The organism is Ruegeria sp. H6 (assembly GCF_056532975.1).
Genome location: NZ_JBQFOA010000010.1, coordinates 1 through 163,338, shown reverse-complemented (window position 1 = coordinate 163,338; position 163,338 = coordinate 1). Strand labels below are relative to the sequence as shown.

The 163,338-nt window shown below is 59.1% G+C and carries 160 protein-coding genes, 5 tRNA genes and 1 pseudogene; 86 read left to right on the top strand and 80 right to left on the bottom strand.

The genetic code is table 11. The features are described 5' to 3' along the window. From ACR0AG_RS16550 to ACR0AG_RS16540, 3 genes are all read left to right on the top strand, one after another. Window positions 1-125, top strand: a 125-nt coding sequence (locus ACR0AG_RS16550) for a hypothetical protein (protein ID WP_480840897.1), incomplete at its 5' end; no start/stop codon positions are given. Window positions 126-337: 212 nt separating this feature from the next. Next, window positions 338-652, top strand: a complete 315-nt coding sequence (locus tag ACR0AG_RS16545) for a hypothetical protein (protein WP_480840890.1) — start codon at window positions 338-340, stop codon at window positions 650-652. 139 nt (window positions 653-791) lie between these two features. Next, window positions 792-959, top strand: coding sequence for a hypothetical protein (locus ACR0AG_RS16540; protein ID WP_480840888.1), 168 nt, complete (start codon window positions 792-794; stop codon window positions 957-959). Here the strand turns inward: ACR0AG_RS16540 and ACR0AG_RS16535 are convergent. From ACR0AG_RS16535 to mazG, 3 genes are all read right to left on the bottom strand, one after another. Next, entirely contained in the window at window positions 956-1,405 is a 450-nt protein-coding gene (locus ACR0AG_RS16535; RefSeq protein WP_480840886.1) for a GNAT family N-acetyltransferase, read from the bottom strand. The genes ACR0AG_RS16540 and ACR0AG_RS16535 overlap by 4 nt on opposite strands. After that, window positions 1,402-2,343: a nucleoside hydrolase gene (locus ACR0AG_RS16530; RefSeq protein ID WP_480840884.1), complete on the bottom strand. Its 942-nt coding sequence runs from the start codon at window positions 2,341-2,343 to the stop codon at window positions 1,402-1,404. Before ACR0AG_RS16530 ends, ACR0AG_RS16535 begins: the two co-directional genes overlap by 4 nt. A 70-nt stretch (window positions 2,344-2,413) precedes the next feature. Beyond that, the gene (gene mazG, locus ACR0AG_RS16525; protein WP_480840894.1) at window positions 2,414-3,265 is read right to left on the bottom strand and encodes a nucleoside triphosphate pyrophosphohydrolase; all 852 of its coding nucleotides are present in this window, start codon (window positions 3,263-3,265) and stop codon (window positions 2,414-2,416) included. A 66-nt stretch (window positions 3,266-3,331) separates the two neighbouring features. Between mazG and ACR0AG_RS16520 the strand changes: the two genes are divergently transcribed. From ACR0AG_RS16520 to ACR0AG_RS16500, 5 genes are all read left to right on the top strand, one after another. Then, window positions 3,332-4,501 carry a M20 aminoacylase family protein gene (locus tag ACR0AG_RS16520; protein ID WP_480840882.1) on the top strand — a complete coding sequence of 390 codons (1,170 nt, stop codon included), beginning with the start codon at window positions 3,332-3,334 and terminating at the stop codon, window positions 4,499-4,501. Window positions 4,502-4,519: 18 nt separating this feature from the next. Continuing rightward, window positions 4,520-5,482 (top strand): agmatinase, encoded by a 963-nt coding sequence (speB, locus tag ACR0AG_RS16515; RefSeq protein WP_480840880.1) that lies wholly within the window; start codon window positions 4,520-4,522, stop codon window positions 5,480-5,482. An 87-nt stretch (window positions 5,483-5,569) separates the two neighbouring features. Further along, window positions 5,570-6,517, top strand: coding sequence for an agmatinase (gene speB, locus ACR0AG_RS16510; RefSeq protein WP_480840878.1), 948 nt, complete (start codon window positions 5,570-5,572; stop codon window positions 6,515-6,517). A 75-nt stretch (window positions 6,518-6,592) separates the two neighbouring features. After that, the gene (locus ACR0AG_RS16505; RefSeq protein WP_480840876.1) at window positions 6,593-7,000 is read left to right on the top strand and encodes a DUF1499 domain-containing protein; all 408 of its coding nucleotides are present in this window, start codon (window positions 6,593-6,595) and stop codon (window positions 6,998-7,000) included. A gap of 23 nt (window positions 7,001-7,023) precedes the next feature. After that, window positions 7,024-7,296 (top strand): DUF6404 family protein, encoded by a 273-nt coding sequence (locus ACR0AG_RS16500; RefSeq protein ID WP_480840874.1) that lies wholly within the window; start codon window positions 7,024-7,026, stop codon window positions 7,294-7,296. An 80-nt stretch (window positions 7,297-7,376) separates the two neighbouring features. On the opposite strand, the gene ACR0AG_RS16495 is transcribed toward ACR0AG_RS16500, so the two are convergent. After that, window positions 7,377-7,658, bottom strand: a complete 282-nt coding sequence (locus tag ACR0AG_RS16495; RefSeq protein ID WP_480840872.1) for a hypothetical protein — start codon at window positions 7,656-7,658, stop codon at window positions 7,377-7,379. Window positions 7,659-7,721: 63 nt separating this feature from the next. Between ACR0AG_RS16495 and prfA the strand changes: the two genes are divergently transcribed. From prfA to ACR0AG_RS16480, 3 genes are all read left to right on the top strand, one after another. Further along, window positions 7,722-8,777, top strand: coding sequence for a peptide chain release factor 1 (gene prfA / locus ACR0AG_RS16490; protein WP_170715937.1), 1,056 nt, complete (start codon window positions 7,722-7,724; stop codon window positions 8,775-8,777). After that, window positions 8,774-9,619, top strand: a complete 846-nt coding sequence (prmC, locus tag ACR0AG_RS16485) for a peptide chain release factor N(5)-glutamine methyltransferase (RefSeq protein ID WP_480840870.1) — start codon at window positions 8,774-8,776, stop codon at window positions 9,617-9,619. Before prfA ends, prmC begins: the two co-directional genes overlap by 4 nt. Before the next feature lie 239 nt (window positions 9,620-9,858). After that, on the top strand, window positions 9,859-10,440 hold the full coding sequence (locus ACR0AG_RS16480) for a DUF4167 domain-containing protein (protein ID WP_480840868.1): 582 nt from the start codon (window positions 9,859-9,861) through the stop codon (window positions 10,438-10,440). A 64-nt stretch (window positions 10,441-10,504) separates the two neighbouring features. On the opposite strand, the gene rsmA is transcribed toward ACR0AG_RS16480, so the two are convergent. Genes rsmA through lptG form a run of 5 tightly spaced genes read right to left on the bottom strand, consistent with a single transcriptional unit; the run spans window position 10,505 to window position 16,812 of the window. Continuing rightward, window positions 10,505-11,347, bottom strand: coding sequence for a 16S rRNA (adenine(1518)-N(6)/adenine(1519)-N(6))-dimethyltransferase RsmA (rsmA, locus tag ACR0AG_RS16475; protein WP_480840866.1), 843 nt, complete (start codon window positions 11,345-11,347; stop codon window positions 10,505-10,507). Then, entirely contained in the window at window positions 11,344-12,309 is a 966-nt protein-coding gene (gene pdxA / locus ACR0AG_RS16470; RefSeq protein ID WP_480840864.1) for a 4-hydroxythreonine-4-phosphate dehydrogenase PdxA, read from the bottom strand. Before pdxA ends, rsmA begins: the two co-directional genes overlap by 4 nt. Then, window positions 12,306-13,556 (bottom strand): peptidylprolyl isomerase, encoded by a 1,251-nt coding sequence (locus ACR0AG_RS16465; protein ID WP_480840862.1) that lies wholly within the window; start codon window positions 13,554-13,556, stop codon window positions 12,306-12,308. The genes pdxA and ACR0AG_RS16465 overlap by 4 nt, the downstream gene beginning before the upstream one ends. Beyond that, a complete protein-coding gene (locus tag ACR0AG_RS16460) occupies window positions 13,547-15,712 on the bottom strand; it encodes an LPS-assembly protein LptD (RefSeq protein ID WP_480840860.1) in 2,166 nt (721 codons plus the stop codon). Before ACR0AG_RS16460 ends, ACR0AG_RS16465 begins: the two co-directional genes overlap by 10 nt. Then, a complete protein-coding gene (gene lptG / locus ACR0AG_RS16455) occupies window positions 15,712-16,812 on the bottom strand; it encodes an LPS export ABC transporter permease LptG (protein ID WP_480840858.1) in 1,101 nt (366 codons plus the stop codon). The genes ACR0AG_RS16460 and lptG overlap by 1 nt, the downstream gene beginning before the upstream one ends. A 230-nt stretch (window positions 16,813-17,042) precedes the next feature. On the opposite strand from lptG, the gene ACR0AG_RS16450 reads away from it, so the two are divergent. The 3 genes from ACR0AG_RS16450 to ACR0AG_RS16440 all read left to right on the top strand — a co-directional run bounded on the left by ACR0AG_RS16450 (window position 17,043) and on the right by ACR0AG_RS16440 (window position 20,107). Then, window positions 17,043-18,509, top strand: coding sequence for a leucyl aminopeptidase (locus ACR0AG_RS16450; protein WP_480840856.1), 1,467 nt, complete (start codon window positions 17,043-17,045; stop codon window positions 18,507-18,509). A gap of 4 nt (window positions 18,510-18,513) precedes the next feature. Continuing rightward, window positions 18,514-18,972 carry a DNA polymerase III subunit chi gene (locus tag ACR0AG_RS16445; protein ID WP_480840854.1) on the top strand — a complete coding sequence of 153 codons (459 nt, stop codon included), beginning with the start codon at window positions 18,514-18,516 and terminating at the stop codon, window positions 18,970-18,972. Window positions 18,973-19,060: 88 nt separating this feature from the next. Beyond that, window positions 19,061-20,107: an aldo/keto reductase gene (locus ACR0AG_RS16440; protein WP_480840852.1), complete on the top strand. Its 1,047-nt coding sequence runs from the start codon at window positions 19,061-19,063 to the stop codon at window positions 20,105-20,107. 50 nt (window positions 20,108-20,157) lie between these two features. Here the strand turns inward: ACR0AG_RS16440 and ACR0AG_RS16435 are convergent, their stop codons facing one another. After that, window positions 20,158-21,144: a GlxA family transcriptional regulator gene (locus ACR0AG_RS16435; RefSeq protein WP_480840850.1), complete on the bottom strand. Its 987-nt coding sequence runs from the start codon at window positions 21,142-21,144 to the stop codon at window positions 20,158-20,160. 132 nt (window positions 21,145-21,276) lie between these two features. Between ACR0AG_RS16435 and bcoG the strand changes: the two genes are divergently transcribed. From bcoG to ACR0AG_RS16415, 4 genes are read left to right on the top strand one after another with little or no spacing between them, the layout of a single operon-like run. Then, window positions 21,277-22,194, top strand: a complete 918-nt coding sequence (bcoG, locus tag ACR0AG_RS16430; protein ID WP_480840848.1) for a 3-dehydrocarnitine:acetyl-CoA trimethylamine transferase BcoG — start codon at window positions 21,277-21,279, stop codon at window positions 22,192-22,194. After that, window positions 22,191-22,547: a hypothetical protein gene (locus ACR0AG_RS16425; protein ID WP_480840846.1), complete on the top strand. Its 357-nt coding sequence runs from the start codon at window positions 22,191-22,193 to the stop codon at window positions 22,545-22,547. The genes bcoG and ACR0AG_RS16425 overlap by 4 nt, the downstream gene beginning before the upstream one ends. Further along, on the top strand, window positions 22,544-24,007 hold the full coding sequence (locus ACR0AG_RS16420) for a carnitine 3-dehydrogenase (protein ID WP_480840844.1): 1,464 nt from the start codon (window positions 22,544-22,546) through the stop codon (window positions 24,005-24,007). The genes ACR0AG_RS16425 and ACR0AG_RS16420 overlap by 4 nt, the downstream gene beginning before the upstream one ends. Continuing rightward, window positions 24,004-24,765 carry an SDR family oxidoreductase gene (locus tag ACR0AG_RS16415; RefSeq protein ID WP_480840842.1) on the top strand — a complete coding sequence of 254 codons (762 nt, stop codon included), beginning with the start codon at window positions 24,004-24,006 and terminating at the stop codon, window positions 24,763-24,765. The genes ACR0AG_RS16420 and ACR0AG_RS16415 overlap by 4 nt, the downstream gene beginning before the upstream one ends. Here ACR0AG_RS16415 and ACR0AG_RS16410 read toward each other — a convergent pair. After that, window positions 24,762-24,944 carry a hypothetical protein gene (locus ACR0AG_RS16410; protein WP_480840840.1) on the bottom strand — a complete coding sequence of 61 codons (183 nt, stop codon included), beginning with the start codon at window positions 24,942-24,944 and terminating at the stop codon, window positions 24,762-24,764. The two genes, ACR0AG_RS16415 and ACR0AG_RS16410, sit on opposite strands and share 4 nt — an antisense overlap. A gap of 88 nt (window positions 24,945-25,032) precedes the next feature. Beyond that, window positions 25,033-25,902, bottom strand: a complete 870-nt coding sequence (locus tag ACR0AG_RS16405; protein WP_480840838.1) for a helix-turn-helix domain-containing protein — start codon at window positions 25,900-25,902, stop codon at window positions 25,033-25,035. Between the two features lie 108 nt (window positions 25,903-26,010). Here ACR0AG_RS16405 and ACR0AG_RS16400 point away from each other — a divergent pair, with 108 nt between their 5' ends. The 3 genes from ACR0AG_RS16400 to ACR0AG_RS16390 are packed head-to-tail and all read left to right on the top strand — an operon-like array spanning window position 26,011 to window position 28,024. Then, on the top strand, window positions 26,011-26,214 hold the full coding sequence (locus ACR0AG_RS16400; RefSeq protein WP_480840836.1) for a DUF2061 domain-containing protein: 204 nt from the start codon (window positions 26,011-26,013) through the stop codon (window positions 26,212-26,214). Further along, on the top strand, window positions 26,207-27,100 hold the full coding sequence (locus ACR0AG_RS16395) for a fatty acid desaturase (protein ID WP_480840834.1): 894 nt from the start codon (window positions 26,207-26,209) through the stop codon (window positions 27,098-27,100). Before ACR0AG_RS16400 ends, ACR0AG_RS16395 begins: the two co-directional genes overlap by 8 nt. A 21-nt stretch (window positions 27,101-27,121) precedes the next feature. Then, window positions 27,122-28,024 carry an EamA family transporter gene (locus ACR0AG_RS16390; RefSeq protein ID WP_480840832.1) on the top strand — a complete coding sequence of 301 codons (903 nt, stop codon included), beginning with the start codon at window positions 27,122-27,124 and terminating at the stop codon, window positions 28,022-28,024. On the opposite strand, the gene ACR0AG_RS16385 is transcribed toward ACR0AG_RS16390, so the two are convergent. The 3 genes from ACR0AG_RS16385 to ACR0AG_RS16375 form a co-directional block, all read right to left on the bottom strand. After that, window positions 28,021-29,370, bottom strand: coding sequence for a DEAD/DEAH box helicase (locus ACR0AG_RS16385; protein WP_480840830.1), 1,350 nt, complete (start codon window positions 29,368-29,370; stop codon window positions 28,021-28,023). The two genes, ACR0AG_RS16390 and ACR0AG_RS16385, sit on opposite strands and share 4 nt — an antisense overlap. A gap of 185 nt (window positions 29,371-29,555) precedes the next feature. Beyond that, window positions 29,556-30,503, bottom strand: a complete 948-nt coding sequence (locus tag ACR0AG_RS16380; protein WP_480840828.1) for a glycosyltransferase family 2 protein — start codon at window positions 30,501-30,503, stop codon at window positions 29,556-29,558. A gap of 42 nt (window positions 30,504-30,545) precedes the next feature. After that, entirely contained in the window at window positions 30,546-32,150 is a 1,605-nt protein-coding gene (locus ACR0AG_RS16375) for a peptide chain release factor 3 (RefSeq protein WP_480840826.1), read from the bottom strand. A gap of 109 nt (window positions 32,151-32,259) precedes the next feature. On the opposite strand from ACR0AG_RS16375, the gene ACR0AG_RS16370 reads away from it, so the two are divergent. From ACR0AG_RS16370 to ACR0AG_RS16335, 8 genes are all read left to right on the top strand, one after another. Then, window positions 32,260-32,622, top strand: a complete 363-nt coding sequence (locus tag ACR0AG_RS16370) for a SnoaL-like domain-containing protein (RefSeq protein ID WP_480840824.1) — start codon at window positions 32,260-32,262, stop codon at window positions 32,620-32,622. Window positions 32,623-32,696: 74 nt separating this feature from the next. Beyond that, on the top strand, window positions 32,697-33,476 hold the full coding sequence (locus tag ACR0AG_RS16365; protein WP_480840821.1) for an SDR family oxidoreductase: 780 nt from the start codon (window positions 32,697-32,699) through the stop codon (window positions 33,474-33,476). Window positions 33,477-33,478: 2 nt separating this feature from the next. Then, the gene (locus tag ACR0AG_RS16360; RefSeq protein ID WP_480840819.1) at window positions 33,479-34,591 is read left to right on the top strand and encodes a hypothetical protein; all 1,113 of its coding nucleotides are present in this window, start codon (window positions 33,479-33,481) and stop codon (window positions 34,589-34,591) included. A gap of 105 nt (window positions 34,592-34,696) precedes the next feature. After that, window positions 34,697-35,743 (top strand): methyltransferase domain-containing protein, encoded by a 1,047-nt coding sequence (locus ACR0AG_RS16355; RefSeq protein ID WP_480840817.1) that lies wholly within the window; start codon window positions 34,697-34,699, stop codon window positions 35,741-35,743. A 79-nt stretch (window positions 35,744-35,822) separates the two neighbouring features. Beyond that, on the top strand, window positions 35,823-36,908 hold the full coding sequence (locus tag ACR0AG_RS16350) for an ABC transporter ATP-binding protein (RefSeq protein ID WP_480840815.1): 1,086 nt from the start codon (window positions 35,823-35,825) through the stop codon (window positions 36,906-36,908). 122 nt (window positions 36,909-37,030) lie between these two features. Beyond that, on the top strand, window positions 37,031-37,813 hold the full coding sequence (gene surE, locus ACR0AG_RS16345; protein ID WP_480840813.1) for a 5'/3'-nucleotidase SurE: 783 nt from the start codon (window positions 37,031-37,033) through the stop codon (window positions 37,811-37,813). Then, window positions 37,810-38,460 carry a protein-L-isoaspartate(D-aspartate) O-methyltransferase gene (locus ACR0AG_RS16340; protein ID WP_170708375.1) on the top strand — a complete coding sequence of 217 codons (651 nt, stop codon included), beginning with the start codon at window positions 37,810-37,812 and terminating at the stop codon, window positions 38,458-38,460. Before surE ends, ACR0AG_RS16340 begins: the two co-directional genes overlap by 4 nt. 62 nt (window positions 38,461-38,522) lie before the next feature. Further along, window positions 38,523-39,680, top strand: a complete 1,158-nt coding sequence (locus ACR0AG_RS16335; protein WP_480840811.1) for a LysM peptidoglycan-binding domain-containing protein — start codon at window positions 38,523-38,525, stop codon at window positions 39,678-39,680. Window positions 39,681-39,741: 61 nt separating this feature from the next. Here the strand turns inward: ACR0AG_RS16335 and ACR0AG_RS16330 are convergent, their stop codons facing one another. Next, window positions 39,742-40,413 (bottom strand): helix-turn-helix transcriptional regulator, encoded by a 672-nt coding sequence (locus ACR0AG_RS16330; RefSeq protein WP_480840809.1) that lies wholly within the window; start codon window positions 40,411-40,413, stop codon window positions 39,742-39,744. A gap of 21 nt (window positions 40,414-40,434) precedes the next feature. Beyond that, a complete protein-coding gene (locus tag ACR0AG_RS16325; protein ID WP_480840807.1) occupies window positions 40,435-40,740 on the bottom strand; it encodes a hypothetical protein in 306 nt (101 codons plus the stop codon). A gap of 220 nt (window positions 40,741-40,960) precedes the next feature. On the opposite strand from ACR0AG_RS16325, the gene ACR0AG_RS16320 reads away from it, so the two are divergent. The 4 genes from ACR0AG_RS16320 to ACR0AG_RS16305 all read left to right on the top strand — a co-directional run bounded on the left by ACR0AG_RS16320 (window position 40,961) and on the right by ACR0AG_RS16305 (window position 43,481). Continuing rightward, window positions 40,961-41,176: a twin-arginine translocase TatA/TatE family subunit gene (locus tag ACR0AG_RS16320; RefSeq protein WP_039531114.1), complete on the top strand. Its 216-nt coding sequence runs from the start codon at window positions 40,961-40,963 to the stop codon at window positions 41,174-41,176. Between the two features lie 6 nt (window positions 41,177-41,182). Then, window positions 41,183-41,641: a Sec-independent protein translocase protein TatB gene (tatB, locus tag ACR0AG_RS16315; RefSeq protein WP_480840805.1), complete on the top strand. Its 459-nt coding sequence runs from the start codon at window positions 41,183-41,185 to the stop codon at window positions 41,639-41,641. Beyond that, window positions 41,638-42,522, top strand: a complete 885-nt coding sequence (tatC, locus tag ACR0AG_RS16310) for a twin-arginine translocase subunit TatC (protein ID WP_480840803.1) — start codon at window positions 41,638-41,640, stop codon at window positions 42,520-42,522. Before tatB ends, tatC begins: the two co-directional genes overlap by 4 nt. A 116-nt stretch (window positions 42,523-42,638) precedes the next feature. Then, entirely contained in the window at window positions 42,639-43,481 is an 843-nt protein-coding gene (locus tag ACR0AG_RS16305; protein ID WP_480840801.1) for an ATP-binding protein, read from the top strand. 29 nt (window positions 43,482-43,510) lie between these two features. On the opposite strand, the gene ACR0AG_RS16300 is transcribed toward ACR0AG_RS16305, so the two are convergent. From ACR0AG_RS16300 to ACR0AG_RS16270, 7 genes are all read right to left on the bottom strand, one after another. Continuing rightward, window positions 43,511-44,155, bottom strand: a complete 645-nt coding sequence (locus ACR0AG_RS16300) for an SDR family NAD(P)-dependent oxidoreductase (protein WP_480840799.1) — start codon at window positions 44,153-44,155, stop codon at window positions 43,511-43,513. A 42-nt stretch (window positions 44,156-44,197) separates the two neighbouring features. Further along, a complete protein-coding gene (locus ACR0AG_RS16295; protein WP_480840797.1) occupies window positions 44,198-44,446 on the bottom strand; it encodes a hypothetical protein in 249 nt (82 codons plus the stop codon). A 270-nt stretch (window positions 44,447-44,716) separates the two neighbouring features. Beyond that, window positions 44,717-46,237 carry an amidophosphoribosyltransferase gene (gene purF, locus ACR0AG_RS16290; RefSeq protein ID WP_480840795.1) on the bottom strand — a complete coding sequence of 507 codons (1,521 nt, stop codon included), beginning with the start codon at window positions 46,235-46,237 and terminating at the stop codon, window positions 44,717-44,719. A gap of 633 nt (window positions 46,238-46,870) precedes the next feature. Then, entirely contained in the window at window positions 46,871-47,503 is a 633-nt protein-coding gene (locus ACR0AG_RS16285) for a CvpA family protein (RefSeq protein WP_480840793.1), read from the bottom strand. Window positions 47,504-47,544: 41 nt separating this feature from the next. Continuing rightward, on the bottom strand, window positions 47,545-48,909 hold the full coding sequence (gene radA, locus ACR0AG_RS16280) for a DNA repair protein RadA (protein WP_480840791.1): 1,365 nt from the start codon (window positions 48,907-48,909) through the stop codon (window positions 47,545-47,547). A 120-nt stretch (window positions 48,910-49,029) separates the two neighbouring features. After that, window positions 49,030-49,812 carry a DNA repair protein gene (locus tag ACR0AG_RS16275; protein ID WP_480840789.1) on the bottom strand — a complete coding sequence of 261 codons (783 nt, stop codon included), beginning with the start codon at window positions 49,810-49,812 and terminating at the stop codon, window positions 49,030-49,032. 151 nt (window positions 49,813-49,963) lie between these two features. Next, the gene (locus ACR0AG_RS16270; RefSeq protein ID WP_480840787.1) at window positions 49,964-50,416 is read right to left on the bottom strand and encodes a paraquat-inducible protein A; all 453 of its coding nucleotides are present in this window, start codon (window positions 50,414-50,416) and stop codon (window positions 49,964-49,966) included. Between the two features lie 103 nt (window positions 50,417-50,519). On the opposite strand from ACR0AG_RS16270, the gene ACR0AG_RS16265 reads away from it, so the two are divergent. Then, a complete protein-coding gene (locus tag ACR0AG_RS16265) occupies window positions 50,520-50,942 on the top strand; it encodes an acyl-CoA thioesterase (protein WP_480840785.1) in 423 nt (140 codons plus the stop codon). 2 nt (window positions 50,943-50,944) lie between these two features. On the opposite strand, the gene ACR0AG_RS16260 is transcribed toward ACR0AG_RS16265, so the two are convergent. From ACR0AG_RS16260 to ACR0AG_RS16225, 8 genes are all read right to left on the bottom strand, one after another. Further along, on the bottom strand, window positions 50,945-51,691 hold the full coding sequence (locus ACR0AG_RS16260) for an ATP-binding cassette domain-containing protein (RefSeq protein ID WP_170796742.1): 747 nt from the start codon (window positions 51,689-51,691) through the stop codon (window positions 50,945-50,947). Then, on the bottom strand, window positions 51,688-52,470 hold the full coding sequence (locus tag ACR0AG_RS16255; protein ID WP_480840783.1) for an MlaE family ABC transporter permease: 783 nt from the start codon (window positions 52,468-52,470) through the stop codon (window positions 51,688-51,690). The genes ACR0AG_RS16260 and ACR0AG_RS16255 overlap by 4 nt, the downstream gene beginning before the upstream one ends. Next, window positions 52,467-53,501 carry an alanine racemase gene (alr, locus tag ACR0AG_RS16250; protein WP_480840781.1) on the bottom strand — a complete coding sequence of 345 codons (1,035 nt, stop codon included), beginning with the start codon at window positions 53,499-53,501 and terminating at the stop codon, window positions 52,467-52,469. The genes ACR0AG_RS16255 and alr overlap by 4 nt, the downstream gene beginning before the upstream one ends. 262 nt (window positions 53,502-53,763) lie before the next feature. Next, window positions 53,764-55,254 carry a replicative DNA helicase gene (locus ACR0AG_RS16245; protein ID WP_480840779.1) on the bottom strand — a complete coding sequence of 497 codons (1,491 nt, stop codon included), beginning with the start codon at window positions 55,252-55,254 and terminating at the stop codon, window positions 53,764-53,766. A 226-nt stretch (window positions 55,255-55,480) separates the two neighbouring features. Then, entirely contained in the window at window positions 55,481-56,158 is a 678-nt protein-coding gene (locus tag ACR0AG_RS16240) for an orotate phosphoribosyltransferase (protein ID WP_480840777.1), read from the bottom strand. Window positions 56,159-56,295: 137 nt separating this feature from the next. Next, entirely contained in the window at window positions 56,296-57,477 is a 1,182-nt protein-coding gene (locus tag ACR0AG_RS16235) for an ammonium transporter (RefSeq protein WP_480840775.1), read from the bottom strand. Between the two features lie 183 nt (window positions 57,478-57,660). After that, window positions 57,661-58,137: a CinA family protein gene (locus ACR0AG_RS16230; protein ID WP_480840773.1), complete on the bottom strand. Its 477-nt coding sequence runs from the start codon at window positions 58,135-58,137 to the stop codon at window positions 57,661-57,663. After that, window positions 58,134-58,631, bottom strand: a complete 498-nt coding sequence (locus tag ACR0AG_RS16225; protein ID WP_480840771.1) for a phosphatidylglycerophosphatase A family protein — start codon at window positions 58,629-58,631, stop codon at window positions 58,134-58,136. The genes ACR0AG_RS16230 and ACR0AG_RS16225 overlap by 4 nt, the downstream gene beginning before the upstream one ends. A gap of 292 nt (window positions 58,632-58,923) precedes the next feature. On the opposite strand from ACR0AG_RS16225, the gene dusB reads away from it, so the two are divergent. From dusB to ACR0AG_RS16190, 7 genes are all read left to right on the top strand, one after another. Further along, window positions 58,924-59,907, top strand: coding sequence for a tRNA dihydrouridine synthase DusB (dusB, locus tag ACR0AG_RS16220; RefSeq protein WP_480840769.1), 984 nt, complete (start codon window positions 58,924-58,926; stop codon window positions 59,905-59,907). Then, complete coding sequence (locus tag ACR0AG_RS16215; protein WP_480840767.1) at window positions 59,904-60,983, top strand: two-component system sensor histidine kinase NtrB; 1,080 nt, start codon at window positions 59,904-59,906, stop codon at window positions 60,981-60,983. The genes dusB and ACR0AG_RS16215 overlap by 4 nt, the downstream gene beginning before the upstream one ends. Next, a complete protein-coding gene (locus ACR0AG_RS16210; RefSeq protein WP_480840765.1) occupies window positions 60,983-62,350 on the top strand; it encodes a response regulator in 1,368 nt (455 codons plus the stop codon). Before ACR0AG_RS16215 ends, ACR0AG_RS16210 begins: the two co-directional genes overlap by 1 nt. A gap of 98 nt (window positions 62,351-62,448) precedes the next feature. Next, window positions 62,449-64,731, top strand: a complete 2,283-nt coding sequence (locus ACR0AG_RS16205) for a sensor histidine kinase NtrY-like (protein ID WP_480840763.1) — start codon at window positions 62,449-62,451, stop codon at window positions 64,729-64,731. A gap of 2 nt (window positions 64,732-64,733) precedes the next feature. After that, window positions 64,734-66,143, top strand: coding sequence for a nitrogen assimilation response regulator NtrX (ntrX, locus tag ACR0AG_RS16200; RefSeq protein ID WP_480840761.1), 1,410 nt, complete (start codon window positions 64,734-64,736; stop codon window positions 66,141-66,143). Window positions 66,144-66,167: 24 nt separating this feature from the next. After that, window positions 66,168-66,758 (top strand): helix-turn-helix transcriptional regulator, encoded by a 591-nt coding sequence (locus tag ACR0AG_RS16195; RefSeq protein ID WP_480840759.1) that lies wholly within the window; start codon window positions 66,168-66,170, stop codon window positions 66,756-66,758. 31 nt (window positions 66,759-66,789) lie between these two features. Next, on the top strand, window positions 66,790-67,959 hold the full coding sequence (locus tag ACR0AG_RS16190; protein ID WP_480840757.1) for an MFS transporter: 1,170 nt from the start codon (window positions 66,790-66,792) through the stop codon (window positions 67,957-67,959). On the opposite strand, the gene ACR0AG_RS16185 is transcribed toward ACR0AG_RS16190, so the two are convergent. After that, window positions 67,956-68,435 carry a hypothetical protein gene (locus ACR0AG_RS16185; protein WP_480840755.1) on the bottom strand — a complete coding sequence of 160 codons (480 nt, stop codon included), beginning with the start codon at window positions 68,433-68,435 and terminating at the stop codon, window positions 67,956-67,958. The genes ACR0AG_RS16190 and ACR0AG_RS16185 overlap by 4 nt on opposite strands. 96 nt (window positions 68,436-68,531) lie before the next feature. Here ACR0AG_RS16185 and trkA point away from each other — a divergent pair, with 96 nt between their 5' ends. The 4 genes from trkA (at window position 68,532) to hflX (ending at window position 73,088) form a co-directional block, all read left to right on the top strand. Then, complete coding sequence (gene trkA / locus ACR0AG_RS16180; RefSeq protein ID WP_480840753.1) at window positions 68,532-69,908, top strand: Trk system potassium transporter TrkA; 1,377 nt, start codon at window positions 68,532-68,534, stop codon at window positions 69,906-69,908. After that, entirely contained in the window at window positions 69,908-71,446 is a 1,539-nt protein-coding gene (locus ACR0AG_RS16175) for a TrkH family potassium uptake protein (protein WP_480840751.1), read from the top strand. The genes trkA and ACR0AG_RS16175 overlap by 1 nt, the downstream gene beginning before the upstream one ends. 131 nt (window positions 71,447-71,577) lie before the next feature. Continuing rightward, complete coding sequence (hfq, locus tag ACR0AG_RS16170) at window positions 71,578-71,817, top strand: RNA chaperone Hfq (RefSeq protein WP_010440340.1); 240 nt, start codon at window positions 71,578-71,580, stop codon at window positions 71,815-71,817. Continuing rightward, entirely contained in the window at window positions 71,817-73,088 is a 1,272-nt protein-coding gene (hflX, locus tag ACR0AG_RS16165; protein ID WP_480840749.1) for a GTPase HflX, read from the top strand. The genes hfq and hflX overlap by 1 nt, the downstream gene beginning before the upstream one ends. Window positions 73,089-73,110: 22 nt before the next feature. On the opposite strand, the gene ACR0AG_RS16160 is transcribed toward hflX, so the two are convergent. The 4 genes from ACR0AG_RS16160 to hemB form a co-directional block, all read right to left on the bottom strand. Next, window positions 73,111-73,506 (bottom strand): SgcJ/EcaC family oxidoreductase, encoded by a 396-nt coding sequence (locus ACR0AG_RS16160; RefSeq protein WP_480840747.1) that lies wholly within the window; start codon window positions 73,504-73,506, stop codon window positions 73,111-73,113. 143 nt (window positions 73,507-73,649) lie between these two features. Beyond that, window positions 73,650-76,115, bottom strand: a complete 2,466-nt coding sequence (locus ACR0AG_RS16155; RefSeq protein WP_480840745.1) for a penicillin acylase family protein — start codon at window positions 76,113-76,115, stop codon at window positions 73,650-73,652. A 160-nt stretch (window positions 76,116-76,275) separates the two neighbouring features. Next, window positions 76,276-76,848 (bottom strand): lipid-binding SYLF domain-containing protein, encoded by a 573-nt coding sequence (locus ACR0AG_RS16150; RefSeq protein ID WP_480840742.1) that lies wholly within the window; start codon window positions 76,846-76,848, stop codon window positions 76,276-76,278. Window positions 76,849-76,989: 141 nt separating this feature from the next. Beyond that, window positions 76,990-77,988 carry a porphobilinogen synthase gene (hemB, locus tag ACR0AG_RS16145; protein ID WP_480840740.1) on the bottom strand — a complete coding sequence of 333 codons (999 nt, stop codon included), beginning with the start codon at window positions 77,986-77,988 and terminating at the stop codon, window positions 76,990-76,992. 121 nt (window positions 77,989-78,109) lie between these two features. Here hemB and ACR0AG_RS16140 point away from each other — a divergent pair, with 121 nt between their 5' ends. Together ACR0AG_RS16140 and mfd are read left to right on the top strand one after the other, a co-directional pair. Continuing rightward, the gene (locus ACR0AG_RS16140; protein ID WP_480840738.1) at window positions 78,110-78,637 is read left to right on the top strand and encodes a component of SufBCD complex; all 528 of its coding nucleotides are present in this window, start codon (window positions 78,110-78,112) and stop codon (window positions 78,635-78,637) included. 18 nt (window positions 78,638-78,655) lie between these two features. Further along, complete coding sequence (gene mfd, locus ACR0AG_RS16135; RefSeq protein ID WP_480840736.1) at window positions 78,656-82,111, top strand: transcription-repair coupling factor; 3,456 nt, start codon at window positions 78,656-78,658, stop codon at window positions 82,109-82,111. Here the strand turns inward: mfd and ACR0AG_RS16130 are convergent. The 5 genes from ACR0AG_RS16130 to ACR0AG_RS16110 all read right to left on the bottom strand — a co-directional run bounded on the left by ACR0AG_RS16130 (window position 82,108) and on the right by ACR0AG_RS16110 (window position 87,961). Further along, a complete protein-coding gene (locus ACR0AG_RS16130) occupies window positions 82,108-82,785 on the bottom strand; it encodes an SH3 domain-containing protein (protein WP_480840734.1) in 678 nt (225 codons plus the stop codon). The genes mfd and ACR0AG_RS16130 overlap by 4 nt on opposite strands. Then, window positions 82,782-84,446 (bottom strand): tetratricopeptide repeat protein, encoded by a 1,665-nt coding sequence (locus ACR0AG_RS16125; RefSeq protein ID WP_480840732.1) that lies wholly within the window; start codon window positions 84,444-84,446, stop codon window positions 82,782-82,784. The genes ACR0AG_RS16130 and ACR0AG_RS16125 overlap by 4 nt, the downstream gene beginning before the upstream one ends. A 60-nt stretch (window positions 84,447-84,506) precedes the next feature. Beyond that, window positions 84,507-85,715 carry a multidrug effflux MFS transporter gene (locus tag ACR0AG_RS16120; RefSeq protein WP_480840730.1) on the bottom strand — a complete coding sequence of 403 codons (1,209 nt, stop codon included), beginning with the start codon at window positions 85,713-85,715 and terminating at the stop codon, window positions 84,507-84,509. Between the two features lie 75 nt (window positions 85,716-85,790). Further along, window positions 85,791-86,450: a DsbA family oxidoreductase gene (locus ACR0AG_RS16115; protein WP_480840728.1), complete on the bottom strand. Its 660-nt coding sequence runs from the start codon at window positions 86,448-86,450 to the stop codon at window positions 85,791-85,793. Beyond that, a complete protein-coding gene (locus tag ACR0AG_RS16110) occupies window positions 86,447-87,961 on the bottom strand; it encodes a class I adenylate-forming enzyme family protein (RefSeq protein WP_480840726.1) in 1,515 nt (504 codons plus the stop codon). Before ACR0AG_RS16110 ends, ACR0AG_RS16115 begins: the two co-directional genes overlap by 4 nt. A 65-nt stretch (window positions 87,962-88,026) precedes the next feature. Between ACR0AG_RS16110 and ACR0AG_RS16105 the strand changes: the two genes are divergently transcribed. Continuing rightward, on the top strand, window positions 88,027-88,650 hold the full coding sequence (locus tag ACR0AG_RS16105; protein WP_480840724.1) for a helix-turn-helix domain-containing protein: 624 nt from the start codon (window positions 88,027-88,029) through the stop codon (window positions 88,648-88,650). On the opposite strand, the gene ACR0AG_RS16100 is transcribed toward ACR0AG_RS16105, so the two are convergent. Beyond that, entirely contained in the window at window positions 88,639-88,875 is a 237-nt protein-coding gene (locus ACR0AG_RS16100; protein ID WP_480840722.1) for a hypothetical protein, read from the bottom strand. The genes ACR0AG_RS16105 and ACR0AG_RS16100 overlap by 12 nt on opposite strands. A gap of 469 nt (window positions 88,876-89,344) precedes the next feature. Further along, window positions 89,345-91,159, bottom strand: a complete 1,815-nt coding sequence (locus ACR0AG_RS16095; RefSeq protein WP_480840720.1) for an extracellular solute-binding protein — start codon at window positions 91,157-91,159, stop codon at window positions 89,345-89,347. A gap of 292 nt (window positions 91,160-91,451) precedes the next feature. Here ACR0AG_RS16095 and ACR0AG_RS16090 point away from each other — a divergent pair, with 292 nt between their 5' ends. Further along, on the top strand, window positions 91,452-92,225 hold the full coding sequence (locus ACR0AG_RS16090) for a 3-hydroxybutyrate dehydrogenase (RefSeq protein ID WP_480840718.1): 774 nt from the start codon (window positions 91,452-91,454) through the stop codon (window positions 92,223-92,225). A 65-nt stretch (window positions 92,226-92,290) separates the two neighbouring features. Beyond that, window positions 92,291-93,316, top strand: a complete 1,026-nt coding sequence (locus tag ACR0AG_RS16085; RefSeq protein ID WP_480840716.1) for a patatin-like phospholipase family protein — start codon at window positions 92,291-92,293, stop codon at window positions 93,314-93,316. Here the strand turns inward: ACR0AG_RS16085 and ACR0AG_RS16080 are convergent, their stop codons facing one another. The 4 genes from ACR0AG_RS16080 to ACR0AG_RS16065 all read right to left on the bottom strand — a co-directional run bounded on the left by ACR0AG_RS16080 (window position 93,317) and on the right by ACR0AG_RS16065 (window position 96,540). Further along, window positions 93,317-93,994, bottom strand: coding sequence for a DUF502 domain-containing protein (locus ACR0AG_RS16080; RefSeq protein WP_480840714.1), 678 nt, complete (start codon window positions 93,992-93,994; stop codon window positions 93,317-93,319). Window positions 93,995-94,057: 63 nt separating this feature from the next. Next, window positions 94,058-94,972 (bottom strand): pseudouridine-5'-phosphate glycosidase, encoded by a 915-nt coding sequence (locus ACR0AG_RS16075; protein WP_480840712.1) that lies wholly within the window; start codon window positions 94,970-94,972, stop codon window positions 94,058-94,060. Further along, the gene (locus ACR0AG_RS16070) at window positions 94,969-95,862 is read right to left on the bottom strand and encodes a PfkB family carbohydrate kinase (RefSeq protein WP_480840710.1); all 894 of its coding nucleotides are present in this window, start codon (window positions 95,860-95,862) and stop codon (window positions 94,969-94,971) included. The genes ACR0AG_RS16075 and ACR0AG_RS16070 overlap by 4 nt, the downstream gene beginning before the upstream one ends. 57 nt (window positions 95,863-95,919) lie before the next feature. Beyond that, window positions 95,920-96,540 carry a thiamine phosphate synthase gene (locus ACR0AG_RS16065; protein ID WP_480840708.1) on the bottom strand — a complete coding sequence of 207 codons (621 nt, stop codon included), beginning with the start codon at window positions 96,538-96,540 and terminating at the stop codon, window positions 95,920-95,922. A 164-nt stretch (window positions 96,541-96,704) separates the two neighbouring features. On the opposite strand from ACR0AG_RS16065, the gene ACR0AG_RS16060 reads away from it, so the two are divergent. From ACR0AG_RS16060 to ACR0AG_RS16045, 4 genes are all read left to right on the top strand, one after another. Continuing rightward, window positions 96,705-97,448: an RNA methyltransferase gene (locus ACR0AG_RS16060; protein ID WP_480840706.1), complete on the top strand. Its 744-nt coding sequence runs from the start codon at window positions 96,705-96,707 to the stop codon at window positions 97,446-97,448. Window positions 97,449-97,510: 62 nt separating this feature from the next. Beyond that, on the top strand, window positions 97,511-98,656 hold the full coding sequence (gene ctaA, locus ACR0AG_RS16055; protein ID WP_480840704.1) for a heme A synthase: 1,146 nt from the start codon (window positions 97,511-97,513) through the stop codon (window positions 98,654-98,656). 5 nt (window positions 98,657-98,661) lie between these two features. Next, window positions 98,662-100,131 carry a carboxypeptidase M32 gene (locus tag ACR0AG_RS16050; protein WP_480840702.1) on the top strand — a complete coding sequence of 490 codons (1,470 nt, stop codon included), beginning with the start codon at window positions 98,662-98,664 and terminating at the stop codon, window positions 100,129-100,131. Continuing rightward, window positions 100,128-101,027, top strand: a complete 900-nt coding sequence (locus ACR0AG_RS16045; protein ID WP_480840700.1) for a CE1 family esterase — start codon at window positions 100,128-100,130, stop codon at window positions 101,025-101,027. The genes ACR0AG_RS16050 and ACR0AG_RS16045 overlap by 4 nt, the downstream gene beginning before the upstream one ends. 55 nt (window positions 101,028-101,082) lie before the next feature. On the opposite strand, the gene gyrA is transcribed toward ACR0AG_RS16045, so the two are convergent. After that, a complete protein-coding gene (gyrA, locus tag ACR0AG_RS16040) occupies window positions 101,083-103,806 on the bottom strand; it encodes a DNA gyrase subunit A (RefSeq protein ID WP_480840698.1) in 2,724 nt (907 codons plus the stop codon). 193 nt (window positions 103,807-103,999) lie between these two features. On the opposite strand from gyrA, the gene ACR0AG_RS16035 reads away from it, so the two are divergent. Both ACR0AG_RS16035 and ACR0AG_RS16030 read left to right on the top strand, forming a co-directional pair. Next, window positions 104,000-104,269, top strand: coding sequence for an usg protein (locus ACR0AG_RS16035; RefSeq protein ID WP_480840696.1), 270 nt, complete (start codon window positions 104,000-104,002; stop codon window positions 104,267-104,269). A gap of 114 nt (window positions 104,270-104,383) precedes the next feature. Continuing rightward, window positions 104,384-105,082, top strand: a complete 699-nt coding sequence (locus tag ACR0AG_RS16030; protein ID WP_480840694.1) for a lipid-binding SYLF domain-containing protein — start codon at window positions 104,384-104,386, stop codon at window positions 105,080-105,082. Here the strand turns inward: ACR0AG_RS16030 and ACR0AG_RS16025 are convergent. After that, window positions 105,079-106,032, bottom strand: a complete 954-nt coding sequence (locus ACR0AG_RS16025) for a radical SAM protein (protein WP_480840692.1) — start codon at window positions 106,030-106,032, stop codon at window positions 105,079-105,081. The two genes, ACR0AG_RS16030 and ACR0AG_RS16025, sit on opposite strands and share 4 nt — an antisense overlap. Before the next feature lie 163 nt (window positions 106,033-106,195). Here ACR0AG_RS16025 and zwf point away from each other — a divergent pair, with 163 nt between their 5' ends. The 4 genes from zwf (at window position 106,196) to ACR0AG_RS16005 (ending at window position 111,722) form a co-directional block, all read left to right on the top strand. After that, a complete protein-coding gene (zwf, locus tag ACR0AG_RS16020) occupies window positions 106,196-107,650 on the top strand; it encodes a glucose-6-phosphate dehydrogenase (protein WP_480840690.1) in 1,455 nt (484 codons plus the stop codon). Continuing rightward, complete coding sequence (gene pgl / locus ACR0AG_RS16015; RefSeq protein WP_480840688.1) at window positions 107,647-108,318, top strand: 6-phosphogluconolactonase; 672 nt, start codon at window positions 107,647-107,649, stop codon at window positions 108,316-108,318. The genes zwf and pgl overlap by 4 nt, the downstream gene beginning before the upstream one ends. A gap of 5 nt (window positions 108,319-108,323) precedes the next feature. Continuing rightward, the gene (gene pgi, locus ACR0AG_RS16010) at window positions 108,324-109,934 is read left to right on the top strand and encodes a glucose-6-phosphate isomerase (RefSeq protein ID WP_480840686.1); all 1,611 of its coding nucleotides are present in this window, start codon (window positions 108,324-108,326) and stop codon (window positions 109,932-109,934) included. Window positions 109,935-110,102: 168 nt separating this feature from the next. Beyond that, complete coding sequence (locus ACR0AG_RS16005; protein ID WP_480840684.1) at window positions 110,103-111,722, top strand: long-chain fatty acid--CoA ligase; 1,620 nt, start codon at window positions 110,103-110,105, stop codon at window positions 111,720-111,722. A 7-nt stretch (window positions 111,723-111,729) separates the two neighbouring features. Here the strand turns inward: ACR0AG_RS16005 and ACR0AG_RS16000 are convergent. The 4 genes from ACR0AG_RS16000 to ACR0AG_RS15985 form a co-directional block, all read right to left on the bottom strand. After that, window positions 111,730-111,804, bottom strand: a tRNA-Asn gene (locus ACR0AG_RS16000). Between the two features lie 167 nt (window positions 111,805-111,971). Further along, entirely contained in the window at window positions 111,972-112,466 is a 495-nt protein-coding gene (locus tag ACR0AG_RS15995) for a ClbS/DfsB family four-helix bundle protein (RefSeq protein ID WP_480840682.1), read from the bottom strand. A gap of 119 nt (window positions 112,467-112,585) precedes the next feature. Further along, window positions 112,586-112,660: transfer RNA gene (locus ACR0AG_RS15990), tRNA-Asn, on the bottom strand. A gap of 73 nt (window positions 112,661-112,733) precedes the next feature. Then, window positions 112,734-113,648, bottom strand: coding sequence for an MBL fold metallo-hydrolase (locus ACR0AG_RS15985; RefSeq protein WP_480840680.1), 915 nt, complete (start codon window positions 113,646-113,648; stop codon window positions 112,734-112,736). A gap of 44 nt (window positions 113,649-113,692) precedes the next feature. Between ACR0AG_RS15985 and ACR0AG_RS15980 the strand changes: the two genes are divergently transcribed. Next, the gene (locus tag ACR0AG_RS15980; RefSeq protein ID WP_480840678.1) at window positions 113,693-115,012 is read left to right on the top strand and encodes an ATP-binding protein; all 1,320 of its coding nucleotides are present in this window, start codon (window positions 113,693-113,695) and stop codon (window positions 115,010-115,012) included. Between the two features lie 79 nt (window positions 115,013-115,091). After that, complete coding sequence (locus ACR0AG_RS15975; protein WP_480840676.1) at window positions 115,092-115,514, top strand: hypothetical protein; 423 nt, start codon at window positions 115,092-115,094, stop codon at window positions 115,512-115,514. 247 nt (window positions 115,515-115,761) lie between these two features. Here the strand turns inward: ACR0AG_RS15975 and ACR0AG_RS15970 are convergent, their stop codons facing one another. Both ACR0AG_RS15970 and ACR0AG_RS15965 read right to left on the bottom strand, forming a co-directional pair. Further along, window positions 115,762-116,016, bottom strand: coding sequence for a hypothetical protein (locus tag ACR0AG_RS15970; RefSeq protein ID WP_480840674.1), 255 nt, complete (start codon window positions 116,014-116,016; stop codon window positions 115,762-115,764). Window positions 116,017-116,289: 273 nt separating this feature from the next. Beyond that, window positions 116,290-116,366: transfer RNA gene (locus ACR0AG_RS15965), tRNA-Ile, on the bottom strand. Between the two features lie 107 nt (window positions 116,367-116,473). On the opposite strand from ACR0AG_RS15965, the gene purM reads away from it, so the two are divergent. The 3 genes from purM (at window position 116,474) to rnd (ending at window position 119,388) form a co-directional block, all read left to right on the top strand. Continuing rightward, a complete protein-coding gene (gene purM / locus ACR0AG_RS15960; protein WP_480840672.1) occupies window positions 116,474-117,520 on the top strand; it encodes a phosphoribosylformylglycinamidine cyclo-ligase in 1,047 nt (348 codons plus the stop codon). Then, window positions 117,517-118,113 (top strand): phosphoribosylglycinamide formyltransferase, encoded by a 597-nt coding sequence (gene purN / locus ACR0AG_RS15955; RefSeq protein ID WP_480840670.1) that lies wholly within the window; start codon window positions 117,517-117,519, stop codon window positions 118,111-118,113. The genes purM and purN overlap by 4 nt, the downstream gene beginning before the upstream one ends. A gap of 117 nt (window positions 118,114-118,230) precedes the next feature. Next, window positions 118,231-119,388: a ribonuclease D gene (rnd, locus tag ACR0AG_RS15950; protein ID WP_480840668.1), complete on the top strand. Its 1,158-nt coding sequence runs from the start codon at window positions 118,231-118,233 to the stop codon at window positions 119,386-119,388. Here rnd and ACR0AG_RS15945 read toward each other — a convergent pair. Then, the gene (locus ACR0AG_RS15945; RefSeq protein ID WP_480840666.1) at window positions 119,385-119,909 is read right to left on the bottom strand and encodes a hypothetical protein; all 525 of its coding nucleotides are present in this window, start codon (window positions 119,907-119,909) and stop codon (window positions 119,385-119,387) included. The genes rnd and ACR0AG_RS15945 overlap by 4 nt on opposite strands. Window positions 119,910-120,050: 141 nt before the next feature. Here ACR0AG_RS15945 and ACR0AG_RS15940 point away from each other — a divergent pair, with 141 nt between their 5' ends. Next, the gene (locus ACR0AG_RS15940; RefSeq protein WP_480840892.1) at window positions 120,051-120,461 is read left to right on the top strand and encodes a SufE family protein; all 411 of its coding nucleotides are present in this window, start codon (window positions 120,051-120,053) and stop codon (window positions 120,459-120,461) included. An 8-nt stretch (window positions 120,462-120,469) separates the two neighbouring features. Here the strand turns inward: ACR0AG_RS15940 and ACR0AG_RS15935 are convergent, their stop codons facing one another. Then, a complete protein-coding gene (locus tag ACR0AG_RS15935; RefSeq protein ID WP_480840664.1) occupies window positions 120,470-121,135 on the bottom strand; it encodes a DUF1638 domain-containing protein in 666 nt (221 codons plus the stop codon). A gap of 139 nt (window positions 121,136-121,274) precedes the next feature. Next, window positions 121,275-121,973, bottom strand: a complete 699-nt coding sequence (locus tag ACR0AG_RS15930) for a corrinoid protein (protein WP_480840662.1) — start codon at window positions 121,971-121,973, stop codon at window positions 121,275-121,277. A 300-nt stretch (window positions 121,974-122,273) separates the two neighbouring features. On the opposite strand from ACR0AG_RS15930, the gene ACR0AG_RS15925 reads away from it, so the two are divergent. Next, window positions 122,274-123,362 (top strand): PA0069 family radical SAM protein, encoded by a 1,089-nt coding sequence (locus tag ACR0AG_RS15925; RefSeq protein ID WP_480840660.1) that lies wholly within the window; start codon window positions 122,274-122,276, stop codon window positions 123,360-123,362. 56 nt (window positions 123,363-123,418) lie between these two features. Here the strand turns inward: ACR0AG_RS15925 and gltA are convergent, their stop codons facing one another. Together gltA and gltX are read right to left on the bottom strand one after the other, a co-directional pair. Next, complete coding sequence (gltA, locus tag ACR0AG_RS15920; protein ID WP_480840658.1) at window positions 123,419-124,714, bottom strand: citrate synthase; 1,296 nt, start codon at window positions 124,712-124,714, stop codon at window positions 123,419-123,421. Window positions 124,715-124,835: 121 nt separating this feature from the next. Further along, window positions 124,836-126,236, bottom strand: coding sequence for a glutamate--tRNA ligase (gltX, locus tag ACR0AG_RS15915; protein ID WP_480840656.1), 1,401 nt, complete (start codon window positions 126,234-126,236; stop codon window positions 124,836-124,838). 79 nt (window positions 126,237-126,315) lie between these two features. Here gltX and ACR0AG_RS15910 point away from each other — a divergent pair, with 79 nt between their 5' ends. Next, window positions 126,316-128,340, top strand: coding sequence for a ComEC/Rec2 family competence protein (locus ACR0AG_RS15910; RefSeq protein WP_480840654.1), 2,025 nt, complete (start codon window positions 126,316-126,318; stop codon window positions 128,338-128,340). On the opposite strand, the gene lexA is transcribed toward ACR0AG_RS15910, so the two are convergent. From lexA to ACR0AG_RS15880, 6 genes are all read right to left on the bottom strand, one after another. Beyond that, complete coding sequence (gene lexA, locus ACR0AG_RS15905; protein WP_480840652.1) at window positions 128,334-129,032, bottom strand: transcriptional repressor LexA; 699 nt, start codon at window positions 129,030-129,032, stop codon at window positions 128,334-128,336. The two genes, ACR0AG_RS15910 and lexA, sit on opposite strands and share 7 nt — an antisense overlap. Before the next feature lie 78 nt (window positions 129,033-129,110). Further along, on the bottom strand, window positions 129,111-130,283 hold the full coding sequence (locus tag ACR0AG_RS15900; RefSeq protein ID WP_480840650.1) for a molybdopterin molybdotransferase MoeA: 1,173 nt from the start codon (window positions 130,281-130,283) through the stop codon (window positions 129,111-129,113). Continuing rightward, the gene (gene moaC, locus ACR0AG_RS15895) at window positions 130,280-130,753 is read right to left on the bottom strand and encodes a cyclic pyranopterin monophosphate synthase MoaC (RefSeq protein WP_480840648.1); all 474 of its coding nucleotides are present in this window, start codon (window positions 130,751-130,753) and stop codon (window positions 130,280-130,282) included. Before moaC ends, ACR0AG_RS15900 begins: the two co-directional genes overlap by 4 nt. Next, window positions 130,753-131,565, bottom strand: a complete 813-nt coding sequence (gene trpC, locus ACR0AG_RS15890; protein ID WP_480840646.1) for an indole-3-glycerol phosphate synthase TrpC — start codon at window positions 131,563-131,565, stop codon at window positions 130,753-130,755. The genes moaC and trpC overlap by 1 nt, the downstream gene beginning before the upstream one ends. Continuing rightward, window positions 131,562-132,581, bottom strand: coding sequence for an anthranilate phosphoribosyltransferase (trpD, locus tag ACR0AG_RS15885; protein WP_480840644.1), 1,020 nt, complete (start codon window positions 132,579-132,581; stop codon window positions 131,562-131,564). The genes trpC and trpD overlap by 4 nt, the downstream gene beginning before the upstream one ends. Next, window positions 132,578-133,159, bottom strand: a complete 582-nt coding sequence (locus ACR0AG_RS15880) for an anthranilate synthase component II (protein ID WP_480840642.1) — start codon at window positions 133,157-133,159, stop codon at window positions 132,578-132,580. Before ACR0AG_RS15880 ends, trpD begins: the two co-directional genes overlap by 4 nt. 198 nt (window positions 133,160-133,357) lie before the next feature. On the opposite strand from ACR0AG_RS15880, the gene ACR0AG_RS15875 reads away from it, so the two are divergent. Beyond that, complete coding sequence (locus ACR0AG_RS15875; protein ID WP_480840640.1) at window positions 133,358-134,866, top strand: divergent polysaccharide deacetylase family protein; 1,509 nt, start codon at window positions 133,358-133,360, stop codon at window positions 134,864-134,866. Between the two features lie 21 nt (window positions 134,867-134,887). Here ACR0AG_RS15875 and trpE read toward each other — a convergent pair whose 3' ends face one another. From trpE to fabI, 5 genes are all read right to left on the bottom strand, one after another. After that, window positions 134,888-136,399, bottom strand: coding sequence for an anthranilate synthase component I (gene trpE, locus ACR0AG_RS15870; RefSeq protein WP_480840638.1), 1,512 nt, complete (start codon window positions 136,397-136,399; stop codon window positions 134,888-134,890). 9 nt (window positions 136,400-136,408) lie between these two features. Continuing rightward, window positions 136,409-138,238, bottom strand: coding sequence for a peptidyl-prolyl cis-trans isomerase (locus tag ACR0AG_RS15865; RefSeq protein WP_480840636.1), 1,830 nt, complete (start codon window positions 138,236-138,238; stop codon window positions 136,409-136,411). A gap of 80 nt (window positions 138,239-138,318) precedes the next feature. After that, window positions 138,319-139,494, bottom strand: a complete 1,176-nt coding sequence (locus ACR0AG_RS15860; protein ID WP_480840634.1) for an aminotransferase — start codon at window positions 139,492-139,494, stop codon at window positions 138,319-138,321. A gap of 62 nt (window positions 139,495-139,556) precedes the next feature. Continuing rightward, window positions 139,557-140,066, bottom strand: coding sequence for a xanthine phosphoribosyltransferase (gene gpt / locus ACR0AG_RS15855; RefSeq protein WP_480840632.1), 510 nt, complete (start codon window positions 140,064-140,066; stop codon window positions 139,557-139,559). Between the two features lie 5 nt (window positions 140,067-140,071). Continuing rightward, window positions 140,072-140,878, bottom strand: coding sequence for an enoyl-ACP reductase FabI (gene fabI, locus ACR0AG_RS15850; protein WP_480840630.1), 807 nt, complete (start codon window positions 140,876-140,878; stop codon window positions 140,072-140,074). A gap of 136 nt (window positions 140,879-141,014) precedes the next feature. Here fabI and pdxH point away from each other — a divergent pair, with 136 nt between their 5' ends. From pdxH to ACR0AG_RS15830, 4 genes are all read left to right on the top strand, one after another. Continuing rightward, a complete protein-coding gene (gene pdxH / locus ACR0AG_RS15845; protein ID WP_480840628.1) occupies window positions 141,015-141,620 on the top strand; it encodes a pyridoxamine 5'-phosphate oxidase in 606 nt (201 codons plus the stop codon). Between the two features lie 121 nt (window positions 141,621-141,741). Further along, window positions 141,742-142,269, top strand: coding sequence for a cold-shock protein (locus ACR0AG_RS15840; RefSeq protein WP_480840626.1), 528 nt, complete (start codon window positions 141,742-141,744; stop codon window positions 142,267-142,269). A 7-nt stretch (window positions 142,270-142,276) separates the two neighbouring features. Then, a complete protein-coding gene (locus ACR0AG_RS15835) occupies window positions 142,277-142,744 on the top strand; it encodes a DUF192 domain-containing protein (protein ID WP_480840624.1) in 468 nt (155 codons plus the stop codon). A 43-nt stretch (window positions 142,745-142,787) separates the two neighbouring features. Next, window positions 142,788-142,864, top strand: a tRNA-Pro gene (locus ACR0AG_RS15830). An 8-nt stretch (window positions 142,865-142,872) separates the two neighbouring features. Here ACR0AG_RS15830 and ACR0AG_RS15825 read toward each other — a convergent pair. Next, entirely contained in the window at window positions 142,873-143,268 is a 396-nt protein-coding gene (locus tag ACR0AG_RS15825) for a hypothetical protein (RefSeq protein WP_480840622.1), read from the bottom strand. Between the two features lie 584 nt (window positions 143,269-143,852). Between ACR0AG_RS15825 and ACR0AG_RS15820 the strand changes: the two genes are divergently transcribed. Next, complete coding sequence (locus tag ACR0AG_RS15820) at window positions 143,853-147,467, top strand: vitamin B12-dependent ribonucleotide reductase (protein ID WP_480840620.1); 3,615 nt, start codon at window positions 143,853-143,855, stop codon at window positions 147,465-147,467. A gap of 555 nt (window positions 147,468-148,022) precedes the next feature. Next, window positions 148,023-148,268 (top strand): EF-hand domain-containing protein, encoded by a 246-nt coding sequence (locus ACR0AG_RS15815; protein WP_480840618.1) that lies wholly within the window; start codon window positions 148,023-148,025, stop codon window positions 148,266-148,268. A gap of 51 nt (window positions 148,269-148,319) precedes the next feature. Here ACR0AG_RS15815 and ACR0AG_RS15810 read toward each other — a convergent pair whose 3' ends face one another. After that, the gene (locus tag ACR0AG_RS15810; RefSeq protein WP_480840617.1) at window positions 148,320-149,864 is read right to left on the bottom strand and encodes a trimethylamine methyltransferase family protein; all 1,545 of its coding nucleotides are present in this window, start codon (window positions 149,862-149,864) and stop codon (window positions 148,320-148,322) included. A 425-nt stretch (window positions 149,865-150,289) separates the two neighbouring features. Between ACR0AG_RS15810 and ACR0AG_RS15805 the strand changes: the two genes are divergently transcribed. Then, window positions 150,290-150,808: an outer membrane protein gene (locus ACR0AG_RS15805; protein WP_480840615.1), complete on the top strand. Its 519-nt coding sequence runs from the start codon at window positions 150,290-150,292 to the stop codon at window positions 150,806-150,808. A gap of 13 nt (window positions 150,809-150,821) precedes the next feature. Here the strand turns inward: ACR0AG_RS15805 and ACR0AG_RS15800 are convergent, their stop codons facing one another. Next, on the bottom strand, window positions 150,822-152,009 hold the full coding sequence (locus ACR0AG_RS15800) for a pyridoxal phosphate-dependent aminotransferase (RefSeq protein WP_480840613.1): 1,188 nt from the start codon (window positions 152,007-152,009) through the stop codon (window positions 150,822-150,824). A 60-nt stretch (window positions 152,010-152,069) separates the two neighbouring features. After that, a complete protein-coding gene (locus tag ACR0AG_RS15795) occupies window positions 152,070-152,414 on the bottom strand; it encodes an MmcQ/YjbR family DNA-binding protein (protein WP_480840611.1) in 345 nt (114 codons plus the stop codon). Window positions 152,415-152,632: 218 nt separating this feature from the next. Here ACR0AG_RS15795 and cysS point away from each other — a divergent pair, with 218 nt between their 5' ends. From cysS to ACR0AG_RS15780, 3 genes are read left to right on the top strand one after another with little or no spacing between them, the layout of a single operon-like run. Next, the gene (gene cysS / locus ACR0AG_RS15790; RefSeq protein ID WP_480840609.1) at window positions 152,633-154,030 is read left to right on the top strand and encodes a cysteine--tRNA ligase; all 1,398 of its coding nucleotides are present in this window, start codon (window positions 152,633-152,635) and stop codon (window positions 154,028-154,030) included. A gap of 58 nt (window positions 154,031-154,088) precedes the next feature. Further along, the gene (gene cimA / locus ACR0AG_RS15785; RefSeq protein WP_480840607.1) at window positions 154,089-155,723 is read left to right on the top strand and encodes a citramalate synthase; all 1,635 of its coding nucleotides are present in this window, start codon (window positions 154,089-154,091) and stop codon (window positions 155,721-155,723) included. Window positions 155,724-155,725: 2 nt separating this feature from the next. After that, window positions 155,726-156,502, top strand: a complete 777-nt coding sequence (locus ACR0AG_RS15780; RefSeq protein WP_480840605.1) for a squalene/phytoene synthase family protein — start codon at window positions 155,726-155,728, stop codon at window positions 156,500-156,502. 8 nt (window positions 156,503-156,510) lie between these two features. Here ACR0AG_RS15780 and ACR0AG_RS15775 read toward each other — a convergent pair whose 3' ends face one another. Continuing rightward, window positions 156,511-157,737, bottom strand: a complete 1,227-nt coding sequence (locus tag ACR0AG_RS15775; RefSeq protein WP_480840603.1) for an MFS transporter — start codon at window positions 157,735-157,737, stop codon at window positions 156,511-156,513. 97 nt (window positions 157,738-157,834) lie between these two features. Here ACR0AG_RS15775 and ACR0AG_RS15770 point away from each other — a divergent pair, with 97 nt between their 5' ends. From ACR0AG_RS15770 to ACR0AG_RS15760, 3 genes are read left to right on the top strand one after another with little or no spacing between them, the layout of a single operon-like run. After that, entirely contained in the window at window positions 157,835-158,467 is a 633-nt protein-coding gene (locus ACR0AG_RS15770) for a DNA-3-methyladenine glycosylase family protein (protein ID WP_480840601.1), read from the top strand. Then, on the top strand, window positions 158,464-159,129 hold the full coding sequence (locus ACR0AG_RS15765) for an alpha/beta hydrolase (RefSeq protein WP_480840599.1): 666 nt from the start codon (window positions 158,464-158,466) through the stop codon (window positions 159,127-159,129). Before ACR0AG_RS15770 ends, ACR0AG_RS15765 begins: the two co-directional genes overlap by 4 nt. A 3-nt stretch (window positions 159,130-159,132) precedes the next feature. Continuing rightward, window positions 159,133-159,621 (top strand): N-acetyltransferase family protein, encoded by a 489-nt coding sequence (locus tag ACR0AG_RS15760; protein ID WP_480840597.1) that lies wholly within the window; start codon window positions 159,133-159,135, stop codon window positions 159,619-159,621. Here ACR0AG_RS15760 and ACR0AG_RS15755 read toward each other — a convergent pair. Next, the gene (locus tag ACR0AG_RS15755; RefSeq protein WP_480840595.1) at window positions 159,618-160,217 is read right to left on the bottom strand and encodes a pseudouridine synthase; all 600 of its coding nucleotides are present in this window, start codon (window positions 160,215-160,217) and stop codon (window positions 159,618-159,620) included. The two genes, ACR0AG_RS15760 and ACR0AG_RS15755, sit on opposite strands and share 4 nt — an antisense overlap. A 213-nt stretch (window positions 160,218-160,430) precedes the next feature. Here ACR0AG_RS15755 and ACR0AG_RS15750 point away from each other — a divergent pair, with 213 nt between their 5' ends. Then, entirely contained in the window at window positions 160,431-161,018 is a 588-nt protein-coding gene (locus tag ACR0AG_RS15750; protein ID WP_480840593.1) for an HNH endonuclease, read from the top strand. A 3-nt stretch (window positions 161,019-161,021) separates the two neighbouring features. On the opposite strand, the gene ACR0AG_RS15745 is transcribed toward ACR0AG_RS15750, so the two are convergent. Then, window positions 161,022-161,486 (bottom strand): disulfide bond formation protein B, encoded by a 465-nt coding sequence (locus ACR0AG_RS15745; protein ID WP_480840591.1) that lies wholly within the window; start codon window positions 161,484-161,486, stop codon window positions 161,022-161,024. After that, entirely contained in the window at window positions 161,483-162,061 is a 579-nt protein-coding gene (locus tag ACR0AG_RS15740; RefSeq protein WP_480840589.1) for a YqaA family protein, read from the bottom strand. Before ACR0AG_RS15740 ends, ACR0AG_RS15745 begins: the two co-directional genes overlap by 4 nt. Before the next feature lie 144 nt (window positions 162,062-162,205). Here ACR0AG_RS15740 and ACR0AG_RS15735 point away from each other — a divergent pair. From ACR0AG_RS15735 to ACR0AG_RS15725, 3 genes and pseudogenes are all read left to right on the top strand, one after another. Further along, window positions 162,206-162,291: transfer RNA gene (locus ACR0AG_RS15735), tRNA-Leu, on the top strand. Between the two features lie 295 nt (window positions 162,292-162,586). Beyond that, window positions 162,587-162,901 (top strand): hypothetical protein, encoded by a 315-nt coding sequence (locus ACR0AG_RS15730; RefSeq protein WP_480840587.1) that lies wholly within the window; start codon window positions 162,587-162,589, stop codon window positions 162,899-162,901. Window positions 162,902-163,223: 322 nt separating this feature from the next. Beyond that, window positions 163,224-163,338: pseudogene (locus ACR0AG_RS15725) on the top strand (TAXI family TRAP transporter solute-binding subunit); the annotation flags it as partial.

The window sequence follows — 163,338 nt, the reverse complement described above, 5'->3', positions numbered from 1 at the left end:
GCCAGATCAAAACCGGCTCACTGGCGCGATCAGACCGGTTGGCCAAATACAACCAGCTCATCCGCATCGAAGAATCCCTCGGCGAAGTCGCCGAATATGCGGGGAACGCGATCTTGAAGCGGTAGGGCAGACGAAAGGCTCGGTTCCCCGTAAGGAACCGGGCCCTTCTTTGGGTTGGTTACACCCAAACTCTCTGCGGCGTTTGAGATGTCGAAGCGGTATCCTGCGACTTCTACGTGATCTTGCAGGCGTTTCGCGCTAACCTTCTACCAAAGCCCTTGGTCCTGCGCTTGTAAATTGGCGCGGCTGTACTTGGTTAAGTGGTAAGGAGATTTCGATGACCGGTTTGAAACGCATATGCAGTTTGTTTGTCTTGTTGGCACTGCCGCAGGTGGCTTGGGCCGAACGGACGCCGCAGGAAATCTGCGAAAAGCTGATTGAATCCGACCCCAGCGGACAGATCGAAATGGTCGAGTGTGTCTGTACCTATAACGTCGCGGATGCGGTTCTGGATGATGATATCAAGGCGCTGTTGTTTGAGTCCTGGTATACAGGTGAGAACGTGACAGACCGTCTGAATAACCTGCCCAACCCCAAGCGCGTGAAAAAACAATTCAGCAAGATGGAACGGACCATGAAGGTGAATTGTTAACGTTCCGACCAACGGTTTTACGTTTTGTTAAAGTGATTTAGGCGAATTCCCAGCTTAAATTCTATTATGTGTGAACTTGTTCCTATGGGGCACGCCAATGTCTCGCATAGCCTGTCTGTGTTGCAGAAAGGAGAATGCGATGACTGCTTCAAAAATCCTTCTGGTACTTTCCGTTCTGTCTGTCACAGGTCTGGCCGCATGCGCGGGGCCGGGCACCTATCCGGTTTCAGGAATGAAAGCGTCGTCGACGGACCCAGTCATGGATATGGACATGCCGGGTGTCTCGATGACGACGTTGTCGCGCTAAAGCGGCTTGCTCATCAGCATGTAACGCTCGCGCGGTTTGAAACCGGACCGTAGATACAGTTTATGTGCGGCCTCGTTTGTGCGATCGACCTCAAGGTGCAAGGCGGTCAGGCCTGCTTCGGCCAGCGCTTTGGGCAGATCATGCAGCACTTCGGTGGCGATGCCACGGTTGCGCACCGCGGGTCGGATGTAGATCTCGTCAATGAATGCATCCATGCCGCCAAACTCGACGGACCAACCGAAGGTCAGGATCGCATAACCCAACGGCGCACGTCCGGGGCCAATCAGATAGACGCAACCATGCGGAATACCTTCCAGAAGGGGCGCAAGCGCATCGCGGCGCTTGTCGCTGTCCTGGGCGATGCCGGCCTCTTGGTGAAAGGCCGAAACCAGGCTCATGAGCCGGTCAATATCTTCGGGGCGGGCAAGGCGAAGAGACGCGCTCATAGCCGGGCCAGCCTTTCGGTCAACAGATCGAAGAACCCAGACGCGTCGACATCGCCCATGAACATGGCGTTCGGGGCGCGATCCGTGACCCGCCACCAGTCAGCGACCGTCATGCCCAGCGTCAGGTCGGACTGGGTTTCGATCTCAACATTGATATGGCGGCCGGAAAACAGATCGGGTCGGATCAAGTAGGCGGTCACGCAGGGATCGTGCAGCGGTGCGCCTTCGGAGCCGTATTTTTCCTTGTCGAACCGTTCGAAGAAGTCCGTCATTTCGGCGACTGCGTGGCCCACTTTGCTGTCCAGCGCCCGGAACGCATCGTTGCGATGCGGCGTGACCAGCGCGTCATGGGTGACGTCCAGTGGCATGACCACGATATGAATGCCAGATTTGAACACGATTTCAGCCGCTTCGGGGTCGACGTAGATGTTGAATTCGGCTGCCGGGGTGATGTTGCCGACCTCAAAATACGCGCCGCCCATCAGAACGATTTCCTGCACGCGGTCGACAATGTCGGGTGCTTTTTGAAGGGCGGTGGCGATATTTGTCAGTGGCCCCAGTGGGCACAGGGTTACCGTGCCGGGCTCATGCGCGCGCAAGGTTTCGATAATGAAATCCACCGCGTGACCATCGGTCAGAGGCATCTGGGGATCAGGCAGCACAGGCCCATCGAGCCCGGTTTTTCCATGCACATGCTCAGCCGTGACCAAGGGCCGCTTGAGAGGTCGGTCGCAGCCGGCATAGACCGGAACATCTGTGTGACCAGCCAGTTCGCAGACGATGCGCGCATTCTTGGCGGTCAGTGCAAGCGGGACGTTGCCCGCAACGGCCGTGATGCCCAGCACCTCGATCTCTTCGGGGCTGGCAAAAGCCAGCAGGATGGCAACGGCATCGTCCTGTCCGGGGTCGGTGTCGATAATGATTTTGCGGGGGGGCATGGTCGTCTCCGGGGGGTCGTGAAGGTGGGACACTCGCAAGTGTTCCGGCCCTTGTCTACCCGTTTTTGGCCTAGGCCGGGGCGTCCACCGGCGGGAGTTTGCCATTGGCGCGGTGTTCTTCGGTTTTCACCTCGTCCCACAGCGCGTCCATTTCGGCTAGATCGCTTTGTGACGGGGTTTTGCCCAGGGCGGCCAGTCGCGCCTCGACCTGTTCGAACCGGCGAGTGAATTTCGCGTTGGTCCGGCGCAGGGCGGCCTCGGGTTCGATCCCCAGATGACGGCCCAGATTGACCATCACAAACAGCAGGTCGCCGAATTCGTCCTCAAGCGCGTCGGCATCTTTAGCATTGCGCGCTTCTTCCAGCTCGGCGGCTTCTTCGGTGATTTTGGCCAATACATGGCTGGCATCGGGCCAGTCGAACCCCACACGAGCGGCGCGTTTCTGCAGCTTATGAGCGCGCAGCAGAGCCGGCAGGTTGGCCGCCACACCGTCCAGCGCGCCTTTTTGTTCCTTGCCCGCGCGTTCGGCTGCCTTGATCGTTTCCCAATCCAGCGTCTGCTGCTCGGCGGATTTTTCTCGGGATTCGTCACCGAACACATGCGGGTGGCGGGCGACCATCTTGTCGGACATGGTGCGCACCACGTCCTGAAAGGTGAAATGCCCGGCCTCTTCGGCCATTTGCGCGTGGAAAACGGATTGGAACAGTAGATCGCCCAATTCGCCCTTCAACTCATCATAGGCCTCGCGCTCGATGGCATCGGCGACTTCATAGGCTTCCTCGATCGTGTAGGGGGCGATGGTGGCGAAATCCTGTTCGATATCCCAGGGGCAGCCGGACTTCGGGTCTCGCAGGCGGCGCATGATTTCCAGCAGACGCTCGATCCCGGCGTCTTGGTCGTGGATCAGAGGATTTTCGACCATTGCGAACCCTTTCATTCCAGTGTCAGATGCATCCATTCCGCAGTCCCGATCAGGAGTCCACCCCCTATGCCCGTCGTGAACCGAATTGCCGATTACGCCGCTGACATGACCGAATGGCGTCAGCACCTGCATTCGATCCCAGAGCTTGAGTTTGAGTGTTTTGAAACAGCGGCCTTTGTAGCGGATCGCCTGCGGGAATTCGGCGTCGATGAGCTGCATGAAGGGATCGCCAAAACCGGCATCGTGGCGATCATTAACGGGCAGGGCGCGGGGCCCACGATCGGATTGCGGGCCGACATGGATGCCTTGCCGATCCCCGAAGAAACCGGTGTGCCTTACGCCTCAAAGAACCTCGGTAAGATGCATGCTTGCGGGCATGACGGGCACACGACGATGCTGTTGGGCGCAGCGCGGTATCTGGCTGAAACACGCAATTTCGCAGGCCGCGTGGCGCTGATTTTTCAGCCCGCCGAAGAAGAGGGCGGAGGCGCCGACATCATGGTGCAAGAGGGCGTCATGGACCGGTTCGACATCACACAGGTCTATGGGATCCATAACACTCCCGGGCGTCCCGAGGGGACGTTCCAGACCACACCGGGACCGCTGATGGCGGCGGTGGATACGTTCGAGATTCACATTCAGGGCGTTGGCGGTCATGGCGCTATGCCGCATGAGACCAAAGACCCGGTGATGGCGGCCTGTGGCATCGCGCAAGCTATTCAGACCATCGTCAGCCGCAATCATTTTGCGCTGGACGATCTGGTCGTGTCGGTGACGCAGATACATACCGGTACGGTCAACAACGTGATCCCGGATACGGCCTATATCAACGGCACGGTTCGCACCTTTGATCCGGAGGTTCAGAAAATGGTGCAGGACCGGATGGCCCAGATCGTTCAGGGACAGGCGGTGTCCTACGGCGTTGAGGCGCGGTTGGATTATCAGGTCGGCTATCCCGCCACGATCAATGACGCGGCAAAAACGGCTTTTGCCGCCGAGGTGGCCCGAGACGTGTCGGGATCCGAGCGTGTGGTTGCAGATGCCGGGCGCGAGATGGGGGCAGAGGATTTCTCGTACATGCTGCAGGCGCGCCCCGGGGCGTATCTGTTTCTGGGGCAGGGGGATGGGGCCGGGCTGCACCACCCGAAATACAATTTCAACGATCAGATCGCACCGGTCGGGGCATCCTTCTTTGCCCGGCTCGTTGAAAAGGCACAGCCGCTGAACGAACAGTAAATACAGGGACGACTTCGAATGGCACTGGAAGACTCAAAGAACTTTGTGGACGAGGCATTTACCAACCCCGATCTCAAGGGCGTTTCGCATGAAAACACATTCGGAGGCGCAACCTCGTTCCTGCGGCGTTTGTACACCAAGGACCTGAACGGCGTTGACATCGCAGTGACCGGCATACCGTTCGACCAGGCGGTAACCAACCGTCCCGGCACGCGGCTTGGCCCCCGCGCGATCCGTGAGGCCAGCACTCTGCAATCCCCCGATGAACCCTATGACTGGCCCTTCGGAGCGCTGAGCGAGCTGGCCATTGTCGATTATGGCGATCTGGCTTTTGACTATGCCAATATCCCGGAATTTCCCAATACGCTGACGGACCATATACGCACCATTCTGGCCGCGGATGTGGCCTCAGTCGCATTGGGGGGCGATCACTATGTCAGCTTTCCCATCCTGAAAGCCTATGCCGAGAAATATGGCCCCATGTCCTTGCTGCAATTCGATGCGCATACGGACACATGGGCCGATGACAATATGGACCGTGTGGACCATGGGACGATGTTCTACAAGGCGGTCAAGTCGGGGATTGTGGACCCGGCGCGCTCGGTTCAGGTGGGGATTCGCACGACAAATGACGACACGCTGGGCGTCAACATCATCGACGCCCGCGAGGTTTACGAATCCGGTCCTGCCGCGGTGGCGCAAAAGATCAAGGGTATTTTGGGCGACAATCCGGTCTACCTGACATTCGACATTGATTGCCTGGACCCCGCTTTCGCGCCGGGGACGGGAACTCCGGTCTGGGGTGGTCTGAGCTCAATCCAGGCCGATATTATTCTGCGCGACATTGCGGGGATCAATATCAAAGGCGGCGACGTGGTCGAGGTCTCACCCCCCTATGACACCTCAGGCGCCACAGCCATTGCCGGCGCACATGCCGCGACCCAGATCATCTGCCTGTTGGGGTGGAACAAACTGGTATGAGGCTTAACGAAATGTGCAGGTATTAACCATTGGTTAGCCATAGTTCCGGTATTCGCTGAGTAAGGTGATCAGGCGGGATGGAAGAAAATGACTGAGTTCAATCAACCAATTGGCGGCAATGATCTGGCGCGGTTTTCGGGGCCCAATACGTTCATGCGCCTGCCTCAGGCAGCGTCCTTGGCGGGTCTTGATGTGGCGGTTCTGGGTATTCCGATGGATATCGGCACCTCCTGGCGCTCCGGCACGCGGTTCGGACCCAAGCAGATCCGCAGTGAAAGCGCGATGATCCGGCCCTATAACATGGCGACAAAGGCGGCGCCGTTCGACAGTCTGCAAATCGCGGATATCGGGGATCTGGCGATCAACACGTTTTCGCTGTCCGACAGCCTGTCGATCATCAAAGACAGTTATGACGGCATTCTGGAACAGGCGGTTATTCCGGTGGCGATGGGCGGCGATCACTCGATCACGTTGCCCATCCTGCGGGCGATTGCGGCCAAGCACGGCCCGGTGGCGCTGATCCACGTCGACGCCCATGCGGATGTGAACGATGAGATGTTTGGCGAACGGGAAACCCATGGAACCGTCTTTCGCCGCGCCTATGAGGAAAAGCTGATCGTTCCGGAAAAGACGTACCAGATCGGCATCCGTGGCTCGGGCTATGCCGCCGATGACTTTACCGAGGCACAGGGCTGGGGCTTTCGCCAGTTCCCGGCATGGGAGCTGTGGCAGCAGAACCTGACTGAGATCGGTTCGCAAATCCGCAAGACCATCGGCGATCACCCGGTCTATATCACCTATGATATCGACAGCCTTGATCCGTCTTACGCCCCCGGCACTGGCACGCCCGAGATCGGCGGGCTGACAACCCCGCAGGCGTTGCAACTGATCCATGCGTTGCAGGGTGTCAAAGTTGTGGGGTGCGACCTGGTCGAGGTCTCGCCACCTTATGATCCTTCGGGCAACACGGCATTGACGGCGGCCAACATCTTGTTTGAGCTGTTGTGCATTCTGCCCGGCGTGACGTCACGGTAGGGGGTCAAGCCATGCCTTGCCCCAAGCCGGACTCAGCATAATGTAAGTCTTGAGACTGAACGCGGGATGAGAAAAATGTTGCTCTGGCTGCTTCTGGGTATCGCGGTGCTGGCGGGTGCGTATGTCCGGCTGGCGCCATCCAACCCGGACCATTGGCATGTCGCGCCGGTTGGCGATGCGGATCGCGACCTGAAAGGGGGCGTCATTCGGCTTGTCAAAACGGGCCCCGATGGCCTGTCGCTGTTGGATGCTATTGCCAAGGAAACCCCGCGCACCGTCGTTCTGGCCGGATCGGTGCCGGAGGGAATGATCACCTATGTCACGCGCACCAAAGTGTTCGGCTTTCCAGACTACACGACCGCGCAACAGGACGGGGATACCTTGCGCATCTATGGACGATTGCGGTTTGGAGGATCAGACTTCGGCGTGAACAAGGCGCGGGTTGAGGGTTGGTTGGACAAGCTGCAAAAGTTTGAAAAATAACAATCAATTCCCATATAGGTGTCATGACCGACTATGAGAGAAAGTTTGAACGCGCAGCTATTGAATTGACGAACGCCGAAATTTGGAAGGCCGGCAAAGTGCCTCCCAGTCTTAAATTCCTGAGACGCCTTGGCCTAAAGCCCAGACCGCTATGGTACAGGCCGGGATTGCAGAATTTCCTTTGCCAGGCTCTGTACCTTGGGGCGCTCATTTTTTGGCTAAACTGGCAAAAGGGTGGCGGCCTGGCACGCTCAACCTCTTTCCTATGTCGTTATTCTATATATTCCTCGGAATGATCCCGGCAGGGTTTAGTGCGCTCTCTCGGTTCCAAGGCCGAAAAAAGTATAAGCTCAGTCGCTGGGACGACCTATAACGATCACAATGCGTCGATAGGAGACATCTGCGGCACAGGTTCGCTCTGCAACCGCGACGACAAACACCCTTCCTGCACCTCGCGCCACATGGGGACGTTCAGGGACATTTGGCACTGCGCGGTGAACATCCGGCCATCGACCTGCAAGCAGATCATCTCACCCAGCTCGATCCGGCTGCCGGAGGTATCGGTGCAGTAACAATCGCGGGTTTTGCCGTCGGGGCCGATGTAGTCCGCCAAACCGGGCGTCGCGAGAAGGGTCAAAACCAAAGTGAACCGTTTCATGCTAAGAAGCTTAGCACAAGCCAGGCCCTTGACCATAGCCCTCGGATGATAGACACCGCCGGGATGATCCCCGAAGAACGACTTGAACAGATCACGCAGCGTTTCCAGTACCTCGAAGCCGCCATGGCCGATGGCGCCTCGGGTGGCGATATCGCTGTGCTGGCGAAAGAATACTCGGACCTCAAGCCGGTGGTCGACCAGATCGCCGAGTGGCGGCAACTGGTGTCAGATCTGGCCGAGGCGCAGGCGATGCTCGCCGATCCGGATATGAAGGAATTGGCCGAAGAAGAGATCCCGACGCTTCAGGCACAGATCCCGCAGGCTGAACGCGCGTTGCAACTGGCGCTTTTGCCCCGGGATGAGGCCGATGCGCGCCCTGCGATGCTGGAAATCCGCCCCGGAACAGGGGGCGACGAGGCAGCGCTGTTCGCCGGAGATTTGCTGCGCATGTATCAGCGATACTCTGAGGCGCGCGGATGGCAGTTCGAGATCATCGAAGAACAGGCCTCAGATCTTGGTGGCATCAAAGAGGTCGTGGCCCATATCAAGGGCGACAATGTCTTTGCGCGGATGAAATACGAATCCGGTGTGCACCGCGTGCAGCGTGTGCCCGAAACCGAAAGTGGCGGACGCATTCATACCTCGGCGGCCACGGTGGCGGTGCTGCCAGAGGCTGAAGATGTGGACATCCAGATTGATGCCAACGATATCAGGATCGACACCATGCGCAGTTCGGGCGCGGGTGGTCAGCACGTGAACACGACGGACTCGGCGGTGCGGATCACGCACTTGCCCAGCGGTATCGTGGTGACGAGCTCAGAGAAATCCCAGCATCGCAACCGTGAGATCGCGATGCAGGTTCTGAAAACGCGCCTCTACGATCTGGAGCGTCAACGGATCGACAGCGAGCGTTCAGCGGATCGCGCCAGTCAAGTCGGCTCGGGCGACCGATCCGAACGCATTCGGACGTATAATTTCCCGCAAGGGCGGATGACGGATCATCGGATCAACCTGACGCTCTATAAGTTGGATCAGGTGATGCAAGGCGATCTGGATGAGGTCATCGACGCGCTGACCGCCGATGATCAGGCACGGCTGCTGGCCGAGATGGCGCAATGATCGCGGCATTGACCGCGGCACAGGCCATGGTCGCGGCAACGGCCAGGCTTCGGGCGGCTGGGGTTCCTGACCCGGCGCGGGATGCGCGGCTTTTGCTGGCGCACGCAGCCCGGATTGAGGCCAGCCGTGTGACCCTGATCGCGCCCGAGGAACTGGCTCCTGACATCGCGGAACGCTATGACCAATTGGTGTCCTTGCGCTCGATCCGCGTTCCGGTGTCACATCTGTTGGGTGAACGCGAATTCTATGGTCGACGGTTTCAGGTCTCGCGCGAAGTTCTGGACCCGCGGCCCGAAACCGAAATTCTGATCGAAGCTGCGCTGAGCGAGCCCTTTGATCATGTTTTGGACTTGGGTACCGGATCGGGATGCATTCTGGTTACGTTGCTGGCCGAACGCCAAAGTGCCACGGGCATAGGCGTCGACCTGAGCAAGGCCGCCTGCCTGCAGGCCAGCGCCAATGCGGTGCAACATCAGGTGCAGGACCGCGCCAAAATTCTGAAATCGGACTGGTTTGACGCCACGGATGAGAAATTCGATCTGATCGTGTCAAACCCACCCTATATCTCGGCATCCGAGATGCAGACGTTGTCGCCCGAAGTGCGCGAGCATGAGCCGCGCATGGCATTGACGGATGAGGGCGACGGGCTGGGCGCCTATCGCCAGATCGCTGCGGCGGCGCCGGATTTTCTGCTGCCTTCGGGCCGTATTCTTGTCGAGGTCGGCCCCACACAGGCGAACGCCGTATCGGCGTTGTTTGATGCGGCGGGACTGTCGGATATATGCACGATTCCGGATATGGATGGGCGCGACAGAGTCATCCGGGCCAGAATGCCGAGCTAGGGCGCCGCGATGAGGCTGAAAAACGCCGGTCGTGGTAAAAAAGCTGCGAAAATCGGTCATACCCCCTTGTGTGAACGCGCAGGACATGTTTACTCGGGGGTAGTCAGAGAGGCTGACGCTGTTCCAGCGCACCCCTGACGCCAAGCCCAAAAAGTCGCGCACCCGTAACGGCATCTGCCATTCAGCGGCGTAAGCTTCGGGTTGATCGACAGTGAATGACAAGGCTGACGAATAGTAAGATGAGATCTTCAAAATCCCGCTCGCGGGCCAAGAACAACCGAAATCGCCCCTCTGGCGGAAATGTCGTAAACCGGGTTTTTGACAGCTCCGGCCCCGAGGGCAAGGTGCGTGGTACGCCGCAGCAGATTATCGACAAGTATAATCAGTTGGCGCGCGACGCGCAGCTGTCCAACGACCGTGTGGCGGCTGAGAACTTTCAGCAGCACGCGGAACACTACCTGAGACTGCTCAGCGAAGCGCAGCGCGAAATGGAAGCGCGCCGCGAAGAGCAGGAGCGCCAGAACCGCGAGCGCCAGGCCGAACGCGACCGCGAGCGCGCCGAACGGCAAGAACGCGAAGCCGCGCGCCAGGCGGACCCGGCCGAAGCGCCGCAGCCGGATGTCATGGATCTTTCATCGGAAACCGCCGCACCGGAATCCGGTCTGGTCGAAACGCCCGAGAACAAAGATACGGATGCTGCGACCGACGTGCCCGAGAAACGCGAAAAACCGGCCCGGCGCCCACGCACGCGCAAGCCCAAAGCCGCACCCGAACAAAAGGCGCCCGCGGATAACGGAGACACGCCGGAAGCTGCGGAATAGCGCTAGAGTTTAGGTAACAAAAAGACCCGGCCATTGAGCCGGGTTTTTCTTTGGGCGTCAGAAGCTATGCTTGTTTGACGCTGCGCGCCAGCGCACAAAACGCTTCAAGCGGAACCTGTTCGGCCCGCTCGGTCGGTTTGATGCCCGCCGCGATCAGGTGATCTTCGATGTCCGGTGCAATGCCCTTGAGCGAGGCGCGTAGCATCTTTCGCCTTTGATTGAACGCGGCTGCGACGACACGGGACAAGGTCGCCGGGTCCGCAGGAAAGCGCGGTTCGGGCAGGGCGGTCAGATGGACCACGGCGCTTGAGACCTTGGGCGGCGGGGTGAAGGCCCCGGGCGGTAATGACATTGCGATGCGTGCATCGGTCCGCCATTGGGCCAGGATGGCCAAGCGGCCATAGGCTTTGCTGCCCGGTTGCGCCACGATCCGCTCGGCCACTTCGCGCTGAAACATCAGGGTCAGGCTCTGCCAGAACGGCGGCCATTCCGACGGCGTCAGCCAGCGCACCAAAAGCTCGGTTCCGACATTATAGGGCAAATTGGCCGCGACCCGGATCGGGGGCGTCAGGTGCTGCAGCGGATCGATTTCAAGCGCGTCGCCGTTGATGACCTGCAAACGGTTGGGATAGGCTGCGGCGATCTGTTCCAGCGCGGCGATGCAGCGGGTGTCTTTTTCCACGGCCACAACGCGGCGCGCGCCTTCGGCCAGCAGACCCCGCGTCAGGCCGCCGGGGCCGGGGCCGATTTCCAACACGTCACAGGTGCTGAGGTCGCCTGCCTGCCGCGCGATCTTGGCGGTTAGGTTCAAATCGAGCAGAAAGTTCTGCCCCAGGGATTTGCGGGCCGACAGCTGATGCGTCGCGATCACCTCGCGCAGGGGGGGCAGCGTATCGATGGCGCTCATGACGCGGCTGCCATTTTCTGCGCCAGTTTCAGCGCTTCGATCAGGCTTTGCGGGTTGGCAATGCCTTGCCCAGCGATATCCAGCGCGGTCCCGTGATCGGGAGAGGTGCGAATGAACGGCAGGCCAAGCGTCACGTTGACCCCACGGTCGAAATCCAGCGTCTTGATCGGGATCAGCGCCTGATCGTGATACATCGCAATCGCCGCATCATAGTTACGGCGCGCGGCGGCATGAAACATCGTATCCGCTGGGTGCGGTCCGGTGACGGTATAATCCGGATGTGTCATCGATTGCAGTAGGGGCGCGATCCAGTCCATCTCTTCGGTTCCGATCTTGCCACCTTCGCCTGCGTGAGGGTTAAGCCCTGCAACCGCGATCCGGGGGTGTTCGATACCAAATTGCTTGCGCAACCCCTCTGCCGTGATCTCAATCGTATCCGTCAATATTTGCGGCGTCAGGGTGGAAATCACCTGTGATAGCGGAATATGGATGGTTGCCGGTACAACCCGCAACTGGTCGCTGGCCAGCATCATGACAACCTGTTTGCATCCCGCCAAGGCCGCCAGAAACTCGGTATGGCCGGGATAGGAAAAACCGGCGCCATCGATCAGGGCTTTCTTGTGGATGGGCGCGGTGCACAGGGCCGAGGCCTGGCCGGACCTGACAAGCGAAACCCCCATCTCGATCGCGTCGATGACCGAGGGGGCGTTGGCGGGGTCAGGCTGTCCCAATACGTTGGGTGCGGGAAACGCGGTGTGGATGACCGGCAAGGCGTCGGCGCTGATTGCGATGGCTTCGCTCAGATCGTCAATCTTTTTGACAGGTGTGCCTGCAGGCAAGTGAGTGATGTCACCAATATAGGCAAAAGGGCAGGTCTCGCGCAGTTCTGCCCAAGCCTTGGCCGCGATCTCGGGGCCAATGCCCGAAGGTTCACCACAGCTCAGCGCGATGGGTTTGGTCATTGTTCAATGATGATCGCGTCGGCCCGCAACTGTTCCAGCAAACTGTCGGCGAAGGCTTGCAACCGCTGCTGGGTCAACGCGTTGGCCACGTCCAGGCGCGTGGTTTCCTCGCCCAGATCACGGGTGCGATTGCACAGCATCAGGAACATCAGCGTCTGGCCGTTGTTGCGGGTCAGTGTTGTCGAGACCTCGTTCGGGTCCAGCTTGGCCAGTTCAAGCGCCACGTCGCGGGGGATTTCGGACGGGTTGGCCGAGATACGCTCCAGCACTTCGGGCGGCTGATCTTTGGCGATGCCATAAAGATCATCACAGGTATCGATCTGTTCGGTCAGCGTGCGCGCTGTCGCAAGCGTCTCGGCGCTCCGCCCGCCGGGCAGATAATAGATCGCATAGTCGATGCTGGAAAACCTCGGTTGCTGGGTCGCAACTTCGCGCAGGTCGCGCAGCTGGAACAGGGCGACAGCATTCGGCAGGGTGATCGGATCAGATATCTCGCCCTTTTTCAGGCCCAGAATAAGCGGTTGCAGGGCAGGCGGCAGGTTGGCCACAGACAACCAGTCCAGGCGTCCGCCGTTTTCGCGTGTCGCTGCTGCTGAATACTGTATGGCCGCCGAGGAGAAGGCGTCGAACCCGGACACGCGCGAGATCTCTTCCGCAAGCGCTTCGGCCTGTGCCAGGGTTTGCGGTGTCACCGGAATGATGATTTCGGAAAGAAGAACCTGCAGACCGCCGCCGCCGCTCTGACCCAGGGCGCGATTGATTTCGTCGTCCGTTGGGCGGGCCTGCGAGATAAAGCGCGCGCTGACATAGTCGCGCCAGGACAACTGGTCGGTAACAAAGTCGCGCACGGTTTCGGGCGACACGCCCGCATCGCTCAGCAATTGCAGAAATTGGTCCGAGGACAGGTTCCCGCGCGCGGCGAATTCGTCGATCCCGGCCTGCACGTCTTCGGGTGCGGCCTCGATGCCGGCCTCTTGCATGGCTTGTTTGCGCAGACGGTCGTCGATCAACGCGCGCCGCACTTCGGCGTCAGAACTGCCGGGAACGCCCAGCAATTCCAGAAATTGTTGCCGCTGATCCAGCTCGTACCACGTCACGATATCCTGATTGACCCGGATCGCAGGCGAAAACAGGCTTTGGCCCAATGCCGCCGGTGCCGCGCCCAGACAGGATGCGGCACAGATCCCAAACAACGCATTGCGTCGTGTTTGGCCGAGAAGGTTCGTTAGTGCTGTAATCAACTGCATGTCTTTTTGTACTTTTTATCACCACCGTCGACGGAATAGCCGGTCAGAGCTAGGGTAAAGCCGAATTCCGTCGTAGGCTCAATACTAGATGTTGAAGTAAACCGTCTGCTGACGTTCACATTTACTCGCACGCATTGGTTACTGTAGGTCAGCCCGAAACCCGCTCGGATGGGTTCGGATTCGCTGAAATCATAGCGTGCATTCGCGGTTGTCTGCCAGTTTTCGTCGATGGTGTACCGGCCGGCAACCCGAAGTTCCGATACCTGATCGCCACCGGTTTCGGCCGGATCAGGTTCCAGCCAGATATAGCCGCCGCTCAGCGCATATCTCTCTTTCACATAGGCCGCGCGTAGTTCGGCCTTACTGAAGCTGAAGTCGCTGTCGAGCAAGCCGCGCGCCGCCAAGGTCAGGCCTTTGCCATTTCTCAACTGACCGGCAAGCAACAGGTCCGAGGTCGTGCCCTGAAGGCCGGATGTCAGGGTAAAGTCGGGGTCCGCTTCTGACCGGAACACTTGACCGACGGTGGCCAGTGCTTCCCAGCCTTCGGCGTTGTATCGCGCCCAATTCAGACCGATGACTGCGGTCGCCGCGCTTTCGCGGCGGTCTTCGGCAGGAAAGCGGGACAGGGACAACAGGTTGCCCTGGTCGAACTCCTGAAACGTGCTTTCGTCGTTGGGCACGTCCGTATCGGACACATGGGTCCAGCCGATCTGAGCAATGGGTTCCAGAAATTGCGTCGCGCCCGAGGCTTCGCGCCGCGTCATCGGATAGCGCAGGGTCAAAGCGGCCCTGGGGGTGGACCGGGTGACATTGTCGGGAAACTCGCTGTCGTTGCGAATGTCGAACGTATCGACCGAAGCACCAAGCTCCACATCTGCGCGCAACCCGCTGGTGAAGGTCCAGCTGCGCAGCCACTCGGCATCGAATGTGGCGCGGGCGACGTCACGCCCGACGATATCTTCGTCGCTGGTGCGTTCATGGGCATGACCGATGAAGGCCAGTTGAACCTCGCCGCCAATACCGGTCGGGAAGAAACGTTTGCGATAGTTGAGATCGAAAACGCGCGACGGGATTTCATCCTGGGGTTCGCTGTCACGCAGAGATTGGAAATGGATAAAGCTGGTTCTGAACGCAGTGTCCCGCTTGATCCGCTCCAGCGCGATTTCGCTTCTGAGGCGGTCAAAATCGGGCAGGCCATAATCGGCCAGATAGGCATCGTCCGAGGTGGTTTGAATATCAAAGCTCAGCTTGAAATCATTGTTCAGGGCAAACCGACCGTCTGCAAAGAAGTAACCACGATAGTCATCAGGGATCAGGTCGTCACGCGTATAGGCACCGCGCAGGCGAATGTTGCCTCTTTTGAAAGCCTGGCGATAGCGAAAGCCCAGGGTGCGCGTTTTGGGCGACACATAGGGCGTCAGCGTCAGGTCCTTGTGATCGCCCAGTCGGATGAAATAGGGCACCTGAACCCCGGTTCCCAATTGCGAGGTGGTGCGGATCGACGGCACCAGAAATCCCGTCGCGCGTTCAAGCGTCGGATCAGGCAGACGCAACACCGGGAAATAGAACAGCGGGACATCCAATACCCGAAACTGCGCCCCTTCAAAATAAAGCTGCTGTTCCAGCTGATCATGTGTGACCTTGCGGGCGCGGATTTGCCAGAGCGGCGGTCTCCCATCTTCGCAGACCTGACAGGATGTGGCGGCGACCTTGCTGAATTGCGTATAACGCCCTGCGGCGCGTGTGGCCTGAACAGCGGCGATCTGAACCTGCTGGTCGAACACCATGCGCGCGCCGGTCAAAAGGCCGTTTTGAATGCCACTGTCCAGCTCGGCCGAATCCGCCAGCAGGGTGGTACGCCCGCCCTGGTCGATGCGGATCGGTCCTTCGATGGTCAACGCACCGGTCTCGCGATCATATGTGACGCGTTCAGCGGTCAGTTTGACGTCGCCCTGGAAGGCCTCGACATTGCCTTCGGCAACCAGCTTGCGGTCCGGAGAAATAAAGATCTGGTCCGCGACCAGCAGGGCGGGTTGTTCTTGCCCGGCATCCTGAGCTGCTGCGTCAGAGGCATCAGCGCCGGATTGTGCAGCGGTCATGACCGGAAGCGATGTGGCTAGGGCGGTGCTGAGGAGAAGGGGCAGAATAAATCGCATCAGCCGTCCTCCGCATGTAGAAGCAGGCCAAGAGAGAGCAAGATGGCCGAGAAGGGTGGCGCCCAGGCCGCAACCAAAATGGGCAACTGCCCGTTTTCCCCGAGGATCTGCGCAAAGTTGCGCACGAAATAGATGGCAAACCCCGACAGTACAGCGGTCAGCACCGCGATACCCGTTCCGCCAAAGCGCACGTGACGCATGGTGAATGCCGCCCCGATCAGAACCATCGAGACCAGAAAGATCGGCCGGGCCAGCTGAACCTGCAGCCAGACCTCGTATTGTTTGGTGGAAAAGCCTGCCTCGCGCAGATCGCGGATAAGCTGCGGCAGATCATAGACCGAGACCGAGTTCTGTTGGCCAAGCCGGTCCACAATGCGGTCTCGTGTCAGGCTGGTTGGCAATTCCAGTGTGTCATGAGAGACAGCGCTGGTTTCGGGGTTCAGATCGTCCTGCAGGGTCCAGACCTTGGCTTGGTGTAAGGTCCAATGCCCTGTATCCAGCTCGGCCTCTTTGGCGATGATCTGTTCAATCGGTTTGCCGTCAGGGTCGAAGGCGGTGATCGTCACGTTGCGCAGCCCGAATTTGTCTCCGTTCAGCGTGCCTTTGGCGTGGATCACGGATTGCCCGGCGGCAGACCCCTGCCGCAGCCAGATGCCTTCGCGACTGACTGAAAGGGTCGAACCCCCATTGTTGCGATAGCTTTCCGACAGCCGCTGATACTCCTCGGAGGTCGCCGCTGCGATGGGGTTGAGCAAGCTCACCGCAAGCGCCCCGATGATCAGCGCAAGAACGACCGGCGCTGCCAGAGCGCGAATCCCTGACCGGCCAATGGCACGGGTCACCACAAGTTCGGAACTGCGCGCCAGCCCGACAAACAGCGCGATGGTCGTCAAAATCATCAAGAGCGGCAGCATCTCGCTAATGGCGGCGGGCGTGTTCAGCAGGGTCAACCGGATCAGCTGCCCAAACGACAGGTCAGCATCGTCGTGGCGGCGGACTTGTTCGATCAGGTCGATCAGCATCATCAGCGTCAGAAAAATACCGCCGATCACAAGGAAATTTTGAACAAAACGTCGGGCAAAGTAACGGTCGAGGATCACTTAATATGTCCTCGTCGACTGGTGACTTCCGGGAATCACTCGTTGGTTTCCTGACACGGAAACACGTGCAGCGGCCGCATGCCTGCTGATTGGTGCCAATTTACTTCCCCCGAACCTGCCGGTTGTTTTCCGGCGACATTAATGCAAATGCCAATCGGGGAAAACTGCTATCTGGTCAAGTGCGGCAGTGCGGGCTAGGTCTTGTGCAACGCATTTTTGAGGAGCACGACATGAGCAGCCTGGTACCCGTCCATTTTAAACCCGTCGAATTGGATATGATCGCCGAGGCCGAGGGCCGCGTCGTGATTATTGTCACGCCCGATGGCAAGCTGGGCCCGGCGCCCCGGCGCGCCAACCGCCTGACCCGCGGCGCCATCGCGCGGCTGCTGGAAAGCGAGCGGTTCGAAAAGGCAAAGAACACGGATGTGATTTCTCTGGCGTGGCCCGCCGGCATGCAGGCCGAGGCGCTGGATGTCCTGATACTGGACCGGCGTCCCAATCAGGACGACGCGCGCAAGGCGGGTGCAAAGCTGGCAAAACTGGCCGGTGGCAAGCCTGTTTTGCTGATGGCTGGCAACCAAAACGGGACGCATGATCTTGCTTTGGGACTGGTTTTGCGCAGCTACGATTTTGATGCACATAAAACCAAAGATGCTGATCCAAAGGGGGATGTGACGATTGCACATACCAAACCGGATGAGGTCGAAGCCGCCTTTGCCCCGCTTTATGCGGTGGCCGACGGGGTGCGCATGACGCGCGATCTGACCAATGAGCCTGCAAATGTTCTGACAACCACCGAGTTTGCCGACCGTCTTGCCGAGATGAAGGATCTGGGGCTTGAGGTCGAAGTGCTGGAAGAAGACAAGCTGGCTGAACTGGGCATGCGCACCTTGTTGAGCGTCGGGCAGGGATCTGTCAGCCCGTCGAAAGTTGTAGTGATGCAATGGAACGGCGGTGGCAAGGGGGACGCGCCCCTTGCGCTGGTCGGCAAGGGCGTAGTGTTCGATACCGGCGGGATTTCCTTGAAACCCGCAGGCGGTATGGAAGACATGACCATGGATATGGGTGGTGCAGGTGTTGTCGCCGGAACCATGCGCGCGCTGGCCAAACGCAAGGCCAAGGCCAATGTGGTCGGTCTGGTGGGTCTGGTCGAAAACATGCCATCAGGCAACGCAACCCGACCCGGCGATGTGGTGAAGTCCATGAAGGGCGACACTGTTGAGATCATCAACACCGATGCCGAGGGCCGCTTGGTGCTGTGTGACGTGATGTGGTACGCGCAAGAGCGTTTTGCCCCGGTGGGCATGGTCGATCTGGCCACGCTGACCGGTGCGATCATCATCGGGCTGGGGCATGAAAATGCAGGCGTGTTTTCGAACAATGACACCTTTTGCGATGCCTTCCTGAAATCCGCACGTGCCGAGGATGAAGGCGCATGGCGGTTGCCTTTGGGCCCGAAATACGACGAGCTGCTGAAATCACGCATCGCTGACATGAAAAACGTGGGCGGCCGCGCGGCGGGTTCGATCACCGCGGCGCAGTTCCTGCAGCGTTTCGTCAAGGATGACACCCCGTGGATACACCTCGATATTGCCGGTGTCGCCTCGGTCGCATCCGAGACGTCTTATGCGCCTAAGGGTGCAACCGGCTGGGGCGTTCGCGCGCTCAGCCGCTTTGTGCAGGACAATTTCGAGTAATCGGATGGGTGCCGTCTATTTCTACCACCTGACGCGTCAACCGCTTGAGCAGACCCTGCCGGTTCTGCTGGACAAGGCGCGGCAGGCCGGGTGGAAGATTGCGGTCAGGGGCACGGATCCGGTTCGGCTGGATTGGCTGGACGAAAAGCTGTGGCTGGGCCCCGAAGACGGGTTTCTGCCGCATGGTCTGGCAGGCGGGGCCCATGATGCGGCCCAGCCCATATTGCTGACGACCGAGCCTCAGGTGGCCCATGGCGCAACTTGTGTGATGGCGGTGGATGGGGCGCCGGTTACATCGGCCGAGGTGGACGAGTTGGATCGCGTCTGTATTCTGTTCGATGGAACAGATCCGCAGGCGGTTCAGCACGCCCGAGGACAATGGAAAGAGCTGACATCGGCAGGATGTGCGGCGCAATACTGGTCAGAGGAATCGGGGCGCTGGGAAAAGAAGGCAGAGTCCTGATTTATTTTAGATACCAATTACTTCGGCCTGAATGTGGGCTGAGCAAACGATAGCAGACGATCCGCCATTCTGGCGCAGGAGGATTTTCATGAAGATGAACCCGTTGGGACGCTCGGGGATGCAGGTTTCCGAACTGTGTCTGGGCACGATGACATTTGGCACGCAAACCGCGCAGGATGAGGCGCATCGCCAGATGGACATGGCGCTGGCTGCTGGCATTAACTTTGTCGACGCAGCCGAGATGTATCCGGTCAACCCGGTCTCGAAGGAAACGGTCGGGCATACCGAAGAGATTCTGGGGCGCTGGAACGCAGCGAATCCTTCGCGGCGCGGCGACTATATTCTGGCCACCAAGCATTCGGGTCACGGCTTTCAGCACGCTCGCGACGGAGCGCCGATCACCGCGGAGACCATTCCCGAAGCGGTCGAAGGATCGCTGCGCAGGTTGCAAACGGACCATATCGACCTCTATCAGTTCCATTGGCCAAACCGCGGAAGCTACATGTTCCGCCAGAACTGGACCTATGCGCCCAAGGGCGACAATCGGGATGCTGTGCTGGACGAGATGCAGGGCTGCCTGGATGCGTTGCAAGTGCAGGTAGACAAAGGCAACATCCGCGCATTCGGGCTGTCGAACGAAAGTGCCTGGGGCGCTGCGCAGTGGTTGCATCTGTCGGACAAGACCGGAACGCCTCGGGTTGCATCCATCCAGAACGAATACTCATTGCTTTGCCGCCTGTACGACACCGATCTGGCCGAGCTGAGCATGTATGAAGACGTGGGCTTGCTGGCATTTTCGCCGCTGGCTGCAGGTTTTCTGACCGGCAAGTATCATGGTGGCGCGGTACCCGAGGGCTCGCGGATGTCGCTTGTGCCGCAGATGGGTGGTCGGAACTCTGACCGCGTGTCGGATGCGGTTTCAGCTTATGTGGATGTGGCAAACCGGTTCGGGCTGGACCCTGTCCATATGGCGCTGGCATGGTGTTGCCACCGGCCGTTCATGGCCTCGACCATCTTTGGCGCGACGACTTGTGCCCAGCTGGAACATATTCTGGCCGGAGCCGATCTGACTTTGTCCTCTGACGTCATGTCGGCGATCGACGCGGCGCATCGGGCGCATCCGATGCCGTATTAACGGCTGCGAACAGCGCTGCGCCTTGCATTGACCAAACACTTGGGTCTCGATCAGTGGTGGGTGGGATGCGTCCGCTCTTGCCTCAGGTCGCGTGCCGACTGGCCGTGGGCCGTGCGGAAGGCCCGCGCAAAACTGGATTGCGAGGTAAAGCCCGTGGCCAGGGCAACCTCCATCAGCGGCAGGTCGGTATCAGTGACCAGACGGCGGGCCTCGGCCAGGCGCAGTTGCAGATAGTGATCCTGAGGGGTCGTGTTCAGTCGCAGGCGAAACTGTTGCTGCAGCGTCCGGGGGCTGGTGCCAAGGCTGGTTGCGATGTCTACCAATGGCATCGGATCGTCCAGCGCGTTTTCCATCAGTGAATTTGCCCGCGCCGTCAGAGCGTTGTGACGGTGTGGCGCGCCAGTCCGGGTTTGCGGCTTTGATGGCTCGGGCGCACCGTCATAGAGGAACAGGCCAGAGACCCGCGCCGCAAAACCCGCGCCATGGCGGGCGGCGATGATATGAAGCATCATTTCGATTGCGGGAATGGCGCCGCCCGATGTCAAACGCCCTTCGGAGGCGGTGAACCGGTTGGGTTGAACCTGAACCTCGGGGAAACGCGCGGCGAAATTGTCCAGATCCTCCCAATGCGTGGTTGCAGGGTGACCATTGAGCAATCCGGCCTCGGCCAGCAGCCAGGGACCACCATCTATTCCGGCCAGGGTTGCCCCGATTCCGGCGATACGGCGCAGCCCGGCCAGCAGGCTGGGGGATGCATGTCGGGCCAGTTGGAACCCTGCAACGACGATTAACAGATCGCAGCTGTCCAGCCGCGCCAGCGGAATGCCGGGAACCTGAACGGCACTGGTCAGCATGGCTGGCTGCGCCGTTGCGGTCACGTAGTCCCAATCAAAGGCCGGACGGTCAGCCAGCCGGTTGGCGGCGCGCATGGGATCGACCGCCGCCGCAAAGCTGAGCGTGTTGCAATCGTCCAGAACCAGCACGGCCGTTTTCAGGGCGCGATGTTCGGGTTGCAGTATGTTTTTTGCGGATTTCATCAAGTCTGATTCGCATTCTGGCAAGTGTTGTCCCTAGGCTGCGTCAGACTCGGGCGCGAACGCAATTCGATAACCGGGGAGAAACCTGGGGAAAACTCAGGGCAAAACCGGGTATAAGTGAGGGAAAACGCCATGCCTTTGGAAATGAACCACGACGTCTTCATTACATGTGCCATCACAGGCTCGGGCGGAACGCAGGATCGCAGCCCACATGTGCCCCGCTCACCGCAGCAGATCGCCGACAGCGCCATCGCGGCGGCCAAGGCGGGCGCGGCGGTGGTGCATTGTCATGTGCGCGATCCTGAAACCGGCGCGCCAAGCCGTCGGTTGGACCTGTATCGCGAGGTGACGGATCGTATCCGCGACGCCGACGTGGACGTTGTGCTGAACCTGACCGCCGGTATGGGCGGCGATATCGTCTTTGGCGGTGTCGAAAACCCGTTTCCCGTGAACGAAGCGGCGACTGATATGATCGGGGCGTCCGAAAGGGTGGCGCATATCGCGGAATGCCTGCCAGAGATCTGCACGCTGGATTGTGGCACCATGAACTTTGCCGAGGCCGACTACGTGATGACCAACACGCCCGGCGCATTGCGGGCGATGGGCAAGATGATGACCGATCTTGGCGTGAAGCCCGAGATCGAGGCCTTTGACACGGGCCATCTGTGGTTTGCCAAGCAGTTGGTCAAGGAAGGGATTCTAGAGCCAAACGCTCTGGTCCAGCTTTGCATGGGCGTGCCGTGGGGCGCGCCGGATGATCTGAACACCTTCATGGCAATGGTGAATAACGTACCCGATGACTGGACGTTCAGCGCCTTTTCGCTGGGCCGCAATCAGATGGCTTACGTGGCGGCCTCGGTCCTGGCCGGCGGCAATGTGCGTGTGGGACTTGAGGACAATCTGTGGCTGGAAAAAGGGGTTCTGGCTGAAAACTGGCAACTGGTCGAACGCGCCGGAACTATCATTGAAAACCTGGGCGCACGGGTGATTGGGCCGCAAGAGGTGCGTGAGAAGCTGGGGTTGGTAAAGCGGGCACCGCGCGCGGCATGAGGCTCGATTGGCTCGTTGTTTTCTTAGGTGCGACCGCAGTCAGCGCCGAAGAACCTGACGCCATCGATCACTTTCTCTCAAAGCAAATGTTCCTGTGCCATGAATTTGCTCAAGGGGACGTTTCAGTGCCTTTCTGGATCCACCAAACCCACTTTGGCGGATGCCGTGTGGATGAATTTAAGGTCTCAACCGACGGCAGGGACTACGCGATTGATGTGACGTGTGACGACAATGGTGAGATTCTGCTTGCAGAAAAATGGACAATAGAGCGGACCAAGCAGCAGAAGTACTTGATACATGATGCGGCTGGAGAAATCTTCGGCACGCTGGATTGCGGTGAGGAAACAAAATGAAAACAGCAGCAATCATCGGTGGGGGTGTGATCGGCGGCGGGTGGGCCGCTCGGTTTTTGCTCAACGGTTGGGACGTGCGGGTGTTTGATCCGGACCCCGAGGCGGAACGGAAAATTGGCGAAGTACTGGCCAATGCCCGTCGCGCTTTGCCCGGTCTGGGCGATGTTGCATTGCCAGCCGAAGGACAGCTGAGCTTTCACACAGATCTGGCGGACGCGGTTCAGGGCGCTGCGTGGATACAGGAAAGCGTGCCGGAACGGCTGGACCTGAAGCTGAAGGTTTACAAGGACCTACAGGCGGCCTGTGATCCGGACGCGATCATCGGCTCGTCGACCAGCGGGTTCAAGCCGTCCGAACTGCAGGAGGGGGCGCTGCGGCCCGAGCAGATCGTGGTGACCCATCCCTTTAATCCGGTCTATCTGCTGCCGCTGATCGAGCTGGTGCCGACCGGGAAAAACCCGCCCGAGATGATTGAACGGGCGCAAGGCATCCTGAAATCGCTTGGTTTCTTTCCGCTGCACGTCAAAAAAGAGATCGACGCGCATATCGCCGACCGGTTCCTCGAAGCCGTCTGGCGCGAGGCGTTGTGGCTGGTCAAGGACGGAATCGCCTCAACCGAAGAAATCGACGAAGCTATCCGCATGGGGTTCGGCATACGCTGGGCGCAGATGGGCTTGTTCGAAACCTACCGCGTGGCCGGGGGCGAGGCGGGGATGCGGCATTTCATGGCCCAGTTCGGGCCCGCTTTGAAGTGGCCCTGGACCAAGCTGATGGACGTGCCCGAATTCACCGACGAGCTGGTCGATATGATCGCGGGTCAGTCGGATGCGCAGTCAGGGGCGCATTCGATCCGGGAACTAGAGCGCATACGCGACAACAACCTTGTTGGCATGATGCGCGCGCTCAAGGCGCAGGATTGGGGGGCGGGGGCGGTTCTGAACCAGCACGATGCGGCCCGCAAATCCGGCGTGCTTCCCGATCTGGATACGGCTGATCTGTCGCAACCGATCCTGACGCTTTCGCGTGCGGTGCCGTTGGATTGGACGGATTACAACGGCCACATGAATGAGGCTAAATACCTTGAGGCTTTTGCCGCCGCAACGGACCGGTTCATGGAGATCATCGGCTGTGATGCGGACTATATCGCGTCGGGTGGCAGCTATTTTACGGCGGAAAACCACATCAAATACGTCCAGGAAACCCATGCCGGTGCGCGGATCGAAGTGCGGACCCAGATGCTGCTGGGAGAGGGTAAAAAACTGCATGTTTTCCACAGCATGTACGAAGGGGACACGCTGTTGGCCAATGGTGAGAGCTTCCTTTTGCATGTCAGTCTTGAGACGCGCCGCCCAAGCCCGCCCTCGGCGCAGATCGAGGCCGCGATGGCGCGTATTGCTGACGGGCATTCCCGATTGCCGTATCCTGAGAATGCGGGCGCAGCGATCCGGAAACCCGCATGACACAGCGGGTGCTGGTGACTGCTGGCGCATCGGGTGTGGGCCGCGCCATGGCCGAAGCGTTTGATGCGGCTGGAGCTCGGGTGTGGGTCGCGGATGTAGATCTCGACGCTCTGACATCCTGTCCGTTGTCCTGGAAAAGGACGCAGGTAGATGTGACGGATGAGGCTGCGCTTGCCGCCATGTTTGCCGAGGTTGAAAGCACCTGGGGCGGTTTGGACGTTCTATGTGCCAATGCAGGTATCGCCGGGCCCACTGCTGCGGTCGAACATGTCGGGTTGGACGACTGGCGCGCTTGTCTGGGCGTCAATCTGGATGGCGTCTTTTTGTGTGCAAAATACGCGGCGCCCATGATGAAGCGTCAGTCGGATGGGGTGATGTTGATCACCTCGTCGACAGCTGGCCAATACGGTTACCCCAATCGCGCGCCTTATGCGGCCGCCAAGTGGGGCGTCATCGGTTTGGGCAAAACCCTGGCGATGGAGTTGGGCCCTCACGGGGTGCGTTGCAACGTGATCTGTCCCGGCTCGGTCGAAGGGCCCCGGATGGAAGGCGTGTTGCAGCGCGAGGCCGTCGCCAAGGGCATGACCCGTGATCAGGTTTACGAAGGCTATGCCTCGGGCACATCAATGGGTCGATTTGTCGAGGCGCAGGATATCGCAAATATGGCCGTATTCCTGGCCTCGGACGCGGCGCGGCTGGTGTCAGGGCAGGTGATTGCTGTGGACGGACACACCGTTAACCCCGATCCCAAGCTTTAACCCTGATTTGGCCCTCGTATCTGGCGGATTGTCTGGCGGACCGCCTGCCAGTTCTGCGCTTCCTGACGGTTTCCGGCCGCCTCGGAATCGCGCATCTTTTTTGCAGCCTCGGCTTCGGCGCGATCACCATGCGCAGAGTAGAGCGCGCGGGCGTACTGAGCGGTTTTGAGTGCGTCCATTTCTGTCATCCTCCGGTTGTGGGCGGACAGCCCGAATGTTCACGCAGGATGATCATACAACACCAAGCGTCATTTGGCATCGCCAGAGTTAGATGCTCGCGAGCAGATCCGCTCGTAGTGCGGTCAGATAGGCAGGAAAATGCCGGGCGGTCATATCAGCTTCGCGCACTAAGTTATCGAAATGATTTGTGAAAACTTCAATGCGGTCCCGGTCGCTGAACGCCATATAGTGGCTGCCTGCATAGAATACGCAGAGCAACGGGCCAAAGATGGTGATCGGCGCGGAATACAGGCGTTTGGCGTCAAACAGATAAACACGCAGGCGCGGGTAGAGCTGCTGGCACAGGTCCAGCATGTGGTCGATCTGATCCAAACGTGCCTGTCGGGACAGGCCTTCGTAATAGCCGATCCCTTTGGTAAAACTGTCGATTTCGTATTGCGGCATTGCGATTTCATAATCCGACTGGGCGCTGCGCATCCACGAAAGACGATCTGCCGATGCGCCGATGGCCTGATCTGCAGTCCGGCCCAGATGCGGCGCATATTCCCATTCGAGAACTGCGCGGGTTTTCAGCATATCCGGCAACGCGGCGGGGACGTATCGGATCTTGTAGCCCGCCGCCTGCTGGTGCCATTCAAAGATCCGTTCATCGACCAGGGCGCGGGCCGCTTCGGTCATGGTCAGCGAACTGGCAAGCAGTTCCGCTGCGCTTTCGGGACGGTTCGACAGGCTGAGCAACCAGTCAGCGGATACCCCAAGCGCCGATGCGCAGCTTCCGACCACATGCGCATTGGGCAATCTGGCCCCTTCATCCGTCAGCAATTGCGACACGGTTGATCGGTCCACGCCGATATCGCGGGCAAGGGCGCTTTGAGTAATGCTCTGATCCTCCATCGCGCGGGCCAGTCGCAAGCGGAACTGGGCGGCGCGATCGCGTTTGTCGATATTCTCCTGCATATGGTGATTTATATCACCAATGATGAATATTGTTAATCATATTCGGAATTCTCCTCGCTCAGCGCTGTCTGTAACGTTTTTGTGAAAACAAGAATAACGGGGTCGGAAATGGAGACGCGACAAAGATCTGTCGTGAAAGCAATCGTTTGGAATGCGATTGGCCTGATCATCATGACATGTGTGGGGTTGATCGCCACCGGATCAGCCGCAATTGGCGGCGTGGTCGCATTGGTCAATACTGCAATCGGTTTGACGCTATACGTGGTTTACGAACGCATTTGGGCGGGGATCGCCTGGGGGCGCAATGGCTGAACCTACCAAACCTGAATGGGGCACGTTCTGGCTGATTGTGGCGTGTTATGGCGCGTGGTTGGCGGTGATATTCTGGCTAGCAGGTGTGGCGCTTTGGGCGGCGGTCCCGGCCATGGGGCTGGTCGCTGCGTTGCATTCCTCGCTGACGCATGAGGCGCTGCATGGCCATCCGTTTCGGCACAAATGGCTGAACGAGGCGCTGCTGGCGCTACCACTGACCCTGTTCATTCCCTACAACCGGTTTCGGGACCTGCATCTGGCACATCACCTTGATGCCAATCTGACCGATCCATATGACGACCCCGAGACGAACTATCTGGACCCACGGGTGTGGAACCAACTGCCTGCCTGGAAGCGACGTCTGTATTCGGCCAACAACACGTTGCTGGGCCGTATGGTGCTGGGGCCTGCCATCGGGCAGACGGCGTTCATGTGCGATGAATGGCGCGCGGCACTGCGCGGGGATAGGGCGGTACTGCTGGCCTGGGTGCTTCATCTGCCCGGGGTTGCGGTTGTTCTTTACTGTGTCGCGCAGTCGGCCATGCCCCTTTGGGCCTATGTTTTGTCTGCCTATCTGGGTCTCGCGCTGGTCAAGATCCGCACCTTTCTGGAACATCGCGCACACGAGAAATCACGCGCCAGAACGGTCATAGTCGAAGATCGAGGGCCTTTGGCGTTTCTGTTTCTCAACAACAATCTACACGTCGTTCATCACATGAACCCGACCGCGCCCTGGTATCGGTTGCCCGCGCTCTACCGCACCGGCAAAGACCGCTATCTTGCCAGCAATGAGGCCTATGTCTACCGATCCTATGCGCAGGTCTTTGGCCTGTACTTCTGGCGTTCAAAAGACCCGGTGGCGCATCCGCTCTGGCCAAACGATTGATTTAAGCACAAAAGGGGAGCCATGAGTTTGTGGATTCCCGTCACCATCGCCGCCGCTACATTTCAAACGGTGCGCTTCATGCTGCAAAAGTCGCTGAGCAGCGTGAAGCTGTCTGCGGCAGGCGCAACCTTTGCCCGTTTTGCCTTTTCCTTGCCGCTGGCGATCTTGGGATTGATCGTTGCCCTGCAGTTTACAGGTTTCGAGGTTCCGGTTTTGACGCCCCGGTTCTGGTTGTTTGCCGTGATTGGCGGCACCTCGCAGATATTGGCGACGATCTGTGTTGTGGCGCTGTTCAAACAGCGCAATTTTGCGGTGGGCATCACCTTCAAGAAGACCGAAGTGATTCAGACCGCGATTGTCGGGTTTCTGATCCTCGGCGATCAGGTGTCTACTGGCGCATTAGGGGCGATTGTCCTGGGGCTGGTCGCGGTGCTGGTGCTGTCGAAATCACCAGGCGGGGATGGCGCGTGGTGGCAACATTTGACCAACAAGGCCTCTCGGCTGGGGTTGGGTTCGGGTGTTCTGTTTGCCTTTTCCTCGGTCACCTATCGCGGCGCATCGCTTGAGCTTGGGGAGATCGACGCCTGGTTCCGGGCGTTGGTCGCGCTGGCTGTGGTGGTCACGTTTCAGTTCCTCAGCATGGGGCTGTGGCTGTTGTGGCGCGACCGGGCAGAGCTGCGGGCAGTGTGGGAAACCCGACGCACCGGCGTGTTTGTCGGCCTCACCAGCCTGTGCGGATCGTTCTGCTGGTTCTTTGCCTTCACGTTGCAGAACGCGGCCTATGTTAAGGCATTGGGGCAGGTCGAGCTGATCTTCAGCCTGCTTGCATCCATTCTGTTTTTCCGTGAGACCATCACCCGACGCGAAATCGCCGGGATCACATTGCTGGGTCTGTCGATATTGGCGCTGGTGCTGGCGATTTAGCCCGCGCGACGTTCATCAAAGCTGAGCGCGATAAAGCTGGGCATATGATCGCCCATGCCGACCACAGCTGGCCCGCTATCCTCGCGACGCCCGCGATCCCGGCCTTTCTGACCACGCTCACGCTTGCCTTCGCTTCTCTTGCTGTCGGATGACTTGGCTTTTTTCTCGGGCTTCGGCGCGTCGTCTTTCGGTGCGTCTTTCACCGGGTTGTCGACCCGTGGAATTTCCTTCTGGATCAGCTTCTCAATCGCATCCAGAGCCTTTTCGTCGCGACCCGAGCAGATGGTGAAGGCCTTACCCTCGCGCCCCGCACGACCCGTGCGGCCGATGCGATGGACGTAATCCTCGGCATGGCCGGGAACGTCAAAATTGAACACGTGGCTAACCGACGGAATATCCAGCCCGCGCGCGGCAACGTCCGACGCCACAAGCAAGCGCAGAGAGCCATCACGGAATCCGTCCAGCGTTTTCATCCGCTGCGACTGATCCAGATCGCCATGGATCGCTGCGGCGTTATAGCCGTATTTCTTCAACGACTTTGCGCAGATATCCACATCAGTCTTGCGATTGCAAAAGATGATCGCGTTTGTGCATTTCTCGCCTTCGGCGTCGATCAGCGCACGCAGCACCTTGCGCTTGCCGCTGGCCTCACGATCACGGCGACCGCCTTTGAACATAACGACGCCCTGTTCAATGGTCTCGGACGCGGTGGCCTGACGGGCGACCTCGATCCGGGCCGGGGCGGACAGGAACGTGTCGGTGATCCGTTCAATCTCGGACGCCATCGTGGCCGAGAAGAACAGCGTCTGGCGCGTGAATGGTGTCAGCGAAAAGATGCGTTCGATATCCGGGATGAACCCCATATCCAGCATCCGGTCGGCCTCATCCACGACCATGATCTGAACGCCGGTCAAGAGCAGCTTTCCGCGTTCAAAATGATCCAGCAGACGGCCCGGAGTGGCAATCAGCACGTCAACGCCCCGGTCGATCAGGGCCTCTTGTTCCTTAAAGCTGACACCGCCGATCAGCAGCGCTTTGGTCAGTTTCAGGTGTTTGGAATAGGTGTCGAAATTTTCCGCCACCTGCGCCGCCAGTTCCCGGGTCGGGCACAACACCAGCGACCGCGGCATCCGCGCCCGTGCACGGCCCCGCGCCAAAAGTGTGATCATCGGCAGCGTGAAGCTGGCGGTTTTGCCGGTGCCGGTCTGGGCAATACCCAGCACGTCGCGGCCCTCAAGGGCAGGGGGAATCGCACCCTCCTGAATCGGCGTCGGCGTTTCATATCCGGCTTCGTCAATGGCCTTGAGGACCTTGGGGTTCAGGTTCAGTTCGCTAAACTTTGTCATGTATGTCCGAATGTTGCGGACACTACACCTGGCCCGCGCGTCTGATAGGTGCCGGGCCCGTTTGGCCACGCGCCTTGGGGCGCGGTGCGGCTTGGACCGGGGCATAACAAAATCGTGGGACAGGGTCAAATGAACTTGGCTTTAGCGTTGCGGAAGGGCCTCAGCCGCCATTTCTTTGCAACAATTCAGCAGCTTCCGGGAAAGTGTTTCGCGACCTTTTGGTCCAGGTTTAGAGGCCTGTGCAGAAGCAGCCCATGTTCTTTCAATCGCTGCAAGACGCCTGAGTCTGCCGCGCTCATCTCGTCGAAAAAGACGCGTAGCCCATCTGTGCCTTGTTCGGCTTCAATCCAGCTGAGCAATTCGTGCTTGTTCATACCGCCCATCTCGCGCGCGACATTGGGGGCCATGCCGGGTTGGTAGGAGCCGCGTTCCAGTCGGAACTTGTAGTGAGCGTACCAGTGATCCCAATCCGGGGCATGATGGTGGCACAGATCAACCCCGGGCAATTCGTCCTTGCTGGGCACGATTTGATTTTGAACGGCGATATTGTGGATGCGGTCCTTGAGAAAGCGAATACCGGCTCGTACGAACAGCTTGCCCTGAACGTGGCTTAGAAATCCGCTGGGCAGGAAGGCGCCATAGTTGGGATAGATGGTCTCGATCAGTTCTTGCCGGTCCGGTCCTGTGGGTACGAACGCTTTGTAAAGGTCGTTGCCGCCCGCCAGAGCTTCGATCGGGCGAACGCGCATGGCGGGGATGTCCGGCGGGACATCGCGCAACAGATCGGGGATTGGGGTGGAGGTCCACAGAAACTCGTCCACATCGATATGGGCCAGCCAGTCCATGTCGGTCTGCCCATAGATGAAAGTAGCGTTCTTTGACTGCCGAACCTGGTGTTTGTCCGGTCGCGCAATACCACGTCGCTGCCAGTAATCATCGGTGCAAACCCGGATTTCGATCTTTGGATGCCGGCGCAGTACGCGCACGGCCTTGCGGTTGGGCTCATCCAGGAACAGGTACAGCCGGTCTACGCCCTGATCGAGGTGGTGCGCCGCAAACCGCAGAATGTCGGGCAGAGGCGCACGGATTGTCGAGACAATGCCCCAGCTCGGCCTGTTCTGGCTCGTGGTCATGTGCGCTCCAAACCGGGTTTTTAGGTCGCCCGATGCGGCCTGTTACGTCATCATCTCTTTCGTCGCTGTCAGGTTCAGCGCGGGATAATCGCGCACGACGCGATCAATATCCCATTGCAGACGCGTCAGGTACACGATGTCACCGTCGTGATCATGGGCGATATGCTGCTTGTTGGCGTTGACGAATTTCTCGACCTCTGCCTTGTCCCCGCTGACCCAGCGGGCCGAGGTGAACTGGGACGCCACAAACCGCACGGGCAGGCCGTATTCCATCTCGATCCGGCTGGCGAGCACCTCGAATTGCAGCGCGCCGACCACACCCACAATAAAGCCCGAGCCGATCGAGGGTTTGAAAACCTTCGCGGCGCCTTCTTCAGCAAATTGCATCAGGGCTTTTTCCAGATGCTTGGCCTTCAGCGGATCACCGGCGCGAACCGTCTGCAGCAATTCCGGCGCGAACGACGGGATGCCGGTTACACGCAGCGCTTCGCCTTCGGTCAGTGTGTCACCGATACGCAGCTGACCGTGGTTGGGGATGCCGATAATGTCACCTGCCCAGGCTTCTTCAGCTAATTCCCGATCCGACGCAAGGAACAGGACAGGGTTCGAGATCGCCATCGGCTTTTTCGACCGCACATGGGTCAGTTTCATGCCGCGCTTGAAATGGCCCGACGCCATGCGCACGAATGCCACCCGGTCGCGGTGCTTGGGGTCCATATTGGCCTGAACTTTAAAGACAAACCCGGCGACCTTCTTTTCGTCGGGTGCGATCTGGCGCGGCTCAGCCGATTGAACCTGCGGCTGCGGACCATAAGCCCCGATGCCCTCCATCAGTTCCTTGACGCCAAACGAGTTGATCGCCGAGCCGAACCAGATCGGGGTCATATGCCCCTCAAGCACCGCTTGCGGGTCGAGTTTGGGCAGCAACTCGCGCGCCATCTCAACCTCTTCCAGCAGCTTTTCCAGCAGGTGTTCGGGGACGTGTTCGGCCAGTTTGGGATCATCCAGCCCCTCGATCTGGATGCTTTCGGCCACTTTGTTGCGGTCGGCGCGGTCCATCAGTTCCAACCGGTCGCGCAGCATGTCATAGCAGCCGATGAAATCGCGCCCTACACCGATCGGCCACGCGGCGGGCGTGACGTCGATGGCGAGCATTTCCTGAATTTCGTCGATAATCTCGAACGTGTCGCGGCTTTCGCGGTCCATCTTGTTACAGAAGGTCAGGATCGGCAGGTCGCGCAGGCGGCAGACCTCGAACAGTTTCTGCGTTTGGCTTTCAACGCCTTTCGCGCCGTCGATCACCATCACGGCAGCGTCCACGGCGGTCAGCGTCCGGTAGGTGTCTTCCGAAAAGTCGCTGTGGCCGGGCGTGTCCACCAGATTGAAGCGGAAATTGTCATAGTCGAACGACATCGCCGAAGCGGAAACCGAGATACCGCGATCCTTCTCCATCTGCATGAAGTCCGAGCGCGTGCGCCGCGCCTCGCCCTTGGCGCGCACCTGACCAGCCATTTGGATCGCGCCACCGTACAGCAGGAACTTTTCCGTCAGCGTCGTCTTGCCCGCATCCGGGTGCGAGATGATGGCGAATGTCCGACGCCGGGCAATCTCGGGCGGCAGGGTGGGTTGGTTCGAGGTATCAAGCATGACCGCGCGTATAGGCGGGGAATCCAACTGAGGCAAGACAAAGGGGGTGGTTCGAATCATGTCGCTATGGCAATAAGAACATATAGTGAACAAACAATGGAGAGAACCAATGAATTTGAAAGAAATCGCCGATGAATTGGTGGCGGGTTGCAAGGAAAACCGTGCAAAGGCCAATCTGGACAAGCTTTATTCCGCAGACGCAGTGTCTGTCGAAGCTGCAGACCAGCAGGGGATGGGGCGCGAAACCAAGGGCTTGGACGGCATCAAGGGCAAGCATGACTGGTGGGACAATGCCACAGAGGTCACAGGTGGAGATATCACCGGCCCGTTCATGCATGGCGAGGACCGTTTTGCCGTCATCTTCGAAGTGCAGGGCAAAATGAAAGACAGCGGCGAAAGCTTCGATATGCGCGAAGTGGCTGTCTATCACGTTGCCGATGGCAAGATCGTGCGGGAAGAGTTCTTTTACTGATCGCCGATCCGTTTCTGGTCTTCTCTGTCTGGCGAATGCTAGACATGCGGATAACGACAGATGGAGGGGACCATATGGATCTTGGAATACGTGGAAAGCGCGCTTTGGTCAGCGCCAGTAGCAAAGGGCTTGGGCTTGGGTGTGCCGAGGCATTGGCCGAGGCAGGCGTCGATCTGGTGATGAATGCCCGTGGTGTCGACGCACTGGAGGCCGAGGCGGCGCGCCTGCGTTCGGATCACGGTGTCGACGTGCAGACCGTGGCATGCGATGTGACATCGGCCGAAGGCCAGGCGCAGGTTATTGAGGCCGCACAGGGCGTTGATATCCTTGTGACAAATGCCGGTGGTCCGCCCCCGGGGCTGTGGTCGGATTGGGATCGCGACGACTTCATCACCGCGCTGGATGCCAATATGCTGACACCGATTGCGTTCATGAAAGCTCTGTTGCCGGGCATGATGGACAAGGGTTGGGGCCGGGTGGTCAACATCACCTCGCAATCCGTGCGCGCACCCATTCCCGCCTTGGGATTATCCAATGCAGCCCGCACCGGGCTGACGGGTTATGTCGCGGGCACATCTCGTCAGGTCGCGCCGCATGGGGTGACGATCAACAACCTGTTGCCGGGCATTCATGCGACCGACCGGGCTGTATCTCTGGATACGGGCGTGTCGAACCAGCAGGGCATCTCGATGGCCGCGGCGCGCACACAGCGCGAGGCCACGATCCCGGCGCGGCGCTATGGCACGCGGGTCGAGTTTGGCGCTGCTTGCGCGTTCTTATGTTCTCAACATGCCGGTTTCATCGTTGGGCAGAATATCCTGCTGGATGGCGGCGGCACCAATCTGACGATGTAGATATGGCTCAGGGGTTCTCTCTCAAAGATCAGTTGTTCAATGCCGAAAAGGTCAGTTTTTTGGCAAGTTTGTTTGCCAAAGCTGATCCGGATTTCGACGCAGATGCGTTCAATGCGCGCGTGATGGAGCGTTTGGGAGAGCTTGAGCTGAAAGAGCGAATGCTGTGGATCGCCGCGTGTCTGCAAGACGCAATTCCGGGTGATCTGCCGCAGATCGCTCCGACCCTTTTGCGGGCCCTGCCGCCACCGCTGGACCCGTCCAAATCGGATGACGATTTTGGCGATTTCATCTTTGCCCCGCTGGGGGATTGGGTTGTGTCCGTTGGTTTGGATCACCCCGACTTGGCGCTGGATGTCTTTGAGGAGATCACGCAGAGATTTTCCATGGAATGGGCGATCCGACCCTTTCTGAACCGACATCCCGATCTGGTGATGGAACGCATGCAGGATTGGTGCGGGCATTCCAGCTATCACGTGCGTCGTTTGGTCAGCGAGGGCACGCGACCCAAGTTGCCATGGGGGCAGGCGGTCAGCCTGACAACAGAACAGCCGGTGGCGTTGCTGGAGCGATTGCACGCCGACCCAACCCGCTATGTAACGCGGTCGGTGGCCAATCATCTGAACGATATCGCCAAAACCGATCCTGACCTCGTACTTACGTGCCTGAACAGATGGGCCAAAGCGCAAACGCAAGACGCGGATGAACTGCGCTGGATGACGTCACATGCGCTGAGGGGGCTGATCAAGTCCGGCCATCCCGGGGCGATGAAGGCGCTGGGATATGATCCGGACGCAAAAATCGCGGCTTCTGTCACGATCAAAGGTGACGCCCGGATTGGCGAAGCGCTGGAGTTTGAGGCTGAGCTTAAGGGATCAAAAAGCCAACCGGTTCTTGTGGATTATATTATTCACTTTCAACGGCCTGGCGGGCGTGTCTCACCCAAGGTGCACAAATTGAAACAGTCCGTGCTAAAGGATGGTCAACTGACGCTGACCAAGAAGCACAAGCTCAAAGGCAACGCGACGACGTTTCAGCTGGTGCCCGGGGCGCATGTGCTTGAGGTTCAGGTGAACGGTGTGGTGCGGGCCAGTGTTCCGTTCGAGCTGTTGGAATAGATCCCGCCCCCGGTTTCACGCTTTTGTCAAAACCCTTCGCCTTACATTGCGCGGATGGCCAGCTTGTATTAGCTGCACGGCAGCTAAGCGAAAAGGGTTGCAACAATGAAGCATGAAGCCGTGCAGAACTATTATGGAGAGGTGCTTCAGAGCAGCTCGGATTTGCAGACAAACGCGTGTTGCACGCCCGATGATATGCCCGATCATCTCAAGGCCATTTTGTCGAAAGTTCATAACGAGGTTCTGACGCGCTACTACGGCTGCGGCCTGATCGCACCGCTGGACCTTGAAGGGATGCATATTCTGGACTTGGGCTGTGGTGCGGGGCGTGATGTTTACGCGCTGTCGGCGATGGTTGGTGAAACAGGTCGGGTTGTCGGCGTGGACATGACACCCGAACAGCTGGAAGTTGCGCGCGCGCATCAGGACTATCACGCCAAGGCTTTTGGGCACGCGGCCAGCAATGTTGAATTTCACCATGGCTATATCGAAAAGCTGGACGAACTGGATCTTGAGCCCGGTTCCTTCGATATCATCGTGTCCAATTGCGTGATCAACCTGGCGACCGACAAGGCCGCGGTTCTGCGCGGCGCGCATCGGCTGCTGAAAGAGGGCGGTGAGATGTATTTCTCGGACGTCTATTCCGACCGCCGCGTGCCGCAGGCCATGGCCGAAGATGAGGTTCTGTATGGCGAGTGCCTTTCCGGGGCGCTTTACTGGAATGACTTTCTGACCCTGTCGCGTCAGGCGGGCTTTGGCGACCCGCGCCGGGTCACGCACCGGCCGCTGACAATCGAAAACCCGACGCTTGAGGCACGGGTTGCACCGCTGAATTTCCTGTCGGCGACCTATCGTTTGTTTAAACTGCCCGCGCTAGAGGCCGCGTGCGAGGATTATGGTCAAGCCGTGATCTACAAGGGTACAATCCCCAACGCGCCGAACGAATTTGTGCTGGACGATCACCATTCGGCAGCGACCGGCAAGGTATTCCCAGTTTGCGGCAACACATGGATGATGCTGCACGACACACGCTTTGCGCGGCACTTTGACTTCATTGGTGACTTCTCGACCCATTACGGGATTTTCGAAGGTTGCGGCGGCGAAAGCCCGTTTGAACAGACAGGCGAGGCTGCCTCAACCGGCTGCTGCTGATCTCTTGCGCCTGAGGGGCGGGGTTGCTATCCCCGCCCAAGCCCGATGAAATTGATCGGGAAAGGCAACGGGGCCCTTGGTGACAGAAAACGCAACTCCTCCTCGGCTTGAAATTCGCAATCTTGTGGCCCGGTTCGAAGGGCGCACGGTGGTGGACAACGTCTCGCTCAGCGTTGATGCGGGCAAAGTGATGTGCCTGCTTGGGCCGTCCGGCTGCGGCAAGTCCACAACATTGCGCATGATCGCCGGGGTTGAGATGCAGACTTCCGGCGAGATTTACGTTGACGGAAAGCTGGTCTGTGACACCGATTTCCGCGTGCCGCCGGAACGGCGCGAAATCGGTCTGATGTTTCAGGATTTTGCCCTTTTCCCGCATCTGAGCGTCGCCGATAATGTGGCCTTTGGTCTGAAGGGCAGCAAAGAATTCAAACGCACCCGCGTCGAAGAGTTGCTGGCCAAGGTCGATCTGATGCGGTTCATCGATGCGTATCCCTATCAGTTGTCCGGTGGCGAACAGCAGCGGGTTGCTCTGGCGCGGGCGCTGGCGCCTCGGCCCCGCATCATGCTGATGGACGAGCCGTTCTCGGGCCTCGACAACCGTTTGCGCGACGGGATCCGGGACGAGACCTTGGCCATCCTCAAGGACGAAGACGCAGCCGTTTTGCTGGTCACGCATGAGCCAGACGAGGCGATGCGCATGGCGGATGAGATCGCGTTGATGCGGGGCGGCAGGATCGTTCAGCAGGGCGCGCCGTATAACGTCTATACCAGACCAACCGACAAAGCCGCGGTGTCTTTCTTTAGCGATATCAACGTTCTGAAAGGTAAAGTGAATGGCGCGCTGACCGATACGCCATTCGGGCAGTTTCTGGCGCCGGGCGTGCCGGATGACACCGAGGTCGAGATCGTGTTCCGCCCGCAGCATGTCAAACTGGATTTTGACCGCAACGGGTCCGGCCCATTACCAACTGAAACGGACGGGGTGGCCGCGCGTGGCGAGGTCATTCGGGCGCGGTTTCTGGGTAACGAAAGCCTGGTCGAGTTTCGGATGGATCATGACGGCTCGATCCTGAAAGCAACTGTGCCAAATGTGTTTGTCCCCAAGCCGGGGCGGGTCTTGTGGCTGACGGTGCGCCGTGACCGGTGTTTCGTTTTCCCGGCCTGATCCGTTTCCGGGTCAGTTTTGCAACAAGTGGTGCCTGAAAGCCGCAAATTGTCAGCGGGTGCTGCTTGCCGCAATGCCGAGGCGGGTTTATCAATGGCCAAACCCGGGGGCTGAGGCAGGTAATGCGCATACTTTTGACCAATGATGACGGCATCAACGCGCCGGGATTGACTGTGCTTGAGGCCATCGCAGGAGAACTGGCAGGCCCTGGTGGTGAGGTTTGGGTCGTTGCCCCTGCGTTCGAGCAATCGGGCGTGGGCCACTGCATCAGCTACACCCGACCGATGATGATGGCCAAGCTGGGCGACCGGCGCTTTGCGGCCGAGGGATCGCCCGCCGATTGCGTGCTGGCGGGCCTGCACGATGTCATGAAAGACAACCGTCCCGATCTGGTGTTGTCCGGTGTGAACCGGGGCAATAACTCGGGCGAGAATACGCTTTATTCCGGAACGATTGGCGGCGCGATGGAGGCTGCCCTGCAAGGTGTTCCGGCCATCGCACTGTCGCAGTTCTATGGTCCCGGCAATCTGGGGCTTGAGAACCCGTTCGAGGCCTCTGCCGTTCACGGCGCGGCCCTGGTCCGCAAAATTCTGGATGCAACCCCGGACGAGCAGGCGGACTACCGCCTGTTTTACAACGTGAATTTCCCGCCCGTTCCCGCATCTGAGGTGAAAGGCACGCGTGTGGCCCCGCAAGGGTTCCGGCGCGACACGCATTTCGGGGTCGAGCCGCACAGTTCGCCCTCGGGGCGTAAATTCCTGTGGATCAAGGGCGGGTATCAGCACAATCCAACCGAACCGGGTACGGATGTTGCGGTCAATCTGGAAGGATACATCTCGGTCACGCCGATGCGGGCTGACCTGACCGCGCATGACGCGCTGGAGGCGTTGAAGTCGATCGAATGACCGGACTGGACCCTGAACGCACCATGCAATTCCTGTTCTCGCTGCGCTCGCGCGGGGTCACGGACGCGCGCGTGCTTGAGGCGATGGAGCAGGTCGACAGAGGTTTGTTTGTGCGCGGTTTGTTTGCGGATCGTGCTTATGAAGATACGCCGTTGCCGATCACCTGCGGGCAGACAATCAGCCAGCCTTCGGTGGTTGGCCTGATGACGCAGGCCCTGCGGGTGCGCCCGCGCGATACGGTTCTCGAGATCGGGACCGGCTCTGGCTATCAGGCGGCGATCCTGTCCAAGCTGGCGCGCCGGGTCTATACTGTCGAACGTCACCGGCGGCTGGTGCAGGAAACCGGGCAGTTGTTTCGCGAGATGGGCCTGACCAATGTGACGGCGATGCTGTCGGATGGATCCTTCGGATTGCCCGAGCAGGCCCCATTTGACCGCATCATTGTGACTGCCGCTGCAGAAGATCCGCCAGGGCCTCTCTTGGCGCAGCTTAAAATCGGCGGTATCATGGTTTTACCGGTGGGCCAGTCGGACGCGGTGCAGACCCTGATACGGGTCACGCGCACCGAGGACGGTCTGGACTATGACGAATTGTTGCCCGTTCGTTTCGTGCCCTTGCTGGAAGGGCTTGGAAAGGACGAAGCGTAAAGGTTTATTGAGCAAAGATGCCAGAACCCCGGGGAAAAGGGGCAGGTGTTGAGGACAGAAAAATGAGAGCAGTTTCCAAATCAGCCATGCGCCGTTTTGCGACAGGCGCTGCCGCGCTGGCCCTGTTGGCCGGGTGCGAAGGCCCGTTCGACTATGATCTGCGCGGGAATGTCGGTGGTTTCTCGACCGCCGATGCGGCCGTTGCTGCAACCACAAGCCGCCCGGCACCGGACGCACGGGGTGTCATATCCTATCCCACCTACCAGGTTGCCGTTGCCCGCAGGGGTGACAGTGTTACGGATGTGGCAAACCGGGTCGGTCTGCCGGTGGCAGAGCTTGCGCGGTTTAACGGCCTACAGCCTAATGATCCGCTGCGAGAGGGCGAGGTCATCGCTCTGCCGCGTCAGGTTGGGGCGGCTAGCAACGTGGATATCGCCACAATCGCGGGCACTGCGATCGATGAAGCGCCGGATACGGGTGGCGTTCGCACAACCACGCTGCAACCAGCGCAGCCCGCGCCCGCTCCGATCGCGGCAGGGCCGGAACCTGTGCGCCACAAGGTAAAACGTGGCGAGACGGCCTATACCATTTCGCGGCTCTACCAGGTGTCGGTCGAGTCGCTGGCTGAATGGAACGGGCTAGGGTCCGATTTCACGGTTCGCGAAGGGCAGTTCCTTCTGATCCCGGTCAAGGATCAGCCCGCACCGCGCAATGTTGCGCCGGCGGCATCCGCCACTGCGGTGACGCAACCGGGGCAGGGATCGCCCACGCCGACCCCCCCAAGCGCAACACAACCATTGCCGGAAGAAGATGTAAGCGCCCTGGTCGAGGCGCCTGATGTCACCGCAGAGGCACCCACAACGCAAAGCTCATCCGCTTTGTCATTGCCTGTGTCCGGGCGGATCATTCGGACATATGAAAAGGGCAAAAACGAAGGCATCGACATAGCCGCTGCCCCCGGTACCGCTGTGACCGCAGCCGAGGCGGGTACAGTTGCTGCGATCACCGCTGATGCGGATCAGGTTCCGATCATCGTGGTGCGCCACCAGAACGATCTGTTGACGGTCTATGCCAATGTCGATGCGATCACGGTCAAGAAAGGTGATCGGGTGCGCCGGGGTCAGAAGATCGCTGCATTGCGGGGCGGCGACAATGCCTATGTGCATTTCGAAGTGCGCAAGGGTTTTGAATCGGTCGACCCCGAGCCCTATCTGAACTGACGAGGGATGGCTCTGACGGGCCATGCCTTCGGTGAGAGTATTTTTGAAAAGATGAAGCCTGTCAGGCGGTCGGGTCGTAGTCGGCCAGCCGCTTGCCGGGTTCATCTGCAAAAATCTCGGGCAGGGGGCGCACGGTTTCGATCAGGTCGATGCGAAAGACCCGAAACCCCTGTCGCAGCTCGCACCAGGCGGTTAGGGTCCAGACACGGCCCCAGTATTCCATATGTAGTGGACGAATGGCGCGGTCGGTCAGAACGCCATCGATGCGCCGATAGGACAGGTGCAGTTTCTGCCGTGATTTGATGGCGGCGCGAATTGGGGCCATATGGGCCAAACCACGGGCGGCATCGGCAAAGGGATAGACCGCGAATTTCCAGGCATCCGCCTCGGCCACGACCTGCGTCGGCAGCACCGCGTCGATCTTGTCGGCCAGCGTTTCGGCGGCGGCCTTGAGGTCGGGATCGGCGGCCTCGGCCACGATGGCCATCCCGAGGTTCAGCGCCTCAAGTTCGGCAGGGGTCAGGTTCAGCGGGGGCAGGGTGATTTGTTCGCGAACCAGGTATCCGACGCCGCGTTCGCCTTCGACCGGGACGCCCGAGGCCACCAGCGTGTCCATGTCGCGATAGATGGTGCGGACCGACACCTCAAGCCGGTCCGCGATATCCTGCGCGCGGTGCAGTTTGCCATCGCGCAGGATCTGGATGATGTCGAACAGACGGTCAGTGCGGCGCATGACACGCTGCCCGGACCGTAATCAGTTGGTCATTTTCCATAGAACATTCTCGTGGCGCATCTGCACAGTTTCGGGGTCAATCGCCGCCATCAAGCCTGCGGCAAAATCCTGCTGAGGGAATTGCGCGGCGGCATCCTGCGCAGCCTTCATGTCGGCCCAGACCACGTAATCGGTCCAGCGACCATCTTCACCCCGGCTAAGCTGGCGATGGGTAAAGCCTGGGGCGCTGCGCACGAACGCCTCAGAGGCTTTGCTGAGTTTCACGAACGCCTCGGGTGAGGTGCCATCGGTGAGCGTGAAGGTAACGATTTCTGCAACATGGGTCATTTTCTTCTCCGTTGACCAGGTTTCGATTCCTGCTGAATAGCTGCACTCAACTGACATAAACCTGTCAGTTGGAAAATGCGAGCCTCAAGAATCTCGGATTTACCGCTGATTTGGGGTGCCAATTCCGTGTGGTTGTCTTTTGCAGCCCCTCCAGGCGGCGTAGAACAACCCCAAATGGGACTGTTCGGCGCAGCTGGCGCTGGCAACAAGGAGAAAAGACATGCTCAACAATATTGGCCTTCCCGGTCTTCTGCTGATCGCCGTTGTGGTGTTGGTGCTGTTTGGTCGCGGCAAGATCAGCTCGTTGATGGGTGAAGTGGGCAAGGGCATCACCTCGTTCAAAAAGGGCGTCAAAGAAGGTGCGGACGAGCTGGAGCAGGACGCATCCGAGCTGGCCAAGGACGTCACGCCCGAGACCGACAAAGACAAGGCCTAGGCGCATATGTTTGATCTGGGCTGGACCGAGCTTCTGGTCATAGGCATCGTTGCATTGATCGTGGTGGGACCCAAGGACCTGCCGGTTCTGTTTCGCAATGTCGGGCGCTTTGTCGGCAAGGCGCGCGGTATGGCGCGCGAGTTCAGCAGCGCCATGAATGAAGCGGCGGACCAAGCCGGCGTGAACGAGATCAAAAAAGGTCTCGACGCTGCGGCGAACCCGGTGGGAACTGCGATGGACAGCGTCAACGAAGCGGCGCGCGATATCCGCAAGACGATTGACCCGACAAAGTTCGACCCCGATAGCGCGACGGGCAAATTGGCCGCTGAGCGCGCCGAACAAGCCAAGAAGATTCAGGCCACCACCGCGCGCGCCACAGCCGAACGCAAGGCCAAGGAGGCCGCAGAGGCGCTGGCCAAAGCCGAAGAGGCCGAGGCCGCCGTGAACACCGAAAGCAAGACATGAGCAAGACCGACGAGATCGAAGACAGCTCGGCTCCGCTGATCGAGCATCTGGCTGAACTGCGCACACGGCTGATCCACTCTGTCGTGGCCTTCCTGATCGGCATGATCATCTGTTTTTCGGTGGCAACGCCGATCTTCAACTTTCTGACCCACCCCCTGTGCGAGGTTCTCAGCGAACGGGGGCAGGATTGCGGGCTGATCTTCATCTCACCTCAAGAAGGGTTCTTTGTCGCCATCAAAGTATCGCTGTTGGGCGGTTTCATTCTGGCGTTTCCCTATATCGGAATGCAGATGTGGCGGTTTGTGGCACCGGGCCTGTACAAGTCTGAGAAGAACGCGTTTTTACCATTCATGCTGGCCTCGCCCTTCATGTTCCTGTTGGGCGCCAGCTTTGCGTTCTATGTCGTCACGCCGCTGGCCTATGACTTCTTCCTTGGCTTCCAGCAGTTCGGGACCGAAGGCGAAGCGGTGGCCGACGGCACCAACAATGCAGCACCCCTGAGCGTTGTGTTCCAGGGATCGGCGCAGGAATACCTCAACCTGACGATCAAGTTCATCGTGGCCTTTGGCTTGTGTTTCCAGCTGCCGGTTCTGCTGACGTTGATGGGCAAGGCCGGTCTGGTCAGCGCGCAGGGACTCGGCGAGGTTCGCAAATACGCGGTCATCGGCATTCTGGTGCTGGCGGCTGTGGTCACGCCTCCGGACGTCATCACGCAGATCATTCTGTTCACCGTGGTCTATGGCCTCTACGAGGTTTCGATCTTCCTTGTGGCGCGAGTCGAGAAGAAGCGCGAGGATCAACTGCGGGCTGACGGCTATTATGATGATGAAGAGGCCGAAGCCGATCTGCATGACCTCGAAGACGTCGAAGAACGCAAGTAGGCCCTTGTCAAATGATCCAAAGGCGCGCCGTGGTTGGCGCGCCTTTTTTGTTCCGGCCCCTTGTTGTGCGGGATTGAACGTGGTTTGAAACCGGCACGACACGACCGGAGGCCCCGATGGATGACCAAGCCCTGAACCGAATTGCCGATGCGCTTGAACGGATGGCCCCGGCACCTTTGGCCGCGCCGGATTTCAACGCGGCCCCGGCCTTTGTCTGGCACGTGGAACCTGACCGGTTGGAGCCGGTTACGCAGGTCAACCGGGTCGATCTGGAATTGCTCGTCGGGATCAACCGCTCTCGCGATACGTTGCTGGACAATACGCGCCGCTTTGCGTCCGGGTACAAGGCCAACAACGCGCTGCTTTGGGGCGCTCGGGGGATGGGCAAGTCGAGCCTTGTCAAGGCGGTCCATGGCACGCTGCAGGCTGAACACCCCGATCTCAAGCTTGTCGAGTTGCAACGCGAAGACATGGCCTCGGTCGCGCGCCTGCTGAACCATCTGCGCAACGCACCGCATCGGTTCATCCTGTTCTGCGACGACTTGTCCTTCAGCCACGATGACCAGCACTATAAATCCCTAAAAGCCGTGCTGGATGGCGGGATTGAGGGGCGTCCAGAAAACGTGGTCTTCTACGCCACGTCTAACCGCCGTCACCTGATGCCGCGCGACATGATCGAGAATGAGCGCTCAAGCGCGATCAACCCGTCCGAGGCGGTTGAAGAAAAGGTCTCTCTGTCGGATCGTTTCGGCCTTTGGCTGGGTTTCCACCCCTGCGATCAGGATGAATATCTGGCTATGATCGATCGCTATTGCAGCGCGTATGGCGTTTCAGTCGACGCAGACACGCTGCGGGCCGAGGCGATCGAATGGCAGGCCACCCGGGGCGCGCGTTCCGGTCGCGTGGCGTGGCAATTCTTTGTCGATCTGGCCGGGCGCAACGGCGTCCATATCGCCTGATCGCGGCTTCGCCTGCCCAAAAAGCTATCCTAAAGCAGGGCCAACAGGCGCGCCGCTTCGTCAGATGTGCTGCTCAACCCGTCCCGATCTTCACCGGGATGAAACCGCGCGCGCACAGCCGTTGGCATCGGAGCCGGTTCCAGAATGGAAACACGCGGGCCCGTCCGTTCGGTCTCAACCGCCCAACTGCGCGCCAGAGCGATCTGCGCGGCCTTGGTGGCCCCGTAGATGCCATAGAACTTTTGACCAGCCTTGGGGTCGTCAAAGAACACGGCATGGCCCTTGTCGCCCAGCAGCGGCGTGACATAGGGGATCAGAACCGAAGTTGCCGTGGCGTTGATGTTCAACGCCTTTGCCCATTCCTTGGGGTCGACAAAATGCGCAGGCGTCAGGGCCGAGGTATGGACCGCCGTGTGCAGCCACAGATCGACCTTGCCCCAGCGGTCATGGATGCCGCGGCACAAGGTGGCCATGGCATTGGGGTCTGTGATATCCATCGGGGCCAAGGTGGCAGCACCGCCTTTGGCCTTGATACGGTCGTCAAGCTCCTCCAGCCCGCCGGTAGTGCGGGCGACGGCAACGATGTGGTATTCGGGCGCCAGGGCCTCGGCCAGCGCGGCCCCAAGGCCACGGGACGCGCCGGTGACAAGCGCAATTTTGGTCTGATCGGTCATGGCTGCGGTTTGAACCCAGCCGCGCGGGCCGTCAAGCCCGGATCAACTGCCCGGTATCTCGATCCGCCGGGTTTGGCCGCTTTGTCGCAGCATGACGCCGTCTTCGTCTATGGCCACAACCGTGCCCGAAGACACACGGCTGCCAGGTTTGACCTCTTTGACCCGGCCCGAAGACAACCGCATCAGCGCTCGCAGATTGGCTTTGGGGCCGAAGATGCCCAGCACCGAGACAGAATTCTTCTTGAGCGCGCCCTTCTGCGTGGCCGCGCTTTTGACGGTTGTGTTTGACATGTGGCGTGGCCCGGACACCGCCCGGACCCCTTTTTTGTGAGTGGCTTTGGCCGAGCCGGTATCAAAGGGGCACGGGAAACAAAAGTGTGACGGAAGGTCCACCGAAATGCGCGAATGTCGCGTGCTGGAAGTCGCTGCAAAGGCAGCAGGTTTCCGGCGCCGTCATCAGCGGATTTGCACCGACGTCTTAGGGTTACCTTGGGGCAACCGCGTAGAATGCACGGGCAGGTGCCGTTGTGATTCGCGAACGTAACTCTGGAATTGGCGGCGTCAGCCCGAGACCAGCTTGGCCGCGTTCCACGATCCGCCGACAACCTGCATGTCTTCTTTCTTCTGGCTCACGCGGCTGCTGTTTTCCAGCCCGTCCAGATAGGTGCCATCGACGCCGGTGATGTAGTGCCCATCAAAGCAGGAACAATCGAAGGCCTTGATCTCGGGGTTGCCCTCTTTGGCGGCCCAGATCAGGTCGTCGAGGTTCTGATAAAACAGCGCGTCGACGCCCAGTTCCTCGCGGATATCTTCGATCTCTTTTCCATTGGCGATCAGCTCGTGCTTGGTCGGCATGTCGATGCCATATACGTTTGGATATTTGACCGGCGGCGAGGCGCTGGCCACGTACACTTTTTTTGCACCGGCCTCGCGGCACATCTGAACGATCTTTTTGATCGTGTTGCCGCGCACGATGGAATCGTCGATCAGCAGAACATTGTGGCCATCAAACTCCAACGGCACGGCGTTCAGCTTGCGGCGCACCGATTTCTGGCGCTCGGCCTGACCGGGCATGATGAAGGTGCGCCCGACATAGCGGTTCTTTACCAGGCCTTCGCGATAGGGAATGCCGGTGATCTTGGCGGCCTCAAGCGCCACGGGGCGGGCGCTGTCGGGGACGGGGATGATTCGGTCGATCTCGAGCCCCGAGTCCTGGATCTGCTTCGCCAGCGTCTGTCCCATGCGCATCTGGGTCTTATAGACCGAAACCCCATCCAGCAGCGAATCCGGGCGAGCCAGATAGACATACTCAAAGATACAAGGCGTCAGTTGGCCTTCGACAGCCTGAAACTCGTGCATATTTCCGTCGAGATCGATCAGGATCGCCTCGCCCGGGTTCAGATCGCGCAGCTTTTCAAACCCGTTGATGCCAAAGGCAACGTCTTCGGATGCAAAGGCATAGTCATCGCCGGCGCCGTCAACATCGCGTCGGGCGACCGAAAGAGGGCGAATGCCAAAGGGATCGCGGAAGGCCAGCATGCCCACGCCCGCAACCAGACAAATGACGGAATAGGCGCCCTGCACCCGCTCCATGGTCATCTTGACACCGGCAAAAAGGTTGCGGATCGGGTCGGCATTGCCGTTCACCTTGATCGCATCGGCAACCTTATCCGCCAGAACGTTCAGCAGGACCTCTGAATCCGAAGTGGTCCGCAAATGACGGCTATATTTGGCCGTCACTTTCTCACGCTGTTCTTCGGTGTTGGTGATATTGCCGTTGTGCACCAAGTAAATTCCGTAAGGCGCGTTCACGAAGAAAGGCTGCGCCTCGGCCGCGCTGAGCGAACCTGCGGTGGGATAGCGCACATGGCCCATGCCGACCTTGCCCAGCAAGGTTTCGGCGTCGCTGGCGTTGAACACGTCCTTGACCAGACCGTTGGCTTTTTTCTCGCGAAAGAACTCTCCGTTATAGGTCACGATGCCGGATGCATCCTGCCCCCTGTGCTGCAGCATCAGCAGCCCGTCATAGATTTCCGCAAAGACATCATGCGTCCGGCTTGCGATCCCCAAAATCCCACACATGTACGGGCTCCAATTTCTATGACGTTGAAGTGTAGAAGAGTGTCATCCAACCGGTCGCAGCATCGCCAATGGTGTGGTGCGGCGCCCCCGGGGCGCATTCGCAAACGGCGTTGATGGCTGCGGACAATTTCGGAAGCTCCGATTCCGTGACGGTTTCGGCCATCACATACTGCCTATCCATGCGGTTGTCATCAAAGGATCACATTCATTTTTGCCGCAGTTGAATGTTGGTTGGGCTCTGATTGGATCAGATTGCGTGACAAAGCCCGGAGCCTGTGCTGTCATTGGCTCACGTAAATAATCAGTTTTCCTCTCAAGTGTCAGTGCAGGTCAGCGATATGTGGCAACACAAGCCCCGACAAAACAAGCAAGAACAAACCAAACGCAGGTGTCACCGATGCCGGGGGCAGGGGCGTGCGCCATGCGAGATCTGCAAAGGGGCAGGTGAGGTTTCAAAAAGCCGCGACATTCATGGTAAACCCATCTTTTCCCGATGCGACGGTTGCTTTGGGTTGAAGACCATTCGCTGTGCCGTGTGCGGGGGGGAAGGGTTCGTCTGATCGCCTTCGAATGCTTTGGAAATGAAAAAGCCCGGCGCCAAGGCCGGGCTTTTGTATTCTGGAAGCCTTGGATTTATTCCGAAGGCGCCGCTTCGGTCTCGGTGCCGGCTTCGTTGGTCTGAGGTGTCTCAGCCTGAACATCATCACCACCGTGGTTGCCACAGCTTCCCACCAGTTCTTCGTATTGGGAGGTGATCCAACCCAATGCAGCTTCGGGGTTTTGTTCTTCAATCTGACCGCTGAACTGTTCAAACACTTTGGCCGAACGGCTTTCATCAACGATGGTGTAAGACTGTCCGGTCATCACAGTGTCGTAGACAAAGAAGGCAATGGCCACCAACAGAATACCGCGCGCGATGCCGAAGAAGAAGCCAAGCGCCTGATCCAAGCCGCCTAGAGCGGACCGTTGGACAAGCGAGGAAAACAGCGGTGTGAAGATGCTGACCACGATCAGTGCAACGGCGAAGACCGCCGCAAAGCCTGTGATCACGGCCAGTTCACAGCTGTCGCGCAGGAAATCTCCGACAACCGGGATTTCTTTGACCAGCGGCACAACCTGTGGTGCAAAGATAAAGGCCAGGACCGCGGCGGCGACCCATCCGGCGATGGCCAGAACCTCGCGCAAGAAGCCGCGGGAATAGGCGAGAATGCCTGAAACCACGACGATCAGGGCAACAACCCCGTCTATTATTGTAAAACCTTCCATGGCCCTCGCCCGTAATTATTTCTGCCCCTCAAGGCGTTATCTTAACCTGCTCCGAAGGTTTCGCCAACAAACCCGACCAAATCAGAGGGTCGGGTGAGTGTCAGACCTGCCACAGTACCGGTTTTGCCACCCGCCGGAGCGATTGCGGATGTGAAACCAAGTTTTTGCGCTTCTTTCAACCTATTTTCGGTTTGCGGAGCAGGTCTAAGTGCCCCAGATAGCGAGATTTCTCCGAAAACGACGGTATCAGCGGGCAGTGCTGTATCCTCGCGTGCACTAAGCAGTGCTGCGGCCACGGCAAGGTCCGCTGCGGGCTCGCTGACTTTCAGGCCACCAGCTACGTTGAGATAAACATCAAGGCCCGCGAACGGGATTCCACAGCGCGCCTCAAGCACGGCGAGGATCATCGCAAGGCGTCCGCTGTCCCAGCCGACAACCGTCCGGCGGGGTTGAGAATGCGGCGACGGGGCGACAAGTGCCTGTAATTCCACCAGAACCGGGCGGGTGCCTTCGATCCCCGCGAAAACGGCTGACCCCGGGCTGGGGGTGCCGCGTTCGGACAGGAACAGAGCCGACGGGTTGGTCACCTGCGCCAATCCCTTGCCGGTCATTTCAAACACGCCGATCTCGTCAGCAGGGCCGAACCGGTTCTTGACCGCACGCAGGATACGGAACTGATGGCCGCGTTCGCCCTCGAAATAGAGGACGGTGTCGACCATGTGTTCGACCACGCGGGGACCTGCGATCTGGCCTTCCTTGGTGACGTGACCCACCATGACGATCGAAACGCCGTGTCGTTTCGCAAACGTGGTCAATTCATGGGCCGCAGCCCTTACTTGTGACACAGAGCCTGGCGCACTGTCGACATTGTCTGCCCACATGGTCTGGATCGAGTCGATGATCGCGAGGCCCGGTTTTTCAGCCTCAAGTGTTGTCAGGATGTCGCGTAGGTTGGTTTCGGCTGCCAGATGTACTGGCGCATCCTCAAGACCCAGGCGGCGCGCGCGCATGCGCACCTGCGCGCTGGCTTCTTCGCCCGAGACATAGATCGTCTTGACACCTGCGCGGGCAAACCGGGCCGCGGCTTGCAGAAGAAGGGTGGATTTTCCGATGCCTGGGTCCCCGCCCACCAAAAGGGCCGAGGCGGGGACAAGGCCTCCGCCCAGAACCCGATCTAACTCATCCACCCCGCTGAGTGTACGGGGTGGCGGTGTCTCCTCGGTCGACAAGTCCGTGAGTGTTATGGACTGGCCACGCTTGCCGCCGAGGGATTTCTTGGTCGGACCCGCAGAAAGCGGGACGTCCTGCGCTATTGTATTCCATTCGCCGCAGGCGTCGCAGCGTCCTGACCAGCGTGAGTGTGTTGCACCACAGGCGGAGCAGGAAAAAGTTGTTGTCTTAGCCATGCCGCACTTCGTGCCCGAGCTTGGTCGGTTCTTCAAGCCCTGACGGGCCCTCATCACGACCGGCGGCGCGCCTTGCCCTCAGACCCTGCGGGTCATCGGGCAAGGCGGGCGCTGTTGCGCCTATTCCGCGGCGCGCGGTGGTGACATCGCCACAACGCTGTGTGCGTTGGAGCCGCTGTCGTCGGGTGGTGCCTGAAGCTGTGCTGACAATTCGGGCAGGAGATCGAACAACTCGTCCCGCAAGCGTTTGAGCTGCGATTTGGCGATGGATTCCTCAACCTCGACATCGCGGACCCATTGGCGCAACTCGTGCTGGATGGTCTGCGCATCCTCAATCCGGTGCTGAAACTGTTCGATCTCTTCCTGGCGCTGTTGCAGGAACATACGGGCACGCTGCACTTTGGCGTCGCTGTAGGTGTCGGCCAGTTCCTGACTGATCTGGCTCATCTGCGCGGCCAATTCGAGGATCGCGGGCTCCAACCCTTGAAAGTCGGGATGATTGCGCAGGAATTTCATGCGTTCCCGCACCGCATCGAACTCGGACCGCAACGCAAAGGCGCCACTGCGGTCGGTGGCATGGGCCAACTGATAGGCGGCGGCAACATCGTGCATGTTCAGGGCAAACCTGCGATGCGTGTTTTCAAGGGCCATCATGCGGGCGTTTGAGGGCAGGTAAAAAGCAAGCATGAGAATCAGGCCCGTGAAACCGATCTGGATGTATGCACCAGCGTCTACGGTTGCATTGGCACCAAAACCGGCCTGCATCGACAGCCAGGGTAGAACCCCTAGAGCAGACAATATTGTGGCCGTTACAGCGCCCAACGCGGCGGCGCAGATCAGGAAAAAAGTAAGTCGAATAAAGGCATTCTGAAATTGCAATGTTATTGTATGGAGGGCGGGCATAATCGTGCATCTCCTTCTTGAACCGGTACAGTACGGGTCAGAAACGGACGGCACATCAAACACGCAGGGTGATCCGCCAGGGACCCGTGAGTTACAAAAACTTTGCTGCTCGAATACTAAAGATGATACTCAGATTAATGATTTCAATCAATTAGCTCTGAGCTTTTCGTGAACTGGATGTCATTTCGGTAATATGACCCAGCGCGATCGAGGCCAGAATACAGGCGGTAAACAGGTAAAGCCCCCAGGCCGTTTCGATGGTCGCATAAGCGATGCCCTTGGCCAGCGTAATGTAGAGCGCGATAAGGAAAATGTCGGCCATCGCCAGCTTGCCCATGATGGTCAGCACGGGCTGCACGCGCGGGTCGAGCAGGTTCCATTGGATCAACGCGGTGCCGATGGTTTTCAGGTACGGCGCGAAGAGGGCGAAGACGGTCACGATCAGCGCCAGAAAGACATCCGACTTCCACAGCGATTGCAGACCCGTGATGACGCTGATCTCGCTGAGCCCGAAGATCGGGAGCAATCCTGCGCGCATCAGCGGGGCGAACCACGCGATGGGGTAGAGGATCAGCAGGGAGAGGGTGGCGAGGCGGAGGGTCATCTTCGAATGTCTAGGCCGTGGTACCTGATGGTTGCTTTGGATTGATGTATTTTAGCAAAGGTGATTCCCTATTACTCAGACAAATCATCCAGGGAGAATTCAAATGCCTGCATTTGTGGCCTTCAAGTCAATAGTCGATCCATCGGACTGCGATTTTCTTGGACATATGAACGTTTCCAAGTACTTCGCGGCTTGTTCGGATTCTGTTTTTGCATTTCAATCTGAAATGGGATTGACGGCAGAAGATATGCGTTTCGGGCGTAGAATGTCTTTCGCAGTTGTGCACGCCGAAAGCGACTTCTTGGCTGAGCTGAGTGCGGGTGATGCCATTCAAATGAAAAGTGAAGTTCTAGAGATTGGAAGCAAATCGATCACATTCCGACATTCTCTGGTTCGCAGTTCAGATGAGAAGACCGCTTTCACGACGGTTTTCAAATGCGTTTTGTTGAACCTTGAAACACGTCGCGCCGAAGCATTGCCAGAGGATGTAATCGCGAGGGCAACCGATTGGTTAACAGAACGATAGGCTTACCGCACCGCCTCAATCGGCCCCTCGGCGCTGCCGCTGATGAACTGCTCTACATAGGGATCGCCCGACGCATCCATCTGACCAACCGGGCCGGTCCATTGGATCACCCCGTCATGCAGCATCGCCACGTTGTCGGCAATCGCGCGGACCGAGCTCATGTCGTGGGTGATGGTCATCGCGGTTGCGCCCATCTCGGTCACGATTTCGCGGATCAGGTCGTTGATGACGCCGGACATGATCGGGTCCAGACCGGTTGTGGGTTCATCAAAAAAGATGATCTCGGGGTCGGCGGCGATGGCGCGGGCGAGACCCACGCGTTTCTGCATCCCGCCCGAGAGTTCGGACGGGTAGAGGTCGGCCACCTTGGCGCGCAGGCCGACGCGGCGCAGTTTGTCGATGGCAATCTCGCGCGCGTAATCCGCCGGTCGCTTGAGCGGCCCGCGCAGCAGGCGGAAGGCCACGTTCTGCCAGATCGGCAGCGAGTCAAACAGCGCCGCGCCCTGAAACAGCATGCCAAAACGCGCCAGAAACGCATCGCGGTCGCCCTTGGTGGCGTCTTTGCCATCCACATAGATCATGCCACTGTCAGGCTTGATCAGGCCAAGGATACACTTAAGCGCCACGGATTTGCCCGTGCCCGATCCGCCGATGATCACCATCGAGGTGCCCTTGGGGATCTCAAGGTTCATGCCCTGCAGAACATGGTTATCGCCGAAGGCTTTATGTACGTTCTCCATCTTGATCATAGCGAGAAGAACACCCCTGTCAGAACGAAGTTTGCGGCCAGGATCAGAACGGCGGCAGCCTCGACCGAGCCCTTGGTCGCGCGGCCCACGCCCTGCGCGCCGCGGCCCGAGTTCATACCGTAGTAACTGCCCATGATGGCGGCGATTACGCCGAACGCGGCCCCTTTGACCAGCGACGAGACGATGTCGCGTGTTTCCAAGAAGTCCACGGTGTTTTTCAGATAAGCCGCTGGATTGAAACCCAGATTCTGTGTGGCAACGGTGTACCCCCCGGCAATGCCGATGATGTCACCCACCGCGACCAGCGCAGGCACGGTGATGAGGGCGGCCAGCACGCGCGGGGCGGCCAAGTATTTCATCGGATGAGTCGACAGCGTGACGAGCGCATCGATCTGCTCGGTCACTTTCATGGTGGCGATTTCGGCCGCGATGGAGGACGTCACCCGCGCCGCGATCATAAGGCCGACCAGAACCGGCCCAAGCTCTCGTACCATGCCGATGGCGACGATCTGGGGCACCACGGCCTCGGCGTTGAAACGCGCGCCGCCTGCGTAGATCTGCAGCGCCAGAGCGCCACCGGTGAAAATCGCCGTCAGGCCAACAACCGGCAGAGACAGCCAGCCGATGTTCAGCAGCGCAATTCCGAATTCTCGGGGATAGAACGGAGGGCGAAAGATGTGCGAGATCGCGTCGAGCGCAAACAAGGCGACCCGGCCAAATGCGGCCAGAAACCTCAGAAACGCCCGTCCCAATCCGCCCAGCAGATGGATGGGGTTCATTCCACGTAGCCTCGGGAATAGCGGTTGCCCATAGAGGTCAGGATTTCATAGCCGATGGTTCCGGCGGCTTCGGCCAGATCGTTAACGGTTTGATGCCCATTCAGAATGCGCAGGCGGTCTGGGTCGTTTGGCAAATCGGTCACATCCACGGTAATAAGATCCATCGAGATACGTCCTACCACCGGGCACGGCTGATCACCAGCAAATGCGTCGATGCCGCCGCCAATGGCACGATGCAGCCCATCGGCATAGCCTGCGGCCACGGTCGCGATCCGCGACGGGCGGCGCGCGACCCAGCTGTTGCCATATCCAACCGTTTCGCCAGCTTCGACCGCACGCACCTGAATCACCGGCAGATCGACCGTGACGACCTGTCGGGCTTCGGCAAAGGGCATCCCGCCATAAAGGCCGATGCCGGGGCGACAGAAGTCAAAGTGAAATTCGGGGCCCAACAAGATCCCGCCCGTGGCCGCAAGCGAGCGCGGCACGCCAATACCGTCGGTCATGCCCTTGAATGTGCGCAGTTGCTGCTGGTTCATCGCGTTTTCGGGCTCGTCCGAACAGGCCAGATGCGACATGATAACCGATGGCTTCAACGCCAGCGCCTTGTCGCGCAGTTCAGCCCAGTCCGCCGGTTCCAGACCCAGCCGGTTCATTCCACTGTCCAACTGGATGCCAAAGGGGTGATCGGGCAGTGCTTCGAGGTGGCGCTGAAATTGTTCGGGCGCGTTGATCAGCGGTGTCAGGTTGTGGCTGCGCAACAGGTCTTTGTCGCCTTCCATATGGCCCGAAAACACGCCGATCATTGCGTTTGGACCCACCGCGTCGCGCACCGCTGCGCCTTCTTCGGCCACGGCGACAAAAAACTTGTTCACGCCTTCTTCGGCCAGAGTCCAAGACACCGGCTCGGCCCCCAGTCCATAAGCGTCCGCCTTGACGACGGCGGCGGTTTCAACTTCGGTCTTGGCGTCCAGCGCCTGCCAATTCTGGCTCAGCGCATGGAGATTGATCGTCAGGCGTGCGGTACTCATGATTTTGTTCATGACATTGGAAGGCGCGAGGTCAAGAGGCAACGCGCCGAATAGTGCGCTGCGCGACAAGATTTGAACACGCGCAGAGCCGGATCACCCTTATAAAGCGAGCTCACACAGGCGATGCCTGTATTTGGCAATCAAAACAAATTGTACAGACAAAGGGACCAAAAGCCGTATCTGACAGGGATCGTTTACGCCAAAAACCACGGTCTTTGACGGTGCCTGCCCGAGACCTTGCCCGGGCAGATCGACCGCAGGATCAATAGCCTTCGATCTCGCCACCCTGTTGCCAGGGTTTGACCAAATTGCCAAAGCGGGTGAACTGCGCCTCGAAGGACAGCTCGACCGTACCGATCGGGCCATGACGCTGCTTGCCGACGATGACCTCGGCCTTGCCGTGCAGACGATCCATGGCCTGCTTCCACTCTTCCATCTTTTCCAGCTCGTGATCGCCGGGCTTTTCGCGTTCCTTATAGTATTCTTCGCGGAACACGAACATCACCACATCGGCGTCCTGTTCGATCGAGCCCGATTCCCGCAGGTCCGACAGCTGCGGCCGCTTGTCGTCGCGATTTTCCACCTGACGGCTCAGCTGTGACAGCGCGACGACGGGGATATTCAGCTCTTTCGCGATGGCTTTCATGCCCATCGATATTTCAGCGATTTCATTGACACGGTTTTCCGCTGTTCCGCGGCACAGCTGCAAATAGTCGATCACCAGCAGATCCAGCCCATGTGTCCGTTTCAGGCGACGCGCGCGGGCGGCCAGTTGTGCAATGGGCAGGGCAGGCGTGTCGTCGATGAACAGCGGACAGGCCTCAAGCTGTTTTGCGGCATCCACGAAGCGGCGGAACTCGGCCTCGGTCATGTCACCCTGACGGATCTTGTGGCTTGAGATTTCTGAAGCTTCGGCCAGAACCCGGCCCGCCAACTGCTCGGCGCTCATTTCAAGGGAAAAGAACCCGACAACGCCCCCATCGACAGCACCTTCGCTGCCGTCGGGCTTAGTGCCGCGCTTATAGGCTTTGGCCACGTTGAACGCGACGTTGGTCGCCAGCGAGGTTTTGCCCATCGACGGACGACCGGCCAAGATGATCAGGTCAGACGGGTGCAACCCACCCAATTGCTTGTCCAAATCGGCCAGACCGGTGGAAATCCCCGCCATGCCGCCACCGCGTTGGTACGCCTCGTTGGTGACGTTGACGGCTTCTGTGACCGCCTTGAGGAAGGATTGAAACCCTTGTTCGGTCTGGCCCTGCTCGGATAGCTGATAAAGCTGTTGCTCGGCCTCGACGATCTGTTCCTTGGGCTCGCTGGCCACATCGACCCGCGCCGCCTTGTCCGAGATATCCCGGCCCAGGCGGATCAGCTCTCGCCGGATCGCAAGGTCATAGATCATCTGGGCATAGTCATGCACCGCAAAGGCACTGATCGAGGCCCCGGCGAGTTTGACCAGATAGGCCGGGCCGCCCAGCTCTTGCAGGCCTTCATCTTCGGCCATGAAGGATTTCAGCGTGACCGGAGAGGCCAGCGTATTTTTGGTGATACGTGTGGCCGCAACCTCGTAGATGCGGGCATGAACCGGATCATAGAAATGCTCGGCCCCGATGATCGAAGCCACACGATCGTATAGATCGTTATTGGTCAGGATCGCGCCCAAAAGCTGCTGTTCCGCCTCGATGGAATGCGGCATGGTTTCCGCGTTTTGGATCTGCGCCGCTGCCTGTTCGATACTGCTGATCTCGTTCATTTTGTCCCCGCTGCCCACGGTGTGTTCTACACGCTGTTTTTGCGTGTCGGCTATCTGGAAATACCTGTGGCTAACTCTGGATAAAGCCTTGGGATAACTTTCGACACGGCCTTTGATACCAAAAAGGCGTGCTGCATTATGTGGGTTTTTTGCAGAAAGTCACCACATATTGTTTCCGCCAGGCTGATTCTGCCCGGGTTATCCCCAAAGCGTCCACAGCGATATTTTAGCCTTTGTTGGCTTCCTGCCAGCCGCGCGGGTCGTTCAGAAATGCCTCGACACCGTCAAGTGTATCTTGATCAAAGGCTTTCTGAGCTTTGGCTTCGGCCAGAACATCCCACCAAGTGCACAGGCTGTGCAGCGTGATACCATGGTCGCCCAATGTCTTTTCGGTTTCGGGGAAAATGCCGTAATAAAAGATCACCGCTGTATGCCCACAGGTCGCGCCGGTTTCGCGGATGGCATCGACAAAGGACAGTTTCGATCCACCATCGGTGGTCAGGTCTTCGACCAGCAACACACGTTCCCCTTCGCTCATCGCGCCTTCGATGCGGGCGTTGCGGCCATAGCCTTTGGGTTTTTTGCGCACATAGGTCATCGGCAGAGCCATACGCTCGGCCACCATGGCGGCAAAGGGGATGCCCGCGGTTTCACCGCCCGCGATATTATCGAATGCCTCGAAGCCTGCGTCCCGCATCACGGTGACGGTCAGGAAGTCCATCAGGGTCGAACGGATGCGCGGGTAGGAGATCAGCTTGCGGCAGTCGATATAGGTCGGGCTGGGAAGGCCCGAGGCCAGTGTGAATGGCTCGCGCGAATTGAAATGCACGGCCTTGATCTCAAGCAGCATCCGAGCAGTCAGGCGGGCGATTTCGGTGCTGTCGGGAAAGGAACTTGGGATCATGGCGCAAACCTCTGAGCTAAGGGAATGTTGCGGGCTGATAGCCCGACCCTTGGGCCAGAGTCGAGAGGCCCCCAACAGAAAAGCGGACCCCCAAGAGGTCCGCTTTGTGCCCGTAAGGGCAGAGCGCCAAGGTGGGCTTAGCTGCTCATGTCATAGGCGCGTTCCCCGTGTACCGAGAGGTCGAGCCCATTTGTTTCGGTCTCTGCGTCTACGCGAAGCGGCGTGATCAGTGCAACCACCTTGACCAACACAAACGTGACAACTGCCGTAAAGGCACCCACGATCAGCAACCCGCCCAGCTGTGCGGTCCAGGTGCCAAGACCAAACAGGGCGATCATAAGGGTGCCGAAGATGCCGCCGACACCGTGTACTGCGAACACGTCCAGCGTATCGTCGATGTTCAGCTTGTTGCGGATCACGTTGACGGCTTCCTGACACAGAACACCCGCCACTGCACCGATGATCAGTGCCTGAACCGGGCCAACGAAACCCGACGCCGGAGTGATCGAGGCGAGCCCGGCAATGGTGCCCGTGACCAGACCCACCATCGAGGCCTTGCCAAAGCGGATCCGCTCCCACAGGGCCCAGGTCAGTGACGCGGTCGCGGCGGACAGGTGCGTTACGGTCATCGCCATCGCCGCTCCGCCATCCGCGGCCAGTTGCGAACCACCGTTAAAGCCGAACCAACCGACCCACAGCATGGCCGCGCCGATCATGACATAGCCGGGATTGTGCGGCGGGGTGGTGCGGTTGCGGCGCGGACCAAGGACAATCGCAATGATAAGGGCCGCGAGACCGGCGGTTTCGTGCACAACGATGCCCCCGGCAAAGTCGCGAACGCCGATTTCACCAAAGATGCCGCCGTCGCCCATCATGCCGCCGCCCCAGATCCAGTGCACAACCGGCGCATAGCACAGCAGCATCCACAGGGCCGAGAAGGTCAGGACAAAGCCAAAGCCCACACGCTCGACATAGGCACCGACGATTAGGGCGGGGGTGATGATGGCAAAGGTCATCTGGAAGGCAAAGAACAGAATCTCGGGCAGGGTGCCAGCAAGGCTGTCGGCATCGACACCGCTCAGGAACGCTTTGCCCAGCCCGCCCCAAACACCGGACTCACCGGGGCCAAAGGCGATGGAATAGCCAGCGACCAGCCAGAGAATGCTCATCAAACATGCGATGCTGAAACAGTGCATGAATACGCTCAGCACGTTCCGCGCACGGACCAATCCGCCATAGAACAGGGCAAGCCCCGGCAGTGTCATAAACAGGACCAATGCGGTTGCCACGATGATCCAGGCTGTATCGGCTCCGTTCATGGGCCGGTCTCCTTCCCCTATTGGTGCCCGGCGCAGGCCGAGGCATCTTGTCGATATGGAAGCGGGTTGAAGCGGAGGTGAGTTGAGGGAAAAAGAGGCAGGTGGCGAAAAACCTGCCTATTTTGTGGCCTTTTGTTCAATTGATGTCAGAACTTGCATGTTTTCGCAGCCTTTGCCCGAAAATCAGGCGGTTTGAGAAAGGCTGTTCTGCAATAGGGCCAGCGCATGGTCGCGGGCTGCAAGGCGCACCTTGTCGCGGCCCAAAGCCCCAAATTCTACAGTTTCTGTGTGCGTTTCCGCCCCCTTGCGGGCCAGGCCAAAACACACACGCCCCTCGGGTTTGTGTTCAGACCCGCCGGGACCCGCGATGCCGGTGATGGATACCGCCAGATGGGCCTTTGAGTGGCGCAGCGCGCCGTCGGCCATTTCCCGTGCCACTTGTTCGGACACTGCACCAAAAGCGCTGAGAGTATCACCTCGCACACCCAGCATGTCCTGCTTGGCCTCGTTCGTGTAGGTGACAAAGCCCCTATCGACCACCGCCGAACTGCCCGGTATGTCGGTCAGGGCCGCGGCGACCATGCCGCCGGTGCAGCTTTCAGCCGTGGCGATCATGACCCCGCGCGTTTTGGCTTGATCCAGAAGCGCTGCTTTGCTCATAGGCCCAGAACTCCGTGCGAAAACGCAGCCAAAAGGGCGACGCCGATTGCAGCAAAGACGCCGGCGATCACATCGTCCAACATCACACCCATGGGGTCGTTGCGGCGGTCCGCCCAGCCGACCGGGCCGGGTTTAGTGATGTCAAACAGTCGAAACAGTAGAAACCCCGCAACCCAGCCCGGCCAAAGTGCGGTGATTTCAATGTCATGCGACCACGCTGGATAGGAAATTGCCCACAGTGCGATGAATTGGCCCGCAACTTCGTCGATCACGATCTCGGATGGGTCATGGTTGTCCTGCCCGGCGGTCATGACGCGCGTGGCCCAGACCCCTGCACCAAAAACCAACACGGTCGCCAGCGCCAACAGGGGAAAACCACCGATCACATGCAAGACCCAGACCATGGGCAGGGCGGCCAGTGATCCCCAGGTGCCCGGGGCCGGTTTGAGGTATCCGACGCCACCCACCGTCGCAATCAAACGCGCCGCGGTCATGGTCGTGCTCTGGTCAATTGTGTGAGTGCCGCCTTCATATCCGGTCCTTGGTAAACTGTGTCTTCTGTGTGCAGAGGACGCCTTTGTAAATTTGCCATTCCCATCAGGGCAGAACAAAGCCCGCAGGGTTGTCGCCTTTGTTTAAGGGGCGGTGAAAGCAGAGGCAATTCCCTGGGGCATTGTGCCTAAAAATTAGGCATGTGATGATTTTGCAAGCTTGTGTGCCGCCGTTTTCTTGTTCATATGCCGGAATTTCTTTATCTCAAACACGAATGCTCAAGGATTAAGCACATTGACCCTGCGTCTTGCTGAAAAAGACCTGAACCCTCCGGTGCTGCTGGCGCCCATGGCTGGAATCACAGACCGGCCCTTTCGCGATCTGGTCATGGGATTTGGCGCCGGAATGGTCGTCAGCGAGATGGTCGCGAGCCAGGAAATGGTTCAGGCCAAACCCGGTGTGCGTGAACGTGCCGAACTGTCGGCGGATGTGGAAAACACAGCCGTTCAACTGGCCGGGCGCGAGGCGCATTGGATGGCCGAAGCGGCCCGCCAGGTCGCCGACCGCGGCGCGCGGGTAATCGATATCAACATGGGATGCCCGGCCAAGAAGGTCACAAATGGCTATTCTGGCTCGGCCTTGCTGAAGACGCCCGATCATGCGCTGACCCTGATCGAAGCGGTTGTCGCAGCCGTGGACGTGCCCGTGACACTGAAAACCCGGTTGGGGTGGGATGACAAGCTGCTGAACGCGCCGGACGTGGCGCGCCGCGCCGAAGAGGCCGGGATCCGGATGGTGACGATCCACGGGCGCACCCGGTGCCAGTTCTACAAGGGACGCGCCGACTGGCAGGCGATCCGGGCGGTCAAGGATGCGGTGTCGATCCCGGTGATTGCAAATGGCGACATTTTGGATTCAGATACGGCCAAGGTGGCGCTGCACCAGTCCGGTGCCGACGGTGTGATGATCGGGCGCGGTGCGCAGGGCAAACCCTGGCTGCTGGCCCAGGTCTGCCACGATCTGTTCGGCGCAAAACTGCCTGATATTCCAAGGGGAACGGCACTTGTCGACATGGTGCGCTCGCATTACGAGGCCATGCTGGGGTTCTACGGGCCGGACCTTGGCCTGCGGGTCGCCCGCAAGCACCTGGGCTGGTACATGGATGAGGCCGCAACACCCGCCGCCCTGCGCCGCTCGGTTCTGACTGCGCGCGATCCGGCTGAGGTGCTGCGCCTGCTGGGGGATGCGCTGTCCGAAGGGCATGAGGTGGCCGCATGACCTCGGATCACAGCATATGGGCATCGCTGCCTGTCCCCGCCTTCATCATTGATGCGCAAGACGTGATTATCGACGTGAATTCCTCGGGCGAAGGGTTTTTGAATGCCTCACGCAAATCGGTTGTGGGCACTCCGGTCTGGGATCAGATCGCGGTCGATGCGCCGCTGGAGGAGGCCTTTCTGCGCGCCCGCGCGCAAGGTACGCCGCTTTTCGTAAACGATGTCGACGTCGGTTCGGGCAATCGCGCGCCATTGCAATGCGCGCTGCAGATTGCACCTTTGATCGGGCACCCCGGCACCATGATCATGATCGTTTCCCCGCGCGAACTGGCGACGCGCATGACACGCGGGAACACCGTCAAATCCGCGGCACAATCGGCGATTGGGATGGCCGAAATGCTGGCGCATGAGATCAAGAACCCTTTGGCGGGCATCACCGGTGCGGCACAATTGCTGAGCATGAATATTCCCGCGCAAGATCTCGAACTTACAGACCTTATCGTCGCGGAAAGCCGCCGTATCGTGAAGCTGCTGGAACAGGTGGAGCAATTCGGAAACCTGTCGGAGCCTGATTTCAAACCGGTTAATATTCACGACGTGTTGGACCGGGCGCGGCGATCCGCTCTGTTGGGATTTGGCGCCCATATGACGATCATCGAGGACTATGATCCATCGCTGCCGCTGGCCTATGGCGACCCGGATCAGTTCCTGCAAGTGGTCCTGAACCTGCTCAAGAACGCCTCGGAAGCGGCTGATCCCAAAGGCGGAACCATCCGTCTGCGCACGTATTTCGAGCATTCGTTCCGCCTGCGCCGCAGCGATGGATCGGGCCATTCGCTGCCGTTGCAGATCGAGATCATCGATGATGGCCCAGGCCTGCCGGAAAAAATCCGGAGCGATATTTTCGACCCGTTTGTGTCCGGCAAGGAAAACGGCACCGGACTTGGCCTCGCCCTGGTCAGCAAGATCGTATCCGACCACGATGGATGGATTTCGGCTGAATCCGTTCCCGGTCGCACCGTTTTTCGTCTGTCCCTACGGCGGGCGCCCAAAGATGACACGAAGGAGAGCCTTTGATGGATGGCACAGTTCTGGTGGCTGATGACGACCGTACAATCCGAACGGTTCTGACGCAGGCTCTGACGCGGGCAGGGTGTAAGGTTCACGCCACGTCTTCGCTTACGACGCTGATGCGGTGGGTCGCCGAAGGCAAGGGCGATGTCGTGATCTCGGATGTGGTCATGCCGGATGGAAACGGGCTTGAGATGTTGCCGAAGATTGCGCAGGACCGTCCGGGTTTGCCGGTTATCGTGATCTCGGCCCAGAACACGATTATGACCGCCATTCAGGCCGCCGAGGCCGAGGCGTATGACTATCTGCCCAAACCGTTTGACCTGCCCGATCTGATGAAGCGCACCGCACGCGCGCTGGAACAAAAGCAGCGGGCGCAGGCAGAACCTGCCGAGGCCGCGCCGGATCGCCCGGACGAATTACCGCTGGTGGGGCGGACGCCACAGATGCAGGCGCTCTATCGTCTGGTCGCCCGCGTGATGAACACGGATTTGTCTGTCATGATATCGGGCGAAAGCGGAACTGGTAAATCCCTGATTGCACGGGCCATTCACGATTTTTCAGATCGGCGCAATCTGCCGTTTGTCACAGCCACCGCAGCGGATCTGAGCGACCTTGAAGGCCCCGCGCGCGTGATGGCGCGGGTGCGGGGGGGAACCCTGCTGATCGATGAGATCTCGGATATCGACGATGAGATTCAGGCCCGTATCGTGCGCATGATGGACACGCCCGGCGACGACACTCCGCGCTTTATGGCCACCAGCCAGAGCGATCTGACCGAAGCGATGGAGAGCGGCCGTGTTCGCCAAGATCTGTATTACCGCCTCTGTGGGGCCACGATCCACGTTCCGGCGCTGCGCGAAAGGGTGGACGATATTACCTTGCTGTCGGATCACTTCCTTGCCCGCGAGGAACGAGAAACAGGGACCCGGCGCTGGCTGAGCCCCGAAGCGGTGGAACTGGTGCGCCGGTATTCCTGGCCCGGAAACGTGCGGCAGTTGGAAAATGCGATCCGCCGCTTGAGCCTGACCAGCCGCACCGACGAGATTTCGAAAATCGAGGTCGAGATGGTGCTGGGCAGCCAGCCCGAGGCCGAACCGGTTCTGGGCGATGGGGAGCGGGAAAAGCTGTCGGCATCGGTTGGCCGGCATCTCAAACGGTATTTTGATCTGCACGGCAATATGCTGCCGCCTCCGGGCCTCTATCAGCGTATTTTGCGGGAAGTCGAAGCGCCTTTGATCGAAATTGCCCTGGATGCGACCGGCGGCAATCAGGCAAAATGTGCGGATTTGCTTGGGATTAACCGGAATACGCTGCGGAAAAAGATCACTGACCTCGATATTCAGGTGACACGCCGACGCAAACTGATGTAATATCGCCACACAAACGTGGCATCCGGGTATTTTCCGGGCAACGACCACGAAATATGGCGGTTCGTCGCGCAAGCGACACATCAGTATGAGGGCAGACGGTGGCATCCCGGGCACAGAACGGGCCGATCCTTTGGGTCAACCGGTGGCGTAAGTCACGGAAATTCCGCAATTTCGGAACCCTTGGTCTGGTGATATTGGGCCCGGGCCTAGCGCTGGCGACCTATCTGGTCATCGGACCGTTTGATCTGGGCTCGACTTCTCCGGCATTGCGCCTGATTCTGCTGGCCGATCTGGTCTATGTCCTCGTTGTCGCCGCGCTTGTGCTGGGGCAGCTGGGCAGTCTGATCGCGGCGCGGCGCGCAAAATCGGCTGGTTCAAGGCTGCACCTGCGCCTGATCGGCGCTTTTACGCTGCTGGCGTTGGTTCCTACCGTCACGGTGGCCATCTTTGCCGGTCTGACTGTGAATATCGGGCTTGAGGGCTGGTTCTCGGATCGGGTGCGGCAGGTGGTCGGTTCGTCCCTGACCGCGGCTGAGGCTTATGAGGCCGAACATCGCGAGGGTCTGACGCAGGACGCTGCTGTTTTGGCGCGGTTCCTGGACAATGCGCGCAATCTTGATTTTTACATCTCGGATGCTGAACTGCGCGAGGTGCTGGCGCAGGGGCAGTCACAAATTCAGCGTGGCCTGCGCGAGGCCTATGTGATCGATGGCAGCGGCGAGATCCGGTCCCGGGGGGATCGGTCCTATCTGTTCAACTACGAACCGCCCACGCCCGAAGATTTTATTGCGGCAAACGATCAGGGTTTGCTGATCATTGCCGATTGGGAAAACAGCGAGTTCCGGGCGCTGGTGCCGTTGCAAGCCTATCTGGATCGCTATCTCTATGTCAGCCGCGAGGTGGACGGGCAGCTTTTGACGCTGTTGGATGACACCAAGGAAACGGCGCAGTTCTACAGCCAGCTCGAAAGCGAGCGAGGCAGGGTGCTGTTCCAGTTCGGCCTTCTTTATCTTGGGTTTGCGGTGATCCTGATCCTGGCGGCGATGTCGCTGGGCATGTGGTTTGCCGAGCGACTGTCGCGCCCCGTGGGCCGTCTGACGACTGCCGCGCAGCGTGTGGGCGCCGGAGATCTGAGCGTTCAGGTGATCGAAGAGGCCAGCGATGACGAAATCGCCATGCTGGGCCGCTACTTCAACCAGATGACCCGGCAGTTGAAGGGGCAGCGCGACACGCTTTTGGAGAACACTCAACAGATCGAACGCCGGCGGCGGTTGTTTGACTCGGTTCTCAGCTCGGTAACGTCGGGCGTGGTCGGCGTAGACCCGGATGGATGTGTGACCTTCGTGAACCGCTCGGCCGAACGTCTTCTGGATTGGTCGAAAAGCGGCGAACAACTGGCCATTGGCATCGCTGTACCCGAATTCATGCCCTTGTTCGAAAGCCTGAAAGACAGTGGGCAAGAGGCCGTGCAGGGCGAAGTCAAGGTGACGCGGAAAGGGCAGTTGGAGAACCTGCTGGTGCGCATGGCGACCCGCCGTGGCGAAGAAGGCGGGCTTGAGGGCTATGTTCTGGCCTTTGACGACGTGACCGATCTGGTCAGTGCACAGCGCATGGCCGCATGGGGTGATGTGGCCCGCCGTATTGCGCATGAGATCAAGAACCCGCTGACCCCGATCGGGCTGAGCGCCGAGCGGATCAAACGCAAATTCTCGCGCAAACTGGACGAGGATGATTGCAGCAGCCTTGAATCCATGACCGATGTGATCGTGCGGCAGACCAATGATCTGCGCCGGATCGTCGATGAGTTTTCGAAATTCGCCCGCATGCCAGAGCCCGAGCGACACGAGGAAAACATTGTCGATCTGGTGCGTGAGGCGGTCTTGCTGCAACAGGCCGGTCAGCCCGATGTTCAGATCGATGCGGATTTGCCGGATCAGCCGGTGATGGGCGATGTCGATGCGACAATGCTCAATCAGGCTTTGACCAACCTGATCAAGAACGCGGGTGAAGCAATTGGCACGCTGAAAGAGAGAGGTGCCCCGGACAACCTTAAACCCCAGATCAAGGTGTCTCTGGCCAGTGACGATGCAGGCACCGAGATTACCATAGCCGATAACGGCATCGGTCTGCCCGAAGACCGGGCACGGCTGTTTGAGCCTTATGTAACCACCCGCGACGAGGGTACTGGCCTTGGCCTGCCCATCGTCAAAAAGATCATTGAAGAACATGGCGGTGCGCTGAATTTGGAAGATGCGCCCATCTTTGACGGACAGGACCATTTTGGCGCGATGGCTGTTATCCGTCTGCCCGGGGTCGATGTGACCCCGACCGTCGCGTCAAGCAAACAGGCTATTAAAACGAACAAACTGAAAGCAGGCTAAAGATGAGCGATATTCTGATCGTAGACGACGAACGCGATATCCGCGAACTGGTGTCCGACATTCTTGAGGACGAAGGCTATTCCACCCGGCTGGCAGGAAATTCAGATGACTGCATGGCAGCCATCAATGCTGAGCCTCCGGGGCTGCTGATCCTCGATATCTGGCTGAAGGACAGCCGCATGGACGGGATCGACATCCTGAAAGCGGTGAAGCGCGACAACCCGGATGTGCCGGTGGTTATCATTTCCGGCCACGGCAATATCGAGATCGCGGTCGCAGCCATCAAACAGGGGGCTTACGACTTTATCGAAAAGCCCTTTAACATCGACCAGTTGATGGTCGTGATCCGCCGTGCGATGGAAACCTCGCGCCTGCGCCGCGAGAACGCCTCGCTCAAGCGCAAGGAAGTCAGCAGCTCGGATATGATCGGCAAGTCAGCCTCGTTCCGGGCCATGCAAGGCCAGCTGGACAAGGTCACCAAATCCAACGGTCGCGTGATGCTGAGCGGGCCTGCGGGTTCAGGCAAAGAGATTGCCGCGCGTTACATTCACGCCCATTCCAACCGCGCCAATGCCCCGTTTGTGACGGTGAACTGTGCGGGGGTTGAGCCTGAGCGGGTGGAAGAAGTTCTGTTTGGGCGCGAGTCCTCGGAACGCGGGGTCGAGTCGGGTCTTCTGGAAGAGGCCCATGGCGGCGTGATCTATTTTGACGAGGTCGCCGATATGCCGCTGGGCACGCAATCCAAGATCCTGCGCGTTCTGGTGGACCAGCAGTTCCAGCGTGTTGGCGGCACCGATAAGGTGCGCGTCGATCTACGGGTGATCTCGTCTACGAACCGCGATCTGGAGCAGGAAATCGCTGCAGACCGGTTCCGGGAAGAACTCTATCACCGTCTGAATGTCGTGCCGATTGCGGTTCCGTCGCTGGAAGAACGGCGCGAGGATATTCCGGTTCTGGCACAGCATTTCATCGAGATGTGCAACGAGACGCAAGGACTGCCCGTGCGGGAGCTGTCGGATGAGGCGGTCGCGTTGCTGCAGACCATGACCTGGCCTGGCAACGTGCGTCAGTTGAAGAACCTGATCGAGCGGGTTCTGATTCTGGGTGACAGCACCGGCGCCATTGAGGCGCGCGAATTGCCAAGCGAAGAAGAGAAATCCGACGACTCGGGTCGTGTGGTCCTGTCCGGCGCTCTGGCCACCTTGCCGCTGCGCGAAGCCCGCGAGGCGTTCGAGCGGGAATATCTGTTGACCCAGATCAACCGGTTTGGTGGCAATATCAGCCGCACCGCCAGCTTTGTCGGGATGGAGCGCAGCGCGCTGCACCGCAAACTGAAATCGCTGGGCGTGGTCACATCCAACAAATCCGGCGCTCGGGTGGCACAGATCGACGAACCGGAACCTGCGGAGTAATCCGCAGGTGATGGGGCAATCCCATTGATCCCCGTAGAGGCATCGGATTGCCAAGGGTTCCCGTCCTTTGGCAGGCGCCTGAAACGCGTGCGCCGCTCCACCGGGCTCAAGCAATCCGCTTTGGCCGAGATGGTGCAGGTGGATCAGGCGACGATCTCGCGCTGGGAAAATGGAACGCATATTCCTGATCCGATACTGCAGCAGAAGGTGTTTTCCGCTTTGGATCCAGTCCGAGAGGATGACGCGGTTCTCAAACGGTTGGTTGTTCATTCGGCGGAATGTTTGCACCTTGTCGAAGAGGTCAGTCACAAATGCTTGGCATATTCTGCCGCACGGGCGCGGGACTGGAAGACCAGCCAATCCGCCTTGTTGGGCGTCTCGCTTTGGCAATTTGCCACGGATGAGATCCGCAGCGCCGAGGCGGATCTGGAACAGGACGGGTGGTGGGACCTGCATTCTCCGAAACCCAAAAGCTTCCTGACGTCCGAGGCCGTGCACGACCGTATTCGCATCAGCGCCGGGCAGATCACATGGGAACGCCTCTATCTGTCCGACGGCACACCAGTGCGCCTTGTCAGCGGCACGCCGAGGGGGCGTGCATATTTTATGCGTTAAGCCTGTCAGGCGATCCCGCTAGAAACGGGGCATGGCACCTTCGATTCGCGTTTTTCTTCAGGTCATTTTGCTGTGGGCCGCCGGCCTGGGCGCGGCGACTCAGTTCGCCAAAATCGCGGTTCCCTTTGGGGAAGTGGCGCAACTTTATCCAAGCCACGCGGATACAATCGGCTGGCTTTTGTCCATCATCAGCCTGATGGGAGCCGTGTTGGGGGCCTTATCAGGTGCGTTGACCGGATGGTTTGGACCGATCCGGCTGTTGATCGGCGGTCTGGTTCTGGGCGGCTTGATTTCGCTGTTTCAGGCGACAGAACCAGCGTTTGGGTTGATGTTGGCCAGTCGGTTGGTCGAAGGCCTGTCGCATCTGGCCATTGTGGTTGCTGCACCAACGCTGATTGCACAGATCACCACAGGGCGGGCAAGGGATGCCGCAATGGTGCTTTGGAGCTCATTCTTTGGGGTCGCATTTGCGCTGAACGCCTGGATCGGTCTTCCGGTGGTCGAGGCCTACGGTTTGCCGGTCTTCTTCATGATCCATGGTCTGTTGATGCTCTTCTCTGCGGCGTTGGTTCTGGCGTGTCGCGTTCAGGTAGAAGCCCCGCATCACGACAGAAGCTTTGGGGGATGGCGCGCCATCGTGGATGTGCATCTGAGAACCTATCGCTCGCCCTTTGTTTCGGCGCCCGCGATTGGCTGGTTCTTCTATACGCTGACCTTCGTGTCGCTGCTGGCCATTCTACCCGGCCGCCTGCCGGAAGAGAGCAGGGCCATCGTCGCCGGGCTGATGCCGCTGGCCGGGATCGTGCTGTCATGGCTGGTGGTTCCGCCGCTTTTGACACTCATGTCCGCAGTCGCCGTGGTCAATCTGGGGTTCTTTCTTGGCATCTTGACGATTGCCGCAGGCTTTGCAGGCCTTCCGGTGCATATCGTATGCGTCGCGTTGTTCGGTGTGCTGGGGTTGGTGCAGGGAGGCAGCTTTGCCGCTGTGCCCTTGCTTAATCAAACCGCCGAGACGCAGGCGCTTGGCTATGGCGCGATGGCGCAGATGGGCAATGCGGGCAATCTGCTTGGTACGCCAATCCTGCTGGCCGTGCTGTGGCGCACGGGCGAGGGCGGTATGCTGATGGCAGTCATTCTGTCTTACGCTGTGGCGTTTTGTGCCCATCTCCTGCTGGCGCGTCGCCGTGCTGCCGGTGCCTAAGTCGGCTGACCCGGTGTGATGATCTGAAAGGACCCATCGTCGAACTGCCGAAAGCAAGAAGACGGGTTCAACGGCGGCAGCGTGGTCGTTCTGGTGGGCGGGACCGAGGATTTGACCCTCGATTTACAGGGCGGCAAGCTGACAGGGCGATAGCCTTTTTGGGCCATGCACTGCGCCTCGACCGTGTTGCGCAGCCCTTTGTTGACATCCACGGTGTAGATGTTGCCCGGCTCCCACCACCCCGGGGTGCGGTAGCATCGGCCATAGCGGTCGCAATAGGAACGTCCGGGCCAATACACCGGCGGGCTTTGCCGGATCTGGTTGGCGACAGGTGCGTCTTTCAACGCTTTCACCCGGCATTCCGTCGTCTCGGTCTGCATCCGCGACACGCTTTGGCCTTCGCGGTAATACAGCGACAAAGGCCCGCAAGAGGACAAGACCATCAGGCAAACAAGCAGGGCTGGTATTGTTTTCATACACTTACTTTGCCTTATTCGCAGGGGTATGACAATTCAATTGACCCCTATAGGGGCATCTGTCATTCAAAGAATTCAGGCAGAAGGGCCAGATACATGAAGGTCATCATTTGCGGGGCCGGTCAGGTTGGCTGGCAGATTGCACGGCACCTTTCGGGCGAGTTGAATGACGTCACGGTGGTGGATAACAATCCCGATCTGGTACGCCGGGCAACGGAAACGCTGGACGTACAGGGCATTGCAGGCTTTGCCAGCTATCCTGACGTGCTGGAACGCGCGGGCGCGCGGGATGCGGATATGATCATCGCGGCGACCCATTCGGACGAGGTGAATATGGTCACCTGCCAGATGGCGCATTCGGTCTTTTCGATCCAGCGCAAGATCGCCCGGCTGCGGTCGAACTCGTATCTGCAGGCGATCCATTCGGACCTTTATCGCCGGGATCACCTGCCCATCGATGTGGTCATCAGCCCCGAACGTGAGGTCGCCGCCGCAGCCATGCGCCGCCTGTCGGCACCTTCGGCTTTTGACACCGAGATTTTCATGGACGGCAAGGCGCAATTGCTTGGGATCCGGCTGGACGAAGAGTGCCCGATTGTGAATACACCTTTGCGCCAGCTAACCGAGCTGTTTTCGACGCTCAGCTCTATCGTTGTCGGGGTGCGCCGGGACGGGTCGCTGTTTGCGCCGGAATCCGAAGATCAGCTGTTTGTCGGCGACGAATGCTATGTCTTTACCAATGTCAAAGACGTGGACCGCACGATGGAGGTGTTTGGCAAATCCCAGCGCAAGCAAGACCGGGTCGTCATTGTTGGTGGCGGCAATGTCGGGCTTGAGGTCGCGCATACATTGGAAGATCGCGAAAGCCGCGTCCGTGCCAAGATCATCGAACGGGATCGCAAATGCGCGGAAATCGCTGCCGAATCCCTTGAGCGTACCATCGTTCTGAATGGCGACGGTCTGGATGCGGCGCTGCTGGTCGAGGCGGGTATCGACCGGGCGGATGCGATGCTGGCGGTCACGGATGATGACCGAACCAATATGCTGGCTGCGGTGCGCGCCAAAGGGCAGGGATGTGCCCTTGCGATTGCCCTGATTAACGATCCCAGCATGGTGGCCCTGATGGGGCCCTTGGGCATCGATGCCTATATCAATCCACGCGCCACCACCGTCAGTTCGATCCTGCGCCATATCCGGCACGGACGGGTGCGTCAGGTTTATTCGATCGGCGATGCCGAGGCGGAAGTGATCGAAGCCGAGGTCATGTCGACCTCACCCATGGCCGGGCAGAAATTGCGCGACATCGACTTCCCCGAAGGCGTTCTGGTGGGGGCTGTCCGCAAAGGCGATGAGGTGATGCGCCCCACCGGCAGCCTGCGGATCGAGGAAAAGGACGTGGTCGCCATCTTCTCGCTGGCCAAGGACGTACCCGAGGTCGAACGCCTGATGCAGGTCTCGATCGACTTTTTCTGATGCTGCGGGCCCGTGAACAGAACATAGGCATATTGCGGCGGTTGCCGCTGCTTTTGATGATCTGGGGTCTGGCGTCACTGGCAATGTGGATCCCTGCGGCCTATGCGCTGGTGCTGGACGACCACGATACCTCGCGGTCGTTTTTCTATTCGGGTGTCTTGGGGATTTTCATCATCTCGCTGATCGCGCTTGCACAGATGAGCCGCATCCCACGACGCGGGACGTTGGGACAGTTGGCTGTTCTTCTGGCCTCGTTCACCATATTGCCCCTGTTTCTTGCTTTGCCGCTTTATGACGCCTTGGGCAATACTAGCTATCTCAACGCCTATTTCGACATGGTCAGTGCGTTCACAACCACCGGTGCGGATCTGTTTCCGGACCCAGCGCGCCTGTCCGCGCCGTTGCATTTGTGGCGTGCGCTGATCGGGTGGTTTGGGGGTCTGCTGATGTGGGTCGCCGCAGCCGCAATCCTCGCGCCGCTGTCTTTGGGCGGCTTCGAGGTCACCGCCCAGGGTCAACCGGGGCGACCGGTCACAGGTGTAGCCCAAAGCGAAAAGGCCGACCCGCGTGGGCATCTGATCCGCGTCACGCGGACATTGACACCTGTATACGCAGGATTGACCGCAGTGATCTGGGTGCTGCTGTTGATCGCCGGCGAAGAGGGTTTGACCGCAGTTTGCCATGCCATGTCGGTGATGGCCACGTCCGGCATTTCTCCGGTCGGTGGGCTCGAGGGGTCTACAGCCGGAGTGACAGGTGAGATGATCCTGTTCCTGTTTCTGTTCTTTGCCCTGTCCCGGCTGACTTTCTCGCACGACACCGCGACGCGCGGCTACAGCCGTCTGGACAAGGACCCCGAGTTCCGCATCGGCCTGTTGATTGTTCTGGCTGTGGCAACCCTATTGTTCCTGCGCGTGCTGGCCGGCGTGGCCGATTTGGATCGGCAAATCGAACCCTTGCAGGCGCTGCATGTCATCTGGGGCATGATTTTTACCGTGATGTCCTTTCTGACCACAGCCGGGTTCGAAAGCGCGAACTGGAATGATGCGCAGCAACTCTCGGGTCTGGGGACGCCTGGATTGATCCTGATGGGGCTGGCCTTGATTGGCGGCGGTGTGGCGACCACAGCGGGCGGGGTAAAGCTCTTGCGGGTATATGCCCTCTACCTCAACGGCAAACGCGAGATCGACCGGCTGATCTATCCATCATCGGTCAGCGGAGAGGGTGGCGGCAACCGGCGTATCCAAAGCGACGGGGCTTTTATCGCGTGGATCTTCCTGATGCTCTTTGCCCTGACGCTGGGCTTGTTTGACCTGCTGCTGGCCGCCGAAGGGGTCAGTTTCGAACAGGCGATGGTGCTGAGCGTGGCCGCCCTCAGCACCACAGGGCCGTTGATCGAGCTGGCCACAGATGTCCCGATCCGACTGATTGATCTGTCGGGATGGTCCAAACTGACGCTTTGTGCTGCGATGGTGATTGGGCGGCTTGAGACGCTTGCGATCATCGCGTTGATCACGCCCAGCCTGTGGCGAGATTGAACAGATCGGCACAGCTTGGTGCAACTGCTTAATTTTTCGGCTGGAATATCTGCGCACACCGCTCCATACTCTGCCAGAGGGAACGCGTTGGTCCGCAGCGCGTGGCAAGAACAATGGCGAGACAATAAAATATGGCTTCGGACAGACAGAATCTGCAGGACGCGTTCCTGAACAATGTACGCAAGGCAAAGGTCCCGGTCACGATTTTCCTGATCAATGGCGTGAAATTGCAGGGTGTTATCACCTGGTTCGACAATTTTTGTGTGTTGTTGCGCCGCGACGGACAGTCGCAGTTGGTCTACAAACATGCGATTTCGACCATCATGCCATCACAGCCGATCAGCCTGTATGAGGGCGAAGACGCCTCTTGATGGAACATGACAGGACGCGCACCCGGGCATGGGTGTTGCATCCGGAAATCAAATCAGATGAACAGCGCCGTGTCCCTGAACCGGCGCTGGAAGAAGCAGTTGCATTGGCGGCTGCGTTGCCCGACCTGGATGTGATCGGGTCCGAAGTCGTGCGGCTGCAACGCGCGCAAGCGGGCCTGCTGTTCGGTAGCGGCAAGATCGAGGAACTGGCCGAGCGTCTACATGACGCCGAGGTCGAGCTGGTTTTGATCGACGGACCGGTGACACCGGTTCAGCAGCGTAACCTGGAAAAGGCGTGGAAGGTCAAAATCCTGGACCGGACCGGGCTGATCCTTGAGATTTTCAGCGATAGGGCCCGCACCCGCGAAGGTGTGTTGCAGGTCGAGATGGCCGCGCTCAGCTATCAGCGCACGCGATTGGTACGCGCCTGGACCCACCTTGAACGCCAGCGTGGCGGATTGGGTTTTGTCGGCGGTCCCGGTGAAACCCAGATCGAGGCGGACCGCCGCGCGATTGATGAACAGCTTGTGCGCCTGCGCAGGCAGTTGCAGAAGGTCGTCAAAACCCGCACGCTACATCGCGCGGCCCGGGCCAAGGTGCCGTATCCGATTGTTGCTTTGGTCGGCTATACGAACGCGGGTAAATCAACTCTGTTCAATCGCCTGACCGGTGCGGAGGTGATGGCAAAGGACATGCTGTTTGCCACGCTGGACCCGACCATGCGGCGTGTTCACCTACCGGATGGGCCCGAGGTCATTTTGTCCGACACGGTGGGCTTTATCTCGAATCTGCCGACCGAGTTGGTGGCGGCGTTCCGCGCCACTCTGGAAGAAGTGTTGGGTGCAGATCTGATCGTGCATGTGCGCGACATCAGCCATGCAGATTCCGAGGCGCAGGCGTTGGATGTCGAGACGATCCTTGCGTCGCTTGGTGTGGATGAGGACCGCGCGCGCCTTGAGGTTTGGAACAAGACGGATCTGTTGTCAGAGGACGACAGGCAAGCCACGCTATCCCGCGCCGATCGCGACCCCGCTATATTTGCAATTTCGGCTGTGACCGGCGATGGTCTCGACCCGTTGCTGGCTGAAATTGCCATAAAGCTGCAGGGCGCCCGACACGAAGAAACGCTGGACCTGACCTTTGCCGACGGTGGCAAACGCGCCTGGCTGTTCCGTCAGGACGTCGTGAAATCCGAAGAGCAGACCGAGGACGGCTTTGTCCTGACCGTCTATTGGACGGATAAACAGGCGGCCCAGTTCGCAACGCTGTAGTTATGCGCGCCCGCTGGGCTGATCAGGCGCCGTCGATCTGTCGTTGGTAGTCGTCGGCATCGAACCAACCGCGAGACGACGATATCTTGGTTTCTTCGCTGAGGTCCCATTCCTCCCATCCGCGGGCGACAACATGGTTGCCTGTCTTTGAATGGTGCCCTTCAAGCGTCCAAACAAAGATGGCATGGGTACCTGCCCATCGCATCATGTCACACCGAACTTCGAGGTCTGGGAAATCGGCGTAGAACCCTCCGGCCATCTCAGCAATTGCTGCACGTCCTTCGATAGGGTCGCCCCGATTAATGACGATTTGTCCGTCTTCAGCAAAAAACGACGCGACAGCGTTTGGATCGCCCGAGCTCCAAGCGATGGCATAGTCTCTGGCAAAATTGTTCAACCTGTCCTGAACACCGACCATCTGTACCCCCTTTGATGCAGTTTCAGCCTTTCGTCCATGCTAAGGCATGGGCCGATGGGGCGTCTACTTTGCCCAGTGGCATTCGGGCGTTTCGGCGGAAAACCGGAGGCTCTGATGTCCTTTTGGGCGGCAGGTTGCGCAGGTCAGGGGCGGGGTTCAAGATGGGTCACGCCCACCGCGGCGGCGCGGGCCAAATCGATGTCCAGCGACATGGGAATGTACTCACCACGCCGCCAAAGTTGCGCCTGATCATCATAGTAGCGCGACAGGAAATGGCCCGATTGCCCGGTCGCCGTGATGAACACGGAACTGTCGGGATCGGCGAAATCATAAACCCCGCGATAGCCTGCGCCGTGCACGTTCTGGAACGGATCAGGCCCGGTACCCGAGGTGCGACCGCGCAACAGGGTGTTGTCGCCACCGCTGGTGGATTGGCGGATGTTTACGAAAAACCGCAGGATCGGGACCTCTCCCAGAACCGGGTGGTCATGGGTGGCCTGATGCGCATCACCCCAGCGCAGCGATTCCAGGGCAGAGCCATAGCGTTCTTCGATCCAGATCAACGCGTCGTCCAGCGCAAGGCGCGCCATATCCGTGCAGGTTTCAACCGGCGCGCTTTGACGCACATCGCACCAGACGCCGGCGCCGTCGATGTCGCGATACACGCGTTCGATGAACAAAGGCTCGACATGTTTGTATTCGGCGGCCAAGGGCCCCAGCTCATCCGAGATCAGGCGGATTTGCAGCGCCCGCAGCCAGGCGGCATAGATCAGCGGTTCGGGCAAATGCTCGTTCATCTCGCCGTTCCATTCCGCCAACAGGGACAGGGCGATCTGGCGCTGACGCTCGGGCGTGCCCTCGGGGGCGGATTCGCCGGTATACCAGAGGTCTGCGCCGACCAGAGGCAGCAGCGAGCGGGCGGTAAAGCTGACCGTATCCAGTTGTGCCTCGATAAAGCTGTCACGGGTATGAACCTCACGCGATTGCATCAGGCGTTCCCAGCGGTGAATGCGCTGCGTGTCACCCCATTCATATGACACATGCAAGGGAAAGGGGCGGTCGATCACCTTGTTGTTTGTATTACCCAAGATACCGCCAATGGGGGCGATGAATTCGGGATTTTCCGCATAGGGCAGGCGGCCCTGCCACCGATTACGTGCCAGCCAGCCGGGGGTCGGGATGCGACCACGGCTTTGGTTGTTCAGATCGCGGCGCGGCAAGGCGCCGATCAGTTTCATCCCGATCGTGTTCCTGTCGACCAAAGACAGGTTTTGCGAGGGTGCGATGAAATCCTCGGCGACAGCCAGCGCCTGACGCACCGTGTCGGCATTCATCAGAGCCATCGAGGCGGTCATCGAGGTGTCATTCGGGCTCAGCGCGCTCCATGACAGGGATGCGACGTGCCCCGGCGGGGTGATGGTTTCAAGGCTGTAATGCGTGCCCGGCAGAACCGGGCCATTTTCAGTCCAGCGCAGGGTCAGGGTGATGGGGGCAGCATCCTTGATCTCGATGATCGAAGGACGATTTTGAAACGGTTTATAGCCGTCGGGCGTCAGGTATTCCTGCGGGTTATCAGGGTTCAGTTTTTCAATATGCACGTCCTGATCGTCCAGGTAAGACGAGGTCAGCCCCCATCCCAGACGGTCGCTGCGGCCGGTCATGATGGCCGGTACACCGGGGATCGACGCCCCGATTACACCGCCCTTGGCAAGCTCAAGCCGGGCGAGGTACCAGATGCCTGGCGCGGTAAAGCCCAGATGCGGGTCATTGGCCAGCAACGTGCCACCACTGGCCGACCGCGACGGGGCCGCGGACCACGCATTCGACGCACCCGCAAGCCCGCGGTTAGGGAAGGGCGACAGCGGTGTGTCGGGCATCGGTAGGGTTTCGGCGAAACGGGGCAGGTCTGGGAACAAAGCGGCATATTCCGGCAGGGCGGCGATCCCCGGCCCGGGCACGTCCGGAAGGATATCGGACAAACGCTGCGGATCGTTCAGGGCCAGCGACGTGCGCGCGCGCAGCACCTCGTCTTCCAGATGGCCGGACAATTGCAGCGACATCAGCTTGATCACCGCCAGACTGTCGCCGGGCTGCCAAGGTGAAACCGGAGCGCTGAACAGGAACATCTCGGGCGCGCCACGACCCAGAGCCATTTCATTGATCTCTTCCAACCGTGCGTTGACACCAGCCGCATAAGCCTCCAGCGCGGCTTTGGTGTAGTCGTCCTGCGCCTCGACCGAGCGATGGGCCAGCCCATAAAGATCAAAGCGGCGCAACAGTTTGTCGATGGACACCGTGCGCTGGCCAAAAACCTCTGACAACCGTCCCTGGGCCGTGCGGCGTAGCATAGTCATCTGCCACAACCGGTCCTGCGCATGGGCGTAACCCATGCCAAAGAACACATCCGGGTCGGTTTGACCAAGGATATGCGGGACGTTTGCGGTGTCTCGCACGATCTCAACCGGGGCATTCAGGCCACGCACCTGAACCGTCTGATCGTATTCGGGCAGCGATTGGCTAGCGAGGAAATACACAAGGCCAACAGCGGCCAGAGCCAGCAGGATTAGCCCTGTCGTGATTCTAATCAGCCAGCGGAAGACCAGGCCCATGTTTGCCCCACAATTTGTTAAATCATTGATTGGGGCGGAGACTAGTAGAACGCAAAAGGGATCAAAAGAGGATTGCGGTCAGAAAACGCGGGGTCATCAAAATAAGTTAAACCCCACCACGGGGTGTGATGGGGCTTCAGAGGGGGGGAGTGGTATTGGTTTAGGGGATGATGCGTGTGTATTTGGTGCCCTCGACGGTTGCACCGAACAACAGCCCTGCCTGACCAAAGATCGCGGCAATGACCGGTGTGCGCAAAGTGGTGGTGGTGGTCGACAGGGTGCTGCCTGTGGCATCCACGACGTAACCGATGTCTGCGCCCGCTGTCCAACCGCTGGAGCGGCGGAAATCGTTCAGCGCGTCCTCGGTCATGAAGAACAGCACATGGGCGTATTGCTGCGCGCCGATCTGCAGACCGGCAGTGCCTTTGACGGCGGAATAGTAATCGACCGTCGCGCCCTGAATGCGCAGCGCGCCTTGGCCAAAGCCGCCACCAAAGATAAAGCCAGCCTCGGTGATCAGCGGCATGACCAGCATCCCGTTGGCTTTGTTGGCGATTTCAATGGTGTTGGGGTACTTGTTGTACATTTCGGTCAACGTCGCGTCGACCCTTGCATCGATTGTCGCTGCGTTCGAATTGCCGACGCCATTGCCGCAAGCGGCGGTCACTGTCAGTCCGGCCATGCCAAGCGCAAAGCCACGACGGTTCAGTCGGGGAGAGTTGGAACTGCTCATGTTTTTGTCTCTGTATAACTGCCTGATATGTCGGGTCTTCCCGATCTTATGTGCAAGGATACGCGGATTGTTGCCATGTGTCACGGGAAAGCTGAAACCTATAGGGCGGAAATCGGCGAAAACTTGCGGGTGCCCGATTGCTCAGCCCTGCAACATGCGGGCAATGCGTGGTGCAAAATAGGTCAAGATACCGTCACACCCGGCGCGTTTGAACGCCATCAGGCTTTCCGCCATGACCTTATCCCCGTCGATCCAACCGTTTTGCGCCGCCGCCTGGATCATCGCGTATTCGCCCGAGACCTGATAGGCATAGGTTGGCGCGCCAAACGTGCCCTTCACGCGGCGGCAGATGTCCAGATAGGGCATGCCCGGCTTGATCATCACCATATCCGCGCCTTCGGTCAGATCCCGTTCGATCAGGCGCAGTGCTTCGTCCGAATTGGCCGGGTCCATCTGATAGGTTTTCTTGTCACCCGTCAGAGCGCCCGAGGCGCCAACGGCGTCGCGGAAGGGCCCGTAAAAGGCGCTGGCATATTTGGCCGCGTAGCTGAGGATCATCACGTTCTGGTGCCCTGCAGCCTCAAGCGCGTCGCGCATTGCGCCGATCCGCCCGTCCATCATATCCGAAGGTCCGATGATGTCCGCCCCGGCATCCGCTTGGGCCACGGTCATTTTCACCAGCGCTTCGACCGTTTGGTCATTCACAATCTCGCCATCTACGACATAGCCGTCGTGACCATTGATGTTGTAGGGATCCAACGCCACATCCGTCATGATTGCGATATCTGGCGCCGCAGCCTTGACCGCGCGAATGGCCCGGTTCGACAGATTGTCGGGATTCCAGGCCTCGGCGCAATCTTCGGTTTTGAGCGAGGGGTCCGTGTATGGAAAGATACAGATCGCAGGAATTCCAAGCGCTTGCGCCTCGATCGCGGCCTTGGCGATCAGGTCTACCGACCGCCGCATGACGCCCGGCATGGATGGAACCGGCTCTTCCACGCCTTCTCCGTCGCGCACAAAAACCGGCCAGATCAGGTCATCAGTGGTCAGGGTGTTCTGACGAACCAGTCCGCGAATTGCCTCGGATTGACGCGCGCGGCGGAACCGGGCGCGAGGAAAGGGGGCAATGGTCGGATTCATGGCTCAGTCTCCTTGAACAATTCTTCATTGGGTGGCATGAATTGCCAGTAGCCTCAAGGGTATCAATCGACGCGTCCACGCGCCGCAAAGCCCAAAAGAACGCTTAACAAAGGGCTGACGCTTGGACTTATACTCTTCGATTTTCGAACACATCGACATGCGCAGCTTTTCGAATCTGTGGTTCTGGATTTCATTGGCCGTGCTGTGGTCGTCGGCAAGCCATTGGGTCATGGGGGTTCCCTATGACCTTCTGACGCGCGCACGGCGGGTCGGCGGGCAAACTGAAACGGATCTTTTGGACATCGTGCGCATCAACCGTAACCGGTTGCTTTATATCGTTGATATCTCGGGCGTTGCCATCCTGGCCTTGTGCTGTTTCATCTTCACCGGCCTTGCTACGATGGGATTTGTCTACGGAATGGAATTTGCGCAGGCTGTTTTTCTGCTGCTCTTTCCCTTGTGCTTCGTCACAATGATCAATATCGCCGCCGCACGCCGATTGCAGCGGCAGGAACCAACGCTCGAGATTGTCTCGAAAACCCTGAACCGCTGCAGGTTGTATACCCAACTCATTGGTATGGTTTCGATTTTTGTGACATCTATCTGGGGAATGTATCAGAATTTCTCGATCGGCGTATTGGGCTGGTAACATCGGAAAGGCATTGCAATGCAGGCTCCGGACCACGTAACAGTTGGCGGTGCTCCCGAAGGGTATGACGCGCAGCTTGTGCTGAAAGAGGTTGCCCGTTCTGGCAGCCCTGTGTGTCACGTCGCGCGCGATGACAAACGGATGGAGGCGATGCGTGCCGCGCTTGCCTTCTTTGCGCCCGACATGCCGGTCTTTGTGTTTCCGGGCTGGGATTGTCTGCCCTATGACCGGGTTTCACCCAATGCCGATATCGCCGCCGCGCGGGTGGCGACTCTGGCGGCGCTGGTGCATCAGATGCCAGCGCAGTTTGTGCTGCTGACGACGCTGAACGCCGCGACCCAACGTGTGCCTGCGCGCGATGTTCTGCGTCAGGCGGCATTCACGGCGCGCGTCAACCACCGCGTGGACGAAGATGCGCTGCGCAATTTTCTTGTCCGTATGGGCTTTACCCAAAGTCCCACGGTGATGGAGCCGGGTGATTATGCCATTCGCGGCGGCATAATCGACATCTTCCCACCGGGCGAATCCGGCCCCGTCCGTCTGGATCTGTTCGGAGATGTTCTGGACGGCGCGCGCCGCTTTGACCCGGTATCGCAGCGCACCACCGAAAAGCTTGAAGTGGTGGAGCTTGCGCCCGTGTCCGAGGTTATTCTGGACGACGCAGCCATCACCCGGTTTCGCCAGAATTACCGCATCGAATTCGGCGCGGCGGGCACGGATGATCCGCTCTATGAGGCGGTCAGTGCGGGCCGCAAGCATCAAGGCATCGAACACTGGTTGCCGTTTTTCCACGAAAAGCTGGAGACCCTGTTCGACTATCTTCCCGAGGCTACGGTCACTGTGGATGATCAGGTTACACCGGCCCGATTGGCGCGGTGGGATACGATTGCCGACCAGTATGAGACGCGCAAACTGGCGCTGGAAAACCGCTCGCGCATGGATACGGTCTACAAGCCGACCCCGCCCGGCTTGCTGTATCTGGACGATGCCGCGTGGGAAGCCGCTGTCGGCGGCCGGCGTGTGTTGCAATTCAGCCCTCTGCCACAGGCCAGCGGGCCGGGTGTGATCGACGCAGGCGGACGGATCGGGCGCAATTTTGCCCCCGAACGGCAACAGGAAAGCATCAGCCTGTTTGGCGCTCTGGCCAGCCATATCACGGACAAGATGGCCAAAGGCCCGGTTCTGATCGCGTCTTACTCCGAAGGGGCCCGTGAACGTCTGACCGGATTGATCGAAGACGAAGGTCTGGCCGAGGCGATCCCCGTCACCGACGGCACCCGTGTAGGCAAACGCGGGCTGCATCTGGCCGTCTGGGCGTTGGAGCATGGGTTCGAAACCCTCGACCTGACGGTGATTGCCGAACAGGACGTGCTGGGTGACCGGCTGATCCGCCAGCCCAAGAAACGCCGCAAGGCCGAGAATTTCCTGACCGAGGCCCAATCATTGTCCCCCGGTGATCTGGTGGTTCATGTGGACCACGGCATCGGGCGTTATATGGGGATGGAGGTCGTCACCGCCGCCGGGGCCGCTCATGAATGCCTGCTGCTGGAATATGCGGAACAGGCCAAGCTGTACCTGCCGGTTGAAAACATCGAATTGCTGTCGAAATACGGCCATGACGAAGGGCTGCTTGACCGGTTGGGCGGCGGCGCGTGGCAGGCCAAAAAGGCAAAGCTGAAAGAACGCATCCGCGAGATGGCGGACAAACTGATCCGCATCGCTGCGGAACGAGCGCTGCGCAAAGCTCCGGTCATGGATCCGCCGCCCCACGCGTGGGATGAATTCAGCGCGCGCTTTCCGTATCAGGAAACCGACGACCAGTTGCGCGCGATTTCCGAGGTGATGGAGGATATGCACTCGGGCGCGCCGATGGATCGCCTGATCTGCGGCGACGTGGGCTTTGGCAAGACCGAGGTTGCCATGCGCGCCGCTTTTGTCGCGGCCATGTCCGGCGTGCAGGTGGCGGTGATTGCACCGACCACACTGCTGGCGCGCCAGCACGCGGCCTCGTTCAAAGACCGCTTCCGGGGCTTCCCGCTGGAGGTGCGGCAATTGTCGCGTTTCGTGTCGGCGAAGGAAGCGCAGCAGACCCGCGACGGGCTGGCGCGCGGCACGGTGGACATCGTGATCGGCACCCATGCGCTGTTGGCCAAGGGGATACGGTTCAACAATCTGGGCCTGCTGATCATCGACGAAGAACAGCATTTCGGTGTTGGCCACAAGGAACGGCTGAAACAATTGCGCAGCGACATTCACGTCCTGACCCTGACCGCCACGCCAATCCCGCGCACGCTGCAACTGTCCCTGACCGGGGTGCGCGACCTGTCAATCATCGGCACGCCCCCCATCGACCGTCTGGCGATCCGCACCTATGTCAGCGAGTTCGATGCGGTCACGATCCGCGAGGCACTGCTGCGCGAACACTATCGCGGTGGGCAGAGTTTCTATGTCGTCCCGCGCATCTCGGACCTGCCAGAGATTGAGGAATTCCTGAAAGAGCAGTTGCCGGAACTGACCTATGTGGTGGCGCATGGGCAGATGGCGGCGGGGGAACTCGACGACCGGATGAACGCGTTTTACGATGGGAAGTACGACGTGTTGTTGGCCACGACGATTGTGGAAAGCGGGCTGGATATCCCGACCGCGAACACGATGGTGGTGCATCGGGCGGATATGTTCGGTCTGGCGCAGCTCTATCAGATCCGGGGCCGGGTTGGGCGCTCGAAAACGCGCGCCTATGCCTATCTGACCACGAAACCGCGCCAGAAATTGACGGCCACGGCAGAAAAACGCCTGCGCGTCTTGGGTTCGCTGGATACACTGGGGGCCGGTTTCACGCTGGCCAGCCAGGATTTGGACATTCGCGGCGCGGGCAACCTGCTGGGCGAGGAACAGTCGGGTCAGATGCGCGATGTGGGCTATGAACTCTATCAGTCGATGCTGGAAGAGGCGATTGCCAAGATCAAAGCCGGTGAGATGGAGGGGTTGTCAGATGCCGACGATCAATGGGCGCCCCAAATCAATCTGGGCGTGCCGGTTCTGATCCCCGAGGACTACGTTCCCGATCTGGATGTGCGTCTGGGGCTCTATCGCCGCCTGTCGTCGCTGTCGACCAAGGTCGAGTTGGAAGGCTTTGCCGCCGAGTTGATCGACCGCTTTGGCACCCTGCCGAAAGAGGTCAACACCCTGATGCTGGTTGTGCGTATCAAGGCGATGTGCAAACGCGCAGGCATTGCCAAGCTGGACGGCGGGCCCAAGGGTGCCACGATCCAGTTCCACAACGACAAATTCGCCTCGCCTCAGGGGCTGGTCGAGTTCATCCAGAACCAGCGCGGGCTTGCCAAGGTCAAAGACAACAAGATCGTGGTGCGTCGGGACTGGAAGAAGGACAGCGACAAGATTAAGGGTGCCTTTGCCATCGCCCGTGACCTTGCGGAAAAAGTCATTGCGGTGAAGAAAAAGGCAAAGACCTAGTCGCCGGTCACAAAAGTGCAAAGCTGCCAGTCGCCGTCTTCGGATTTCACCAAAGCGGCGCGGTAGCCGACCATGGACCACAGGAAATCGCTGTGCATATGGCCGATGGTCCCGTCGGTCAGGCGGATCAACTGGTATTCAGCCCCATCGCGGTAGTCGGGCACCAGAACAATTTCGTGGCTGATCCGATCCAACGCCGCACCGTTTCGCGAGGGTGTCTGCCGCAGCGTGACGTTCTCTCCGGTCACGAAATAGGCGATAAACGGATCCAGCGAGGCGGGCAGAGTGATCTGCCATTGATGAGGCATCCAGAACTCGCCCTCTTCGTCGAAATACCCCGGGCTGGAAAGTGTTTCTTCGAGCGCCGACCAATAGGAATCGCGCAGCGCATCGGCCTGATCGCGGGCGTCTTCGGCCAGGGTTGCCGGGTCCACCGTCAGGTTTTGCCGAAAGGCTGCCGGCCCACTTTCAGTGCCGTGGCTGATATAGATGTCGGGGCAGGTCGCGGCGATTACCGCTTCGGTGTCGCGGGCTGCGATTTTGGCCAGAAGGTCCTCGCGAAACGCCACCAGCGACGGGTCATTCGATGCCTGATCCACGGGTGGGAAGCTTTGGCGGTCTGCCCAGGCCGGTCCGCAGATCAGACCGGCCAGTGCGAGTATTCTGAGGTTCATTCGGCAGCCTTCATTGCAGCTTGGGCACAGAAACAGGATGCCCCGACCGCACCGTCGGCGCGCGCCAGCGCAAGGTCAAGACGTTGTTTGATCTGTTTGATTTCAATCACCTCACCGCGTGATTTCAGGCAATCGTGCAGGCCCTTGAGGCTCCAGACATTGTCCGGATGGATCGATGCGCGGCTGAGCGTTCCACCCAATCCCAGATCCTCGCGATAGACCGCTTCGGCCTCAGACACGTGACCCTGTTCAAACAGCAGAGCCCCCAAAGCGTGGCGTGTGGGCTGCATCCATCCCCAGGGTTCGTCATAGGGCAGCGCATCATCCAATTCGACCGAACGGCGCAGATGCGAATAGGCCGCGTCATAGTTGCCTTTGCGATATTCGATTTCGCCGCGCAACATCGCAGCTGCGATTGCCAGCAGGTCGATCACGCGGTTGTTGTGCAGCAAACGAGTTTCGGGAACACGATCCATGGCTGTCAGGAACAACTGCTCTTCCGCCTCGGCCTCGGGCACCATGTCGGTCGCTGCAAAGGCGATGGCGCGCGCATAGTGCGTGGTCGCCGTCAGCGTGCGATAGAGATCCTGGTCTTCGGGCAGTTCCAGCGCTTTGGCTTCGGCCCAGCGGCCGAAACGGATCAGGATATGCGGGCCCATCGACATGTAGCTTTCGAAAAAGTTCGCCATCGGCGGGCTTTCGATCCGCAACATGTCCTCGGGCGTGGTGTCCCATATCCCCTGATTGGCGCGCAGGGCAGGTTCCATCTGCCCCAGAAACATCGCGCCATAAATGGCGAAATGGTAATTGTGCTGTCGATAGCCGGTGTAGATATTGAATGCGCCTTCACGCTCAAAATACTTCAGATCGGCGACCGAGGCGCATTGGTTCCAGTGAACCACGTTCTGGTAGTGGCCGCACAACACGTCGATATGGGTCGGCATATGCACCAGATGGCCCGCATCTGGCACAAGCGTGCGCAGAACATCCCCCGCAACCAATGCCTTTTCGGGCGTCGGCGACATTTCCATCAGATGCACATAGAGATGTAGCAGGCCCGGATGGCTCATCGCATCCGGATCGTTGGACATGGCCCACTCCAGGGCCTCTTGCGCCTCAAGTGTGGCGGCGCCTTCGGCAGGTTCGCCGGTTTCAAGGTTCCACATCTGCCAGGGCGTCAGGTTCAGCAAGGATTCGACATAGATCGTGCGCAGGTCCAGATGTTCGGGATGGGCCGCAAAGGCCGCGCGCATAGCATCGGCAAAATCGTGGTCCCACGGGTGCATGTCTTCGACGATCTCGCGTTGCGGATAACGCGCAGGCAGGGTGCGGATCAGGGCTTGCTCGACCTCAGTGCACTGATCGAGCCGCGACAGGGCCTCTTGCGCTGCATCGTAAGACGCTGCCAGCGCCTTGGCCTGGCCGTTCTCATCTTGCCGATCCCAGGGCAAATTATAGTTGGGACCCAAAGCATAGGCGACACCCCAATAGGCCATGGCACACTCCGGGTCGGCCTCTGCCGCGCGCTGAAAACAGGCGACGGCCTCGCCATGGTTGTACCCGTAGGTCCAGACCAGACCGCGATCAAACCAAAGCTGCGCCTCGGCCGAGCTTGTCGTCACGGGGCAGGAATATGTCCCCAGATCATAGTCATAGCTCATCAGAAAACTCCCCCTTTGAAATCGCAGGCAGGATAGCGTGTTTCAAAGCCTGTGCACAGATCAGGCGGGCAGGCGGCTTTCGATCCGTCCCATGTGAAGCATCAGACCGAAGCCCAATATGCACATGGTCAGGATGCCGATGGTCAGCGGGGCAATCGATCCATCGAACAACAGACCGACCGGGGCCGCGATGGCCGCGGCAAGAACCGTTGCGATAGATCCGATCACCGAGGCGGCCATACCGGCAATATGGCCCATCGGCTCCATCGCCATCGCATTCAGATTGCCCATGGTGACGCCCGCCATGAAGAAAACAGTCGTTTGCCAGAAAACAAACAGGGCGAAAGAGGCGTTTGGCGACAGATCGGCCATATTCAACAGGATTACCACGGACGTTATCAGGATTTGAGATCCCAGGGCCCAGGTTACGATGCGGCGCATTCCTATGCGGACCACGATCGCCGCGTTCAGCAGGCTTGCGGACCCAGATACCAGAGCCACAAAGCCGAACCAGAACGGAAAGCTCTCAGCCCGGTCGTGGATGACGTCATAAACCGGCTGGACCATCGTCAGCATGGTGAACAGCAATCCCATGCACAGGGTCTGCACCAGGATGGACAGGCGCACGGTGGGGTGGGCCAGCATTTCCTGAACGGCGGCGACCATCAAAGGCATGCGGAAGGGACGGCGGTTTTCCACGGGCAGGGACTCGGGCAGGCGCATCGTCATCCAAAGAACGATGGCCATGGCGAACAGGATGAAACAGACAAAGATGCCGCGCCACCCGACCAGAGCGATCACACCGGCCCCCAACAGGGGGGCAAAGGCCGGAACCAGGGTGAAAATCATCATCGCAATCGAAATGATCCGCGCCATTTCGCGGCCTGCGTAAAGGTCGCGAATGATGGCCATCGCGACCACGCGCGGACCTGCGGCACCGATGCCCTGCATGACGCGGGCCGCCAGCAGCAATTCCAGCGAAGAACTGGCCCAGGCCACCGCCGCCGAAAGGATGTACAGCGCCATACCGCCGTAGATCACCGGCTTGCGGCCAACGGCATCCGACAGGGGGCCTGTAAAAAAGGTCCCGATCCCCATGCCCAGCACAAACGAGGTCAGGATAAGCTGCGCTTTGTTTATGTCATCTGGGCTCAGCTGCGTGCCGATTTCCGGCAGCGCAGGCAGCATCGCGTCAATCGAGAAAGCAATCGTGGCGAACATCATTGCGATCAGCGCAATGAATTCGCCCCGGGGCATACGGTCGGACATGAAGGGCTCCTTACCCGACCGCGCTATCACGGCTTACCCGGTTTCGCTAGGTCAAGCTGCGCACAAGACTGTGTGCTAATTTGCAGGGGAGGCCTCAAGTTGAGACATGATGTCACCGATCACTTTTTCCCAAAGTTCAGGCGGTTGCGCGCCCGGAACCGCGTGCTGATTGGCAACAATATAGGTCGGAACCGAGCTGACACCCATCTGCCGCGAATGCGCATCGCGACTGCTGATATCCTCGCGGTCCGAGTCCGATTTCAGCAGTTTCAGGACAACCGCCGCGTCCATTCCAACACTGTCTGCGATATCGGCCAGCACTTCGTGATCGCCAATGTCGCGGGCCTGAACGAAATAGGCCTCGAACAGGGCGTCGACGATCTGGTTCTGCTTGCCTTCGATCCCGGCCCAGTGGATCAGGCGGTGCGCGTCCAGAGTATTGGGTGTGCGTTTCATGCCCTCAAAATCGATCGTCAGCCCGGCGTTTTCGGCGTGTTCGACAACGGGGGCATAAGCCCGCACGGCACCTTCTTTGCCGCCGAATTTCCGTTCCAGGTATTCGCGCCGATCCATGCCGTCACCTGGCATATCCGGGTTCAGCTGAAAAGGGTGCCATTCGATCACAAACGGATGGTTCGGAACCGACGCCAGCGCCTTGTCCAGGTGCGTTTTGCCGATGTAGCACCACGGGCAAATCGGGTCGGACATAATGTCGAGCTTAACGGTCTGTGTCATTCGGACGTCGCCTTGAAATAGGCCGGCAGGGCGCGGCGCAGGAGTTTGCCATTGCCACCGGTAGGCAAGGACTGAAGATGGACAAAGGCGCGCGGCTGCTTGTAGCGCGCCAGGTTGTCTTCGACATAGGCGCGCAGGGCCGTTTCGTCCAGTTTTTCCGGTCCGCTGTAGAAAGCTGCGATGATGGAACTGTCCTGCTTCACTTCGATGGCGGCCGCCCCGACCTGCGTAATGCCGGGGTAGCGGGACAAAACGGCCTCAATTTCGACCGGGGAGACACGGTATCCGCCTGCATTCATCATGTCGTCATCGCGACCCAGATAGGTGATCATGCCATCAACGGCCATGACGCCTTGATCGCCGGTCAGGAACCAGTCGCCTTGCAGCCGCGCCTCTGCCTCATCCGGTGCGTTCAAATAACTCAGCATCAGGCCGGGGTCGTCACGGTGAATTGCGATCGTGCCCTCTTGCCCATGTGGCACAGGCCCGTCGGGGCCAAGAATGGCAACCCGTCGCCCGGGTTGCGGGCATCCTATGGCGTCGCCTCGGGCAGGGCGGGCCGGGCTGGCCGAGATGAAGGTCGAGCATTCGGACATGCCATAGGCCTCATACAATTCGGTCCCTGTTGCGTTGGTCCAACGGTCGTGCAGGTGGCGCGACAGTTTCTCACCCGCGCACAGCCCGTGGCGCAGGTCGGGCAGATCGGACACGGGGTGTTGCAGTAGCTTGCGAAACACCCCCGGCGCGGCCGCGAAAATTGTCGCTTTGTGGCGCTGCAAAAGCGTCGGCAGGTCAGATATCTCGGTCCCGGGCGCCGGGATCAGAGCGGTGGCGCCCATGGTCCACGGATCCATCAATCCGGTACCCAGTGTATAGGTCCAGTTGAACGCCCCGGCGTGGCACATCCTGTCATCGGCGCGCAGCCCGTACCATCCGTCCATCATCATCTGTCGGGCCCAGATCGCACGGTGGGCATGGGCCACGGCGCGAGGTTTTCCGGAGGTTCCCGAGGTGTAGACCACATAGGCAAGCCGGTCCGGGTCGCCCATGTCGCAGGCCGCCGGCGGAAGGGCGCGCATAGCGCTCAGCTGTTCCAAATCGATCTGCTTCGGATGATCGGCGCAGATAATGTCAGGATCGCGCAACACGGCGGCTGGTTTGAGTTCATCAATGATTGCAGCGGTTTCCGGTTGCGTCAGTTGGGTTGAGGTCGGCACCGGAACGATGCCAACCGCGATGGCACCCAGATAGGCGATCGGAAACTCGACACCGTTTCCAAGTCGCATCAGCACCAGATCACCGGGGCGCAACCCGGCCTGCAACAGGCCCGTACCGGTGCCGAGGATCGCGGCTTTCAGCGCTTTAAAACTCAGGTCTTCGGTGCTGTCGGGTCCAAGGATCGACAACGCTGTTTTGTTGGGAAAATCCGCAGCGTGGCGCAGGACATGCGCAGCCATGTTGAACGGGGTCGGGCAGGGCGCTGGCGGCCCCTGATCGAATATAGACAGCATTAATCCCTGCTAGCCCGACCTTTGGCGCGTTGCAAGCCAACCGCGCCGTGCTTATAGAGTTGCTCATGACATCCAACGATCCCAAATCCATCATTCGAATTGCCCGCGACAACGGTCAGGACGCACATGTCGAGCCGTTGGATCTGGGCGCCCGCGTCCGCGAGTTGCGTAAAGCGCGGGACTGGACGCTGGAGCAGGCCGCCAATCAGGCCGGTCTGGCGCGATCAACGCTCAGCAAAATTGAAAACGGCCAGATGTCTCCGACATATGACGCGTTGAAGAAACTGGCGATCGGCCTTGAGATTTCAGTGCCGCAGTTGTTTACACCGCCGCAGCGCGATCAGGTCATCGGTCGGATGTCGGTGACAAAACTGGGTGAGGGCACGGCCCACGCCACCGCGACCTATGAGCACGAGCTGCTGGCAGAGACACTGACCAAAAAACAGATGCTGCCCTACCGCGCCCGGGTACGGGCCCGGTCGATGGAAGAGTTCGATGGCTGGGTGCGTCATGATGGCGAAGAATTCTTGTACGTCCTGACGGGCGTGGTTCGCCTTTATACGGAATTCTATGAACCGGTGGAAATGCGTCGTGGTGACAGTGCCTACTACGACTGCAGCATGGGGCATAACGTGGTGTCGGTCAGCGATGAGGACGCGACGATCCTGTGGGTGACGTCACTCGCGTAGGGAGGCGCTGACTTCACGGTTGAGACCTTCGGTGAACAGAAAATCCTCAAGTTCTTCGCGGGCCTCATTGACGGTCAGATGATGGCGCTCGGCCAGATAGGCCTCGAACTGCTTCCGATCGTCACGCACCCTGGCCATATCCTTATCGCGCAGGTTCGGAAACCGGCGCTTAGCGCGTGCGTAAGACGCGCTCCAGTCTTGCGTCAGATCAACCCAGTTCAGCATCACGAGCTTTCCTATTCTTGTGTTTCAGAATGCTCTCCCCACGTCTCAGCCTAAGTTTACGAAGGGTTAACCACAGACATGACAAAATGTCGCACCTTGCGGCTGAGTCTTTTGAACAACAAGAAACCCGCTGCGGGCAAACCGCAACGGGTCGACGGACCTGCTGTTTGGAGTGAGTGGCGGCCGGTCCGTTATTCAGTGTCCCTTTAAAGGGAACATGACTATGTGCCGGAAACTATTTGAAAAATCAGTGCGGCTTATTTGTTAACCTAGCGCCAAGATAACCCTTACGTAAACACTTTTGTTAAGAATTCTTTTTCGTAATCAATATGTTGATCTTTCGTCAATTCTTTGTTGATTTGGAAACAATAGCCGCAATTTATAGCGCCCCTCGGCAGTGGCCGATTTCCGCTTAGGGTGACGTACCACGCAGTAACGTCACCCTATGCTGTCATGACCTGTTCGACCGCTAATTCTGATACCACCAGACCTGAGGCATGTATTCGGGCCCATCCCCATAGATGGGCAGATTGTCGGGAAACCTAAGCTCTTTTGCATGGGCAATGCGGCCCACATCGAAGCTCCAGATCGGAATGACATAGCGTCCGGCTGTCAGCACCCGGTCAAGGGCGCGGGTGGCGGCGACGAAATCCTCGCGGCTTTCCGAGGCCAGCATCGCATCGATCAGCCCGTCCACGGCAGGAGACGCCACGCCCATCAGGTTCCGCGTGCCAGGAGTGTCGGCGTTTTCACTGCCCCAATACAGCCGCTGTTCATTGCCCGGAGACAGCGACAAAGCGCGACGGAAAACGGTCATGTCGAAATCCAACTCGGAAGTGCGACCGGCAAACTGGGCGCTATCGACCTGCTCTGTCATCACTTTGATCCCCAGACGCTCTAACGCGCGCGAATAGATTTCGATCGCGGTGGCGTTGTCGGTATCGCCTTGTGGCAGAAGAACGGTGATCTCAAAGGGCTCACCAGCCTGATTGCGCAGAACACCGTCCTGGATGGTCCAGCCAGCCTCGGCAAGCAATTGGGTTGCCTTGCGGATATTGGAACGGTTGCGCGCCGAACCGTCGCCTTCTGGGGGTGAGTACCCCTCGACCGTTCCCGGCAGCAGATCATCGGCGTAGGTCTGCAGCAATTCGGCCACGCGCCCGGTGGCAGGGCCGGGTTGCATAGCCAGATCAGAACCTGCGAAATAGGATGTGATCCTGGGCTGTGCTCCGCCGGTTATCGTGTCGTTGATGAACTCGAAATTGAACGCAAGCGTCAGCGCCTCGCGCACACGCCAGTCGTCGAACGGGGCTTTGCGGGTATTCATGACATAGCCGGTCATGCCCGAGGGTTTGCCGTGCGGGATTTCGGTTTTGACCACATCGCCCCGCTGAACGGCGGGAAAGCCGTATTGGGTCTCCCATTTGTCAGCGTTGAATTCGCGCACGGCGGACAGTTCGCCCGCTTTGAAGGCCTCAAACAAGACGGTTCCGTCGCCATAGAACTCGATCCGCATATCGTCGAGGTTCATTGTGCCGCGCCGGTACGGAACATCGGCGCCCCAATAGTCAGGGTTGCGACGCAGGTTCACATAACGCCCGGCCTCGTAATCATCGATCACATAGGGGCCTGAGCCAATGGGGACGTCATGCAGCTGCGCATCGGCGAAATCCTTACCCTCCCACTGCGCTTTCTGCAGGATCGGACGCATTCCGGCGATCAGGGCCAGTTCCCGATCCGGCTCGTTAAAGGTGATCCTCACGCTGCGCGGGCCGGTCTGTTCGATGCTGTCGATCTTGCCCCACAGTCCGCGATATCGCAGGTGCCCCTGGGTGCCGAGCGTCTCATAAGACCAGATCACGTCATCGACGGTCACCGGTGATCCATCCGAAAACGCGGCGTTTTCGCGCAAGGTAAACTCAACCCACGTCCGGTCGGGATCCGTCTCAACTGATTCGGCTAACAACCCGTAAAGAGTGAAAGGTTCGTCCCAGGACCGGCCCATCAGGCTTTCATGCGTCCAAAATCTAAGCTGCCAGGGTACGGTGCCTTTTTGGACATACGGGTTAAGGCTGTCATAGCCGCCTGTATTGCCAAACACGACCTTGCCGCCTTTGGGGGCTTCTGCATTGGCATACGGGAGCGACACAAAATCCGGTGGTAGGGCCGGGTCACCATACATAGCTATGCCATGGGCCGATTCTGCCTGTACAATTGTGGCAGCAAAAATCATGGTGATTCCCGTGATCACAGAGTGTGCGGGCTTTGAATAATCCGGGCTCATTTTGGAAACAATCCTGCTCTGGCCTTATTTTATTGGACTTCATCGTAGCGATGATTTTTCTTATTTTCAAACTTTTAGCTTGGATGGTGGCGCAGAATTGCTTATAAAGAACGTACTGCTCGATAGGTTTCTTGCCTGTATGAAACCTGCCTCAATAACTTAACGCCCGCTTCGTGCGGGCGTTTTTTTCTGCGCAGATCTCTTGAAAAACATCCGGTGATCATTCCCCGTTTCCTTTGCAGTTGCAGCATGGCATTGTGCGACTGCAACATTCTGAGTTGGGAGAGCGGGCATGAGCATTGCAGGGAAAACAGCCGTTATCACGGGATCGAATTCGGGGATCGGTCTGGGCGTTGCCCGTGAACTGGCCAAGGCTGGCGCTAATGTGGTTCTGAATTCGTTTACCGACCGAGACGAAGATCATGCCCTGGCCGAGGAAATCTCGAAAGAGACGGGCACACAGGCGCGCTATATCAAAGCGGACATGTCCAAAGCTCAGGAATGTCGCGATCTGATCGCACAGGCTGGGGCCTGTGACATTCTGGTGAACAACGCGGGCATTCAGCATGTGTCGCCGATTGACCAATTTCCGGTCGACAAATGGGATGCGATCATCGCGATCAACATGAACTCGGCGTTTCACACGATGGCCGCCGCTTTGCCGATGATGCGTCAGGCGGGATGGGGTCGGATTGTGAATATCGCGTCGGCGCATGGTCTGACCGCGTCGCCCTATAAGGCGGCCTATGTGGCGGCAAAGCACGGTGTTGTCGGTATGACCAAGACTGTCGCCCTGGAAACCGCGCAAGAGCCGATCACCTGCAATGCAATCTGCCCGGGCTATGTGCTGACGCCGCTGGTTGAGGCGCAGATCCCCGATACGATGAAGGAATACGGCATGAGTCGCGAGGACGTGATCAAGAACGTCATGCTGGAGCGGCAGCCATCCAAAGAGTTTGCGACGGTCGAGCAGTTGGGGGGCACAACACTGTTCCTGTGCTCGGACGCAGCGGCGCAGATCACCGGCACGACCATTTCGGTCGATGGGGGTTGGACCGCATTGTAACGATATTTGGGGGCGCTGCCCCCAACACCCCCGGAGTATTTGGGAAAAGATGAAGGGGCCGGAAGATGAAACGGATTAATCTGGCATTGCAAGGTGGCGGCGCGCATGGTGCTTTTACCTGGGGCGTTCTGGATCGGCTGCTGGACGAGGAAGATGTCGAGGTTGCAGCCATCACCGGAACCTCGGCCGGCGCGCTGAACGGGGCGGCGTTCAAGTCCGGTATGGTTCATGCGGGGCGGGACGGGGCGCGGGCGCATCTGGACAGCCTCTGGCAACGGATGGGCGCAGTGGATGACGCGCGGCTGGCGGGCTGGATGCGCGGGATCGAGCCCGGCCATATCGCCCGCGCGCTGGAATATTCAGCGCCCCTTGCCATGGCCGAGGCCTGGTCTCGTCTGGTCTCGCCCTATGCCTATGGTCCGTTCTACCGCAATCCTCTGACACCCGTGGTGGATCGGTTCAATTTCGACGAAATCTGTGCCGAAGATGGCCCGGACCTGTTCGTGTGCGCGACCTGCGTGCGCAGTGGCAAAATACGTGTGTTCACAGGCGATGAGATCTCGACCGATGCGATCCTGGCCTCGGCCTGTTTGCCGAACCTGTTTCAGGCGGTGGAAATCTTTGATCCCAAATCGGGCCGCACCGAGGCGTATTGGGATGGTGGATATACCGGTAACCCCGCGCTTTATCCGTTGTTTCACGGGGACTTGCCGGACGATATTGTTGTTGTGAACATCAACCCGCTGGAACGCGACGAGGTGCCCAAAACGCCGCAACAAATCCAGAACCGGATCAATGAGATCAGCTTTAATTCGTCCCTGTTTCGCGAGTTGCGGGCGATCAATTTCGTCCAGCGTCTGCTGAAGGAAGGCAAGTTGAAAGCGGGTGAGATGAACCGGGTTCTGGTTCACATGATCGCCGATGACGAGTTGATGAACGATCTGTCGGCAACGACAAAAACAGTTCCAAACCCGATCATTCTGAACAGGTTGAAACAGGCCGGGCAAGCCGCGGCGCATCAGTTCCTGAGGGATCACAAATCTGATCTGGGTGAACGCAGCACGGTTGATTTGCCTGCCATGTTCGGCTGACTATTCCGGCGGCTCTGTCGGGTCTTTTTCGTTTGGGTAAACAAGACCTGCCGAAATCACCAGCTTCGCGGCGTCTTCGATCGACATATCCAGCAGGATCACATCTTCGGCGGGAAAGAACAGCAGAAAGCCCGAGGTCGGGTTCGGCGTTGTCGGAACAAAAACGCTGAGCAAATCGCCACCGGTTTCGGCTTTTTGGCTGACTTCACCACGCGCTGTGGTCGAGACAAAGCCGATGGCCCAGATGCCGCGACGCGGGTACTGGATCAGGCAGGCCTTTTCGAACGAGCGTTCGGTCTGGGCGAACACCGTTTCAGAGATTTGTTTGATCCCAGAGTAGACTGATCGCACGACCGGCATCCGATCGACCACGCTTTCGGCAAAATGGATCAGCGACCGGCCCAGAATGCCCTTGGCAATCCAGCCCACCAGAATGGTGAAGATCAGGAAGATCACGACGCCGACGCCGCGCAGGTTTACCCCCACGTATTCCTGCGGCTGGAACCGCTGCGGGACGAGGGGCAAAACGGCGCTGTCGATCCATCCAACGACCGACCAGATCAGCCAGATCGTTAGCCAGACGGGTGCAATGACGACAATGCCGGTCAGAAAGGACCCACGCAGCCTTGAAAAAAGACCGGGGCGTCGTTGGGGTTCTTCGTCAAAAGGCGTGTTCATTGCGGTCCTGAGCGGTTTGCGAATTAGTTAGTCAGTCCGTGCCGCCTGTACAATAGGGATTAGTTAACTTGGAACCGCTTGCGCGGCCAGTGCGATCCGTGCCGCAAGGCGTGCATTGTTGCGCACAAGGGCGATATTTGCCGTCAGCGACCGGCCTTCCGTCTGTTCAAAAATCCGTTGCAGCAGATAGGGCGTCACGGCCTTGCCGGTGATCCTGTGCGCTTCGGCATCGGCTTGCGCACCCGCGATGATCGGGGCCAGCGTTTCCGAAGGGATCTGAGCATCCGCAGGGATCGGATTGGCGACCAGTTGTCCGCCGGGCAAACCCAGAGCACGGCGCGTCGCATGGGCGCGGGCAATATCAGCGACGTCATCCATCCGCAGAGGGGCCGGGTATTGCGATTTGGCGGACCAGAAGGCGGGAAATTCGTCCTGCCCATGGGCGATGACCGGAACGCCAAGCGTTTCCAGAACTTCCAGCGTCTTGCCGATGTCCAGAATGGCTTTGGCCCCGGCAGCAATCACGGTGACGGGCGTTTGCGCCAATTCGTGCAGGTCCGCTGAAATGTCGAACGACGTTTCAGCCCCCTGATGCACGCCACCGATCCCGCCGGTGGCAAAGACTTCGATCCCGGCATGGTGGGCTGCGATCATGGTTGCGGCAACGGTCGTTGCGCCCGTCCCTCCGGTTGCGATGCAGGCGGCCATATCCGCGCGCGAGATTTTGGCGACACCCTGCGCCTTGCCCAGATCCTGCAGCTGATCCGGCTCTAGTCCGATATGAAGTGTGCCCTTGATGACAGCGATGGTTGCCGGCGTCGCGCCCGCATCGCGGATGTCCTGTTCGACCTGTGCCGCAACCTCGACATTCTGCGGATAGGGCATCCCATGGGTGATGATAGTGCTTTCCAGCGCGACGATGGCGCGGCCTTCATCTTTGGCCGCACGGACCTCGGCAGAGTAATTCAAGTCGATCACAGTGGGGTTTCTCCGGAAACATAGGTGGCCGCGGCCTGAAGGGCGCGCGTCAGGGCTGTGGCATTGTCGGCACCGCCTGCCTCTGAGGCGATATGCGCTGCCATGAACGTATCGCCCGCGCCTGTCACGCGTGTGACAAGAACGGATGGCGGGGTTTGGGTCAGAATTTCGTCGCTGTCGCCCACGGTGGCTGAATCTCCACCATCAGTGACCAGCACGCGCTGCGCCCCACGGTCCAGCAGGCCTTTGGCGGCACTTTCCGAGTCGCTGAACTCGCACTGGCACAACAACCCCGCCTCTTCGAGGTTGACGTAGAGCGTCGCGCGGGAGTGTTTCAGGAACGGCAACAAACGCTCGGCCTTGCCGGGTGAGGCCGGGGCGACGCGCAAATCGGCCAGCGCGAAGGCCGGGCTTTGGGCGATATCCTCCAGCAGCTCCTGCGTGAGGTTGCCGTCCAATGCGATGGGGCCTGCAAAAGGGGCGTCCAAACTGCCCAGCGGACCCTGCAGCAGCGGACGCAGGATCTTGTCGCCCGCAGCCTCCAGCGAATGGGCGTCGGCAATCGCAGCGATCAACCCGTTGGCGCCTTCGACAGCCATATATCTGTCGGTGCGCAAGTCGGGCGAGCGGTAGACGTGATCCGTCACAAGGCCCAGCCTGTTGCAGGCATTGACCAACTCATCCCCTTCGGGATCGCGGCCAATCGCGGTCAAAAGCGTCGGGGTCATACCGAACCGTGCCAGTGTCATGGCAATATTCATCGCCACGCCGCCGGGCAGGCGGGTGATGCGACCAGGCACGTCGGAGCCAACCCGCATAGCGCTGGCGGACCGGCCAATCACATCCCAAAGGATCGAGCCGATACACAGGATTTCGCTGTTGGTACTCATGATGATGTCATGCCGCAGCCGCAAGGGCGGCGCAAGTCGGAATGGGGTTCGCGCCGTTCATCCCATTGCCGCGACAAGGGATTTCAGTTCGGCAACCGGGTCGTCCTTGGCCCAGATCTCGGCCCCAATCCCGAAAAAGTCAGTACAGGGCGTCAGGTCTCGGACCAGTTCGGTGGTCAGCCCGCCTTCGGCCACGACAGGCACTTCGATCATCTCGGACCACCATTGAAACAGATCCCGTTCAGCCGTGGTTCCATCGCCGAGGGTGGCATTGCCAACCGGGCCAAAGGCCACGTAATCTGCACCGGCCTCACCGGCTGTCATCCCATCGTGGCTGGAGGCCCCGCAAAAGCTTCCGACGATGGCGTCTGCCCCAAGTTCCTTGCGCGCCGCACGAACCGAACGGGCCGCATCGTCCAGATGCACGCCGTCCAGACCCAATCGCTGCGCAAGCAGGACATGGTTCGAAATCACCAGCGCCACATCCCGCGCATGGGCGACCTCGCGGCAGGCATCGGCCGCGCGGGCGATGGTATCTTCGTCGCTGCCGGCCAGGGCCAGCCGAATACAGGCGATCTCGGCCCCGTCCAGCACGCGGGCAAGTTGGTCCGGGAATGCACTCAGCGTGATGGTGGGCGGAGTGATCAGGTAGATCTGTGGCTGCTCGGGGGTGTCCATTGGCGCATCCTTCGGCTTTTGGTCTTTGGCGCGGTTTAGCGGATTGCGGCGGGGAAGCAAACTTTATTGCCTTCGGCAAAGGTATTTGGGAACAGAAGAAGCAGGGGTGGCTTGCCCTATGCGGATGCGAGGATTAGAGCAGGCCGGAGTTTTCGGAGACAGCCATGCCCAGCGACACATCTCAGCCCTCATTCGTCCTTGTGCGCCCGCAAATGGGGGAAAACATCGGGGCTGCCGCGCGCGCGATGTGGAATTTCGGGTTGGATCGGATGCGGATCGTGGCCCCGCGGGACGGGTGGCCCAATCCAAAGGCTGTTGCCATGTCTAGTGGGGCGGGGCGCCTGCTGGATGAGGCGCAATTGTTTGACGATCTGGCCGGGTCGCTGGCCGACAGCACCTTTGTCTTTGCCACCACCGCGCGTCAGCGGGGCCTGACCAAACCGGTCTACAGCCCCGAACGCGCCATGCAGATCGCGGCTGAAAAGGTAGCTGCTGGTGAAAAAGTCTCGGTCCTGTTCGGCCCCGAACGCGCGGGTTTGGAGAATGAGGACATTGCCAAGGCCAACGCCATCATCTCGGTCCCGGTGAACCCGGAATATGCGTCGTTGAACCTTGGCCAATGCGTGTTGCTGACGGCCTATGAATGGATGCGCCAGACCGGCGATGTGGTGCACGAGGCCACCGATCTGGGCAAAGGCGACTGGGCCACTGGGATCGAGGTCGAAAAGCTGGTCGAACATTACGAAGACCGGTTGGATGAGGCTGGCTTCTTTTATCCGCCCGAAAAGGCCGAAGGGATGAAGACCAATCTGCGCAACCTGTGGTCGCGGATGCGGATGACGCGGGCGGATGTGCAGATGTTGCACGGGATCATGCGTCAGATGGTCCGCTGGAAAGAAAAGGGCTGAGGCTGGACCTCGCCCGCAAGTGGCCCTAGCTTGCGACGAAATCCAAGACCCATGAGGACAGCATGAGCGGCAAGCGCAGCATCTTCGAAGACGTCTCAGACACAGAAAAGCAACAAGCTGTACAGCCCGGGATGATCGACCGCGGGCGCGGCGGGGCGCGACAGGCGATCCGCGCCTGGCTGATGATCCTCTTTGCGCTGGTGGTGATTATGATCGCCGTGGGCGGTTTGACCCGCCTGACAGATAGCGGCCTGTCCATAACCGAATGGCGCCCGGTGACCGGGGCCATCCCGCCCATGTCCGAAACCGACTGGCAGGCCGAGTTCGACAAATACAAACAGATCGACCAGTGGCGCATCCAGAACCAGTGGATGGAGCTGGACGATTTCAAGTTCATCTATTGGTGGGAATGGGGTCACCGGCAATTGGGTCGTTTCATCGGCCTGGTCTGGGCCCTTGGCTTTTTCGGTTTTCTTGCGGCACGCAAAATTCCCACCGGCTGGACCGGCAAGCTGCTGATACCCGGTCTTCTGGGCGGCGCGCAGGGCGCGGTGGGCTGGTGGATGGTTGCCTCGGGCGTTACGCAGGGCGAGGGTATGACCGCCGTGGCCAGTTATCGGCTGGCAACCCATCTGGGTCTGGCTTTTGTCATTCTCGGCTTCCTTGCGTGGTACATCTTTGAACTGGGCCGAGAGGAACGAGACCTGATGCAGGCCCGACGCGCGAAAGAGGCGCGGATGTTTTCGATCTCGACCGGATTGCTGCATTTCACCTTTTTGCAAATCCTCATCGGTGCGCTGGTTGCGGGCATTGATGCCGGGCGGTCCTATACCGATTGGCCCCTGATCGGCGGGCAGCTATTGCCGCCCGATGCCACCATGCTTGACCCGATGTGGCGCAATTTCTTCGAAAGCCCCGGCCTGGTCCAGTTCATTCACCGCTGTGTCGGTTACCTGCTTTTCGCCTTCGGATTTGTGGTCTGGCGGCGCGGCAGCACCAGCGCGCATCCGCAAACGCGCTTTGCGTTCAATGCAATGTTTGCCGCGCTGTCGCTGCAGGTGGTTGTCGGTATTCTGACCGTTCTGTACGCAGCCCCCTGGCAGGTCGCCATTTTCCATCAGTTCATGGCCGTGGTCGTCTGGACACTGATCCTGCGCGCCCGGTTCCTGACCGCTTATCCCATCGCAACCTCAGTGCGCGGAGCATAATTCCCATGTCAGCATATGAAAACCTCATGGCGCATCAGCGCGAAACCTCGGCACTTGGCCAAGTCGCGGGCCGCTTGGGCTGGGATCAGGAAACGATGATGCCGCGCGGCGCCGCCCCGCAACGGGCTGAAGAAATGGCCGCGATTGAGGCCGTTTTGCACGCCCGCCGCTCAAACCCGCAGGTCGCCGAATGGCTGGATCAGGCCGAAGCGCCGGACGAGGCGGGCAAGGCCCAATTGCGGGAAATCCGCCGGTCCTATGAGCGCGCGGTGAAGGTGCCGGCGGACCTCGCGACAGCCATCGCGCGGGTTACCTCGGCTGCGCAAGGCACATGGGCGCAGGCCCGGGCGGACGAGAATGTGCCCGCCTTTCTGCCTGTGCTGGAAGAGGTCGTCTCGCTCAAACGTCAGGAAGGTCAGGCGCTGGCCCAAGGCGGGGATGTCTATGACGCCATGGTCGAGGATTATGAGCCCTACACAACCGGCGCCCAGATCGCCGCGATTTTCGACGAAATGCGCCCGCGTCTGATTGATTTGCGCGCCGCCGTTCTGGACCGGTCTGAACCCGCAGCCCTGAGTGGCAACTTTGACGAGCTGACCCAGCTGCAACTGTCCAAGAAATTGGCCGTGGCGTTTGGCTATGATCTGAACAATGGCCGACTGGACAAGGCGGTGCATCCGTTCAGCTCTGGCAGCGGGCTGGACGTGCGGATTACCACACGCACCAGCGAGGTCGACCCTTTCAACTGCTTCTATTCCACCATTCACGAGGTCGGTCACGCCGCCTATGAGCAAGGGATCAACCGCGACTATCTGCTGACGCCGCTGGGGCAGGGTGTCTCGATGGGCGTGCATGAAAGCCAAAGCCGGATCTACGAAAACCAACTGGGCCGTTCACGCGCCTTCACCGGCTGGTTGTTTGGCCAGATGCAGGACGCCTTTGGAGATTTCGGTATTGCCGATGCCGACGCCTTCTACGCCACCGTCAATCGTGTTCATAACGGCTATATCCGCACCGAAGCGGATGAGGTGCAATACAACCTCCACATCATGCTACGCTTTGATCTTGAACGCGCGCTGATGGCCGGAGATTTGCAGGTGGGCGATCTGGAGGCCGCATGGAACGACCGGTTCAAGGCCGACTTCGGCTATGCGGTCGACAAGCCCTCGAACGGGTGTCTACAGGACGTGCACTGGTCGGTGGGCCTGTTTGGCTATTTCCCGACCTATTCGCTGGGCAATGTCTATGCCGGGTGCCTCTATCAGGCGTTGCGCGACGCAGTCCCGGGCCTGGACCCGCAACTTGCACAGGGCGACACCTCGGGCGCAACCGGCTGGCTGCGCGAAAACGTGCAGCAATACGGAGGGCTCTACGCTCCTCGCGAGATCATCCAACGCGCAAGTGGGGTTGAGCCAGGACCAGAGCCGCTGCTGGCGTATCTGGAGGCCAAGTTCGGCGGGTTATACGGGCTGTGATCAGACGCTTCCGCAAGCTCGCTTTGCGGTTGATTGTTGTCTATCTTGCCGTACTTGCAACAAAGCCGATAGTGGAAGACCTGTGGGACTATTTACGTGTTTCGATGCTCACTCAATCCTTCGATTGTGGTGGCTTTTCGGGGCCATGCGAACTGTCAGAGCGTCGCTATAGTGCGTTGATTCCGAAGGGAGAAGGGCCTTTTCCGGCGGTGATTTTCTTTCCCGGGTCGGGCGGAGACGGTCAGGGTACAATACGCAATCGACAGCTCGTGCAGCCGATACTTGAACGCGGCTATGCTGTCGTCTCTCCCACAGCTTTGGAGATTAACTATTGGTCGGGTCCAGGGACCGGATGGGTGTGGGACAAAGCCGCATATGGTTGGGATGACTACGATTTCACGGCGCAACTTATTGATGACCTGATCGACCGGTTTCCCATCGATCCATCACGGATTCTGGTGTCTGGTCATTCACGTGGCGGTTCGTTTGCGTGGTATCTAGCCTGTGCCGATGTTGATCCCAGATTGAAATCCTTTGCCCCAATCGGTGGGACGCTTCAAAGTAACAAACCCGGGGCTTGCCCCACGTCGCAGTACGATTTCAACATGTTTCATAGCCACGGCTATACGGACACAGTTATTCCCTTTTCGACCACCGTTTCAGTCGAAACCGAACCCGCTTATACGGGAGCGATCGAGTTAGTGTACGAGCTTGCGTTCCTGGCAAAATGTGAAACCAACGAGCTTGTTCGAAACGAAGCGTATGACCTAAGAACCTGGAGCCAATGCGCAAATGGGAACTCTGTTTCCTTGCTTGCGTTCCGAGACGGGCATGGAATACCGAAAGGTTGGACCGACAAGATTTTGGATTGGTTCGAAGGGCTGCCGGAAAACTAGAAGGTTCGCGTCCGGCGCGGGCCAAGGGACAGGACCCTCGTCCGCGCCGGGCGTTCTATTCCTCAGCCTCTTCCTCGCCCTGATCGGCGATCCAGGCGACGCTGACGACCTCTTCGCCCTTGCCGGTGTTGAAAACCTTCACGCCGCCCGCGCTGCGGGAGCGGAAGGAAATGCCATCAACTGGCACGCGGATCGATTGACCCTTGGACGTGGCCAGCATGATCTGGTCTTCCAGATCGACCGGGAAGGATGCCACCAATTCGCCGCCGCGCATGGCCTTGTCCATGGCGGCCACGCCCATGCCACCGCGTCCGCGGACGGGGTAGTCGTGGCTGGAGCTCAGTTTGCCCGCGCCGCCCGAAGTGATGGTCAGGATCAGGTTTTCAGCTGCCGACATCTCGGCATAGCGTTCCTGCGTGATCAGGCCGGGGGCAACGTCATCCTCGTCCGCTTCGCCATCATCGGCGATGCCTGCGACGGCACGGCGCATCTTGAGATAGGCTGCGCGTTCGTCAGGGTCGGCCTCGAAATGGCGGATCACGGACATCGACACCACGCGGTCGCCATTGGTCAGCTTGATGCCGCGTACACCGGTGGATTCGCGCGAGTTGAAGACACGCACATCAGTGGTGCGGAAGCGGATCGCACGGCCAGAATTGGTGACCAGCATCACGTCTTCATCCTCGGAACAGATGCGGGCATTCACCAGTTCTACATCCTCGGGCAGCTTCATCGCGATTTTGCCGTTGCGGCGGACATTGGTGAAATCCGACAGGCGGTTACGCCGCACGTCGCCGGCACTGGTGGCAAAGACGATCTGCAAGTTTTCCCATTCTTCGTCCGGCACATCCACGGGCATGATCGCTGCGATAGATACGCCGGTCGGAATTGGCAGGATGTTGACGATGGCCTTGCCCTTGCCGGTGCGACCCGACTGCGGCAAACGCCAGGTCTTGAGCTTATAGACCATCCCATCGGTGGTGAAGAACAGCAGTTGCGTATGAGTGTTGGCCACGAAAAGGGTGGTGACCACATCCTCTTCTTTGGTCTGCATCCCCGACAGGCCCTTGCCGCCGCGCTTTTGCGCCCGGAAATCGGCCAGAGGAGTGCGTTTGATGTACCCGCCCGACGTGACGGTCACGACCATGTCTTCACGCTCGATCAGGTCTTCGTCTTCCATGTCGCCCGACCAGTCGACGATCTCGGTGCGACGCGGAACGGCGAATTGTTCGCGGACGCTGCGCAGCTCATCCGCGATGATGCTCATAATCCGTTCGCGCGAGGACAGAATATCCAGGTATTCCTTGATCTTGGCGGCCAGGTCTTCCAACTCGTCCGTGACCTCTTTGACGCCCAATTGGGTCAGTCGCTGCAGACGCAGGTCAAGGATGGCACGGGCCTGAACCTCGGTCAGGTTATAGGTGCCGTCGTCGTTCATCTTGGACAAGGGATCATCGATCAGGCGCAGATAGCCTTCGATCTCGGCGGCAGGCCAGCGGCGCGTCATCAGCTTTTCGCGCGCCTCTGCGGCATCGGCCGAAGACCGGATGGTGGCAACCACTTCGTCCACGTTCGACACGGCCACAGCCAGACCACACAGGATATGGCTGCGTTCGCGCGCCTTGCGCAGGTCATAGGCGGTGCGGCGGGCGACGACATCCTCGCGGAAGTCGATGAATGAGGTCAGGAAGCGGCGCAGGGTCAGTTGCTCGGGCCGACCACCGTTCAGGGCCAGCATGTTGCAGCCAAAGGACGTCTGCATTGGCGAGAAACGATAAAGCTGGTTCAGAACCACCTCGGGCGTCGCATCGCGTTTCAGCTCGACCACGACACGCACGCCATTTCGGTCGGATTCGTCCTGCACGTGGCTGACGCCTTCGATGCGCTTTTCGCGCACCGCCTCGGCGATTTTTTCGATCATCGCGGCCTTGTTCACCTGATAGGGGATCTCATCCACAACAATGGCATAGCGGTCTTTGCGCAGCTCTTCGACGCGGGTCTTGGCGCGGATGATGACGCTACCGCGCCCTTCCAGATAGGCCTTGCGCGCGCCGGACCGGCCCAACATCACGCCGCCAGTCGGAAAGTCGGGGCCGGGCACGTATTCGATCAACTGCTCGGACGTCAGATCCGGATCGTCGATCAGCGCCAAGGTCGCGTCAACCACTTCGCCAAGATTGTGTGGCGGAATGTTCGTGGCCATGCCCACAGCGATACCGCCAGCCCCATTGACCAGCATGTTCGGAAAACGGGCGGGCAGGACCGTCGGTTCCCGGTCCTTTCCGTCGTAATTGTCCTGGAAATCGACCGTCTCTTTTTCGATATCGGCGAGCAGGGACGCGGCGGGTTTATCCATCCGCACTTCGGTGTAACGCATCGCAGCCGGGTTATCGCCGTCCATCGATCCAAAGTTGCCCTGACCATCCAGCAGCGGCAGCGACATCGAGAAATCCTGCGCCATCCGCACCAACGCGTCATAGATTGCGCTGTCGCCGTGCGGGTGGTATTTACCCATCACATCGCCGACCGGTCGCGCCGACTTGCGATAGGCCTTGTCATGGGTGTTCCCAGTTTCGTGCATCGCGTACAGAATGCGCCGGTGAACCGGTTTCAGCCCATCGCGCAGATCGGGGATCGCCCGGGACACGATGACTGACATGGCATAGTCCAGATAGGACGTGCGCATCTCGGATTCGATGGACACCGTCGGGCCGTCGTATACGGGGCGCTCTGGCGGGGTTTCATCCATGTTTTCAGGGGTTTCTGGCGTATCGCTCACGTAAACTGCCCGTGTATTGTTATGGGTCTATATCTTGTGGATGCACCTTATCAGACATGGCACATAAGGTGCAAGCAAGCAGCGGTCCTGTCCCCAATATGTCCCGGTAACACCCGAGTAACATATTGTTATCCCTTTATTAGGAGGGTTTCGTGGTAGCCTGAAGAGACCTTGCAAGAAATTGGAGGTCTGCATGGAGCAAAGCGAAACCGAATTGATGCTTAAGGGGTACGGGCTGACGACGGCGGAATTCTTTTACCGAATGCCCGACTATATCCACGTCCTGAACACGTTCATCTGGCAGGAATACGATCTGGCGCCCGATCACCCGAAACTCTTCAAATTCATAGAGTTCTGGCAGAAGGAAATCGAAGGCCCGCTGCATTCCGTGCGCTTCACACATCGCAAGATGATCGCGCCTGGGGAATGGCGCAACATGGTGGGTGAGTTTCGGGTGAACTGACGCCAACGCGCCTGGATCAAACAAGTTGACCGCTGGTCGATCGAAGCGCTGGAAAATTGGGTCATATCAGTTAGGCTGCAAACAAGACGAACTCTTGTTACAGGATGGTGTTCCATGCAGCTGCACCGCGCTTTGATCCCGGTCTTTCTTTTGTTGTGCAGCCCGGTCTTTGCCGACGGGGTGTTGGGGAAGATCAAACAAGGGGCGCAAAACACTACAAATGCGATTGAGCGTGGCGCGAAAAAGGTTGGCAACACAATCGAGAATGGTGCGGAAAAAGTTGATGAGACGCTGCAATCCACGTCGGAGCTTGTCACCAACGAGGCCACGCCCGAAGAGACCCGCGCAAAGCTGGATGCTCTGTCGCAAGACATTCTGGATCAGTTGATGGCGGAAAATCCGCAGGCGCAGGCTTTGTATGACGTCAGCGCAGGGTACGCGGTTTTCGACTCGCGTCGGGTGACGATTTTTCCTGTATCGGCAGGCTATGGGCGCGGCGTGGCCGTTTCGAAGGAAACCGATGACCGGACCTATATGAACATGGGGACCGGAGGCGTTGGGGCGGCCATCGGCATTGGTGGGTTCGAAAACAAATACGTCATCCTGTTCGAAACGCCCGAAGACCTCGATGCGTTTATCACAGACGGCTACGACGCCACGGCGGAATCTGGGGCGATGTACGGGGATGACAGCACCGCCGAGGCGTTGCATTTTGTCGACGGTCGGTCGTTTTTTGTGCTCAGCAAAAAGGGCTGGCGCGTCTCAGCCGGCGCGACGGGTACAAAATATTGGCCCGCGCCGGAACTAAACTAGCCCGAGCAGCTGGCCCCGCCCAAAACGCAGAACTTGGCGCAATGGGGGTGGTTGAGGTGCACGTCGGCCTCGGCCTCGGCCAGGGTTTCGCCCATTTCGAATTCAGGTGAGTAGGGAAGCAGGGTGCAGGCCAGAACGGTGGGGCGTTCCGCGCCCTTGCGCTTTACCACCATGCGGGCGCTGGCGCACATCACCGCGTCAGGGGATTTGTTCAGAATACCCCAACAGGCAGTTGTGATCTCGGGCACCTCGACGGTTTCGTCCATTTCGGGGAACAATACCGTTTTGGCAGGGTTCTGCGCGTCGATGTCAAAGCCGTGTTCTTTGAAGAAGGCGGCATAGCCTTCGCGGCTTTGGGTGTCGCTGTCGCCCCAGACCGTGCGGCCCGCAATGGCCATGTTGAACCCGTTGTCGCGCAGCCATTTCATTCCAACCAGCGTCTTGTCGAAGCTGCCGGTGCCGCGCTCTTCATCGTGCAACTCGGGCCGGAAATGATCGACTGAGATGCGCAGCGTCAGCTTGTTGTCAAAATCCCGTTGCAGTCCCAAAAGCCCGTCACGAACTTTCGGCCGCATCATCGGCGCCATCGCGTTGGTCAGGATCAGGACCTCATAGCCGCGTTCCAGCGACATGCGCGCCAGTTCGATCATTTGTGGGTTCATAAAGGGTTCGCCACCGGTGAACCCGATCTCGCGCACGGGCCAACCGCGGTCCTCGAGCTGATCCAGATAATCCGTAACTTCTGCGGCGGTAATATAAACCAGATCGTCATTGGTCGGGCTGCTGGCAATATAGCAGTTCACGCATTCGATGTTGCACAATGTGCCCGTGTTGAACCACAAGGTTTCCGGATCGGTCAGCGATACCGATGCGCGAGTTTGCCCGTCCGCCGTAACGGTTTTGTTTTGAAACTTGCCGATATTGGCGATCTTGGGGGCGTTGTCTTTCATTACCGTATCCGGTTTTTTGATCCTGCTGAACGGGTCTATTCTGTTGTGTCAGCGGGGGAAAGAGAAATGGTGATGTCCTGACACAGTTTTGATGTGGCAAAAAAAGTGTCACATGGTTGCGCTAACATTGGACATGCACCAAAGCTCGGGGTAAGGACGACACATGGTTTCTCGCGTCATCCCGGTGGACCCCTTTGATCTGGTCATTTTCGGCGCCACAGGTGATCTGGCGCAGCGAAAGATTCTGCCTGCTCTGTTCAACAGATTCTGTGCCGGGCAGTGGCCAGAGCCCTGCCAGATCATCGGTGTCGCCCGTGCCGGCCATGACGCAGAGGGGTTTCGCGACCTTGTGGCAACGTCGCTCAGGTCAGAAGCGCCAAAGAATGCAGGCGATGCGAATAGGGTGCGGGCCTTCTTGGACCGGCTGAGCTATGTCGCGCTGGATGCGAATGTGGATGAGGGCTGGGATCAGCTGTCAACCAAGCTGGGGGACACGCATGTTCGCGCCTTTTACTTCTCGGTCGGGCCGTCTTTGTTCGGGCCCCTGGCCGAGCGGATACAGGCCAACCAACTGGCAAATGATGAAACGCGTATCGTGGTCGAAAAACCCTTTGGTCACGATCTGGCCAGCGCGCGGGCGCTGAACGCGACGCTGGCGGCGCATTTCGACGAAAGCCAGATTTACCGGATCGACCACTATCTGGGCAAGGAAACCGTTCAAAACCTGATGGCGGTGCGCTTTGGCAACATGTTGTTCGAGCCACTGTGGAACAGCCAATACGTGGATCACATCCAGATCACGGTTGCCGAAACTGTGGGCATCGACGGGCGCGAGGATTATTATGAGCGTGCCGGTGCCATGCGCGACATGGTTCAGAACCATCTGATGCAGCTTTTATGCCTGATCGCGATGGAACCGCCAGCCAAGTTCGATCCCGACGCGGTGCGCGACGAAAAGCTCAAGGTGATCCGCGCCCTCGACCCGGTCGAGCCGCATCACATCGTGCGCGGCCAATTCTCGGGTGGTCCGGATGGGGCGGGGTATCGCGAGGTGGTCGGCAACGAACGCTCGACCACGGAAAGCTATGTGGCCTTGCGCGCCCATGTAAGCAACTGGCGATGGGCCGGGACGCCGTTTTATCTGAGGACGGGAAAGCGGCTGGTGGCGCGCTCTTCGGTCATCAACGTGATGTTCAAAGACGCACCGCATTCGATCTTTGGAGAAGCAGCGGGCCGTCATGCGAATGTCCTGTCCATCCGGCTGCAACCGAACGAGGGGATCACCCTTAAAGTGACCATCAAGGAACCGGGGCCGGGGGGGATGCGTCTGGTGGATGTCCCGCTGGATATGAGCTTTGCCGAGGCGCTTGGGCCGGAGAACCAGGATCCTCCGGGGGCGTATGAGCGCCTGATCATGGATGTGATCCGGGGCAATCAAACGCTTTTCATGCGCGGGGACGAGGTCGAGGCCGCCTGGGCCTGGACTGATCCGGTCATTGCGGGCTGGCAGGCGCGCGGGGACGTTCCGAAACCTTACGATATTGGCAGTACAGGGCCGGGCGACGCCGAGCTGCTGATGAAGCGAGATGGTCGCCACTGGCAGGGAATTAAGCCATGAACATTGTGGAATATGCAGATCGGGACATGTTGGCCATTGATGTGGCCAATGTTCTCGCGGGTGATCTTGAGGCTGCGTTGCTTCACCATGACAAGGTCGCGCTGGCGGTGCCGGGTGGCACCACGCCCGGGCCGGTTTTTGACGTCCTGTGCGCGGCGGATTTGGAATGGGACCGGGTCCGCGTACTGCCTACCGACGAACGCTGCGTTGCGCCGGATGATGATCGTTCGAATGAACGTCTGATCCGCGAACGCCTGCTGACCAATCGCGCCACTGCCGCGGAATATGTACCTCTTTATGTTCCGGGTGACAGCCCCGAATCCGCACTGGCAGAGATTGAGACCCTGATCACCCCGGTCCTGCCACTGTCCGTTTTGGTGCTGGGCATGGGCGAGGATATGCACACCGCGTCACTGTTTCCCGGTATGGCAGGGTTGGAAGCCGCGCTGGACAATCACGCACCGGCGCTGGTCGTGGCGCGGCCAGAGACGCAGCCCGAGGCCCGCATATCCCTGACCGGGCGGGTTCTGGATGGGGCGTTGTCCAAACATCTTGTAATCTTTGGCACGTCAAAGCGGGACGCGCTGGAGCAGGCCATGTCCCTGCCGCCCGAGGAAGCGCCGATCGGGGCTGTCCTTACCGGAATGACCGTGCATTGGGCGGAGTAGGTGCGATGCAACTGGATGCCTTGAAAACACTGGCGCAGGCGGGTGCCGATACGAAACTGCTCGACCTGTTTCAAGCTGACGGCGACCGCGCGCAGAGGTTTTCCGCCTCGACCGGCGATCTGCTGTTTGACTACTCGAAAACCGCTATTGATGACGAAATTCGGGATGCTCTGATCCAGCTTTGCAATCTGGCCGGGCTGGCTGAACGCCGGGATCAGATGTTTTCAGGTGCACGGATCAACGAGACGGAAGATCGCGCCGTATTGCACACCGCTTTGCGCAACCTCGACGGTGGCCCGGTCGAAGTGGACGGCGCGGATGTGATGCCGGGCGTGCTTGAGACGCTGCATCGCATGCGCGTTTTCGCCGAAGAGGTGCGCGGCGGCGCGCTGACCGGGGCAGGCGGCAGCTTTACCGATGTGGTCAATATCGGGATCGGGGGCTCGGACCTTGGGCCGGTCATGGCGACACATGCGCTGTCGCCGTATCACGACGGCCCGCGGCTGCACTATGTTTCGAACGTCGATGGCGCGCATATCGCGGACACCTTGCGGCAACTGGACCCGACCCGAACCTTGGTGATTGTCGCCTCGAAAACCTTTACCACGATCGAGACGATGACCAACGCCCGCACGGCGCGGGCCTGGATGATGGATGGAGGCGGCGATCCCGGTCGCCAGTTTGCTGCCGTGTCCAGCGCGTTGGACAAGACCGAAGCCTTCGGCATTCCGGCAGATCGTGTATTCGGGTTCGCGGATTGGGTCGGCGGCAGATACTCGGTCTGGGGGCCCGTTGGGTTGCCGGTGATGATCGCAGTGGGTTCAAACGCGTTTGATGCGTTCCTGCGCGGCGGGCAGGCGATGGATCTGCATTTCCGCTCGGCCGAATGGGTCGAAAACATGCCGGTCATGCTGGCGCTGGTGGGCATCTGGCACCGTCAGGTGCTGGGTCATGCCAGCCGCGCAGTTCTGCCCTACGACCAACGCCTGCTGCGGCTTCCGGCCTATTTTCAACAGCTTGAGATGGAATCAAACGGCAAATCCGTTGCGATGGACGGCTCGGACCTGAGCGTGCCCTCTGGCCCGGTGGTCTGGGGTGAGCCCGGCACGAACGGGCAGCACGCATTCTACCAGTTGATCCATCAGGGCACCGACGTGATCCCGTGCGAATTCATGGTGGCCGCGCAAGGACACGAACCAGAGCTGGCGCATCATCATCGCCTGTTGCTGGCCAACTGTCTTGCGCAATCCGAGGCCCTGATGCGCGGACGCTCCCTGGACGACGCGCGCCAGATCATGGCGGCGAAAGGCCTGACCGGGGACGAGCTTGAGCGGCAGGCCAGGCACCGTGTGTTCCGCGGCAACCGCCCGTCGACAACGCTGATTTACCCGCAGCTCACGCCATTTGTGCTGGGTCAGATCATCGCCCTTTACGAACACCGCGTCTTTGTTGAAGGGGTCCTGCTGGGCATCAACTCGTTTGACCAATGGGGCGTTGAATTGGGAAAAGAACTGGCGACCTCGCTGGGTCCCATTGTGGATGGCGATGCCAGCGCGTCTGACAAGGATGGTTCGACCGCCGCTTTGGTGGATTACGCACTGAAACATCGGGGCTGATTTTACCCGCGCGCCGCGCAAACGTGGCGTGAGGGGTGCATTCTCTTATTGTCAGACAATTGAAACCTTGGCAGGTTCAATTAAGTCAAATCGCGCGGCCCGATACAACGGGCAAAGCAGAGATAAGGCGTGCGTCTCGAAACTCGCGCCGCAGATGGGAGGATGTCCATGCTGGGACAGATGATGACGCAGCCGCTGCTGATTTCGTCGCTGATTGATCATGCCGAACGGTATCACGGCCAGACCGAGATCACGTCAGTGGAAACCGACGGATCCGTGACCGCGACGAATTGGGGTGAAATTGCCCGGAACGCGCGCAAGTTGGGCTCGGCCCTGACCGCGCTTGGCCTTGAGCCTCAGGATCGCGTCGGCACGCTGGCCTGGAACAACCGTCGGCATCTTGAGATTTATTTCGGCGTGTCGAGTGCTGGCTTCGTGTGCCACACGATCAATCCGCGCCTGTTTCCCGAGCAACTGACCTATATCATCAACCATGCCAAGGACCGGGTCCTGTTCTTTGACGCGACCTTTCTTCCGCTGGTCGCAGCCCTGCAGGAACACCTGACCGAGGTTCGGCATCTTGTCCTGATGGGCCCGCGTGATGACGCCGCCCTTGAACAGGTGCCCGGCCTTGAATTCTATGATGAGCTGATCGAGACCGGCAGCGCCGATTTTGAATGGCCGGATATGGATGAAAACACGGCGTCGAGCCTGTGTTACACATCTGGAACCACAGGCAACCCCAAGGGCGTGCTGTATTCCCATCGCTCGACCGTTCTGCACAGCTTTGCGTCCAACAACAAGGACGTCATCGGCTTTGCCGCGATGGATGTGGTGATGCCTGTGGTGCCGATGTTCCACGTCAACGCCTGGGGCTCGCCCTATGCCTGTGCGATGTCCGGGTCGCGCATGGTTCTGCCTGGTCCGGGTCTGCATGGTGAGGCGTTGGTCAATCTGATTGACACCTATGGCGTTTCGCTGGCCCTTGGGGTGCCCACGATTTGGCAAGGTTTGCTGGCCCATGCGGCGGCTTGCGGTTCAAAACTTGCCAGCCTTGAACGCACGATCATCGGCGGCGCGGCTTGTCCGCCATCGATGATCGAAACCTTCCGCGAGACCTATGGCGTCGACACGGTGCACGCCTGGGGCATGAGCGAAATGAGCCCGTTGGGCTCCGCCAACCATCCGCTTGCCAAACATCTGAAACTGCCATTGGAAGCACAGCACAAGCTGCGTGAAAGCCAGGGTCGACCGCCCTATGGGGTCGAGCTCAAGATTGTCGATGATGACGGCAAGACCCTGCCAAATGACGGCGAAACGCAGGGCGATCTGATGGTGCGCGGTCATTGGGTTCTGGATGCTTATTTCCAGATGCAGGATCAGGATCTGTTGCAGGATGGCTGGTTTGCCACGGGCGATGTCGCCACGCTGGACCCGGATGGCTACATGACGATCCGGGATCGGTCCAAGGACATCATCAAATCCGGTGGTGAGTGGATCAGTTCGGTTGAATTGGAAAACATCGCCGTCGCCCATCCCAAGCTTGCCACCGCCGCCGTGGTTGGCGTGCCGCATGAGAAATGGGACGAACGGCCCTTGCTGGTTGCGGTCAAGGCCGAAGGGCAGGACCCGTCCGAGCAGGAATTGCTGGATTTCTTCGACGGCAAAATTGCCAAGTGGCAGGTGCCGGACAAGGTTGTGTTCGTCGATGCGCTGCCGCTCAATGCGACGGGAAAAGTGCTGAAACGTACCTTGCGGGACGATTTCCAGAACGCCTTGACGGGATAGGGAAAAATGGCTCCGGCGGTAGGGATCGAACCTACGACCAATTGATTAACAGTCAACTGCTCTACCGCTGAGCTACGCCGGAACGGTTCGCGCCGTATAGCAATCTGAAATATGGCCGTCCAGAGGGAAGAAACGATTTTCCAAAGAAAAAATCGGCGCTCTGTTTAATCGAAATAGCGCCGTGGTTTTGCAGATGTACACGCCTGGCTGTGATCCGTCTGCGGATACGACATCCCGAAGCGAATACTGTTATGTCATTTGGCGGATGCAGGCCCGCAGGTATTTCGATGCCGAGCGGTAGTGACTCGGGCCCGCCGCTTCGGCCCAACGCCCCGGGGTCCAGGCGTTTTTCGCGCCTTTCATCGGCCCGCCATACAGATCGCTTTGGGTATGCCCATCGATAAACGCGACCAACCTGTCGTGGTTTTCGCGCAGCGAGGTGACCGCATTGGCCCAGTCCAGACCGGATTGGCGGGCCCTCAGATCCGCATTGTAGCGTTTCAGATCGTTCCACTTGTAACCTTCGGCCGGGAAATGAACGGTCTTTCCCGCCAATCCATCGCGATACCAGCCCAAAAACAGCTCAATCCAATGCGCGCGATGGGCGATCACGTCTTTGATCGAGGTATCATCCTCACGCTTTTCCATCGCCGCTTGCGGCGTGATCGTTTCGACAAGCTTGGTGAGCTTTTCGAATTCCTTCACAGTGATCTGCAGCAGGTCTTCTTTTGTGGTCGCGGCCATGGTGCAGGCTCCTTTCAACAGGAGGCTATAGCTTTGCGCGGGTGCAGGGCTTTGTCCTGTATCAATCCGCACGACGAAACTCGAACAGCCGCCCAAGATATTCGAAACATTGAGAAGATTGGCTCCGGCGGTAGGGATCGAACCTACGACCAATTGATTAACAGTCAACTGCTCTACCGCTGAGCTACGCCGGAACTGCAGCGCGTATAGCAACCCGGATTCTGGTCGTCCAGAGGGGAAGCGCCCTGCGGTGTGAAAAATCTTGGATCAGTGTGTTCGCTGGAACCGAGATGACACAGATAATGTGCCCTCCGATGCCACGAGTGACCGGCCCGTGAGATCCACAAGATGCGCGAACACATTGCGCTCGGCTGCTTTTAGCAACGCCTCGGGTGTGTCGGTGTAGATTTTGCGGGTCAGGTTGGCAACATCCATGGGGCCGTCCTGTAACGTGTTCAGAATCTGGGCTTCGCGGCCCAGACGGTGTTCGATCAACCAGTCCAACCGTGCAGCGGGGTCGTCAATCGGTGCGCCGTGGCCGGCATGAAAGACAGACCAGCTACGGCTGCGCAGACGCTGGCACGAGGCCATGAAATCAGTCAGATCGCCATCCGGCGGAGACACCAGCGAACTGGCCCAGCCCATGACGTGATCTGCGGTAAAGCAGACATCACCCAGTGCCAGTGCAATGTGATTGCCCAGATGGCCCGGCGTATGGATCACCTCAAGCGACCAATTGTCCCCGTCGATGACCTGACCATCCCGGACGGTTATGTCAGGATCGAAGGCCGTATCTATACCTTCGCCACCGCCCGTCAGACCCTGCTGAGCCAACTGCGCCATGACAAGGCTGCGCCCGGCCTCGGGCCCGCCAAAAGCAAGAACGGGCGCACCGGTCTGACGCGACAAAGGCGCGGCAAGGGGCGAATGGTCCAGATGGCTGTGGGTCACGATGATGTGGCTGATGCTTTGACCCGGTTCAAGCGCCGCCAGAATCGCCTGTAAGTGACCCTCTATCATCGGGCCGGGATCGATCACGGCAATCTCACGCATGCCGACCAGATAGGTGTTGGTGCCACGATAGGTCATTGGTGAGGGGTTGGGGGCCACAATACGGCGAATCCCATCGCCCAGCGAAACCACCTGACCCGGTGTCGGGTTGAAATCGTCGGGCGCGTGCATCGAGACCTCTTTCTCTTGTTCAGGCAGCCCGCTAGGTTTAGCGCATGTCGACGCAATGGCTCAAACCTTATATGCCGCGCAGCCTTTATGCCCGGGCTGCCCTGATTCTGGCCCTGCCAGTGATCGTTGTGCTGTTGGTTGTGGCCATCGCTTTTTTGCAAAAACACCTGAATGACGTCACCGCGCAAATGACCGAGACCGTGTCGCGCGAAATCACACTGATCACCGACACAATGCGGGGCGCCGAAACGCAGCAACAGGCGCTGGCTGCGGTGCGTCCCGAATTGCTGGCGCTGGAGATGAATGCGCGCTTTCTGGGGCTGAACGAAGAGCCCGATACCAGCCGCAGACGCTGGTACGATTTCATCGCGCCGCAAGTGAAGTCGAATCTGCAAACCCTGTTGCCTGCAACCATCGATGTGGCCCTGCCAACCGGTGACGAGGCGCGGCTTTACATAGCGACCGATCTTGGGACATTGGCCCTGACAGTGGACCGCCGCCGCCTTTCGCCCGCTGCACCGCACCAGTTGATTGTCACAATGGTGTTTTTTGCGGTGATCATGACTTCGATCTCGTTCCTTTACATGCGCAACCAGTTGCGCCCGATCACGCGGCTGGCTGATGCGGCACAGGCCTTTGGTCGTGGCAGGGTGGTGCCGTATTCGCCCAGCGGGGCGATCGAGGTACGGGCCGCCGGCAACGCCTTTGTCGCCATGCGGGCGCGGATCGAGCGGCAAATCGAACAGCGCACCCTCATGTTGTCCGGCGTCAGCCACGATCTGAGAACACCGCTCACCCGAATGCGACTGGGTCTGGCCCTGCTGCCAGAAGAGGAAGCCGCGCCTTTGCTGAAAGATGTGGACGAAATGCAATCTCTGCTGGATGCGTTTCTGGATTTCTCGCGCGGCGCGGCCGAGGGTGCGCCGGAATCCGTTGAGGCCGAACCCTGGCTGCGTCAGATCGTCGAGGATTCGCAGCGCGCAAGTCAGCAGGTCGCGTTGATCTCGGTCGAAGGCGAAGGCGAGGCGACCCTAAGGCCTATTGCGATGCGCCGGGCCATTGAAAACCTGATTGGTAACGCCGTGCGATATGGCACAAAGGCCCAGGTCAGCCTGACGCTGACCGGCAAATCGGTGCGATTCCGGGTCGAAGATGACGGCCCGGGTATCCCGGCAGAGCAGCGAAGCGAAGCGGTTCGCCCATTCACGCGCCTGGACCCGGCCCGCAACCAGAACCAGGGCAGCGGTGTCGGGCTGGGGCTGGCCATCGTGGCCGACATCGCGCGCGCGCACGGGGGGACCTTGCGTTTGGGTCAAAGCGAAGATCTGGGCGGCTTGCGGGCCGATATCATCATCGGGCGTTAAATCTCTGGCAATCCCGCCATGTCTTCCGCTAGGCTTTGACCAAAGGTTATTCATTTCAAGATAGAAAGGACCGTGTCCGATGCGATTGAAGACAACAGCAACCGGAGCCCTCTGTGCGATTGCCCTGATCACCGCAGCACCTGCGAAGGCCGTGGATACAGGCGCATTGGTCGCTGGCGTGGCCCTCGGCGTCCTCGGCGCGTCGATCGCGCACCACCACCACAAACACGGTTCGGAATACCAGAAACATCCGCATGTGTCTGAAGAGGAAAACGATATCGGCCTGTGCATGCACCGCACCCATCACGCCATGGCCAATCAGGGCTATTACGCCGTCGATTTCGAACGCGTGTTGTCCTATGAGACCAATGCCGACGGGATCGATCTGATCGACCTGGAGGTCGCACGCTCGCGCCGCAGCACCGACGCCCGTAGCCACATCAAAGCCCACTGCGCAATCCAGGACGGCAGAGTCGTGAACTTCCGCTATTCGCATTATTGAATTGAGAGTGGTTCACGCGAACTTCGTTCATCAACCTTATCGCAAGATGGCTTTGAGCGACGCCATAAAAAACCTCTCTACTGCAATGCAAGCGCCAGGATCGCTGGATCTGTCTTAGACAATTAATTGGTCGGAGCCTCTTTGCGCTAAGCATTCACCATATACGCGAAATGTGCGGCAAGCGCCGCACATTGTTTTATTCAAAGACAGAAAGTTTCTTCAGGCCCAAAGAAGATAAGGAGCTTTTTTAACGCCCGCTGAACTTATTGAGAGCATCAGGATAGTTCCTGTCGTTCCGTGAACCACCATTTGTGCTTTTGGAAGAAGATGTACCACCCGAAAAACTTCCGGCGTTTGTTGTATCGGCACCGTTGCCCCAGCCGTTGTCACCTCTTTGTTTTGAAGAAGGTGGTTCTGGTTCTTCATCGTTGGCATATGCAGGCAGGGACAACGCCATCGTGGCCGCAACGAAACTCGCAATTGTAAGTTTGGATATCTTCATAATTTTCTCCGATAATAGTTAAGCTCAGACGGACATAAACGCGAGACCGTCAAGAAGTTATCTTTGCAGATCGGATTGAACTGAACGATAACACCTGGTTCATCCTGCATTCACTTTGGCTGGACTCATCCCGTGGAAACTCCGTCTGATTTGGACCAGATTTGGTGGAGCTTTTGCGCACAAAAACCTTCTTAAAATGTTGAATTTAAAGGATTGTGTGAGCTGGTAAATCGATCAGCCGATTGCCAAAATCATAAGGAAATATGCGGAAGATGGTAGGCCCGGAGGGACTCGAACCCCCAACCAAAGCGTTATGAGCGCTCTGCTCTAACCAATTGAGCTACAGGCCCGCCTGAGCGCCTTGGGTATCACGATGGCTGGCCGCGTCAACCCTGACCGTTGCATAGATGCGCACAATCGACTAACCCGCGCGCAAAGCACTCATGAGGGACTGGCCATGACAGCGGGCAAGAACGGAATCACCTATGCCGACGCGGGCGTTGATATCGACGCGGGGAACGCGCTGGTCGACCGGATCAAGCCTGCGGCAAAGCGGACGAACCGTCCCGGTGTCATGAGCGGTCTGGGTGGGTTTGGCGCGCTTTTTGACCTCAAGGCCGCCGGATACACCGACCCTATTCTGGTGGGGGCGACCGATGGGGTTGGCACAAAGCTGCGGATTGCCATTGATACCGGCGTTGTCGATGGGGTTGGCATCGATCTGGTCGCCATGTGTGTGAATGATCTGATTTGTCAGGGCGCTGAGCCGCTGTTCTTTCTGGATTACTTCGCCACCGGCAAGCTGGACACCGACACCGCCGCGCGCATCATCGAGGGCATTGCCGAAGGTTGTGCGCAAACCGGGTGTGCTCTGATCGGCGGCGAAACGGCCGAAATGCCGGGCATGTATCCCGACGGCGATTTTGATCTGGCCGGCTTCTCGGTTGGCGCGATGGAGCGCGGCGCGACGCTGCCTAACGGCGTTCAAGCCGGGGATGTCCTGCTGGGCCTTGGCTCGAACGGAGTGCATTCGAACGGCTATTCACTGGTGCGTAAACTGGTTGAGGTATCGGGGCTGGGCTGGGATGCAGCCTCGCCGTTCAGCGACGGCACCCTTGGCGAGGCATTGCTGACGCCGACGCGGCTTTACGTCAAACAGGCACTGGCCGCGATCCGGGCAGGGGGCGTGCATGCGCTGGCGCATATCACCGGTGGCGGGCTGACAGAGAACCTTCCGCGTGTGCTGCCGGATGATCTGGGCGCCGAGATTGATCTGAACGCATGGGACCTGCCGCCCGTGTTCAAATGGATGGCCGAGATCGGCGGCATCGCCGAATCCGAGATGCTCAAGACTTTTAACTGCGGCATTGGCATGATTGTGGTTTGCGCCGCAGATCACGCTGATGCTTTGACCGATTTGCTGACTGAGGCGGGCGAAACGGTCTCGCGCATCGGGTCGGTGACAGAAACACCGGGCGTGGCTTATTCGGGCCAACTGCTGTGAGTCATAAACGCGTCGCCATATTGGTGTCGGGCGGCGGATCGAACATGGTCGCGCTGGTCGACAGCATGACGGGCGACCATCCTGCGCGACCCTGTCTGGTATTGTCCAACGACGCAGAGGCGGGCGGGTTGAAAAAAGCAGCGGCGCGGGGGATCGAAACCGCCTCGGTCGATCATCGTCCGTTCAAAGGGGACAGGGCCGCGTTTGAGGCCGAACTGATCAAGCCCTTGCTTGCTGCCGAACCTGATTTTGTCTGTCTTGCCGGATTCATGCGCGTTCTGACAGGTGATTTCGTCTCGCGATTCCAGGGGCGGATGCTGAACATTCACCCATCGCTCTTGCCGAAATACAAAGGCCTGAACACCCATGCCCGCGCGATTGAGGCGGGGGATGCGGAACACGGGTGCTCGGTACACGAGGTCACCGCAGCGCTGGATGACGGGCCCTTGCTGGGGCAGGCGCGGGTTGCCGTTGAACCGGGCGATACGCCCGATGCGCTTGCCGCACGGGTCCTTGTTTGGGAACACAAGCTCTACCCAGCGGTTCTTCGGCGCTTTGCGAGTGGCGACAAGACCCCGGTTCTGTTGCCCTGATGCTCCGAGGGTGATTTACACGTACCCGGTATTCAGCTTATGGTTTTCCTCAACGCTCGGAACGAGGTCCACACGACGGGCAGTCACCAATAATCAAAAGCAAGAACAGCACCACGCATGAAAACCCTGACAACGACGCAAGAGTTGGCCGATTTCTGTACGGAAGCGGCAAAGCACGACTATGTCACAATCGACACAGAGTTTTTGCGCGAACGAACCTATTATTCCAAACTTTGCCTTGTGCAACTTGCCTATCCGTCGACGGATGAAGACAGCGCCGTTCTGGTCGATCCGCTGGCCGAGGGGATCTCGCTCGAACCACTTTATGACCTGTTTCGCAACGAAGATGTGGTCAAAGTGTTCCACGCCGCGCGTCAGGATCTGGAAATCTTCTGGGTCGAGGCGAACGTGTTTCCAACGCCGCTGTTTGATACGCAAGTCGCCGCCATGGTGTGCGGCTTTGGCGAACAGGTCGGATATGAGACTCTGGTGCGCAAGATCTGCCGCGAAGGGGTGGACAAGACGTCCCGCTTTACCGATTGGTCGCGGCGACCCTTGTCTGAGGCGCAGAAAAGCTATGCGTTGGCGGATGTCACCCATTTGCGGAAGATTTACGAACATCTTGCTGCCGAACTGCAAAAGACCAAGCGCAGCCATTGGGTTTCGGAAGAGTTGCGAATTCTGACCCGCTCGGAAACCTATGACGTGCGTCCCGAAGACGCCTGGCGCCGGGTCAAGACGCGGACGAATTCGGCCAAGTTTCTTGCCGTCGTGCGAGAGTTGGCGCAATTTCGCGAGGCGTATGCGCAGGAAAACAACGTCCCGCGTAGCCGTGTGTTCAAGGATGATGCGTTGATCGAAATGGCCTCGACCAAGCCCAAGTCTCCCTCGGATCTGGGCGGCTCGCGTCTGTTGCTGCGCGAGGCGCGCAAAGGCGCCATCGCCGATGGAATTCTGGCTGCGGTGAAACGTGGTGTGAACTGCCCACCCGATCAACTGCCACGGATCGACACGAGCCGCGACAAGTTAAAGGTCAACCCGGCCTTGTCCGATCTGCTGCGTGTCTTGCTCAAGTCAAAAACCGAAAGCTCTGGCGTTGCGGCCAAGCTGATTGCGACCAGCTCAGAACTGGATCAGATCGCGGCGGGCGAGCGGGAGTTGCCGTCGATGACCGGTTGGCGGTTCGAAGTGTTCGGTGAAGACGCCTTGAAGCTGTGCGAGGGCAAGATCGCACTGGCTGCGAATGGTCAAAACGTACAGGTCGTCTCGCTTTAACGGCGGCGGGATTCCAGCGCGTTCTGCTGACCTACCACGCGCACAACACGGATGCCTTCCAATTCCTGGCTGGTCACGTTGATCGCATCAGACACCATGCGCGAGCGTTCTGTGCCCTGAGGTGTCGCGCGCGACGGGTAGTTCACGCGGAACGAAAACTCCATCACGCCGTTCTTTTTGTTTTCCTCAGAGTCCACAAGGCTGAGGCGCGCGTCATAGGCGCCCTGACGAATGGCCGTGCCGGACGCATAAACAATCGCGCCAAAGGGGGTGGCATCAATGCGCAGCTCATCGATCACGGCGATGGGGACGCTTGTGTCTTCTGCCTCGGGGCGGGAAAACAAGCCACCGCCTTCGCGGGTCTTGGGAACCAGCGCGTTGGCATCGTCGGCAGATACTTCGGACGGGGCCGGGGTGCTGCTGCCAAACCAGTTCGTCGGGTTCGCCCGCGAGTCGCGCCAGCTGTTGCAGGCAGTAAGGCCCAAAGAAGAAATCAAAAGAATGGACAGAGTTTTGTACATAGACCCAACACTTTGCGCACAGTTACCTGCATCGGGTTACCGCAAAACGACGTCGTTGAAAAGCCATGCAAAGGGGTGGACAGCCGGTTGCACTGGGCATAGGTCAGCATTGTGAACGCGCAACGCAAGGACGGTCCGGTCATGGCAACAGCGGCCTTTGAAGACATTGTCGAAGATTTCGAATTCCTGGACGACTGGGAGGACCGCTATCGCCACGTAATCGAGCAGGGCAAGGCCATGACGCCGTTGGATGAGGCCTTCAAGGTGCCCGCCACCAAAGTGGACGGATGTGCCAGCCAGGTTTGGCTGCATCCGATGATCGAAGGCGGCACGTTTCATTTCGACGGCGACAGTGACGCGTTGATCGTGCGGGGGCTGATCGCCGTTTTGCGCAGCCTTTACAACGGATTGCCGGTGGCTGAGGTGGCCGGGGTCGACGCGGGTGCCGAACTGGCGCGGCTGGGTTTGAATGATCACCTTTCAGCGCAGCGGTCCAATGGCCTGCGCGCCATGGTCGAACGCATTCGCGACGTGGCGGCCGCCAACAGCTGATCGGTTGTTCAGGGCGTCTTCTGCTGCGACCAGCCTTTCAGCGTGGTTTCCAGATCGCCGTAGCCGGTAAGCCTGCGTTCGAATTCCAAACCCATGCGTTCGGCACATTCTTTTGCGCGCTCGGTCAGGGCCGGATCATCGGTCTGGGCCTGATAGATCAACTTCGTGTAATTTCCGAAATACATCTCAAGCAGTTCCGGATGCCGATCCAGCCCCAGCGGTTTCCAGACAAACGCGTCGAATTGGCGTGCCAGAAAATCCGTCAGATAAAAGGCTGTCGTCTCATCCTCATCCCGTGAGGCGAACGCATCGTTTCCTTCGAAGAAGGAATAGCAATGTGGCCCCTTGATCATCTCAACCCCAAGCCGGTCGCACGCCCGCTGCAACAGTCCACCGGTGCCGCAATCGGCGTAGACGACATAGATCTGATCATACGCGTCGCGATGTTTGGCGACGGCTTCTTCGACCGCATGAGTGATTTTCTCTGGATGCACATGCAGGATGGCCGGAAGGCAGGTCAGCGCCATGTGATCCCAGCCGTTGCGTTCCTTGATGTCCAGAATTTCCCGTGCAAGTGCACCGCAGGCGATCAGCAGGATCTGCCGGGTCGTTGCGACCTCGGAATAGCCCTGTGTTGTCAGGCTGTTGTCATCTGGCAGGTGTGTGTCGGTCATGTGATCCCTGTCCAACTGGATTAGCGCGACGTAAAGGTATGGTGGCAATTCTGCACTACCAGGTTTTGCCAGAACCTTGATTATGAAACGAAAAAAGGCCGCCCGGTTCCGGACGGCCTCGCACAGGGTTTTCTGTGGCTCAGCCGGCCAGTTGGTTGTGGCGGCGCGATACGAAGTCCTTCGCCATTTCAACCGCGACGGCTGCGTCACGGCAGTAGCCGTCCGCGCCAATGGCCTTGCCGAACTCTTCGTTCAGCGGCGCGCCGCCGACCAGTACGATATAGTCATCGCGCAGGCCCTGTTCGACCATCGTGTCGATCACGACCTTCATGTAAGGCATCGTGGTGGTCAGCAGGGCGGACATGCCCAGAATGTCGGGCTTTTCCGTCTCGAGCGCTTCTAGGTAGTTTTCAACGGGGTTGTTGATGCCCAGATCAACAACCTCAAACCCGGCGCCTTCCATCATCATCGACACAAGGTTTTTGCCGATGTCGTGAATGTCGCCCTTGACGGTGCCGATAACCATTTTGCCTACGCGCGGGGCGCCGGTTTCGGCCAGCAGCGGCTTGAGGATCGACATCCCGCCCTTCATCGCATTTGCGGCCAGCAGAACCTCGGGCACAAACAGGATGCCATCGCGGAAATCGTGCCCAACGATGGTCATGCCGCCGACCAGCGCTTTGGTCAGGATGTCGTAGGGCGTCCATCCGCGTTCGAGCAGGATGTTTACGCCTTCTTCGATTTCCTCTTTCAGACCATCATAGAGGTCGTCGAACATCTGTTCGACCAGTTCGTCGTCGTTCAGTTCGGACAGGATAATGTCTTCTTCGTCGGACATCGGGCAATTCCCTGAGCTGTGAGGGCCGCAAGGCCCAACGGTGGCATTTCATTTCGTTTTGGCCATTTTGTCGCAGATTGACTGTGACGATTGCGACCTAGGCGGTTCCGAGACCGACCTATATGCCGATATCTGGCGCATTTCAGTAGAATTTCCTTCATTGTTATCCTGCGTATTTTTCATCTCATCCCAAGTGCTTCGGGGGGAAGAGCAGCGCGCTGGTTTGTCTTCTAGGTCTTGACGCCAAATCCGGGACACGGCTGATCTTGAGTTGTTTGATCAAACTGACTAGAAAGAAGAATGAGAACAAAAAGCGAACAAACGGCATGTTTTACGAAACAGCGAGGGCGCGGGGCCGTGTCGAACCGGGCGGGGCGGTTCGAAGGATATGTCACCGAAGAAACCCCCGACGACTGGTTGGAGTTCGAAGATCTGCCCACCCTGCGGACCGAAGTTCGAAACGAAGTCGCGCGCAGTCTGATCACTTATAACCGGTCACCGGATTTACCCTTTGACCGCTCCATCAACCCTTATCGCGGATGCGAACACGGGTGCGTTTATTGCTTTGCGCGCCCGACACACGCTTATCTGGGGCTTTCGCCCGGGCTGGATTTCGAGACACGTTTGATCGCGCGTCCAAACGCGGCCGAGATCTTGAGGAAAGAGCTGTCGGCCCGGTCTTACAAAGTGGCCACAATTGCCATGGGCACAAATACTGATCCCTACCAACCGGTCGAGAAAACGCGTTTGATCACAAGGCATTGCATTGAGGTCCTGCGCGACTTCAACCATCCGCTTGCGATCGTGACGAAGGGTGCGATGATCGAACGCGATATCGACCTTCTGGCGCCCATGGCCCGTCTTGGTTTGCTGCGCGTGGGCGTCTCGCTGACCACATTGGATGCGGGCCTGTCGCGCCGGATGGAGCCGCGCGCGCCGTCTCCGCTGCGTCGCCTGAAAGCGATTGAGGCGCTGACGCGGGCTGGCATCCCGGTGCGGGTCATGACCTCTCCGCTTGTTCCGGGGCTGACGGACCATGAGTTGGAACGGCTGTTGCAAGCCGGAAAAGACGCAGGTGCGGAATCCGCCAGCTGGATCATGTTGCGGTTGCCCCGCGAAGTCTCGGCGCTGTGGCAGGAATGGTTGGCCGAACATGCGCCGGGGCAGGCGGACAAGATCATGGCGCGCCTACGCGAGATGCATGGCGGCAAGGATTACGATCCCAGATGGGGCCGTCGCATGCGCGGTGAGGGCGAATATGCTGCGATGGTGGCGCAGCGTTTCAAAACAACGATCAAGCGGTTGAATCTGGTCGAGAAAACGCCGGATTTACGCTGCGATCTGTTTCAGCGCCCTGCGCAGGCTGGGGATCAACTGACCCTGTTCTAGGGCGCAAAAGAAAACGCCCCCGAAATTTCGAGGGCGTTTGGATTGAAGCAAACCGATCAGCGGTTTTCGATATCGACATAGTCGCGGGTCGTTTCGCCCAGATACAACTGGCGTGGACGTCCGATCTTGTTCTGCGGATCGGCGATCATCTCTTTCCACTGGCTGACCCAGCCCACGGTGCGCGACAGGGCAAAGATCGGCGTGAACATGGATGTCGGGAAACCCATCGCCTCAAGAATGATACCCGAATAGAAATCCACGTTCGGGAACAGCTTTTTCTCGGCGAAATACGGATCTTCCAGGGCCTCACGCTCCAGCTCTTTGGCGACCTGAAGTTTGGGGTTGTTCTCGATGCCCAGCAGTTCCAGCACCTCGTCCGCGGACTGTTTCATCACTTTGGCGCGGGGGTCAAAGTTTTTGTAGACACGGTGGCCAAAGCCCATCAGGCGGAACGGATCGCTTTTGTCTTTGGCGCGGGCAATGAATTCAGGAATTCGATCGACCGTGCCGATCTCTTCGAGCATTTCAAGGCAGGCCTGGTTGGCCCCACCATGGGCCGGCCCCCACAAGCAGGCCACACCTGCCGCGATGCAGCCAAACGGGTTTGCACCCGAGGACGATGCCAAACGCACCGTCGATGTTGATGCGTTCTGTTCGTGATCCGCGTGCAGGGTAAAGATGCGGTCCATTGCCCGGCTGAGGATCGGATTGACCTCATATTCTTCGGCGGGGACGCTAAAGCACATGTGCAGGAAGTTGGACGCATAATCCAAGTCGTTTCGCGGATAAACAAACGGTTGTCCGGTGTGATATTTGTAGGCCCAGGCGGCGATGGTCGGCATCTTTGCGATCAAGCGGTGCGAGGCGACCTCTCGCTGATGCGGGTCCGAGATATCGGTCGAGTCGTGGTAGAAGGCCGACATCGCGCCCACAACACCCACCATGATCGCCATCGGATGCGCGTCGCGGCGGAACCCGCGATAGAAATACTGCATCTGTTCGTGCAGCATCGTGTGGCGGGTGATTGTGGTTTCAAATTCTTCCAGAACGGCCGCGCTCGGCAGCTCTCCGTACAGCAGCAAATAGCACACTTCCAGGAAATGCGATTTGCCAGCCAGCTGATCGATTGGATAACCACGGTGCAGCAGCTCGCCCTTTTCACCATCGATATAGGTGATCGTGCTGTCGCAGCTTGCGGTTGAGGTAAAGCCCGGGTCGTAGGTGAAGACCCCGGCTTCGCTGTAAAGTTTGCGGATATCAACAACGTCAGGGCCAGCGGTGGGCGAGTGAACCGGCAACTCGTATTCTTTTCCGTGGACAGTCAGAGTGGCGGTTTTATTGCTATCGGTCATTTCATCCCTTCCTCAGTCATACGCAGGCCAGATCGACATCTGACCTTGCGGGCAACGGCTGCACACGGGCGCGCAGTCCGGTTGTTAGCGGAGCAGCATTACCCGAATGTGAAGATCGGGTTTAATCTACCGCGTCAGAAATTCGCGCCAGAGTTTCCTCTTTCCCAAGCACGAGCATCATATCAAACACCGAAGGTGTCACTGAACGGCCAGCCAACACAGCCCGCAACGGACCGGCAAGCTTTCCGAACTTTACCCCTTTCGTTTCTGCAAACGAATTCAGGGCCTCCTCCAGCTCGTTCCGGGACCAGCTAACATTTTGCAGATGCGGCGTCAATTCATCCAGTATACCATCGGATACAGCGGCCAGCGCTTTTTGGGCCTTCTCATCCGGAGAGATCGGGCGCTGCGTCAGAACAAAATGCGCTTTTTCAAGAAGTTCCGGGAAGGTACGGGCCCGATCTTTCAGGCAAAACATGGCGCGCTCCAGATCACCGGATTGTGTGCTGGTCAGCGCGGGCAAGCGGGCTGCCGCCAAGTAATCTTCGATTTCCTGCCGCAGCGCAGCATCATCCGAGATCGCGATGTGCTGTCCGCAGAGGTTCTCAAGCTTTTTCAGATCAAACCGGGCAGGGCTTTTGCCGATCCCATCCAGATCGAACCAGTCCTTGGCCTGCGCGTCGGTGAAGAACTCATCATCCCCGTGACTCCATCCCAGACGCGCCAAATAGTTGCGCATCCCGGCGGCAGGATAGCCCATGGCCTGATATTCCTGTGCCCCCAGCGCCCCGTGACGTTTGCTGAGCTTCTTGCCGTCGGGCCCGTGAATCAAAGGAATATGGGCCCAAACCGGCACGTCCCAGCCCATCGCCTGATAGATCATCATCTGACGCGCTGCGTTGTTCAGGTGATCGTCGCCGCGGATGACATGGGTCACTCCCATATCGTGATCGTCCACCACAACCGCCAGCATGTAGACCGGGGTCCCATCTGAGCGCAGCAGGATCATATCGTCCAACTGGTCATTGCGGATCGTCACATCCCCTTGCACCTGATCCCGGATCACCGTTTCACCGTCTCGCGGCGCCTTGATCCGAATCGCAAAAGGCGCGTCTGGGTGGCTTTCGGGATCGGCGTCCCGCCAGGGGCTGCGGAACAGCGTCGACTTGCCCTTGGCGCGCGCCTGTTCGCGAAAGGCTGCGATTTCTTCTTGAGTTGCAAAGCACTTGTAAGCCTTGCGCTGTGCCAGCAGCTCCTGAGCGACCTCGGCGTGGCGGGCGGCCCCTTCGAATTGACTTACGACCTCGCCATCGTGGTCAAGACCCAGCCAGGACATGCCCTGCAGGATCGCCGCCGTCGCTTCTGGGGTCGAGCGTTCGCGGTCCGTGTCCTCGATCCGCAGCAGAAACTTGCCGCCGCGACCACGGGCATAAAGCCAATTGAACAGCGCGGTGCGGGCGCCACCGATATGCAGGAAACCGGTGGGAGAGGGGGCAAATCGGGTGACGACCTGATCGGACATGGTGAGGCTTAACCTTTTAGTAACCGCGACGGGCATAATCTTGGCGCCTGTGTAACGAGCCCTAATGACGGGGGCAACCATGCGTGTCTCGGCACGGATCGCGGCGGCTTTGTCGAACCAACATGGCCACCTGTTCAACTGGGTTCCGGTGTGCATGGCCATCGGCATCGGCCTGTATTTCAGCCTGACGTTCGAACCTGGACACAAGGGATATGTCGCATTGGCGATTTTTGCCGGGGCTGCGCTGATCCTGCGCAGGTGGTTGCCGCAATCTTGTGCGCCGCTCGCAATTGGCATCGCGCTGATTGCCGCGGGGTTTCTGCTTGCGGGCGCGCGTGCGCATTTGGTGGCAGAGCCTGTGTTGAACTGGCGCTACTACGGCCCGGTTGAAGGGCGCATCATTGGGCTGGATCGCTCTGCTTCTGATGCGCTTCGGATCACATTGGATCAGGTCCGGCTTGATGACGTCGCGCCTCAAAACCGACCAAGCCGCGCCCGGTTGTCGCTGCATGGCGAGCACATAGATTTGCAACCTGGGCAAAGGGTCATGACCACTGCGCATCTGTCGCCGCCGCAGGGACCGGTTGAACCCGGAGGCTTTGATTTCCGCCGTCACGCCTGGTTTCAAAAGCTGGGGGCCGTTGGCTACACGCGTGTTCCCGTGATGACGGTTGCCCCCGCCGCGCTGGGGCAGGACGGGATCCGGGTCACCGCCGCGCGCATGGCCATTTCGAACCATGTGCGCAGTGTTTTGCCCGGAGAGGTTGGCGGCTTTGCCGCCGCGGTGACCACCGGCGATCGAAGCGGGTTGAACAACGAGACGCTAGAGACCCTGCGCGCCTCCAACCTGGCGCATTTGTTGGCAATATCCGGGTTGCATATGGGGTTGCTGACCGGGTTCGTCTTTGTGATCTGCCGTATGGGTTTCTCGGCCATTCCTGCGCTGGCTTTGCGGCTTCCGGTCCGCAAACTGGCCGCGATTTGCGCGCTGATGGCCGCTACGATCTATTTGTTGTTGTCCGGCAGCAACGTCGCGACAGAGCGCGCCTTTATCATGGTGTCCGTCATGTTCGGCGCGGTGTTGATGGACCGGCGCGCGATCTCGCTGCGGGCGGTGGCGACAGCTGCGATCATCGTTTTGATCCTGCGTCCGGATTCGCTACTCAGTCCGGGATTCCAGATGTCATTTGCCGCCACAACGGCGCTTGTGGCGATCTTTGGCGGGCTGCGCGACGCCAAAGTGGCAAAGGGACCCAATTGGGCGCGACCGGTCCTGGCGGTTCTGATGTCTTCGGCAATTGCGGGTCTTGCAACCGCGCCAATCGGTGCCGCGCATTTCAACACGATGTCGCATTACGGGTTGGTCGCAAACCTGCTGTCGGTGCCGATGATGGGCACGGTCGTGGTGCCATCTGCAGTGCTGGCCGCTTTGCTTGCACCGTTCGGGCTGGACTGGATCGCGCTTGAGGTGATGGGGCTTGGCCTGCGATGGATCCTGTTCGTGGCGCAGACGACATCGGCGATGGACGGGTCGCTGGGATATGTGGCCAGCCCGCCGGGATTTGTCCTGCCTTGTCTCGCCGTTGGCGCCCTGTGGGCGATCCTCTGGCAAGGGCGTGTGCGATGGGTCGGGTTGGCAGTTATGGCTGGCACCATGACGCTGTGGGGGCAGGGCGAGCGGCCGGAAGTTCTGGTCGCGGATACCGGAGGTCTGATCGGCGTGATGACTAATGAAGGCCGCGCGCTCAGCAAAGAAAGAGGCAGCGGTTTCGTCGCCTCGGTCTGGTTGGAAAACGATGGGGACGGCGCAGATCAGGGAATGGCCGCAGGCCGTTGGCCGGGCGCGCCGGAGCCGGTTCAACGCTATCTCATCGGAAACAAAGAACTGGTGCACATTACGGGAAAGAGGGCGGCACAGAATTTTGCAGAATGCAAATCAGACCAGATCATCATATCCCCGGTCGCTCTGAACCTGAGCGGGGCCTGTGGTGTTTATGATCCTGACAAACTGCTGCGGACCGGCAGTGTTGCGATCAGCCGCGGAAAACTGGTGACAAGCGCCGACGTGACAGGTCGACGCCTGTGGTCTGGTACGGATCAGTAGCTGCGGATCAGGCCCACCAGTCGGCCTTGTACCTTCACCTTGTCGTCGGGCAGAACGCGCGTTTCATAGGCCGGGTTTGCAGCCTCAAGCGCGATGGCGTTGCCGCGGCGGAAGAACCGTTTGAGCGTCGCTTCCTGATCTTCGACCAACGCCACCACTATGTCACCATTGTCAGCAGCCGAAGTTTCGCGGATCACAACCACGTCGCCATCGTTGATGCCCGCGTCGATCATCGAGTCGCCCCGAACCTCAAGCGCATAGTGCTCGCCCTTGCCGGACACCATCGAACCGGGCACCGCAACCCGGTGCGAGACATGGCTGATCGCCTCAATCGGAACACCTGCAGCGATCCGGCCCATGACGGGCAGTTCCAGCGCGTCCACGGTCACGGGTTCAAAATTCGCTGGCCGCGGGCCCGAGGGTTTGTCGCCTTCGATGACGCGTGGGTTAAAGCCAGCCGTTGGCTCACCACCAAGGCTTTCTGGTAATTTCACAATTTCGATAGCGCGGGCGCGGTGGGCCAGTCGTCGGATGAACCCGCGTTCTTCCAACGCTGTGATCAGCCGGTGGATGCCGGATTTGGACCGCAGATCCAGCGCAGCCTTCATTTCATCAAAACTGGGGGGAACACCGTCCGATTGAACGCGTTTATGGATGAATTCCAGCAAATCCAATTGCTTCTTGGTCAGCATTGCTCAAACCTCGTCGCTCATGCGTTTTCTTTTGTTCTACGCATGTTCACGTTTTGTGTCAACGGATTTGCAATGTTCTCAGATTGGCAGGTAGCGAACCACGTCGCCCGTCGGGCGCTCAGGATCTTCGGGATCGCGCACCAAAAGGGCGTTGGCCTGGGCCAGAACGCTCAGCAAAGAGCTGTCCTGATCGGCACAGGCCCGGATGCCGTTTTCGTCAACGATTGCACGCATATAGTGTTCCCGTGGGCCGTTCTTGCCGATGGGCTCCAACAACCGGGCAGAGCGGAACGGATCCAGCACCTGATCCATCCCCAGCATCTGGCGCACCATCGGGACAAGAAACAGATACCCGCAGACCATCGCGCTGACCGGATTGCCGGGCAGACCAACCATGGCCGCGTCACCCATGCGCCCCGCCATTAGTGGTTTTCCGGGCCGCATCCGAATCTTGTAAAAGGACCGCTCCATCCCCATCGCTTCGGAAACGTTTGCGACCAGATCATAATCCCCGACAGAGGCACCGCCGATGGTCACCACAAGATCGGCGCCCTGCGCCAGTTTGAAGGCCGTTTCAAGCGAGGCGGTGGTGTCTTTGGCAATCGGCAGAATGCGGACATGTGCGCCCGCGTTTTCCAGCATGGCTTTGAGGCCAAAGGTATTTGACGCGATGATCTGATCGGGGCCGGGGGTTTCACCGGGCATCACCAATTCATCGCCGGTCGATATCAGGGCGATCTGAGGTTTGCGTGAGACCGTCACCTCGGGCACGTTCATAGCGGCAATCAGGGCGACATCTTCGGGTCGCAAAAGGCGCGGTGTGTCGATTGTTGTGCCGATGGTGAAATCCACACCGGCAGGGCGGATGTTCGATTTGGGTCCGGGCGCGTCTGTGATGGTGATCAGGTCGCCGCGCCGCTCGACATCCTCTTGGATGACCACGAAATCGGCGCCTTCGGGAATGGGTGCACCAGTGAAAATGCGCACAGCCTGGCCTGGCCCAACCGTGCCCACATACCGAGCGCCTGCTGCCGCTTCGCCGATGACTTTGAACATCGCGTGCAGCTCGACTTCGTCGGATTTGACCGCATAACCATCCATCGAGGACGCTGCGAAGGGCGGCTGATCCCGGGTTGCAACCACATCTGCCGCAAGAAAGCGTCCGGCGGCATCGGCCAAGGGTACGCTTTCGGTCTCAGAGCGGCCGATCAGATCAAACAGCAGGGCACGGGCGTCTTTAACAGATATCATTCCGCTTCATAACGCCCTGATTTTCCGCCGTCTTTCAGCAATACGCGCATGCCGCCGATCTCCATCTCTTTGTCGACGGCCTTGGCCATGTCATAGACCGTAAGCGCGGCAGTGGACACGGCTGTCAGGGCCTCCATCTCAACCCCGGTCTGGCCGGTGGTCTTGACGGTTGCTTCAATCTGAACCCCGGGCAAATCCGGGTCCAGCGTCAGCTCAACGGCCACGCGGGTCACGGGCAGCGGGTGACACAGGGGGATCAGGTCAGGCGTTTTCTTTGCCCCCATGATCCCGGCCAGCCGGGCCACCCCCAGAACGTCGCCCTTCTTGGCGCGGCCTTCGGAAATGATTTCAAAGGTTTCCTGCGCCATCTTGATGTGACCAGCAGCAACAGCGACGCGGTCGGTGACGGCCTTGTCTGAGACATCGACCATATGCGCCTGGCCTTGAGCATCGAAGTGGGTCAGCGGCATCACATCACCCCGGGGCCAAGCGGATTAGCCAGCAAGGCGCGGGTTGCAGCCTCGACATCATCCTGACGCATCAGGCTTTCGCCGATCAGAAAGCACCGCGCGCCGTAGCGGGCAATATCGGCCAAATCGGCGGGGGTGCTAAGGCCGCTTTCGCACACAATTGTCCGATCTGCGGGAACAAGCTTTGACAGGCGGCGCGTGGTGTCCAACGTTGTCTCAAAGGTCTTGAGGTTGCGGTTGTTGATCCCGATCAGCGGGCTTTTCAACACGGAAGCGCGTTCCAGTTCAGCCTCGTCGTGAACCTCGATCAAAACATCCATGCCCCAGTCAAAGGCGGTTTGCTCAAGCTCTTCGGCCTGCGCGTCACTGACCGAAGCCATGATGATCAAGATGCAGTCGGCGTCCAGTGCGCGCGCCTCGATCACCTGATAGGGGTCATACATGAAATCCTTGCGCAAAGCGGGCAGCGTAGTCGCGGCGCGGGCCTGGGTCAGAAAATCCTTGGCGCCCTGAAAGCTTGGCGTATCTGTCAGCACCGACAGACATGTTGCACCGCCATCTTCATAGGCTTTTGCCAGAACCGGCGGATCAAAGTCGTCGCGGATCAAACCCTTTGACGGGCTGGCCTTTTTGACCTCTGCGATCAGGCCATATCCCTGGCGCGAGGCATGTTGCAAAGCATCGGCAAACCCGCGTGGCTCGGACGCAGATTTTGCCTCGGCTTCAAGGATTTCCAAAGATTTGTTGGCCTTGTCTGCGGCCACTTCTTCCAGCTTGTAGGCTTTGATCTTGTCCAGAACGGTCTCAGTCATGCGGCTTCCTGTGTGATGCGCGCCAGGGCAGTAATTTTATCTTTGGCTTTTCCGCTGTCGATGCTTTCGGCAGCGCGGGCGACACCTTCGCGCAGATCGCCAACCGCATCCGCCACCACCAGAGCAGCCGCGGAATTGAGCAGCACCGCATCGCGATAGGCCGAGGGTTCGCCGTCCAGCAAGGCCTGGAACGCAACTGCATTTTCTTCGGGTGTGCCACCGATGATGTCTTCGAACGGATGTACCGGCAGTCCCGCATCTTCGGGGTGGATCTCAGCCTCTTTCACGGTGCCGCCTTCGACCGAGGCGACCCAGCTGACGCCGGTGATTGTCAGCTCGTCCGTGCCGTCCGAGCCGTGTACCAGCCAGGCGTGTTCCGCGCCCAACAGGCCAAGCGTTTCGGCCATCGGGCGGATCAGATCGCGGCTGAAGGCGCCGGTCAGTTGGCGTTTGACACCAGCGGGATTGGTCAGCGGCCCAAGAATGTTGAAGATCGTGCGTGTGCCAAGTTCTTGCCGCGAGGGCATCACATGGGCAATCGCCGGGTGATGCATCGGCGCCATCATAAAGCCGATACCGACCTCTTCCAGCGCCTTTTCAACGACTTCGGGGCCAACCATAACGTTGATACCCAATTGCCCCAGCGCATCTGCCGCGCCGGACTTTGAACTGAGGTTGCGGTTGCCGTGTTTCGCAACCGTGACACCGGCACCGGCCACGACAAATGCGGTCGCGGTCGAGATGTTAAGCGTACCTTTACCGTCACCACCTGTGCCCACGATATCCATCGCGCCATCCGGCGCGGTGACGGGGTTGCATTTTGCGCGCATCACAGCAGCGGCAGCGGCGTATTCGTCAACAGATTCTCCGCGTGTCCGCATTGCCATCAACAACCCGCCGATCTGGCTGGGCGTGGCGGCCCCGTCGAACAGGATTTCAAAGGCTTGCTCGGCCTCGGCACGGGTCAGGTGCCGGTCAGCCGCTGCACCGATCAGCGGTTTCAACAGGTCGCTCATGCGGGGACTTTCATCTCGTTCAGGAAATTCTTGAGCAACGCATGGCCATGCTCGGACGCGATGGATTCCGGGTGGAACTGAACGCCGTGAATGGGCAGTTCCTTGTGCTGCAACCCCATGATGGTTCCATCGTCGAGTTCAGCCGTGATCCCAAGACTGTCGGGCAGAGTGTCGCGATCCACGATCAGCGAATGATATCGCGTCGCCTCAAACGGCGAGGGCAGCCCGGCGAACAGACCTTTGCCGGTGTGGTGCATGGTGCCCATCTTGCCGTGTACAATCTCGTGGCAGCGCACAACGTTGCCACCAAACACTTGCCCGATTGTTTGATGCCCAAGACAGACGCCCATCAGGGGCGTTCTGGTCTCGGCTGCGGCTTGCGTCAGGGCAAGGCAGATCCCGGCCTGATCCGGATCACAAGGACCCGGGCTTAGCAAGATGCCAGCAGGGTTCATGGCCATTGCTTCCTGTACGTCCAGGGCATCATTTCGACGCACGACCATTTCGGCCCCAAGTTCGCCCAAATAATGAACCAGGTTGTAGGTAAACGAGTCATAGTTGTCGATCAGCAGCAGCATTTGGGCACTTATCTTCCTATTGGCATTTCGGGCTAGCGATACAGCCCCCGGCCACGGTATAATGTCGGGACATACATGCTCAGGCTTGTGCGGCAGCGTCAAGGGGACATCCCCAATCTGATTGCCACGCAAGGAAGTACCGCACAAGACGGTGTCCTGACATGTGAGGCAGATAGCAACGCGAGAGGCGAGGTTACAATGGGCGGATATATCGGTGGATTGGGCGCCGGGTTGGTCAGTGTTCTGGCAATAGCTGCGGTTTTGTCGACGAACACACCGCTGACACGCAAGCCGGAAGTCACAACAGAAGCGCCGAAAGTGGGCGCCGCGCCAGAACCTTTGGCTGGCGCCATTGAAGATACGGCAACGGCGGATGCCGGTTTGGTCAAGTTGGTGCCCCGTGCGCCCGAAACACCAGCCGAGGCGACAGAGACGTTGGCGGAATTGGACGCTGCGGTTGTAAGTTCTGATTCTCAGCCTGAAAGCGGGGCGGCCCCGTCTGCGCCCGCAACGCCAGAAACTCCGCCGGAACAGGTGGTTCGTGTCCGGTCGGAACAGCCTGCGCCACAGCCGGCCCTTGTGACCACGCCTGAAACGCCGCAGAACACGGCCGAGCAACCTGAATTGGTCGAAAACGTCCCTGCGCCTGCGCAGGAAGAGGTTGTCGTGGCCGAGCCTGTTCAAGAAGAACCGGTTCAGGACGAGCCCGCGACGGTAGAACCTGTTCAGGACGTGGTTGAAGTTCTGCCCGAGGCAGAGCCCGAGCCCGAAATTCTGGCCGAAGTCGTGGTCGAGCCCGAGATCAATCTGCAAGACAATCCGATCGCGGTCGAAGGCGAGGAGGACACAACGCCTCGCAAAGAACCGCGTGTATCGTCCCTGCCGCAGATTACCGCTGATGAGGGCCAGACCGGCGGAACGCTGATCGGCAAGCGCGTTGTCCCCCTGACCGAACGGGACAATGCCGAGGAAGAAGTGGTCGAAGCCGAGCCGGTGCCCGCAAAGACGGGCAAACCGATCGAAGATCATGCGGCCGATTTTGAAAATCCAGAAGACAAGCCCTTGATGTCGATCATCCTGATTGATGATGAGGGGTCGTTCGGGGCAGAGGCGCTTCAGGATTTCCCTTATCCGCTAAGCTTTGCAATTAGCCCGTCTGATCCTGACGCCGCCGAGAAAATGGCCCGCCACCGTGCGGCCGGGTTCGAGGTTCTGGCGCTGACAGATCTGCCCGAAGCCGCAAGCGCGCAGGACGCCGAAGTCTCGTTGTCGGTCTGGTTGGATACGTTGCCCGAGGCGGTCGGTATTCTTGAAGGCGTCGAAAGTGGCATTCAGGGCAATCGAAAACTGGCCGATCAGGTGGCCGCAATTGCGGGCGCATCGGGTCGCGGCCTGATCACGCAGGATAGCGGGCTGAACACGGTGCAGAAACTGGCCGCGCGCAATGGTGTTCCCTCTGGCGTGGTGTTCCGCGATTTTGATGGCGCAAAACAGGATGCCAAGGTCATGCGCCGGTTCCTGGATCAGGCGGCGTTCCGCGCCGGGCAGGAGGGCGCTGTTGTCATGATGGGTCGCGTTCGGCCCGAGACGATATCAGCGCTGCTGATGTGGGGGCTGGAAGATCGTGACAACCGGGTAGCACTTGCCCCGATCTCAGCCGTGATGATCAGCCAAGTGCCCGAAGGCGCGGCGTCTTTGGAGTATTGATGGTGTAAGCGGGCCTCCCGCTTACCCGTTCCCGTTGCCGGTAAAGCGCGCCGCGTCTGCGGCCGCCCGGCGAATAGCGTTGGACTTGTGGACGGTCTCCATAAACTCAGCCTCGGGATCGCTGTCATAGACCACTCCACCACCGGCCTGAATGTAAAGCTTGCGATCCTTCACGATGGCGGTGCGCAAGGCGATACACATATCCATATCGCCACCCGCGCTGAAATAGCCGACCCCGCCGCCATAAACGCCGCGCTTTTCAGGCTCTAGCTCGTCGATGATTTCCATGGCACGCACTTTGGGCGCGCCAGAAACCGTACCTGCGGGCATACCGGCAAAGAACGCATCGAGGGCATCCTTGTCCTCGGCCAGTTCGCCAACCACGTTCGAGACGATGTGCATAACATGGCTATAGCGTTCGATGATGAATTCTTCGGTTGGACGAACGGTTCCGATCTTGGCCACGCGGCCCGTGTCGTTGCGACCCAGGTCCAGCAGCATAAGATGCTCAGCCAGTTCTTTCTTGTCCGCCAGCAAATCCAGCTCGTTCGCCTTGTCCTCTTCCGGCGTTGCGCCGCGCGGGCGAGTGCCTGCGATGGGACGGATTGTCACTTCGTCGCCAAAGACACGGACCAGGATTTCGGGGCTTGCGCCGACAACCTGAAAACCGCCGAAGTTGAAATAGAACATGAAGGGCGACGGGTTAGTGCGCCGCAGAGACCGATAAAGCGCAAAGGGCGGCAGCGGGAAATCCTGCGTCCAACGCTGCGCTGGCACCACCTGAAAGATGTCGCCCGCGCGGATGTATTCCTTGGCTTTTTCAACCGCTTCCATGTAGCCCGACTTGGTGAAATTCGACACCGGAGGCGCGATTTCATGGGCGTCCCCCAGATCGCGAGACTCAGCAGGCATGGCGCGTTCCAGATCGCGCACGGCGTCCATGACCCTTTCGGCGGCTTGCGCATAAGCAGCCTTGGCCGATTGGCCGTCGCTGACCCAGGCGGGTGACACCACGGTGACCTCGCCTTTGACACCGTCCAGAACCGCAATAACCGAGGGGCGCATCATGATTGCGTCAGGCAATTCCAGCGGGTCGGGATTCACGTTCGGCAGGTATTCAACCAGCCGCACCATGTCATATCCCAGATACCCAAACAGCCCCGCCGCAGCCTGCGGCAGGTCGTCAGGCAAGGCGATCCGAGATTCCGCCAGCAAGTCGCGCAGGTTATCCATCGGATTGCCGTCTTGCGGCTCGAAACTGTCCGGATCAAAGCGGGCAGAGCGGTTTAGCGCGCTTTGTTCGCCATGGCAGCGCCAGATCAGGTCGGGTTTCATCCCGATGATCGAATAGCGCCCGCGCACCTCTCCGCCAGTGACGGATTCCAGCATGAACGCGTCTTTCTGCGCGCCTGTCAGCTTGAGCATCAGCGAAACCGGCGTATCAAGATCGGCAGCAAGACGGGTATAAACAACCTGGTTTTCACCCGCCTCATAGGCGCGCGCAAAACTGTCGAACTCGGGTGTCAGGGCCATCTTGGAACTCTAGTGCTGGCTGGCCTGAACAGCATTCAGGGCTTGCTGGTCAACCACGGGGCGTGCGCGGGTCTGGGCGTCGCGGACATAGATATCAAAAATGTTCTGCGCCAGCGCCTGGTTCATCTGCGCGGCCAGAGCCTCTTGCATCAGACGCTGTTCTTCGGTTTCAGCCGGGGGCAGTTCTTCGTCCAGACGCACGATCAGAGCGGTGCCTTCGCCAGGTACGATGCGCAATTCGCCCGGTTCCATCTCGAAAATCTGTTCCATGAAATTGACCGGCGCGTCGCCGATGAATGCGGTGCGCGTCACGGCGTTTTCAACGCGGAATGGCAGACCTGTTGCGGTGAAATCGCCATCCGCCTGCAGTTGGGTCAACACCGTTTCGGCCTGCGCCTGCAGTGCCTTGGCGGTTTCATCCTGCGTCCATGCCGCGATAACGGCAGGGCGCGCGTTGTCCAGCGGTTCGGGGCGCGGGGGAAGAACGTCGTCCAGGCGCAGCGCAAAGATCGAGCCATCTTCGAGGAACTCAATCTCGGGGAAGTCACCGTCCTGAACGGCCTGCGCAACCGAGCGGAAACCGTCATAGGCGGCAACACCTTCGTCGCTTTGGCGGGTCCAATCGATCTGCCCCAGCTCCATTTCGGTTTCGGTTACCAGTTCTTCTAAGGTCGCTCCACCAGCCAACAGATCGTTGATGTCCTCGGCTTGCGCCTCGATCATGCGGCGGGCACGGTCCGAAGCCAGTTCCTGACGCAGCTCGGGCTCGGCGGTTTCAAAAGAGACGCTGTTGGCGGCAAGTGTTCCGTTGATACGGAACAAGGCCGGACCAAAGGTCGAAGGCAAAGGGCCAACGACATCGTCAATCTCGGCAGCAAAGACCGCATCAGCGGCGTCGCCAAGATCTTCTCGTGTGACATCGCCCAGGTCAATGTCGCTCAGTTCCAGCTGACGGTCCCGCACCAGTTGTTCGAAACTCGTGCCGACCTCGAACTGTGCCAGGGCTTGTGTCGCGCTCTCTTCGTCGGGAAAGACCAGCCGTTCAACCAAGCGCCGTTCGGGCTGTTGATATTGGTCCGCGCGCTGATCATAGAGCCGGCGCAGATCTTCCTCGGGCACTTCGATGGTATCCAGCAGCGCATCCGGCGACAGGATCGCATAGGTCAGCTGTTTGGTTCGGGGCAGGGTGAAGCGATCAGTGTTGTCGTCATAATAGGTCTGCACCTGCGCGGCCGTCGGGGCAGGCACAGGCGTTTCCAGCGCATCTGCGGCCAACGTCGCCATGGTGAAACTGCGACGGGTCAGCACATAGTCCGACAGCGCCTGTGTCAGGGTCATCGGCATCTCAACGCCGCCCATGAGTGCGCCCTGAACCAAAGTGCGTGCAGATTCCTTGCGCAGATCGGATTCGAATTCGGCATCCGTCATGCCGACCTGTTCCAGCTGAAACCGGTAGGCTTCGCGGTCAAAAGTGCCGTCAACACCTTGAAACGCCGGAATTTGTACAATCTCGGCCTGCAAATTCTCGTCACCGATAGAGATACCAAGCTGGGCAACTTCGTTGTCCAGCGCCGCGGTCGAGATCAGGCGCGACAGGGCAAGGCGGTCCAGTCCAATTTCGTGCGCTTGAGAAATCTGCATGGGCTGCCCGGTTTGGGCCTCGACCGCGCGGATTTCGCGCTGCAATTCGCGGAAATAGTCATCGACCGAGACATGCTCGTCCCCGACGGTGGCAACGGTGCGCACCGTACCGGTCAGGCTGGTTGCACCGAACCCGGCCAGGCCAAGCATCAAAAGCCCCATGAGGATCCAGACAAAGGTTTTGGACAGGTTTTTCATGTGACCTCTTGATGTCTAACGGCAGTCATTGCCCGTTCGCTTGCGGCCTTGAATACGACGCGCATCGCCGGGGGGCAAGATCAGAAGGAAACCGATGCCAGACGGTTGAACAATTGCCCGATTCCCGCGCGGTCCAGGTTGGCGAATGCGACCCGGACCTGACGCTTTCCGGAGGGGTCGGTTTCAGGCACAAACATGGTGCCCGGCAACAGCAGAACGCCTGCGTCCGGCACCAGCCTGCGGGCCAACTCGTCCGATGGCAGATCGAACGGATGTTCCAGATAGGCGAAATAGGCACCCAGACCCAACAAACGCCAGCCTTTGGCCTCAAGCGCGGGCATGCCTTCGGCAATTGCCGCGCGGCGGTCGAGGATTTCGTCACGCTCACCCGCGACCCATTGCGACAGGTTCTGCATGCCCCAAAGGGCCGCGAACTGCCCGATCTGGCCGGGGCAAATGGCGACCGTATCCAGAAACTTCTCCATCTCGGCCAGAAGACCCGTGCCCGTTGCGACAGCGCCAACGCGGTGCCCGGTTAGGCGGTATGCTTTGGAGAACGAATAGAGATGAACCAGCGTCTCATCCCAGCCCGGTTGCTGGAACAACTCATGCGGCGGGCCAGAGCGGCTGTCAAAGTCGCGATAGGTTTCATCAACGATCAGTTTCACACCGGTTTCGCGGGACAGATCATAAAAGGCGCGCACCAGCTCGGCTGGATATTCCACACCGCCCGGATTGTTCGGTGTGACCAGTGCAATCGCGCGCGTCTTAGGGGTGATCAGCCCGCGTGCTGTGTCCGGGTCGGGCAGAAGATCATCGCCCGTGGGCAGATCAATCGCCGCGACACCCGCCATATCCAGCCACATTTTATGGTTGAAATACCAGGGCGTTGGCAGGATAACCTCATCCCCTTCATCGGTGATGGCCGAAATGGTGGCCGCGAAGGCTTGATTGCAGCCCGATGTAATGGCGACCTGATCAGCGGTGACCGTGGCATCGTAATGCTGTCCGATCTGAGCGGCCAAAGCACCGCGCAGATCGTCGTTGCCCAGAACCGGACCATAGAGATGCGCGCTGTCTTCGCGCACAGCGAACTCCGCCATTGCCTGACGCAGGGCCAGTGGCGGCGGATCGACCGGTGCCGCCTGACTGACATTGATCAAGGGACGGTCGTTGGGAAAGGTTACCCCGTCCAGCCATCGCCGCGCCTCCATCACCGGAGGGGCAAATGTGGCTTTGGTACGGGTTTGGGTCATGAGGATTGTTTGCGAGGCTCTGCCTCGCGCTCCGAGGTATTTTTGAACAAAAGTAGGACGAGTCAGTCCGTGCCCCGGTAGGGTTCGACATATTGCAAGGCCATGTCCCAAGGGAAGAAGATCCAGGTGTCCTGGCTAACCTCGGTGATAAAGGTATCCACCATCGGGCGACCTTGGGGCTTGGCGTAGACGGTTGCGAAATGGGCATTGGGATACATCTCGCGCACCAGTTCGAGTGTCTTGCCACTGTCGACCAGATCATCGACGATCAAGATGCCCGTGCCATCGCCCATCAGGCCTGCATCCGGCGCCTTGAGCACTTCTGCCTGACCGCGTTCCTGATGGTGATAGGACCGCACGCTGATCGTATCGACAGTGCGAATGTCCAATTCGCGGCTGACAATCATGGCCGGGGCCATGCCGCCGCGGGTGATCGCTACGACCGCGCGCCAATTGCCATCATCGGGGCCCTGACCGTCGAGCCGCCACGCAAGCGCGCGCGAGTCACGGTGAATTTGATCCCAGCTGATGTGAAAACCCTTTTCGTGGGGCAGACGGTCTTTGGCGCTCATCGCTGTTACCCTTTTTCCACGTCCGGTGCATCGACTGCTTTCATGCCGACGATGTGATAGCCCGAATCCACGTGCAGGTTTTCGCCGGTCACGCCGCTGCTGAGATCCGACAGCAGATACAGCGCCGATTTGCCTACATCGTTGATGGTCACGTTGCGGCGCAGGGGCGAATTGTACTCGTTCCACTTCATGATATAGCGGAAATCACCGATACCACTGGCGGCCAGCGTTTTGATCGGTCCGGCCGAGATCGAGTTGACGCGGATACCGTCCTTGCCCAGATCCTCGGCCAGGTATTTGACCGACGCCTCAAGCGCAGCCTTGGCGACACCCATGACATTATAATGGGGCATGACCTGCTCGGCCCCGTAATAGGTGAGCGTGACGGCACTGCCGCCTTCGCCCATCATCTTTTCAGCGCGCTGCATGACGGCGGTGAACGAATACACCGAGACATCCATGGTCAGATTGAAATTGGCGCGGCTGGTATCGACATAGCGCCCGCGCAATTCGTTCTTGTCAGAAAATCCGATGGCGTGAACCACAAAATCCAGCTTGCCCCATTTTTCTTCCAGCGCGCCAAAGAGCGTATCGATCGAAGCTTCGTCGCTGACATCGCAGGGCAGGACAATTTCGCTGCCCAATTGCGCTGCCAGCGGATCGACGCGCTTTTTCAGCGCATCACCCTGGTAGGAAAACGCCAGCTCGGCGCCAGCGTCGGACAAGGCGCGGGCTATTCCCCATGCGATTGATTTGTCATTGGCCAGTCCCATGATGAGGCCGCGTTTGCCGGCCATCAACTGATTTGACATGTTTAGGTTCTCCGCCTGTCGTCGCGTTGTGTTTGGTTGGTTTATGCCATTGATTGGCCTGCATCAAGGCCATGCGCTCTTGCCCGGAGCGTGATCTCGCCGTAGGGTCGTTAATAAATGTTTCCAGGGGATGGAAATGAACGAGCAAAGCGGCATTTTTGCCGGCACCGATCCATTTGATATTGCACGTCGGTGGTTGGCAGAAGCTGAAGTGACGGAACCAAATGATCCGAACGCGATTGCTTTGGCGACCGTGGATTCGGAAGGCATGCCAAATGCCCGAATGGTCCTGTTGAAAGAAATCGAGGCTGAGGCCTTTGTGTTTTATACCAACTACCACAGCAAAAAAGCACAGGAGCTGAATAGCGCCGGGACAGGGGCGTTTGTGATGCATTGGAAATCCTTGCGGCGTCAGATTCGTGTTCGTGGTACAATTACCCGCGAAGATGGACCGCAGGCGGATGAGTATTACGCCTCGCGATCACTCAAAAGCAGGCTGGGGGCCTGGGCCTCGCACCAATCCCAGCCTTTGGACAGCAGGGCCTCATTGATGGCTGAAGTGGCAAAAGTTACGGCCAAGCTTGGCCCGAACCCGCCGCGCCCTAGTTTTTGGGGTGGATACCGACTGACACCGGTTGAAATTGAGTTCTGGGCGGATGGTGCCTTTCGATTGCATGACAGGTTTCGCTGGACGAAGAATGCGCCCGATGCCGCGTGGGAGATACAGAGGTTGAATCCATGACGTTCGCGTATCGTGAAATGCAACACACCAGAAACAAAGAGTTTTTTCGGCTTGAAATTACTAAGTATTTCAATCAACAACGGACCCCTAAAACCGTGGCGATTTGCGTATTGAGAAAACTGTGCCAGAAGATTTGAACAGCATGTATCGAGTCCGTGGACACGTGAAATGGTTCGACCCTGCGAAAGGGTACGGATTCGTTGTGTCTGACGAAGGCGGGCCGGATATTCTGTTGCATGTCAATGTATTGCGCAACTTCGGGCAAAGCTCGGTAGCCGATGGCGCTGGCATCGAGATCATGACGCACAAGACGGATCGGGGTGTTCAGGCCGTTGAGGTCATCCGCATCGATCCGCCCGAGCGCGCCGATACGCTGCTGCTGGCGGATTTCGCCGAGCTCGATCCCAATACCATTGCGCAAGCCCCGCTAGAGGCCGCGCGCGTCAAGTGGTTCGACAAGGGCAAGGGGTTCGGTTTTGCCAATGTGTTTGGCAGTAACGAAGACGTTTTCCTGCATATAGAAGTGCTTCGCAGGTCCGGTCTTGCTGATCTGCAGCCCGGCGAGGCCCTGGCAATGCGCGTCATCGACGGCAAACGTGGTCGGATGGCGGCTCAGGTCTTGGCGTGGGAAGCCGCGTTAGGCGTCTGATATCCGCATGTTCCGATTCCTTGTCGCCCTGTTCGTTCTGACAATCGCCCTGGGCAGCCAGGTTCTCGCAGACTGTCGGGCGGATCGCGTCACTTTGCGAAATGGCCAAACGGAAGTCCGGTTCGATATCGAATTGGCACAAACCCAACAGGAACGATCGCGCGGATTGATGTTTGTCGAACATTTGCCCAATCGGTCGGGCATGCTGTTTATCTTCGACCCGCCGCAACCTGTCGCGTTCTGGATGAAAAACACTCTGATTCCCTTGGACATGATCTTTGTGGATCGGGCAGGGACTGTGACTCGTGTTCACCAGGGCGCTATTCCCGGTGATCTCACTCCGATTGAGGGCGGTGATTCAGTGTATGCAGTGCTTGAAATCAACGCGGGCCTGTCCGCGCGCTATGGGATTGAGCCTGGCACACAGTTGCGGCACGAAGTTTTTTCACAAGGTCCCGCAATTTGGCCGTGTTAGGGCTTTTCAAATCAGAACAGCCCGTTTAGGAAGGCGCACGGTCCGGGGCGTGGCGCAGTCTGGTAGCGCACCTGTTTTGGGTACAGGGGGTCGTAGGTTCGAATCCTGCCGCCCCGACCATTTCTTTCTTACACGGGTATTCCACCATAACTGGTGTAGAGCCGCGAGAAATCGCGGTCGAGCGTTTCGCTTTCCACAGGTATCCTGATCGTTCCGCCATCCTTTTGCGGCACCAGAAAAAACGTGTCGGCATCGACCTGATACCCGCCCTGATTCCTGGTCGAGCTTAACCGGGTGACGATGCGTGGCAGATCCTGCGGATAACCATCAAAGCTGAGAATCAAAAAGGCGGTGGCTTCGGGTGTCAGAAGCGCCCGGCACTCGACTGCGTCCTTGCCCGCTTTGACGTAATCCTCACCCGGTCCGGCGCAATCCGTTTCGAATGTCTTGAACAGGGTTTCCGGATAGTTCGCAAATTGCGCACTGCGAGAGGCCTTGGGCTGTTCTTGTGGTGTACACGCCACAAAAAGGGCCAGCAAAGGAACTAGGCAAAGCGCGCGCATCCCAAAAACCACTCTGATCAATTCGGGTCTGTCTGTCAGACTATGGCATCTCATTTGGTTACGCGACGATGATTCTGTGAAATCCTCGTTAATGTGCGTTTACGTGATGAATGGCCGGTAACTGTGCCCGGGAAAATGAGAATTCCGTCTGGAAAATGGTTAACGCTCCTGTGGAGCAATGCCGCCCTTTCTGTGGAAGAATCGCACATGGGCAAATTCCCGCTGGCCCAATCCGTCGGGTCAACAAAAAAGATTTCAAAAATCGCTGAAAAAGTCCGTTGACCAACTATGGGTGAATACGTCAGATTGTATGAGCCGGACAGTGTGCCACTAAATCTGGTAGGCAATGACCAGAAACGGGCGCCGGGGCAAGGGACAGATAACTACCATTGTGACGTTTAACCGAATGCGCGGTTTTGTGCTGCTTAGGGCAGCTACCTGATCCTTTTGTCCAAATTTCCGGCACGCATAGGGCGGCAGCCTTCAACACAATATTTGGTGTTGGGTCGGTCGAAATTGAAAAGTTTGAAGCTGGGGCAGCGGACATGAAAATTGAAAGAAAATTCACCAAGCCAGAACAGGATGCATACGCTGATCTGGATTTTGTGTCCGCGACATCCGAAATCCGCAATCCCGACGGAACCATTGTGTTCCGTCTTGATGACATCGAAGTGCCCGCAAGCTGGAGTCAGGTCGCAAGTGATGTCATTGCGCAGAAGTATTTCCGCAAAGCGGGCGTTCCGTCCAAGCTGAAGAAGGTCAAAGAAAAAGACGTTCCCGAATTCCTGTGGCGTTCGGTTCCGGCTGATGGTGCTGAATTTGACGGGGAAACCTCGTCGAAGCAGGTGTTTGACCGTCTGGCCGGCGCCTGGGCATATTGGGGCTGGAAAGGCGGCTACTTCTCGACCGAGGATGACGCGCGCGCATACTTTGACGAGATGCGCTATATGCTGGCGACCCAGCGCGCCGCGCCGAACTCGCCGCAGTGGTTCAACACCGGTCTGCACTGGGCTTATGGTATCGATGGTCCGGCGCAGGGGCACCACTATGTGGACTACAAAACCGGCAAACTGACAAAATCGAAATCCGCCTATGAGCATCCGCAGCCGCATGCGTGCTTTATTCAGTCCGTCGATGATGATCTGGTGAACGAAGGCGGCATCATGGACCTGTGGGTGCGCGAAGCGCGCCTGTTCAAGTACGGCTCGGGCACAGGCACCAATTTCAGCCATCTGCGAGCCGAAGGGGAATCGCTGTCGGGTGGCGGCAAATCCTCGGGCCTGATGGGCTTTCTCAAGATCGGCGACCGCGCCGCAGGCGCGATCAAATCGGGCGGCACAACCCGTCGGGCAGCGAAGATGGTGATCGTCGATGCCGATCACCCCGATATCGAGCAATTCATCGAATGGAAGGTGATCGAAGAGCAGAAAGTGGCCTCGATCGTTGCCGGATCGAAGATGCACGAGAAGATGCTGAACGGCATATTCGAGGCCATCCGCTCCTGGGACGGTGCGGCAGATGACGCCTATGATCCCAACAAGAACGATAGCCTGAAGACAGCTGTGCGTGAGGCGAAGAAGGTCGCGATCCCTGAGACTTATATCAAGCGCGTGCTGGATTATGCGCGGCAGGGCCACGACAGCATCGAGTTCCCGACCTATGATACGGACTGGGATTCGGAAGCCTATAGCTCGGTCTCAGGCCAGAACTCGAACAACTCGATCCGTGTGACCAACGCGTTCCTGACCGCCGTTGAGAAAGACGCCGATTGGGAGTTGATCAACCGCACCGATGGCAAAGTCGCCAAGACCGTCAAGGCCCGCGATCTGTGGGAAAAGGTTGGACATGCCGCATGGGCCTGCGCCGATCCCGGAATCCAGTTCCATGACACGGTGAACGAATGGCACACTTGCCCCGAAGATGGTGAGATCCGTGGTTCGAACCCGTGCTCGGAGTATATGTTCCTCGACGACACAGCCTGCAACCTGGCGTCAATGAACCTGCTGACCTTCCTCAAGGATGGTGAGTTCCAAGCGGCGGATTACATGCATGCCTCGCGTTTGTGGACCCTGACGCTGGAAATCTCGGTAACGATGGCACAGTTCCCGTCTAAGGAAATCGCGCAGCTGTCCTATGACTTCCGCACTTTGGGTCTGGGCTATGCCAATATCGGCGGCCTGCTGATGAACATGGGCTACAGCTACGACTCGGATGAGGGTCGGGCGATTTGTGGCGCGCTGACCGCGATCATGACCGGTGTAGCCTATGCGACCTCGGCTGAAATCGCCGGTGAGCTGGGCGCCTTCAAAGGCTATGAGCGCAACGCGGATCATATGCTGCGCGTCATCCGCAACCATCGCCGCGCGTCGCAGGGCGTTACCGAGGGCTACGAGAAACTGGCCGTCAAGCCTGTGCCTCTGGACCACGGAAACTGCCCGGACAAGCGTCTGGTCGATCTGGCCATGTCGGCTTGGGATGAGGCACTGAGCCTCGGTGAGAAAAACGGTTACCGCAACGCGCAGGCCACCGTGATCGCACCGACCGGCACTATCGGTCTGGTAATGGACTGCGACACGACCGGGATTGAGCCGGACTTTGCGCTGGTCAAGTTCAAGAAGCTGGCCGGCGGCGGGTATTTCAAGATCATCAACCGCTCGGTGCCCTCGGCGTTGGAGAAGCTGGGCTATTCCTCGGCACAGATCGAAGAGATCGTCAGCTATGCGGTTGGTCACGGCACTATCGGCAACGCGCCGGGGATCAACCACACCTCGCTGACCGGTCATGGCTTTGGCCCCAATGAACTGGCCAAGGTGGACGCTGCACTGGAAAGCGCCTTCGACATCCGGTTCGTCTTCAACCAGTGGACGCTGGGTGAGGATTTCTGCACCGGCGTTCTGGGCATCCCGGCAACCAAGCTGAATGACCCGACATTCGATCTGCTGCGCCATCTGGGCTTTACAAAGGCGGATATCGATGCAGCCAACGACCATGTCTGTGGAACCATGACGCTGGAAGGCGCGCCACATCTGAAAGAAGAGCACTATTCAATCTTCGACTGCGCCAACCCGTGCGGCAAGAAAGGCAAGCGTTTCCTTGGGGTTGATAGCCACATCACCATGATGGCCGCAGCACAAAGCTTCATCTCGGGTGCGATCAGCAAGACGATCAACATGCCGAATGACGCGACCATCGAGGATTGCCAGAAGGCGTATGAACTGTCGTGGTCGCTGGGCGTGAAGGCCAACGCGCTGTATCGCGACGGCTCGAAGCTGTCGCAGCCTTTGGCGGCTGCACTGGTCGAGGATGACGACGAAGCGGCAGAAGTGCTGGAAAGCGGCTCACCCGCGGAAAAGGCCGCCGTTCTGGCCGAGAAGGTGATCGAGAAGGTTGTGGTCAAGGAATTGGTCCGCTCGCATCGCGAGAAGATGCCCGAACGTCGCAAGGGCTATACGCAAAAGGCCATCGTCGGCGGTCACAAGGTCTATCTGCGTACCGGTGAATATTCGGATGGTTCGCTGGGCGAGATATTCATCGACATGCACAAGGAAGGCGCTGGCTTCCGGGCGATGATGAACAACTTTGCCATCGCGGTCTCGGTTGGTCTGCAATACGGCGTGCCGCTGGAAGAGTTCGTGGATGCCTTTACCTTCACCAAGTTCGAACCGGCGGGGATGGTGCAGGGCAACGACTCGATCAAGAACGCGACGTCGATCCTGGACTACATCTTCCGCGAATTGGCCGTGTCCTATCTGGATCGCACCGATCTGGCACATGTAAAACCAGAAGGGGCCACATTCGACGATATCGGTCGTGGCGAGGATGAGGGCGTCTCGAACGTGTCGGAAATTAGCGACAGCGCCGCGTCCAAGTCTCTGGAAGTGCTGAAACAAATCAGCTCGACCGGGTATTTGCGCAAGCGCCTGCCGCAGGATCTGGCGATGTTCAGCCCGCAGACCGAAACCGGTGGACTGGCCGAACCCGCCGCTGTGTTCGACGCTCCGGCCGAACCCGCCGTGACGACGACCATGGACGCCCGGACCAAAGCCAAAATGCAGGGTTACGAAGGCGATCCGTGTGGCGAATGCGGAAACTACACGCTGGTGCGCAACGGCACCTGCATGAAGTGCAACACCTGCGGGGCAACAAGCGGGTGTAGTTGAGACTACCACCCCGGCAATGGGGTGGAGGGACCGTGATATTCCCCCCGAACATCCGGTCCCGACGAACACGGAGCAATGCGCTGAGACTTACCGACAACGCTTTGCTCCACTCGGTCGGCATGCCCGTGCTGGCCGGGAACAGGGTGGGGCGGAATATTGCTCTTTCCCACTCTCTCACGGGGCGGGTGCGCTCGTCCCATGCGCAGTCCAGGCCGCAGGCAAAAAAACACCGGGCGGTCAACGACATGAGCCTGGAAGGCGAAACTAACAGGGGGCCTCGTGCCCCCTTTTTTCTTTTTGAAGGCCTGAGTCGCACTCGCAGTGTCAATTCCGGCAGGGCTTTGCCACTTTGGGATTCCCCGATCGGGCAAGAATTGCCGACACGCGGCAATCAGATTTCGCCCAGCGGTTGATCGCGGACGCGACTCAGACAAACACGCGGAGAATGGCGCGAATTCGGTTCAGCCTCAGCGACCAGTGGTCGAGCTTGGCAAATGGGTGTTTTTGGACTGTGCCCGAACGGGAAAAACAGAAATCCACTCAGGAGGCACTATTATGAAACCGCAATATCTGGCCGTAATTTCCGCAATCGCCTACACCCTGCCGACATTCGCAATGGCGCAGTCCGCTGCTGACACAAATGGCGATGGTGTTCTGACCATCGAAGAGGTACAGGCCGTCATTCCCGAAGTCGACACCGACACTTTCTCGACCATGGATGCCAATGGTGATGGCGCCCTGGATGCGGATGAAATCAAAGTCGCTCAAGACGCAGGCCTGCTGCCGCCCACCAACGGCTGATCGTAGTAAGACCTGGCGGCCTGTTTCAAAACGGGCCGCTTTTTCAATGGATTATGCGGGTAGGTGGATGTTGAACCGGGCCCGAATTTCGGCATCCAGTAGCGGATCGAAGCGCGCGGGTGATGGCGTGGACAGGATTTCCTCTTTCCGGGCCGTGGCCTTGTCGATCAGGTCAGGCTTGCCCAGTTCGGCCCATTCCTTGGGCGAGGTTCGGTCCCCGAACGTCGGATAGACATAGTCTGCCTGCATCCGGCTGAGCGTTTCATCCGTTCCCAAATAGTGACCCGGCCCGCCCATACAGACCTGCGCCATCTGGTCCAGCGCTAGCGTCTCATCCGACACTTCGATGCCGCGAATACAGCGCTGCGCCTGACCGATCAGGTCATCGCCAAGGATCAGGCTTTCGAAACAGAAACCAAGCAGTGATGCGTGCATTCCCGCGGCTTCGTAGACCATGTTCACACCCGACAGCCCGGCCATGACGTTTGAGCACATCTGCTCCCACCCGGCCTGCATATCGGGCAGTTTGGAATCTGATGCACCCGCCGCAGCGCCGCCGGGCAGGTTGTAGAAGTGATGCATTTGGGCGCAGCCCGCAGTCAGCAAGGCCTGTTCACCGGATCCGATGGACATCGCGCCTGTGCGCAGGTCCAGACCAAAGGGCCAGGTGCCAAAAATCGCTGGTGCACCGGGACTTACGGCGTTTACGTAAACCAGACCCGCAAGGCATTCGGCGGTGGCCTGCGTGATCGCACCGGCGATTGTCGAGGGTGCAGTGGCCCCGGCCATTCCCGCTGACAGCAACAGAACGGGCATGCCAGCCTTGATACAGGCCTCCATCACTTCGCAGCTTTCGGTCGCGAATTTCATCGGCGGGACGACGAAACAGTTGGAGTTCGAGACAAAGGGCCGTTCGCGGTACTTGTCCTCTCCGCCGGCGATCATGTGGAGCATCTCCATCGCCGGGGCGACATGGCTGGGTTCGGTAAAGGACGTGCCGATATGCTTGAACGTGCCCGAACAGGCCGCATAGATCGTGTTCAGGTCCATTTCCAGGTTGTCGAGGATGTCACGGCAAACCATAGGGCGTTGAACAAAATGGATATTTTCCAACTGTTCGCAAATGCGCGCGGCATCGTGCAAATCCTGCACGGTGGAATCCCGGTATTCGCGCCCGTGTACATCAACCATGCTGACCGCCGCACCCGCTGTGCCATAATGCACACGCGACCCGGATAGCTCCAGATCATGGTTACCGTCGCGACTGAAGAGCGTGATGGAGCGGTTGGCCTTGGCGATGGTGTCTTCGACCAATGCGCGCGGGAAACGGATGCGACCGTCATCGCCCAATGTGCAGCCCGCAGAGACCAGATAGTCGATTCCGCTTTGCGGTGCATCCGCAAGGCCGATGGTTTCCAATGCAGTCAGAGTGGCCTGATGGATACGCTCCACCTGCGCGTCGGTCAGAGGTTTGTAGGTTCCCCCCTCTAATCCGGGCCGGATCGGGCGCAGATGTTCGGGAAGGGCGGTTGCGCGGGCAGCACGCCGAGCGGCACGTCCTCCGCTGCGGGATGTGGTTCGGGTTTGATCATTCATGTTGGGTGTCCGGTTGGGCAAAGAATCGACTGCGCGGTGAAAAGCAGCGTCTTATGGCCGCCCACGCGCCGCGCGCCCGCGATCAGCACCGATGGTGCGGCTGATCAGACAGATTTTCCACGCGTCGTTTTGCATTCGAACCCTCGAACTTGTTGTTCAAGCTTTTCAAGAATCGGCGACGCGATCTGTTCTGTTTGCGACGTCACCCAAGGATAAATGCTGCGTTTCGGCAACAGCGGATGTGATGAAGGCAACAAACGTTGACGCAAATTTATGTGAGGTAAAGTTTTTTCCCGAATTGGTAGAAACCTGTTAATCTAAGCATAGTTATTTGATGACTAGTCTCGTCTTAAGCAGTTCCAAAGGCGCGTTTCCGATCAGGTGCGCGCGCAACCTTTAACCGGCGGTTTTGCCCGGAGGACCGATTGAAAGCGATAAGGGTCATACTGATTGTGTTGCCGCTGATCGCAGCCTCCAAGGCTCTGGCCGAGGATTGGACCGGGGCCTATGCCGGATTCAGTTTCGGATATGCAGACGTTGACGGCCCATCCGGCACGGGTGGCAGTGATGCAGCCTTTGGGCCCCATATCGGATACGACTATGATTTCGGCAACTTCGTTCTTGGCGGAGAGCTCGAATACAATCGTCTGAACCTGGATTTGGGCGAAGGTGAAGGCAGCTTGGACAGTGTTTCCCGGCTCAAGCTTCGTGGCGGCTATGATTTTGGAGGTGCGCTTGGCTATGTCGTGGTTGGCACTGCACGCGCCGAAACCTCGGGCGAAAGCGACACGGCCGCCGTATATGGCATCGGTGTCGCGTACCCATTGAACGACAGATTTGTCATTAGTGGTGAGGCATTACGCCAGGATTTTAATGTGAATTCGCAGTCCCGTGGAGACCTGGATACCAGCGTTTTCAATTTGCGCACGACGTTCCGATTTTAGGCAAAATCAAAGGTCAGGCGACACCACGCGTCTTGGTGAGTTGAGTGGCAAAGTCACAAATCAGCCGAAGGGCCGTGGCGAATTTTTCGTCGTCGATTGTCATCGCAACACGAATATGTCCGGCGGCGGCGTTACCAAAACTCTCACCCGGCATGACGGCGATATGGTGCGTATCCAGCAGAGCGTTGGCGAAGTCTTCGCCGCTCAGGCCCGATGCGCGGATATCCAGCATCAGGTACATGGCGCCATCTGCCGGAACCAGCCCAATGGTTTGTTGCGCCCCCAAAATCTCAAGCGCAATGTTGCGCCGTCGCAAGAAGGGTGCTGCGATCTGATCCTCAAGATCCGACCCGGCGCTGAGCGCAAAACTGGCCGCGTCCTGAACGAAACCGGGCACGCCGTAGGTCGTGTGCGTGGCAAGGTTGATCAGGTGTGCGATCACATCTTCGGGGCCAACAACCCAACCGCAGCGTGACCCGGTCATGGCATGGGATTTGGACATCGAGCCGATAATCAGCGTGCGTTCCGCCATGCCCGGCAGAGTTCTGGGCGATATGTGGCGTCCTTGCCAAACCTGCGTGTCATAGACCTCATCCGAGATCAGCCACAGGTCGCGTTGCTGGCAGACATGGCTGATTTCTTCAAGCGTTTCAGCGGTATAGACTACACCGGTTGGATTGTTTGGCGTGTTGATCAGCAATGATGTCGCGCCATCGCTTGCGGCCGCAATATCCGCGCCGCGAGGCTGAAACCCGGTATGCGCATGCGTCGGCACCGCAACAGCGGTTGCGCCAGAGGCGCGAATTGTTCCGGGGTAGGTTGCATAATACGGGTCCAGGAAAAGGCCGGTATCGCCCTTATCGCACACGGCCATATGGGTGGCGAACAACCCGGCCTGTCCACCGGGTGTGATCAGCACGTTGTCTCGCGTCGTTTTCACATCGGTTCGCATCTGAACACGGGCCGCGACCGTGTCGCGCAGCAGGTCTGTTCCCGGAACCGAAGCGTATCCGGTATGCCCGTCGCGTGCCGATGCGTCCATCGCCGCCAGAATCGAGGCATCGGTGCAAATGTCATGTTCTCCGATGGACAGTTCGATCACGGCCTGTCCTTCGGTCATCATGCGCCTTGCGCGATTGAAAACATCCCAACCATCCGAACCGCCTCCGGTCAGGTGGGTGATGCGTTTGGACAGTTTCATGGTGGACCTCTGTTGGGGTGTGTTGGTCCGAAAAGGGGCAGAGCGGTTGGGAATTGTCAATCAGCTTCGTGGCGCAAGTCCGGCCTGAACCTTTTTGGTAAGCGACGCCCGGACAATATCGTAGGAAGTCAAAAGGCGGTGGCGCACTTCTTCGGGATCGACATCCCAGGGCAACCGAACCCAGCTGCGATGGAAATAGGGCGCTTTGGTCCCGATCCCCGCGTCGATCAGCATCTGAGCAGTCTCAATGTCGCGTGTTTTCACCGAAACGCCGTCACCCACACTGCCAACACAGGCAAACATCTTGCCGCCCACTTTCCACGCGTCATGACCACCGCCCCAGGGGTCCGACAGCTCGGCACCGGGCAGGGGGGCACAAATCGCGTTCACAAGATCTCGGCTCATGGGCGGCAGGGTGAGCGAATTCTGCCGGTAACTCAAGCCTTGGCGACGGGCACGTGACATGTTATGCGGTAGAGCATGAACCAGAGAACCTGCATCATTATCTGCTGCATTACCTGCTGATTTTTCACGCGGGCCGGTTTCTTTCGTTTTCATCCCTGAGACAAGTTGCTAAGCCCGCTTCACCGCGCGAAGACACGCTGTTTTAGGAGCCGATCCCAATGACACTGATCAAACTGCACAACACGCGGACGCGGGCGAAGGAAGATTTCGCTCCGATCGACCCGACAAATGTGCGGATGTATGTCTGTGGGCCAACGGTTTACGACCGGGCCCATCTGGGGAACGCGCGGCCTGTTGTGGTGTTCGACGTGCTTTATCGGTTGCTCCGGCATGTTTATGGCGCGGACCATGTCCGGTATGCCCGCAATTTCACCGATGTTGACGACAAGATCAACGCGACAGCGTTGGCGCGCAAGCAGGCCGGAGCCGAAGGGTCGTTGGAGGAACTGGTGCAGGAGCGCTCGGATGAGACCATCGGGTGGTACCTGCACGATATGGGTGCATTGGGCGCGATGGAGCCCAATGACATGCCGCGTGCCACCGAATATATCGCGCAGATGGTCGAGATGATTTCGGATCTGATCGACAAGGGCCATGCTTATGCGGCCGCAGGCCACGTGTTATTCGCTGTCGACAGTTGGAAGGCCGGGTATGGCAAGCTATCGGGACGGTCGGTGGATGACATGATCGCTGGCGCCCGGGTCGAGGTAGCGCCTTACAAGAAAAACCCCATGGATTTTGTGCTGTGGAAGCCGTCGACAGACGAGCTGCCCGGGTGGAACTCACCTTGGGGCCGGGGGCGACCGGGCTGGCATATTGAATGCTCGGCCATGAGCTATGAGCTGTTGGGCGAGAGCTTTGATATTCATGGCGGCGGCAATGATCTGATGTTCCCGCACCATGAGAACGAGATCGCCCAAAGCCGTTGCGCCCATCCAGAGGGCGAGTTCGCACGCTATTGGCTGCACAACGAGATGCTGCAGGTCGAGGGCAAGAAGATGTCCAAATCCCTGGGCAATTTCTTCACCGTGCATGATTTGCTGGAAAAGGGTGTCCCGGGCGAAGTCATCCGCTTTGTGTTTTTGCAGACGCATTACCGCAAGCCGATGGACTGGACTGAAAAGAAAGCGCGTGAAGCCGAGACGACCTTGCGCAAGTGGCGGGCGTTGACAGCGGGCATCGAGCCCGCTGCCAACGCGGCGCCCGCGGTGGTTGCGGCACTTTCGGATGATCTGAACACGGCGGGCGCCATTGCGGAACTGCACCGTTTGGCGGCGGCAGGCGATGCTGCTGTCTTGCTGGCAAGTGCGCAATTGATTGGGCTCTTGTCCCCTGACATGGGCAGTTGGGTCGATGCGGGTCAGGTGGAACTTGCGGCATTCGAGAACAGGTTGGCGGATGCGCGGACTGCGGCGATGCAGAGCAAGGATTTCTCGGAAGTCGACCGCCTCAAATCCGCATTGATTGATGCGGGCCTTGAGGTTCGCATGAGCAAAGAAGGTGTCGAACTTATTCCCGGTGCGGGATTCGATGCCGCAAAGCTTGAAAATGTGTAGCAGCCCGAGACCAGCCTTTTTGCGTGCAAAACCGACCTGACGCCAGCGGGAGCGAGCGATGACCAAAGAACGCCTTTACATCTACGACACCACGTTGCGGGACGGGCAGCAGACGCAGGGCGTGCAATTCTCGACTGCCGAGAAGGTTCAGATCGCAACTGTGCTGGACGCTTTGGGCGTTGATTATTTCGAGGGCGGATGGCCCGGAGCAAACCCCACGGACAGCGCGTTTTTCGATGCTGCTCCGCGCACGAAGGCGTGTCTGACCGCCTTTGGTATGACCAAACGGTCGGGGCGGTCGGCTGAGAATGACGAAGTTCTGGCCGCGGTGATGAATGCGGGCACGCAGGCGGTGTGTCTGGTCGGCAAATCCCATGACTACCACGTCTCGCACGCGCTTGGCATTTCGCTGGAAGAGAACCTCGACAACATTCGCGCGTCGATTGCGCATATCGTGGCGCAAGGACGCGAGGCGCTGTTTGATGCCGAGCATTTCTTTGACGGCTACAAGGACAACTCGGACTATGCGGTCGAAGTGTGCCGTGTGGCGCTGGAGGCCGGGGCCAGATGGGTGGTGTTGTGCGACACCAATGGCGGAGCTTTGCCTGCCGAAGTGGGGCGCATTGTTTCCGATGTAATAGCGGCGGGTTTGCCCGGTGATCGGATCGGCATTCACACCCATAACGATACCGAGAACGCGGTAGCGTGCACTCTGGCTGCTGTCGATGCGGGCGCGCGTCAGATCCAGGGCACTCTGAACGGGTTGGGTGAGCGGTGCGGCAACGCCAATCTGACCTCGCTGATCCCGACCTTGCTGATGAAAGAGCCCTATGCCTCGGCCTATGAGACCGGGATTTCGGCCAGCGCGCTGGCCGGGCTGACGCGGATCAGCCGGATGCTGGACGACATTCTGAACCGGGTTCCCAGCAAGCAGACCGCTTATGTCGGCGCGTCGGCTTTTGCGCATAAGGCCGGTCTGCATGCCAGCGCGATCCTCAAGGACCCGTCGACCTATGAACATGTGGACCCGTCAAGTGTCGGGAACGAACGTATCATTCCAATGTCGAACCAGGCCGGGCAGTCCAACCTGCGCAAGCGTCTGACTGAGGCTGGTCTGCATGTGGACAAGGGCGACCCCGCCCTGGGTCGTATTCTTGAACGGATCAAAGAGCGCGAGGCCAAGGGGTATTCCTATGACACGGCCCAGGCGAGTTTCGAGTTGCTGGCGCGTGATGAACTGGGCCAGCTACCTGAGTTCTTCGAGGTCAAACGGTACAAAGTCACCGTTGAGCGGCGCAAGAACAAGTACAATCAGATGATCAGCCTGTCCGAGGCTGTTGTCGTCGTGAAGGTGGATGGAGAGAAGAAGCTGTCGGTCAGCGAATCCCTGGACGAGGATGGCAGTGACCGGGGCCCGGTCAATGCCCTGTCCAAGGCGTTGGTCAAGGATCTGGGGCAATATTCGCCCATTCTGGATGACATGCACCTGGTCGACTTCAAGGTGCGCATCACTCAGGGCGGAACCGAGGCGGTGACTCGGGTCATCATCGACAGCGAAGACGGGCAGGGGCGGCGGTGGTCGACCGTTGGCGTCAGCGCGAACATAGTCGACGCCTCGTTCGAGGCGCTGCTGGATGCGATCCTTTGGAAGCTGGTGCGCGATTGCGGGACCCGGACCGCAGCGGCCGAGTGACGGTGGAATTCGACGACGATCTCAAAGCCTGCGCGACGCTGGTGCATCGGGCGGACCCCGACCGGTTCATGGCCGCGATGGCGGCGCCGGTTGCCGCGCGGGCGGTGCTGTTTCCGATCTATGCAATGAATGTCGAGGTGGCGCGCGCGCCATGGGTGACACAGGAATCTATGATCGCCGAAATGCGCCTGCAATGGTGGCGCGACGCTCTGCAGGAGATTGCCGAGGGCCCAACGGTGCGGCGGCATGAGGTGGTCACGCCCTTGTCGCGCGTGATCTCACCACATCTTGCGGCGCTCTTGGATGAATATGTCGCGGTCCGGCGTTGGGATATCTACCGTGATCCCTTCGAGGATGAGGCGCATCTGGACGCCTATATCGATCACAGCGCAGGGTCGTTGATGGTTGTGTCTGCACAGGCCCTGGGCGCGGCGGATCAGGCGGTGCTGCGCGACTTTGGCTATGCGCTGGGTGTCGCCAACTGGTTTCGGGCCATTCCCGATCTTGAGGCGCGCGGGCGCACACCGCTGTTGAACGGAACACCTGAAGGCGTGCATGCGCTTGCGACCAAGGCGGCAAAGCGGCTAAACCGCGCCAAGGCGCGCCGGGCAGAGATTTCGGATGCCGCGCGCCCGGCCTTGCTGGCAGGTTGGCAGACTCAATGGATCCTGAAAAAGGTCCTGCGGAATCCCCGTTGTGTCGCCGAAGGCGCTTTGACACAGGGCGAGATACGCCGCCGCGCATCACTAATGTGGAAGGTTGCAACCGGACGCTGGTAAGGGCGCACTTAGGCAGGTTGCGTGTCTCTGGGCTTCAAGACCAGCCACAACAGCGCACCGCCGGCCAGTGTCAGCAGCGGGATCATGGCGAGGTTCACGGCCGTCCAGCCCTCGATCGGTGAACCGCCGGAACAGTTCATCAATCCCCCTGACGCCAGCGAGGCCAGGGTCACACCGCCAAACACCAGCAGGTCGTTCAGGCCCTGCATACGCCCGCGTTCGTTGATGTCATGCGAGTCCGCCAGCATGCTGGTTGCGCCGATAAAGCCGAAATTCCAGCCCAGACCAAGCAGGATCAGGGCGACGAAGAAATTCCCCAGCTCGACCCCTTGCAGCGCCACAACTCCGGCTGCGGCCAGGATGGCAAGCCCCAGTGCGACGATCTTTTCGACGCCGAACCGGGCAATCAGGTGGCCGGTGAAAAAGCTGGGGATATACATGGCCAGAACGTGGCTGGTGACGATGTCTGCGGCGTCGTTGGCGCTGAACCCGCAGCCGACAACGGCTAATGGGGTCGAGGTCATGACAAGGTTCATCAACGCGTAGGATACCATCGCGCAAATGATCGCCACAGCAATACGAGGCGTTTTTAACAGCTCAAGGCGCGAGCGCCCCTTGGGCGTGTCTGGCGCGGGTTTGCCGGGGATCGGAATGTCGAGAAAGAAAAACAGCGCCGCGCCGATGAGGTTGATGGCGACAATGGCCAGATAGGTTCCCAGGAAGGGAATGACATAAGCGCTGGACGTGAGTTTGACGATCTGCGGCCCGATGATTGCCGCGGCCAGACCACCTGCCATGACCAATGAGATTGCCTTGGGGCGGTAATCGTCCGAGGCGGTGTCTGCGGCAGCAAAGCGGTAGAACCCGTGCGCGCTCATGTAGATGCCCGTCAACAGGCTTCCCAGCAGAAACACAGGGAACGATCCCAGATACAGACCATAGGCGCCGACCAATCCTCCGCCCGCGCCCGCCATTGCGCCAATCGTAAACCCGACGCGGCGACCCCATCGCTGCATGATGGCTGAAACCGGCGTCGCCGCCAGCATCGAGCCCAAAACGATCAAGGATATCGGCAATGTGGCGAGGCAAGCATTGGTTGCCAACGATTGACCGGCCAGACCTCCGACGATGAAAACCATCGGCATCTGTGCCCCCAAAACAGCCTGTGCCGCCACCAGAACGACGACGTTTCGCTTGGCCTGAGTGTTGTCTGGAGACGCTGCTGTGAAAGTCATGAGTGTATGCGTAGCCGCGAAGTGCGAAGCGCACAACCCGCTTGCATATGCGACACAACGGCCTAACGTGCAAAACGCATCACAAAGCGAGGCGCACATGTCTGTCGGACGCATCATAGAAACGCCCGATTGCGTGGCAGAAGGGGCCGATTGGCTGGCGAACGCGTGCCCGCGCATGAGCTATGCGATGGAACAGACGGGCCTGTTGCCACTGCGTCGCAAGCCCGACGGATTTGCCCAGCTTCTCAGCGCCATTGTCAGTCAGCAGGTCAGCGTGGCCTCGGCCAATGCGATCTGGAAACGACTAAAGGACGCAAAACTGACCGGACCGCGCAAGATCATGTGGGCCACAGATGATGATTTGCGGGCCGTGGGTCTCAGCCGTCAGAAAATCCGATATGCCCGTGCGCTGGCCGAGGCGCGCATTGACTACAACGCATTGCGCGACGCGTCGGATGACGAAGTCGTGGCTGTTTTGACCGAGGTGCCGGGTATCGGCGTCTGGACCGCCGAAATCTACGCGATGTTCTCGCTGGGCCGCGCCGATGTGATTGCTCCCGGCGATCTGGCCCTGCAAGAGGCCGCGCGCATCCTCTACGATTTGCCAAAACGTCCAACCGACAAAGAGCTGCGCCAGATGGCCGAGGCTTGGTCGCCCTGGAGGTCGGTTGCGGCACGAGTATTGTGGGCCTATTACCGGGTGGCCAAAGAACGAGAAGGGATCAGATGACACGGGTTTTGAATGCGCTCAGGAAAGAGCCGGTTTCGGGCGACACACGCTCGGTCGTCGTATTTGTGCACGGCTACGGTGCGAATGGCGCTGACCTGTTGGGTCTGGCTGATCCGTTGGGCGAGCATTTGCCCGATACCTTGTTCGTGGCCCCCGATGCCCCCGAACAGATCGCGGGAATGCCCAACGGGTTTCAGTGGTTCCCGATCCCATGGATCGACGGCTCGTCCGAAGAAGAGGCCCGACGGGGCATGGAAATGGCCGTTGAAGACTTCAACGCTTTTCTGGACGCGCTGATGGTGGACGAAGATGTTCTGCCAGAACAGGTGGTGCTGTTCGGGTTCAGCCAAGGCACGATGATGAGCCTGCATGTCGCCCCGCGCCGCGAGGACCCGGTGGCTGGGATCGTGGCATTTTCGGGCCGTCTGCTGGAACCGGATATGCTGGCTGACGAGGTGGTCAGCCGGATGCCGATCCTTCTGGTGCATGGTGATGCCGACGACGTGGTGCCGCCTCAATCGCTGCCCGAAGCCGCCGAGGCGCTGCAGGGCGCAGGTTTCAAAGAGGTCTACGCCCATGTGATGAAGGGCACCGGCCACGGGATCGCGCCGGATGGGCTGAGCGTTGCCCTTGCGTTTATGCGCGACAAGCTGAGCCTTTAACCCATGATCACCGTGCGCCCGATGATGCCAGAGGATGTGACGCAGGCGTGCCGCATCCTAAATGACATCATCGCGGCGGGCGGAACGACGGCGCATGAAATTCCGTTTTCCGAGGCGCAATTTGTCCATAGCTACCTGAGCGGGGCAGACAAGCTCTGCGCCCATGTCGCGCTGGACCCGCAAGGCGAGGTTGCAGGGTTTCAATGGCTAGGCACTTATGAAGAACTGCCCGAGGACTGCGCCGATATCGCCACGTTCACGCGTCGCAACCCGGTGTTGCGCGGGGCCGGGCGAGCGCTTTTTGCCGAAACACAGATCGTCGCCAAATCCCTTGGTTTTCACCAGATCAACGCGACAATCCGTGCCGATAATCTTCTGGGGCTGAGTTACTACGACAAAATGGGTTTTCAGGATTTCTCGGTTGCCTACGGCGTGCCATTGCGCGACGGCAGGCCGGTAAACCGGATCTCTAAACGGTTCACGCTGGCCTAGCGGCGCCGGTCGCGTTTGCGGGTCGGGCCGGATTTTAGCGCGGGCAGGGGCAGGCTTTCCCATTTGCCGTGTTCCAAACCTTCCAAAGACCAATCACCGATCCGCGCCCGGATCAGGCGCAGGGTCGGGTGCCCAACAGCCGCTGTCATGCGGCGCACTTGCCGGTTGCGGCCTTCGCGTATGGTAAGCTCAAGCCAGCAGTCGGGCACGGATTTACGCTCACGTATGGGTGGATTTCGCGGCCACAGGTCTTGGGGTTCGTCGATCAGCCGGGCTTTGGCGGGGCGGGTCAGCCCGTCTTTCAACTCCACACCGTCGCGCAATACCTTGAGCGCGGCGGGGTCAGGCAGCCCTTCGACCTGCACCCAATAGGTCTTGGCCATCTTGTGTTTGGGATCCGAGATCTGCGCCTGCAGCTTGCCATGGTCGGTCAACAGCATCAGCCCCTCGCTGTCGCGATCCAGCCGCCCGGCGGGGTAGACACCCGGCAGGTCGATGAAATCCGACAGAGTGCTGCGCGGGCTGTCCGCACTGGCGCGGTCGGTGAATTGCGGCAGTACATCGAAGGGTTTGTTGAAGCGAATAAACCAAGACATGGACCCCGCAATAGCCCGCCCGCCACAGCCGCGCAACCTGTGGATAACTGTCATGTGTCTGTTACGGATTCGGCTTACCCAGTCTTCGACATATTGTGGAAACTCAGGGCTTGTCAGAGTTTTGACACGATATATAGTCATCGTAAGGCCGGGGCGGGTGCTCACCGCTCTGGTTTCATAAACGGGCAGCCAAGAGCGAGGAACGATTCAGTGATGGACGGAGATTTCAGGACCGAATTTGTAAGGGAACCGGGGACGCTCAAGCATCATCCGGCGCTGGTGCTGAATGCCGATTACCGCCCTTTGTCCTACTACCCGCTGTCGCTGTGGCCCTGGCAAGAGGCGATCAAAGCCGCCTGGCTGGACCGCGTGGATATCGTCGCCGAATATGACGAGGTTGTGCGAAGCCCCAGTACCGAGATCCGAATACCTTCGGTGGTTGTCCTGAAAGATTACGTCAAACCCAGAAAGCGCGTGGCCTTCACGCGCTTTAATTTATTTCTGAGGGACGAATTCAAATGTCAGTATTGCGGCAGCCGCGATAACCTGACGTTTGACCATGTCGTGCCGCGCGCCTCGGGCGGCGTGACCAGCTGGCAGAACGTGGTGGCCGCCTGCAGCCCGTGCAACCTGCGCAAAGGGTCAAAATCGCTGCGCAGGGCGGGCATGTCACTGGCCAAGCCACCACGACAGCCGGATGCCGAAGCGCTGCGCAACATTGGCCGGAAGTTTCCGCCAAATCACCTGCACGAAAGCTGGATCGATTTCCTGTATTGGGATGCCGAGTTGGATCAACAATAGAGCTTAGCGCGTGCGCCAGGCCGCCAGCCAGATCAGCACAAGCCCTGCGGACAGAACCGCATTCCATCCCGCCATAGACAGGCCCATCATTTGCCACGCGATCTCATCACAGCGCACCAGCGGTGCGTTCATGATCTGATCGAACAGATCCGATTGCGATAGACCACCGATATCGCCCGAGGTACACGTCGACGGACCCTCCCACCAGCCTTTCTCCACCCCGGCGTGAAACACCCCTATTCCGGCGGTGGTGGCCGCAGCCAGTGCACCCAGCAAGGGCAGGGGCCGGATACCGGGAAATGCGAAGGCCAACACACCGATGACGACGGCAATGGCGTGGGGGTATCGTTGCCAAATACACATCGCGCAGGGCGCCAGCCCGCCCAGATACTGAAACGCCCAGGCCCCCAGCAAAAGTGCGGCCGACCCGGCGGTGGCCAATAAAATCAGAATACGACGCTGGCTCATAACAGTTTCACCGCAGCGAAGCCGCCCATCAGCAGCAGGACAAACAGGATAAACATCAGGCCCAGGCGCTTTTCGATGAAATCGCGGATCGGTTCGCCAAATTTCCACAAAAGGCCGGCGACGATGAAGAACCGCAACGCCCGTGCAAGGATAGAGGTGGCGATGAACGTGCCCAGCGGCATTCCGGTCCAACCGGACATGATCGTGATGACCTTGTAGGGGAAAGGCGTGACCCCGGCAGCCAGGACCGCCCAGAAACCAAAATCGTTAAAGCGATGATTGAACTCTTCCATCGCATGCGCCTTGCCCATGGATTCGAGGATGGGCTGGCCGATGCTTTCATAAAAGAACGCGCCAATGGCATAGCCCAATAGCCCGCCCAGCACCGAAGCCACTAAGGCGACCGTGGCGATCAGCCAGGCCTTGGACGGGCGTGCCAGGATCATGGGAATCATCAAGACATCAGGCGGGATCGGAAAGAACGAACTTTCGACAAAGGCGACAAGAGCCAGCGCCCAAATGGCGCGCGGATGGTCGGCCAGACGTATCGTCCAGTCATAAAGCGATCGCAACATATGGCGCAAAACCCCTGTCTCAGTTGCCGTCAGCCAAACCACGCAGCCACCGACCCGTCAAGCGTGGTTGTGAAAACATTCCTGGCCTGGGTTGTTTTTTGCCTCTGGACCTTCGCGCTGCGTGACGCTAATCCAATGCGAGTGGCCCAAGTGGCGGAATGGTAGACGCAGGGGATTCAAAATCCCCCGCCTTCACGGGCGTGAGAGTTCGAGTCTCTCCTTGGGCACCACCACAAATCATTTTGACGCCTTCTCTTGCGAATCCGCAGGTTCAACCGCAGGAGTTTCGCCCGTACCGGTGTCTGAAATGTTCCCTGCCAATTGTGACGTCGCGTCGTTTTAAGAAGCAATCCGAGCTTTGCTTTACCTAAACGTAAGCTTTGATTAACTTTTTTGATTGGCTGGTCAAAAATGATGCAAATAGGCCATTTCTTCCCCCTTACGTCTCACAAAGAAACCCTTAGATGCGGGCCAGTCGCTGCGGGTTGCCACTCACGGATATTGGTCTTTGAGCCCGTCAAACCAATGTGGTTCGGATCGGGCCTGCGGCGGCAACGGATTTTTTTGCTACTGGGAGGGAAGACTTTGAAACTCGGAATCCTGTCCGCTCTTTGGCGCATTAAAAAAGAAAATAACCCGGGCCAGATTGCGTCTGAGAATTCTGATGATCAGTCAGAAGAGAGTCAGGCCGCAACCATGGGCCTAAGGCGTTCAGAGCTGCGCGTCTTGTTCGAAAGCACATTTGTCGAGATGGAGCGCGATCTGCCAGTCGCGGCCGAGGACAAAAAGCAATGGACCGGGGGTCACAGATCTTCGAATGATTTTGACATTGCCGGCTAAGTGAAATCGACCGACGAACGGGTGCCGGCAAGTTGGAAAGATTGTCGGCACCGTGTGCGGGAATGCGACGCTACCCTGAAGGGCTTTGACCCAACGTACCAACTGCGAAATTCACAAAGAGGCTTCCGAAAAGGTGAAGCCGGGCCGTTGGCGGGGCAGTGGCCTTGACAAAAAGCGTACCAAAATGAAACGTCTTAGGGGTTGGGAGATTCTGAAAAATCAAACAAATACCCCTTTACCACGGGTGTTTCTTTGGAAAAAGCGCGGCTGAAACAAGTCGCGTCTGAGGCTCTCAGACGAATAAAAAAACGGGAGTGATCAAATGAAAAACAGCAGCAAGTTCAGTATCACAGCGTTCGCAGCCGCAGCCTTTATGGCTCCTGCGGTTTATGCGGAGGAGTTTATAACGATTGGCACGGGGGGTGTTACGGGGGTTT

Coding starts and splice junctions, on each gene's coding strand:
- ACR0AG_RS15900 (WP_480840650.1), bottom strand. CDS start 130,283: ATGATATCTGTTAAAGACGCCCGTGCCCTGCTGTTTGATCTGATCGGC.
- ACR0AG_RS16130 (WP_480840734.1), bottom strand. CDS start 82,785: ATGAACCTCAGAATACTCGCACTGGCCGGTCTGATCTGCGGACCGGCC.
- ACR0AG_RS16450 (WP_480840856.1), top strand. CDS start 17,043: ATGAGCAGCCTGGTACCCGTCCATTTTAAACCCGTCGAATTGGATATG.
- ACR0AG_RS16150 (WP_480840742.1), bottom strand. CDS start 76,848: ATGAGCAGTTCCAACTCTCCCCGACTGAACCGTCGTGGCTTTGCGCTT.
- ACR0AG_RS15875 (WP_480840640.1), top strand. CDS start 133,358: ATGGGCGGATATATCGGTGGATTGGGCGCCGGGTTGGTCAGTGTTCTG.
- trpC (WP_480840646.1), bottom strand. CDS start 131,565: ATGACTGAGACCGTTCTGGACAAGATCAAAGCCTACAAGCTGGAAGAA.
- ACR0AG_RS16185 (WP_480840755.1), bottom strand. CDS start 68,435: ATGAAAACAATACCAGCCCTGCTTGTTTGCCTGATGGTCTTGTCCTCT.
- ACR0AG_RS16465 (WP_480840862.1), bottom strand. CDS start 13,556: ATGCAGTTGATTACAGCACTAACGAACCTTCTCGGCCAAACACGACGC.
- ACR0AG_RS16400 (WP_480840836.1), top strand. CDS start 26,011: ATGGAGACGCGACAAAGATCTGTCGTGAAAGCAATCGTTTGGAATGCG.
- ACR0AG_RS15945 (WP_480840666.1), bottom strand. CDS start 119,909: ATGTACAAAACTCTGTCCATTCTTTTGATTTCTTCTTTGGGCCTTACT.
- ACR0AG_RS15935 (WP_480840664.1), bottom strand. CDS start 121,135: ATGACCGACACACACCTGCCAGATGACAACAGCCTGACAACACAGGGC.
- mfd (WP_480840736.1), top strand. CDS start 78,656: ATGCAGGCTCCGGACCACGTAACAGTTGGCGGTGCTCCCGAAGGGTAT.
- ACR0AG_RS16100 (WP_480840722.1), bottom strand. CDS start 88,875: ATGCTGAACTGGGTTGATCTGACGCAAGACTGGAGCGCGTCTTACGCA.
- ACR0AG_RS15940 (WP_480840892.1), top strand. CDS start 120,051: ATGGCAACAGCGGCCTTTGAAGACATTGTCGAAGATTTCGAATTCCTG.
- ACR0AG_RS16365 (WP_480840821.1), top strand. CDS start 32,697: ATGGATCTTGGAATACGTGGAAAGCGCGCTTTGGTCAGCGCCAGTAGC.
- cimA (WP_480840607.1), top strand. CDS start 154,089: ATGACCAAAGAACGCCTTTACATCTACGACACCACGTTGCGGGACGGG.
- alr (WP_480840781.1), bottom strand. CDS start 53,501: ATGAGTACCGCACGCCTGACGATCAATCTCCATGCGCTGAGCCAGAAT.
- ACR0AG_RS16105 (WP_480840724.1), top strand. CDS start 88,027: ATGACATCCAACGATCCCAAATCCATCATTCGAATTGCCCGCGACAAC.
- ACR0AG_RS16295 (WP_480840797.1), bottom strand. CDS start 44,446: ATGTCAAACACAACCGTCAAAAGCGCGGCCACGCAGAAGGGCGCGCTC.
- ACR0AG_RS16380 (WP_480840828.1), bottom strand. CDS start 30,503: ATGACCACGAGCCAGAACAGGCCGAGCTGGGGCATTGTCTCGACAATC.
- ACR0AG_RS15835 (WP_480840624.1), top strand. CDS start 142,277: ATGTTCCGATTCCTTGTCGCCCTGTTCGTTCTGACAATCGCCCTGGGC.
- bcoG (WP_480840848.1), top strand. CDS start 21,277: ATGCCTTTGGAAATGAACCACGACGTCTTCATTACATGTGCCATCACA.
- ACR0AG_RS16050 (WP_480840702.1), top strand. CDS start 98,662: ATGTCAGCATATGAAAACCTCATGGCGCATCAGCGCGAAACCTCGGCA.
- pdxA (WP_480840864.1), bottom strand. CDS start 12,309: ATGACCAAACCCATCGCGCTGAGCTGTGGTGAACCTTCGGGCATTGGC.
- tatC (WP_480840803.1), top strand. CDS start 41,638: ATGAGCAAGACCGACGAGATCGAAGACAGCTCGGCTCCGCTGATCGAG.
- ACR0AG_RS15815 (WP_480840618.1), top strand. CDS start 148,023: ATGAAACCGCAATATCTGGCCGTAATTTCCGCAATCGCCTACACCCTG.
- ACR0AG_RS16325 (WP_480840807.1), bottom strand. CDS start 40,740: ATGACCCATGTTGCAGAAATCGTTACCTTCACGCTCACCGATGGCACC.
- ACR0AG_RS16115 (WP_480840728.1), bottom strand. CDS start 86,450: ATGACACAGACCGTTAAGCTCGACATTATGTCCGACCCGATTTGCCCG.
- ACR0AG_RS16120 (WP_480840730.1), bottom strand. CDS start 85,715: ATGTCCGACCGTATGCCCCGGGGCGAATTCATTGCGCTGATCGCAATG.
- ACR0AG_RS16285 (WP_480840793.1), bottom strand. CDS start 47,503: ATGGAAGGTTTTACAATAATAGACGGGGTTGTTGCCCTGATCGTCGTG.
- ACR0AG_RS16495 (WP_480840872.1), bottom strand. CDS start 7,658: ATGAAACGGTTCACTTTGGTTTTGACCCTTCTCGCGACGCCCGGTTTG.
- ACR0AG_RS16320 (WP_039531114.1), top strand. CDS start 40,961: ATGCTCAACAATATTGGCCTTCCCGGTCTTCTGCTGATCGCCGTTGTG.
- ACR0AG_RS16215 (WP_480840767.1), top strand. CDS start 59,904: ATGACCTCGGATCACAGCATATGGGCATCGCTGCCTGTCCCCGCCTTC.
- ACR0AG_RS15860 (WP_480840634.1), bottom strand. CDS start 139,494: ATGACCCAAACCCGTACCAAAGCCACATTTGCCCCTCCGGTGATGGAG.
- ACR0AG_RS16090 (WP_480840718.1), top strand. CDS start 91,452: ATGAGCATTGCAGGGAAAACAGCCGTTATCACGGGATCGAATTCGGGG.
- ACR0AG_RS16480 (WP_480840868.1), top strand. CDS start 9,859: ATGAGATCTTCAAAATCCCGCTCGCGGGCCAAGAACAACCGAAATCGC.
- ACR0AG_RS16305 (WP_480840801.1), top strand. CDS start 42,639: ATGGATGACCAAGCCCTGAACCGAATTGCCGATGCGCTTGAACGGATG.
- ACR0AG_RS16255 (WP_480840783.1), bottom strand. CDS start 52,470: ATGAACCCCATCCATCTGCTGGGCGGATTGGGACGGGCGTTTCTGAGG.
- ACR0AG_RS16445 (WP_480840854.1), top strand. CDS start 18,514: ATGGGTGCCGTCTATTTCTACCACCTGACGCGTCAACCGCTTGAGCAG.
- ACR0AG_RS16420 (WP_480840844.1), top strand. CDS start 22,544: ATGAAAACAGCAGCAATCATCGGTGGGGGTGTGATCGGCGGCGGGTGG.
- rnd (WP_480840668.1), top strand. CDS start 118,231: ATGAAAACCCTGACAACGACGCAAGAGTTGGCCGATTTCTGTACGGAA.
- ACR0AG_RS16025 (WP_480840692.1), bottom strand. CDS start 106,032: ATGAAAGACAACGCCCCCAAGATCGCCAATATCGGCAAGTTTCAAAAC.
- ACR0AG_RS16245 (WP_480840779.1), bottom strand. CDS start 55,254: ATGAACGAGATCAGCAGTATCGAACAGGCAGCGGCGCAGATCCAAAAC.
- ACR0AG_RS16340 (WP_170708375.1), top strand. CDS start 37,810: ATGACCGGACTGGACCCTGAACGCACCATGCAATTCCTGTTCTCGCTG.
- ACR0AG_RS16375 (WP_480840826.1), bottom strand. CDS start 32,150: ATGCTTGATACCTCGAACCAACCCACCCTGCCGCCCGAGATTGCCCGG.
- speB (WP_480840878.1), top strand. CDS start 5,570: ATGACTGAGTTCAATCAACCAATTGGCGGCAATGATCTGGCGCGGTTT.
- speB (WP_480840880.1), top strand. CDS start 4,520: ATGGCACTGGAAGACTCAAAGAACTTTGTGGACGAGGCATTTACCAAC.
- ACR0AG_RS15930 (WP_480840662.1), bottom strand. CDS start 121,973: ATGTCCGACGAAGAAGACATTATCCTGTCCGAACTGAACGACGACGAA.
- ACR0AG_RS16390 (WP_480840832.1), top strand. CDS start 27,122: ATGAGTTTGTGGATTCCCGTCACCATCGCCGCCGCTACATTTCAAACG.
- trkA (WP_480840753.1), top strand. CDS start 68,532: ATGAAGGTCATCATTTGCGGGGCCGGTCAGGTTGGCTGGCAGATTGCA.
- mazG (WP_480840894.1), bottom strand. CDS start 3,265: ATGGTCGAAAATCCTCTGATCCACGACCAAGACGCCGGGATCGAGCGT.
- gpt (WP_480840632.1), bottom strand. CDS start 140,066: ATGAGCGCCAAAGACCGTCTGCCCCACGAAAAGGGTTTTCACATCAGC.
- ctaA (WP_480840704.1), top strand. CDS start 97,511: ATGAGCGGCAAGCGCAGCATCTTCGAAGACGTCTCAGACACAGAAAAG.
- ACR0AG_RS16415 (WP_480840842.1), top strand. CDS start 24,004: ATGACACAGCGGGTGCTGGTGACTGCTGGCGCATCGGGTGTGGGCCGC.
- trpE (WP_480840638.1), bottom strand. CDS start 136,399: ATGGCCCTGACACCCGAGTTCGACAGTTTTGCGCGCGCCTATGAGGCG.
- ACR0AG_RS16060 (WP_480840706.1), top strand. CDS start 96,705: ATGCCCAGCGACACATCTCAGCCCTCATTCGTCCTTGTGCGCCCGCAA.
- ACR0AG_RS16460 (WP_480840860.1), bottom strand. CDS start 15,712: ATGCGATTTATTCTGCCCCTTCTCCTCAGCACCGCCCTAGCCACATCG.
- pdxH (WP_480840628.1), top strand. CDS start 141,015: ATGAACGAGCAAAGCGGCATTTTTGCCGGCACCGATCCATTTGATATT.
- ACR0AG_RS15910 (WP_480840654.1), top strand. CDS start 126,316: ATGCGTGTCTCGGCACGGATCGCGGCGGCTTTGTCGAACCAACATGGC.
- tatB (WP_480840805.1), top strand. CDS start 41,183: ATGTTTGATCTGGGCTGGACCGAGCTTCTGGTCATAGGCATCGTTGCA.
- ACR0AG_RS15925 (WP_480840660.1), top strand. CDS start 122,274: ATGAGAACAAAAAGCGAACAAACGGCATGTTTTACGAAACAGCGAGGG.
- ACR0AG_RS16230 (WP_480840773.1), bottom strand. CDS start 58,137: ATGAGCAAAGCAGCGCTTCTGGATCAAGCCAAAACGCGCGGGGTCATG.
- ACR0AG_RS15795 (WP_480840611.1), bottom strand. CDS start 152,414: ATGAGCCGAGATCTTGTGAACGCGATTTGTGCCCCCCTGCCCGGTGCC.
- zwf (WP_480840690.1), top strand. CDS start 106,196: ATGGTTTCTCGCGTCATCCCGGTGGACCCCTTTGATCTGGTCATTTTC.
- ACR0AG_RS15750 (WP_480840593.1), top strand. CDS start 160,431: ATGGACGGAGATTTCAGGACCGAATTTGTAAGGGAACCGGGGACGCTC.
- ACR0AG_RS16210 (WP_480840765.1), top strand. CDS start 60,983: ATGGATGGCACAGTTCTGGTGGCTGATGACGACCGTACAATCCGAACG.
- ACR0AG_RS16070 (WP_480840710.1), bottom strand. CDS start 95,862: ATGAGTACCAACAGCGAAATCCTGTGTATCGGCTCGATCCTTTGGGAT.
- ACR0AG_RS16095 (WP_480840720.1), bottom strand. CDS start 91,159: ATGAGCCCGGATTATTCAAAGCCCGCACACTCTGTGATCACGGGAATC.
- ACR0AG_RS15745 (WP_480840591.1), bottom strand. CDS start 161,486: ATGAGCCAGCGTCGTATTCTGATTTTATTGGCCACCGCCGGGTCGGCC.
- ACR0AG_RS16265 (WP_480840785.1), top strand. CDS start 50,520: ATGCCTGCATTTGTGGCCTTCAAGTCAATAGTCGATCCATCGGACTGC.
- ACR0AG_RS16005 (WP_480840684.1), top strand. CDS start 110,103: ATGCTGGGACAGATGATGACGCAGCCGCTGCTGATTTCGTCGCTGATT.
- purF (WP_480840795.1), bottom strand. CDS start 46,237: ATGTGTGGGATTTTGGGGATCGCAAGCCGGACGCATGATGTCTTTGCG.
- ACR0AG_RS15810 (WP_480840617.1), bottom strand. CDS start 149,864: ATGAATGATCAAACCCGAACCACATCCCGCAGCGGAGGACGTGCCGCT.
- ACR0AG_RS15970 (WP_480840674.1), bottom strand. CDS start 116,016: ATGAAGATATCCAAACTTACAATTGCGAGTTTCGTTGCGGCCACGATG.
- hflX (WP_480840749.1), top strand. CDS start 71,817: ATGGAACATGACAGGACGCGCACCCGGGCATGGGTGTTGCATCCGGAA.
- ACR0AG_RS16235 (WP_480840775.1), bottom strand. CDS start 57,477: ATGAACGGAGCCGATACAGCCTGGATCATCGTGGCAACCGCATTGGTC.
- prmC (WP_480840870.1), top strand. CDS start 8,774: ATGATCGCGGCATTGACCGCGGCACAGGCCATGGTCGCGGCAACGGCC.
- ACR0AG_RS16500 (WP_480840874.1), top strand. CDS start 7,024: ATGACCGACTATGAGAGAAAGTTTGAACGCGCAGCTATTGAATTGACG.
- ACR0AG_RS16085 (WP_480840716.1), top strand. CDS start 92,291: ATGAAACGGATTAATCTGGCATTGCAAGGTGGCGGCGCGCATGGTGCT.
- ACR0AG_RS16385 (WP_480840830.1), bottom strand. CDS start 29,370: ATGACAAAGTTTAGCGAACTGAACCTGAACCCCAAGGTCCTCAAGGCC.
- ACR0AG_RS15800 (WP_480840613.1), bottom strand. CDS start 152,009: ATGAAACTGTCCAAACGCATCACCCACCTGACCGGAGGCGGTTCGGAT.
- ACR0AG_RS15765 (WP_480840599.1), top strand. CDS start 158,464: ATGACACGGGTTTTGAATGCGCTCAGGAAAGAGCCGGTTTCGGGCGAC.
- prfA (WP_170715937.1), top strand. CDS start 7,722: ATGATCCCCGAAGAACGACTTGAACAGATCACGCAGCGTTTCCAGTAC.
- ACR0AG_RS15730 (WP_480840587.1), top strand. CDS start 162,587: ATGTGGTTCGGATCGGGCCTGCGGCGGCAACGGATTTTTTTGCTACTG.
- hemB (WP_480840740.1), bottom strand. CDS start 77,988: ATGAATCCGACCATTGCCCCCTTTCCTCGCGCCCGGTTCCGCCGCGCG.
- ACR0AG_RS15995 (WP_480840682.1), bottom strand. CDS start 112,466: ATGGCCGCGACCACAAAAGAAGACCTGCTGCAGATCACTGTGAAGGAA.
- ACR0AG_RS16425 (WP_480840846.1), top strand. CDS start 22,191: ATGAGGCTCGATTGGCTCGTTGTTTTCTTAGGTGCGACCGCAGTCAGC.
- ACR0AG_RS16080 (WP_480840714.1), bottom strand. CDS start 93,994: ATGAACACGCCTTTTGACGAAGAACCCCAACGACGCCCCGGTCTTTTT.
- ACR0AG_RS16360 (WP_480840819.1), top strand. CDS start 33,479: ATGGCTCAGGGGTTCTCTCTCAAAGATCAGTTGTTCAATGCCGAAAAG.
- ACR0AG_RS16065 (WP_480840708.1), bottom strand. CDS start 96,540: ATGGACACCCCCGAGCAGCCACAGATCTACCTGATCACTCCGCCCACC.
- ACR0AG_RS16155 (WP_480840745.1), bottom strand. CDS start 76,115: ATGGGCCTGGTCTTCCGCTGGCTGATTAGAATCACGACAGGGCTAATC.
- ACR0AG_RS15975 (WP_480840676.1), top strand. CDS start 115,092: ATGCGATTGAAGACAACAGCAACCGGAGCCCTCTGTGCGATTGCCCTG.
- gltX (WP_480840656.1), bottom strand. CDS start 126,236: ATGTCCGATCAGGTCGTCACCCGATTTGCCCCCTCTCCCACCGGTTTC.
- ACR0AG_RS16540 (WP_480840888.1), top strand. CDS start 792: ATGACTGCTTCAAAAATCCTTCTGGTACTTTCCGTTCTGTCTGTCACA.
- surE (WP_480840813.1), top strand. CDS start 37,031: ATGCGCATACTTTTGACCAATGATGACGGCATCAACGCGCCGGGATTG.
- lexA (WP_480840652.1), bottom strand. CDS start 129,032: ATGCTGACCAAGAAGCAATTGGATTTGCTGGAATTCATCCATAAACGC.
- ACR0AG_RS16535 (WP_480840886.1), bottom strand. CDS start 1,405: ATGAGCGCGTCTCTTCGCCTTGCCCGCCCCGAAGATATTGACCGGCTC.
- ACR0AG_RS16405 (WP_480840838.1), bottom strand. CDS start 25,902: ATGCAGGAGAATATCGACAAACGCGATCGCGCCGCCCAGTTCCGCTTG.
- ACR0AG_RS16330 (WP_480840809.1), bottom strand. CDS start 40,413: ATGCGCCGCACTGACCGTCTGTTCGACATCATCCAGATCCTGCGCGAT.
- ACR0AG_RS16505 (WP_480840876.1), top strand. CDS start 6,593: ATGTTGCTCTGGCTGCTTCTGGGTATCGCGGTGCTGGCGGGTGCGTAT.
- ACR0AG_RS16190 (WP_480840757.1), top strand. CDS start 66,790: ATGGCACCTTCGATTCGCGTTTTTCTTCAGGTCATTTTGCTGTGGGCC.
- ntrX (WP_480840761.1), top strand. CDS start 64,734: ATGAGCGATATTCTGATCGTAGACGACGAACGCGATATCCGCGAACTG.
- ACR0AG_RS16030 (WP_480840694.1), top strand. CDS start 104,384: ATGCAGCTGCACCGCGCTTTGATCCCGGTCTTTCTTTTGTTGTGCAGC.
- fabI (WP_480840630.1), bottom strand. CDS start 140,878: ATGTCAAATCAGTTGATGGCCGGCAAACGCGGCCTCATCATGGGACTG.
- ACR0AG_RS16410 (WP_480840840.1), bottom strand. CDS start 24,944: ATGGACGCACTCAAAACCGCTCAGTACGCCCGCGCGCTCTACTCTGCG.
- ACR0AG_RS16270 (WP_480840787.1), bottom strand. CDS start 50,416: ATGACCCTCCGCCTCGCCACCCTCTCCCTGCTGATCCTCTACCCCATC.
- ACR0AG_RS16160 (WP_480840747.1), bottom strand. CDS start 73,506: ATGGTCGGTGTTCAGGACAGGTTGAACAATTTTGCCAGAGACTATGCC.
- gltA (WP_480840658.1), bottom strand. CDS start 124,714: ATGACCGATAGCAATAAAACCGCCACTCTGACTGTCCACGGAAAAGAA.
- ACR0AG_RS16440 (WP_480840852.1), top strand. CDS start 19,061: ATGAAGATGAACCCGTTGGGACGCTCGGGGATGCAGGTTTCCGAACTG.
- ACR0AG_RS15865 (WP_480840636.1), bottom strand. CDS start 138,238: ATGAAAAACCTGTCCAAAACCTTTGTCTGGATCCTCATGGGGCTTTTG.
- ACR0AG_RS16435 (WP_480840850.1), bottom strand. CDS start 21,144: ATGAAATCCGCAAAAAACATACTGCAACCCGAACATCGCGCCCTGAAA.
- ACR0AG_RS16370 (WP_480840824.1), top strand. CDS start 32,260: ATGAATTTGAAAGAAATCGCCGATGAATTGGTGGCGGGTTGCAAGGAA.
- ACR0AG_RS16125 (WP_480840732.1), bottom strand. CDS start 84,446: ATGAGCTATGACTATGATCTGGGGACATATTCCTGCCCCGTGACGACA.
- radA (WP_480840791.1), bottom strand. CDS start 48,909: ATGGCTAAGACAACAACTTTTTCCTGCTCCGCCTGTGGTGCAACACAC.
- ACR0AG_RS15820 (WP_480840620.1), top strand. CDS start 143,853: ATGAAAATTGAAAGAAAATTCACCAAGCCAGAACAGGATGCATACGCT.
- ACR0AG_RS16110 (WP_480840726.1), bottom strand. CDS start 87,961: ATGCTGTCTATATTCGATCAGGGGCCGCCAGCGCCCTGCCCGACCCCG.
- moaC (WP_480840648.1), bottom strand. CDS start 130,753: ATGCCGCTGACCCACTTCGATGCTCAAGGCCAGGCGCATATGGTCGAT.
- trpD (WP_480840644.1), bottom strand. CDS start 132,581: ATGAGCGACCTGTTGAAACCGCTGATCGGTGCAGCGGCTGACCGGCAC.
- ACR0AG_RS16520 (WP_480840882.1), top strand. CDS start 3,332: ATGCCCGTCGTGAACCGAATTGCCGATTACGCCGCTGACATGACCGAA.
- ACR0AG_RS16530 (WP_480840884.1), bottom strand. CDS start 2,343: ATGCCCCCCCGCAAAATCATTATCGACACCGACCCCGGACAGGACGAT.
- ACR0AG_RS15740 (WP_480840589.1), bottom strand. CDS start 162,061: ATGTTGCGATCGCTTTATGACTGGACGATACGTCTGGCCGACCATCCG.
- ACR0AG_RS16545 (WP_480840890.1), top strand. CDS start 338: ATGACCGGTTTGAAACGCATATGCAGTTTGTTTGTCTTGTTGGCACTG.
- ACR0AG_RS15775 (WP_480840603.1), bottom strand. CDS start 157,737: ATGACTTTCACAGCAGCGTCTCCAGACAACACTCAGGCCAAGCGAAAC.
- ACR0AG_RS15760 (WP_480840597.1), top strand. CDS start 159,133: ATGATCACCGTGCGCCCGATGATGCCAGAGGATGTGACGCAGGCGTGC.
- pgi (WP_480840686.1), top strand. CDS start 108,324: ATGCAACTGGATGCCTTGAAAACACTGGCGCAGGCGGGTGCCGATACG.
- ACR0AG_RS16300 (WP_480840799.1), bottom strand. CDS start 44,155: ATGACCGATCAGACCAAAATTGCGCTTGTCACCGGCGCGTCCCGTGGC.
- pgl (WP_480840688.1), top strand. CDS start 107,647: ATGAACATTGTGGAATATGCAGATCGGGACATGTTGGCCATTGATGTG.
- ACR0AG_RS15985 (WP_480840680.1), bottom strand. CDS start 113,648: ATGCACGCGCCCGACGATTTCAACCCGACACCGGGTCAGGTGGTTTCG.
- ACR0AG_RS16035 (WP_480840696.1), top strand. CDS start 104,000: ATGGAGCAAAGCGAAACCGAATTGATGCTTAAGGGGTACGGGCTGACG.
- rsmA (WP_480840866.1), bottom strand. CDS start 11,347: ATGAGCGCCATCGATACGCTGCCCCCCCTGCGCGAGGTGATCGCGACG.
- ACR0AG_RS15980 (WP_480840678.1), top strand. CDS start 113,693: ATGTCGACGCAATGGCTCAAACCTTATATGCCGCGCAGCCTTTATGCC.
- cysS (WP_480840609.1), top strand. CDS start 152,633: ATGACACTGATCAAACTGCACAACACGCGGACGCGGGCGAAGGAAGAT.
- ACR0AG_RS15755 (WP_480840595.1), bottom strand. CDS start 160,217: ATGTCTTGGTTTATTCGCTTCAACAAACCCTTCGATGTACTGCCGCAA.
- ACR0AG_RS16175 (WP_480840751.1), top strand. CDS start 69,908: ATGCTGCGGGCCCGTGAACAGAACATAGGCATATTGCGGCGGTTGCCG.
- hfq (WP_010440340.1), top strand. CDS start 71,578: ATGGCTTCGGACAGACAGAATCTGCAGGACGCGTTCCTGAACAATGTA.
- ACR0AG_RS16240 (WP_480840777.1), bottom strand. CDS start 56,158: ATGATCCCAAGTTCCTTTCCCGACAGCACCGAAATCGCCCGCCTGACT.
- ACR0AG_RS15880 (WP_480840642.1), bottom strand. CDS start 133,159: ATGCTGCTGCTGATCGACAACTATGACTCGTTTACCTACAACCTGGTT.
- ACR0AG_RS16260 (WP_170796742.1), bottom strand. CDS start 51,691: ATGATCAAGATGGAGAACGTACATAAAGCCTTCGGCGATAACCATGTT.
- ACR0AG_RS16335 (WP_480840811.1), top strand. CDS start 38,523: ATGAGAGCAGTTTCCAAATCAGCCATGCGCCGTTTTGCGACAGGCGCT.
- purM (WP_480840672.1), top strand. CDS start 116,474: ATGACAGCGGGCAAGAACGGAATCACCTATGCCGACGCGGGCGTTGAT.
- ACR0AG_RS16395 (WP_480840834.1), top strand. CDS start 26,207: ATGGCTGAACCTACCAAACCTGAATGGGGCACGTTCTGGCTGATTGTG.
- ACR0AG_RS16225 (WP_480840771.1), bottom strand. CDS start 58,631: ATGACCGCGGCGCGTTTGATTGCGACGGTGGGTGGCGTCGGATACCTC.
- ACR0AG_RS16355 (WP_480840817.1), top strand. CDS start 34,697: ATGAAGCATGAAGCCGTGCAGAACTATTATGGAGAGGTGCTTCAGAGC.
- ACR0AG_RS15770 (WP_480840601.1), top strand. CDS start 157,835: ATGTCTGTCGGACGCATCATAGAAACGCCCGATTGCGTGGCAGAAGGG.
- ACR0AG_RS16275 (WP_480840789.1), bottom strand. CDS start 49,812: ATGCCCGCCCTCCATACAATAACATTGCAATTTCAGAATGCCTTTATT.